Source organism: Chryseobacterium gallinarum, assembly GCF_001021975.1.
GTDB classification, from domain to species: domain Bacteria; phylum Bacteroidota; class Bacteroidia; order Flavobacteriales; family Weeksellaceae; genus Chryseobacterium; species Chryseobacterium gallinarum.
Genome location: NZ_CP009928.1, coordinates 576,716 through 807,401 on the forward strand (window position 1 = coordinate 576,716; position 230,686 = coordinate 807,401).

The window sequence follows — 230,686 nt, forward strand, 5'->3', positions numbered from 1 at the left end:
CTTTATCATTTATCTTAGCTTTTGTATATATTGAGGTCTGCAGATTATTCTGCTTTACAACTTCATACATAAGTTTTTTAGATTTGAAAATCTCAATCTCATTATCAATGCTATTCGTTCCCATCCCACCAAATCCGGACAAATCCTTTAAAACGCCAAAATCTCCACTTACGGGAGAATTTTTTTGGGCATCTTTTATCAATACTGATGACTGAATATTGTATATAGGAGTTACAAATTTTAAATAAAAGTAAGTTGCCACTAAACATATGAGTGGAACAATAATAAACCATACCCAGTTTCTTAAATAGGGTTTTATAATTTCCTGGATATTAATTTCTTTTTCTGATTCGTCAATAACTGGATTATCCATTATTTAGTTTTAAATTTTACAATTTTTTATGTTGTTATATTTAACAACAGGTTTTAATTAGTTTTTATAATCAAAATATTAGAGCCTTGCATCTACCAAACTTCTATCCACACAGGCTTTCGTATCAAAAATAACACTATCTTCTTTTTTCAATTTCTCAAAATCTAAGGTGAGAAATTCTTTATGAGATACTGCAATGATAATAGAGTCATATTTTTTATTTTCCGGAAGCTGATCAAGAATATCAACTCCGAATTCATGTTTGACTTCTATTTTATTGGCCCATGGATCAAAAATATCGACTTCAATTCCATAATCTACCAATTCATTATAAATATCTATTACTTTTGTATTTCTGACATCGGGACAGTTCTCTTTAAAAGTTATCCCAAGAATCAAAGCCTGTGAATTCTTGATAATATTACTTTTGGCTATTAATAATTTTACCACTTTGGAGGCTATAAATTTTGCGATAGAATCATTCACTCTTCTCCCTGATAAAATAACATCCGGATGATATCCCAATTGCTCAGCTTTATGAGCTAAATAATAAGGATCTACAGAAATACAATGTCCGCCGACTAAACCTGGCTTATATTTTAAGAAATTATATTTTGTTCCTGCTGCCTCAAGAACGTCATTAGTATCAATTCCCATTCTGTCAAATATTAAAGCCAGCTCATTCACAAAAGATATATTTACATCTCTTTGGGCATTCTCAATAGCTTTAGAAGCCTCAGCAACTTTAATACTAGGCGCTTTGTGAGTTCCTGCTATAATAATCTTTTTATATAAATTGTCTACCTCATTTGCTACTTCACAGGTGGATCCTGATGTTACCTTTTTTACACTTGTCAAAGTGTTTATTTTATCTCCCGGATTAATTCTTTCAGGAGAATATCCTACATAAAAATCTTTATTAAATTGTAATCCAGAATATTTCTCTAAAATAGGAACGCATTCTTCTTCAGTACATCCCGGAAAAACAGTAGATTCATAAATTATAATATCTCCTTTTTTAATAACTTCCCCTAACATTTTAGAAGCTGACAGTAAAGGTTTTAAATCTGGAGCATTATATTTATCTATAGGGGTCGGAACTGTTACTATAAATATATTGCAATCTGAAATTTCGTGTAAGTCATTTGTTCCTTTATATCCAATTTTCCCATCTGACTTTTTATAATGATTTAATCTCTCATTTAATTTTTCAGTATCTGCTTCTAATGTTATATCATAACCGTTATTAAGCTGATTAATTCTTTCTGCATTAATATCAAAACCTAGAACAGGATAATGTTCTGCGAACTCTAATGACAAAGGTAGCCCTACATATCCTTGTCCAATAACAGCTATTCTATATGATTTCATTCTTTTGTGATTCTATTAAAAATTAAGAATTTTGTAAATATAATGGGAACGTATAATTAATTTTTATTTTTTAAATAAACTTATAACAACAGCAATAGCTGTAACTCCAATAGAGATGGCTGTCAGATAAAGTCCTGTATTGGGATTCTGCTTAGCTGTTAAATCCCTTGATTTATTTGATGAAACAATAATAGCGTCTCCTTGTTTTAAATGATAGTATGGAGAATTAATCAGGTTGGCATCCTGTAAATTAACTCTACCATGAGTAACGGTACCATTTTCAGTTCTTATTACCAAAACATCTGTTCTTTTACCATACATTGTCAGATCTCCAGCAAGTCCCAATGCATTCAGAATTGTTGCCTGTCCATTAGCAATTGTATAATCTCCCTGTTTGTTTACTTCACCTAAAACCGTAACTTTAAAATTAGCAAGCCTTACACTTATTGTTGGATTAATAACATATTGGCTTATTTTATCTTTTAATTCATCTTTAAACTCTACCAAAGATTTCCCTGTTGTATTTAAAGAACCAATAACCGGGAAATCTATGTTTCCATTACTATCCACAATGTATGTAGGTCCTGATATAGTAGAAGTCCCTTGTCCGGGCGTATTTCCCCCGGCAAAATTATTTCCATTAATTACTTCAGAAGAAGAATAATTTTGATTAAACGGCTTTACAACGTCCATATCTTTTGCTGTGATCATAATGACCAATTGATCACCCGTCTGTATTGTATTACCAGAATTCTTGGCAGATGATTCAATAGCAATTTGCTCTATATTTTGCATATAGTTTAAATCATTCTGAGCATTCTGATTAGTTTTACAAGAAACCAGCAAAAAAGCTAGTGATATGGCTAATATTTTACCTTTCATTGTATTTTAAAAATTGTACAAATATACATTTATTATTTTTCTATTTGTCCAGTGCTTCGTAAATGGAATTATTACTTCTGAATTCCGGAACAATTGTTTTCAATATTCTTACGACCTCTACTTTTTCTTTTTTTATAGAAGCTTCTGTAATTTGATTAACGAGATTATCTATTTCTGAAAAAGACATTGTAGGGTCTTTAGAAACCATAATTTTCTCGTTATGAGTAGGAAGTGTTTTCGCATTATCGCTTAGTAACTCTTCATACAGTTTCTCTCCTGGTCTTAAACCAGTATAAATAATTTTGATATCTATATTAGGTTCAAAGCCTGATAGCTTTATCATTCTTCTTGCCAGGTCTAAAATTTTCACAGGTTCCCCCATATCAAAAACAAAAATTTCCCCACCTGTTCCCATAGTCCCGGCCTGTAAAACTAATTCACAGGCTTCCGGTATGGTCATAAAATACCGAACAATATCCGGATGAGTAATGGTAACCGGTCCTCCTGCTTCAATTTGTTTTTTGAAATAGGGAATAACAGAACCGTTAGACCCTAATACATTTCCAAATCTGGTAGTAATAAATTTAGTAGTATTTCCTTCTACATGTTGTAATGATTGAACAAATAATTCCGCAGCCCGTTTAGAAGCTCCCATTACGTTCGTAGGGTTTACCGCCTTATCTGTAGAAACCATCACAAATCTGTTAACTTTGTATCGGCTAGACAAAAGAGCAATATTTTTCGATCCTAAAACATTGACACGTATTGCTTCATTAGGATTCTCTTCAACCAATGGAACATGTTTATAGGCTGCTGCATGATAAACCATTGAAAAATTATAGGTCTGAAATAAAGGTTCTACTCTATGTATATTGGATACATCTGCCAAAACAAACTTAAACCTGATATGAGGAAACTTGTCTTTCATTTCAAGCTCAATATCATATAATGGTGTTTCAGCCTGATCTAATACTACAATTAGTGAGGGTGTAAATTGTGCAACCTGTCTTACGATCTCACTTCCAATAGAGCCCGCTCCACCTGTTACTAATACAGTTTTGCCATAATGACGGCTTTTAACCTCTTCATTTTCTATTTTTATTGGTTTTCTATTCAACAAATCTTCAATCTGAAGATTTCTGATTGAACCTCCCAGATCACTATCTCTTAATTTTTGCACGGAAGGTGCTTTAAAGATATTAAGATCCTTTTCTAAAAATAAATTGACCCAGGAATTCATTTCATCTTTAGCCATCATTTCCTTGACAATGATAATACCATCAACAACGAGATCCTCTTTAGTACTACGCTCAATTTTTTCTTTAGCATAAATTGGCTTCCCAAGAAGTGAAGCCCTTTTAGAATCTGTTCTTTGTGTCAGAAATCCTACAACCTGATATGGCAGATTCGGGTTATCCAGAATGGCTCTTGCTATGGCAATAGATTGCTCGTCTATTCCTAATACCAGAATTCTTTTTTTCAATGCACTTCTTCTATATTCCCTTACGATATGGAAAAACTCTTTAACATATAATCTAAAGAGAAATAATCCCATAAAGGAAATGACAAAATATAGTACAAGATAAGGTGTAAGAATAAACTTTCCTCCGGTGATCCAGAAATATACAATGTTTATTGTGCCAATAACAAACATAGTACAAAAACAAGAAACAAAAAGTTTAAACAGGTCTATAAAAGTAGAGTGTCTGATAATTCCGGCGTATGTCTTGAACACATACATAAAAATGGTATTTATCAATATAATAAAAGCAAAAATGATACTTTTGTCATTATGATAAATAAATTCCCTTTGGGTAATTTTTTCTATGATATAAGTTGATAGGAATAAAGATATAACCAGAATAATAATATCTATTACAAGTATTATCCATCTAGGCAAATATCTTACGTCTGAGAGATTGACAACATTATCTCCTCCAAATATTTTTTTTCTAAGAGAATTGTACATTGTCTTTATTTGTATTCATATTTATATTTTGGTACAAGATTAAAATGGCCTTAAAAGCAAATGCAAAATTAAAATAAAATTCTTTCTATCGTTTTAAAATTAAAAATAATTTAAATTTTAATTTTCATCAAAATATCCATTATTTTATCCTTGTCTTCATCAGTTAAATCAGACCCTGACGGTAAACATAACCCACTACCAAAAAGCGTACCAGAGAGATCCCTTCCAAAGAATTTATATTTCTTATATAACGGCTGAAAGTGCATAGGCTTCCATAAATATCTGGTTTCTATATTATTTTCAGAAAATATTTTCTTTAACTTTTCTTTTGTTATTATACAATTATTTCCTTCAATGGTGACTGTATTAAGCCAGTAATTGGAAAAGAAATCTTCATTAGGTTCTTCAAAAAGTTTTATTTCATCAAAATCCTTAAGAACAGATTGATAAAAATCATGATTATTCCTCCTTCTTTGAATTCTGTCTTCCAGAACTTCCAATTGTCCTATTCCTATCCCGGCAGAAATATTGCTCATTCTGTAATTATAGCCTATTTCTGAATGATGATAATAATCTTTATTTTCTTTTGCCTGGGTAGCAAGATAAAGTGCCCTGGTTTTGTCAAATGAGGTTCGGGAGATCAGAATTCCTCCTCCGGAAGTGGTAATGATCTTATTTCCATTAAAACTGATGATGGAGAGGTCTCCAAAAGTACCGCAAAGCTTGTTTTTGTATTGGCTTCCCAGAGCTTCCGCACTATCTTCAATAATTGGTATCTCATACCGTCTTGATATTTCAAGAATCTCATCCACCATAAATGGCATTCCATATAGAGAAACAGTGATGATTGCTTTAGGCTTTTTTCCCTGTTGTAAACAATATTTAACAGCGTCTTCCAAAGCATTCGGGCACATGTTCCAGGTAGATGCTTCACTATCAATAAAAACAGGTATTGCTTTTTCGTAAAGAATGGGATTGGCAGAGGCAACAAAAGTGAAGGACTGGCAAATAACAAAATCATTTTCTCCGACATTCAATAACTTCAAAGCCAGATGTATTGCAGCTGTACCGGAAGATAAGGCTGTAACAAAAGAGTTGCTTCCCAGATAGTCTTCAATTTTTTTTTCAAACTCATCAATATTCAAACCATACTGGGAAATCCAGTTTGAATCAAATGCGTCCTGTATATATTTCAACTCATTTCCTCCCATGTGAGGAGGGGACAACCAAATTTTCTTTTCTTCCAATCTGTATGTGTTTAGAATTTTTAAATGATCAGTCAAAAATATCATTTATTTTCTCATATTCAAAGCCTCTGCTTATCAAATATTTTATCGTTTTCGATTTTTTCTGATATTCTTTAAGTCCTTTCTGTTTGGAAGAATAATCCTCATAGATCCTCACAATGGTTTTCCTGTAATCATCCTCATCTATTTCATCAAAACAGGAGCTGATCATTTTCTCTGAAATCTGTTTTTGTCTGAGATGCATTTTTATCTTAGTCTTACCCCAATGCTTGATATAAAATTTCCCCCTGATATAGCTCCGGGTAAAACGTTCTTCATTTAAATAATTTTCCTTCATCAGATAAAGCAAAATTTCTTCCTTTGCTTCATCAATCAGCAGAAACTCTTTCATTTTCTGCTCCACTTCTGCATGACAACGATCCTGGTAAACACAGTAGTTCACCAGTTTCTGCTTAATCTCATCAAATGTAAATGATTTCTTTTCCATGTGGATAAAAAAAGAATGAGCCAAGGCTCATTCTCTATATAATATAGTAATGAATATTAGTAGTTAAATAATGCTTTTCCTTCCATCAACTCATTAACTTTCTTTTTTACAGAAGCAAGTACTTCTTCATTTTTGATGTTATCTACTACTTCAGAGATCAACCCTGCAATGGTATCCATATCATTTTCTTTAAGACCTCTTGTTGTAATGGCAGCAGTTCCTAATCTGATCCCTGATGTTGTAAACGGCGACTTATCATCAAAAGGAACCATATTTTTGTTACACGTAATATCAGCAAGAACCAGTGCTTTTTCTGTTTCTTTACCATTTACCCCTTTGTTTCTAAGGTCTACAAGCATCAGGTGATTATCGGTACCACCGCTCACGATATCAAAACCTCTGTCAATCATTGCCTTTGATAATGCCTGAGCATTGGACTTAACCTGCTTTGCATACGTTTCGAACTGATGATCCAAAGCCTCCCCAAAAGCCACTGCTTTACCGGCAATTACATGTTCTAGAGGACCACCCTGTATACCAGGAAATACAGCACCATCCAATACCTGACTCATCATTTTAATTTCTCCTTTTGGAGTTTTATGACCGTAGGTATTCTCAAAATCTTTTCCCATCATGATCATACCCCCTCTTGGCCCTCTCAATGTTTTATGGGTAGTGGTTGTCACTACATGACAGTGTTCAAACGGAGAGTTTAATAATCCTTTGGCTACCAAACCTGCCGGGTGAGCAATATCCGCCCAAAGGGTTGCCCCTATTTCATCAGCAATTTCTCTGAATTTAGCGTAATCAAGATCTCTTGAATAGGCTGAAAAACCTGCAATCATCATTTTAGGTTTTTCTCTTAACGCTACTTCCCTCATTTGGTTATAGTCGATAAGACCGGTTTCTCTTTCTACCCCGTAAGAAACTACTTCATATTGAATCCCTGAAAAGTTGACAGCAGAACCATGGGTAAGGTGGCCTCCCATAGAAAGGTCCATTCCCATAATTTTATCTCCCGGTTTCAAAACAGCAAGATAAATGGCAGCATTCGCCTGAGATCCGGAATGTGGCTGAACATTTACATAGTCTACTCCGAAAAGTTCTTTAGCTCTGTTGATTGCCAACGTTTCGACCTCATCTACGACTTCGCATCCCCCGTAATATCTTTTCCCGGGATATCCTTCAGCATATTTATTTGTCAGTACACTTCCCATTGCCTTCATTACATTTTCAGAAACAAAATTTTCTGATGCAATAAGCTCTAATCCGTGGGTTTGTCTTTGTCTTTCCTTTTCAATCAGGTCGAAAATAATATCCATTTTACTTTTAGTTTTTGAAATTTTCCACCCCAAATGTACGGAATTTTCATTGAGATGTTGGTATGGAGAAATATGATTTTAAGTCTGTTTTTTTATAAAAGCGGACTTCTATTATTTATAAAGTTTCATCAGCGATATCTCTCATGTTATAATAATCTATATTACGCATACTAAAAATTTTCTTCTGAAAGCTCCTTATTGACTACTGCTCCGGTAAAATTCCCTTGAGCAACAGCATTAGCAACAGAGCGCATCATTGTCACATTATCTCCACAAGCAAAAACTCCCGGGATGTTGGTTTTCTGCATAAAATCCACTTTAATAAACCCTTGATCAGTCAATTCACAACCTAGATCCGTGACATTAATATTTTGTTCAAAGGAAACTTTTGCGTACAACACCTTTAATGAATGGGCTTTACCACTTTTAAAAATAATCTCCCGAATAAATCCGTTTGTATGTTCAATTCTTTCAATTTCATCTTCAAATACATCTATAGTATTTTTTGCAAGTCTTCCAGTCTGCTCATCTGTTAAAAGGGATCGCCCGTTGGTAAATAAAGCCAGATCTTTAGTCATATTAAAAATCAGCTTTGAAAATTCAAAAGCCATTTCTCCATTGGCAAGAATTCCCGTTTTTTCATTTCTCACTTCGTATCCATGACAATAGGGACAATGTAATACAGAAATTCCCCAACATTCTGAAAAACCGGGGATATCGGGCATTATATCCTTTATTCCTGACGCCAGAATCAGTTTTTTAGCAAAAAATACTTCATTACCTGACGTTTTTACTTCAAAACCGGAAGAGACTTTTTTAATCTCAACAACAGTCCCGTGATGAAACTTAACGGTACTATACTTTTTCACCTGCTCTTTTGCCTCTTCAGCAATAACTCCCGGTGCTTTTCCGTCATGAGTAATGAAGTTATGAGAATAAGGAGTCTGCCTGTTACATGGTTTTCCGTTATCAATAATCAATACATTTCTTAGTGATCTTCCTAAAGCCATGCCTGCCGATAACCCGGAATAGCTTCCTCCTATAATAATGACCTCAAAATTTTTATTTTCCATGTTAAATCAATTTAAGTGACAAAGTTAGTATAAATTTAAATAACGCAACATAATTGCATTAATATTTAACATATAAAAAAGGTTCTTAAACTATAAGTTCAAGAACCGGTTTACTAATTTAAAAGATGTATATAACTTAAAATATCTTCATATTACATGATAATTAAGGATATTGAGGTGCTTTTGCTAATTCCGGATTTAATTCTCCTGTCAACGAACCAAAAAATGCAAATATATTATCTACCTGGTCCGGTGTTAATTCTTTATCCAATTGTATCTTACCCATAATCCTGATTGCTTCTTTTAAATCTTTAACACTTCCATCATGAAAATAAGGAGCGGTCTTAGCAATATTTCTCAACGAAGGAACTTTAAACATATATTTTTCCGCATCATTTTTACTGATATCTGATTTACCAGCGTCTATTTTAGCACTTTTGGTTTCTTTCCAATACTCCTTATACACTCCGAATTTCTGGAAAGAGTTGCCTCCTAATGCAGGACCGGTATGGCAGGTAATACATCCTACATCAATAAAATCCTGAAGACCCTGCTTTTCTTTATCAGTTATGGCTTTATCATCTCCCGCAATATACTTATCAAAACGGGAAGGAGTAATCAGTTTTCTTTCAAAGGCTCCAATAGCTATGGTAAGGTTATTCCAGTTGACAGGATCTTTGTCTTCAGGAAAAGCACTGGCAAACATTTTTCTATATTTTTCGCTGTTCTTAAGCCTTTCAACAGCAAACTTCTCGTCCGGAATACCCATTTCTATAGGGTTCAAAATAGGTTTACCCGCCTGTTCTTCGAGAGTTTTTGCTCTTCCATCCCAAAACTGGGCGGTATGAAGTGCGGCGTTTAAAGTGGAAGGGGAATTTCTTACTCCGATCGTACCCTCGGCATCTCCGGGAGAGAAAGCTTTATTATCAACGCCATAGGTACTCAGGTTATGACATGTATTACAACTTTGAGTCCCGTTTTTAGAAAGAACAGGATCAAAGTATAAAGTTTTTCCTAATTGTACCTTTTCATCCGTTATAGGGCTGATCGGACTGTCTACCCAACCAGGTAAGACCCCAAATATTGCTTTCGCTTTATTTTGCAATTCAGTAAAAACCGGAATTAACGGTATATCAGTTCCTTGCTTATCTTTGTTACCCTTGCATGAAGATAACAAAAAGAGCACAAGTATTAACATTGTGTTTTTCATATCAGTGTGTTTTTACGTAAAATTACAGATAAGAAAAACCAAAGCCAACCTTGACCTTTACTAAACAATAGTTTAATTAAAGAAAAAAACAGCTGTAAAAAGTAAAAATTTACAACAACATCCATTAACAATAAAATACCGTATAAATAATTCAATCATAATCAGATTTCCCAGGTAAATCTTTTTTCTTTAACCTTAAATCTTTTCGATCTAATGGTAGTTAATTATCCGTTAATACCTGCTTTTCAGTTCATTAATTTCATCCTGAATCCTTATATTAATATAGATCTGGCTCCTTTTAATAGCGCAGATATCTGGTACAGCAACAAAAAATCCCGGAAAAAGAATTCCGGGACTCAACAGTTTAAACTTATAGTGTTAGTTTATTATTTTTTCTTTGACTTTTCTTTTAATTCTTCCTTGTCTTTATCGGATGGATTCCAAACTTTTACTTCAGAATCTTTATCAATTCCTGAGCCTGGTAATATCTGAACATTAATTCCGTCACTGGCACCAAGTTTCACGTATACTTTTTTAAATTTCCCGTCTTTTTGTTTTACTTCCACAAAAGGAACATCTTTTCCTTGTTTCTTTTCATACTGAACCAAAGACTCATCCAATAATAATGCATTTTTCTGAGAGCTCAATACAATCTCTCCATTGGCAGAGAATCCAGCCCTGATATATTCATTATTGGGATTTTCCACATTCCCTTCTACAGGAAATTTGATTGTTCCTGCATTATCTTTCCCTTTAGGGGCAATCATTGTTAGCTTGCCCGGGAAAGTTTTATTCTGTAAAGCTCCGATTACAATATTCATATCCATTCCCTGGCTTAGTTTCCCGGCCTGGGCTTCGTCTATTTCTCCTTTAAAAATCAAAGAATTCAAATCAGCTACTGAACAAATAGTTGTTCCGGCGTTAAAGTTATTGGCTTCAATCACCTGACTCCCTACTTTTACAGGTACTTCAAGAACGGTTCCTGAAGCTTTTGAACGGATCTGTGTTGTTGCCAGACCTTGTCCCTGAAGTTCTGGAGTGGCTCCGGTTTTTGCAATCTGCAATCTTTTTTGTGCCGTATTCAGTTGCTGTTGGGCGTTTTTAAGATTCTGCTGTTGCGTAAACAATTGCTGTTGTGAATTGAGGAAATCCTGTTTAGAAATCACACCCTGTTTATAAAGCCTGTCCTGCATATCAAACTGCTTCTGCATATTACTCACATTCATCTGGGCATTATTGATTTGAAGCTGGGCATTCTGAACTTCCTGTTGTGCGGCATTTACTTCAGAAATACTGGGAACAATTCTCACCGTAGCAATCAATTGTCCGATTTCTACCTTATCTCCTTCCTTCACTAAAATTTTATCAATAATTCCTGTAATATTCGGTTTGATTTCAATTTCTTCTTTTGGAACAATTTTTCCTGTAGCCATTACCTTGTCATCCATATTCTGAACATTAGGCTTACGCGTAAGGAAAGCTTCTCCTTCCTGAGAATTCGATTTGATAAGATAGCCAATCCCTGAGAACAATGCCACTGCAAATAAAAGCCCCAACACTATATAAATGGCTTTTTTCCAAGTGAATTTCTTTTTCATATGTATAGTTTATTTTTTATTTTAAGTTTGAAAGATTTAACATTACTCAACCTTTTTGTAGTTGATTTTTCATTTTTAAATTTTTCAAATAATTGTATTTTCAAATTAATTACTCTGTCCTTAACGCTTCAATTGGCCGGATTTTTACGGCTCTTTGTGCGGGAATCATTCCGATCACCAATCCTAAAATAACCATCACTGCCATTGCCGCGAAAACATTCCCATAATTCACCGTCGGATTATAGAAGGGGAAAGAGTCCTGCCCTTGAGTGACAGCATTTAATATCATTAAAACAAAGATCCCGAACATAAACCCCAGTAATCCTGAAGAAAGCGTGATCACTACACTTTCCAATAAAATCTGATTTCTCACCTCAGACGGCTTTGCACCCAGTGCTCTTCTGATACCTATTTCTTTTGTTCTTTCTTTCACGGTAATCAGCAGGATATTCGAGATGGCAATTACCCCGGCAAGAATGGTTAGTGTACCTACAATAATGGTGAGCAGCTGCATTCCGGTAAGGAAACCTGTCAGCTTTTTAAATTCTTTTCCTAAATTGAAACTACCAAAAGCATTGGTATCTTCAGGGGAAATTTTATTTTTAGATTTTAATACCTGTTTTACGTCCTGTTCTACAGAGCCTACGTTAGCATTGGGTTTACTTACAATAGCAAACAGATCAATCTGCTCTCCGGCGTTATACATTTTTGTATATGTTGACAGTGGAATAAACGCTGTCTGATCATTTTCAAAACCTCCTCCTTTCTTTACTCTGAAAACCCCGATTACATTAAAGAAAAGACCTTTGATATTAATAGATTTTCCAATCGGGTTCTCTTTTTTCTTGGAATCAAAAAAGTTTTTATAAATTTCTTCACCAATGACCACTACATTTTTATTTCCGGAAACATCCGCATCATTGATGTAACGCCCGAAAATGAGTTTCTTTTCTGAAATTTTATTTCCTACAGCATAGTCCCCGGTAAGAGAATAGGTGCCGTTTTTACCGTTTCTTGACATCGCTTCCCCCGGAGTCCCGGTAAAACTTCCTCTTGCATTTTGGGGAGAGATATAGTCAATTGCTGTCACTTTTCTTTTCAGCATTTCCATATCAGACAACTGTAAATGGACTTCTCTTCCTTTGGGAAATCCTTCATAGGGAATAGAAGTTTTCTGTGCCCAGAGAAAAATGGAATTGGTAGCGAACCCGGAAAACAGTTTATCAAATCCGTTTTCCATTCCTTTTGCAGCTCCAAGAAGGCTTACATACAAAAACATTCCCCATCCTACCCCAATCATGGTAAGGAATGTCCGAAGTTTATTATTCCTCAATGAATAATAGATCTCCTGCCAAGTATCTTTTTTAAATATGATATTCACCTTTTTGAATTATGAGTTATATAGTATATTCAATCATTCTTCTATTTGTCTTTCTGAACTTTTTTCTTTTATCTTAATTATTCCGTTCTCAACGCCTCTATCGGTTTAATTTTTGAAGCCCTGTATGCAGGAACAAATCCAGCAACCAATCCTGAGAAAATCAGTGCAATAAATGCCATTAATATGGTTCCCCAGCCTACGCTTGGATTTTTAATAAAGAACTGTTCGAGACTGTCTCCAATTAAATTCAAAGCCAAAACACCAATACCAACGCCAACGAATCCTGAAATAACCGTAATCACAACACTTTCCTGAACAATTAACGCTACAATCCCGCGGGGCTTTGCTCCGATGGCTTTCCGCACACCGATTTCTTTGGTTCTTTCTTTTACGATATACACCATAATGTTACTGATCCCGATAATTCCGGCCAGCAATGTTCCCAGACCTATAAAGCCAACTATCGCCGTAAGGACCGCCATAAATGTAAAGGTATCGTTCATGTTTTTTGCATTATTCCAAACGCGTACTCCATTTTCATCATCGGGGGAAACATTCTTTCTTGATTTTAATTTATCTTTTAACTCATCACCATACTTAATGGCTTCCTGAGGGGTCAGCTTATCACTATATGATATATAAGCGATACTTACCGTATCAGATCCTTTTTTCATCTGCTGTAAGGTAGTAATAGGAACTGTGATGTGTCTTTCATCCCAGTCTCCTCCTTCATCTGAAAAAACGCCCACTACCTTAAACATTGTCCCGTTAATGTCCAGCTCTTTTCCTACCGGACTTCCGTTCTTGATCAAATCTCTCTGGACCATTCTTCCGATGACCGCTACATTCTGCTTATTGGTTAGATCCCTGGGAGTAAGATAACGGCCGTCAATGATTGTTCTGTTTTCAATAACCTGTTCGCCCGGCTCTGCTCCATGAACCTGATAAATACCACTCTCTTTTCCGTATTTCACCATTAAACTGGCACTATATCTCGGACTTGAAGAGCCTACTTTTTCTTTATCTGTATTGATCAGGAAATCGTAGTCAGCATTATTCAATGTTACACTCCTGTCAGACTGTAATCCTTTGTAAGCTAAAGTTGTTTTTCCTGTAGTAATGGATATCAGGTTCTTGGCATCTCCTGCAAATCCCTCGGAAAATGCGTTCTGCAGTCCTTTTCCGATCCCGAAAAGCACAATGAAAATAAACAATCCCAGGGCTACCGTAAATCCCGAAAGCACCGTCCGGAGTATATTACTACGGATAGAACTGAATATTTCCTGCCAACGATCTAGGTCAAACATTTTTATTAATATTAAAAGATTGAAAAATTAAAACCTTAAATTTTCAGATTATCTCATTTCAAATTATCAAATTGCCTACAGTACAACCTGCTTGATAAACTCATCACTTTCAATGATACCGTCTTTCAACACAACATTTCTTTTGGTTTGTGCTGCCACATCAGGCTCATGGGTTACTACGATAATTGTTTTTCCTTCATTGTTAATATCCTGAAGGAGCTTCATAATATCATGAGTTGTTTTTGAATCCAGGGCACCGGTGGGCTCATCCGCCAATACTACTTTAGGGTTGGTGATCAAAGCCCTTGCAATTGCCACTCTCTGTTTCTGCCCTCCCGAAAGCTCACTCGGAAGGTGATTCGCCCATTGTGCCAGGCCTACTTTTTCCAGGTACTCCAATGCTTTCTGATTACGTTCTTTCCTGGGTACATTCTGGTAATACAAAGGAAGGGCTACATTTTCTAAAGCTGTTTTATAATTTATCAGGTTAAATGACTGAAAAATAAACCCCAAAAACCGACTTCTGTACTCCGCTGCCTTTACTTCTGAAAGATGCTCAATCGGCACCCCGTCCAATTCATAAGTTCCTGAATCTTTTTCGTCCAGAATACCGATAATATTAAGAAGTGTAGACTTTCCCGAACCGGAACTTCCCATAATAGAAACAAACTCGCCCTCTGAAATATTCAGATTAATCCCCTTAAGAACATGGAGCTTGCTTTTCCCCGTATCGTATGATTTATGTAAATCCTGAATTACTAACATTAAGTGATGTATGTTTTATACCCAATAAGTAGATCTTATTTTCAAATTGTTACAAGATTAAAAATTTATTCAAATATTTTTTTGTTTAACCAATTAACCCTTTATTTACAATATATTATATAAAAGTGTTTAACTCTAACTTTAATTTTCCAGTCATTTCGGCCTTAGATTGCTCTCTAGCCTATTATTCGAGCCTGTTTCATGTAAATGTGGAAAACTTTTACAGCTAAAAGTCAGTCAATTAGTATTTACCTCTTTTAAAATCAGTTCTTTTTTTCGAACTTTGTATTTAGATTCTGATCGGAAACACAAACTTACAATGTGAATAACTTTTATCCACAACCAACACAAAAACAATAAGTTATATGTTTTCTGAACGTTATCCACAGAGGTCTGAGTTATTTAATTATAAAGATATTTTAATATGGGAATTTTTGATAAAAGAGTAAGCTATAAGCCATTTGAATACCCGGAGGTTCTTCAATTTGTGGAAGCCATCAACAAATCGTTCTGGGTACATTCAGAAGTGGATTTTACTGCAGATGTTCAGGATTTTCATTCGCAGTTGGAACCACATGAAAAACATGCTGTGAAAAATGCGCTTTTAGCCATTGCACAGATCGAGGTGTCTGTAAAGACATTCTGGGGAAATTTATACAACCACCTTCCAAAACCGGAATTCAATGGATTAGGGTCTACTTTTGCAGAATGTGAATTCCGTCATTCTGAAGCTTATTCCCGTTTATTAGAAGTACTGGGATATAATGATGAATTCCTTAACGTTATAGAAATTCCTGCCGTTAAAGGAAGAATCGAGTTTTTAGGGAACGCCCTGAAACATGCGAATTCTGCCACTCCCAAAGAGTACGTTTCAGCATTGTTGTTATTCAGTATCCTGGTAGAAAACGTTTCTCTTTTCTCTCAGTTTGCCATCATCCTTTCTTTCACAAGATTTAAAGGATTCATGAAAAATGTTTCCAACATTATTGCATGGACCTCTGTAGATGAACAGATCCATGCCAATGCAGGAATCTACCTCATCAACAAAATCCGCGAGGAACAACCTGATTTATTAACAGACAGCGATATTGAAGATATCTACACCCTTGTTGACGAATCCATCGCAAGAGAAGGAGATATCCTTAGCTGGATCTTTGAATTGGGTGAAATCGACAATGTTTCTAAAGAAGACCTGTTAAATTTCATGAAATATCGTGTAGATGACAGCCTGAAGAAAATCAACATGAAAACAAGATACAACATTACTCCTGAGCAATACAGACCAATGGTATGGTTCGAGGAAGAAGTTTTTGCCAATTCATTAGATGATTTCTTCGCTAAAAGACCTGTGGACTATACAAAACACGATAAAAGTATTACAGCGAACGATTTGTTTTAAAAAAGCGCGAGCGAAGCGAGCGTCAAAACAGATGGTATTAGGGATAGTTCCATTTCCCGTACAATGAATTTAATGCACAAATAAAAAAGATGATTAATGTAATCGTAAGCTACACCGTGAAACCTGAATTTGTTTCTGAAAACAAAGCGAATATTCAAAAGTTTTTGAACGATTTTAAAAACCTGGATCAATCCGCATTTGAATATAAGGTTTTTGTAAAAGAAGACGGCGTTACATTTGTACATTACTCAAACTACATCAATGAAGAAGCTCAGCATGAGGTTTTGAATATACCCTCTTTTAAAGAGTTTCAGAAACTAAGAGATGAAAGCGGGCTGAACGGTTCCCATAAAGTAGAAATTTTACAACCAATACTATAAAAAAACAAAATACCGGAGTGGGGTTATTATCTCTCCGGTATTCGAAAATATAACATCTATGGAAGAGCAAAATTCAAATATATGGTGGCTCAATGAAGAGTCTGAGCAGATGCTGAACAGAGGATATCTGTTGAAAGGAGAAACGGTAGACGGAGCAATCGACAGAATCACCACTGCTGCTGCAAAAAGGTTATACAAACCTGAGCTTCAGCCGGCATTCAAAGAAATGATTACAAAAGGATGGATCAGCTTCTCATCCCCTGTATGGGCTAATATGGGAACTCAGAGAGGTCTTCCCATCTCATGCTTCAATGTTCATATTCCGGACAGTATTGAAGGGATTACCCACAAAATGGGTGAAGTGATCATGCAGACAAAAATCGGTGGAGGTACTTCAGGATATTTTGGAGAACTGAGAAACAGAGGTACTGCAGTAACAGACAATGGAAAATCTTCAGGAGCGGTTTCATTCATGAAGTTATTTGATACAGCAATGGATGTCGTTTCCCAGGGAGGTGTGAGAAGAGGAGCTTTTGCTGCTTATCTGGACATTGACCACGGAGATATTGAAGAATTTTTATCCATTAAAGATATCGGTAGCCCTATTCAGAACCTGTTTACCGGAGTATGTGTGCCGGACTATTGGATGCAGGATATGATTGACGGTGATATGGATAAGCGTAAAATATGGGCTAGGGTTCTTGAAAGCCGCCAGCAAAAAGGACTTCCTTATATTTTCTTTACAGATAACGTTAACAGAAATAAGCCACAGGTATATAAAGATTTGGGAATGACGGTAAACGCAAGTAACCTTTGTTCTGAAATCATGCTTCCGTCCACTATGGAGGAGTCTTTCATCTGCTGCTTATCCTCAATGAACCTTGAACTGTATGATGAATGGAAAGATACAGATGCCGTAAAACTGGCTGTTTACTTCCTGGATGCTGTTTTATCAGAATTTATCGATAAGACTGAAGGAAACTACTATCTGCAGGGAGCAAGAAACTTTGCTATGCGTCACAGAGCTCTTGGATTAGGAGTTTTAGGGTACCATTCTTACCTGCAAAAGAATATGATTCCGTTTGAAAGCTTTGAAGCGACTCAGTTTAATGCGAGAGCATTCAGACACATTAAAGAACAGGCTGAACAAGCTTCCCGTGAACTTGCCAATATCTATGGAGAACCGGAAGTACTGAAAGGGTACGGATTAAGAAATACCACAACAATGGCTATTGCTCCTACAACTTCCAGTTCAGCTATTTTGGGACAAACTTCCCCGGGGATCGAACCTTTCTCTTCCAACTACTATAAAGCAGGTCTGGCTAAAGGAAACTTTATGCGTAAGAATAAATACCTGGCAAAATTATTAGAAGAAAAAGGGCTGGATAATGAGGAAACATGGAGAACCATCATGCTGAACCATGGATCTGTACAGCACCTGAATGAGCTTACTCCGGAAGAAAAAGCTGTTTTCAAAACCTTTAAAGAGATCTCTCCGATGGAAATCATTTCCCAGGCGGCACAGAGACAGCAATATATTGACCAGGCACAATCATTGAATCTTCAGATTCCTTCCACAATGCCTGTAAAAGATGTAAACTATCTTTATATAGAAGCCTGGAAAAAAGGAGTAAAAACTTTGTACTATCAAAGAAGCTCTTCAGTATCTAAAGAAATGATGGTGAATTTTGTATCATGTTCAAGCTGCGAAGCTTAAACTTCAAATAATAAATAAACATATCGACAAAAGCATGCCTGGCTGGCATGCTTTTGTTATTTCCATATTCTATTATTCCATAATTATGTCTAATCACAGTTTTTGAGAGTTTTCCAAATATTATCATCAAATGTCTACTGTATAAATTCTCCTAAGAAAAAGGTGATATCTTTCAATGAAAAAAAGGCCCGGAAAGAAAATCCGGACCTTTGAAAAGAATAGTATAAAGTAAAAAACAGTAATTAGAAATTATATCTCACTCCAAGCTGTGCCTGAAATCTTGATGCAAACTGATCAATCGTATAGGGAAGTCCCGGTGTTCTGAAATTATAGGTAGGATCACCGGCCGAAGGCTGTCCGGCAGCAATATTCCCTGTTTTGGTAAGCCCTACGCTCGCTGTAGAATTGAAGGTATTAGGAACAAAATACACTTTTCCCCAATCCTTATTCAGAAGATTGGTAAAATTGATGATGCTTAAAGAAATCTGTAATGTATTCTTCGACTTCTCACTCAGTCTGATTTCGTCCATAATCCTGATATCAGCCTGAATATTCCAAGGGGTAAAATCTCCGTTTCTTTCTGTAAAAGTTCCTCTTCTTGATCTCAGGTAGTTATTGCTATTTACAAAATTTTCATAATCTGCTACCTGTTGTTGAGCTGTTACCAGCACATTCCCTGCGGCATCTTTTATTGGAACGATATATTTTGCAGCTTCAGCGGCATCTTTAAAGATATAAGCAAGTCCTGCTGCCTGTCCCGTATTGGCAATCGTACTGTTTACAAATCCCCAAGTGAATGGGTTACCTGACTGGGCATTGAAATATACATTGGTATACAGCCTGTTGGATTTAGAAATAGTAAAGGCATACCCAAGGTTTGCCACCACTCTGTTTTTGATTGCAAAGTTAGAGGTGGTCAGCTTAGGATCGTTAGGGGTCAGAGACTGGTTCATCTGCCAGTTACTTTCCATAGAATTCCGGATACCATTCGTAATATCTTTGGCATCACCATAGGTGTATGCTACAAAGAAATTGAATCCGAAATTATAAGATTTTGAAAGCTGTGCCGTCAAATTGTAACGGTATCCTTCTTTAGTATTGGATAAAAGATAAGCATTAGAAAAATTGCTGTTGATATTGGTGGTATAGACCGGCATTTCGTGATTGACATCATAGCTGTAATACGTCACATTATCCGTTTTATTCACCTGCTGGAATTTCAGATCATACAGTACCTTGGTATAAATCCCTTCTAATGTAAGTTTATATCCTGCCAGAGTATAGTCGTACGCTAGAGAGCTCCTCCATACCCGAGGCATTTTAAAGTTGTTATCAATAAGGTCTACCTGTACTTTTGAAGAATTCTGCCATTTCGGGAAATTAGCTCCTACCAACGGATCTCCGTTGGCCGCCAGCTGTGCTGCTGTAGGCGCATTATAATCATAGCTTCCAAAACCTACCCCGTCATTATAATAAGCATATCCTAACCAGGCAAACGGAATCCGGCCGACAAAAATACCTGAACCTCCTCTTAATACCATAGATCTGTTCTCCGTAAGGTCAATTGTGAATCCGAGTCTTGGTGATAAGGTCGGTTTATTCAGATAAGTATTGGTAAGCTGACTTAACGGAGTATAGCTATAGGTTTTCCCATAATTAGGATCCTGTGGAGAATTGTTTACCAATGGGCTTAATTGTGGCTTATCCGGTAAATCCGTATAATCAACTCTCACACCCGGTGATAATCTTAGCCTGCCCCAGTTAATTTCATCCTGCAGATACAAGGAAAGGAGATTGACCTTATATTGGGCGTACGGGTTGTCAAAAAGGGTTCCCCGGCTGTCCCCGTTGAACGGATAGGTTCCTCTTATCCTTGCCGGATTAGAATTATAGAAATCCGAAAGGCTTTTGTAAGAAATTCTCCCATTTAAAGCATTTACAAAACCGTAATTGATAGCATATAACTCATTATGGGTTCCCAGCAAAAAGGTATGATGTCCTGTTTTGTAGGTAAGATTATTGGTAATTTCAAACGTTTTCTGTTTCATATTGAAGACTGTAGCCTCCCTGTCATTTCCTAACAAAATGGTTCCTCCATTGTAAGCAATTTCCACCTGTGGAAACATAGGATTACTGGAGGTAGGGTCCCTGTAATCATGAATCGAAGAGTAACCCAGCACCAAATTATTGCTCCATTTATCATTAAAACGGCTTTTCAGCTCAAGAGTCGTTGTAGAGGCAGTATTTTTCTGCACGAAATCCATACTTGAGAATCTGAAGTTGGCACCATCTCTCTCAAGATTGGAAGCCTGTGAAAATACCGTATTGTTTTTAATCGATAAGGTGTGTTTATCATTAATCTTCCAGTCCAGCTTGTTGAAGAGTTTAGAACTTTCCGAGAAATTATTATACTGATTGAAGGTTCCTGCATTAAATCCATATTTACTCCGTACAAAATCTGAAATCTGCTGTGCCACGGTTTCATTAACCAGCGCGTTAGGATCATTGGCATTATAGAATACCGGATCTGTTCTTTTTGTGTATTCCAGATTGGTAAATAAAAATACTTTATCTCTTACCACCGGCAAGCCTACCCTTCCCCCGTAAATAAAATCAGAAAAATCTTTAGGCATTTTAGAATTATCCCCAACCCGGTTACTCCCCGTAATTGATGCATTTCTTCCATACACATATAATGACCCGGTTACATCGTTACTTCCGCTTCGTGTAACTGCATTGATGCTTCCGCCCAGAAAATTTCCAAGTTTCACATCATAAGGAGCAATATACACCTGTACATCCTGAATCGCATCCAGGCTTATAGAATTGGAGCGGGTACTGCTTCCCGGCATTCCTGAAGTTCCGGTCTGCCCTCCCAAAGATGGGCTAAATCCAATTGCGTCATTATTAATAGAGCCGTCTATTGTCACATTATTATAACGGAAATTAGTTCCGTTAAAAGAATTATTGGCACTTTGCGGAACCAGCTTGGTTACATCCTGGATCCCTCTGTTGATATTGGGTAATCCTGAAATCTGTGCCTGATTGATCCCTACTCCATATTTTACAGCTGTTTTTTTAGAAGTAATCTTTACCTCATCAATTGTTTTTTCCTTACTGTCAATTTCTACCACAGGTAAGTCATTATTGCCCAATGAGAGCTGAAGATTGGTATTTTCATAAATAACCTTTGAGCCATCCAGAATTTCAATGGTATAAGGGCCTCCCGGCTGTAGATTATCCAGACTAAACTGTCCTTTGCTATTACTTCTGGTTTCAAAAGTACTGTTGGTAGGAACGTGTACTACTTTTACCACAACTTCGGAAGAAACACCTTTTAATCTTCCAAAGATTTTTGAACTGGTTTCCTGTGAAAATGCAAATCCAAAAGATAATAATGCAAAAGCACAGATCAATTTTTTCTTCATATTTTTTATTGCTACGAAATCTGGTGTAAAATTAGATTTCACATCAAAGAAGTGTGGTAACATAAAATTAATATTACGTAACACAATGGTTAACATTTTCTTAAAAAAAACTTAATCGCAAAATAATACCTGCTTACATAATCACACCAGCTAAAATGACAATAAAAAAAACAATATCAGCATTTTAGTCTTTGAAACAAAAAAAGAATTAAATTAGCACTATCTTATTGTTATACAGTTCCCAAGAATATAAATTAAGATAATTTAAAAATACAAGCCATGAAAAAAATTTTACTTACCCTGTCTGTAGGCTTATCTTCATTAGCTTACTCCCAGACCCTTCATTTTACCGATTCAAAGTTTAAGACTTTACTATTAAGCTCTGCCCCCGGTAATCAGATTGCCAAAGACATCAACGGAAATCCTATTGCCATAGATACCAATGGAGACGGTGAAATTCAATATTCTGAAGCCCTCCAGGTAAATATCCTGAATATAGATGCCGGTGGAAATCCCCCACCCGGTACTCTTCCCGGGCACATTACTGATGCCCTCCTGTTTACCAACCTTGAAGAGCTCTATGTACGGGATACCCAATCTGCTGTTATAAGCTTTACCAATAATCCAAAGATCAAAAAAGTCCTGTATACAGGAAGTGGTGGATATATTGATCATACAGGAACCTGGCAGGCCGTCCCTGTTGACTTTTCATTTGATAGCTGTGCGGCAGTACAGGACATTAATCAGTTTCTTCCTGCTATTAACCCTTATCTCACCAATGAAACCATATTGAAGTTTAAAAATTGTCCGCAACTTACAGGAGACATCGTCCTGGACTCCAAAGCGGTCAAAGAACTTTATATTGAAAATGCAACCATTACTTCTATCCGTTTTAATTCATGTTATCGGCTTGAAAAATTGTATCTTCCTAATCTAGGTTCACTGACTTCTATTCTAATCAGTGGTTCAGCCGGCAATCAAACCTATAGTCAGAACGGAATCCAACTCATAGCCAATAACTGTAGCAATCTGGAAGAAATTATAGCAGACACTGATCATTACTACAGCCAGGGTGCTTATTTTACGGCAATCAATATCAATGGGTGCAGCAACCTGAAAAAATTAAAAGGAATCAACGCCACCACCATCGATTTTTCGAATGCAGGACTAACCCGTCTGGAAGAGCTTGATTGTTCTTTTTATAACAGAAATGGTTATACAACTACATCCGGGGTGTATTTTGGAAATGTTACTTCATTAAACCTCGCAGGACTTCCACAACTTAAAATAGTAAGAGCGTTTAATCAACCCATCACCAATACGGTCAATTTCAGTACAGCCACAGCACTGGAGCATATAGACATTACCAATTCCTGCGGATATATGAATACGGTGAACATCAGTAATCTCCCGAACCTTCATACATTGAAAGCGGACAGATCCGAAACTCCGGGGACGCCTGGAAATGATAATCTCCAAAAAATTATTACTGAAAACTGTATTGCTCTCACAAATTTTGAGTTCAAAAATAATTCCGGACTGAAAGAACTGGATCTGCAGAACTGTCAGGGGCTGCAATCACTGACCATCGGAAATTATTATGTAAACGGAGGATCCTTTCCCGAATTAAATAAGATCAATATACAACAATGTTCCGGTCTTAAAGAAGTCATTATACAAATGACCGGGATAACGAGCCTGGATGTTTCTGAGTGCACAGCCCTGAAGTCATTGGACCTCTTATGGAATAATCTGCTTACTACGGTAAACATGCCGGCCAATACCAATCTTGAAAATCTTAATGTTAGCGGACACCCTTTGTTGGCACACGCAGATACTTCAAACAATACTCATCTTAAAAATGTAAATTTCAGCCATTGCCCGCTGATTACACAGCTTGATTTTTCCAATTCACCGGATATAGCAGCACTTTCATTATCAAACATGCCCGGCTTAACCAATGTCAATATAAGGAATGGTTCTATAGCAGAACTTTATGATTTTTCAGGGTACAATTTCAATTTATCCATGTGTGTAGATGATGCTGAGTTCAATGACCTGCAATCTATGTATCCGGATATTAGTTTTACTACCAATTGCGGAAATGCAAAACGTGAAAAAAATCCGGAAACTGCGCTTAAGGCCGGCATCAAAGTTTTTCCCAATCCGGTAAAAAATGTTCTGCAGATCCAGTCTGACGAGCGCATAGAAAATATAAAAATATTTGACTCCCAGGGAAAACTCATTTTCAATCAGGACTTTGACCGGAATATTGTTACCATAGATTTCTCTGTCTATTCCAACGCCCTGTATATCATGAAAATAAAAACGGAAAAAACACACCTCATCAAAAAAATAATCAAGGAATAAACAACATCAGATATTTTTTGTCCTAAAACCATAGTCATCTCTATGGTTTTGGGTTATATTTGTGTTAAGAGTTTAACCTTAAAAGTTACAGATATGAAATTCGGACAAGTAGAAGATCCCTCAATAATAGATTTTACCCTACCTGAAGACCATCCCCGAACCAAAGAAATTTTAAATCTTAATAAAAAGGGATTGGAAAACATCTCTATAGGATGTGCCAAATGGAACAAAACGGATCTCAAAGGATTCTATCCCAAAGGAACAAAAGACGAACTTACTTACTATGCAACCCAGTTTAATTCAATTGAATTGAACGCTACATTTTACGGAATGCCAACTCCGGACCAGGTAAAAACATGGAAAGAAAAAACTCCGGACCATTTCAAATTCTTCCCCAAGATTACCAATACGGTTTCCCACTTCAGAAGATTGATTGACGTTACGGATCCCGTCACTCATTTCGCTTCGGCAGTTATGAACTTTGATGAAAAACTGGGAATGGCTTTTCTTCAGCTTCATGATAATTTTAAACCGAAAGATTATGACAGGCTGGAAAAATTTGTAAAAGAATGGCCAAAAGAAGTCCCTTTGGCAATAGAACTCCGAAATACAGAATGGTTTACAGACGAAGAAATCCTCAACACAACGTGTGAACTCTTTGAAGCCCATCATATTACCAATATCATCGTAGATACTGCCGGAAGAAGAGATATGCTTCATATGCGCCTTACCACTCCCAATGCATTTATCCGGTATGTAGGGGCCAATGCAGAAAGTGATTATGAAAGACTGGATGATTGGCTGAAGCATTTGACAAAATGGAAAAATGAAGGACTTCAGAACCTCTACTTTTTTGTACACCAGAATATTGAAAAGGCGTCTCCTCTTTTATCGGCTTATTTTATCAAAAAAATGAATGAGGAATGGAAAACCGATATCCATATTCCACAAATGGCAACCGAAAGTACAGGGACACTTTTTTAATTTTAATGATTATTGTCTGCTAAAGCTGTCAATTAAAATAGAGAATAGAATCCTTTCAGGTTGCCTGACGGTAAATTAAACTGATCATTCACCCTTTCATATCATATTTTTTTATACATTTAAAAATATCCTATTTACCCAATAAGATATTTTAAAATAAAAACATCATGGAAAAGGAAATTTGCAGAATCAGTATCGCCACCAGCTGGCTTGCCGATGAATATACTTTTTATGAAGATCACCGTATAAAAAGAATATATGACCACCATAGCCTTAATTCTAATAACGTAGAATGGCTCAAACCTGAACAGATAAGTAAACAAAATAAGGATAAACTGGTTAAAAACTGTCCGGAGGAACATAAAGAAGAAATTATGCAGATTCTGGACTATCCCTAATAATAAGCAACGGGTAATCCATTATAGACTACCCGTTGCTTATTATATAAAGGATGATCTTATCATTTATTTTTCTTCAGGAGCAATACCAGGTTCAGGAATAAAAGCAGAAAATCCAGCGTAATCCAGATGCCCACTTTTGTATTTTCATAATTATAGGCATCCACCTGCTTTTTTGCTGCTTCTGAAAGCTTCACACTTTGATTGATATAATTCTGAGCTTCCACAATCTGATCAATATTTTTATTAGGAACAGAATGTTGAGAAAAATAAACAAGATTCTTTTTCCCCAGATACCCTGCTACCCAGTACTCATCAGATTTATCCATTTTCAGGTATTCAATCCTATAATATTCAGGGCGTATTTTTCCGATATGTTTAGGATTAAGAACAACATTATTATCTACTTTCTCCACAATGATCAGATAAAAATCCAGTGTCTGCGGAAGTTTATTTACTACCTGGAGCCCTACCGAATTATCTACAAATGCCACAGCGCTTTTCTTGATAAACCAGTAGGTAAAAATTGAAATTGAGAAAACAACGGTCAGAATACGGAACAGCTTGGCCCATTTTGCCGCCCTTCCCGATTTTACTTTATATAAAATCAGAGAAAGTACACAAGCCCAGAAGATAACCAAAATGATAAATACCATACTGCAAAGATACTGATTTCAGAATTTTTGGGAGAATGTTAATCTACATTCCATTCTCTATAAAACTGGTCCAGAAAATTCAGCATATAATCATGCCTTTCCTCTGCTAACTTTTTTCCTTTTTCAGTATTCATTAAATCTTTAAGAAGCAACAGCTTTTCATAAAAATGATTGATAGTCGTTCCGTTAGATTTCTTATACTGCTCCTTCGTCATACCCGGGTTAGGCGGTGTTTCAGGATCATACATCAGATTATTTTTAAATCCTCCGAAATTAAATGTTCTGGCGATACCAATTGCCCCAATGGCATCAATACGGTCGGCATCCTGAACAATTTTAAGCTCAATAGGGGGATTTTGGGGAGCCTGATCCCGGTTTTTAAACGAAATATTGTTGATCACAAACAATATCTTTTCAATAGTTTCGTCAGGCACATTTTGTTGTTCTAAAAATTCTCTGGATATTTTTGGTGCAATGGTCTCGTCTCCATTATGAAATTTAGGATCGGCAATATCATGAAGAAGTGCCGAAAGCTCTACCACATCATGATCACAATCTTCAGTTTCCGCAATTTTCCTGGAAAGCTTCCAGACCCTTTCGATATGAAACCAGTCATGTCCGGCTTCTGCCCCTTCTAATTTTTCTTTTACAAACTCTATAGTGTTGTCAATTGTACTTTTCATGTATCTATCAATTCATTTAAAATAATATCCCAAAGTTTTTTATTGTAGCTTCTAAAAAAATTAACATGTCCGATTTCTCTTTTTTCAGATTCTGAAATTTTCACGAGCCTGTATGTCGGGTTCATATTAGGATACGTTTCGTTTAATAAACTTTCAACTCCTTTCTCCGTCACCCATACATCATCTTCTGCTCTAAGTACCAATACCTTCTGTGTTAAATTTTTAGAATAATCATCAGTTTTCTCCAACAACCGGTTGGTAGATTTTTTATTTAAAATTAAGGTTCTCCAGTCATATGCACAATTTTTAGGGAGACTTTCTCCAAGTCCGAACCAATGTGCCGGAAAATATCCCAGCAGTGAAGTTGTTATCGGCTGAACGACCCCGAATCCCAGGTAAGCCTCAATTTTTGTCCTCAGTTTCAGATTTCCCACGAAAGCTTTTTGGGTTCCCACAAAGATAAACTTCTCAAACATTTCAGAATCCTTATTCATGCCTAAGATCAATGCTCCTACAGAATGGCCCAGACAATACTTCCTGTAATCCGGGAACTTTACTTTAATATACCGGGTGAGCTCTTTATAATCCTTCGCTCCCCATACTCTCATAGAGCCCCGGAAGCCTCTCATATTTTTGGGTTTGGAAAGCCCTATTCCTCTATAATCATAAGTAAGTACCGTAAATCCCTGCTCTGAAAAATATTGGGCAAATGAGAAATAGACCTGCTGTTTCACTCCGGTAGCCGAATTGATAAGCAGTAGTTTTCCATTGCTTTTTTCCGGACGGAAAAGGTGAGCTGTTAACGGAACATGGTCTTCAGTGGTGAGTATTAGCTTTTCCATAGTATAAAAGAAAAAAATCCACTATAAAAGTGGACATTTTACCTATATTTTTATGTTAAGTTTCAGACTTTTGATATGTTGTAAATAGCTTTAAGAAAGGAAATCTGATATTCTGGGTAGTCCTGTCTGTGATCCTTTACCTCCTGAAACCCGTGATGAAACTTCGTTTCCGAACTTCACACAATCTTCTACAGAATTTCCATGACACAATGCAATGGCAAATCCTGAAGTAAAAGCGTCTCCCATTCCCATCTTATAAACGGTTTCATCCCTATCATTTCTGTAATATTTCATTTCTGTCCCATCAAAATAAATAGTAGAATTGGTATCATCTCTCACAAACACCTTATTAAAATATCTGGTAAGAATCTCCTCTCTTTTCTCTTCTCCAAAAATGATATAAAGTTCACTGCTTTTCGCTACAATAAAATCAACATTTTCAATAATATCATTGCTGATTCTCATCGCAGGTGAAGCATACAAGCCTACTTTTATACCATATTTCTTGGCTTTTTTAACGGTATATTCTACAACATCCATTGAAACCTCAAGCTGTACCAAAACCATATCTGCCGTATGAAAGTACCGGTCTGCCTCATCTATATGTGCCTTACTCAGATATTTATTAGCCGCAGGAACCACTACAATAGCAGCATTTCCGTTGGAAGTTGTCACATAAGCAGTTCCTGTAGATTCTTTATCGGTTTCATGAACAAACCCCACGTTGACATTTTCACTCACGAGGTTTCTCATAATCTGCTGTCCTAAAGGATCCATTCCCACGCAGCCGATAAAATAGACACTCGCGCCCAGTCTTGCGGTACCTACTGCCTGATTGGCTCCTTTACCTCCAAAATAACTGTCTGAATTAACAGCTAAAACAGTTTCATTAGGTAAAGGAAGTTTTTCGGTTTCCAAAACCAGGTCTATTGAGGAACTTCCTACAACAATAATTTTGGGTTGCTCTGATGAAAATTTCATTGTGTTTTATATTGGTTTAAGTTTATAACACTCCAAAATGGTTTCTCAAAAATAACTATTTTTAATTAACTTATTTCAATAAATTCAGTAATTATCTTTACCGGGGTCTGATCTTTACCGTAAGCGATATAGCTTGCATAAAAACCTTCCCCATACCCGGTTTCAAAAGCAAATATGGTTCCAGGATGTGATTCTGAAGGCTTCAGGAAGGCATATTGATCTATCGCCCCGTTCTCATCAAAAAAGTGCTCATGGAAAAATTCCTCGTAGATTCCCATAAAATCCACTCCTTTGTTACGATACAGTTTTTGCTCCAGTTCATTAAGCTTAGCCTGGGTCTCCACATCCATAAAACAACCCATTCCACTTTCTACAGGATATCCGAAGACTTCTCCTTCCGCTAAATCTTTTACATGCTGCCCTGCAGTAGTTGCCAGTTTCCATTCTGTGATTTCTCCTGTATTGAAAATAATTTCCGAGTAGGCAACACAGTTGCTGTCTCTCTCTTTATGCAAAATAACAGGAAAATCTCCTTTTGGAAATTCTGTAGAAAAAGGCAGCATATCATTGGTGATCAGGGGATCACAAGCTACCAGTTTCCCACTGGAAAGGTAAATCTTCCCCACCTCAAAACTCTCCAGCAACGGACTTTCCACAAAGTCTTTTGAAAATAATTTTTGTATGTTTTCTATATGTGTCATTTAATTTATTATTTGTTCTCTATGTCAGGCTGAGTAGAGCCCGGGTCTTCCTGATCTTCTTTACTAAAAATATCAGAATGAATTCATTTTGACAAATAGACAATTCTTTTTAATTTATCCCAATTATCATTTATAATTGCTTCTTTGTACACCAGCCTTTCACTTGTTTCTCAAACGTTACCGCTTGATTGATATCATTAAACATATAAAAGAAGACTAGTTCAACCGGCCTTCTTTTATATGTATACTTTCAGGAAATTTACCTGATTGATTTTTTAATTACAAACTTTTCAGCTTCTCTTCCAGGATCGCAATCTTGTCAAGAGCATCTTTTTGTTTCTTACGTTCTACCTCCACGATTTCAGGTTTGGCATTGGCAACAAACTTTTCGTTTGAAAGTTTCTTTTCTACAGAAACTAAAAATCCTTTTAAATATTTTAATTCTTCCTCCGTTTTGGCTTTTTCTTCACCAAGGTCCAGGTTTTCGCTTAAAGGAATAGAAACTTCAGTAGCTCCTACCAGGAATGTAAAGCTTGGCTTATCTGTTTTCTGTCCGAAATGGATTTCAGAAATATTAGCCAGTTTTCTTACTACCGCCTCATTCGCAAATTCTGATGCATTGGTATAAACCTCAGCCGCTTCTCTCGGGGAAATTCCTTTTGTCTGGCGGTAATTTCTAACTCCTGAAATCAGTTCTGACGCGGTTTCAAAGTTTTTAATAATAGCCTCATCATACTCACCGGCTTCTTTCTGTTGGGCAATCACCAAAGCTTCCTCAATATTTCTCTCCGAAATAGTCTGCCACAATTCTTCCGTTAAGAAAGGCATGAAAGGATGCAGCAGTTTCATCAGCTCTTCAAAGAAATATATTGTTTTATGGTAAACTTCCTTGGAAATACCTTCTCCGTAATTAGGCTTAATTGCTTCAAGGTACCATCCGCAAAAATCGTCCCAAATTAATTTATAAATCAGGTGCAGTGCATCAGAAATTCTGAATTTCTCAAACTGGTCGTTGATTTCTGCAATTGTTTTATTTAATTTATTTTCAAACCATTCTATTGTCTGGTTCTCCGTTAAATTAGCCGTTTTGTCTTCATGATTCCACATATTGATCAAACGGAAAGCATTCCAGATCTTCGTCATGAAGTTTCTTCCCTGAAGCATCAGATCTTCATCAAAAAGGAGATCATTTCCAGCAGCAGAGCTCAACAGAATACCTACTCGCACCCCGTCTGCACCATATTTTTCCATCAGTTCAAGCGGATCCGGAGAGTTTCCTAAAGATTTTGACATCTTCCTTCTCTGCTTATCTCTTACAATTCCTGTAAAATATACATTTTTGAACGGAACTTCTTTTCTGTATTCCAGTCCGGCCATGATCATTCTTGCTACCCAGAAGAAAATAATATCAGGTGCCGTAACCAGATCTGAAGTCGGATAATAATAATTGATATCTTTATTATCAGGATCAAGCACCCCATCAAATACAGACATTGGCCATAACCATGAAGAGAACCAGGTGTCTAATGCATCATTATCCTGAGTGAGGTTCTCTGCTGATAATTCCTTATTTCCTGTTTTTTGTTTTGCCAGTTCCAAAGCTTCTTCTTTAGTCTCAGCCACTACAAAATCTTCATCTCCTGTGCCATAATAGTAGGCAGGTATCTGCTGACCCCACCAAAGCTGTCGGGAAATATTCCAGTCACGGATGTTTTCCATCCAGTGTTTGTAAGTATTTTTAAATTTCTCAGGATAGAACTTCACTTCGTCATTCATCACGACATCCAGTGCAGGCTGAGCAATTTCAGACATTTTCAAGAACCATTGAACGGAAACCTTAGGCTCAATAACAGCCCCTGTTCTTTCAGAAGTTCCCACTTTATTCACATAATCTTCTGACTTTAACAAAAGATCTTTTTCTTCCAGTTCTTTAGCGATTTGTTTTCTGACTTCAAATCTGTTTTTCCCTGCATAATGTAAACCATGTTCGTTCAGATTTCCATCATCATCTAGCGCATCAATCATTTTGAGCTGATGCTTCTGTCCGATCTCGTAGTCATTGGTATCGTGTGCCGGAGTGATTTTCAAAGCTCCCGTTCCGAACTCAATATCTACATATTCGTCCTCAATAATAGGAATTACTCTGTTGACAATCGGGACAATTACGTTCTTACCTTTCAGATGGGCGTATCTCTCATCATTAGGGTTGATACATACTGCCGTATCTCCAAAAATAGTCTCAGGACGCGTCGTTGCAACTGAAAGAAACTCTTCTGACCCTTCAATTTTATATTTAAGGAAATACAGTTTTCCGTTTTGTTCTTTAAAAATAACCTCTTCATCAGAAATATTGGTTTTCGCCTCAGGATCCCAGTTTACCATTCTGTAGCCTCTATAGATCAGTCCTTTATTATAAAGGTCTACAAAGCTCCTGATCACCTGCTGAGAAAGCTTATCCTCCATGGTAAAACGGGTTCTGTCCCAATCACATGAACATCCTAATTTTTTTAGCTGTTCAAGAATAGTTCCCCCATACTTATGGGTCCATTCCCAGGCGTGCTCCAAGAATTGTTCACGGGTAATATCTGACTTATTGACTCCTTCAGACTTCAATTTAGCAACAACTTTAGCTTCGGTAGCAATGGAAGCATGATCTGTTCCCGGAACCCAACAGGCATTAAACCCCCGCATTCTTGCACGACGGACCAGAACATCTTGAATGGTATTGTTCAGCATATGCCCCATGTGTAAAATCCCCGTAACATTTGGCGGAGGAATTACCACGGTATATGGTGGTTTGTCATTAGGCTCTGAATGGAAGTATTTGTTTTCCAACCAGTAGTTATACCATTTTTGTTCTGTTTCCTGTGGATTATATTTTTCTGAAATCTGCATAAATTCTATTTCTTTGGCTTACAATTTGCAAAAATAGTCTAAAGAAAAAAATTTTTAAGCATGAATTAAAATAATTTTTAACTTTGTTTCACAAAACTTATCTAACAAACATATTAACATTCAAGAATATGAAGAAATTAATCGCAGGAATTGCATTATTCGGAACATTTGCCTTTGCATCTGCACAAACGATTACGTTTGATAAAACTACTTTCGACTACGGTAATATTAAACCTAATGCCGACGGTACAAGATTCTTTACGGTAACGAACACAGGTGATAAGCCTTTAATCCTTTCTAATGTAAAACCATCTTGCGGATGTACTACACCAGAATTTAGTCAGGATCCGATCATGCCGGGAAAGTCTGCTAAGATCAAAGTTGGATACAACACTGCTCTTAACGGACCTTTCAACAAAATGATTGAGGTTTTCTCTAATGACCCTGCTAACAGCAGAAGCGTAATCTACATTAAAGGTAATGTAGACCCTAATGCTCCTGAGCCAAAAGTACTGACTCCTGCAGAGCAGAAAGAAGCTGCAAAAGCAGAGAAAAAAGCTGCGAAACTAGCTAAAAAAGCTGCCGCGAAGTAATCTTTACTAAAAAAAATAAAGGAACCGTCTCTATTGAGGCGGTTTTTTGTTATATTTAAATAATTATTGGGCTGGGCTGAAGCCCTCCTATTGATGTTGATATCCGGATGGATAATAGTTATTTAACAATAAGATCTTTTATCTTTTATCTTTTATCTTTTATCTTTTATCTTTTATCTTTTATCTTTAAATAAAAAACATATATATGGACACCAATTTCTCAGATGACTTTAAAATAAATGGAAAATTTTCAATTAAAAAAACACCTACCGCATATAAAGGAAAGCTTACCAAGGAAGAAGGAGCTCAGTTATTAATTAAGGAAAAGGAAAAACTCCGTGAATTGCAGGAGAAGCTTTATGCTGACGGAAGCCAGTCTCTTTTAGTGGTATTGCAGGCGATGGATGCAGCCGGAAAAGATAGTATGATAGAACATGTTTTCGGCGGGGTCAATCCACAAGGATGTAATGTCACCAGCTTTAAAACACCTAGCTCCAAAGAATATTCCCACGATTTTTTATGGAGGCATTACCTTGCACTGCCAGAGAAAGGAATGATAGGAATCTTTAACCGCTCCCATTATGAAAGTGTATTAGTCTGCAAAGTACACCCAGAATATAATTTAAGTGAAAAAACATGGTCTTCTGTAAAAGATTTTGACAATACATTCTGGGAAAACCGGTATGAAAGCATCCGAAATTTTGAAAAGCATCTTTCACAAAACGGGACCACTATTATTAAAATATTCCTGAATGTCTCGAAGGATGAACAAAAGAAAAGGCTTCTTGACAGGATCAACGAACAGGAAAAAAACTGGAAATTCTCTACAGGAGACCTTCCTGAAAGAGCTTTATTTGACAAATACATGGATTGTTATGAGACCGCAATCAACGAAACCGCCAAAGATTATGCTCCGTGGTATGTACTTCCTGCTGACAATAAATGGTTTGCCAGAGTAGCAGCAATACAGATCATTATAGATACGCTGGAAAAAATGAACCTGAAATATCCGCAACTTTCCGACAAAGAAAAGCAAGGCCTCATTGATGCTAAAAGTACTCTTGAAAATGAATAAATAATCAAAGCTTCCCAATCGAATCAGGAAGCTTTGATCATATTTATCTCTAAATAACTTAAAAACACGAGAAAATCTATAAGCCGGATTCTGTACTTCCGAAGAAGTGCCTGTTATTTATCTACGCCTTACATTACTGCAAGACTTGAGCTGATTACCCCTCGGCTTTCAGGACGAGCCACCCCTATTTCCATTACTGAAAAGAACCGATATACTTACCATTGCACCGCAAAGAGTTTACCTGGTTTCACTACAGCCGAACTGTACCTGCTTTCTGTTGCACTTGTCCTACCCTCGCGGGTGACGGATGTTATCCGCTTTGCTGCTCTATGGTGTCCGGACTTTCCTACCTCCCGTAGAACGGGAAATCAACAGGCCGACTTTCTCGCGGATGCAAAGATACGGAATTTTGGAGAGGCGGAAAAAAGAAAGAACAAAAAAGACAATAAATCAAATAAATTGTAGTGATCGGATACTAAAAGCTTTTTATGGATTCTTATGTTTAAAAATTTGCTTAATTTCTTTAGCATTAAGCTTTTTCGCCATTTTACTATTTTGCCATAATTATTCTTCACCAATTACCGCATTATTATTATCTTCGTGCATTATATTTCTATGAATTCCAGAGAAAAAGAGTTTGCGCAGCTTATCAAAGATAATCAGGGTCTGATTATCAAAGTTTCGCGCTTATATACGAATTCTCTTGAAGATGAAGAGGACCTTTTTCAGGAAATCGTATTACAGCTTTGGAGAAGCTATGATTCTTTTAAAGGAAATTCCAAAATTTCTACCTGGATGTACCGTGTTGCACTTAATACTGCCATTACCCTCTTCAGAAAAAAAAGCAAAAGCCTTCAAACGAATGAACTGGACATTAACCACAGAGATTTTGTGGAAGACGATGATGAGAAACAACAACAAATATCACTTTTATATACTGTAATCAAGACTCTTCCCAATATAGAAAGAGCCATTGTCATGATGTATCTTGACGATCTGCCTTACAAGGATATTGCAGAAAACCTTGGGATCACTGAGGTTAATGCACGTGTAAAAATGAACAGATTAAAGAAAACCCTTAAAGAACAGATGGAAAAATATGCCTGAATTTGATTTAGATAGCTTTAAGAAAACATGGCAGGAGCAGCCTGTCCAGCCAAAATATGACAACCGTGAGATTCTTCAGATGTTGAATAAGAAGTCACGTAATTATGTGAAATATATTTTCTGGATCAGTGTTGTTGAATTTTTATTCTTTTCCGTACTGGGATTATTCTATTTCTTTCAGGAAGAAGAATCTGACAGTTTCCGAAATGTGCTGGAAAGGCTGGGAGCGCAGGAGGCTCCTGAGGTGGAAAGTAATTTTGGCCATGTTTATTTAGCAATAAAAATTCTGAGTTTATTAATTACAGCGTATTTTGTGCTGAAATTTTATCAGAATTATCGCAAAATCAAAATTGAAGAAAACCTGAAAGGATTCATTACGAGAATCATCAAGTTCAAAAAAACAGTGAATGCATTTATCCTGATCAGTATCGTTTTGCTTCTTACGTTTACCTTTGTATTGATAGCATTTATATTTTATACTTTAAATTCTCAGAATATTCAGCCTACCAACTCCAATCTTACCATTATTATTGTTGGTATTGTTGTCAGTACTTTGCTGGCTGTATCCATGATCTGGTTATATTACAGACTTGTTTATGGCAGTATTATTAAAAAGCTTGATAAAAATCTGAAACAGCTTAAGGAGATTGATTCACAGGAAAATTAATGTATATTGTTCGTAGTTAAAGATATATTTGTTAATTTTAGTTAACCAAATCTTATACTATGCCTTTATCTTATGTCTATGGAGCATCCGAGGTTCCATTGTTAGGACAAACGATCGGAAAAAACCTTAAAAATACTGTAGAAAAATACCCCCATCAAGAAGCCCTGGTTTGTGTACATCAAAACTACAGAGCTACCTATCAGGAATTTTACAATCAGACAACCGCTGTTTCAAAAGCATTAATATTCCTGGGAGCAAAGGCAGGGGATCGTATCGGAATATGGTCCTCAAACCGATATGAGTGGGTACTTTTACAATATGCTACTGCCAGGATAGGTGTCATTCTTGTGAATATCAATCCGGCCTATAGGACACACGAACTTACTTATGTGATCAACCAGTCTGAAATCAGGTTTATTTTTTCGGCTTTACATTTTAAAACCAGCAATTATAAAGAGATGGTGGAATATGCCAAAGAAGTATGTCCTTCCCTTGAGCATGAAATTTTCTTCGACGACAACTGGGAAGAATTTGTCAACAAAGGACAGGATATTTCTGATGAAGTCCTCCACAGCTTTGAGGAACATGTTCAGTTTGATGATCCCGTTAATATCCAATACACTTCAGGAACTACAGGATTTCCCAAAGGAGTCACTCTCTCCCATCATAATATTTTGAATAATGGTTATTTTATCGGGGTACGGTTAAAATATACGGAAAAAGACAGGGTCTGCATTCCTGTACCATTTTATCATTGCTTCGGAATGGTCATCGGGAATATATGCTGTACTTCCCATGGTGCCTGCATGGTGATTCCTAATGACAGTTTTGATCCGGATATCACATTGAAAACTGTTTCTGATGAAAAATGCACCTCTCTGTACGGAGTGCCTACCATGTTCATTGCAGAATTAGCAGTAAAAAATTTTGAAACCTATGATTTTTCAAGCTTAAGAACCGGTGTTATGGCAGGATCAGTATGTCCTCCTGAAATTATGAAAAAGGTGGAAAACCTGATGAATATTAAAGAAATGAGTATCTGTTATGGAATGACGGAAACATCTCCCGTCTCTACTCAAACCCTGATCGGCACCCCGTTGGAAAAACAAATCAGTACAGTGGGAACGGTGCAGGATCATCTTGAGATAAAAATCATCGATGAAAACGGAAGAATAGTTAACCGTGGAGAACACGGTGAGCTTTGTACAAGAGGCTATTCTGTCATGCTTAAATACTGGAATGATCCTGAAAATACCAAAAAGGTACTGGATGATGCCCGATGGATGCATACCGGAGATATGGCAGTAATGGATAAAGACGGATATATTACCATTTCCGGCAGAATTAAAGATCTTATTATCCGTGGTGGCGAAAACATTTCACCTAAAGAAATTGAAGATTTCTTATATACCTATACTCATATTCTGGATGTTCAGATCATTGGAGTGCCCAGTGAAAAATTTGGTGAAGAAGTGATGGCATGGGTAAAAGTAAGAAAAGGATTCAATATTACTGAAGAGGAACTGCTGGAATACTGTAAAGGCAGGATTGCCCATTATAAAATACCAAAATACTGGAAGTTTGTTGACGAGTTTCCAATGACTATTTCCGGCAAGATACGAAAGGTTGAAATGCGGGAAATTTCCATAAGAGAATTAGGGCTGGAAAGACATAAGGCTTAATTTTATCCTTAAAGTTAAGAGTATTAAAAGCAACTTCACTTTTAAACAAAGTAAAAAAACAAAAAGCATTTCGGTTTGAAATGCTTTTTTATTATTAAAGTTCTTTTCTTAATCTAGCTACGGGGATATTGAGCTGTTCACGATATTTCGCAATTGTTCTTCTGGCAATATTATAGCCTTGTTCTTTTAAGATCACCACCAGCGCATCATCTGTCAGCGGTTTTCTCTTATTCTCTTTGTTGATCACTTCCTGAAGATGGGTTTTAATCTCTTTTGTGGAAACTTCTTCTCCATCATCATTAGTCAGACTATCTGAGAATAAATCTTTAAGGTATATGATTCCGTTAGGAGTATCGGCATATTTGCTTTTCACTACCCTTGAGATCGTAGAAATATCAAACCCCGTAATATCTGCGATATCCTTTAAAATCATCGGCTTCAGGGATTTTTCGTCTCCTGTGATGAAATAATCTTTCTGGAATTTGACAATTGCCGTAATGGTTTGCAGCAAGGTATTCTGACGCTGGTTAATAGCATCAATATACCATTTGGCAGCGTCCAACTTCTGCTTAATAAACAATGCAGCCTGTTTATGTTCAGATGAATTCTTATCATGCGAATAAGTAGTAAGAATATCTTTATACTCTTCAGATACTCTTAAAGTAGGTGCATTTTTGCTGTTAAGCATAGGAATTACCTGTCCGTCTTTCACCTGGATTACAAAATCCGGGATGATTTCCTGATTGATAGTAATGGTTTGTGTATCAAAGTTTCCTCCTACTTTCGGGGATAATTTTGAAATTTCATCCAGTGCATCTTTCAGGTCATCCTCTTCGATATCATATTTCTGGATGATTTTATTATAATGCTTATTGGTAAGAGCTTCAAACTGGTTTCTCAGAATATTAGCTGCCAGGGACACTGCTTTGTCCGAACTTACCTTCTTCTCTATCTGTAACAATAAACACTCCTGAAGGCCTCTGGCACCTACACCAGGCGGATCCAGCTTCTGAACATAGTTTTCGAGGACATCCTCTACTTTTTCTTTGGTAGTATAGATTCCTTGTGAGAAAGCGAGATCATCAACAATAGATTTGATTTCCCTTCTCAGATAACCGTCGGTATCCAGGTTTCCAATAAGATATTCCGCAATCTTCAGGTCTTCATCATTGATATTGACAAGATGGATTTGTTCCATTAAATAATCATATAACGACTGCCCTTCTGTTAAAAGGCTTTCATTATCAAATTCCTCATCGTCCGGAGAATAGTTGCTGGATGCAGTTTTATAGCTTGGTTCATCGTCATAGAGATACTCATTGACGTCAAAATCTGTTTCGATGCTTTCTGTACCCTCATCCTGATAAGCGTCTTCCAGAGAAGAAAAATCATCTTCTTTAGAATCCTCCTTTACAATTTCCAAAGCAGGGTTTTCTTCTAACTCTCTCTCCAACTCCTCTTCAAATTCAAGAGTATGAAGCTGGATAAGCTTCATCAACTGGATCTGCTGAGGGGCCAGCTTTTGTCCTAATTTGAGTTGTAAGTGTTGTTTAAGCATATTCGTATTTGCGTTTTAACATAACATATTCTACGAATTTAATAAATTTATTTGATAAAAAGTATATTTAGCATGATTTTTGCATTATACATCTCAACATAATAAACTATTAAAGAATAAAAAAAGCCTTAATTTCTCATTAAGGCTTTTTTTATTGTTCTAGAATTCAGCGCTTTTCGGCGTTCTTGGGAAAGGAATTACATCTCTGATATTAGTCATTCCCGTTACAAAAAGAACAAGTCTTTCTAATCCTAATCCAAAGCCTGCATGAGGTACAGAACCGAATTTTCTGGTATCAAGATACCACCAAAGCTCATGCTCATCTACGTGCATATCTGCCATTTTCTGTTTCAATACATCTAATCTGGCCTCTCTTTCAGATCCTCCGATAATCTCACCGATACCCGGGAATAAAACATCCATTGCGGCAACGGTTTTGTTGTCATCATTCAGTTTCATATAAAAAGCCTTGATCTCCTTCGGATAGTCAAATAATACTACCGGGCTTTCAAAGTGCTTTTCAACCAGATATCTTTCATGCTCAGACTGAAGATCTGCTCCCCAGGCCTCCACCGGATAAGCGAATTTTCCTTTTTTATTTTCTTTTGAATTTAATAAAATCTCAATGGCTTCTGTATAACTTACACGCTTGAAACGCTTAGCTACAACATTCTGAAGCTTTTCAATAAGACCTTCTTTTGCTCTTTCTTTTTCAGGCTTTGTTTTCTGCTCTTCAGCAAAACGTTTATCCAGGAACTCAAGGTCGTCTTTACAATTATCCAATACATACTGGATCACATATTTTAAGAAATCTTCGGCAAGGTCGATGTTATCTTCCAGGTTATTGAAGGCAACCTCCGGTTCAATCATCCAGAACTCGGCAAGATGTCTCGTTGTGTTTGAATTTTCAGCACGGAAGGTAGGTCCGAAAGTATAAATTCTTCCCAATCCCATGGCTGCTGTTTCTCCCTCAAGCTGACCTGAAACCGTAAGGTTGGTCTTTCTTCCAAAGAAATCCTGTGTAAAATCAATTCCGCCATCTTCCGTTCTTGGCATATTGTTCAGATCAAAATTGGTTACTCCAAACATTTCTCCAGCTCCTTCCGCATCAGCCCCCGTGATTACCGGCGTATTGATATAGAAAAACTGGTTTTGGTTAAAGAATGAATGAACGGCAAAACTAACAGCGTGGCGCACTCTGAAAACAGCACCGAATAAGTTGGTTCTGAATCTTAAGTGGGCCTGCTCACGAAGTTTTTCCAGGCTATGTTTTTTAGGCTGAAGAATGGTACTTTGAAGATCGTCGGTAAAGTTATCCCCTAAAATGATAATCTTTTTAGCAATAATCTCTACAGATTGACCTGCTCCCTGGCTTTCCACTACTTCACCTACTACTTTAAGGGAAGAAGCCGTACTGATTTTTTTGATAAGTTCTTCATCAAAATTTTCGAAATCAACAACTATCTGCAAATTATTAATCGTAGAACCATCATTAAGTGCAATAAAGCGATTAGCACGGAAGGTTCTTACCCATCCGTAAACTGTAATGTCATGATGTAATACTTTCTTGTAATCCTTCAGGATTTCTTTGATCGTTTGCTTTTTCATTGTTGATGATAAATTTTTTATATAAAAATTAATGTTGGCAAAGTTACAAAAAATCAGCGCAATTTGATGGTTGCACTATCTTTAAAATCATTTAAACAATCAGATTAAAGAAATTCATTATTCTCATCATATATGAAAATAAAAAATTAACTGAAAAAATTAACTTTGAAAAAGGTTATAAAGTGACCAAATTCATAATCTTCATAAAACACATGGTAGCCATGGTAAACAAAATCCGGACAGCTGCTCAATAGTAACAACGGAAGCCTTGGCTTTGATCAAAGAAAAAAGAAGGTGTTTTTTTAAAGATATATGACGAATAAAGAACTAAGTCAAAAGTTAACAGAGCAAGAAGACAATTATTCGTCTTTTTTAGATGGAACCAGGAATACGTCCATCAGGCCTTCCGGCAGCTGCATTTTAATGAATCGTTCTTCCCTGTTGACTTCCAGAATCCAGTCTTTGATCAATGGAATAACAATTTCCCTGCCTTCAAATCCCAGAATGAAATAATTTTGAGCAGTTTGATCGTTTACAGATCGGATAACACCACAGTCATTATTATTTTCATCAAGGATATTATACCCTATAATCTCGTGGTAGTAGAATTGTTTTCCTGAAAGTTTAGGCAATGTAGAGAGAGGTAGGTAAACGCTTTTACCTAAAACCTGGTCTACCATTGCTTCAGAGGAATTTTTGAATGCAATATTCAGAGCATCTAGTTTGCTCCATGATGATTTTTCAATAAAAAATGGAACCAATAATCCGTTGATTTCAACGAATATTGATTCCAGTTTATTGTAAAGCTCGGGTTGGTCGGTATCCAATTTAAGGATCACATTACCCGCAAGTCCATGTCTGCGTGTGATTTTACCTAAAAAATAGCAATCTTCTTTACGCATAACAAGGTTTTGTTCTTAAGCTTCAGTGTTTTCTTCAGTTTCAGCAGCAGGAGCTTCTCCTTCTGTAGCTTCAGTAACTTCTTCAGCAGGTGCATTTGCAGCTTCTTCAGCAGCTTTAGCATCAGCTTCAGCTTGTGCAGCTGCAGCAATTCTGGCTTCGTTTACTTTTGCTTCAGCTTCTAAAGCAGCTTTTTTAGCATCAGCCTGTGCTTTAGATAATCCTTCTACTTTACCTTGTACTTTAGCATCTTTAGCTTCTACCCAAGCATTGAATCTTTTTTCAGCTTCAGCTTCGTCAAAAGCTCCTTTAGCTACACCACCTTGTAAGTGTTTTTTGTAAAGGGCACCTTTGTAAGAAAGGATAGCTCTAGCAGTATCAGTAGGCTGAGCACCGTTGTTTAACCACTTCACAGCAGAATCAACGTTCAATTCGATAGTTGCCGGGTTAGTAATTGGGTTGTAAGTTCCTAGTTTTTCGATGAATCTACCATCTCTTCTAGCTCTTGAATCTGCAACCACGATGTGGAAAAAAGGTTTTCCTTTTTTACCGTGTCTTTGTAATCTGATTTTTACTGACATAATGTTTGAATTTTACGGGAACTCGTCCCAGTTAAATATTTAAGAGTGCAAAGATAATAAAAAAGTTTGAAGTAAAAAGCTTCAGGTAAAAAGTTTTATATATTCAAATTATTTTTCCCAGAAGCCGGGAACCTGCTTTCGCTACTCGCTTTTTTCTTTTGCAAAGAAAAAGAGCTCAGACAGGCCGCTCAATCAGGGCTATTAAACCAGATTTCCCATATAAAAAAGTCCCAGACATTTCTGATTTTCTTCTATCGTTAAAGAATCTTTCAGATGACTGACGATTCCCGGAGAGCTCCAGTAACATCCGATATTATTGGCTGTACAAGTAAGATACATATTCTGTACCGCCATGGAAGTTGCTGCAATTTCTTCCCATTCCGGAACCATTCCGCTAAAACTAACAACAATAGACACAACAACATTAGCCTTATTAATTTTAAAGCCTATATCGTTATATTTTTTTTCCAGAAAAAGTTGTTCGGGTTGAGTAGATTTATAGATGGCCTGCATTTCCAAAGCCAGCTGAGCTTTTTCTTCTCCTTTGAATATTTTAAAACGCCATGGTTTTGTACGTTTATGATTGGGAGCTAATGTGGCTGAGTGTAAAATTTCATCAATGACTTCCTGGGAAATTTCTGCGTCTGTATAATCTTTTGGAAAAATACTTCTTCGTTGCTCTATGATTTCTTTTAAAACGTCTGCTTTGTTCATAGATGCAAAATTACAAAAAAGCGGTATTGAAAAGTGAAAACCGGTAAGCAAAAACTGAAATTAACAGACCTTCTGCTCATCCTGCTGCATTATAGCTTTCTCACACCATATTATAACACCTCTACAATTTCCTGGTGAATATTATTTAAGGTGAAAGCAGCCCCTGGTTTCATGCCCATCATCTTTTTCGCCATAGGACTCTCCGGAGATATTGCATAGAATCTGTCACCTTCAAAGAAAAATTCTCCTAACGAAACTGAAATATAGAACCGGGCCTTATTGGTGATCACCAGGGAACCCAGCTGAACCCTGTCTGTAGCAGTGTTTAAAACTTTTGCCATGTTCCTTTTAAGGTCATTCAGTGCACCCAGTTGCCGCTGCATCTGATAAATTTCCTCCTGCATTTCTTCTCTCATGCTATCATATTTCGGAGTCTTTTTAATATCACGGCTCGCTTCCAGAGTGAATTCAATAAAATTTTTAAGTTTTTCAATTTTTCCAGCGATCGTCATTTTTACAAAATTCCTGATATCGCTTTTTTCAAATACAATCTTCTCCATACATCGATTCTTTATATAAAGATAATATTTTTTGAAATAATATCTATAATTTTTACTTTTTATAAAACAATCAATTTTTATGCAAAAACAAAAGAATATCCGTATTTGTCCATAAAAAAAAGCCTTGCAAAATAACAAGGCTTCTATTTTTATTTTTCTGTCAGTTTCTTAAGTTCTTCTAATCCCTGGCCAAACATTTTATCCATATTACTGTCCATCATCGGCTTCATCGGTTTCATCATGGTGGTTAATTCATTATCAATCATCCAGGTCACTTTTGTTCCGTTCCCGTCCGGGGTTAATACAATATTGCTTTTCGCCTTTCCGTCAAAAGGTTTGATAAAGTGAAGCTGTGTACCCAATTTTTCATTGGGCACAATTTCGGTAACAGATTGCTCTCCCTCACTACCCTCTCCTTTCCAATGGTAAGAATCACCTACTTTATCTCCTTCTCCCGAATAAGTAACAGAAAAGTTTTTGATCTCCTTCGAAAATGGGTCCCAGCTATTGTATGCCTTTAAAGAACCTACATGCTGCCATACTTTTTCTTTTGGAGCATTAATGACAACAGATTTCTCATAATGATAATCTTTGCTGAAGAATAGTATGGCAATTACAGCGTATACTACAACCAGCAGGATAATGATACCGATAATTTTCAAGAATGTTTTCATAGTTTATCTATTTAAAATTATTACTCGTAATGACGATGTCTCCAATCTGTTTCCAAAATTAAATATTCACTCTGCATACTCTCTTTCCATATGACAAGATTAATTAAAGGTAAGGCATTTTTGTCACATCAGGATATTCAGGCATTATTTTTGAGCTTTGCAGTTCTGATTCACGATGAATCCTTACATTTACTCTAAATAAAATTTGAAAAAAATGAATATTTTAATTGAAAAATTTAATACTCCATACCACGCAGCTCCTTTTACCCATATTAAAAACGAAGATTATCTTCCTGCTTTCAAGGAATTAATTCAACAATCAGAAGAAGAAATCAATGCTATTGTTAATAATCCGGAAGCCCCTACTTTTCAAAACGTCATTGAAGCATTAGCCTATTCGGGTGAGCAGCTGGACGTGGTTTCCAACATTTTTTTCAATTTAAATTCGGCTGAAACCAGCGATGAAATTCAGCAGATTGCACAGGAGGTTTCTCCTATCCTGACAGAGCACTCCTCAAAAATTTCCCAGAACGAAGCCCTTTTCAACAAAATCAAAAAAGTATATGATGAAAGGGAGAAATATAACCTTAATGAGGAGCAAAAAATGCTTCTGGATGAAACGTATAAAGGTTTTGTGAGAAGCGGGGCATTATTGAATGAAGAAGACAAGGAAAAATTAAAGAAAATCAACATGGATCTTTCTTTAAAATCTTTACAATTCGGACAGAATGTGCTGGCTTCAACCAATGCTTATTTCAAACATATCACCCGTAAGGAAGATCTGGCAGGGATTCCGGAAGCGATTATTGATCAGTACGCTGAAGAAGCCAAAGAAAGAAACTTAGATGGATGGGTTATTACCCTGCAATATCCGAGCTACCTCCCTTTCATGACCTATGCTGAAAACCGTGAATTAAGGAAAGAACTGGCATTAGCCAATGGTAAAAAATCTTTTGATGGCGGAGAATATGACAACCAAAGCCTCATCAAAGAACTTCTTGATTTAAAACAGCAAAAAGCAGAGCTGTTAGGATATACCAATTATGCAGATTTCGTTCTTGAAGAAAGAATGGCAAAATCCCCGGCAAAAGTTTTTGATTTTTTAAATGAGCTTTTAACCAAAGCAAAGCCATATGCTGATAAAGAAATTGAAGAATTAAAATCTTTAGCCAAAGCTGACGGAATTGAAGACATGCAAAGCTATGACCATGCCTACTATGCTGAAAAGCTCCGTAAACAGAAATTTGACCTTAACGATGAGGAACTGAAACCTTATTTCCCGCTAAACCAGGTTCAGGATGCCGTTTTTGGACTGGCAGGGAAACTGTTCGGACTGACTTTTGAAGAAAGAACAGATATTCCTAAATACCACGAGGATGTAAAAGTCTATGAAGTGAAAGAAAACGGAACTTACAAATCGCTCCTGTATGTTGATTATTTTCCCAGAAAAGGAAAGAGAGCCGGCGCATGGATGACCAGCTATAAAAATCAGTACAAACAGAACGGTGAAAATTCACGTCCGCATATTTCTATTGTTTGCAACTTCAGCAAACCGACAAAAGATACTCCAAGCTTGCTGACTTTCCAGGAAGTTACCACATTGTTCCATGAGTTCGGGCATGCACTTCACGGAATGATGGCAGATACTCAATATCCAACCCTTTCCGGAACTTCTGTGAAATGGGATTTCGTGGAACTTCCTTCCCAGTTCCTGGAAAACTTCTGCTACGAACCTGAATTCTTAAAAACATTTGCAAAACATTATAAGACGGGAGAAGTTCTTCCCGACGAAAAAATTGAAAAAATCGAACAGTCTAAGAATTTCATGGAAGGATATCAGACCTTAAGACAGTTGGGTTTTGGCCTTCTGGATATGAACTACCATACGAAAGTAGCAGAATTAGAAAATGAGAGTATAAAAGAGTTCGAGGATAAGTACACCAAAGCCACCACCCTTTATCCCATCAACCCTGAAACTGCCATGAGCCCGAGTTTCTCCCATATTTTCCAGGGCGGATATTCTGCAGGATATTATTCCTATAAATGGGCTGAGGTTTTAGATGCTGATGCATTCCAGTATTTTAAAGAAAATGGCATTTTTAATCCTGAGATTGCTGCAAAATATAAAGTACTGCTTTCTTCAGGAGGAACCAAAGATCCTATGGAACTCTATAAAAACTTCAGAGGAAGTGAACCGAAAGTGGAAAGCTTATTGAAAAGAGCCTTTGGGTAAAATACTTTCTGTAATGATTATACAAGAACTTAATACATTGGAAGCAGTTTTTAACGAGTCGTTAAAAACTGCTCTTCACAATATTCCTTCCGAAAATATTGATACTATTTTAGATAACAGGGATGATGCCGGATTTTCAGACTTGTGGATGAAAGCTTATCAAGCTGTTGAAGGCCGGATAATGGACCTTAAAACTGAAGATAAGATCAGTGAGATCCGAAAGGAAATATTTGTGTTAACTTTCAAAATAACAGGTTCATCAGATTTGCCGGCTTATATTTCTGATGACATAGGGCTAATATGTGCCTATTATGTTCATCATATGGACAACAGCTGGGTCACCGATTTGTTGTTCACTTACCTTAATGGCCAGATTCCGCAAGGAGAGCTGATGAAAACCGACAAGACAATGAAAGACCTGATCAGGCAATTCAGATATCACTGAAAATCAGTATATTTATATTTTAAAATAATAAAGTATGTTACTAGCCATTTTACTTCCGTTCTTGTCTTTTATGGTTCGTGGAAAAATCATCACAGGAATTATTTGCCTGATTTTACAGATCACATTGATCGGGTGGCTTCCGGCTGCTATCTGGGCTGTCTTATCCCTGAATAATGCAAGAGCAGACAAAAGAACTAACAGGTTAATTAAAGCGATGCAGGAAAATCAAAAGTAAATATGCTTACTCCTGATACGATAATCTTTAATTTTTAAAGAGTTTATCTGCTAATTAAAAACAACAGATTTACTGTATTATGAAAGAAAATAAATACGACGATCCTTCTTTTTTTGATCAATATGAAAAAATGCTCCGGTCACAGCTGGGTCTGGAAGGTGCCGGAGAATGGCATACTTTGAGAACTATGCTGCCGGATTTTAAAGGAAAGAAAGTTCTTGATCTCGGCTGCGGCTTTGGTTGGCATTGCCGCTATGCCATAGAAAATGGAGCTACATCTGTTATCGGAATTGATCTGTCAGAAAAAATGCTGGCCAAAGCAAAAGATATCAATCAGCTTGAAGGTATTCAATATGAAAGAATGGCCCTGGAGGATGTTACTTATCCAAGCAATAGCTTTGACCTGGTTTTGAGTTCACTAACGTTTCATTATATAGAGTCCTTTGAAACGATTGCAGGAAATATTTATCAATGGCTGACTGCCGGAGGACATCTTGTGTTTTCAGTAGAGCATCCCGTGTTTACAGCTGAAGGCGGGCAGGACTGGGTTTATGACAAAGACGGACAGAAAACATGCTGGCCCGTTGACCGCTATTTTCTTGAAGGGAAAAGAAACACCACATTCCTGGGTGAAAATGTAATCAAATACCACAGAACGCTGACTTCTTATTTAAATACCTTACTAAAACATGGCTTCAAAATCAAAAAAATTGTCGAACCTCAACCAGGTCCGGAAATGCTGAAGGAAATTCCTGAGATGAAAGAAGAACTCCGACGCCCGATGATGTTAATTATCTCTGCCGAAAAATAACTTTTATTGAAATACAGATGTACTTCCCCTATACTATAGTGACAAGGGGCCCATTATAAAAATTTTCAACATCAAACTTCTTTATTTCAGCAACGTACGGATGGTCTGCAAATGATTATTGGTAAGGTTTATCTGAGGGTATCTGCTTTAATAGTAAATCCGTAATATTTTAATAATAAATATTCTTCGTTATTATTAACAATACAAACTACTATATTGTATAACATAGTAATTAAAATAAATTATATCTTTGCATAACAAAGTACAAATATGATTTTAAAAAAACTGACCACCGCCCTTATTGTACTTCCATTTTTTATAAATACAATGGATGCACAGCAACTTGCCAAAAGCTATGAAAAGAAAATAGACAGCCTGATCCGGACTGAATTTGGAAATAAAAATGAACCTGGAGGTGTTTTTATGATTACCAGAAAAGGCAAAAGTATTTACAAAAAGACCTTTGGAAAAGCAAATCTGGAACTTGATACTGATATGACCCCGGACCAGGTTTTTCAGATAGGTTCCATGACCAAACAGTTTACAGCTGTGGCTATTTTAATGCTGGAACAACAGGGGAAACTGAATGTGAATGATCCTGTTTCAAAATATAGTAAAGATTATCCCAATGGTGACAAAATTACGATTCATCATTTGCTTACCCATACTTCAGGAATAAAGGATTTTACCAAAATGAAAGCACTTTCTTCCATTGCTCAAAAAGAAATGAAACCTGAAGCGATGGTAGATTTTTTCAAAAATGAGCCTGTTGATTTTGCTCCGGGTGAAAAGTTTGATTACAACAATTCGGGATACGTGTTGCTCGGTTATATTATAGAGCTCGTTTCCGGGGATACCTATGAGAATTTCATTCAAAAAAATATTTTTGACAAGGCAGGAATGACTCATTCATATTATGCTTCTGACAGAAAGGTTATTCCTAAAAGAGCCTATGGTTACCATAAAAAAGAACAGGGATTTGTCAACAGGACAGTTATCAGTTTCAGTATTCCTTATGCTTCCGGCTCATTGATGTCTACAGTGGATGATCTTTGGAAATGGCAACAGGCTTTAAATCAGAATCTCCTGCTCAATCCTGTGGAAACCCAAAAAGCCTTTCAGAAATATAGACTGAACAACGGTGAAGAGTTTACCTATGGATACGGATGGCATCTGAAAGAAATGGATGGAGCTCCGGACCGTGAACATGGCGGAAGTGTTTTCGGATTCAAAAGTATGGGCGTTTATATTCCCGGAGAAGATATTTACGTTATAGGCCTCAGTAACTGTGATTGCCACTCTCCTACTGAAATCACCAGAAATATTGCCAGAATAACGCTGAATGAATTGAAAATCCAGTAAAAAGCCTTAAGAAATAACTGTTTTTTATCCCAAACACAGCGCTTATTTCAGGTTTTTTCTTTTAGGCAATACATTATCCGGAACTCTGAGAACGGCAACGATTACAAAAAGCAGGCAGAGCACATTAATTAATACAGCAATGGAAAAGGCATGATGATAATTTCCGGTTAAAGGCTGATCTCCGAGAGAATAATAAAAGAGGCCTCCTACGGCTACAATACCAATGATGGCTGCAATCTGCTGGAAGGTATTGTAAACGCCTGATGCATTTCCTGTCAGTTTTTCAGACATCCCGGATAACGCAATATTGGCGAGTGAAGGAATAACAGTACCTATTCCCAATCCATGTAAGAATAAAAGCAGGCAAAACATATAGAAGCCGGTTGATACCCTGAAAAGAAACATCTGAAGAACAAGAACAGCAATAATGACTATAAGCCCTGCTATCAGAGCATTTTTCCCATATTTTAAAATCAGCTGTACTGAAAATACTGATGCCAGTATAAATCCCAGCCCCTGAAAAACAATTATCTCACCAGCCATTAACGGACTGATCTTTAATCCATCCTGAAAAAATACGGACAGAATATAAAAATAAGAATCCAGCATAATGAAAAAGAAAGAAACAGCGATGATGCCCAGATTGAAATTTTTAAGACTGAAGAGTTCAAAATCAATCAGATAGGATCTGTCTTTTTTCATCTTATTTTTTTGTTCTTTCACAAAGTATATTAATATTCCCGCTGAAACAGTCATCATTATTCCATTTTGAAGATCCATTCCCTTCTCCTCAGAAGCTGTCAACGCATACGTTATAAGGAAAAGTCCTGCTGAAAGTACAAGAACACCCCAAATATCAAAGGACTTTTTGTTCCTCACCTTGGATTCTTCCAACTGCCTGAAACTGCAGAAAACGGCAATCAGACAAATAGGAATATTGATCAGGAAAATAAGTCTCCATGGTTCTTCCCATCCTTTTAGTGAAGAAAAATATCCACCCAGAAATTGTCCCAGGATCGTTCCAATCCCAATCGTAATTCCATACCAGCCCATGGCTTTTGTTCTCTCTTCATGATCCGGAAATAAAACCTGGATGATCGACAAAACCTGCGGTGCCATTATTGCAGCACTGATTCCCTGTACAAATCTTGAAACAACAAGCAGAACAGCTCCGGATGAAAGTCCGCATGCTAACGAGCTAAGCATAAAAAAAAGCATTCCGGTGATAAATATTTTTTTGCGCCCGTACACATCCCCCAATCTTCCGCCGGTGATCAGAAAAGAAGCAAAACCAATCAGGTAAGAGGTAATCATCATCTGCATTTCTCCGTTGGAAGCGTGAAGGTCCCTCTGAATGGAGGGAATGGAAACATTAAGGATAAAGATATCCATTATCGTAAGCAACTGGCCGGACAGCACCACGAACATTTTCAGTAATTTAGAATTCATTTCTATATAGATATATCTATTTTCTTATTTTTAAAAAAATTAGGGTAATAAACCCTGAATTATTTTTTTGATCTGATCAAAAGAGTCATTTTTCCTGGTTATAGTGGAAGTCACTACTGCGCCTTCCATTAACAGGAATATATTTTCAGTAATCAAAGCCGGATCAAAATTTTCTTTTAATTCTCCATATTCTTTCACGAGAGTAAAGATCAGTTCTTTTTGTTTTTCTTTATGCTTTTTTACAAAACCAGCAATAGCAGGATTACTTTCTCCTAATTCAGAAATAATTTTAATAAAGTGACATCCTGAAAAGTCAGAAGACCGCTGAAGTTTTTTCCTGTATTCTATAAGACTGAAAATTTTTTCCCTTGGATCGGAGCTATTGACAATATTGTTCTCAAATCCTTCAAACCAATGCTGTTCTTCCCTGATAAGATAAGCCTGAAGCAAATCGTTTTTAGAAGGGAAATGATTGTACAATGACCCGATCGCAATATCTGCTTCAGCGATGATCTGATTGATTCCTGTGGAATTATATCCTTGTTTGTAAAATAATTCAGAGGCTACCCTTAGAATTCTCTCTTTTGCCTTTTCTTTTTTCATGACCGAAAATTTTAACAAAGGTATATAAAAAATAGATAGATCTATATATTTTTATCTTTTAAATTATAATCCGTTTAATTTTCTTAGAATAAGCTTTTTTAAGCATGTCAATCAAACCATTTGATCAATAGCCGGCAATCAAGTACAATTCAGTGCATAATACTTTAAAAGTAAGTCTGTACATATTTTTGTATCTTTAATTACGATTCATAAAAAAATATTCTGTAAAAAGCTATGCCAGAAGAACTTTATTTCATCAAAACAAATCCTACTGTTGCCAAAATTAATTTGTACAATAAATTGTGTCGTGAAGAAGAAAATATTCTGAAGTTTTTACAAACGGATCGAAATACGAATCTTGAAATTATTAAGGATAAGGTAAAAGATTCGGTGGAAGAGCTGACCAAAGAAGAGCTCCTACATATTTTTTCCTGGTTCAGCACTCTTTACCCATCGGATCGTGAAGAAATCAAAACACAGCTTTTTATCAATGGAATTGATCTTTTTTATGAGATTCCTTCAACGATACATGTAAACAGCTTTCTGGAGATTCTTTCAGATTATGAAAAAAATATGCACCAAGCCCTGGGATTTATTGTAAATGCTCAACATTTCAATCAATTTCTGATCTATGGCATATTTCTTACAGAAATGGTTAATAAGCAACGGGGTGAAAATATTCTTTCAAGCTACCTTAAAACGGATTATGAATCTTTATACCGATTAGCTGAAAACCAGCTCAGCACCAAAAATATCGTGGAAAAGACCAGCCCTGAGCTTCAGCTTTATTTCACCGATTTGTATGATCTTACAAAATTTTATAAAGGCTCTATTATCCGGTTGGAAAACCAATAGGAGAACCGTAAGGCTTTTATCAGCTTGTGTTGCTTCCGCTTGTTTAACATTTTCGGGGAAACAAGTTCATCTATCATAAAAAATTTTAAAACTGTCTTGTATAAAACCAAGTATGAACCGAAGATCGTTACTCATTTAAATGTGGTTTTGACTTCATTCTTTTTTGATAATAAGCCATTCCCCCAGCAAAATAGGCCAATACATCCAAAACATCTCCTGTAAAAACATCTGATAACAGGGGACATAATATTTCAAACAAAAAAGAAAGATAAACACAAGAAGTCAGTACAAACTTCAGATCAGGTTTCCACTGGTATCCCATGGTGTTATTCATGAGGTATTCTATCAGGTAACAATACATGGGGACCGAAATAAGATCTGTACAATGATCATTGATAACCGGAATATAGACGCCATATTTTCTCAGCAGCAGAACAGCAATCCAAATTGCCAGACCCAGTAAAAACCAATATGAGATTCCTTTTTTCATTACATATGCAGCACTGCCATGATAAAGCCTATGATTACCTGCAGGATTTTTGCCATCATGTCCTGCGTTGTATTTTCATTTTCCCTTTCGTTTTTTTCTGCAGACTCATAGTCAAATTTTCTTTTCACTTCCATTCTGATTAGATTTTCTGATACAAATATAAATAAATTAGAACAATTGTTCTAATTTTAGGAATGGTATTTAAAAGTCTCTTATATTTGGAACATGAAAACCAAGGAAAAGATTCTGTCTAAGGCATTGGAACTATTTAATGAAAGAGGCTACAATACCACTACCACACGCCATATTGCGGCTGAACTTAATATAAGTGCAGGAAACCTGCATTATCATTTTAAACATTCTGAGGATATTATTAAAATTCTCTTTTCAGCCCTTACCCTTAAAATGAATGACCAGATGAAAAAGATGAAAGAAACCGGGCATAAAACTTTGGACAATCTTTACCAGTTTACTTTTTCCACTTTTGAGATCTTCTATGCTTACCGGTTCATTTTCATGAATTTTGTGGATATTTTAAAGAAGATCCCCGAGATCGAAAGTCATTATGAGGCTATTAATGCAAGCAGAAAAGAGGAATTTCAGGAGATTTTCTCAAGCTTTCAAAAAAACAATATTATGAGAGATGATATTCCGGATTTCATTATGGACAGTCTGACGGCGCAGGTGTTTTTGATAGCAGATAATTGGATCACCCATAACAGATTGATTTCCAAACTCACAGAAAAAGAAGCTATACAGCATTATACCTTACTGCAGATGAATCTTTTCTACCCCCTGCTCACTACTGAACAGCAGGACATTTACCGACAGAAATACATTCAATAACACATGAGCACCAGAACAGGAACATATCTGCGGGAAGTCCGGCAGTTTCTTATTTCACCATCAGTAAATAGTAAACGTTAATCTAAAATATAGCTTATGCAGGATCTGCCTTCAGAATATCATGAATGTAAAATCACTGTTCCTGAAGAGTTTGAAAATATCTTCACTCATTTTTATTTTGCTGAAAATATTTCCCCGAATCCGGTGACCAAAACGCTGCTTCCTACCTACCAGACTATTTTATTGTTCTGTTTTGGAGAAAAAGCAATGATGACTACCCGTGAAAACATTAACCTGCATGTTGATCAATGCATGGTTTTCGGACCGGTAAGGCAAGCTTTTGACTATACGCTTCCTTCGAAAACCTCAATTCTGGTTGCCAACTTTAAACAGGATGCATTTTTCAGGTTTTTTGGGAAATTTCCTCCTGAAAACAAATCTGCGGTACATCCGGATCAATTGCTGAAAGAAAATTGCTTTACAGATTTATGGCATCAACTGGCGGACATTTCCTCTCCCCAGGACCGGGTGCATCATATCTTAGACTTCTGCAGACCTTATCTGCAGGCACAAGACCCAACAGGGCTCCTTCTGAGCCATTTCGGAAATAACCAGCTGAATCCTATTAAGGTAATTGCTGAGCAAACCCAACAGACTGAAAGAAATATTCAACGAAAGCAGAAAGAGCAATTTGGGTATTCTGTGAAAGAGATCAATCGTTATTACCGTTTTTTAAAAGCTATAAAGATCATAGAAGAAGAAACCGGGAAGCAAAATAAAATCCAATGGTTTTATATTATTGAACAATGCGGCTATTACGATCAAAGCCAGCTCATTCATGATTTCAAACACTTCTTACATATTTCCCCCGCCCAATACCTGAAGTTCCAGCAGGCAATCTGCAATCCGGGAATTGAATAACAGCTTTTCGTTTTCTTACAATTTTTAAACAACCTGCTGTTCTACATTTGTTCTGTTAATTTTAAAAACAGCACAATGAAACATTTAATAATTTATGCTCACCCTAATGAAAGCAGCTTAAATCACCATCTTTTACATCATGTCATCAAAGTCCTTGAATCTGAAAAGCATGAGATTATAGTCCGGGATTTATATCAGATTCTTTTTGATCCGGTACTATCTCTGGCAGACATGCAGGGCCAATATGCAGGAAAAGTAACGGAAGACGTTGGTATTGAACAGGCTCATATTGCATGGGCTGATTATGTTACCTTTATTTATCCCATCTGGTGGACCGGGATGCCTGCCATGATGAAAGGATATATTGACCGGGTTTTCAGCTATGGGTTTGCCTACCGGTATGATCAGGGGATACAAAAAGGTCTTTTAAAAGGAAAAAAAGCAGTTATTATCAATACCCACGGGAAATCCCGGGAAGAGTATGAATCCTCCGGAATGGATAAAGCTCTGTCATTAACTTCTGACAAAGGAATCTTCCTATATTCGGGTTTTGAAATTATACAACATTTCTTTTTTGACAAGGCCGATAGAGCAACTTCTGAAAACCTGGAAATATGGAAAGCGCAAATTCAGAATACCTATGATCAATCCGTTATGAACAAAGTAAGTGGAACCATTTTTAAAAAAGAAATAGTATGATACCTTCTTCAGGGATTATTTTATTATTTAAGGATTATATGGCATGGTATTCGCTTTAAAATCGTAAGTAAAATTGTTTTGAACCTTTATTTTAAACCATTAAGATTCATAAAAGGTTAAATTGATTAAGTCAAATCACCGGATATGTTCAAATTAATATCTTAATGGTTTAAATATTGGATCTCCCCGAAAAAACTTTTTATATTTGCAACTGCAATGAAACATCTCAACAGCATATTGCGTCTTCCATTCTTCAGTGAATATTATACTCCGGGCTATCGTTCGGGAAGACTTTCTATATCTGTAATCCATTAAAATCATCTAACATTATATATAGAGCCCGAACAGTACATGTCCGGGCTTTTTCATTTTAAAATTATTCATCATGATCCATACATTACAAGAAAATGTTGCTATCATCCTGCCGGAAAACGGGCTGGAAGAAAAATTAGCACAGGCCCAAAAAGAAAACAGAAAATTATCCATCAAACTAGGTTTTGATCCTACTGCACCTGATCTTCATCTGGGTCATGCCGTGGTTCTCAAAAAGCTGAAACAGTTTCAGGACCTTGGCCATACAATCATTATTGTCGTAGGAAGCTTTACTGCAAGAATCGGTGATCCTACCGGAAAAAATAAAGCAAGAAAACCTTTAAGTGCAGAGGAAGTACATCATAATGCACAGACTTATATCAATCAGCTTTCCAGGGTGCTTGATATTGAAAGAACAGAAATTGTATTCAATTCCGATTGGCTGGATGCCCTTGACTTTTCAGAAGTTATTCAGCTGCTTTCAAAAGTGACCGTCGCCCAGCTGATGCATCGTAATGATTTTAATAAAAGATTTACAGAAAATACACCTATTGCCATGCATGAACTGGTATACCCGATTCTCCAGGGGTTCGATTCTGTGAAAATTGAATGCGATATTGAAATGGGAGGTACAGACCAGCTGTTCAACTGTACGATAGGCAGGCAGCTGCAGGAAATCTATGAACGGCCTGCCCAGATCGTGATGTGTATGCCTTTGTTGAAAGGTCTTGACGGAAAAGAAAAAATGAGCAAATCTTTGAACAACATCATCGGGCTTACTGATGAGCCTAATGAAATGTTTGGTAAAACAATGTCTATTCCGGATGCTCTGATTGAGGAGTTTATAGATCTTACTACAAACTTTTCTGCTGAAGAGAAAAACAGTTTAAAATCTAAAATAGAGAATGGGGAAAATCCGATGAACATCAAAAAACTGATTGCCAAAAATATCATCAGCCAATACCATGATGATGAATCGGCTGAAAGTGCAGAACTGTTCTTCAATAATCAGTTTCAGAATAAAAATTTTGATGAGAAAAGTTTTGAACCTGTTTCAATCAGTACACTGAAACATGCTCAACATACAATGACTGTTCTTGAACTTTGCCATCAACTGAAGAATGACCTCAGCAAATCAGCTGTCAGAAGACTCATCCAAAGCGGAGGAGTTCAGATCAATTCGGTGAAAGTCTCAGACCCCGACCAGAAAATTGAACTTTTAAAAGGGATTAAAATAAAACTTGGCAGAAGAAACTTCTTTCAGCTGGTATAAAAGGATATGAAACCGGAAGAATACTATTGAGTACTTCCGGTTTTTATTTAAGCTTTCTTTATATGCTTTAGTCCAATTAAATCTATATATTCGTCCCTGTAAACTTAAAATAATGGCGAAAAATGAAATCCCTAAGCAGATCAACGAAGAGCTATTGGAAGATCCTATGAATATGGAACTGAGCGAGCAGACAATGATCCGGCCCCATCCTGAGTCTGTGGAAAACACTGTATTCCCTCACCAAACAACGACCAATAACCATGGAGATACTGCGTGGTGGCAATGCAATGAAGCGGGAAAAGAGCAGGTTCAGATCAGGCTCAGGGATAAAAAAATCCTTACCTGGAAACCTCCCGTAAGTACGCTGGAGCAGCCAACTTTCCGGGGCTGTCTTTTATACTTTTATGAAAATTATCTGATTATAAAATACAAGGATAAGCATTATCAAAGGTTGTTTATTTTTAATATCCACACGTTGCGGAACGAAGAGATCTTGATCGATGCCCTTACCATACGGGTAAAAATAATAGGGAATGAATTATTTCTGGCAGGCTTTTACAGTGATGAAGAGTTGATAAAAATTACAATGCATCCGGATCATATTGAAAGAGAAAATATTGATGAAACTTATCTTCAGCAAAGAAATATTACATTTGATTAAGAAAAACCATAGAAAGTAAAGAAATTTCCAATATATATCAAACTAATTCATGGGAAGACATACTTCAATTTATATGTTCAATAAAGAAAAAGCAGCGGCTAATCTTTATGAGGATCTTCAGCACAGAACTTATCACGCCGGAACATTTAAAAAGTTTATTGAAGACCGAAATAAGGAATTCAATACCTATAATATGAGCTTCAGCAGTATTCTGGAAATCATCAAAACCGATGCTAACCTTCTTACACCTGATGATTTGTTTGAAATCACTCTATTTTTGAGCAATCATATCTATAACCTTTCTAAACAGGAAGACTGGAATACCTCAATGAAACAGATTGAAAGCTTATACAATCATTATGGAATTATTGAACTTTTTAAACTTCCCACTAAAACAGTATGTACTGCTTATATGTTTCAATATGGAAATTATACTGAGTATTTTCCTCTTGATGAAATAAAGGGAGATGATGGTGGTGCTAATATACTTTCCGAAGATTTTCTACGGTTCAATGATTATGTCATTCTCGTTATGAAAAGGATCATTGAAAGTAAGCTTAATGACAATGATGATCAACTGACTGATGAAGAAGAAAAAATTATTGAGGCCATTAAAATTGAAAATAAAGACAATTCTCACCTCTTTGAAGTCGTTGAAAATGAATTAAACTTCCTTATCGATATGGCCTCTAATGATAATGATGGGCCTTATTCACAAACCATTTACTATGCTAATGTTTTTCTAAGCAAAGCCATAGAAATGAAGTTAAAGATTGATATTGAAAAAAATTCCAGAATTGTCATTGTAGATTCTTATTGATTTTTCTTCTCAACAGGGAAAGTATGGCCTGAAATTCGAATTCAAAAAAACTATGAAAGCACCCGTTACCTATCAAAAAGCTACAGAAAAAGACATCGATTACCTTCTTGACCTCAGGATAAAAACCATGGTTCCGCATTATGCCGAATCCAATCTTCCTACAGACCGGGAAACAGCTCTCCAAAGGATTCTTTATCAGTTTGACAAGGCGAGTATTATCTTTCTGGACAACCGTCCCATTGGCCTTCTGAAAGTGAACAGGGCCGATACCAATATCGATATTCTGCAACTCCAGATAGATCCCGGTCAACAGGGTAAAGGACTGGGAAGAAATATTTTAATCCAAATCCTCCGTGAAGCATCTGAAACCGGAAGAATAGTAACCTTAAGTGTTTTAAAGACTAATAAAGCCCAAAATTTATATACCAGACTGGGATTCAGGATAGTGGGAGAAGATGAACATTCCTACTTTATGGAATTTTCAGGTTTATAAATGATTAAATAAATAGTAAAGGGATTAAAAAGGTGCAACCGGCTTACATTAATTTGAGTATGTGTAGTGCTGTTTCAGAATATCAATGAAATTATCTGTAGAATGAGGTTCGCCTAGTGCGCGGAATTTCCAGTCCCCGTTGTGACGGTATGCTTCTGCAAAAACCAAGGCACACATTCCGTTCATGCCGGCACCACCTGAAAGGCTGTATTTTGTAATTTCTTTTCCCCGGGCATCTACAGCACGGATAAATGCATTTTCAATCATTCCAAAATGCTGGTTATTCCTTCTCCCCTGATAAATGGTCACCAGAAACACTATTCTCTGGTAGCTTTGATCCAGCTGGTCCAATTTAACAATAATTTGTTCATCATCTCCCTCTCCGGCACCGGTTCTGTTATCTCCTGTTAGCCATATATTTCCGCTTGGGTGCTGCATCGAATTGAAGAAAACAATGTCCCCCTGATACAGTCCTACTTGCCTTCCATCGCTGGTTTGTACTGTTTTTCCCAGATTGGCTACTTTTCCATTGCCATCCAAAAGAAATGCTACTGCATCCAGATCATATTCGGCTTCTTTACTGAATAATTTTCCAAAGAATCCTCCTCCTTGCTTTCTTACATCCCATCCCAAACCGATTGTTACTTTGGAAAGATCATAAACACTTTCTCCACGATCGTTTTTTCTTAAATCTATCGTCTGTCCTTTCTGTAAATTAATTGCCATAATTATCGTTTTGTGAATGGTTATTTAATGATCTGTCCTTTATAATATTTTTCAAGGAAAAAACCCAGGTCTGCCCTGTATCCTATTCCCGAAGCTTCAAACTTCCAGTTTCCGTTTCTTTTGTACAATCTTCCAAACTCTACTCCTGTTTCAATAGAAAAGTCTTCATCCAATTCATATTTTGCAATTTCCTGGTTGGTCTGGTTATCCACTACTCTGATGTATGAATTTCTTACCTGTCCGAAATTCTGTCGTCTTCTTTCAAAATCTTCTATAGTGACTACAAAAAGGATTTCCTGTACTCTTGGATCTACTTTATCCAGGTCTACAATAATGGCTTCATCATCATCACCGTCACTATTTTTTCCGTTAGGGTCATCTCCTGTATGGATAAGTGCACCATCCGGAGAGTTCAGGTTATTATAAAAAACAAAATATTCTTCACCCACTAATTTCCTGTCGGAACCGATCATAATAGCAGAAGCATCCAGGTCAAAATCATAGCCCGTTCCTTCATTAGGATCCCAGCCAAGCCCTATCGTCATTTTAGTCAACCCTATTTCAATCTTTTGTCCTTTCTGTAAATTAATTGCCATATTGTTTATGCTATAAATTATTTTTTGCCTTAAGATAAATCCGATTTATGAATTAACCAAATCATTTATTAAAAATATCATCAATACTATATTTCCCGGGAATTAAAAAATTGCAATAAAAAAGTCCGGTCACAAAACCGGACTTAAAAAATATAATGTATTGCTTCAGTAATTAAAAATCTTTATCTGCAACAGCGGCATTACGTGCCTTTGCCAGCATAGGGATAGAAATAAGTCCCATTACCAGCATGATTACAATCTGAAGCGGTAAAGAAATAAATGAATAGGTAAGTCCCATTTCTCCCCCCAGATCAGCGCTTTTACCCACCGAGAGGAATAGTGCCATAAAGCCATATTTCATGGCCAGGTTATAAGCTCCAATCCCTCCACTTGCCGGGATAATCATCCCTAAGGTACCCACTACAATGATAAAAAAACCATCTGCCAGGGTAAATTGTGACGTTTCAGGAAGTGCAAAGCATACCAGATAGGCTGCAAAATAATAAGAAATCCAGATGGCTAGTGTGTACAGTATGAACTTTCCTTTCTCCTTCAGCTTAAAAATTGTAGCCAGTCCCTGGAAAATTCCATCGATAAACCCTACTATTTTACCTAAAAAGGGAACACCTGCAAGTTTCTTTTTATACACGAAAAAAAGAACACTCCCTACTGCCAGGATCAAAAGTACCAGCAAAATCTTATTAGGATTAATCTGAATACCGGAGTTTTTATAAAAAGACAAAATAGCATCGTATTTAAACAGCAGGGTCAGCCCTAAGAACCCCAACATACAAACTAAATCTACCACTCTTTCCAGAATAATTGTTCCGAAAGATTTATCTACAGGAACTTTTTCTACCCCATATAAAGCGGTTGCCCTTGCCACCTCTCCACTTCGGGGAATGGTAAGGTTCATCAGATACCCGAATGATATAGACCAAAGTGCATTGGAATCGGAAATTTTATGCCCCATAGGTTCCAGCATCAGATTCCAGCGGATCGCCCTGAACCAATAGGCCAGAAGCCCGAATACTGCAGCAAACAATACCCAGAGATAGTTGGCCTTAGCTAATGACGCCCGGATTACTTTAAAATCCAGTCCCTTTAAAGCAAGCCATAAAAAAAAGCCTGCAAAAGCAAGCGATATTACGATTGTAAGTATTGACTTTAAAGGACTTTTTGATGTTTTATCCATGGATTAGGTAAGAAGGTTTGTTTTTTCGTCCGGGAAAACTATTTTAGGCTGGAAATCCTTCGCCTCTTCAGGAGTCATCTGTGCATAAGCAATAATGATAATAATATCATCTTTCTGTACCTTTCTTGCTGCAGGTCCGTTCAGACATACTTCTCCTGATTTTCTTTTTCCTTTGATAACATAGGTATCAAAACGTTCTCCGTTATTTACGTTCACGATATAGACTCTTTCTCCCACTACCAATCCGGCAGCTTCTATAAGATCTTCATCAATCGTTATACTTCCTATATAATTAAGGTCTGAGGCTGTTACTCTTACCCTGTGGATTTTGGATTTGAAAACTTCTATTAACATACTGCAAATTTATTAATAAAAATTCATAAAACAGACTTTCCCTATTATTTATAAACTCCCATCAACACAGCAGTTTAATTTTGCGAAACATAAAAATTTTGAATTTTACTTATAAAATTAACAACCATATCCTTAAAAACATTAATACTTTATACACAATTTAGGATTTAATAAATACAGGAAACAATATTAACTTTTCGCTAAAGTCAATACACATAAGCATTTGGCATGATTTTAGTAACCGGTAACGTAGATTTTTCGTGAAAAACGGAATTATCATATTTTAACTGTTTTCACTGAAAAGTAAAAAAATTGTATAAGTTTTAATAAAAAAATTGCACAATTAGAAAATAGTATTATATTTGCTATAATTACGAACTAACTTTAATATTAAAAATTATGAACAAGTCTGAATTAATCGACGCAATCGCAAAAGATGCAGGAATCACTAAAGTTGCAGCAAAAGCTGCTTTAGAATCCTTTATTTCTAACGTAACTTCTACTTTAAAGAAAAAAGACGGAAAAGTTTCTTTAGTAGGATTCGGTACTTTCTCAGTAGCTGAGAGAGCTGCCAGACAAGGTATCAACCCTGCAACTAAAAAACCAATTAAAATTGCTGCTAAAAAAGTTGCTAAATTCAAAGCTGGAGCTGATTTATCCAATGCAGTTTCCGGAGCTAAGAAAAAATAATCATTCAGATTACAAAAATTCAAAAGGCTGTTTCTTAGAAACGGCCTTTTTAGTACATAACAACCAGCTATACAGATATTAGTACACAAAATACAATAAGCAGGCAAAAAGGATCAAGCGCAAAATCTGGGGCTTATACTATTTAGATCTATTTAATTTTTAAAATTCACGCAAAGATTTCTTTTTGATTACTCTTTATTTTAAGTAAGCTAAGAAATGAATCGATCTTCAATCGATTCTGATGAAGCGAAGACTTTGCATGCGCTTAGTCAGCAGCTATGCTGCCTTCTTTGCCTACTTAAAATGGAACATTATTTTTTTAAAACTTTGCGTGAAAAACGATCTCAATAATTTTGATGCTAATCAATAATGAAAGAATTTCTTATATTCAGACCCCAATTTATTATATCCAATTTTTGAGACTGATCCGCTATTGTTTATTAATCTTTTTTTAGATCAAGCGCAAAAGTTGGGGGCATATAATATTTAGATCTATTTAATTTTAAAATTCACGCAAAGATTTCTTTTTGATTACTCTTTATTTTAAGTAAGCTAAGAATGAATCGATCTTCAATCGATTCTGATGAAGCGAAGACTTTGCATGCGCTTAGTCAGCAGCTATGCTGCTTTCTTTGCCTACTTGAAATGGAACATTATTTTTTTTAAACTTTGCGTGAAAAACGATCTCAATAATTTTGACATTAATCAATAATGAACAGAATTCTTATATTCAGACCCAATTTATTATGTTCCCAACTTTTACTCCTGATCCATAAGGGATCAAGTGCAAAATTGTGGTCTTATAATATTTAGATCTATTTAATTTTTAAAATTCACGCAAAGATTTCTTTTTGATTACTCTTTATTTTAAGTAAGCTAAGAAATGAATCGATCTTCAATCGATTCTGATGAAGCGAAGACTTTGCATGCGCTTAGTTAGCAGCTATGCTGCTTTCTTTGCCTACTTGAAATGGAACATTATTTTTTTTAAACTTTGCGTGAAAAACGATCTCAATAATTTTGACATTAATCAATAATGAACAGAATTTTTATATTCAGACCCAATTTATTATGTCTCCAACTTTTACTCCTGATCCGGCAAAAGCCTGCTTTTATTGATATAGTGTTTTTAAAACATGATTCTTCTAACCTTCAAATCCGGATTAAGGTGCCAATCTGGAGATTTTCCAATCCAGGTCTTCCAGTTGATAGATAATTCTGTCATGTAACCGATTAGGTCTTCCCTGCCAGAATTCGATTTCGTATGGTTTTGCTATATATCCTCCCCAGTGCCCGGGTCTTGGAACTTCAGTATTTTCATATTCTTTTTCGAGTTCTTTCAGCTTTTTTTCTAAAAAATCCCTGTCAGGAATCACTTCACTTTGCGGAGAAACCACAGCTCCAAGCTGGCTCCCTTTAGGTCTTGAGTGAAAATAGCCATCGCTCAGATTATCAGCAACTTTTTCCAGGTTAGCTTTAATAATAATTTGTCTTTCCAGATTCGGCCAGAAAAAGTGAAGACAGGCTTTATGATTGTTTTCAATAGCCTTCCCCTTCCTGCTGTTATAATTGGTATAAAAAATAAAACCTTCATGGGTATAGGCTTTAAGCAAAACCATTCTGGTTCTCGGACACCCATCTTCTTCTATTGTAGAAACGGCCATTGCATTTGCTTCGGAAATCATATCGCTTTCACTTGCTTCCAAAAACCAGTCTCTAAACTGCTCAATCGGATTTTGTTTGATCTCACTTTCAATAAGTTGGGCTTTACCGTAAACTTTTCTTTTATCATGCAGGTTTTCCATAAATATTTTTTATTAAATTTGAGTATGAATCACTCATACAAAGGTAAAATATTAATCTCCACCCCTGACATTTCCGGTGATATTTTTTCAAGATCGGTAGTATTGGTCATTGAACATAATGAAAGTGGTGCATTTGGTTTGATACTGAATAAAAAAAACAGCCAGATGAGTAATAAATTCAAAGATTTTTTTGATTTCAAAATTGAAGTATATGATGGTGGGCCAGTGGAAAATGATAAAGTTTTTTTTATTGTAAAAGGGAAAAAAGTGACTGATATTTACACTGAAATCACCGATGAATACTATCTTACCGAAGATATTGAGCATATCATTAATGCCGTTTTAAGTAATGATCTCGACATACACCAGGTGAAAATATTCTCAGGATATTCAGGATGGGCTTCTAATCAACTGGATGCTGAAGTTCAGCGAAAAATGTGGACAGTAGTGGATGTTTATAATCTTGACTATACGCTTCCCAATGACCAGACCCTTTGGAAATCAATTATGCAGAATCTTGGCGGCGAATTTCTTCTCTGGGCTAATTCTCCTGAGGATATTTCATTAAACTAATTATTTCGTTCAAAACTCCGCAACATAATTAACAAAATTTAAGATTATCTTAACCAATTTTAAAGAAAGTTTTCCCGTTATTTGAAAAAACAAATTACTAATAAAATGAAAGGGATTAAACTACTTACTTTATCAGTGTTTTCTACGGTTCTTTTATCTTCATTTGTTCCTGTAAACAAAAAATATATTGTCATAGATGCTGGTCACGGCGGTAACGATCATGGAGTTGTATTTGGTCAATTCTCTGAAAAAGATATTTCATTGGATATTGCCAGGGAAATTCAGAAGATCAATCGAAATCAGGATGCATATGAGATTATTTTAACCCGGGATGGTGATAGCCATCCAACCCTTTCTGAAAGGACTGATCAAATCAATAAACTGAATCCTGAGATGGTTATTTCCCTTCATGTGAACAGGTCTCCACAGGAAGAAACTCCTAACCATGGAGTTGAAGTATTTGTTCAAAATTCTGAAGACTCAAAGAAGCTTGCAGGAAAAATCTATAAAAAATTCAACGTCCGTAAAATTGAAGAGCGTAATCTCCATATACTGAGAGAAACCAAGGCACCTGCCGTACTGGTAGAGCTTGGATTTATCAATAATTCTTCAGACAGAGCCTATATTACCAGTAAAAAAGGGCAACAGGAAATTGCACAAAAATTCGTTGAAATTATCAATGAAAACTAAATAAGAAACAATTTCTGATTTACTCAGAATAAAACCCGGTAAAGGACTTTCGGAACTTTGTTGTTTACCGGGTTTGTCAATTTTAATTAAAACTTTTCTTCCAGCTTTCTACGAGTTTCAAGAAACGGGTATTGTCAAAAGTTTTATTTCTAATTTTACCAACAGAAAATATGCCTTTCTCATCAGAAATCAATAAAATTTCTTCTGCTTTTTGAGATTCAAATGCAATAATCTCGTGTTCCTGTATGTCTGCAAGGTTATTTTTATGCAGGAAAGTCACAAAATTTTCCATTAACGGAGAAATGTAGGCCCCTTCTGTCTGCTTTGGAATTTTAATAACATCTCCTTCGAGAAACAATAAATTTCCTGTGGTAGTACGGGCAATCCTTTTGTTAGGGTTAAGCAGGATAACATCATCCAGATCATTTTCCTGAGCATAGATCCCTCCATAAATATTTTCCGGACAATGAACCCTGATATTACTCAACAGGTTATTGTTTACATTGATTTCTTTAATCAAATCCAATTCCAGTGGCCTCTGGTGAACAGTAAGCACATCTTCCATTTCCGTTATTTCATAAAAATAGGAAACTGAAGATTTTGCCAGGGTAGGCCCATCATTATTTCTGAAAACCAGGAAATTGATAATTCCGTTTTTTATTCCTTTCCCTTCTATACTTTCTTTTTGGAAAAGTGATTGAAAAAACTCCAGGGTATAAGTCAGGGGGATATTCATTCTCATCTTTCTCATGGAAGCCATCAGGAAGAAATAACATTCTTCATCCATGATTAATTCTCCGTCTTTCACAAAGAAAGATACCTTCACTGAGTCTCCCCAAAGAAAGGCTCTGTTCTTTACATTTAATTCGTCCGATGTAAAATATTGATTTTCCAATTTTTGATGCAATTTATTTACAAAAAAATAATGAACGATAAATCGTTCATCAGTTTTATCATTTAATACAGACCAGCATTATGCTGCACCTAATTTTATTCTGAGATTCTCAATAAGATTTTCCCAATACATTGCGTTTTCTTCTTCATCTCCATCTTCACAGAAATCTGTAATATTAAGAGACAAGTCTTCTGTAATATCATCTATTACGATAGTCATTTCAAAGAAGTTCTTAGTGCCTTCGTCTTCTTCCCATCTGAAACGCACGAAACCTTCAGGCTTATATCTGATCAAAGTGGCCTTTTCAGCAGGGCCTCCTCCCCAGCTAAAAAAGAAATCATCGCCTTTCTCTGTTACCTCATCCGCAAACCATTCAGACAATCCCTCCGCAGTGGCCAGATATTCATACAAAATCTCTGATAAACAATGCATTGGAAATTCGTAATGGACTTTATGTTTCGCCATATAATCTTTGTTTTTATCGTCCCGCAATATATAAATTAATTTTTTTATTACACAAAAAAGCAATTATTTTTTTAAGGGATCTGCATGATATTTATCAGAGATTTTAAATATGTATTATGTTAAGTATGAACCATTAAAACTAGCATGCAATACATAAAAAAATCTCTCCGGTGGGGAGAGATTTTATATTTAATTTTCGTTAAGAATATCAAGGATGATTTGACAACCTTGTCTGATTTCCTCCAGGGATATGGTAAGCGGGGGAGAGATTCTCAGATATTCATTTCGATAAAGCTGCCAGAATACGATCAGTCCTTTATCCATGCATTTTTTTGCAACGTCTAAAGTATATTCAGGACTTCCGAGATTTACGGCCAGCATCAATCCTTTCCCGTTAATGTTTTTAATCTTTGGATGGATCAGTAATTCCCTGAATAATTTTTCTTTTTCTGCAACTTCATCCATTAAACCGCTTTCTATAACTTCTTTTAAGGTAGCATAGCTTGCCGCTGCAATCAGAGGGTTTCCACCAAAGGTAGTAATGTGTCCAAGCTTCGGAGAATGGGACAGGGTCTCCATAATTTCCCGGGAACTCATAAAAGCCCCCACAGGCACTCCACCTCCCATTCCTTTCCCCATCACCAAAATATCCGGAACGATTCCGAAATGTTCAAAAGAAAACAGCTTTCCGGTTCTTCCGAATCCCGGCTGAATTTCATCAAGAATTAAAAGGGCACCTACTTCTTCACATCTTTTTTTCAGTTTAATCAGATAGTCATTATCAGGCACCAGAAATCCTGCCGCTCCCTGAATGGTTTCCAGGATAACACATGCTGTCTTCTCTGTAATTTTATCAAAATCATGTTCATTATTGAATTCAATAAATGTAACCATAGGCAGTAGGGGACGGAATTCCCGTTTATGAGTTTCGTTTCCGGACACACTTAGTGCCCCGTGGGTATTTCCATGATATGAATTTTTAAAAGAAACAATTTCTTCTCTTCCCGTATATCTTTTTGCCAGCTTTAAACTTCCGTCAATTGCTTCTGCCCCACTGTTCACCAGGTAAGTAATTTCTAAAGGATTCGGTGTTGCTTCCGCCAGCAGCTTACACAATGCAACAGGCTTTTCCTGTGCATATTCGCCATATACCATAACGTGAAGATATTTATCTGCCTGTTCTTTGATAGCATTAACAACCTTCGGGTGCGAGTGTCCCAATGTATTGGCTGAAACTCCGGCTACAAAATCCAGATATTGTTTACCGTCTGTCCCATAGATATAGCTTCCTTCAGCTTTTTCAACTTCAAAGCCGGCTGCAAATTTTGTGGTTTGCGCCTGATATATAAAGAAATCTTTTTGCATTTCCATCGTCTTCAAAAATTTCAGCAAAGCTATAAAAGATTCTGCAAATCCCGAAATAATAACCTTGAATAAGCTTCAAATGAAAATTTTCTATTGATTATAATTTACCTTAAAAAGCATTTCTATTAATATTTAATCACCATACATAGATATAAGTAAATTATTTTTTAAAATTAATCTGAATTATAAAACACCAACTAGAATTGACATTATTTAACACGCCGGAGCATTTAGAGGCAATAGTTAATTCTCTAACTTAGTAATATAAAAAATCACATATTATGAAAAATCTATTCTTAAGTATTTTAGTATTGGCCGGTATGATAACGGCAAGATCTCAATGGAATCCTGATACTGGTCAGAATGTAAAGGTAGTTGATACCAACTCCGAAGTTTTTGGATTTCCAACGGCAATGAGCGACGGGAAAACATATGTGACCTACTGGAAGAAAGTAAATGCTCCTGTAAATTATGAATTATGGCTTCAGATTCTGGACCAGAACGGAAATAAGCAGCTGGGAAATAACGGCATCATGATCAGCAATCAAATTCCGATGTCTACGTATTTTGCTGTAGAAGGAACCGCGATCGATTCTTCCGACAATTTATATATTGGGGTAACGGGAACGGGAGCAGGAAACGCCGGATATGTATTTAAAATAACCCCGCAAGGAAATTCGGTATGGCCTAACGGTATTATGCTGGGAGAAGCTGCCCTGCCCAAGATTCTGCCTTTATCAGGAGGGGATATTATGGTAGCTTACGCTCCCATAACTCAAAAATATACAAAAGTACAACGCTTTAATTCAAACGGACAAGCTGTATGGCAAGCACCCGTTGACATCAAGTCTGATGACTTCTCTAAAGAAACCAATCCGGTAGGTCTTTTTAAAGTCTCTGACAATGAATATGAAATCATTTTTAATCAATCAATCGGTGGAACAAATGCTTACTTATTTGCCCAAAAAATCAATCATGAAGGTACTATTCTTTGGAACGCTCCTAAACAGGTTTCAACAAAAGTAACGTCGTCAGTCGGGGAATATAATAGCATTGTTGTTGACGGAACAACTGTTTACTGTGCTTATATCGGATCAGATAATAATGCCTTGTATGGTTACCTTCAAAAGATCAATTCCGACGGAACTCTTCCATGGGGTGCGGATGGAGTTAATTTCACGACCGACCCTTCTAATTTCCAGCTAGGAATCAAAGCGGCAATGACTCCCGGCGCACCACATGTATGGGCTATTGCACATTATGCTAATCCAAGCCAGAATCTAGGTGGTGAATTTATTCAGAAATTTGATAAGAATACCGGAGCAAGACTCCTGACCAATACCGCAAAACAGATATATCCGATAGATAGTAGCCTCAGGCATCACGCAGGAAATTTATACCTGATCAATGACAATCCGTTTTTTATCATACAAAAAAATACAGATCCCAACTCTAATGCAATTTCCCTGAATGTGGTATCATTGAATAACTCCGGTGATTTCAGCTGGGCCCAGGAACATTTCCCAATGGCAACCTATCCTGCCACAAAATCCGGCATTACCAGTCTTGCCCCTGTTAACGGACAAAATGTAATTGTATTCCATGAAAAAAAGGCTTCGGATTCAGAAGAAAGCATTTATGCTCAGAATTTTAAGTTTTCAGCCCTTAACACCCAAGAAACCCAAGGAAACCAGTTATCAGATATTATTTATCCTAACCCTGCCAAAGATGTTATCAGCATTAAGGGGATGAAAGATCAAAAATATGACATTTACAATACTACAGGCCAACTGATACAGTCAGGAAATATCAAGGGCAGCAAAATATCTGTTCAGAACCTGTTAAAAGGAGTTTATTATTTAAAAATCAAAGACCGGAACTATACCCATACATTCAGTAAGGAATAAAGGAGCAACTACAAAGAAGCAAGGAAATTAGAATATAATTGCTGATTCATTTAAACTTATACAATTTTAATACGGGACAACAACGCATGATTATAAAAAGAACCGCTGTATCAAGCGGTTCTTTTATTATTTTCTTACTCTCTTCGGCTTTTTAGCCTCTTCTTTCGCTCTTTCTTTTTCCACAGCTTCCTGGGCTTTATCATAGAGCTCGGTATCGGCAGAGTATTTTATTTCTTCGTAATTAGGACTATCGACAAGAATATCCTGCCATTTTCTGATTCTATCTTTGGTATTCCAGTTAAAATCCGGGAATTTTCTTCTGGCCGGTTCTATTTTGCTCATCGGATAGGTATCTGAAGTTGCACCTATACTACAGGAAATAATTTGCAGGGCCCTTTCTTCAAACAAGGCACCTATAATCCCGCAAGCAGACAGGGTAATTCCGATTCTTTCGGGCTTCTTTGTTTCCTGATCCGTATCATCTACATACACGATAGATTGCGCATTTCCGATAACCTTCGCTTCTTTGATCGCATTTTTCTCATAGTAAACCGTCATGAATTTTCCTTTCACCTGGTTGAATTCATCTTTTAATGTTAAAGAATCCACTTTGCTGATCGCAAAGGCATTACCAATAACTTTTAAAGAGTCTATGTCTTCAGTTTTGGTATTGAAATAAGCTTCTACTTTGTCTCCGGTCACTTGTTTTTCTCCACTCCACAGAATGGGCTGGGTATACATATGCATGATTCCATCTGTTTCATTAAAGGCAATGGAATCTGCTCTTCCCTGAGCATTGGATTTATAGACACGCGCTTTTTTATATGCTCTCAAATAGCTTTTTTTCACCTTGATATCTGATGAATCCGGTCTTTGATAAGAGATAATTTTTTCTGCAGCAAAATAGATGGAATCTTTTTCCATTACTTTTACCGCATAAGGATTTTTAGTCATCATGGCAGAGTCTTTTTTCTCAAAAACCTCTCCATAGCCTCCTTTGATATACCTTTTTTCTTTCGGGTCATCCAGCATTACATTTCCGGTTGCTTTTCCAAAGCCACTCAGCTGATTATAATACATATCGTCCCCTGTAAGGATTTTATCATTATAAAAAATCTTGGAATTTTTATTAAGGAAGGCTTCCTTGGTTTCCATCTTATAAGTTCCTCTTTCCGTGTATACCCTGTTTTTTGGATTAGCCTTGTTGGTAATGGTTGTTGGTCCGGTAAAGTCGGCAACCTTTGTATTTTGATTCTGTTTGATATTAGGTCCTTCAATAATGTACTGCGGAGTATCTATCTTTACGTTTCCGGTAAGATCTACTATTTTGGTATTGAGAAAATACGTAGCCGATTTGGTATAGGTTATATTCTGTCCGTCCGAGATTGTACCTCCGGTATTAAAATAGGCCTGATTGGAGATCCTGTCATAATACAGGATATCTGTCTTAATGGTTTGTTTCGGATCTGTAAGCACTACATTTTTCCGGGCAACCCCTTTCTGGGTATTCCCGTCATATTCCATCTCTCCTGCAGTAATTACGGAGCCGTCGGTATTCTGAAGTCTTGTATTTCCGATTGCTTTTACAAAGTTTTCCTCATTATACAGGATGACTTCATCTGCTGTAAGAACAGAGCCCTGGTGTTCAATCTGAACATTTCCTGTGAAGTACTGATTGCCTTCATATTTTTCAGGGTCTTTTATAATTTTATCTGCGTGGATGATTTTTACTTTATCTTCAGGCTTTGTCTGGACAGGCCGGGCCGATGAAGGAGTCTGCAGATAGGGATCTCTCTTCACGGGAGTTTTATCCTGCGCAAAACTGAGCGTAGAGATAAGAAGTAACAGAAAAAGGATTATTCTCATTAATTAGTCATTCTTAGTGCCATAAAAATATAGCGAATGAGAATCAATTTTTACGCCAAATGCATCTTCAATGGCTTCTTTGATTCCTTGAATTCTGGGGTCACAGAATTCAATAATTTCTTCAATTTCTTTATCGGAGTCTTTTTTGTAGATTACCAGATGGTCATGCTGTTTATCAAAATAAGACTTTTCATAAGATGAAGAGGTCAGTGTTTTTTCTCCGAACTGATGTTTACGGATCAGGCCCGCATCCAGGAAAATTTCAATAGTGTTGTAAATTGTAGCTTTGGAAACATGATATTTTTTCTGCATCATCAGAAGGTACAGATCATCAACATTGAAGTGATGATCCATATTATAAATCTCTTCTAATATCGTATATCTTTCAGGGGTGTTTCTAAACCCTTTTTCCAGTAAGTAGTTTCTTAAAACATCCTTGATCAAAGCTATATTTTTTTCTTTTTGTATTGTATCCATTAAAAAAATTATCTACAAATTTATTGATTTTTATTTAAATAGATATCATGCTCAGATACTCTAGGAGTTGTGACGGAAATACCCGGATTGCTCGATCTTATTATCATAAACGGTAAGTTCCGTAATAGGAGCAGACTCTACCTCAACATTATGCGAAGATACTCCCCAGGCTTTAAAATCATCACTTCCGATATACTTCACAAAATTGTAAATATTAAGAGTAATTTTCTGTTTAACCGTCAAAAGAATATCGTTGATATAGGTATTATCTATAATCACATACTTAAGATCCGGCGGGATATTGTGAGCTCTTAAAGACGGATGGCTGCTTCTTGACGGAATGGTCCCATCAGCCATTAAATCTTTTAAAACCATATTGAAGTAATCGTTAATTCTCCGGTCTACTTTAAATCCAAGAAGGAAGTTTATTTTATAAACAGTTCCGGGAAGAATTTCGTCTACGGTATATTTAAAGGTGTACGGATCTTCCTGGTTTACAATACTTAGGATAAAGTAATGATCTGCTCTTTTCGGCTGTTTTTTAATAATGGAATAAATAATTTTAGATTCCACTTCATCATTTCTTTTCGCCCTGCTCAGGTAAGCAAGATTTGTTGCATATTTAGGAATGGTTTCGTCCAGCTTCATATCTTTAAGAATAGAAACATATTTTTCTATTTTCACATACTGGATAAAGTTGGCCTTAATTAATCGTCCGTTATACCAGGCATACATACAAACTGCAATAAATCCTCCTAACACCATTGTCAGCCAACCTCCGTCTACAAATTTGATCACATTTGCGTAGAAGAAACCTGATTCAAGGAACAGATAAACAATGGCAAAACCTATAATAAAAATTTTGCTCACCCTTGTTCTGCTCAGCCAGAATAAAAGGAGAATGGTTGTCATGAGCATGGTAATGGTAATCGTCAATCCATAAGCGGCTTCCATGCGTTCTGACTTCTGGAAGAATACAACGACGATAAAACAAAAAGCCATTAATCCCCAGTTGATTCTTGGAATATACATCTGTCCTTTAATCCCTGAAGGATATTCAATATGCTGATTAGGCCAGAAAGAAATAGACATTGCCTCCGAGAACATGGTAAATGACCCGGTGATAACCGCCTGACTCGCAATAATAGCTGCTGCTGTGGCCAGGATTACACTTGGTAAAACGGCCCATTCAGGCATTATTCCAAAGAAAGGATTTACTCCGTTGTGCACCTGGTGATAATTATCAAGCAGCCATGAACCTTGTCCCAAATAGTTTAAAATAAGCATCAGCTTAACAAATACCCAGCTGATTCTGATATTCTTTGCACCACAATGCCCCAGATCCGAATACAAAGCTTCTGCTCCCGTTGTACAAAGGAAAACAGCCCCCATAATAACAATGGCACTTGAAGAGTGGGTGATCAGGTTATAGGCATATATCGGGTTGAATGCTCTAAGAATTTCAATGTGATCAAAGATGTGAAGAGATCCGGAAACTCCTAAAACCAGGAACCACGTCACCATAACAGGGCCGAAAAACTTTCCGATGGAAGCGGTTCCAAACTGCTGTACGACAAAAATCACAAATAAAATCACCAATGTAATAAGAACAACAGGCGTTTCGGGATTGTAGATTTTCAGACCTTCAATAGCGGACATCACCGTTAAGGAAGGAGTGATAACACTATCGGCTACCAATGTGGATGCTCCTATAATGGCGACCACATACAGCCATTTTTTCTTCAGTTTTTTTACTAATGAATAAAGAGCAAGGATTCCACCTTCCCCTTTGTTATCTGCTTTAAGAGCAATGATTACATATTTGAGGGTAGTCTGAAGCGTCAACGTCCAGATGATACACGATAAAGCTCCTTCAATGTATTCATCAAACGGCATAGCGGCGCCTTCTTTTCTTGCGTTCACAATTGCTTTCATTACGTAAAGCGGTGACGTACCAATATCTCCGAAAACGATTCCAAGAGAAACTATAACGCCTACAAATGAAAGCTTCTTTAAGTCAAAATGATGACCGCCTTCTGTAACTTCTGCCATATCAGCCAATTTATTTTTTTAAAAGCGCAAATTTATATCAATTTTATGACCCTAAGAACTTTTCTTCATGAATATAATAAATGAAAAAACTTCCTTTCGGAAGTTTTTCTCTATAATTATTTCACGTACATCGCTTTTTTGATTTCTTCTTTTACTTTTTCAAGTTTTGGGAACCATTCTGCAAACAATGCTGCTGAGTAAGGTGCAGGCGCATCAGGAGTAGTAATTCTCTTGATAGGAGCATCTAAATAATCAAATGCTTTTTGCTGTACCATATAAGTAATTTCTGAAGATACTGAACCAAACGGCCATGCTTCTTCCAGGATAACCAGTCTGTTTGTTTTCTTCACTGATTCTAAAATTGTATCGAAATCAAGAGGGCGAACTGTTCTAAGGTCGATCACTTCTACAGAGATACCTTCTTTAGCCATATCTTCAGCAGCCTGGATAGCCAGCTTCATGATTTTACCGAAAGAAACCAAGGTAACATCTGTACCTTCTTTTTTGATATCTGCTTTTCCTATTGGTAAGTAATATTCTTCTTCAGGAATTTCCATTTTATCTCCATACATCTGCTCAGATTCCATGAAAATAACAGGGTCATTATCCTGGATTGCTGTTTTCAATAATCCTTTTGCATCATAAGGGTTGGAAGGTACCACTACTTTAAGCCCCGGGCAGTTGGCATACCAACTTTCAAAGGCCTGAGAGTGTGTAGCTCCCAATTGTCCTGCTGAAGCGGTAGGACCACGGAAAACGATTGGACAGTTCCACTGTCCACCACTCATCTGACGGATTTTCGCTGCATTATTGATAATCTGATCAATTCCTACTAGTGAAAAATTGAATGTCATAAATTCTACGATCGGTCTGCTTCCATTCATTGCAGCTCCCACGGAGATTCCTGCAAATCCAAGCTCTGCAATCGGAGTATCGATTACTCTTTTCGGACCAAATTCATCCAGCATTCCTTTTGAAGCTTTATATGCACCATTATATTCTGCAACTTCCTCCCCCATCAGGTAGATGGATTCGTCTTTACGCATTTCCTCGCTCATTGCCTGTGCAATTACCTCACGAAAAGTATATTCTGCCATATTTTCTTGAAAAATTTAGAGTACAAAAATAGTGTTTTTTTATTATACACATAACAAAAAGGCATCTCATTTGAACAAGACGCTCCAATATTAAGAATAATTCAAGACGTGATGTTTAAAACAGACAAGTTATTGAAGCATAAAGAACGTTAACCTATACTTCTATTATTTTTAGAAATTTCCTTGCAGCGTAGTTCTTAGTAGTTTTCATAAAAAGATGACATTTCATTGCTGAAATGCCATCTTTAAAATTCTATTTAAACTTGATTAGTTTGCTTTTTCCCAAACCTGGGTTCTTCCTAATAATGATAATCCCAGATATCCTCTTACATTAAGCTTATCACCGCTTCTTGTAATCGTGCATTTGTAGGTTTTCCCTGTTTTAGGATCGGTAATACTACCCCCGGTAAATTCATCCCCTTCTTTTTTCAGCCCTCTGATGATTTCCAATCCTACAATCGGTTTCCCTTTTCTGTCATCTTTACAAGCTGTACAATTAGGATCAGCCGGCTTTATCAGTAACTGTGAAACTTTTCCGTAATATTTTCCGTCTGATTTTTTAAATATCTCAACAATGGATTTAGCCTGCTTTGTTTCATCATCTATAGTCTTCCACTTTCCTTCTATCTGTGCAAAGGTAAGCACACTGAACAGGGAAAGGACGAATGTTAACATTATTTTTTTCATATTTCTTATCGTTTTAATTTTATACAATATTCTTTTATAAGTATTGATAAAAATATAAATTAATTTTCAACAAACAAAAACTTTTATTATACAAAGCATAAAGGAAGCAAAGAAGGCAGGAAAAGCAGTGATAAAAAATCCAAATTCCGGATGATAAACAGTCAGACATTTTATCAAAAAGTTATCATCCTCATTCTTCCTCCTCTTTCTAATTCAATTTCCTGTTGATTACCCTATCCATATAATCCTGATACCAGGCTTTCGCTACCTGTTTTCCTTTTTCAACTTCGGCAGTTTTCAGCTGGTCTATCAGATTTTTTTCAAGTCCCAGATCACTTTTATCATAGACTCCGAGGATTTGTTTTCCGTCAAAACGGTACATATAGTTTCCGATAATAAACTGTTCGGTGCTTCCATCAGAATTTACAACAATAGAGGGATAGTTTTTGTTGCTTACCAGGCTTCTCCCCCAGCTTCTGATAGGTTTATTATAGCCGATAAGGTCTGCCAGTGTCGGATAAATATCTGCCTGTTGTGCTGTTTCCTGGCTGATTCCCTTGAGCTGATAATCAGGGTTGGGGGAATAAAAGATCAAAGGAACAGCATACCGGTTCATTGCCCGTTCATATTCAGAATAATACACCTGGTTGGTATGATCCCCGGTGAAAACGAAAATCGTATTGTGGAACCAGGGCTGCTTTTCAGCGGTCTCAAAATACTTTTTAATGGCATAGTCCGTGTACTGGATCGGCTCATGCATTTCTATTCTGCCTTTTTTAAATTTCCCGTTGTATTTTGCAGGGATTTTAAAAGGATGATGTGAGGAAGCGGTAAATACTGTAGCCATGAAAGGTTGTTTTTTTCCTACATTTTTAGCAAAATACTGAAGGAAGGGCTCATCCCATATTGCCCACATTCCATCAAAATCCTCATCATGATTATATTCTGTTTTTCCAAAATAATGTTTGAATCCCAGGATATTTCCGAATCCGAGGAAACCCATCGATCCGTTGGGTGCCCCGTGGTAAAAAGAGGTATCATACCCCAGATCATTACAAACGGAAACAATAGACTGAATTTTCTGATTGGAATACGGAGATCCTGTAAAAGCATCTGTAAGGCTCGGAATTCCTGCCAGTACACTGCTCATTCCGTGAATAGACTGTCTTCCATTGGCAAAAGTGTTGGGAAAAATAAGACTTTGAGTGGCCAGACTATCTATAAACGGAGTGTAGGAAACGTAATCTTTAATATTCTTATCTTTATTAAAAGCTCCGGAATATTCTCTTCCGAAAGATTCTACGATGAAAATAACAATATTAGGACGATTTTCAACTTTTCTTTCATATACCTTGTAGGGAAATACATGATCTTCAATATATTTTTCATCTACAAAATGAACTTCTTTAAAATTATTCGTATTTAAAGTTCTGAAAAAAGAAAATGTACTATTGAGAACCATGTTCCCCTGTAACGGATTTGTTACAAAACGGGTAGCATCCACCATATTGATAGGTCTTGTGCTATGCTTGAAGTCCCCTCTGATCCCTCCTACAACCAAAACGGCCGTAATGCATAAGGTAACAATCGAATACAGAAAGTAAGGAAGCAGTTTTACCGGTTTTTTATCTTCAACCTTTACTTTTTTATAAAGGAAAACCCATACCACCATTAAAACAATATACCAGATCAGTACAAAAGGATGTTGCCCGATGGAAATCATTAATGTTTTTGAAACGTTTGACTCATGCTCTGCCACCTGAAATACTGCTGAAGTAAGCCTTGCCTGGGAAAATTTATAATAAATAAAATCCCCGAAGTTCATTGCATAGGCCAATCCGTTGGTCAAAAAATAAAGCCAGAAAAGAACTTTCTGAAAGCCTTTTTTAGTATTGATCACCAATGGCAGCAGGCTGAGAAGGATAAATAAGGCATTCACATATAAAATAGCCGTTGTATCGAAAGCTGTACCGTGATAGGCTAATTTTATATATTCCGAAACGGTATCCACTTTAATAAGGTCTTTATTAAAATACCAGAACAAAAGTCTGGCAATCTGATAAAAAACATATGCTAAAAAAATTCTGTAAAGCAATACCAGAACTTCCTGTTTTCTAAATCCTTTTAAAAATTTCATGCCGCAAATTTACATCAAAATCACTATAATGCATTTTTTAGTCCATATTATTTTGAGCTGTAATTTTTAAAAACTGTAATTTTGTGGTTATGGATTTTATAAAGAATAATCTGGCCAACGCTTTGACCCTAGCTAATTTATTTGCAGGTTCCATAGGTGCTATACATCTTATTTCAGGAGACTATCAGACCACAGCCCTTTGTCTTGTTCTCTCCGCAGTTTTTGACTTTTTTGACGGTTTTGTTGCCAGAGCCCTGAAATCAAACTCTAACCTCGGGCTTCAGCTTGATTCTCTTGCGGATATGGTGAGTTTTGGATTGATTCCCGGCCTTACGATGTATAAAGCCCTGGAGCCTTTCGGAACTGAGCTGCTGGGAATGCATTTACCTTTTGAAATCAAATATACAGGTTTACTGGTTACCGTATTTTCCTGTCTGAGACTTGCCATTTTTAACCTTGATGAAGAACAGCGTTATTATTTCAAAGGTCTAAATACTCCTACCAACACCGTTTTACTTTTCGGTTTGTATTACGCTTTTAAAGAAACCGGTAACTTCAGCTTTCTGTTTGAGAATGCCTTGTTATTGATTTTACTCACCATCCTTACCTCCTGGCTTTTGATCAGTCCGATAAAAATGATGGCTATGAAATTCAAATCCAGGCAATTAAAAGATAATTACCCCAAACTTGTTTTATTGATAGGCGGCATTATTATTATTGCCTTATTTAAAGTGGTGGGAATACCGATACTAGTCCTTTATTATATGCTGGTATCATTAGTTTTTCAAAACCAGTTAAAATAAAAGCTTCAGGTATCGGAAGATAAAAAATACATATGAGACTAAAATAAATACACAATCTCATTTTCAAATTAAAACACATTTCAAATTATTAATCAACAACATGAATTTAAAACTCCATAAACCGCTTTGTATTTTTGACCTGGAAACTACAGGTACAAATATCGGAAAAGACAGAATCGTTGAGATCTGTATCTTAAAGGTAAATCCTGATGCTTCCAGGGAGAGCAAGACATGGCGTATAAATCCGGAAATGCCCATTCCAAAAGAATGCAGCGAAATTCACGGAATTTATGATGAAGATGTAAAGGATGCTCCTACCTTCAAAGAAATTGCTCCCAAAATTATGGAAATGATTACCGGAAGTGATCTGGGAGGCTTTAATTCAAACAGGTTTGACGTTCCTCTTTTGGCAGAAGAGCTGTTACGGGTGGGAATGGATTTCGATCTTAGCAAATTCAGATTAGTGGACGCGCAGACTATTTTCCACAAAAAAGAACCCAGAAACCTGGGAGCGGCCTACCAGTTCTATTGTGGAAAAACATTGGAAAATGCCCATTCTGCAGAAGCTGATGTGATGGCCACATTTGAGGTATTGGATGCCCAGGTGGGAAAATATGATGATATTCCTAATGAAATAGGCCCTTTAAGTGAATTTACCTTCCATAATAAACATGCGGACCTTGCCGGATTTATCGGATACAATGAGAAACTTGAAGAAGTTTTTAATTTTGGAAAATATAAGGGACAATGTGTAAAGGTAATATTCCAGAAAGATTTAGGATATTTCGGGTGGCTTCAGAATGCCGATTTCCCGCTGTATACTAAGAAAGTATTTACTAAAATTCAATTATCTGCTAAATTTTAAGAATGTCTGATCTTGTCCGTTTTAAATTTTATGAAACTGCCCTTGAAGCCAACAGGGACAAACAGATACTGGCTGAAAACGGAATCAACAGTTTCATTGCGAATGAACAGCTTATCCAATCGGATTGGCTGCTTTCTCAAGCTGTAGGCGGCATCCAGCTTCAGGTTTTTGAAGATGATATAGAGCAGGCAAAAAAAGTCCTTCAGGAATACCATGATAATGAAAAATTTGCCCTGGAGGTAGAACACACCATTGATCATCCCGGATTTGATTTTGTATGTCCCCGATGCGGCTCCAATCATATTTACAGGGACGACAGTGCAACCAGCTTCTTTGGGATTTCCTTTCTGACAAGCCATACATTTAAATGTTATTATTGTGGAAATGAATTTACCCGTTAGTCCTCAAAAATTATATGAGTCTGTTTTTTAAATAAAAGTGTTTCGATCAGATGGTCAATATCTGAAATAAAATAAAAAATTATGAAAATTATCTGCATAGGAAGAAACTACAGTGAACATGCCAAAGAATTAGGAAACGAGATTCCGGAACAGCCTGTCATTTTTATAAAGCCTGATACAGCAGTTTTAAAAGGAAATGATTTTTACCTTCCCGAATTTTCCAATGATATCCACTATGAGCTGGAAGTTGTGGTTAAGATTTCAAAAGGCGGAAAATATATCCGGAAAGAAACCGCTCACAAACATTATGAAGAACTTAGCCTTGGAATCGATTTTACAGCACGGGATCTTCAAAGTGAATTAAAGTCCAAAGGACTTCCGTGGGAGCTTGCCAAGGGTTTTGACGGCTCAGCTGTGGTAGGTAATTTCTTCAAAAAAGAAAATTATGACCTTGAAAAACTGTCTTTTTCACTCTTGAAAAACAAAGAAAAGGTGCAGGATGGAAATACAAAAGATATGATATTTAATATTGATGATATTATTGCCTTTGCTTCTCAGTATTTTACCTTAAGGGTAGGTGATCTTATTTTCACGGGAACTCCGAAAGGAGTAGGAAAAGTAAATGAAAATGATATCCTGGAAGCTTACCTTCAGGATGAAAAAATTCTTGATATCCGAATATTATAAGTATTTAACATAAAAGTCTGGTAAATTTTTCCTATCTTTAGGTAACAAAATGAAAGGTTATGATCAATATTATATTACCCGTAGATTTTGGGGACAAAACAGACCAATTGGTAGATGGTGCCATAAAATTTGCAAAACAGATTAACGGCAGAATCTATCTGATCCATGTAGCACCATCAGACATTGGCTTTGCTATCGGTGATATGGGATTCCAGTATTTTCCGGAAGTGGAAGCCAACGAGATCAGAGAGGAACTTATTCAGCTTAATAAAATTGAGCAGAGGATAATTGCCCATGATATTGATTGTGAGCACCTTTTAAAACAAGGTCTTGCCAAAGATATCATTCTGGAATATGCCAAAGCAAAAAATGCAGATTATATTGTGATGGGATCACACGGAAGAAGCGGAATTTATGATGTATTTGTCGGAAGCTTAACTAAAGGGCTGACCAAAAGTTCGCCTGTTCCGGTGTTAGTACTGCCTATTCATGCTTAAAAACAGAAAATTTTAATCGTTAGTAATAAAAAAACCGATCAAATAAATTATTTGATCGGTTTTTTACTATATAACCAATTAATTAACCTTCTTTTTTATAGATATTCGGATCATAGTAAGGATGCTTACCTTCCGTTGGAGAATAATAGTCTTTATCCTTGTCACCACCTAGTGTAACCACCAGAACATAGCACCAATATGTAAATAATACACAGCAAACAATAAATAGGATCCAGTTTAAAACATTACCGAAAGCATCAAAGAAACCGAAAGACCATTTGAAAACTTTGCTTAAGAATAGAAAGAAAGACGTCATTATTTTCCTTTTTTAAATTAACTTTGTACAAATTTATAAAAAATGTTTAAATTACTTTCAAAAGAAAGCAATATTTTTTCAATCCCTGTTTATATTGGTTGCCTTCTTTTAGTAGTCGTAATATTTAACATACTGAATTTCAATACTTACGAAGCAATTGTTGCCGGGATTACTTTTCTGGGAATTGCTTTGGGATATTTTTGTTTTCACAGTATTGCGCTTAATTATCAGACCCATCTTCCTTTGTTCCTGTACACCTTTTTTATTTTTGGGCTGTATCCGGGGAATTTAGATATAGGAATTGCGGTTTCCCTGCTTACCAATTCTTTTCTTATTCTTCTTTTGACGAGTGCAGATGAAGATATCAGGAAGAAGTCATATGTACTGGTGGGAGCTATTGTTGCCCTGAATTTTATCTTCCTCCCTACCACCTGGCCTATGGCCGTTTTTGTGATCATTCACGTAGTGGCTACTTCTGCCAGAATAGGGCTGAACCTTTTCAGGTTTCTTTTGGGGATTATTCTGATCACATTCAGCTATTTCTCCGTGATGTATTTTGTACAGTTTACTTCCTGGAATATAGATTATTTCCCATTCGGAAAAATGAAACCTGTGACAGATTATACAGAATTATTACCTTTGATTCCTGTAGTGCTGATGCTGATCTATGCAGTATATGATCATTTTAAAAATTACAACAAAAAAAGCCCGATCAGCAGATATAAATACACCTTTCTGCTTGTATTTTCTGTTGCTCAGCTGATCACGATTATTCTGTATATGAATAAAAACTATGAATATTTGCTGCTGTTGGCATTTCCATCGAGTATTATCCTGAGCAGAATGATGAGATTTTTACCGAAGTACTGGATGCAGGAAGCCAGCCTATGGCTTATCATTATCAGCTTGCTGACCTTCAAGGCCGGTACCGTTTTTGACTTATTTTAAAAAATTATGATTCAGATAGACGATAAATTGATTTCTGAGGAAATCTTTTCCGAAGAATTTGTTTGCAACCTTACCAAGTGTAAAGGTGCATGTTGTGTGGAAGGAGATGTAGGGGCTCCGTTGGATAAAAACGAGCTGGAAATACTGGACAGTATTTTCGACAAAATAAAACCTTATCTGACCCAGGAAGGTATTAAAGCCCTTGAAGAACAAGGAACATGGACTACTGATCCACACGACGGAATGTATGTTACTCCCATGGTGGAAGACCGGGAGTGTGCTTATGTGACTTTCGATGAGAAAGGAATTACCAAATGTGGTATTGAAAAAGCATATGAAGACGGTGCTGTAGACTGGCAAAAGCCTATTTCGTGCCATCTTTATCCTATCAGAGTTACAGAATATTCTGCATTCACGGCTTTAAACTACCATGAATGGAACGTATGCAGTGATGCCTGCACTCTTGGAAAAGAACTTCAGGTTCCGGTTTATAAATTCTTAAAAACTCCACTGATAAGAAAATATGGAGAAGAATTTTATACCGTTCTGAGCGAAGCTGCCGATGAATGGAAAAAAGAGTATGGTTCTTAACCAGTCAGGATTTGAATGAAATAATAAAAACCGTAGTATGTACTACGGTTTTGCTATATTGATACATTGCACTAATCTTCCCTAATCAATTTTACAGGCAGCTAACCTACAAAGCCACACATTAAATTAAAAAAAATATAATTTACTATAACAAAGCACTTAAATATAATAAAAATTAATCCCATAGATTTGATTTATATTTTTATATTTGATAGTATACTAAAACTTATATTATGGTACGATTTGACGAGCTATGGAAAAATCATCCGGGAAAAGGCTCCCATCCCTGTAATATAGCATTATTTCCGAACCAGTGTGCAATCAGGATGAGTGAAGCTCTTCATAAATCAGGTGTTGATTTAATGTCCTTTAAAGGAGTAAAATGCTGGGAGAAACATAAAGATGGTTTTAAGCATATACTGAGGGCTCAAGAGCTGGCTGATTGGATTTACATGCATCCCGAAATATTTGGGAACAGATTGAAACTGGAGAGAAAAAAATACCCCAAAATGGGCAATAAATCCTTTAAGAATGGAAAGGGAATAATTTTTATTAAAGATGGGTGGTCAGGAGGCACAGATCACATCGACATTTGGAATGGAATATCTTTAAAAGGTGGAGATGCTTTAGATTATTTGTGGAGAGGAACAGAAATCTGGTTTTGGGCTTTAATATAACTATTATGAAAAATACTTGCCTTGTACTCATCATATCTTTAATATCTTTTTCCTGTAAAAAAAATCAGGAAAAAGGATACACTCAACCTATTACTAAAAAAAGTGCAGTAATAGTAACTGATACAGCCATTATTGATGGAGTATTATTGGAATTAACAAATGACAATGGAAAGGCTGAATTAAGCATTAACTCCAAAAAATATAAATTATCCGGTAATATAAAAATTAAGCCACCATGTTATTTTTTACGAAGGGATAAAAATAAAGTTGAAAATTTCTCTTATCCAGATGTAGGAGTAAAACATACTTTGATTATTCTTGGAAACATGGCAACACAGGACGAAAGAAAAATTTTTGGTGCAGAAAACAGCAATACTATATGTGGAACAGGTATGCAAGGTATTTTATTTAAAAAAGACAGTATCATTATTACAAATAAAACTTTAACACACTCATTTGTATGTGCTGATACAGGTACTGATGAAAAAGATTTTAATGGTTTTGCTCATGATTAAGATTTCTATATCAGAAATATTTCCCCACATTTAAATATAGAAAAGCTCAATATTATAATAATAAAAAACCGCAGCATATGCTGCGGTTTTTTATTATAAACAAGGCTAAAAACTATTGTTTCACAACCGTTGCTCCTGTAACTTCTGCTTTTGCATCAGTTTTCTTAACTTTTTCCCAGCCATCTTCCGGCATAAGCATTGCGATTACTTTTCCTTTGGAAAGATACTTTTTAGCCACATCCTGAAGATCTTTTACCGTAAGAGCTTTAACTTTATCCTGATAGTTCAGGATATCATATTTATCACTTCCATCTAACTGGTTCCTGGCGATAGAATTCAGCCAGAACATATTATCTTTAAGCTCGGTTTTATTGTCATTATATTCTCCTTCTTTATATTTATCCAGGTCCTTCTGCTCAGGTCCTTTATCAATTAATTTCTGAAGTTCGGCAATAGCGCTCTTTGTCAGTTTTTCAGCATTTTCAGGACCACATGGGAAACTGATACTGAAATTATAGTTGCTGTAAGGAACTTTACTCATACCTCCTCTTGCTCCACCACCGTAGATACCGCTTTCATCTTCTCTCAGTTTTTCGATCACTTTGATGGTTGCCACTTCCCCAAGAGCTGATAAAGCAAGTGCTTCCTTCTCATTATAAGGAGCTTCTCCACTGTAAGAGATAGTCACCATACTCTTAGGATCTTTTCCTTTTTTATACACTTTTGTATAGTCTCCGGTCAACTGTCTGTATCCGGTATCCTTAAAAGCTGTAGTCTTTCCTGATGATGGCAAGCTTGCAATATACTGTAAGACTTCATTTTTAAATTTCGCTTCATCTATATTTCCCACAAAATAAAACTGGAAGTTTCCGGCATTGGCAAATTTTTCTTTATAAATATCATATGCTTTTTTGTAATCTGTATTCGCCCAGTCCTTTTCCATGGGGAATAATCCGATAAATCTTGGATTTTTCTGATTCATGAACTTGGCATGCTCATTAGAAAAGTAGGCTTGTGGGTTAGACAATAGATTGTTAAGCATGGCAGATTGCTTATCCTTGTAAGCATTGAAAGCCGCCGGGTTATAGTTCAGGCTGGTAAAATAGGCATACATCAGTTCCATTGCCGTTCCTAAGTCCTTTTGGTTCGTTCTTCCTGAAATTCCTTCATACAGGGTTCCTACTGAAGGGTTCACGCTCACCTGCTTTCCTGCCAGATAGTTGGTAAGATCAGCTTTAGAGAACCCTCCTACTCCTGCTTCTGTCAAAGCTGAAAAAGCGAACTGGGTTTTATTAAAATCTGCATCCGGAATCAGAGAACTTCCTCCCAAGCTTCTTGCTGTAAACACGATTTCATCATCTTTGAAATCAGTTTTTTTGAAGGTTACTTTAGCGCCGTTGCTCAATGTCCAGGTGGTTGTTCCCAGCTTGTCATCTGTCTCTGTTTTAGCAATTTTCCCTTCTGATTTGAAAGGTTTCACTAAATTTTTAATAGTTGCTTTCTCTTCATATGGCTTAAGATCTGCCATTTTCACGGTTTCAAAGGTATTAAGAACCATGGCTTCTGTTGGCATAGAGATATTATCTTTCTTAGGACCGGTGATGACAATTACCCTGCTGTCATCTTTTACCATTTTCTTGATGACCTCATTGGTTTGTGCAAGCGTTACTGTTGGAAGGAAGGATTTGGTATCTTCATATTCCCAGGCAATCCCCGGCATAGGTTCCTGCTCCAGGAAATTTCTTACATATTCATCTACCAACATATCGCTTTCCGTTTTATCCCTGTTATTATAAGATCTTTCCAGATTGGAAAGCATCTGCGCCTTTGCCCTGTCAAGCTCAGATTGTGTAAACCCGAATCTCTTTGCCCTTTCCACTTCTTCCAGTAACACTTTCAGTGCATTAAGCTGATTCCCTTCTTTCACCATGGCAAATCCCTGAAACGCTTCTTTACTTCTGGCATACGTTCCGCCATGATATACGGATCCGAAAGTAAAAGGAGGATTGGTAGAATTGATAAGTTCTTTCAGCCTGTTATTCAGCATAGTGGTGGAAAGCCCTTCCACAATACTTTGATTATATTGCTCAATGGTTACATCGGGTTTATAAGCCTCTGCATCTTTCATGATAAACTGCACCATAGAGTTGGTAGCGTCCGGATCAGTTTCAATGGCCACTAATGTTTCTTTATGGTTAGGAAGGTCAAAAGTCTTTCTTTCTCTGGGCTTTGACGGGTTTTTATATTTACTGAAGTTATCTTTGATTTTCTTTTCAACTTCATCCACATTGATATCTCCTACCACTACAATGGCCATCAGATCCGGTCTGTACCAATCCTGGTGAAACTTCCTGATAACATCCGGTTTAAAGTTTTCGAGCACTTCTTTTTTTCCGATTGGAAGCCTGTTGGCATATTGAGAGTTGTACAAAAGTTTCGGAAGATACTTATCAGCCATTCTTTTATCAGCTCCTAAGCCAAGCCTTAATTCTTCCAAAACAACGCCTCTTTCTTTATTGATTTGTTCATCCGAAAGTGTAGCATTAAACGCCCAGTCTTCCATCACTTTCAGCCCTGCATCCAGATTACCGGGTTTATCCAGAGGAACGGGAAGCATATAAACCGTTTCATCAAAGCTGGTATAAGCGTTAAGGTGTTGTCCGAATTTTACACCGATAGATTGCAGGAAGTCAACTAGTTTATTGTCAGGAAAATTTTTCGTCCCATTGAAGTTCATATGCTCCATAAAATGGGCCAGACCTCTTTGATTTTCGTCTTCAAGAATAGATCCGGCATTAATAGCCAGGCGAAAATCCACTTTCTTTTCAGGTAATGTATTTTTCTTAATATAGTACTTCATTCCGTTGGAAAGGGTACCGATTCTTACAGAAGGATCTACAGGGATATTCTGTGCAAAAACATTTGAAGACATTAAAACAATGACTGCAAATGAGGATAAAACGTTTTTCATGGTATTAATTATTTACGGCTTAAAACTACCAATTATTCATAAGGTAAGGAAATCACCGAATCTATTTTTATAGTTAAAGTTGAGTTAAAAGTTATTAATATATTAAAAAAACCGGGTAATGCCCGGTTTTTATATCTTAAAAAAGTAATTTTATTTAAAATCAGCGTCCGTAACTCCGGAGTTGATGACCACTTTGGTAGTTTTGATATTCACCTTCTGGCCTCCTCCTTCTGCATCTACTTCTGCCGGAAACTGTAATCCGTCTACGGTCATATAACTTTTCACTATTACATTACCTTCACCTGCCATTGTTTTATATAAAAGTCCTGTAGCCGCATCGAAATAAAACTTCCCTTTATCAGAAGAAAGTACATTATAATCTTTTCCGTCTAGTTTTTCAACGGTTACGTTCTGGAAATTAGCAGGATCAAAGGCCAATGCTTCTATGGGTTTTGCTTTTTTCAAATCAGCTATTTTGTCAGCAGGAATATCTGTCTTATTTCCCATCTGTTCAAAATATCCTTTTTCCCCATCAAAAAGCTGAACCATCTGCTGTCCCATTACCGACTGTACAGATTTGAATTTATTTCCCATCTTTTTAGTGGTCATTGTAATTTCCATTCCCTGTACGCTTAGCGTGTTATCTGTAACGATAGACTTTACAGCTTCCAATTTATCTTTTCCTCCTAAAGCTTTGAAGTAATTATCAATAACTTCTTTAGCCGTTAATTTTGATTTTACGGCTTCTGTCTTAGCAGAAACAGCTTCTTTTTTCTGAGCAGCTGCCGGAACGGAAAAAAGTACAGCGCAGAAAAATGGAATGATGATCTTTTTCATATACATAATAGTTTAGGGGATAAATATATGAATATTGGCTGACATATATACCTACGTTTATTAAAATAAAAAAACCGTCAATATTGACGGTTTAATATTATATCTGTGTATAATTATTTTTTAAGCTCTTCTAAAAATTCGTCGTGGGAAATTTTAGTTTCTTTTTTGCTTGCTTTTTCAAGAATTACATCTTTTAATTTAGCCATAGCTACTTCTGAAGAGATTTGTCTCACCTGCTCCTGATCTTTCAGCATTTCAACAGCATATTTCTGAATTTCTTCATCTCCCAGGTGGTGAATTCCATAGATGGCCAATTGGTTTTTCACCAATTGCTCAGCCTGTGCCAATACATCAGCATAATCTAACTGGATTTCGTTATCCGTCATTAGCTTACCTTCGATGATCTGATATCTCAACTGGTTTTTCTCTGCTTCAAGAATTTCTTTAGCCTGCTCTTCAGACTGGATATTCTGGTTAGAGAACATTAACCATTTTACAAGGAAAGCTTCAGGAAGTGTTACTTCTTCTTTTTCTGTAATCTGCTCCAATACTTTATTCACAAAGTGAACATCAGCATTTTGCTGGAAGTATTCATCCAGTTCTGATTTTACTTTTTCTTTAAGTTCTTCTTCAGTCTTGATGTTTCCTTCTCCGTATACTTTATCGAATAATTCTTCGTTTAATTCAGCTAAGTTTAATGAATAGAAATCTTTTACTTTTACTTCTACTTCATTGTGGTGCAGGTGCTCTACTTCTTCTTTGCTGAATCCTAATTCCTTAGCTAATTCTTCATCTCCGGCTAGAGTTTCTTTAGACACTTTTACAGATCCGTCCATTTTCAAACCTTTTACCAATTTGAAAGCTTCTTTGTTTTCAGCTGTAATGGTAATGTTTTTTGGATGGTGGTGGTGTTCCCCTTCAGCATCTTCTTCTACAACCTGGGAAACTTCTAAAGCGATATAAGAATCTTTAGTGATTTTATCTTGAGGAACCTGCTCTGCGAAACGCTTCTGCATGTTTTCAATGCTCTTGTTGATTTCTTTTTCAGAAGCTTCTACTTTATAGTGAGGGGCTTCATATTTAGCTAAATCTATAGTGAATTCAGGCTCATACCCAACTTCAAAAGCAACTTCCAGCTGATCAGCATTGTAATCGAATTCGTTTACGGGCTGAGGAATTGGCTGACCAACTAATCTTAATTTGTTTTCATTAACATAGTTGTTCAAAGCATCAGAAACCTGTTTGTTGATTTCTTCAAATGCAATACCAGCTTCATATTGTTTTTTAACCATACTCAAAGGCACTTTCCCTTTTCTGAATCCAGGAACTTGCGCATTTTTAGCATAATTAATCAATTGCTTTTCTACTCTTTCTTTGTAGTCAGATTTCTCCAATGTTACTGTAAGTAATGCACTTACGTTATCATGGTTTTGTGCGGTAACCTTCATTATTGATTAAAATTTTAGGTTGCAAAAATAGGAAATTTTTATGAAAATCACTCATTTAAAATCAACTTAAAACGTCAAAAATTGTTAAATAAAAAACCACTGAATAAATCAGTGGCTTTCCACATTACATATAACTACATATGTTCTATTGACAGTGTAGCTTATTTTTGATAAATATTAGTGAAAATCTATAAAGATATCCACATCACTCTCACCGCCTACAGTACTTCCAAGCTGATTGTCTGCCGAAGGGGAATTATCATTCACAGAGGAAGGCCCGTGTACAAGAGTAATATTAGCTTTACCAGTGGCCGCAGCTGCTACTGTCCATTCAGTTTTAAGCCCTAGTTTTTTACCATCTGTTCTTATAATGTCATCCGCCGTTCTTTTTACTTTTATATCAGCACCTGAAAATTTATAGGTGATAAAGTGCATATCTTTTTCTTCCAGTATCTCATCTGAACTATGATAGTGGTCATCATGTTTGATTTGAAAATCAAGAGCTACCGTATAGGTTTGGCCCTGATCAAGGTGAAGATGGTCGGCCGTTTCTCCATTGACTACATTGACCGTCTGTACATTTCCATTCGCTTTATTGGTTACGGTTACCACCACTTTTCCTATTTCTTCATGTTCGTGGATATCTTCAGGAATATCGCTGCTTCCGTCACGACATGAGAATAATAAAATGGCTGCCAATAATAATAGTGATATGTTGAAAAATTTTTTCATTTTAATTTAATTTTAAATATTAATAATTAGAAATTGTATTTAAGAGTAAGCACTACATTTCTTCCCGATTCCGGCATATAATACCTCAATCTGTTAAGATATTCTCTGTACTCTTTATTGAAAATATTATTGATTCTGAAATTCAGATTCAGATTTTTGAATAGGTCTGCACCTATGGACGCATTAAATATGGAATAAGCTGCCGGTGTGGAACTATAATCAATGACTCTCGTCACCAATTCTTTATCCTCGATAAACTGCACCGTTTGGTCCCTGATTGGGAAACGATTCTGCTTAAATACATTTTCATTTTCCAGTCTAACGTAGAAATTGTAAGGTTTGTTCAGTTTAAATTCTAATGAATTTCTCAGGTTCATCGGCATCATCAGGATCAATGGTTCATTTTTTGTAAGGTCGTCCCCCCTTAATGCACTGAATCCGGTTGTCCATTTCAAATTATCCAGAATGTTAAGCTGTGCATCTGCATCAATTCCGTAAATTCTGGCTTTTACCTGCTGGTACTCCCATACCGCAAAACTTCCCCTGGTTGTATTCTGAAAGTCTACCGGCATTTGATTAATAAATCCATCCGAAAACATAATGTACGGATTGGCTTCTATCTGTAATCCTTTCAGTACATTCAATCTTCCTGTAAGCGACAGGTTGGCATTATATACTTCTTCCTGTCTGATTCTTAGATCTCCTTTTTCAATAATTGCGGCAGAATGGTGAAGCCCGTCTGCAAATAACTCTGCGGGATTCGGGGTTCTGCTGATTCTTGAAAAATTAAATTTAAGATCAAAATCTTTAGAAGGTTTATAATTCAAACCGATATTGGCTGAAAAATTATGATAATCAAATATAGGACGCGCTAAAATTCTGCTGTCATTCTTCTGTACATAGAACTGCGGAAATACAGAGGCGTACTTATCATTCCATTCTTTGGCATCATAATATTTGTAGGCGTCATATCTGCTGAAATCATATCTTATTCCGGCTTCTGCATTCAACACAGGGCTGAAACGATATTTAAATACAGAAAATACTCCTGCATCATACCGGTAGTAGTCAGGGATTAAACGCCTTGCTTTCGTAGCAGGATTGGGATAGTTATCCTGAAATCCGGCAGAAATTCCACTTTCCAGACTCCAGTTTGCCCGTTCCAGAAGATGAGTTAAAGAAGCTGAATGTGTTATCAGCCTCAAATCCATGGAAGGAATATCTTTCAGATCACCTTTTCTGATGTCATATTCCTTACGTCTGTTCAGCTGAAAGCTATATTGGAATGTAATTTTCCCAAAATCTGCAAAACGCTTGTAGGCGGAAAGTTTTATAATATGATGCTCTACATTTTGTTTGGGATTACCAATATCGTAACTGAAATCATCCAGAAAATAAGGTTGTCCGAAGTTCATCGCCATATAAGCATCATAGTTATTTCCTAGATGTGCTCCCTTATAAATTCCGAACTCCTGGTTAATACCATTGTAAGAGATATCAAATCCTTGCATAAAGCTATGATTTCCAAAAGAAAAATTAAAGGAATTTACTTCTGCTCCGGTATTCTGGAGCGTATGATGCGGAATATAAAGGTCTCCGAGCTTTTTATAGCTTCCTCCGGCTTTAACAAACCATTGGTTTTTCCAGGCCTTCAAGGCATTTGCCGAGATTTCCCCTCCTCTTCCATTAGAAATACCGGAAAGCTTCACATTTCCCATTAAAGTATCTTTCTTAGGAGGCAGTAACGGCTCCAAAAGGACTACTCCGGCCACTCCATCGTTCCCGTATTTCAATGCAGATGCACCTTTAATAACATCTATATGTTCAAAATCATTGACATCCACATTAGGAGCATGTTCAGCACCCCATTCCTGTTCTGCCATTTTCACCCCATTATTCATAATGGAGATACGGCTTCCGTAGAGACCATGAATCACAGGTTTAGTAATGTTATTCCCTGTCTTCAGTACAGCTACTCCTGAAATTTTAGAAAGAATATTTCCCAGATTTTCTGTAGAATTCCTTTCAATATCAGCTTTATCCAGTGTTTTCATTACCACAGAGCCTTTAGATTTGTGGCTTCCATGCAAGGTTATGGTTTCGATATCACCGGTATGGTGCTCTAAGGTGATGGCTAAGTGGATATCCCGATCAACTCCTATATTTTCAGTATAATCATTGCAATCAGGATGCTGTGCAATGAGGGTATACTTTCCTGCAGGGATTTTATCAAAAGAAAATTTACCTTCCTTATTGGTTCTGGATGTAAAGCTTCCGATTTTAATAACTGCATTTTCCAACATGGCCTTATCGTGAAAGTCCTGGACGGTTCCCTCTACAGTATACGTTTTTTGTGCGCTTGTAAATACTGATCCACAAAAGATCAGCAACAGGCAATATATCAATTTCATTGTAAATAGATTGATTGCGTACCTTTTCAACAGGTACATTTTCGTTAAAATTTATGAAAGGGGTGTTAATTATACAAAGTATGAGGAATTAGGAGCTAGAATTAGAGCTGATTGAGGTTTTTATTATATAAATACCAACTAGCAGCTAAAAAGCAATCGTGTTGCCAACAGCTTTAAACCTTAAACTTGTAACATTAAACTTAAGGCACTGCACCTTAAACCCTGTAGAAACTGTGAATTATGAAATTGCGGGAGGCCCCCGAAGCTGAAAAGTGAATTTGGTCTGAGACCAGATTTTCTCCTGAATAGCAATAATCTGCTTTACTTCATGAGTATAGTGCTCTAAAGTAAAACTGAAGTCTTCAGGAGCTAATGAATGTCCGGTAGCCAAAAAGTGGCAGGCCAGACAGTCGCCGGCTTTCTCTTTAGTAGCGGCTTTCGTCATTGTGTTCTCTGTTTTTTTAAGGTTAAAAGCCTTAAAATAATCCACAGAGTCATGATGGTGAAAGCTTTGAGAAAGCAGCGCGAGGAAATACACTCCAAACAATAGCCTGGAGATAAAACTCTTAAAATTTCTGCTTTCTTTAATCATGCTTCAAAATTATGAAAATAATTTAATTGTCAGGCCAAACTTGTATTAAATTACTTATATGATTACGGACAATATGTATAAATGATTCATAACAAGTTACAAAAAATGCTTCATAATTGAGTATGAAGCATTGATATCATTAATCTAATTGGGTTCCAAGATATTCCCATTCCTGTAAAGCTGTATCCAGCTCTTCTTTAGCTTTATTGTATTTCTCTAAAGTTTCTTCGGAAGGATTCTCTTTGGCAAAAGAAGCTTCCATCTCTTCTATTTTAATTTCGAGATCGGAAATTCTTTCTTCAACTTTTTTTATTTTATTCTGAATATTTTTTTGTTCTTTACTGATGATACCAGAAGTCTGGTTACTGCTGACAACAGGTTTTTCTTCAGCTTTCTTTGGCTCTGCCTTTACTTCTTCATGATGAAGTTTAGCTTTTTCAGCAGAAATTTCTCTGATGGTTTCCTTTTGTCTGTATTCAAGATACTCATTGATATCCCCTAGGAATTCTTTCATTTTTCCATCACGGAATTCATATATTTTATCACAAAGACCCTGAAGGAATTCCCTGTCGTGAGAAATCACAATTAATGTGCCTTCAAAATTCTGTAATGCCAGCTTAATGATTTCTTTAGACTGAATATCCAGGTGGTTGGTAGGTTCGTCCATAATCAGTGTATTAAAAGGACGAAGCAATAATTTACAAAGGGCCAGACGGTTCCTTTCTCCTCCGGAAAGAACTTTTGTTTTCTTGGAAACGGCATCTCCCTGGAACAGGAAAGATCCTAATAAATCCCTTACTCTGGGTCTCGTTTCTTCGGTTGCAGCATCTTCTGCTTCTTCCAAAACTGTTTTATTCGGGGTCAGTACTTCTTCCTGATTCTGGGCAAAATATCCGATGTTTACGTTATGTCCAAGATTCCAGGTTCCTGAGTAATCTTTAATATCTCCCGCCAAAATTTTGGCCAGTGTTGTTTTTCCCTGCCCGTTCTGCCCTAAAAGTGCAATTCTGTCTCCTCTTTGAACAATAAAGTCCACATTATCAAAAATTTGCTTATTACCATAAGCTTTTCCAAGGTTTTCCGCTTCAAAAATCACCTTCCCCGGAACCATAGATTGTACAAAACGGATATTGAATTTTGAAACATCTTCATTATCCACTTCGATACGTTCAATTTTATCTAATTTTTTGATCAGGGACTGGGCAAATGATGCTTTGGTAGCACTTGCACGGAATTTATTGATATTATCTTCCATTTGTTTGATCTCCGCATCCTGGTTCTTTTTAGCCTGAATCAGTTTTTCGCGGCGATCTTCTCTCATGATCAGATATTTTGAATAATTGGCTTTGTAGTCATCCACCTTTTTGTTGTTGATATCAAAAGTACGGTTACATACTGCCGTCATAAACTGCTTATCGTGGCTTACCAGGACAATAGCCCCCGGATAGTCTTTCAGGAAGTTTTCCAGCCAGATGATAGATTCCATATCAAGGTGGTTGGTAGGCTCATCGAGAAGCATGATGTCATTCTTTTGAAGAAGTAATTTTGCCAGTTCAATTCTCATTCTCCAACCTCCTGAAAACTCATCAGTAATTTTATGAAAGTCATCAGCCTTAAATCCTAGCCCAAACAAAACTTTTTCCATGTCTCCTTCCAGATTGTAGGCATCATGGTTCATTAAAAGATCATTCAGCTCGGTCATTTTATTAATCAGATCGGTATAAGAATCACTTTCATAGTCGGTTCTTGTTGCCATTTGATGGTTAACCTCCTCAAGTTCATTTTTCCATGCATTGATCTGCTCAAAGGCCTGCATGGTTTCATCCCAGACAGTCCTCCCTTTTACAAAATCAAGGTCCTGTTTCAGGAAACCGATGGTAATACTTCCTTCGGTTACCACATCCCCTTCGTAGAAATTGATTTCCCCGGAAAGCATCTTCAACAAAGTAGATTTTCCTGCTCCATTTTTCCCCACCAAACCTACTTTATCATCCTTTTTGATGGTGAAATTTACATTTTGAAATAAATAATTTCCCGAATGATGTAATCCTAAACCTTGAACCGAAAGCATTTTTTTAATTAATAGTTAATACTGAGTATGAATTTCCGGGTGCAAAAATACGGAAAAAGAAATGAATAGGAGAATCTGACGGATATATATCTTTAATTCAGAATTTATTCATTACCTCCAATTATTTACCTGTCATCCATCAGCATCCTGGCAATATTAATAAATTTTATTCTCATTTTAGTGAAAAAACAATAATTATCAATTATCTTTATAGGATACACAAATATCTATATCATGAAAAACTTGACACCAGAAGACAAAAACAGAATTGATGAATTAAAAAATCATTTGCAAGAAAGAAAAAATCATCTATTGGGATATCCTGTAACACTTAACTTTGATTATTCTTTGCTTTATAAATTCCTTCAATATCCTGTAAACAACGCCGGAGATCCGTTTTATATGGACGGGTCTCACCATATGAATACGCATTCTATAGAAAGAGAGGTCATCCATTTTTTTGCCAATTTACTAAAGGCGCCGGAAAATAATTATTGGGGGTACGTTACCAATGGCAGCTCAGAAGGTAATCTTTATGCACTTTATTTAGCCAAGCGTTTATATCCCGGAGGGGTGGTTTACTTTTCTGAAGAATCCCATTACAGTATTGAAAAAAATATTGATATATTAGGCTTAAATTATCAAAAAGTAAAATCCCAGCCTCACGGAGAGATAGATTATAAAGATTTTGAAGAGAAAATCTTGCTCCATCAGGATCAGCCTGCAATCATCATTGCCAATATTGGGACCACCTTCAAGGAGGCAAAGGATGATATCAAACCTATCCAGGACATTTTAGGCAAATGCAAAGTAAAAAAATATTATATCCACTGTGATGCTGCATTTTGTGGGAGTTATGCCCAGTTTTTATCTCCAAAACCGCATTTTGATTTTAGTGAAGGAGCGGATTCTATTATTGTAAGCGGACATAAATTTCTAGGGTCCCCTATTCCCTGTGGAATAATCATTGTACTAAAGCACAATAAAGAAAGAATTTCAAATTATGTGGATGTTCTGGACAGTTTAGATGATACGATTACCGGATCACGTAATGCCATTACTCCTCTGATAATATGGTATATGATCAGAACCGTTGGTACAGAAGGAATTCATCATCAGCTTAATGAGTGTCTTAATTTAGCGGCGTATACCCAGATCAAAATAAACCATCTTGGAATTAAAGCCTTGCGCAATCCGAACGCCCTTACAATAATTTTTCCCCGCGTAAGCAAGGCACTCCAGTATAAATGGCAATTGGCAGCTCATGGTGCATTCAGCCACCTCATTATCAGACCGGGAATCACAAAAGATATGATAGATTCTTTTATTACAGATTTAAAGAACGACGTCAATTATCGGAAATAAACTGGTTCAAAAAAAATCATAGTTGCGTTGTAAAAATATCACAAAACGGTTCTAGGATGGAGCCGTTTTTTTATAGATATTAAACCAGAGGCCAAGGCTAAAAAAAGAGACACCCTTAAAAAGGTGCCCCTCATAACCTAAATTTAAAATTGAAAAGTACTAACACATATTTATTGGATTACTTTTTGGGTAACCGTACTTTTTACAATAGAACGGATCCAGATATCGTTATTAGGAACATTGGTTCCATACAGGAAATCTGCAACAAAACTATCTTCGGGTAAGTGAAGCTCTACAGAAAGTCTTGTCTGGTTATCTTTGTTCAGAACCGTGCTGCTGGAAACATTCAGTCCGTTATTGATCAGTTCTGCATTAATTTCCTGATGAGATTTCTTCAGCAAAGCTTCACTATACAGTCCGAAATTGGAAGAAATATGGATATAATTTGTAAATTTTTCATAGTCGTATACAGGTTTCATTTCCGGCAACAGGTATTTTGCATAGTTTCTGAGCTCTGTATAAAAATGGCTAAGAAAGGCATGTTTTCCACTGCCCTGTTCAAAGTACAGACCAGTATCTGTACTAAAAACTACTGATGTGTCATTGGTTTCTTCAAGCATGAGTTTTCCATATACCTTCGAGAGATCATGGTAAACTTTATCCCTGGTAATATAAGCCTGAGAATAGGTGTCTCCTTTCTTAATCCGGTAACCGGAAAGCAAGGCATCCCAGATCCGGATTCCTCCTGCATCGGTTTTGGCATTTCTGATATCCGAAATATAGTTCCTCACATCTTCAGCATTGATAAAATCTGTTGAAATAAACACTGATTGCGGCCCATCCAGGTATCCTCCGCCTACGTCAGCATGAGCACCGGGAACAAAGATTTCTTTCCATACGACATCACCACTTCGGTATTGCTGATCCAGCATGGCTTTTGAATTTTCAAAAAAACCGGTGAGCGGAAAAAAGAACCTGGATTCATTAACGGCACAAAGATGCAGTGAACGTTCTACCTTCTGAGACAGGCTCAGATCATAGGTATTGAAAGGCTTGGATTCTACTGTATCGAAAACTCCCAAAAACCTGATTTTGATATATTCTGTAGAATAATGAGCTAACAACCGATTACAAAAAGTTCTCACCAGCATTCCTCCCCTGCCAAATCCGTAGAGATAAAAATGATATTCCCCATGGCCCCTGCTGAATATTTCCTGCACAAAATTTTCTGCTTTCTGGAGTTTATCATCAGAAGAATAGCCATTACCATAAGGTGGATTAGCACAGGTTGCCATGGCAAAATTATTATCTTCGCTTCCTGTTACCGTTCCAATTCCTTCAATATATAATCTTTCATCTCCAATAAATAAACTGTATAACTTGTAAATATTAGTAAAAGCACCATAATAGCTTTCATTATTATCCAATAGTTTATCCGGAGACAGGACGTTCATGCCATTGTTGCCTGTATCATCAAAAAAAATACCTACAGAAATCACACTGTTATCATCACTATTTTTATTCATATCCTGCTTGTGTTTTTATAGATCAATTCTATTTAAAATTCCCCTATAGGGAAAACGTTCAAAATAACTGAAGAAAAAAAAGCCAGGCTAGAGTGAAAAGTACTAAATAAAAAATTCCGTATTTCTACGGAATCTCCATTATATTTTTTCTAAAGGATGGATATTATTAACGATAGCATAAATAACAATGCCTACTGTATTTCTGGCACCAATTTTTTCAAGAATACGCTGCCGGTGGCTTTCTACAGTTCTGGGACTGATAAATAATTTTTCTCCGATTTCATTGTTGGTAAATTCCTGGCAGATTAATTTTACTACGTCTTTTTCACGCTCAGACAATTCATCTTCGCTTTCAAAGAGTGAGTTTTTCTTGGCAGAACCATTCATATAAGTAAACAGCATCTGATGGTCTTCCGCTGTAAAAAACACACCGTTTTTATCTACCATTGTGATCGCATCAATAAAAGTTTTCCTGTTTGAATTTTTAGGAAGGAAGGCAGAGACTCCCAGCTTCACCATATAACCAAGAATAGATGTCTTATAGTGGGAAGAAAGGATAATGATTTTAAGATCCGGGTATTTTTCTTTCAGAATCTCTACCAGCTCAAAGCCGTTCATTGGTTTCATCTGAACATCTACAAGGGCAATATCCGGGAAATCATGTTTTGAAAGTTTGTCCAGTGATTCTATAAAACTGGACCCGTTATCTGAGGTGAGGCATACTGATATATTTTTTTCATTTGACAGCAGCATTTTCACTCCTTCCAGGATCAGCTGTTCATCATCAATCAGGGCTATTTTAATTTGGGAACTCATTATGTTTTGGGAATTTTTATGATTAGACGGCTTCCTTTATTTAAAAAAGTATTTTTCCATTTATGGGCAGCATTCATAGACTTGATACGGGATTCAATATTCTTGATTCCCATTCCTTTTTTCACCTGTTCATAATCGAAGCCCTGGCCGTTATCTGAGATTACAACCGCCATATTCTGCGGGTAATCTTTTATATAGATCCATACATCTGTTGCTGTGGAATGCCTGATAACATTTGTAGTAAACTCCTGGATAATCCGGTATAGCTGTACTTCTATAAAAAGATCTTTCTTTTCGTATCCGGGCATTACCTGTAAAGAAATATTGATTTTATGGGAAAGGTTAGCGATCAGTTCTTCCACATACAATACCAGCCCTACAGATTCGAGGTTGACGGGATACAGGGTATGGGAAATGCTTCTGGCTGCATCAATCAGGGAAGACATCTGGGTATAAATATTTTTCTTAATCAGTTCATCTCCTTTTGTATCCAGGTTATTGAGCCATAAAGAAAGAATGTTTAGCCGGTTTCCGATATCATCATGAATCATCACCGCTATTCTCTTTCGCTCTTCTTCCTGGGCCCTTATATTTTCCAGTACCAGCTTTTTCTGATGAAGGACCTCAGCCTTATGCCGGGTATTTTTCTCTTGTATGATCCTGCTGATAAAAGCTCTGTACGCGAGCAAAATAAAAGACACTATAATTGCTATGGTAACAATTATAAGTATCAGCAGGTTAATATTTAAAGTTACTTCTTTAATTTGATAAAAATATATAAAAATGAACAGTACAAAATACTTGAAAGAACATTATTGGCACTGAGAATAATAAGATAATCATCTTCAGACAGATGGGCAATCTGATGCTGAACAATAAAAAAGAATACAGAAACAGAGTAATAGAAAAAAATACAGGCATCTGCCGGTAAAAATCGGTTTTGAGAAGGACTGTCTTTAATTTCCCTGATTAAAATGGCTCCTGAAAGACAAATGATGATGATGTTGGAAATTACTTTTACAATGTCTGCATTCGCAGGGATGCCTGCTCCATATTTTAAAATCATAAAACCTGAAGCAAGGGCGGCGGCCAGAAGAAGGTAGTATTTAGGCACGTTCAGTTTCCTGATAAATAAGGCTGTCAATAAGAAAAATTCTCCGGCAATGTAAAAAGGATAAATAAATGAAGTATCATTAAGGTTGAAAATATAAGGCAAAATAAGGTTCAGCAATTCAATAAAAAAAAGAAAAGCAATATAATGAAAATAGGGCTTCTCCTTATTGTTTAAAATGCGATACTTCACTGCTCCCAGTAGTATAACAGACAGGAGCAGTCCATAGTTCAGGAATAAGATTGCCCTATAAAGATCAGCCATCCTTACACTCTAATTACCAATTATTCATTCCTGCATCCGGTATACGGCATACAGGCGGACATGGTTTTGCCCAGTCATATGTATTGGAGATGATTTCAGCACTCTCAGCATTTTGAAGATCCACACGGAAGGAGATAAAAATCAGGGTAACCAGCATTTTCCCATAAATATCATTGTATCTTAGTCCAAAAGAACATGTAATCCCTGTTAATGTTGAATCCGAAAGGCATAAATCAGCTGTAGGAACATAGAATTTTTTAAATATTCCTTCACCATTATTCTCTTTATATTCTCTGTAAAGCCAGTCCAGTCCTTCATATCTCCATTTTTCAATCGCTTCTATCGCTTTATCCTGCGGCAAAACAGGTTGCGCAGAAACAGGAAAGGCCATATCTGCATTTTTATTAATATTCTGAAGATCTTTGGAAAGGATTGCATTTTTAACAATCGTATATTGCTGGGTTTCCTGCAGTTTCAGATCTTGCCCTAGTTCACAAAGGTTGTTATACGGATAGCTTTCCAGCGGAATTCTTACTCCTTTTTCATCCATCGGATAAAGAATCAGGATCAGCTTATTACTATATATACCCATTGCAGCACAAAACTCCGGATATTCTTTAAATCCGGTCATCCATTGAAGGTGTTCTGCGGAAATCTCAAAAACATAATGGGTGGGAATCAAATTTTTCATTCTGAGAAAATCAGAGCAGCATTTGCTCCATTCATCTGCTGCATCCTGACAATCTTTTGCAGAAAGCATAGAATCTACGATGTTTAATGTTGTCATGTAGGTAGTTTTTAGTTTTATAAAAATAAATAAACTAAAAATCCTACGCAAGTAAGATTTTAATTAATAATTCCTTACAGTAATATGATAACAACTTTGTTGCTTTTCTTTTATGTAATAAATTCTACCAGCATTCACATAATACTTTAAAACTTTCTCCAACGCCGCTTCCATTTTCGGATTATATTTAAGAACATTATTGAATCTTATATAGGAAATATCAAATGAATTTCCATAGTTATGTGAGCTTATTCCCAGTGAAGCATTCGAATTCACCTTTCTCAGCCTGCACTGGTCTTCAAGAGTCCGCGTAATGGAAGAAACTGTAAATGTTCCGCCTTTCGTGTCTTTGCTGAATCTGGCCCCTATCTTTTCGAGGGTAGCTTTAGCTTTAGAAACCATATAAGCTCTGCTGTAATCAAGCTTCAGAACACGGTATCCCTTTCCGGTCTTTTTAATCTTGTGAAACTTCCCGTTATTGATATATTTCTGAACTGTTTTAGAATCTTTCAACAATTGTACCCCAAAGCTCTTCGACGCATCAATATGAGGCCTATATAAAGCTGTTGGTTCCACTTTCAATACCGATGTAAGATCATAGCAGGGAAAAGCTTTTTTGGCTGTCTGCGAATAATGTAAGTTATAAATAAAAGGCACAAAGACCACACAAAGCAACTTTCTCATTAACCATCCTTTTAAATTACTAACGAAAGATAAAACATTTATGTTGTATCTTTCAGTTTCTATCATAATATTATCTGAACAAATCCCAAACAAACATTAAACCAATTTATTGAATTTACAATCTTTGTTCTCTTATTTTTGAAATATTTTTTCAGATTTATCTTTTTATTTTAAGATATAAATTCTACATTTGAGATACATTTTAAAAATAAACAATATGATAAAAAAACTTTTTGCTGAATTTTTCGGCACATTTTGGCTTGTTTTCGGAGGTTGTGGAAGTGCTGTCTTTGCAGCCGGCGTTCCCGACATTGGCATTGGACTTTTGGGAGTTGCCTTAGCTTTTGGTCTCACTGTTCTTACAATGGCTTATGCTGTAGGGCACATTTCCGGAGGCCATTTCAATCCCGCTGTTTCTTTCGGACTTCTGGCAGGCGGCAGATTTCCGGCAAAAGACCTTATCCCTTATATTGTAGCCCAGTGTCTGGGAGCTATCGTTGCAGCGGCTTGCCTATACACCATCCTTAATGGTGCCGGAGCAGTTGACTTCTCACAACCGGGAGCGTTTGCAACCAATTTTTACGGAGAAGCTGTTTACAACGGAAAGGCGTTCAGTATGGGAGCAGCATTCCTTGCTGAGTTTTTATTAACAGCCTTTTTCCTTATTGTGATTATGGGGGCAACAGACAGATGGGCTAATGGTAAGTTTGCCGGTATTGCTATCGGGCTTGCACTTACTTTAATTCACCTGATCTCCATCCCGATTACCAACACTTCTGTAAACCCCGCAAGATCTCTGTCACAGGCAGTTTTCACAGGCGGGCTTGCCATGTCGCAGCTTTGGCTGTTCTGGGCAGCTCCTATTTTAGGGGGAGTAGTAGGTGGATTGATTTACAAATTCTTACTTCAAAGAGATACCGCTGAAATAACAGATTAAATAAAAAAATAATAACAACTAAAAAATCCTGTCTTCGGCAGGATTTTATTTTATCTTTTTAATATCAAAAGGATTTTTAAAAATAAGTTCCTCATGTTTCCCCTTAATTTCCATTTTCCGCTGAAGCAGATTAAGAGCCATTTTCCTGATGAAAAGATCTTTATCATTCAGCTTCCAGTATGAATCTTCGTGAAGTTTTTTAGGCTCACGAACAGGGTAAAACTCCGTTTCCCAGGTATCTGCATTGTGATAAAATTCAATAATTCCGCAATGCCCGGGAATCATCGCCGGGTCTACCATACCCATAGGAAGCAAAAAACTGAAGGCATTACAGACATAATCCCCGCAGGAAATTTTATCATGTTTTAAAAACTGATCGCCGGTTTCCTTATTGATATATGATTTTTTAAAATCATTTTTAAAATCACTTTTTGAAAGCTTGATTTCAATTTCATGGCTGAATCCGGCAGCATCAATGATCAGCATGTCTGCCTCCCAATCACCCTGAAAATAATTCGTCAATACAATTTCTCTTTCAAAATCACAATGGGAATAAATATAGGCGTGAACAAGTTCTTCAATTTTGATCATTGTTTACAGGTTGTATAATATTTGTTTAGAGTTAACAATAAATGTCAGGCTTTCCTGGTATTCCAATACACTTTCAACTCACCAGAAGGCTGCAACCCCTGATATCCGAGTGATCTATTCTTCCTAATACCTGGAATTTATTTCCTGTTATTTTCCCCAGATCCTGAGTCGCAATAAAAGCACAGGAATGGATATTGGCCAGGTCAATAATATTAATAGCTCCCGTTCTTCCTTCTTTTTCGTATGAAAAAGGATCTTCTGCGTTCCTGATCATGATTCTCATCCAGGCAGGACATTCGTATTCGTTATTTCCAAGGGAATAGGCTTGTGATAAAAGCTCTGTCATAGAATATTCGGAATAAATCCTATGGGTTTTAAAACCATCCTGAAGAATCTTCAGAAGCTCATCTTTTGTCATCTCCTCTTTTCTGCCTTTCATTCCACCGGTTTCAATAACTACTAAATTTTCCAGAAAACTGAATGATTTATCACTTTGCAGACAATAATCCAAAAAGTCTAACAGCGCAAAAGAAACCCCGAAAAGAATAACCTTTTGACCCTGCAGGGAATTTAAAAGGTCAAAAAGATCGGCATGATTATAAAGAAAATATCCGTTCTCCGGCCTGTCAGACTTTTTCATCAGATAGTCTACCATGTAAATCAATGATGAATTTTGTCTCTCCAGGTAACTTGGAAGCAGCCCAAGGAAAATAAAGTCTTCAGGTTTGCCGATAAACTGTTCAAAACTTTTATAAATACTTTCTTCATATAAGCCCTGGTCCGCAATGAAATGTCTGGAAAGATTCATCCGGGTCGTTCCCGAACTCTGAAAGAAAAGATCAGCTGTTACATTTTTATCCAGAATCTGATGATTTTTAAACATTTCTATCGGGAGAAACGGTATTTTTTCCAAACCATCTACCTCATCAGGATTAATTTTCAAAAAATCAACAAACTTCCTGTATATTTCAACATGATCATACTGATAACGAAACGTTTTCAGTGATTCAGCTAAGAAGTCCTGTTCTGTCTGTATATTGAATATATTTTTCAATGGTATAAATTTTTTATCATCTTATAACTTCATTATAAGACAATTATCTATAAAAATATTTTTATTTAATATTTTTTTAATATTGAAGTCATACTTTGGTAACAATTTTGCAATTATTTATTCGGAATATGGATTAAAAACAGAATGGGCTTCGGCTCATTCGAAATTACCTCTTTTCAGGGGTAATTTTTTTATGTTATTTTCCGAACACCTTCAGCTCAAAATCTTCGTCGAAAACCCCGTAAGTAAAGTAAGAAATCCAGTCACCGAGATTAATGTACTTTGAACCGGGCTCCAGATCCAACACCATTGGAAGATGACGGTGCCCATAGATGAAATAATCAATTTTTTCCGTCTTCAGCTTTTCTTTGGAATAAATAATTAAAAATTCTTTTTCTTCTCCTAAGAAAGCCTTGTCTTCTTCCCCTGAAATCATTTTATTTTTTTGGGAAAGATACAATGCGATCTTCATGGCAATATCCGGGTGAAGCCATTTAAAAAGCCACTGGGCCACAGGATTGGTGAATAATTTTTTCATCCTTTTATATCCTTTGTCTCCGGGGCCTAATCCATCACCATGGGCCAGCAAAAACTGCTTTCCTCCCATTTCGAAGTATTGCTTCTGATAAAAAACAGTACATCCTATTTCTTCTTCCAGATAATCCTTCATCCACAGATCATGATTTCCTACGAAGAAATAAATATGAATTCCCCGGTCTTTCAGTTCTGCAATTTTTCCCAGAACACGAACATATCCTTTTGGAACTACATGCTTCCATTCATGCCAAAAGTCAAAGAGATCACCCATTAAAAACAAAACCTGGGCATCTTCTTTGATTTCATCCATCCAGCGTATAAATTTTTCTTCACGCACTTTGCTTGCCTGAGGAGTTGGCGCTCCAAAATGCTGGTCTGAAGCAAAATAGACTTTTTTTCCGGGTTCTAGATTGATTGTTGTTTTTAACACCGCCTGAATTTTGTAGGATAAAGTTATTGGTTATCTTCTGCAAACCATTCTCCATAAGAATTCTCAGTCTCATGAAGTTTAAGATAAGCTAAAGAAATTCCGTCCGGAAGTTTTGATTTTATTTTGGCTGCTATAGCGTACAACATATTTTCGCAGGTTGGCTGGAAACTGCAGTAGATCACTTTATGTCCTCTGGTTTCAAGATCATCACCCAACTCTTTATGTGGAGACAAAGCATTCACAAGAACCGCATGGTCCCATACATCTACAATTTCAGATTTTACGATACTTTTGATATCTCCAAAATCAACCACCATCCCGTTTTTAGGGTTTTCTATATCATTAATGGGTCTTCCTTTTACTGTCACAAACAGCTTATAGGAATGTCCATGCATATTTTTACATTTCCCATCGTAGTTGTACAGTACGTGAGCTGTTTCGAATGTAAAAATTTTTGTAATACGTATCATAATGCAAAGATATGACAAAACAGTTTAACAAAGAAAAGACAGTTTCTATTGTAACGATTTCAACAGGGCTTTAATATATCACATAAGCCAATCCGGATTTTAAACGATAACCAAGGCTTATTTTACAACTTTTTCAAAACAGCTGATCACTTTGTAATTCCTGTCTTTAATAATCATTTCATACTTTCCTTTATTCAAAATCAGAAAATGGCTATCCTTTGAATCTTTAAGTTCCAGGATATCAGCGGGAATACCTTTTTTTTCAAACTCTCCTTTACGATATGCCAAAATCAAAGCCGGATATTGAGTAACTGCAGAAGCCGGAATTTCTACAAATTTTCGGTTTTCATTAAGCATCCAGCCGGGTCTCCCTTTTATATATTTTGTAACAGGATGAATAATTTTAACATCGGTAAATAGTTCTTTATCTTCTCCATTATATACCGACTGATCAGGATTGGTCAGGATAACAGATTCTGCATTTTTCATCCATCTCAGCAATGGCTCGTTATATTTCGGAAGGCTTTTTTCAGAAAACTGAACCTGGTCAATAGTGAAAGGATTAAGTCCCGTCAGATCAGAAAGTCTCCCTGCCATTGTTTTCTCCCATGATGTATGAACTCCTTCATAGACATGCTCATAACCACAGTAAATCAGATATTTTCCTTCCTTGTTTTTTTGCATAAAATCATAAATGTTTTTAGCCTGCCCGATTTCCCTTTCCTTTCCATTTCCTTCACTCTCATAGGGAAAAAGCTTAAAACCGGTTTTCAGTGCATGGTAAATAAAGTTTCCGAATTCGGGTTCCTGAGAATAAAACCCGCTATTACTATCTGCAAATTTTGTAGTGTTTAAAGAGTCATTCTGTAATGTTTCAATTCCCAGGTATCTGTAGCCACGTTCATACAACCCTTTGAGCAACGAGGATACAAAATTCCTATGACTTGCATTGTGATGGGCTTCGTTAATAATGATTATTTTTTCATGGGAGGCCCGGTCCATAATATAATCTTTTGCATTGACCGGGATGAGTTTTGTTAACTTCAGGCTATCGGCAGCACTCAGTTTTTTAACCCTTCCGAAAGTGATATCCCAGCTCTCCAGAGCCTTTTTATATTGCCCGCTTATTGAGTAGTAGGTAGCTCCCATCTGACTTCTCCAGGATCCTGGTTTTGTAGTATCTTCTACTATGGTCTTTTTCACATCCTCTGAAAACCGATAGAAACTCTCCTGGGCATAACCCGAAAAGCCGAAAAATAGTACAAGAATTGAATAATAGAATTTCATGTTATTAGTTTTATTTTTGATTAACGATAGCAAAAAGCAAAGTAGCCGCTACCCAATGATTTTTTGGATGACAATATCAGGTCAGTTTTTCCAGCCAGTCATTTTCCAGGCGCTTGATTTTCTTTGTTTCCGGATCAAATAGAACCCATAGGGTACTGGAATTCACCAGCAACCGGTCATTACAATAAAACTCAACTTTTCTGGGCTGTTTTGCTCCTTCCGGTGATTCCGGGTATGTTTTGATGGTAATAATATCATTCAGGTAAGCCTGCTTTTTATATTGAATATGGTGGTCTAAAAGCATCCAGGCATCATTTGCATATTCTGTTTTCTGTTTCAGAAGGTCCCAGTGCTCTGCTGCTATTTCTTCCACCCAGTGCACATATTGCACATTATTGACGTGATTATTCTGATCGATATGTTCTTCAGTCACCTGTATCTGCTTTTGATGTACTAACTTCATTATTTCATATTCTATTGATCATCAAATATAGTAACTTTTGAATTGCCTCCTATGAGAAAACCCTCTCAAAGAATGAGAAGGTTTACATCAAAAAAATATGGAAAAAATGACTAATGAAACTGTGCAGTTTCCGTAGAATCTTTCATGGCAACTGTTGCAGATGAACCATTTGTAACAATATTCTGGATTTCATCAAAATATCCTGTTCCTACAAAAGACTGGTGTTTTACCGCTCGGAACCCTTTTTGCTGCAAGGCAAACTCACGTTCCTGCAATTCTGAATATCCTGCCATTCCTCTCTCTTTATATGCTAAAGCCAATTCGAACATAGCTGTGTTCAAAGCGTGGAAACCTGCTAATGTGATAAACTGGAATTTATACCCCATTTTGGCAAGCTCCTCACGGAAAGTAGACATCTCTTCAACACTCAGTTTTGCAGCCCAGTTAAACGAAGGTGAGCAGTTATAAGCAAGCATTTTTCCCGGGAATTTGGCATGGATTCCTTCTGCAAATTTTCTTGCCTGTTCCAGATCAGGGTTGGAAGTTTCCATCCAGATTAAATCTGCATAAGGCGCATAGGACAATCCTCTGTCTATTCCCTGCTCTACTCCGTTTCTTACTACATAAAATCCTTCGGAAGTTCTCTCACCGGTGACAAATTTTTTGTCCCTGTCATCAATATCTGAGGTTAGCAAGTCTGCGGCATCAGCATCCGTTCTTGCAATGATAAGGCTCGGAACTCCTGATACATCTGCTGCAAGACGTGCTGCAATCAGTTTATTCACTGCTTCCTGGGTAGGGACCAATACTTTTCCTCCCAGGTGTCCGCATTTTTTTGCAGAAGAAAGCTGATCTTCAAAATGCACCCCGGCAGCTCCTGCCTCGATCATCTGCTTCATCAGTTCGAAAGCGTTCAGGTTTCCACCAAAGCCTGCTTCTGCATCAGCAATAATCGGTACCAGGTATTCTTTATTTCCTGTTCCGCTTACTGACTGAACCTGGTCTGCCCTTAATAAAGCATTGTTAATTTTCTTTACGACGGAAGGCACGGAATTCGCAGGGTATAAAGATTGATCCGGATACATTTCTCCGGACAAATTTGCATCTGCAGCTACCTGCCACCCTGAAAGGTATATTGCTTCCAGTCCTGCATCCACTTCCTGTACAGCCTGATTACCGGTTAATGCACCAAGCCCCGCTACATAGTCCTGGGAATTTAATTTGTCCCAAAGCTTTTTAGACATTTCCGTTGCGATGGTATAATCTATTTTATAAGAGCCTCTCAGTTTTAAAACTTCTTCTGCCGTGTAAGGTCTCTTCACTCCGTTCCAACGAGGGTTAGTCAGCCAATCTTGCTCTATAGCCTGGATTTGTTCTTGTTTTGTTTTCATAATATTTGGATTTGTTAGATTAAGGTTATGTAATAGTTGTTGATGTTAACCAATTGCTGGTCATTAGCTGTTTGATTGCGTTTTTTTGGTTGGTATTTCTATTGGATAATTAAATAAACGGATAGGCTTTAAGGGTTAAAAATTCCTCAAAGTTCTCAGAGAAAACCAATTCGTTGAAAAGTTCTTTAGCCAGGTTGAATTTTCCGTTTTTAAAACGTTCTTCTCCCACATATTTTTCAATATTGTCCATTTCTTCCGACTCCCATTGAAGGACCATATTCCGGGTGAGGGTCCTGTCGTCACTTAAGACGGCTTCGTTTTTCAGCCATTGCCAGATCTGGGTCCTTGAAATTTCTGCCGTAGCTGCATCTTCCATCAGATTATAAATTGCGGCCGCTCCTACTCCCATTAGCCAGCTTTCCAGGTAAAGGATTCCCACATTAATATTTTTCCTTACTCCTTTTTCTGTAATTTCACCTTTGGGAATTTCAAGCAGATCAGCTTCTTGTATATGGTATTCAAATTTTTTATCAATCTGGTTTTTGCCGGGCATATACTCGTCAAAAACTGCTTTTGCAACGGAAACCAATGCAGGATGTGCTACCCAGGTGCCATCATGCCCGTTTTTTACTTCCCTTTCTTTATCATTTCTTACTTTTTCGAAAGCCAGGGCATTTGCCTCATCGTTATCTTTCACAGGGATCTGTGCAGCCATTCCTCCCATAGCATGAACATTCCTTTTATGGCAGCCCTCAATCACTCTTTTTGAATAAGCATTCATAAAAGGTGAGACCATGGTTACCTGATCCCTGTCCGGCACAATAAATTCCGGAAGGTTTCTGAATTTTTTGATGTATGAAAAAATATAATCCCACCTGCCACAATTCAGACCTGCGCTATGTTCTTTTAATTCGTATAAAATTTCATCAATCTGAAATGAAGCGGTAATCGTTTCTATCAAAACAGTTGCCTTAATTGTTCCTTCAGGAATTCCCAGGTAATTCTGGGCAAAAACAAATACTTCGTTCCACCAGCGGGCCTCTTTATAATATTCTAATTTTGGAAGGTAAAAGTAAGGACCACTTCCTCTTTCCAGAAGCCTTTTTGCGTTTCTGAAAAAATAAATTCCAAAATCAATCAATGATCCTGAAGATTCTTCTCCATTGATTTCAATGTTCTTTTCAGGAAGATGCAATCCACGGGGACGAACAATCAGAACTGCTGTATTTTCATTAAGATGATAAGCTTTTCCTTTTTCATTTACAAAATCAATTGTTCTGTTCACGGCATCCGTAAGGTTCAGTTGTCCTTCCATACAATTCTCCCATGTAGGCGAATTGCTGTCTTCAAAATCAGCCATGAATGTCATTGCCCCGGAATTGAGAGCATTGATAATCATTTTACGGTCAACAGGTCCGGTGATTTCTACTCTTCTGTCTAATAAATCTTCCGGCAATGGTGCACAGACCCAGCTTCCGGCTCTGATTTCTTCTGTTTCTTTTAAAAACCCGGGCAGTATTCCCTGATCAAACTTTTGCTGAGTTTTTTTCCGTTCTTCTAAAAGCTCTGTTCTTTGGCGATCAAAATTCTGATGAAGAGCTACCAGGAAATCTATCAGATCCTGAGTGAAAATTTCTTCAAACTGCCTGCCTGCCTTTATTTTCAGTTGAGTCTTAGTTTCCATAACTTATTGATTTTGTGATTTAATATTACAAACATAAACAAAAATTTTCACAAATAGCGAACGTTCGCTATTTTTATTAAAAAATTATTATGCGAATAATCGCATCTATTATTTATCTTTGAGTATGAATTCAGAAAGCGACTTTATCAAAACGGTTTTCGGACTGAAACTGAAACAACAGAGACAAAAGAAAAACTGGTCATTACAGGATCTTGCCGTAAAAACCGGACTTTCAAAATCTTATCTCAACGAAATCGAGAATGGAAAAAAATACCCCAAGCATGACAAAATCATCCAGCTTTCCGAAGCTTTGCAATGTACTTTTGACGACCTCGTTTCCACAAAGCTGGATAAGAGTCTCGCTCCGTTTAACGAAATCCTGCAGTCTGATTTTTTTAAAGAGGTCCCTTTAGAGCTATTCGGGATTAATAAAAACAACCTCATCAGCATCATCAGTGATGCCCCCAAAAAAGTAACGGCTTTCATCAATGCCCTGATTGAAATTTCCCAAAATTATAATCTCGGAAAAGAAAGATTTTACTTCGCGGTACTGAGATCTTTCCAGGAGCTTTATGATAATTATTTTCCTGAAATAGAAGAAAAAGTAAGTCTTTTTACCCGGGAAAACAACCTTACAACTGATAAAAATTTACAATCTGACATTCTGGAAAAAATACTTTCAGAAAAATTCAATTACAGCATCCAGTCTGAAGATTTTGAAAAATACGGAACCCTGGATCATCTCCGTTCCCTGTTTATGCCTGAAAAAAAACTATTGCTTCTGAACAGGAAACTTGAAAAGGATCAGAAAACCTTTATTCTGGCTAAAGAAATCGGGTTTAATGTGTTGGAATTAAAAGTTCGTCCTACCACATATTCATGGCTTGACTTCGGAAGTTTTGAAGAAATTCTGAATAATTTTTATGCGTCTTATTTTGCGGGAGCTTTGTTAATATCAAAAGAACCCGTCATCGAAAAAACCGCAGACTTTTTTCTTCACAATAAATGGGAGCCCCAAAACTTTGAAGAACTTATCAGCAGTTTTACCCACTCCCCTGAAACTTTTTACTACCGGCTTACAAATATCCTTTCTGCTGAAATGGGAATTAAAGATCTTTTCTACTTATGCCTGGTAAAAAAGAAAGATTCGGACAAGATCCAGATTTTAAAAGAACTTCATCTCAACCATCAGCAAGCTCCCCATGCCAATGCGACCAATGAACACTATTGCAGAAGATGGATTGCTGTAAAGAATCTTCATTACCTGAAGGAAAATGAAACCCTGACCGGTGCTCAGATCTCTCATTATAAAGATCAGGGCATCAGCTACCTGGTGATTTCCACTTCTCAGAAAAACCCTTTTTCGGACGGAAGCAACAGAAGCTATTGTCTGGGCATTTTGTTAAACCCGCACACCATCAAGAAGATAGGTTTTATCAAATCACCGTCTCTTCAAACCATTAATGTAGGGGTTACCTGTGAATCCTGCAGTATACCTGATTGTGAAGTAAGGCAGGCACCTCCGGTAAGACTGGATAAAGAGCATTTTAATCTCAGTATGAAAAATTCAATAGAAAAGATCCGGAAGGAGTTTGAGAAATAAGCCTTAAAAAGATTTGAAGAATATCAAGCTATGGATAAAGGTATTTTCCGGCAGGAAAGTATTTCATAACTTTAGCAAAAACACACAATGATACTTGACTTACTTTTCCCTAACCGCTGCATTCACTGCAATAGAATTATCAGCCCTGAACTTCTGGTTTGTAATGTATGTTTTGACCACATTCATTTTACCCATTATGATTTTTCCGGCAATAATCCGGTCAGGGAAAAGTGTAAATTGCTGTTCCCTGTTGAAAACACTTATGCTTTGATGCAGTTTGAGGAACAAGGTTTAAGCCGTAAAATCATTCATGAACTTAAATACAGAAGCAGAGAAAAGGCAGGAAAAACACTCGCGGAATGGACGGCGGAACGACTGGATTTTAGAGACAAAACACCGGATCTTATGGTAAGTGTCCCGCTACATCCGAAAAAATTAAAGGAAAGAGGATATAACCAGCTTCATTTATTTACAGAGACATTATCAATATTGTATGGTATTCCGTACCACCATGAACTTATTAAAAGAAATCATTATTCAAAAGCACAGGCATTGAAAGACAGGGAGCATCGTTTAAGTACAGCTAACGCTTTCTCACTTACCCAGGCTGTTACAGGGAAACATATCCTTTTGATTGATGATGTTTTTACAACCGGGAATACGGTTTCATCTATCGCATGGGAGCTTTTAAATGCCGGAAACAATAAAGTAAGTGTTCTGGTAATGGCGATGGATCTTTAAAGTAATCAGTGATAACTGAAGTGTTTATCGGTTCATGTATACACTGATCGTACTTCCGGTACAAAAACATCCAATAGATAAAGTAAGATCAAGTTATTATTGATTTTATATACAATCCGGATCTCTAATTATCGCTGAAGTTTTTCTCCGTAGCTCAAATCTCCTGCATCACCTAATCCGGGAGTGATATATCCTTTTGAAGTTAATTGTTCATCAATAGCTCCTACCCATATCTGAGCGTCAGGATAAGCATTCTGAACCGTTTCTACCCCTTGCCTTGAAGCAATTGCTGCTACGATATGAAGTTGGGTAGGGTTTCCGTTCGTCAATAAGTCTTTGATGGCTTCAATCAGGGAGGCTCCTGTTGCCAGCATCGGATCTGCAACAATTAACGGTCTTCCTTCAATGCTTGGGCAGGTGAGATAATCCTGTTTAATGGAAAAATAATCGTTGGCATCATGTTTTCTGTAAGCGGCTACGAAACCACAATCTGCCCTGTCCAGGTAATTCAGTATTCCTTCGAATAAGGGTACTCCGGCTCTTAAAATAGTTGTAATAACAGGTTGTACCGCAATCTCCCTGCTTTTGATGGTATCTAAAGGTGTCTGAATTTCAACTTCTCTATGCTCTAATCCTTTGCTGATCTCAAAGGCCGCAATTTCTCCGATTCTTTCCATATTTCTCCGGAACCTCATCCGATCGTGCTGAACTTTTACATTTCGAAGTTCATTAATCCATTCATTAACAAGAGAAAATTGTTGCGATAAAATAGTAAGCATGAAGATCTTAATTTTTAATTCTGCAAAATTACAACTAAAAAACGAATTTGCAGGTTGATGTCAATAAGAATAAGGTATGAGCATAAAAAAACCTGATAAGAATATCCCACCAGGTTTTTATGAAAAGTCATTTTATTTTTGTCTGAAATATACTTCAATTGGGACTCCGGTAAATCCGAACTCTTTTCTCAACTGATTTTCAGTAAATCTTTTATAAGGTTCTTTCACATACTGCGGAAGATTACAGAAGAATACGAATTGTGGTGAAGGTGTAGGAAGCTGAACACAGTATTTAATTTTAATGTATTTCCCTTTATTGGCCGGTGGAGGTGTTTGCTCAAAAATCGGAAGCATTACCTCATTCAGTTTTGAGGTTTTGATTTTTTTCTTACGGTCTTCATACACTTCCATTGCTACTTCTACTGCTTTCAAAATTCTTTGCTTCGTTAAAGCTGAGATGAATAGAATCGGAATATCCTGAAACTGGCCTATTTTGTCTTTGATAGATTTTTCAAAATCCCGCATTGTGTTCGTTTGCTTGTCTTCAATCAAATCCCACTTGTTTACCAGAATAACAATTCCTTTTCTGTTTTTCTGAGCCAGTCCGAAAATATTCATATCCTGGGATTCCCATCCCTGGGTAGCATCTACCATGATGATCACTACATCAGAATATTCAATAGAGCGGATAGATCTCATAACGGAATAGAATTCAAGATCTTCATTCACCTTGGATTTTTTTCTCATTCCGGCCGTATCTACCAATACAAACTCGTGTCCGAATTTGTTATACAGGGTCTGGATGCTGTCTCTTGTTGTTCCTGCAATGTCAGTAACAATATTTCTTTCTACATCCAACAATGCGTTGGTCAACGTAGATTTTCCTACATTCGGACGACCAGCTATTGTAATCTTAGGCAATCCTTCAAAAGGATCTTTATATTCTGTAGTCGGGAAATCTTTCACAATATCATCCAACAAATCACCGGTTCCTGATCCTGTAGCCGAAGAAAGTGTATAATATTTTTCAATACCCAACTGATAGAATTCTGTTGCCGGGAGTTCTTCCTTCGCTGAATCAACTTTGTTGACAACAATATAAATAGGTTTATTGGATCTTCTCAGCAATCTGTAAATTTCGTGGTCTGTATCAGTAAGCCCCTCTTCTACATTCATCATAAAAATAATAGATGTGGCTTCGTCCACCGCCAGCTGTACCTGCTTACGGATCTCTTCCTCAAAGATATCATCAGTTCCTACATCGTATCCTCCGGTATCAATTACGGTAAAGTCTACACCATTCCAGTCGGATTTCCCGTAGTGACGGTCTCTGGTTACACCTGCTGTAGAATCTACAATGGCTTCCCTTCTTTCCAATAAACGATTAAAAAGCGTGGATTTTCCTACGTTGGGACGCCCAACGATTGCGACAATATTTGACATAAAAAAATGTTTAATAATCCTTTCTTACTCAGGATATGTTATTAATGGGTTACTCCAACTTTTGGAGCCCAATTTTTTTGCAAAGATAAGGTTTATTATTTAATGCCCAGTATAAGGATTTCTGGTTTAATCAATTGAAGCCGGGAGATAGAAGCTGGAAGTTATTTCTTCTTTAAAAGTAAACATTCGTTTAACTTTTATTAATTAACTGAAAATAGCTTCCAACGCCTTTTCCAGCTTCCAGCCTGTATAATTACCTTTCTTAATCCGAATTCAGGTTATTGAGTATTAAAAGTCTCATTTATTTTGATTTTTTTATTAAAAATAATTATTTGGATATCAATACCTAAAGCCGTTTATACTGCTATTATACGCATTAATTTTTAATTTAAATTTTCATATTTAAAATTAATTTTCTAATTTCGCGGCATCAAAACAGACCCATGGTGTAGCGGTAACACTACTGATTTTGGTTCAGTCATCTGGGGTTCGAATCCCTGTGGGTCTACAAACCATCCTTTTAAAGGGTGGTTTTTCTTTTTATTATATTTTCTAATACATCACAATTTGTTTTCTAGTTTATATCTATTCCAAAACTGTAGGCATTTTTATTAAAAAATTCCAGTCTATACAAACGTATCCTATAACCTTCATTATATTTTATTCCACATAAAATAAAAAACAATTAATTTTTTACAATATTTAATTATTTTTTATTATTTTTATCCATACATAATGAAATATTTTATATATTTATTCAATCATTATTAAAAAAACTACCATGAAAACGAGTTCTTGCCAATATCACATTGGCACGTACTATACTCGGCTAACAGCAAATCCGATCGAGTATATAGTAAGCAAATACTTTTTTCATTGTAGGGTAGGATATTTTTTTGAAAGTAGGTTTTCAGAATATTTGTTTTGCAACAATAAGTACGATTGACAAAAGAAAAAACAGACGAAAACTCTTTGAAACAAAAAGTAAAAGACACCGGTAAAAAAAATTGAATACAAAAGTTGATTATACAACAACTCAAAAAGTGTATCACCAATTCAATAATTTTAAAAACAGGTTAAGAAAAAAGTTCTCACCTTAGCCTGAACAAAATGAGGACAAAACTAATTACTATGAAAAAGATCTTATTATTAACAACCGTTTTAAGTGTAGCATCATTATATGCGAATACCACAATTCCAACACCAGAAAAAGGAAACTATACTGCAGCCAATGCTTATAAAAAAATTGAATTGGATTACACCATAAAAGACGTTAATGGAACGACCTGGCACATCTACGGATGGGTTGATGTTTCAATAGGTTTAGGTGGAATCTCAATCAACCACTATGATGTTCATTTAGTAGGTGGTGGTAATCACTATCACTTTGTTGGAAAAATGTCAACACAAGGTAATGGAAGCACAGATATTGACGGCCTTTTAGAGGATGTTATTAATAAAAAAACTATAGATATCGATGGCGATATGAAGACTTTACTTATCCAGATAAATGACGATGTGATCAAGAACAATTCTTAAATATAACAGATGGCAAGGGGTAAACCCTTGCCATTTTTAACCTGTATTACCACATGAAAAAAATATCTTACTTATTAATTCCCGTTATCTGTTTATCTTTCATGAAACAAACCAATGATCAGTTTCTGGGTAACTGGAAAGTGGATGATATTATCAATTTAAGTGATAAAAGTGAGTTTAAAGAATTAGCATTACACCAATTGGTAAAAGAAAAAATCCGGGAAGAGAATATCCATATTGTAGTAAGACCTGACAGTATCATTATGTATAAAAAAGGAATTGCTACTGAAAAGGCGAAATTGTTTTTCACTCCTACCGCCAAAAAAGACAGTGTATTCATCAGATTTGATAATCATACCGGATCTATTACATTAAAAGGGAAAGATCATGGGGTCTTAACCCTGGAAAATAAAACCCAGTTTTTTCTTCAGAAAGATAAATAAAAAGACAGCATTCCTGCTGTCTCTAAGTTTTTATAAATAAGGTCATCTGTTAAATCAGATCAAACCTGTCCAGATTCATCACTTTTGTCCAGGCTGCTACAAAGTCCTTGACAAATTTGCCTTGCGCATCAGCACTTCCGTAAACTTCAGCTACTGCTCTTAATTCAGAATTAGATCCGAAAACAAGGTCTGCACGAGTGGCCGTCCATCTTGGCTGACCTGTTGACCGGTCGCTGCCTATATACAATTCCTGATCTTCTGACATCGCTTTCCATTGTGTTCTCATATCCAATAGATTCACAAAGAAATCATTGGTTAAAACTCCCGGACGATTGGTAAACACTCCATGTTTTGAACCATCAAAATTAGTATCCAGGGCACGCATACCTCCTATCAACACCGTTAATTCCGGAGCTGTAAGGGTTAGTAACTGCGCTTTATCAATCAGTAATGATTCTGTGGATACTGAGAATTTTCTTTTCAGGTAATTCCGGAAACCGTCAGCAACAGGCTCAAGATATCCCATAGATTCTACATCCGTTTGTTCCTGTGAGGCATCCATTCTTCCAGGGGCAAAAGAAACTTTAACATCATGTCCGGCATTTTTGGCAGCTGCTTCCACGGCTGCATTTCCTGCTAAAACAATAAGATCTGCCAAAGAAATTTTCTTACCATCGTTTTGGGAAGCGTTAAAATCGTTTTGGATTCCCTGCAACACATCCAATACTTTCTGTAACTGCACCGGATTATTGACTTCCCAGTTTTTTTGTGGCTCCAGCCTGATTCTGGCTCCGTTCGCACCACCACGTTTATCACTTCCTCTGAAAGTTGAAGCTGAAGCCCAGGCAGTAGATACCAATTCGGAAATACTTAATCCTGAATGTAAAACTTTCGATTTAAGAATTTCCACATCTGAATCGTTTACCAGCTCATGATCTACTTCAGGAATCGGGTCCTGCCATATTAATTCTTCCTGTGGAACATCGGGCCCCAGATAACGGGCACGTGGCCCCATATCCCTGTGAGTAAGTTTAAACCATGCTCTTGCAAAGGCATCTGCAAAGGCATCTGGATTTTCATAAAAATGTCTTGAAATTTTTTCATATACCGGATCCAGTCTCAGTGAAAGGTCCGTAGTTAACATTGTAGGTCTATGTTTTTTAGAAGAATCAAAAGCATCGGGAATAATTTCAGCACCATTTTTTGCAACCCATTGATGAGCTCCTGCCGGGCTTTTCGTTAATTCCCATTCATTTTCAAATAAATTTTTGAAAAAATAATTACTCCATTGAGTCGGGGTTTCCGTCCATGTTACTTCCAGACCACTGGAGATGGCATCTCTTCCGCTTCCGGATTTATAGGTACTCGCCCATCCCAATCCTTGCAGCTCAATTCCTGCACCTTCAGGTTCTTTGCCAACATGATCAGCCGGGCCTGCTCCGTGGGTTTTACCAAAAGTATGTCCTCCGGCAATCAAGGCAACCGTTTCTTCATCATTCATTGCCATACGTCCGAAGGTATCACGGATATCTTTGGCAGCAGCAATCGGATCAGGATTTCCATCCGGCCCTTCAGGATTTACATAAATAAGTCCCATCTGCACAGCTGCCAGTGGTTTCTCCAGGTTTCTGGAATGGATATCGCCATCTGCATTATCATCTGTCGGAAGAACCGCCGACTGTCCCTCTGCTACTCCTTCGGAACCGTGAGCATAACGCACATCTCCACCTAACCATGTCTTTTCCGATCCCCAATACACATCCATATCCGGTTCCCAAACGTCTTCACGCCCGCCTGCAAATCCGAATGTTTTGAAACCCATAGATTCCAGGGCAACATTTCCCGTAAGGATTAAAAGGTCTGCCCAGGATATATTTCTTCCATACTTTTGTTTGATCGGCCATAATAATCTTCTTGCTTTATCCAGACTGACATTATCCGGCCAGCTGTTTAACGGGGCAAAACGCTGCTGTCCCGATCCGGCACCTCCTCTGCCATCTCCTACACGATACGTTCCGGCACTGTGCCACGCCATACGGATAAACAGAGGCCCATAATGTCCGAAATCAGCAGGCCACCAGTCTTGTGAATCCGTCATTAATGCATGGAGGTCCCTTTTAACCGCCTCAAGATCCAGGCTTTTAAAAGCCTCGGCATAATCAAAGTCTTCATCCATAGGATTAGACAGTGATGAATGCTGACGCAGGATATCTACTCTCAACTGATCAGGCCACCAATCCTGATTTTGAGTTCCTCCTCCCGCTACATTCTTTTTCATCGTTCCGTTGTGAAACGGACATTTACTGATGTCATTCAAATCTTTTTCCATTGTTGTTTATTTATTTTATATTGATTAATGCAGATTAAGTAACTTTTCTGTTGTAAGACATGACAAACTTACAATCCTTATCTAATAAATACAATCTATTAATTATTATTTCAACGATAGTAAAAAACTATAATTAAATACTTCCGCGGCATTTATCAAAGACATTATTGTGGTATTAAGTTAGCGATTTTTTTGTATCAATTGAGTGAAAACATCATTACCCCACTCTATTTAGAATGACTCAAAGAATATCGGACAAATCTGAAAACCAAAAGTTTGAAAGTATTAAACTTACAGTAACAACATTCTCAATTTATAAACGTTTTTTCTGATGATTGCTATAAAACAATTCTTCCTTCTTCCTGTTTCCGGTATACAATCTTAAAATAAATTAGCTATCTTTATATAAGAAACATGAACATCTATGAAAAAAGTATTAGTTGTCATTCTGGTAGCCTTTATTATGATCCAGTTTTTTCCTATCGATAAAACCAATCCTCCCTTAACTCCGGGCATGGATTTTCTGAAGATTAAAAAAACTCCTGATAAAATTGCCAAAACCATCCGTACTTCCTGCTATGACTGCCACTCCAATGAAACCAGATATCCCTGGTATGCAAATATTTCACCGGCTTCATGGTTTTTGAAAAACCACATTAATGAGGGCAGAAAACATCTTAATTTTTCTACCTTTGCTGTATATGAGCCTCAGAGGCAACTCAAAAAATTAGAAGAGTGTATAGAAATGATTGAAAAAAAAGAAATGCCTCTTGAATCTTATTATATAGGACATCAAAATGCAAAGTTAGCGGATGAACAGCGTGCTGATTTGGTTAAATACTTTAATAAGATAAAAGAAGATACTGAAAGAGGAATTATGTTTAATAAATAGAAATTGTGGAAAACTGGGAAAATAAACATATTGTATTTTTTGACGGGAATTGTGGTGTCTGCAATTTCTGGGTCCAGTGGATTCTGGAAAGGGATAAAAAAGACAAATTTATGTTTGCTTCATTGCAATCCGGTTTCGGACAGCAATTTTTATCAGAAAGAGGATTAGAAACGAAGGTATTTAACACGCTTTATCTTTGGAAGCCGCATCAGTATTATTTAATCAAGTCAAAAGCTGTCCTGGAAATTGCCAATATGCTGGGAGGAATTTACAGACTTTCAATTATTGGAAAAATTATACCCGCCTTTCTGAGTGACCAACTTTATGATATCATTTCAAAAAACAGAATGAAACTGGCCAATCAAAAGTGCTTTCTCCCTGATGAGCATCAGAAGAAAAAGTTTATCCAGGTTTGATAATCCCGCATATTCACAAATTCCGCAAATGTTATTCTTACAAAAGAGATCCACGTTTGTCAGCAACATCTGCGGAATCAATATCAATAGAATCTGTCCTTTACTTATAAATTAACCGACCATATGGAATAGCTATTCGGCGGGCATTGGATTTTTACCCATTTATCCCCCTGAGTTGTAGGATACCAGCTTGAGTGTCCGGTAAAATCTTTAATCTGTTGGCTGCTCCAATTGGTTTCAACCCATCTTTCCTGCCAGCTTGAAGAGGTATTGATATACACTACAAGTCCGGGATTCCCGTTATATCCGTTACGTCTTGCAATGTATTCGTCATTATCCGTATAAAGAATAGATGTAGTTCCTGTTGCCTTATTATTATGGATCCAGATCAGGTTGTTCATTCTTTCTTTATTCAGCCATTCTTCATAATCCCTGTAGAAAATGGTAGGATAGCCTTCATGAGTCAGAATATAGGCATAGGCAGGCATTTTATTATAAATGATATCCGTATCATGATTGGCAACAAAAGTTACTGCCTTATAAGGATTTCTTTTCCACATCATATCGTCATTCAGGGCGTTTAAATTGCCATTATCAAAAGCTTCATCCATTTTATAGTAAGCAGCAAAGTCAAACACGGAACTGTTTGCATTATTAGCCCACCATTCCAGTGTATTGACATTGGAGTCCCAAAGCTCTCCCACGGAAAATCCTCCTACCTTGGAGTTCCACGTATTGACTACCCACGGTCCGAAGCCTTTGACATAATCAAATCTCCAGCCATCGAACTTCATTACATTTTTATAGTATTTTGCGACAGAGTCGTCCCGGCCCCAGAGCCAGTCCTGTACATGAGGATTGGCATGACACAGATCCGGAAATCCACCAAAAGAACCTTCATCATTATTTCCGTAGGCATTTTTATAAAAGTCATTGTAATTTCTTTGAAACTTTCCCGAAGCGATTCCGGAAAAATCCGTCCAGGTATTTGTTCCCGTAAAAGGATTGGCTTCCGATTTTCCTCCACTGTTATGATTGATGACAATATCCGCATATACCTGCATATTTTCTGCATGCGCTTTTGTAATCAATGCCTCCAGCTCTGTTCTGGATCCGAAGCGGGTTTCGATACTTCCATTTTGATTGAAATTCCCAAAATCATAATAATCTGTGGGATCATAGCCCATGGAATAAGCTCCGTTCTGAGCTTTTGAAGCAGGAGGAAGCCATACTGCCCCAATGCCTGCATCCGACCAGGCTGTCAGTTTATCTTTAACGGTATTCCACCAATTACCCCCTTCCGGAACATCCCAATAAAAACCCTGCATCAGAACTCCTCCACCGGGCCCGGATACAAATTTTCCCTGTACAGACACTTTTCCTGTACTAAATGGTCTCCCATCATGATGGGTCACATTAATTGTTTTATTGTGAGCCTCTTGTTTCCCCGGAGCTTCGATTGTTGATTCATCATTATTCCGGCAAGAGCTCATCACGGTTAAAGCCAGTAAAGAAAGAAGGAAATGTGTTTTTTTCATATCAATATCTGATTAGTAATTCATTAACCAATTTACACTTTTATCAAAAATAAACTCCAATCGTTGAGAAATATTTTCATTTTCTCCAATAAACATTCAGAAAGGATGGATGAAATTTTCATTAAAAAATCATAAATTTTTAAGATTCCCGAAACAATTTTTCTTTTAATGCATATATTTGCATACTATGGAATACAATACCCAAAAAACTCAGCTTCATATGCCGGAATACGGCAGGATTATACAACAATTGGTTGAGCGCTGTAAAGAACTTCCTACCAAAGAGGAAAGAAGTGAAATGGCTATGGCCATTATCGATTTTATGGGTCAGAGAAACCCACAACTTCGCGACGAAGAAAATTATAAACATAAACTTTGGGACCATCTTTTTATTCTGGCAGATTATGATCTGGATGTAGAATCCCCATATCCTTTTCCAACCAGGGAACAATTGGCAGAAAAGCCTAAAAAAATGGAATATCCAAAACTTCAGGGAGATTTTAAATTTTACGGAAAAAGTATTCTTCAATTGATTGATAAAGCAATTGAACTGGAAACCGGCGATGAAAAAGAAGCCCTTATCGAGGTGATTGCCAACAATATGAAGAAGTCTTACAATGTCTATAATAAGGAACACGTAACGGACGATGTTATTTTCAGGCATCTCAAGGAATTGTCGGAAAACAGGTTAGATCTTACCGGAATTGATTCTCTTGAAAAAAGTAAAATTTATTACACAAATAATAATAACCGAAACAACAAAAACAGCAGCGGCAATAAAAACCAAAGTAACAACAACAATAATAACAAACGAAAGCATAATCATAAAAACAGAAAATAATGAGTGGAACATTTCAAATAAGAGGAGGGAAAAAACTGCAGGGTGAAATAACTCCACAAGGGGCAAAAAACGAAGCCCTACAAATTTTATGTGCAGTTTTGCTGACCGATGATGAGGTAAGAATTAAAAATATTCCTGATATTCATGATGTGAACAGACTGATTGAAATTTTAGGGGACTTCGGGGTAAAAATTACCAAAAACGGACAGGGAGATTATACTTTCAAGGCTGATCAGGTTAATTTTGATTATATAAAATCCAGCGAATTCAAAAAGGACGGCGCTAAATTGCGTGGCTCCATCATGCTGATGGGACCTATGCTGGCCCGTTATGGCGAAGCTTATATGCCGACTCCGGGTGGTGATAAAATCGGAAGAAGAAGACTGGACACCCATTTCCAGGGATTGGTAGAGCTGGGTGCAGAATTCAATTACGATGAAGAGGAATACTTTTATTCTTTAAAGGCTACTGAGCTCAAAGGAAAATTTATTTTGCTGGAAGAGGCTTCCGTTACCGGAACAGCCAATATTGTCATGGCTGCCGTACTGGCAAAAGGAAAAACAAGAATTTACAATGCCGCTTGTGAACCATATCTTCAGCAATTATGTAAAATGCTAAACAGAATGGGGGCTAATATTTCAGGAATTGGTTCCAATCTCTTAACCATTGAAGGAGTAGATTCCCTGAGAGGAACTGAGCATACCATGCTTCCTGATATGGTGGAAATCGGATCCTGGATTGGTCTTGCCGCCATGACAAAATCTGAAATTACCATCAAAAATGTAAACTGGAATCAGTTGGGAGTGATCCCCAACACCTTCAGAAAATTAGGGATTGAACTTGAGCAGCGTAACGATGATATTTATATTCCTGCCCAGGATCATTATAAAATCCAGAAATTCATTGACGGATCTATCCTGACCATCTCAGATGCTCCATGGCCCGGATTCACTCCGGATTTGTTATCTATCATCCTGGTGGTAGCTACTCAGGCAAAAGGAAGCATTTTGGTTCATCAGAAAATGTTTGAGTCCAGATTATTCTTCGTAGATAAATTAATTGATATGGGAGCACAGATCATTCTGTGTGATCCACACAGAGCAACGGTAATCGGATTAAACCAGGAAACCCCTTTAAGAGGGACCACCATGGTTTCCCCGGATATCAGAGCCGGAAACGCCCTCCTTATCGCAGCACTTTCTGCAGAAGGAAAATCCATTATTCACAATATCGAACAAATTGACAGGGGATATGAAAATATCGATGGAAGATTAAGAGCCATTGGTGCCGATATTGAAAGAATCTAAAACTTATTTTTATTACTATAGAGCGTCCGGAGTGATCCGGGCGCTTTTTTATCTTCGAATATTATCATCCCCCGTGAGGAAGAGATGGATTACACATCAAATAGTAGCTACAGTAGAAGGCCTTTGTTTTTTAAGTATAAAAAGTGTCCGGTAAATAAATACCAGACACTTTGAGTAATTAAAACTATATGAATCTCTCTCAAGAATATTTCCGGCAGACATATTCCACCGTTGTACTCAAAAGTTTATTTTTATTCAGGTAGAATTCAAGTTGCTGATAATCTTCTGAATTGACATTGATGTATAACTGCACCGAACCAAAACTGTATCCGTTCACATATTCCACATTTGCTGATAACACTCTATGGCAGATTCCTAATTGGTTATAGATCATATGCATTAAATGTTCAAATTTCATTTTGCCATTCAACTCTATTTCCAATAACAATTCTTTTTTAGGCAGGTTTATTTTATTTTGTAAAACCTGCAGATTAGGATTAGGTGTAATCATCGTTAAACATTTTTGGTTAAACACTTTCAGATTATCTGCTTTCTGCGTTAAATCTGTGACAAAAATATAAAAAAATATTAGTCCACCAAATTAGTAGACTAATATTTTTTGAATTTTAACTAAAAAAGAAGCTTTTTCCAGCTTCTTTCATTTGAATTTTACAGTTCCCTTATTCTTTCCAACTTTTCTGAACCAGCCAGGCCATTAGGATTACAGCCCGGTTCTCCTTCAGGAACCTTCAGGTTTTTCTTTTTATAAAAATCTTCCCAGAATGCATTGATAGTTCCTGTTTTAGGATCAATAAAAGTCATGGGTTCCAATTTGAAAATATGATCTTCCCGGAAAGCCCTTTCTACAAAGTCTGAACAATAGAACGAGTTTTCATCCAGTATATAATTAAAGTTATATGGTTTCCCAAGCATTTGATGCGCTTTTTGAATCGCCTGTGGAATTGATTTCTGAAATTCAGGCTTCAGACGGTATACTATCACTTTCTGTCCTTCTTCTTTCTGATCATTAAGAAATTCTTTTATCTGTTGTTTTTGAGAACCTCCTTTTGGAGCTGCATGCAATACAAACAGTTCATTGCCCTCTTTTTCAAGAATGCCGATATGATCAAAAGATATTGTTTCCTGTCTTTGGGTAACATTATTAATAGCTCCGGAAAGTCCGGTTCCTTTTGCTGTTACAAAAAGTAAATCTCCGTTCTGAAGGGATAATTTCTGGTATGAGCTACAATGAGCCAACAGAAAAATCAAACAAAAAAATATTCCTGTCAGTAGGCTTTCTCTATTAAAAAGTAATTTAAATTCCTGCATTCATAATGATTTCAGTGTCAAAATTACAAAATAGAATTCATTACATTTGTCTGGTATATTGATATGTTTTCATACCAACCAATATTCCGAATATTCTTATGCCACATATTTTATTAGTAGAAGACGACGACAGGCTTTCCAGACTTATTACCAAAGGACTTCAGGAATCCGGATTTGAAGTAAGCATGGCCTATGACGGAATAGCAGCCCTAAAGCTTGCCTTGCAGAAAGATTTCGATCTGATAATAACGGATATTATCCTTCCTCAAAAAAACGGTCTTGAATTTTGCAGTGAAATAAAAGCTTTAAAACCGGATCTTCCGATGATCATGCTTACGGCTCTTGGAACTACGGATGATAAACTGGAAGGGTTTGATGCCGGAGCTGACGATTATATGACCAAGCCTTTTGAAATGCGGGAACTGACCGCCAGAATCAAGGTTCTCCTGAAACGTTTTTCGCAGCAAAGGCAGCAAAAAGTCTCCGTACTCACCTATGAAGGTATTGAGATGAACCTGGAGCAGAAACTGGTGAGCAGGAATCAGGTTCCGATACAATTAACTCCGAAGGAGTTTAACCTCCTTAAATTTATGCTTGAAAATTCCGAAAGGGTGTTACCACGAAGTGAAATTGCCGAAAAGGTATGGGAAACTCATTTTGATACGGGAACCAACTTTATTGATGTATACATTAATTATCTCCGGAAAAAAATTGACAGGGATTTTGAAGATAAACTGATTCACACCAAGCCGGGAATGGGATTTATTTTAAAGAAAAATTACGAACAGGTATAATACAAAGATGAAAATAAGAACCAGGCTTACGCTGCTTTTTACCCTGATCACTGCAATGCTTTTAAGTATTTACAGTGTATCCATCTATTATTCATCAAAAGAAGCCCGGGAAAAGTCTTTTTACAGCGAGCTGCAAAATGAAGCTATAGCCAAAGCAGATCTTTTTTTTCAAAGCTCACTGCCTGAGCAGGAAATGCATAAATTGTACAAAAATAACAACAGAACCCTGAATGAGGTACAGGTGGCAATCTATGATTCCAACAACCGGCTTGTTTACCATGATGATGCCAAAGTAGATTATGTAAAAGAGGACCAGGAAATGCTTTCCGAAATATTTCAGAAAAAGAAAATTACCTTTTTTTCAGGAAAACTGCAGGTAATCGGGATAGTGTATCATCATTCCGGAAAATCTTATGCAGTAACAGCTGCCTCGTATGACCAATATGGCTATGAATACCTTACCCATCTTCTTACCATCAGCGTCTTGGCTTTCATCAGTATTTTGGTTCTCATTTACCTTGCCGGAATATTCCTCTCCAAGAAAACTCTAAGCCCGTTGAGCGAAATGGTGGGCCAGATTAAAAAAATTACAGCCGGAAGGTTACAATGGAGATTAAAAACAACAAAAGAAAACGATGAGCTCAATGAACTGGCTCAGAGTTTCAATGGCATGCTGGAACGCCTGGAAAATTCTTTTGATGCTCAGAAATATTTCGTTTCTAATATTTCCCATGAACTGCGGACTCCTTTATCAGCCATTATTACAGAGCTGGAACTGGCTTCTGAAAAAAAGCAAACCCACGAAGAATATCAGCAAACCATACAGCGTGTGTTGGAAGATGCCCGGAATATGGCAAAATTATCCAATAGCCTCATGGATCTGGCCAAGGCAAGCTATGATCCCAATGAAATCAGCTTCTCTGAAATACGCCTTGATGAAATCCTTTTGGAGTCTTATGCCAAAATTATCAAAGAAAATACCGGATATAAAGTTTCATTGAATATTGAAGATACTGTAGAGGAACGCCAGCTCACCATACAAGGAAATGAATACCTGCTTCAGGTAGCTTTTAATAATCTTATAGATAACGCATGCAAATATTCCCCCGAACATACCTGCTCAATTGACGTTAAAATACTTTCGGGAAAACTGCACATCAGGTTCAGCAACAGGGGAATCATCATTTCGCAGGAAGATCTGGAACATATTTTTGAACCTTTTTACAGAAGCGAAAATTCAAAAAAAGAAAAAGGATACGGAATCGGGCTTTTTCTCACAGAAAAAATCATTCATCTTCATCACGCCGTTATCACAGTGGCATCGGATGATAAAGCCACGGTTTTTACAGTGGAGTTTAGTATATAGCTTTATTTTCCAATTGCAAAATTGAAGCTATATACAGGCCGTAAAAAAGAACTATGTTTTTTGAAAATCCGGAAGTTTTTGATCAATGACTGACCCTTTTACCGAAAACAGTAGTTCCTATGCTGGCTGCAATTACACAAATAATGGAAATCCATTGTAAGAAACTTAAATCTTCTGCCAGGAATACCAATCCTGAAAGGGCTGCAAAGGCAGGTTCTAAGCTCATCAGAATACTGAATGTCTTTGCAGGTAACCTTTTCAATGCCAAAATTTCCAATGAAAACGGCAATGCACTGGATAAAATGGCCACTCCCAGTCCTTTCATAAAGATCGCAGGGGTAAGATTGAATACCGCTCCATCCCATATGGTAAAGGGTATTATCAACAAACTTGCAAATAACATTCCTGTTGTGACAGCATCTTTCCCGTCCATAATTTTGGAAACTTTCCCGCCCATCACAATATAAACCGCCCAAAACATTCCCGCGAGGAAAGCCAGTCCAAGACCTGTTAAATCTACATTATTACTCTGCCATGGAACAATCAGCAATATTCCGGCACAAGCCAGTAATGCCCAGATGACATCCAGCAATTTACGGGACAGGGCAAGCGCCAGAAATAAAGGGCCCGCAAATTCCACTGTAACAGCCAGTCCCAATGGAATCCGCTGAATGGCCATATAAAAAATAAGATTCATAGCAGCCAGACCCATTCCATACAGTGCACAATATTTCCATTTTTGCGCGGTAAACTGCAAAAATTTCGGACGATTAATTAAAGTAAGCAAAATAGCCGAAAGTACAATCCTTAAAGTAACGGTTCCAATAGGTCCTATAAGGGGAAAGAGCTGTTTAGCTATAGAAGCACCTCCCTGTACGCAGATAATTGCTAAAAGCGTTGCGGGTATCGCTATATTTGAATTTTTCATTTCTAAAATTTAACATTCATAAACCAACCTTTGGGAAGAAATTTCCCGATGTAAGTGAACTTTATTCTATAAATTACAGTCACGACTTACCATTATAATAGTTTGCTCCAAATGTATTGAAATTTTGCCTTTTATAATGGATACAGAGATCACCTTATTCTTTAGTCTGCAAGGAGATCTCATTTTATAACATTAATCGTATTAAATGATACTATCAAAAAATCACAATATCATTTTTCTAATACTTTTCTAATACTATTCTAAAGCTTTTCTAACGGTAAAAAAAAGACGCTCTCATTACTTTTGCACAGTAAAAAATAAAGCACATGGACACAGATCCTTACAGTAATTATCAATCTTAATGCTTTAGTTGTACCGACTTTTCCAGTACAGCTTAAAGCTTTCAAAGGAAAAGTTATGAATACATTTGAATTTACACTTCGCTTATTAACTGCATTCTGTTTAGGTGCCGGAATAGGTTTCGAGAGACAGTGGCGTAAAAAAAATGCAGGTTTACGTACCAATACCCTGGTTTGTATAGGTTCCGCAGCATTTGTACTGGTTGCCCTTAAGATTGGCGGTGATGCTGCCGGAAGAATCACCTCTTATATCGTCAGTGGAATAGGTTTCCTCGGCGGCGGTGTGATCATGAAAGATGGCCTTACGGTACGCGGATTAAATACGGCTGCTACTTTATGGTGTTCTGCTTCAATAGGAGCATTATGTGCCCTGGGCTACCCCAAAGAAGCTGTCATCACCGTTTTCTTTATTGTTTCCACAAATATATTTTTAAGGCCTTCTTTATCCTCTCAAAAAAAGGCACGGACTAAAAAGCTGGTCATCGCAAAGAAAAAAAGCAAAACAAAAAATCAGCAACAGCACTCAACTTTATTAAGATCATGAAAAAAATATTCTTAAGCATTATCATTCTTTTTACAGCTTCCTGTAAGGATGAAGTATCCCGGAAAAATAACACACAGGAAATTATCCTTAAACACGGACATGTTATTGTACCGGAAAGCAACCCTGTTTTCAAAAAGATTAAAACGGCAGTCGTTACCAGCCAAGAGCATAGTGATGGTATCCTGTCTGCAGGGACCATTCAGGCTATTCCCAATCATTATGCTGAAATCGCCAGTCCTTTTTCAGGAAGAATTACAAAATCGTTTATTCAGCTGGGACAGAATGTTTCCGCAGGCAGCCCTCTTTTTGAAATTCTTTCTTCAGACTATTTCTCAGTCCAGAAAGATTATACGGATGCTTTAAACGAGGTACAGCTTGCAGAAAAAAATTACAAAAGACAACAGGATCTTGTAAGACATGGTGTGGGTATTCAGAAAGAGCTGGATGAGGCGGAAACTGATTTTAAAAATAAGAAGACCGCTCTTTCCAATGCGTCTGCAGCCTTGAAAGTCTACAACAGTAAAGGTGGCGGTTTAGGAAAACCTCTTATTGTAAGAGCTCCCATTAACGGTGAAATTATTTCCAATACAATCGTAAACGGGCAATACCTGAAAAGTGATGCCGACCCTGTTATTATTATTGCTGAACTTTCCAGGGTATGGATTTCCGGAGATGTAAAGGAAAAAGATATCCGTTTCGTGAATACCGGCGACCATGTTTCTGTAAAAGTAAGCGCCTATCCTGATACAAATATTACCGGAAAAGTATATCATATTAACGAAATGGTAGATGAAAATACCCGGAGTATCAAGGTTCTTATTGAATGTGATAACCCCGGCAGAAAGCTAAAACCAGGAATGTATGCTACCGTTAATTTCTCAACAGCTCCTGAAAAAACAATTATGATCCCTGTAACAGCCTTAATGCAAAGCGACGGCTCACAGTATGTATGGGTAAAAACAGGGAAAAACCAATTTACCAAACGTATGGTAGCCACCGGAGAAACGGATCAGAAAACGACAAGGATTATCTCAGGCTTAAAGACCGGGGAAATCATAATAACTGAAGGAGGGATCTACCTACCGGATGCGAGATAGGCTTTTTGTAGCAAAAATCAAAAATTATGAAGCAATTACTTACACTCTCTATACAGAAGAGATGGCTGATGCTGGCCCTCTTCCTTCTACTGGGCTTTTTCGGGTATTACTCATGGACCAGATTATCCGTTGAAGCCTATCCCGATATTGCAGACGTTACCTCACAGGTTGTCACACAGGTACCCGGACTTGCTGCTGAAGAGGTAGAGCAACAAATCACCATTCCACTGGAACGTTCCCTAAACGGCCTTCCGGGTATGCATGTCATGCGAAGTAAAAGTACATTCGGGCTTTCCATTATTACTATGGTTTTTGATGACGGTGTCGACGATTACTGGGCCAGGCAACGTATTCAGGAAAGGTTGTCAGATGTTACCCTGCCTTATGATGCACAGCCCGGACTTGATCCCCTTACCTCTCCCATCGGCGAAGTCTACCGCTATATCATTGAAAGTAATAATTATAGCCTCCGGGAACTGACAGATTTACAGAAGTTTGTCATTATTCCGCGTATCAAACAGGTCTCAGGAATTGCAGATGTTACCAATTTCGGAGGAATTACCACCCAGTTCCAGGTAGAATTAGATCCTCATAAACTTGAACAATACGGTTTGGCCCTGTCTGAAGTTACGGAAACTATTTCCAGAAATAATGTAAGTGCCGGGGGAAGCATGCTACCCCATGGAAATTTAGCATATGTTATCCGCGGAATAGGCCTTGTGAAGGATTTAAATGATCTTGGAAAGATTGTTGTAAAAACCGAAAATGGAGTTCCGGTTTTCCTGAATGATATAGGAACATTAAAGTATGGGAACCTGGAAAGAAAAGGAATTTTGGGATATACCGACAGGGAACGTAATTACTCTGAAAGTATTGAAGGCATCGTACTTTTATTAAGAGGGCAAAATCCGTCACAGGTTCTTGAAGGAATTCACCAGGCGGTAGATGAATTAAACAATGAAATTCTTCCGGCCGGTGTAAAGATCCATCCTTTCCTGGACAGAACCGACCTTGTAAAGACCACTCTCAGCACGGTCTCCCATACCCTGACTGAAGGCATTGTACTGGTCATTATTGTGCTGATTGTCTTCCTTGGAAGCTGGAGAGGAGCATTATTGGTGGCCATCACAATCCCCCTTTCTTTATTGTTTGCATTTATCTTGATGTATTTTACCGATATTCCGGCCAACCTTCTTTCCCTTGGAGCTATAGACTTTGGGATTATCGTAGACGGAGCTATTGTGATGCTGGAAACCATCTTAAAAAAGAGGGAAGAAAACCCGGAAGAAATACTGGAAGAAAAAAGTATTACCCAAAGAGTGATTGAAGTAGCCAAACCGATCTTCTTTTCCACGATTATTATTATGACTGCTTATTTGCCGTTGTTTGCCTTTGAAAGGGTAGAGAAAAAACTTTTTACCCCAATGGCTTTTACAGTAGGCTATGCTTTATTAGGAGCTCTTGCCGTGGCATTACTGCTCATTCCCGGATTGGCTTATGTGATTTATCGGAAACCCAGAAAGCTATACCACAACAAATGGCTGGAAAAAACAGGGAATGCTTATGGAAAGAGAATCGAAAAAATACTCCAGGCTCCTAAGAAAGTAATGTTACCCATAGGTATTGTGTTGCTATCTGCAGGAGTTCTGTCCTACACGGTAGGAAAAGACTTTCTTCCGGAACTGGATGAAGGCTCCATATGGCTACAGGTACAGTTACCTCCCGGCATTTCTTTAGCCCAATCAAAGGAAATGAGTGACACTCTGCGTGCCAGGACATTGAAACATAAAGAAATTACCTATATGATGATACAGGCCGGGCGGAATGATGACGGTACCGATCCGTGGACAGCCTCCCATTTCGAAGTTTCTATCGGGATAAAACCTTACAGCGAGTGGCCTTCCGGAAAAACAAAAGCGGATTTGATCAGAGAACTGGCTGAAGATTATAAAGAAATGCCCGGATTTACCGTGGGATTCTCTCAGCCGATGATTGACGGGGTTATGGACAAAATCTCCGGGGCACATAGTGAATTGGTAGTAAAAGTATATGGAGAAGATTTCAAAGAAACCCGGAGAATTGCAGAAAATGTATTATCCATATTGAACAAAATTCCCGGATCAGCCGATCTTGCCATTGACCAGGAGCCTCCTTTGCCTCAGTTGCAGATTATTGCAGACAGGGATAAAATTGCCCAATACGGCCTGAATGTAGCGGATGTGGCAGACCTCATCGAGGTAGCATTGGGTGGAAAAGCCATTTCCCAGATTTTTATCGGAAATAAGGTTTATGATATTTCCTGCCGATATACTGAAAATAGCCGCAACACTCCTGATAAAATCGGGAACCTGATGCTGACTTCAGCTTCCGGAGCTAAAATTCCATTATCACAAGTAGCCGAAGTAAAATTAAGCACCGGGGAAAGTACCATCACAAGAGAAATGAATAAGCGTCACCTTACTGTAAAGCTCAACCTAAGAGGCACGGATCTTTCCTCTTTTCTGAAAAAAGCTCAGGATACAATTGAAAAATATATTCAGTATGACCACGAAAAATACCACATCAAATGGGGAGGTCAATTCGAAAACCAGAGCAGGGCATACTCCAGGCTGGCATTTATCGTTCCATTGGCATTAGCTGTTATGTTTCTGTTATTGTATGGGGCATTTGGTGATTTCAGGCAGGCATTGGTACTGATCTCTATTGTCCCGTTGGCCTTATTTGGAGGTATGCTGGCACTCAATATACGGGGCATGTCTCTGAATGTATCTTCAGCTGTAGGCTTTATTGCGTTATTTGGAGTTGCCATTCAGAACGGGGTGATTATGATTTCTCACATCAATGATCTGCGCAAAAAAGGATATGCTCTCAGACCTGCCGTAACCCAGGGGGCAAAAGATCGTTTCCGGCCCGTATTGATGACCGCAACGGTTGCTGTCATCGGATTGTTTCCGGCATCGCTGGCAACAGGTATCGGTTCTGATGTACAACGGCCGCTGGCAACGGTAATTGTTTATGGACTGATGTTCTCTACTGTTTTAACATTATTCATTTTGCCTGCTATTTATTTTATGGCTGAGCGTCGCAATGAAAATCAAAACCTGGTATCCAATGAAGATTAGTATTTATTTTATCATCATATCTGTTGCAATATTAAGCATGGCAGGTACAGTAAAGGCACAGGAGAAAGAAGTTCTACGTTTTGAAGAATACCTGAGTCTCGTCAGAAAGCAAAATCTTGGATATGCTTCTCAAAAGTACAATGTAAGCATCGCAGAAGCTTCAGTTCAGTCTGCAGGTATGTTTCCTGATCCTCAATGGGAACTGGAAACTACCAATAACGGGGTAAATAAAAATATGGGACACGTTTACGGAACTTCCATCGGATGGACTCTTGAGTTGGGAGGAAAAAGAAAAGCCAGAATCAACCTGGCTGAAACCCAATGGGAGCTGAGTAAAATACAGTTACAGGATTTTTTCAGAAACCTCCGGGCTGATGCCAGTTTAGCATATGTGGAAGTATTAAAGGCAAAAGCGTTACTTGAGGTACAACAGGATTCATATCAAAATATTGTGCGGCTCGCAAAATCAGACAGCATACGGTATCGTCTGGGAACAATTTCATTGATTACTTCAAAACAAAGTAAATTAGAAGCAGCTTCCCTTCTTAATGAAGTATACCAAGCCGAAAGTGCCGGGCAACAGGCTCTCACCTATCTGTCGGTTTTTCTTAGTGATGAGAAAATAGCAGACAGGGATGTTTCCGGAGATTTTAACGCTTTTAACAGGGATTTTAACCTTGATGATTTAATTCTTCATGCATTGAACGAAAGGGCAGATGTATTGGCAGCCAAACAAAATATACAAGTCACCAAAAGCCAGATTAATCTTGAAAGGGCCAACCGCGTCATAGATCTTGGAATCAGTGCGGGAGCCGAGCACCACACTGAAGCTACCAATGAAATAGCGCCTTCTCCTACCGTAAATGCTGTAAAATTAGGCATTAGTATCCCGTTGAAATTTTCCAACCGGAGAAATGCAGGTCTGAAAATAGCAGAAATGGTCCATTCCCGTGCCGAAGTTGAATATCAGCAGATCGAACAGGGGATACGGGCCGAAGTGATGCAGGCTTATCAGCAATATAGAGCTACCCAAAAGCAGGTAAAACAATTCCACAACGGAATGCTGACGGAAGCAGAAAACATTCTGGAAGGCATTACGTATAGCTATAAAAGAGGGGAAAGCTCCATCCTCGAAGTCCTGAATGCACAGAGAACTTATAACGGAATAAGAAAAGATTACTATCAGGCCCTTGCCGATAATGCAGCAGCTTTAATTGAGCTTGAGCGTAAAGCGGGAATCTGGGATATTGAGCTGTAAACAGCGGAAAGAAAGGAAGCTGGAAGAGAAAAGTTTTAAAGCAGGAAATAACTAAGGAGCCAATTAATAACCTTTTAAAATTATAATATTTTCCTTTTAAGACATGAGAAATGAACAATTACTCCTGTCTTTTCCTTCCAGCTTCCCTTTTAGTCTCCCTCATTCAAAACGAATCCCTGAAATTTATACGATTTCAGGGATTTTTTTATTTCTTATACTGGGATTCATAAACACCGATCCAGTCCTGGACAGTCATTTTTTTACTCAGTTCGGCAATTAGCTCAAAAGGTATATCTTCCACTTTTTTGAAACGGACGCAGGATTTGCCCATATCCAGCTTTTTCCTGGAATATTTAGGGTATTCTGAGACAAACCAGTCTAACAGTTCCGGTGTGGAATAAAGCCCCATATGATACAACGCTATAAAATTCTTTTGAGAAGCCAGGTTAATAAACGGTAACGGTGATCCCGGCGTACAATGATAACCGGCCGGGTAAGTTTTCAGGGGAACACCCCAGCCTACCATACCATACCCTGTGTTTTCTTCGAAACCCTCGGGTAAATTATTACTGATCGTATCAAAAAGTTTTCTGAAAGATTCCTGTCTTTCTTCAGGAATCCTGGAAATATAATCTTCTATAGAAACCGCCTGAATCTGCATATTTTATTTTTTTCTAAAATACAATTATTTCACAATATTATTTACTTGTCAAAACGCATTGTTTTAAAAACACCATTTTTTGTTTAACCTTACCTTATAATTTCTGTTGAGGTGATATTAACAACAATTCATTTTGTTAAAAATTTTATTTTTCATAAAAAAGGCAGCTACATACAATATAGCTACCTCCTGGAATTATTAATCAAATACAATTATTTCTTTATCGCTTTTCCTGTAGACTGGGATCCGTCTTTGAAATACACTGTCACCAAGTATAGGCCGGTATTCAGATCTCCTAAATAAAGTTCTTTTTCCGGGTAATCTATCGCCTTTACTACTCTTCCCGCTACATCCGTAATGGTTACGGATTTCATATCTTTTGTATTCCCGATATGCAGAACATCTTTAAACGGATTAGGATATAAATCGGCTCCTTTTTTCTTTGCATTTACTTCTGAAGTTGCCAGTGATGCAGCCACTTCGAATATAAAATCAATAGCCTCTCCTCTCGTCATCGCTGCACAAGGGTTTGAAGGCACTGAAGAATTATAATCAGCCAAAACCCTCATTCTGTAATTTCCGGCAGGTGTTCCGGCCGGCGGGGTAATAGATCCGGAAATAGTTGTTGTATAGTTGGAAGTAACAAACATTCTTTCCGAAGCTTCAAAAGTTAAATTATTATTCCAGTCTATCCAAACCCCGAATCCGCATGTAGGACCTCCTGCTGTTAAAGATATTGAAGTACTGGTTCCTGCGGTATTGGTAATTTTATTGCTGGATGTAGTTAAATTCTGATATCCTCCTGCCGCACCGGAAGCAGATGTATAAGCCATATCCGTAATTGCTCCTGTAGAGGTGAAGGCAGAAATCCAGGAATTCTGATTGGTAGATGTAGGGACACAATAACCTGTTCTGAATGTAGCTACAGCTTCACTCCAGATACTTTTGTCCGTAGCACTACATACAGATCTTACCCATACATAATAGTTTGAATCGGAAGCTAACGAATTTAATGGAGCAGAAGTTGTGGCAGAAGTTACTGAGTTCGTAGCATCTAAAACAGTCGTAGCAGTAGGCGCAGTGTTGTTGGTGCTGTAATATACTTCATATCCGTTTGCCGGAGCTGAAGTAGGTGCTGTCCAATCAATCGTTGCAGAGTTCATTGTAACATTCGAAGGTGTAACAGCAGTAGGTTCAATACAAGAAGGAATTTGCTGAACGGTAATATTATCAATATAAATAGAACGGGATGTACCTCCCATACCATTTTTAAATGCCAGTTGCAAATCAGTACCCACAGGAATATTAATAGTATATTGTGTATGAGTAGTTGTTAAAGTAACAGGGGAGCCAATCTGAGTAAAAGAAGCCGGATCAGCAGGGTTTGATAAAGTTCCCACTAACAGCGTATTTCCATTCGTTCCTCCTTTGGCATAAAATCTTACGCGTTTGGTACCATCTGAAAGGTTTACAGTAGGAGGTGAAACTAACATCTGACTCCCGGTAGTAGCTGTTGAATTATTGAGATAATAAGCATTAGGTGCCGAATAATTATTAGATGTCGTTACATAACCATACCCTGTAAATGATGGACTTTCCAGATAGCTCCAGCAACTTGGGGCATTACTATTCGTGGAAGAACCTGTACTGGTCGTATCAAAATTTTCCGTATAAGGTACAGAAAAAGTGGAACAGGCCGTTTTGAATGTACCGGCAAAAGACCAGGCACTTTGCCCCGTTGTTGAATTACAGTTCGTTCTTACCCAATAATAATAGGTTGTATTCGGCGTAAGACCATCTATAGTGGTATTTGTACCTGCTATTCCCGGATAGGTAGGTGTTACCGTACTTGCAGGCACGGTACCGGAAGTACTGTGATATACATCATAACTTACAGCACTGGCCGGAGCGGTCCATGAAACAAATGCAGAATTTGCTGTTATCCCTGAAACCGCCTGCAATACAGGAGGAGCGCAATCTGAATAGGCATCTGCTGAAAATGCAAAAATATTCGGTATACCAGAGCCGCCTGTTTTGGTTACCGTTATACTTTGTATTGGTTTCGCCTGGTTCGCAGCATCTATAGCTAACTCGGCCTGATATAATCTTGGATTTGTTCCTCCTTCAGGGGATGGAACGTCATCACCACTGGCAGGAGTTGCACCCGGTTTCTTAATCCTTCCTATTCCCTGGATGGCAAAGTTAGGACCGTTATACCAGTCCGCAAGGCTGATGTTTGAAAATGTTTGTGATGTGCCATCCGTAAAATTCACTGCTACACTGACTGTAGAAGTACCGCTTCCGCTAACAGCAAGCATATACAATTTAATTGCTGCTTTTGCTGCTGTAAATGTTAAAGTTCCTGAATCATTTACTGCAGCTAGTCTCAAGGAATTATTGGCACTTAGACTTCCTAACTGAAAACTCAATCCGGGCGTTGCTGTTACCACAGAATTAATAACTCCATCAACAGGAATACCATAGGTAATAGCTGGACTTGTGGATGTCAGCTGAAAATCTTTAGCAACAAAAGCGTAAGAAACTCCATCTACGTCATTATTGGTAGAAACTACTGAAGAACCTACCCCGTTGGCAATCACATCAGCCGTATATCCTGAAGCAACAGGCATTGTTTGATAATTCTGGGCCATCAAAACAGAAGCCGGAAAAAGAGTAATGACAGGCAAAACTCTGGAAAATAAATTTATTATCATATTATTTACATTTGTGTTGGAAATTAAGAAAAATATCAATATAAAAACAATAATATTAATAAATATTTAATTAATAATTAAAAATAAACTAACATCAGTATTCCGAATATTAAATATTTTAGTGTATTAAAGCAATATTACAAGCAACACAGGCTTCTTCTTGTTTCTTAATTTCCTTATTGAGAAATTAAATCTTATTTTTGTCATACAAATTTTTTGAACAATGCCGAACATTTCAAACAGAGCACTGCACATGCCGCCATCGCCGGTAAGAAAACTGGTTCCTTTTGCATTACAAGCAAAACAGAAAGGAATAAAAGTATATCATCTTAATATCGGGCAGCCTGATATTGAAACTCCGGAAACAGCTTTAAATGCTTTAAAAAACATCGATTTAAAAGTATTGGAATATGCACTTTCTGAGGGTAATCTGGAATACAGGAAAGCCCTTACAGAGTATTACCAGTCATTAGGTTTTGCAGATATAACACCGGATCATTTCATTGTAACCAATGGAGGTTCTGAAGCACTTAACTTTGCCATCTCCACTTTATGTGATGAGGGTGATGAAGTCATCATCCCTGAGCCGTACTATGCAAACTATAACGGTTTTACCAGTACTTTTGATGTAAATGTAGTAGCAGTATCATCTACCATTGATACAGGCTTTGCACTACCTCCTATTGAAGAATTCGAGAAAAAAATAACAGAAAAGACAAGGGCAATTATCATTTGCAATCCGGGCAATCCTACAGGATACCTTTACACCCGTGAAGAGCTTCAAAAGCTTGCCGAAATTGCCTTAAAATATGATATCGTCATCATCTCTGACGAAGTATACAGGGAATATGTCTATGATGGAAAACAACAGGTGTCTATCCTTGACTTTCCCGAGCTAAGCGAAAACTGCATCGTTATTGATTCAGAATCGAAGCGTTACTCCATGTGTGGAGTAAGAATCGGGTGTATGGTGACCCGTTCCAAAAAAATCCGTAATGCCGCTATGCTTTTTGCCCAGGCAAGATTAAGCCCGGTTCTTTTAGGTCAGATTGCCGCTACTGCAGCACACCAGAACGATGGTGCCTATATCAGGGCTGTTAGGGAAGAATACACCCACAGAAGAAATATTTTAGTTGATCTTCTGAATGCTATTCCGGGGGTAATCTGCCCTAAACCGAGAGGAGCTTTCTATTGTGTAGCAGAACTTCCGGTGGATGATACTGAAAAATTCGCACAATGGCTGCTGGAAAAATATTCCCTTAATAACGAAACCATCATGGTGGCTCCGGCCGGAGGATTCTATAGTGATCCCGAACTGGGTAAAAAACAGGTAAGAATTGCGTACGTCCTGAAAGAAGAAGATCTGAAGAGAAGTGCTGAAATCCTTAAAGATGCCCTAAAAAAATACAGAGAAGAATTTAGCCTGTAATACAGATGATGCCGACAACAAAAAAATTATATCTGAAAATTCTGTTTTCGATCCTTTTGCTGTCGGCATTTTTCTCTTGTGATAAAAAAGAAACAGTACCGGTTACCGGCAACAGGACTTCAAACGAAATAACTTTTATCAGTATGTCCCATATCGGTGGTACATTAGGCGAATATACCATTGTTAAAGTTACAAAAGATTCTGTTTTCGCAGAAAAAGGGGCTACAGCCAATAAAACACATAAAGAATGGGCTTCGTCCATCAATATTGATACCTGGAAACGGCTTATCTCTCCGATCAATGTGAATGATCTTGACGATATCAAAAGCTCTCCAAGCCAACAACCGGTAGACGGAATTGATGAAACTTTTCAGATACGTACTCCGGCAAAGTCTCATATCTACGTCAATTCTTTTGCAGATACCGTACATTACAGACAACTTCAACAGTTTAAAGAACAGTTAGTCCTGATTCTTCCTAAAGAATACCAATAAAACATGCAAGAAAATTTTTCCTTAAAACCTTATAATACATTCGGTGTTGATGCTAAAGCACAATATTTTACTGAGGTAAACAACATTGAAGAATTAAAAGAGGCCATTACTTTCTCAAAATCTCATTCTCTTCAGCTTCTTTTTTTAGGAGGAGGAAGCAACATCCTGCTTACAAAAGATTTTAATGGTCTTGCCATTAAACTTGATTTAAAAGGAATTTCTGAACAAAACATCAATGAAAACGAAATCCTTGTCACCGCAAAGGCAGGAGAAAACTGGCACGAATTTGTAAGCTACTGCCTTCAGAAAAACTATGGCGGACTCGAGAACCTTTCCTTAATTCCCGGCAACGTAGGCACCTCTCCCATGCAAAACATCGGCGCTTACGGCACTGAAATCAAAGATACTTTTGTCAGTTGCCAGGTGCTGGATTTAGACAATATGATGATTACAACATTCAACCTTGAGGAATGCAGGTTTGGATATAGAGACTCCATCTTCAAACAGGAAGGAAAAGGCAGATATGTTATTCTGGAAGTTACTTTTAAACTTACCCTGAAAGATCATCATATAAAAACAGAATATGGAGCTATTCAATCTGAACTGGAGAAATCAGGAATTACCAATCCTACCATCCAGGATGTTTCCAAAGCTGTGATCAGCATCAGGCAAAGTAAACTACCCGACCCTAAAGTCATCGGAAATGCCGGAAGTTTTTTCAAAAACCCCACTATTCCTTTAACTCAATTTGAAAGTTTGCAACAAAAATTTGAAAACATTCAGGGATATCCTAACGGAGATAAGGTAAAAGTCCCTGCCGGATGGCTGATTGAACAATGCGGCTGGAAAGGAAAACAGATCGGAAATGTAGCCTCGCATCAACTACAATCCCTGGTGATCATCAATGCTACAGGAAACGCCACAGGGAAAGAAATTTTCGATTTTTCTACAGAAATCATCAATTCCGTAAAAGAAAAATTTGGAATAGAACTGGAACGGGAAGTCAATATAATATAACATACAGGCTGATTCAATTTGAATTCAGCCTTTTTTATTCTTAAGTTGACCGGTAAGACGTTAGATTTATTTATTCTAAAATTATTGTCTCGATGATTTCACAGATAACGAGATGGGATACTTATGGAAACCTGCGGGACACTTTATTTTTAATCGCTATTAATATACCGATGAACTCACTTGTACACTTGTGGTTTTTCTGAAAGTCATCACATTGAGAAAGGTATTCGGACAAAATACTCTTAAGACCTGTAACAACAAATCATTCATTTTAATCCATATCCTGTCCCTATAAATTCTTATTTTAGCTAAAAAATAAAAGCACATTATGAAAATAGCGATTCTTGGAGCCGGAAATATGGGACTTTCTTTTTCAAAATCATTTTTGAAATACGAGCTTATCAAACCTGAAAATCTTCATCTGATCATCAGAAATCAAGCGAAAACAGCCAAAATAGCAGAAGAGTTCCCGAAATCAAAAATCTCCACTTTTGAAATGGTAAAGGAACTTGATGCAGACCTGATCATCATTGCTGTAAAGCCTCAGGATTTTCAGACAGTGGCTCAAAACTTATCATTTACCTTAAAAGAAAGCCAAATGGTTCTATCCATCATGGCAGGAATCAATATTGAGAAAATTCAAAAATCACTGAATCATCCGCTTGTTGTAAGAGCAATGCCAAACTCTCCTACCCTTCTGGGAATGGGAATCACCGGATACACTGCTGCAGACGGGATCTCTTTCAGCCAACTTATTAATATTGAACGATTACTGAACAGTACCGGCAGATCTGTTTATCTGGAAAAAGAAGAACTCCTGGATGGTGTTACCGCTCTTTCGGGCAGTGGCCCTGCTTACTTCTATTACATTATTGATGCCATGATCAAAGCAGGAATCGAAATGGGAATTGAAGAAAACCTGTCTAAACTGTTTGTAAAGCAAACCATGCTGGGAGCTTATCATCTCATCAATAACTCGGAAAAAAACCTTGAGGAACTGATAAAAGATGTTGCATCCAAAGGCGGAACCACTGAAGCTGCTTTAAAAACATTTGAGGATAATCAATTTAAAGAAATTCTAAAACTGGGAATTCTGAATGCTGAAAAAAGGGCTAAAGAGCTCAACAGCTAAACCGTTTTTCAGTATACCTGCACAGGAGCCATCCCAAATAGACTCCAAAAGTATTTAAAATAATATCATCCACCTCAAATATCCCCATTCTTGTAAAGTATTGGAGCGCTTCTGCTATGACAATGGATGAGATAAAAGCAAAAAGTAAGCTTTTCAAATTTTTTAGTTCCGGAACAATCCAGCCAAGAAAACCGAAAGGAATAAACATAACAATATTTCCCAGTACAATCATGATGACATTTTTCCAGCTAATGGAATTCTGAATAAAGTCTATCGTTGAAAACACCGGTTCCACCCTGATCAGGTTATCTTCATACTGAAACCTGCCCATACCCAGAAACATCAGATAAAGCAAAAACAGGGTATAAGGAATAATAACAATTTTATATATTTTCTTTAACATGGAGTGCTAATATATTCATTTCAAAAACATTAAATTTGTATGTTAAAATAATTTAATGAAATACGTTCTGCTTACACTTATTTCAGCAATGCTGCTGTCGGTTTCATGGCCTACTTACGGAGTTCCGTTTTTTATATTTTTCGCTCTTGTTCCTCTGCTCATGATGGAACATGGGATTTCAAAATTCTCAGGTTACAAAAGAAAAAGCTGGGCTGTTTTCGGCCTTTCCTATCTCTGTTTTGTAATCTGGAATGTAGTCACCACAGGATGGCTGTATGGCTCAAAGAATCCTGACGGAAGTCATTCTTTAATGGCCGTTTTATTTCCCGTCCTGGTCAATTCGCTGTTATATGCATTGATGTTTCAATGTTATCATTGGTATAAAAACGCACAGGGAACCTATTGGGGATTAGGATTTCTTATCGCCATCTGGATGAGTTTTGAAAAATTTCACATGAGCTGGGAGCTTACCTGGCCATGGCTGAACTTAGGAAACGTATTCTCCGATTATCCGAAACTGATTCAATGGTATGATACCTTAGGAGCCACCGGGGGTAGTTTCTGGATTCTACTGACTAACGTTTTTATTTTTTATACTTTAAGAACATGGGAGGCAGGAAGAAAGAGAAAAGAACTCATTAAAAATTCATCTGTTATAGCAACTTTGATCGCTGTTCCTATGACCATTTCCATCGTTAAGTATAACAACTTTAATGAAAAGCCTTCCGGACAGGTAAATGTTCTATTGCTACAACCTGATCTTGATCCTTATGCTGAGAAATATTCCAAGGACAGCTTAACGATAGAGCAGGATCTTCTTTCGCTGGCAGAAAAAAATTCAACCACCAAAATAGATTACTATATTGCCCCTGAAACAGCTCTTCCGGGACGGGGCTCTATTTCTGAAACGGGTTTTGAAAAGAGTTTGTTGTTAAATAATCTCAAAGACTTTCTATCAAAACACCCGGGTTCGGTGTTTGCTACCGGAATTTCATCGCACCGTTTATATTTTGATCAGACCAGCTTACCTAAAGAAGCCTACCAGGTCAACAATGGCGTTTGGGTGAGTAGCTACAACACGGCAGTTCAACTTGCTCCTGATCAAAAAGTTCAGGTATATCACAAGGGCAAACTGGTTCCGGGTGTTGAAATATTTCCTTATATGAGCGTTCTGAAGCCTGTTTTGGGGGATGCTATGCTCAATCTTGGAGGAACAGTCGCCTCTTTAGGGATAGACAAAGAAAGAATGGCCTTCTCCAATCCTTACAACAAAGGGAAATTGGCCCCTATTATTTGCTACGAAAGCATTTATGGAGAATTTGTCACTGATTATGTTAAAAAAGGCGCCAATTTCTTAGGAATCATGACCAATGACTCCTGGTGGGGCGTTACCGAAGGCCATAAACAGCTTTTATCCTATGCCAAATTAAGAGCGATTGAAACACGGAGAGAAATTGCCCGTGCTGCCAATAGTGGTATCTCAGCGCATATCAATGCCAAAGGGGAAATAGAAGCAGATACTTTTTATGGTGATCAGACTGCTCTATTTGCAAAAATAAATTTATATGATACAATGACCTTTTATACAAGAGCAGGGGACCTTCTTTCAAGGTTTTCCATATTTGCCTTAGGGTTTTTACTGTTTTATTTCCTCATTGAAAAATTCAGGAACAGGACAAAGAAAATTTAGTTTGATTGGCAAGAAATTGATACGTCTCATCGAACAAAAATAAATCACCTGAAAAAAAGAGAAAAGCCAGCTGGACGTCTGGCTTTTCTCATTGATAGAAGATAGAGTAATTCAACTATTTAATCGTAAGTTTTTTAGTGGTTATTTCGTTTTTTATCTTCAGTTTTAGTAAATATATTCCTTTAGCCAGGTGAGAAACATCAATAGATTGGTCTGCATTCCATATAATATCCAGCTTCCTGCCATCCATTGAATACATTTCAGCCTCCAGCACCTTTTCACCTTTAATATACACTTTTTCAGAGGCAGGGTTGGGATATATTGCCAGCAGGCTTTCAACAGGTTTCATATCTTTCGTCCCGAGAGTTCCCTGTATAGATTCATCAGAATATACTTTTGAAGCATCAATTGATCTTACACTCCAGTATATATTCTGGACAGACGGATCCAAATCAAGAAACCATGACGGGGTTGTTACCACATATTGGGCAATATCTTTTGCTCCCGGTGCTGAACCTACCCTGATTTCGTATCGTAATGCATTAACCGGAGTTTTATCATCAGAAGCCCCACTCCATGTAAAATTAAATCGATTTCCGTTTCTGGTGAGATTCAGCTGAGCAGGAGGCATAGGTTTTAAGTTAACTTCTGCCGAAGTATTCTGAAACAATCTGGTGAGGGATGGCATCCCGGGATCTGCCCAGTCGAATCCACCCAGCAATACATCAAGATGATGATCATTATTAAAATCAAATAATTGCACAAGTCCCGGGCCACCCAGTGCATACACTCCTGTTACCGAACTTTCCGTAAATTCCTGGCCTACCCTATCATATATATAGGTCTTTACAAAGGCATTATAATTTTTATTTCCGGAAATGATAAAATCATAATATCCGTCATTATTCAAATCTCCTGTACTTATCGAAACATCAGACATATCATGCCCATCAAACACTTGTGTTGAGAATGTTCCCGTCCCGTCATTCATCAGAACAGCAAAATACCCATCGTCATTTTCGTCTTTTCCTACTATAACAAGATCCTGGAATCCATCGGCATTGAAATCTGCAACATCTATCTTTCCACTTGCCAGAGGCTTCAGGTCCTGTGTATGAGTCAATACTCCCGCCTGGTTGATGTAAACTTTAGAAACAGGTCCTCCGTTCACATCCGCTCCTATAATCACAAGATCCAGCAGGTGATCATTATTCAGGTCTACCACTTTAAAGCTTCCATTCTGGGTGCCTTCCATCCAATTACCGATCTGATCAAAATCCTGCCCGGTATTTTGGTACAGATCCAATGTATTTTTAAAGCCTGCTCCGTTGATATATTGAGCTCCGTTAATGGCATAGTCAGGTTTCCCATCGTGATTAAAATCAAAAACTTCCATAGAACCATACACCTTTCCCGGAAGCGTTTCTTCTTTTACAAAACCGGTTCCTGTATTTTTAAATCTGTAATGCTTGTAATTAACAATGTCCATATAGCTGAGGCCGGTAGAAATAATATCCGGAAGTCCGTCATTATTATAATCAATAAACCTGATGTCTCCCAGATGGGTGCCATAGCTTCCGAGATCCGCATATCCGGACCATGATGAGCCGTTATTCTGATACACCTCGTTATAGCTGGTGTCTACATTTCCGTCTCCATCAGAATCTATTGCCCCGTTAAATACAATATCCAATGTCCCGTTATTATCTATATCTGCAACATCTGCTGCAGAATAATAGAAGTTGTTCATGCCGGTCTGTATTTCAGTAAAGCTTTGCGCAGATAATCCAACGGGAAGCATGGATAAAAAAATATAAATTCTTTTCATATTATTTTTATTTAGATTAATTAAAAACAAAGATATAATTTAAAGTTATTTTCTCCGGAAAAAGCCTGCATGAAATATATCAGTCCTGCTGGGACGCTTTATTCCGGCAATTGGGTTATTTTAAAAATCAATAGTATCAATCAGTTACTTATTTATAAAAAAATTCCAAAAGATTTGTCTATCTAAAAAATTCTTCGTTATTTTGCACTCTCAAATATTATACAAATAAGAACATCGAGATATGTCAAGAATTTGCCAAATAACAGGAAAGCGTGCAATGGTTGGTAACAACGTTTCTCACGCTAATAACAAAACGAAGCGTCGTTTTGAAATTAACTTATTGGAGAAGAAGTTTTACCTTCCGGAGCAAGATAAGCACGTAACACTGAAAGTATCAGCTCATGGATTGAGAGTGATTAACAAGATTGGAATCGAAGAGGCTCTGGAAAGAGCTGTAAGAAACGGATTGATTAAAAAGTAATTGAATCATGGCAAAAAAAGGAAACAGAGTTCAAGTAATCCTTGAATGTACAGAACACAAAGAAAGCGGTATGCCAGGAATGTCCAGATACATTTCTACAAAAAATAAAAAGAACACTACAGAGAGATTAGAGCTTAAAAAGTACAATCCTGTTCTTAAGAAATATACTGTTCATAAAGAAATCAAGTAATTTATAAATATAATTTACCATGGCAAAGAAAGTAGTAGCAACCCTACAAAGCGGTCAGTCTAAAAAGATGACTAAAGTGGTGAAAATGGTGAAGTCTTCTAAATCAGGAGCTTACGTTTTCGAAGAAAAAGTAATGAATGCAGACGAAGTTGATGGTTATTTGAAAAAATAATCTCCACTTTATTTACAATATAAAAAACTACTCAACTTTTGGGTAGTTTTTTTGTTATCTTTGCTCACCAGATTATTAATCAGTAAAATATGAAAAATATTCTTGCTCTGTTGTGCACAGTAATTTTTCTATTTTCATTCGGTCAGAAAACAATGAACCCTATAGAATATAAAAATTCATCAGAAGTTTTCAATATCCAGGGATTATCACAGTCCGTAAGTATCGACTGCGGAAACTCCAGGATGATTTTATTATCCGGCCAGGTGCCTTTAAATGCAGAAGGTAATCTGGTAGGAAATACTGTAGAAGAGCAGTCTCATCAGATCTTCAGAAATATAGAGAACATTCTGAAAGAATATGGAGGAACCGGAAAAGATATTGTAAAGCTGGGAATTTTTATTAAAGATATTTCCCAGACTGCAGGCTTCAGAAAGGTAAGGGATTTATATGTAAATATTCAACACCCTCCTGTAAGCAGTCTTGTAGAAGTAAGTTCTCTTTGGAAGCCACAGCAGTGATTAAAAATAAATAAGAATAAACTAAAACTATGAGTTGGTTTAAAAATATTTTCAAAAAAGAAGAAAAAGAAACACTGGACAAAGGATTGGAAAAATCCAGCCAGGGATTCTTTGAAAAAATGACAAAAGCCGTAGTCGGTAAAAGCAAAGTAGATGACGAAGTGCTGGATGACCTTGAAGAAGTACTTATTGCTTCCGACGTGGGGGCCTCTACTACGATCAAAATCATAGAAAGAATTGAGGAGCGTGTTGCCCGCGACAAATACGTGGGAGTGAGCGAGCTGGATAAAATTCTTCGTGAGGAGATCTCCGGACTGTTACTTGAAAATCCTCATGCAGGAACCGGCAATATCGATACTTCTAAAAAGCCATATGTAATCATGGTAGTAGGAGTAAACGGGGTTGGGAAAACCACTACTATCGGGAAACTGGCACACCAATTCAAATCTGAAGGTAAAAAAGTCGTTTTAGGTGCTGCTGATACGTTCAGGGCTGCAGCCGTAGACCAGCTTACCATCTGGAGCGAAAGAGTGGATGTACCTATCGTAAAACAAGGAATGGGTTCCGATCCTGCTTCGGTTGCTTTTGATACGGTGCAAAGTGCTGTAGCTCAAAATGCAGATGTTGTTATTATTGATACAGCAGGAAGACTTCACAATAAAATCAACCTCATGAACGAGCTTTCTAAAATCAAAAGAGTTATGCAAAAGGTGATTCCTGATGCCCCTCATGAGATTTTATTAGTGCTGGATGGTTCTACAGGACAGAATGCATTTGAACAGGCCAAGCAATTTACTGCGGCTACTGAAGTGAATGCCCTGGCTGTAACAAAACTGGATGGAACAGCTAAAGGCGGAGTCGTGATTGGAATCTCTGACCAGTTCCAGATTCCGGTAAAATATATCGGTGTAGGCGAGAAAATGCAGGATCTGCAACTTTTTAATGGTACGGAATTTGTAGACTCATTCTTCAAGAAAAGATGATTTATATCATGTTTTCCCTTATATTAGTAAACAAATCAATTTAAATATTAACAATTAAAAAATTTGCAACTATGGGAATATTAACATGGATCTTATTCGGTCTTATTGCAGGTGCAATCGCTAAAATGATCATGCCCGGAACTCAGGGAGGCGGATGGCTTATCACTATCATCCTGGGAATTCTGGGAGCGTTTATAGGAGGAGCTATAGGAGTCTACATTTTACATTGGGGAGATGTCACCTCATTCTGGAATCCAAGAAGCTGGATTCTCTCTATCGGAGGAGCTTTAATTATCCTCTGGATTTACGGAATGGCCACGAAGAAAAGCTAAATATTAAAAAAATAAAATCCCGGATCTGAAATTCAGATCCGGGATTTTTGTGTACAATATAATTTAGTTAGTCGATTTTAATCTGGTAAGGCATGGACATCTTGATTTCAGACTGAAGCTTCTTGTCTGTAATCTGCTCCAGGATCTCATAGTTGGCCTTCCCTATTTTATTTTTAATGATTCTCGCAGAAACATCATCCTCATTCAGGTCTTTGAATATCTGCTCAAAAGGAGACATTTTTTTAGGGAATGAATCTACATTATAAGATTTCAGGCCTGCCTTCTGTGCGGCAAACTTTATGGCATCATTCAGAGTACCCAGTTCATCTACCAGACCGATCTGCTTTGCACGGGTACCACTCCATACTCTTCCGCCTCCTACATTATCAATCTGCTCAAAAGTCTGCTTTCTGTTTTGCGTTACAAAATGTACAAACCTTTTATATGTTCCTTCTACTCCTCTTGTGATCATATTCACGCCATAAGGTGTCACCCCGTTTAGCCCGGAATAGTACATAGAGTTAGCGTTGGTTGCTACAATATCTGAACGGATCCCGTTTTTATTGGCAATATCTTTAAAGTAAGGAATTACTCCAAAAACTCCGATAGACCCTGTAAGTGTATTAGGCTCTGAATAAATTTTATCAGCGGCCATGGCTACATAATATCCCCCCGAAGCAGCATAGTCTCCGAAGGAAACCACCAACGGCTTTTTCTTTTTTAATTGCTGAAGTTCAAATAAAATTTCATCTGAAGCATTGGCACTTCCTCCCGGGGAATTGATTCTGAAGACGACGGCCTTTACTTTATCATCATCCTGAAGCTTTTTAATGTATTTTATATATTGTTCAGAATAGATATCATTATAGCCATCCCCATTGTTGATAGACCCCGAAGCATATAAAACCGCCACTTTCTCCCCCGACTTCTCATCATCGGCATAAGAGCTGATATAATTGGCCAGTGAAATTTTATTTAATTTTTCTTTTTCTTTCAGACTTAATTTAGACTTGATCAGGTTGTCATATTCTGTCTTTTGAATAAGCTTATCCGCAAGCTTATATTTCAATCCAAGCTCAGGAATCATTCCATATAAGCTATCCACTACTGTTCTGAACTGTGCAGTATCAATTTTTCTTGAAGCAGCTATTTTATTAGAAGTGCTTTTCCAGAGATCGTTCAGAAGAGTACTTAGCTGTTCCTTATTTTCAGGAGAAATATCATTCCTTAAAAAAGGTTCCACCGCTGATTTAAATTTACCGTGACGGATCACTTCAATACCGATTCCATATTTATCTGCAAAGTCTTTAAAAAATGTAACTTCTGTAGAAAGACCTTTTAGTTCAATACCTCCCGCAGGATTAAGATAATATTGATCCGCTACGGATCCCAGATAATAAGATGATTGAGAAACCCCGTTCCCATAAGCATATACAAATTTGCCACTCTTTTTAAAATCTTCTATGGCATTCCTGAGATCATCAATTTGTGTAAGCCCTGCATTTAAATCATCCGCTTCAATACTGATCCCCTTAATATGATCATCCGTTTTTGCTTTATTAATAGCTTCCAACGCATCATAAAGAAGAACACTTTTGTTCTGTGCATTAAGACCAAATAACCCTACTTCCTCTTCAGTAGGACTATCTATAATATTTGTTTTAAGATTAATCGTAAGGACAGAATTCTTTTTCACCACCACCGATTTATCATTGCCCATAGCACTGAACACAAGCATCATAATGAAAAAGATGAAAAATACAGCGCAAAGTATGATTATTGCTACTATATTTGCCAAAACATTTTTAAAGAAACTTCTCATAAATCAATCAATTTTCCAATATGTCGCAGCAAAAGGTAGTTTTGTTACTAGGAAGTAACCTTGGGGATCAAAAAAAAAATTTAGAGCTTGCATTAGACAAAATAAGTGCGGCAGGAAATGAAATTTCACAAATCAGCGAATTTTTAATATCTGATCCTGTAGAATTTGTCAGTTCCAATATTTTTTGTAATATTGCAGCAATAATATTCACGCATCTTTCACCAATTCAACTGCTTGATTGTATAAAGAATATTGAAGCTGAAATGGGAAGAGTTAATGATTCAAAAGTATCTGGTGGCTATTGCGACAGAATAATAGATATTGATATCATTAAATATAATGAATTAAATTTTAAATCAGAAAGATTAGAAATCCCTCATAAAAAGCATCTTTTTGAAAGGGAGTTTTCCAGAATATTATTAAAGGATTTTATTTAAAACATAAAACATATAGTATGAAATTAGGTTTATTATTATTGGCAACACTGCCAATCGCGGTTTACGCACAGGCTCAAAACAGCAGTACCGCAGTAAACTCTTCCACTGAGTATCCTAATACTTTTTCTTCAGGCTCCGCTAATGTACAACCTTTCGACAATAAATCCAGACGCTTCAGAGACTGGTCTATATCAGTTGGAGGCGGTCCGGCATTTATGGCTCATGCTGACCTTACATCACTTCGTAAGGATAATACCAAATGGGGGTATAATGCCTACATCAGTGTGGATAAGCAAATTTCACATACATTCGGTTTAAGCCTTATGTATACAAGAGGAGAAACGAAACAAACAGGACAACTACCAGGTGCCGCAGGGCAATTGGCAGGAATAGCTACCGCTACTACTCAATTTGATGCCATTTCCTTATTAGGAGACATCAACTTTTCTAACTTATTGAGAAGAGTGGATAATCATTCTCCTTACAGATGGTCTTTCCATGGTTATATGGGAATTGGCCTTATGGGGTACAGAACATCATTACATGACAATGATGAAAACAGATGGAGCACTAACCCTAAAAGAGTTCCGTTATTTATCAAACAAGATCTTGATATCAACTCTGTTTACTACCAGGGAGGTTTAGGCTTGAAATATAATGTTTCAAAACTTATTGACGTAGAAGCAAGAACCATGTACTTCATCAGTGGAGACGACTCTTTCGACGGTGGCGGATGGGGTGATGCTAATAACTACGACCCTTCTACTCCAGGATCAAAATATAATATGATCAATGACAAAAGATCTGATAATGCATGGACAGTTACTTTAGGGGTATCTTTCAAACTAGGGAAACATTTATCTCACCTGGCATGGCATGACCCTCTGCAGGAAGCTTATTACAAAACCAATGTATTGGAAAATGCATCTACGGATTTTGTAGTGTGTGAAAAAGGAGATGCTGATAATGACGGGGTATGTGATGATTGGGACAGACAGCTTGATACTCCTGCAGGAGCAAGAGTAGATGGTGCCGGAGTAGCATTGGATATGGATCTTGACGGAGTTATCGACTTATACGATAAGTGTGTAACCGTTCCAGGGCCTGTGGAAAATAACGGATGTCCGGTTAAATAATAACATAATAAAAAGTTGAAAAACTTTTCAGCAAGAAAAATCATATAATAAATACACGATGAAATTAAGTTTAGCAATTGCTGCATTAGCATTGGCGGTTCCCACTGCCGGCTATGCACAAGACACTATGGCAGCTTCGGGTGGAGAATATCCTAACACATTTTCTTCCGGATCTGCTAACGTTTCCCCATTTACCAACCAATCAAAAAGATTTAATGACTGGTCTATTTCAGTAGGAGCAGGGGTTCCTCTTCTTCAATCATCTGATTTAACCTCTATTAAAAACGGGAACGGTAAAAACCTTTTTGGCTATTCTGCCTATGTAAGTATTGATAAAGCCATCACCCATGCTTTTGGCCTGAAGCTGCAATATGACAGAGGAGAAACCAGACAAGGATGGTTCAATACCAAGGATACTGCACCTGATGCCACGGCAGTAGGAGCAAGAACCCAGTATGATGCAATCTCCATTTTGGGAGACATTAACTTCTCTAATCTTTTAAGAAGAGTTGATAACCACTCTCCTTACAGATGGGCACTTCATGGATATGCAGGTGTTGGTACGCTTGCTTACAGAGCTTATCAGAAAGACATCAAAGGACAAAGATTAATGACGGAAGTCAAGCCTTTCAAGTTAGGATCTATGTTTATGCAGGCAGGTGCCGGGTTGAAGTTCAAAGTTAACAAAAGAATTGATCTTGAAGGTAGATTGATGTATGTGGTAACCGGTGATGATGAATTTGATGGCGGAGGAGATGCATACAGTGCAATCAACAAGCGTTCAGAGCAAGTTTCTGACAATTTCTTCAATGCAACTTTAGGTCTTTCCTTCAAATTAGGAAAACATGATTCTCACTTAATGTGGCATGATCCGCTTCAGGAAATCTATTACAAACTTGACGTTCTGGCCAACAAAAACCAGGATATAGAAGTTTGTAAAAAAGGAGATGCTGATAATGATGGAGTATGCGACGATTGGGACAGACAACTTGATACTCCTGCAGGAGCAAGAGTAGATGGAGCCGGAGTTGCCCTTGATACTGACCTTGATGGTGTTATTGACCTTTATGATAAGTGTGTAACAGTTCCGGGACCTGTTGAAAACAACGGATGTCCGGTAAAAAAAGACAATAACCAGACTGCTGTAGAAGTAGAAAAAACCCTTAAGGATATCTACTTTAATTTTAATAAAGCGACCATCAGACCTGAATCTAATAGTAAATTAGATCTGGCAGCTTCCATAATCAAGGAAAATGGAGGTAATTACTTACTGACTGGGCATACTGATATTAAAGGAAGTGCTGCTTACAACCTTAGATTATCTAAAGAGAGAGCTGCTGCCGTGGTAGCTGCTTTAGAAAGCAGAGGAGTTAGTCAGGATGTTTTAAAATCAAGAGGTGTAGGATCAGCAGAAGCTACGGTTCCTGCCACTGCTTCAGACGCAGAAAGATTAGCAGACAGAAAAGTTACAGTAAGATTTGTGGAGAGCTCTGAATGGAATTCTATTAAGAAAAAAGACTATGAAGATGCTCCGGTTAAAAAGCCGGCAAAAAAAGCTTCCGCTAAGAAAAAGAAAAAATAATTTCTTATAATATAAACCGAAAAGAATAGTTCTTTTCGGTTTTTTTTTTTCAATTACGGAATATTTTACATACCTTTATATCATTTTAGAGGGAATATGTTCCAAAAGTATTGGAGGATTAGTATTGCCAACTGAAAAAAATTCATACAAATATAATTATTAAGAAAAAAAATCATTTAAAATAACTTAACTTAAAAAAATAACACTATGAAATTAAGTTTAGCAATTGTTGCATTAGCTCTAGCTTTACCTACTGCCAGCTATGCACAAGACTCAACGGCAGTTTCAAAGGGAGAATATCCGAACACATTTTCTTCCGGATCTGCCAATGTTTCCCCTTTTACTAATCAATCAAAAAGATTTAATGACTGGTCTATTTCAGTAGGAGCAGGAGTTCCTCTTCTTCAATCATCTGATTTAACCTCTATTAAAAACGGGAACGGTAAAAACCTTTTTGGCTATTCTGCCTATGTAAGTATTGATAAAGCCATCACCCATGCTTTTGGCCTGAAGCTGCAATATGACAGAGGAGAAACCAGACAAGGATGGTTCAATACTAAGGATACTGCACCTGATGCCACGGCAGTAGGAGCAAGAACCCAGTATGATGCAATCTCTATTTTGGGAGATGTTAATTTCTCTAATCTTTTAAGAAGAGTTGATAACCACTCTCCTTACAGATGGGCACTTCATGGATATGCAGGTGTTGGTACGCTTGCTTACAGAGCTTATCAGAAAGACATCAAAGGACAAAGATTAATGACGGAAGTCAAGCCTTTCAAGTTGGGATCTATGTTTATGCAGGCAGGTGCCGGGTTGAAATTCAAAGTTAACAGAAGAATTGACATCGAAGGTAGATTGATGTATGTGGTAACCGGTGATGATGAATTCGATGGCGGAGGAGATGCATACAGTGCAATCAACAAGCGTTCAGAGCAAGTTTCCGACAATTTCTTCAATGCAACTTTAGGTCTTTCACTAAAATTAGGAAAACACGAATCTCACTTAATGTGGCATGATCCGCTTCAGGAAATCTATTACAAACTTGACGTTCTGGCCAACAAAAACCAGGATATCGAAGTATGTAAAAAAGGAGATGCTGATAATGATGGAGTATGCGACGATTGGGACAGACAGCTTGATACTCCTGCAGGAGCAAGAGTAGATGGAGCCGGAGTTGCCCTTGATACTGACCTTGATGGTGTTATCGACCTTTATGATAAGTGTGTAACAGTTCCGGGACCTGTTGAAAACAACGGATGCCCTACCACTACCACAGGACCTGTAGTAGAAACAGAAACGAAATTGGAAGGAATCGAGTTTGATTTAAATTCTGACAGAATTTTACCATCCAATACTCCTATTCTGAACAATGCTGTGAACTATATTAATTCTTCAAGCGGAGCTTATAACGTAATCGGAGCTACAGATACAAGAGGTACTGACGCTTACAACCAAAAACTTTCTGAAAGAAGAGCGAATAACGTTAAAAATTATTTAATTAAGAACGGAGTTCAATCTGATAAACTGAAAGCTATAGGTAAAGGTGAAAAAGACCTTAAATATCCTGAATGTGAACCGGCTACTAAATGTCCTGAATGGAAAAACAGAGCCAACAGAAGAGTTTATTTCGAAGCTAAATAATAAACTTATTAAACTATTATATGAAAGTCACGCCCTGCGTGACTTTTTTTGTCATCATACTTTCCTTATTTTTACAACATGATTTCTCCGCAGGATTTTCAAAAGCTAAAATATGATACTCTTAAGTATTTCTGGGGCCATACCGGCTTCAGAGATGCTCAGGAAGAAATTATCAATTCAATTATCAATGAGAAAGACACCCTGGTTTTACTTCCTACTGGTGCCGGAAAGTCTTTATGTTATCAGCTTCCTGCCTTGCTGAAAGAAGGAACATGCCTCGTTATTTCCCCTTTGCTGGCCTTGATGAAAGATCAGGTTAATCAGCTTAAATCTCGTGGCATAGAAGCGGAATACCTTTCCTCGGAACTGGATGAATATGATGCCGAAACCATTTATGGACGCTGTAAGGAAGGTCTTACGAAATTATTATACATTTCCCCTGAAAGGCTTACCAATACTCAGTTTATTCAAAACATCCAGGATATTCCGTTATCGTTTATTGCCGTTGATGAAGCCCATTGTATTTCAGAATGGGGACAGGATTTCAGGCCAAGCTACCAGAATATTAAAGATTTCAGAAAAAACAATCCCGAAATCCCTTGCCTGGCTTTAACAGCAACAGCAACGCCCAAAGTCCTTGAAGAAATCAAAAATAAACTGGAACTAAAAAAACCTTCAATATTCCAGAAAAGCTTTAAAAGAGATAATATCAAAATTTTCACAGAAGAGGTTTCTGACAAGTTTCAGCGTGTCTTTGATATTTTAAAATATACCAATGATTCCGGGATTGTATATGTAAGAACCAGGAAAGAAGCTGAATTATTGGCTGAGTTCCTGAAAAAAAATCAATTGAAAAATGTAGATTATTTTCATGCAGGTTTAACAACAAAGGAAAAAAATACCAGACAAGCGATCTGGAACAATAGTGACAGTCATGTCCTGATTTCCACAAATGCCTTCGGAATGGGTATTGACAAAGATAATGTCCGTTTTGTTATCCACTATTCTCCAGCGGCATCTCTTGAAAATTATTATCAGGAAATTGGAAGATCGGGAAGAGATGGTAAGGATAGTTTTGCCTTTCTGCTTTGGAACAAACAGGAACTTCTGAATTTTGACCAGATTTTAAAGAACCAGATTCCTAATAAGGCAGAATTTTTAAAGATTATCAATTACCTCTACTCTATTTTTCAGGTAGCCGAATTTGAATTGCCTGAAAAAACCTTTCAATTACATTCTATAGGAATACAAAACTTCACCAGGCTTTCAAAAGCGAAGATCAACAATGTATTAAACTTTCTGCATAACCAGGAAATCATATATTACAATGACAACAAAAGCCTGTCTTCTCTGGAATTGCTTATCAAACCTGATGAAATAGACCAATTACCCAGAAAAGATGCTCATTTTATTGAACTGCTTCTTCGCACCGTATCCGGAATTACTACACATAAGGTGATGTTCAGTGAGCAACAGGTAAGCAACAAAACCGAGGTAAGCGTTCCTTTGATCAAAGAACGTCTGAAAGAGCTTCAGCAAAAAAATTACCTTGAATATATTGATGGTGCATTATCCAGTGTAAAATTTTTAAAACCGCGTGACGAAAGAGCCGTAAATAATGCTTACTGGAAACTCTTTGAACATATTCAGAGAAATAAAATTCAGAAATGGGAAGAAATGAAGTTTTATGTAGAAAACAATGATTATTGTAAAATGAAACTTATCCTCGCTTATTTTGGTGAAAAAAATCCTAAAAATTGCGGCCAATGCTCGGTATGTGAAAAAAATAAACAATCTATTTTCGGAAAGAATATTTCGCAGCAAATCATCAATTTACTGGCAAAAAAACCTTCTACCATTGAAGAACTTTCCGTACAACTGAGCTACCATTCTAAAAATAATATTTTAGAAAACCTTATCTTTCTTCTGGATTCCGGGAAGGTGAAAATGCTGAACTTCAGGACTTATGCGCTTAACCATGAGTAATGGTAATCAATGAAGATATCTTTGATGAATGATTGATGAAATTTACTTATTTCTCATCAACCATAAGCTCAAAACAAGTATCACTGATACCCCGCTATTCGAAACAATAAAAACCGTTTACCACCTTCTTCTTAATTTTTAACTATTAACTAAAAACTTATCTTTGTAGCATGAAATCATTGAAAGTCGTTTTTTTAGGAACACCTGAATTTGCCAAAACTTGCCTGGAGGCTATTCATCAATCGCATCATCATGTTGTAGGCGTTGTAACCGTAGCAGATAAAGCGAGTGGACGTGGCCAGAAAATAAATCAATCTCCTGTAAAGATCTATGCTTCAGAAAACAATATACCCGTTTTTCAACCTGAAAAATTAAGGAATCCTGAGTTTTTAGAAGAGCTCAGAAAATTAGATGCTGATGTTTTTGTAGTCGTGGCATTCAGAATGATGCCTAAAGTTCTTTTTGAAATGCCTAAAATGGGAACCTTTAATCTGCACGCCTCTTTACTACCCGACTACAGAGGTGCTGCTCCCATCAACTATGCCATCATCAACGGAGAAGAGAAAACAGGCGCAACCACTTTTTTTATTAATGAAAAAATAGATGAAGGAAATATTCTCCTGCAGGAAGAGCTTATCATCTTACCGGATGAAAATGCAGGGAGTCTGCACGACAGGCTCATGGAAATGGGCTCAAAATTAGTTGTCAGAACCTTGGACGGGCTGGCAGAAAATGCCATCGAAGAAAAACCTCAGCCACAGGTTGAACATCCAAAAAATGCCTACAAAATCTTTAAAGAAGATACCAAAATCAATTGGCAGGCGCCTTCAAAAAAGATCCATCAGTTTATCCTTGGGATGTCGCCTTATCCCGCAGCTTTTACCACTTTAAAAATCGGTGCAGAAGAAAAAGGATTGAAAATATTCGGGGGTAAATTTGAAATTGCCAATCATGGGAAACCAGCCGGAATATTGGATATTTCAAAAAACGAATTTAAAATCTATACGGAAGATGGTATTTATTTCCCACAAGAGCTCCAACTTGAAGGCAAAAAAAGAATGACTGTAAAGGATTTCCTGAATGGTTTCAGAAATTTTGATGAAATATCGCTTTAGAATTCACTATAAAAATAAAGGTCACAAAAGATACAAAATCCTTTGTGACTTTTATTTTAAAAATGCAGAAAGCCGGTCTGTCATCAGCTCTTTACTATTTTTCTGCGGATTCTGCTGATAAATTCAGGGGTAACTCCAAGATATGCAGCAATCTGGATATTGGTAAGGCGATGAGCCGTTTGAGGATACTCTTTCAGAAAATCAAGATAACGTTCTTCTGAAGGCTTGCTCAGGTTATCAATAATTCTGCGCTGTAAAGCAATAATTGACATTTGAAACTTGAGCCTCATCAATCTTTCCACTTCAGGCATTTCAAAATAAAATCTTTCTTTCTTTTCTTTTGGAATAAGAAAAATCTCACTGTCTTCTATTGCCTGTATATTGAGTTTTGATGGAATCAGATTAATAAAACTGTCTATATCAGAAACCCACCAGTTTTCTATACCGAAATATAATATTTGTTCCGCTCCATGATGATCAGTATGAAATACTTTAAAACAACCTTTCACCACAAATCCTTCAAACTGGCAAATATCACCTTCTTTTAAAAGGAAGTCTTTCTTTTTCATCTTCTGAAGCCTGAAAGCGCTGCAATATTTATCCAGTTTTTCTTCGCTAATGTCTACATATTCTCTGATATGCTTTTTTAAGGACTCAATCATAGTTTAAAAATAAAAAAGGTTTAGAAAAACTCCTAAACCTTTATTTATATTCTTGCCAATATTATTCACTGCATTACGGAGCTTCTACTGACTAGCAAATTTATAACTGAACCATCTCGGTAACCTCCACATCGTATCCCCCAACCTGAGGTTTGATATTAGGGTTTTGGGTGATTACCTTAAACTTGTTGATTCCTAAATTCTTCAGAATCTGTGTGCCTATACCGTAATCTCTATAATTATAAGCTAAAGTAGGATGCTGCTCCTGGCCATCCTGATAGTTCAGGAACTGCTGTAATTTTCTCAATGTATTTTCAGAATTGGAAACATTGTTGATGAAAATAATTGCTCCTTTTCCGGCTTCGTTCACCATATTGGTTACTTTTTCCAATAAAGGTTTCTCACCGTTATTCAGTCTTGTTAATACATCAAAATAAGAATCGGACGACTGTACTCTTACCAAAACCGGCTCATCTACTGTCCATGTTCCTTTGGTTAAAGCAAAATGGATCTGGTCATTGGAAGTCTCTCTGAAGGCATAAAAGTCGAAATCACCGTAGTACGTTTTTACTTTTTTCTCTTCAAGTCTTTCCACAAGGTTTCCTTTCTTAAGCTGATAATGGATCAAATCTTCGATGGAAACAATTTTCATGTCATGTTTCTGAGCAAAAGCATGAAGTTCAGGTAAACGGGACATGGTTCCGTCTTCATTCATGATTTCACAAATCACTCCTCCTTCCTTCAATCCTGCCAGATGGGTCAGGTCAATAGCGGCCTCTGTATGTCCGGCTCTTTTCAGCACCCCTCCTTTTCTTGCACGAAGCGGGAAAATATGCCCGGGTCTCATGAAATCTGTAGGCTTAGACTTCTCATCCATCAAAGCTAAAATTGTTTTTGCCCTGTCTCCTGCAGAAATACCGGTAGAAGTACCGTTCCCCAGAAGGTCTACAGATACGGTAAATGCTGTTTCCTTAGGATCGCTGCTTCGGCTTACCATTACTTCTAATCCTAATTCATCGCATCTTTTCTCAGGAAGCGGCATACAGATTAAGCCTCTCCCATGCAGTGCCATAAAGTTGATAATTTCAGGTGTTGTCAGCTCTGCAGCACAAAGAAAGTCACCTTCATTTTCTCTGTCTTCATCATCTACTACTATGATTATTTTACCATTTCTAAGGTCTTCTATCGCCTCCGGAATAGTATTTAATTTAATATCAGACATTTTTACTTTTTAAATTTTTGCAAAGATACTTATAAAAATAAGCATGTGCCAATTAATATGAATGGTTTATTACGCTTTGGGTAAAGAGTTTACGGAGTTTCTGAAAATCTCATAAGATCTTAACCTTTTCTGATGATCATAAATATGTGAATTGATCATTAATTCATCCACATTGAATCTTTTCTGGAAATCTTTAAGCTTTTCTGTAATCTCTGCCTGATCGCCGATGAAAGTATATCTCAGCTTTTGCAGCACCATTGATTTTTCCATAGGTGACCAGATTTCATCCATATCATCTACCGGCGGGGCAAAAGGCTTCCTGTCGTTTCTTACAATATTGATAAAGGCCTGGAATAAGGTTGTTGAAATTCTATGAGCTTCCTCAGAAGTATCTGCTGCCACTCCATTCACGCAAGCTATAATATAAGGTTTATCCAGCTGTTTGGAAGGTTCAAAATGCTCAGTATAAATCTTAAATGCCATTTCCATCTGTTCCGGGGCAAAATGTCCTGCAAAGGCGTATGGTAAACCGAGTTCAGCAGCCAGCCATGCACTATCCGTACTTGATCCCAGAATGTAAAGCGGAATATCCAGGCCTTCTCCAGGAATAGCCCGGACCATCGATTCAGCATTTTCTTTGGAAAAGTACCGCTGAAGCTCAAGAATCTGTCTAGGAAATTTTTCGTTGATGGTTGCTGGATTTCTTCCCAGCGCCTGGGCCGTCAGCCCGTCTGTTCCGGGCGCTCTTCCCAATCCAAGGTCAATTCTTCCGGGAAACAGGGACTCCAGTGTTCCAAATTGTTCGGCAATGATCAGAGAACTGTGATTGGGCAGCATAACCCCTCCGGAGCCTACTCTTATTTTTTGGGTTCCATTGGCTATAAAACCAATTAAAACTGAAGTGGCAGAACTGGCAATGCTTTCCATATTGTGATGCTCTGCCAGCCAGAATCTTTTATAATGTAAATTTTCAGTATGGTTTGCTAAAGATAAACTGTCCTGAAACGTATCGTGGATACTTTTCCCTTGCTTTACGGGAGCCAGATCCAAAACCGATATTTCAAAATTTTTCATAATCTTATTTTTTAGGTTTGAAAAACCAAGCAAATTTAAAATATAAAAACCGCATTAGTTACTTTTTGTAATTGATAGGATTGATGAATGAGTTCAGAGAAAAACTATTAAGAAATGATGATATTTACTATGGCAGCACCTTATCTCAGATGTATGTTGGATTCAAATGTAAAAGAAATAAAAAATAAACAACCTCTATAAATCATTTATAAGGGAATTAATCACTACATTCGTATTCAACAACAAATCTTAAAATAATATCATGAAAACAAAACCAAAAGTACTGATTTCCCCAATAATCTTCATGGGTTATATGGCTGTAGCCTTTTTATCCTCGTGTGATAAAAACAATGATGATCCGGTTATCAACACTGTTCAGACGCAAAAAGAAGAGATTAGAAAAGGGCAATTAAACGGCCAGCCAATTACCTATGTCAGAAAAGACGGCAAAAACTTCTTCCAGGGTGATATTGTATTAACTGATGAACAGCTGGATGGTCCTCAAAAAAAAGGCGGGGCAAGCTACTCCCGGTGGCCTTCAGGAAATATTTACTATACCATTGCCAGCAATATGGGCTCCATTAACAGAGACAAAATTATTAATGCGATCAATCAATATAACTCTTATACCAATACCAAATGGATTGCCCGCACTAACCAGAGCAATTATGTACAGTTTATTTTCGGAAGCCAGACAGGATCAGACGGGTGGGCTCATATAGGATACAGAGGTGGTGTACAAACCATTTCATTGGACCAGTATATTTCTGTAGGATCAGTCATTCATGAGATGGGACATACCGTAGGGCTTTATCATGAGCATACCCGTCAGGACAGGGATCAGTATGTCCGGATCCTATGGGATAATATTCAAAGCGGACAAAGCTACAACTTTGATAAGTATACTTCAGGAGTGGATATTGGCCCTTTTAATATCAATTCGGTGATGATGTACTGGCCAACTTCTTATTCCAGAAACGGACAGCCTACCATAACCAGGGCCAATGGCAGTAGTTTTACCTATACCAGAACAGGCTTCACGACCGGTGATATCAATACCATCAATGCAATGTACCCTTAATATACTTCAAAAAAGGGGAAGAATTCTTATGAATTCTTCCCCTTTTTATAGTTGTAATGATTCAAAAGAATCCTGATTTCATTAAATTCAAAATGACTGGGAAGTGCATTTTTCCATTCCGTTAAGGTCTCGTGTGATTTCTTGTAAAACTCCGTTTCAAAGGCTTTTATTTTATCCGAAGTAATCACTCTTGAAATATCCAGCAATCCCTGTTCTGCAAATTTTGCAAGGTGTCCGATGACCGTTTCCTTTACCAGCCCTCTTTCCAAAGCAATTTCACCAATGGTTTTTCCTTGTTCAAATAATTGGAAGGTTAAAACCTGTGAAGGAACTTTAGCAATTTTGAGACTGACTTCTTTATCGTTCTTTTCATCCAGCAGTTTAGTATCCAGCAAATGAATTTCTTTCAGACTGTTAAGGTATTCTTCAATATCTTCAAGCCAGTCTCTGAGTTCTTCATTGTACTGTTTCAATCCTTTAGCTCCTTTGATCTCAGCATAAAAATCTTTTAAAGGATCGAAAATCTTGTTTCTGGTTTCAGTAAAGAAAAAATTAACGGCACCTTTTGTTTTATTTTCTATTTCGGACCACTCCTCTTTTTCACCGATAAAATTATTTACCTTTTGGAAAATAATCCTTTCCAGTTTTTCAAAAATCTTTCCGAGGGTTACTGCTTCATGCTTCAACTGAAGATACAACTGGTTGGTTTTAACGTGGTCGATATTTTTTGTAACAATTGACAGGTTATTCCAGTTTTCAACTTCTTTTAGAAACCATAAGCAATCCAGTGTCCTAAGCACTTTCCTGATACTATAATCATACTTTTCTCTATTCAGGATTTCCTCGACATGATCATTGGCAACGGTGCCGGTATGAAAATGAAGAATCCTGTTATCTTTAAAAATGACTTCCGGAGTAATTTTTGATTTTAAAACAATTCCTTCCAATGTTCTGCAACGCGATAAAGCAACATACACCTGACCGGCAGTAAAGCTTTTACCCGCATCGATAATCACTTTATCAAATGTTAATCCCTGGCTTTTGTGAATGGTAACAGCCCAGGCTAGTTTAATGGGAAACTGTTCAAAACTTCCCAGAACCTCTTCTTTAATGTTTTTTTCAGTGTCCAGGAAATATTTTTTCTGTTCCCAGGTTTCCCTTTTTACTGTAATTTCCATTTCGCTGCCGTCCAGAACAACACGTATCTCATCTTCATCCAGGCTAATAATTTCACCAAGCTTTCCGTTAAAATATTTTTTTTCTCCGGAAACATCGTTTCTGATAAACATGATCTGCGCTCCTACCTTCAGCTCTAAAAACTGGTCGTTAGGAAACTGGTTTTCTTTAAAATCTCCTACAAGTTTTGCTTCATATGTCCTGGCATCTGCTTTTATTTCTGCCAGTTTTTCCTGGTTGATTTCATCTGCCATTTTATTGTGAGAACACAGATATACATAAGATTCTTTGCCCATATCAAAATCCGGGTCATACCTTTCATTAAGATGATCAAAATCTATATTGTCTGTATCTCCGTCCCGGATAGCATTTAAAACTTTAAGGAATTCCTGGTCAGATTGCCGGTAAACCTTGGTTAATTCAATAGTAACCAAAGGAATTTCTTTAATGGCATGGCTATCGAAAAAGAAGGGTGAGTCATAATACATTTTTAAAACATGTTCATCCCTTACTACCGGAGGAAGCTGATATAAATCCCCGATAAACAGCATCTGTACCCCACCAAACCTCTGATTGTTTCTTCTGATAAAACGTAAGGAGAAATCCATCATGTCCAGTACGTCTGCTCTCAGCATAGAAACCTCATCAATAATGATAATCTCAACTTCCCGCAAAAGTTTAAGCTTGTCTTTTCTGTATTTGAAATGAGGCATCAGGTCGGCAATATTATTGGCCAAACTGGTATCTATTCTTTCCGTAGTGGGCAGGAAGGTTCTTAAGGGCAAACCAAACATGGAATGGATGGTAACCCCTCCCGCATTGATAGCTGCAATTCCCGTAGGAGCTATAACAATATGTTTTTTTCTTGTCCGCCTTACAAAATCATTAAGAAAGGTGGTTTTTCCTGTTCCGGCTTTTCCGGTCAGGAAAACACTTCTGTTGGTGTACTCTATTAAGTCAAAAAAATGATTATTCATCGTCCTCAAAAATACGGAAAATGAATTTGAAATTCTTACCTTGGCATAAGTTTTGAAAATTCTTAAAAAGAAAAAAACTTATTGTGAAAAAAATTTTACTTCATATTCCGGCAGTAGTATTGTGTTCTACACTTATTCTTGTTTCTTGTAATACTTCAAAAAATCTTAATACCAATCTTCCTGTAGATATCGCAGATCGTCCTGCAGATGAAGACAGTCAGAAATATGATCAGGCACAGCTCGATAAACTAAAGGCATCTATAGAATCTGAAGCTTCAGGCGAAAAATGTACAGACGCCTCCGACTGGGTATTTGTAGCGATGGGGGTAAAGTCCTGTGGCGGACCTCAGCAATATATTGCCTATCCTAAAAAGATAGAGAATTCTATTCTGCCAAGAATTAACGACTATACGGACAGGGTAAGAATTTTTAATGAAAAATATAATATCACGTCTGACTGTACGGTGGTTCCGGTTCCGACTTCCCTTAAATGTGTGAAGGAAAAAATACGGATGATAACTCCGGACGGTGACGAAAAAAACAGCAAAGGTTCTATATCAAATCAATAAAGACTTGATATACAGAGCTCCATCTTCCGATGGAGCTTTTTTTATATTGATATTCCGTAGACAACATTGGCTTGTCCAGCAATTACAATTCGTAATTCTTCGCATTTTCTTTGTACCATGAGGAATATTTTACATAGTTATCCGCAATCCGGTTAACTTCTCCTTCCAGTAACTGAGCGTTAATATCTTTAATCTTTTTGGCCGGAACGCCTCCCCATACTTCCCCGGATTTGATATGAGTCCCCTGAGTCACTACAGAGCCGGCTCCTACAATAGAATTTTCTTCTACCAGACAGTCATCCATTACGATAGCTCCCATCCCGATCAGTACATTATCATGAATTGTACATCCATGAACAATGGCATTATGTCCTATGGAAACATTATTCCCGATATTTAAAGGATGTTTCTGATAGGTACAGTGAAGCATTGCATTATCCTGAACATTTACTTTATCACCCATTTTGATGTAATGAACATCTCCTCTGATCACAGCATTATACCAAACACTGCAGTCTTTTCCCATGGTAACATCTCCGATAATTGTAGCCGTCTCAGCTAAAAATGTGTTTTCCCCGATCTGAGGTATTTTTCCTAAAAGTTCTTTTACAAGTGCCATAATTTTAATTTGAAAATTTGAAACTAAGCTAATTTGAAAATTGTGAATTGCTAGACTGTATTTCCAATATCTACCTTCTAAATTATAGTGATAGCAAAAATCTAACTCCCAATTTTCAGCTTCTAACTTCTAATGCGTATTTTTGTATCTCAAATTTAACGAAAAAATGCGTACCGTACTTATAGAACCAACCGAAAACCCGAAAGTAATGAAATTTGTTGCTGATTATAATCTCATTCCGGGTTCTTTGGAGTTGGACAGAAATTCAGATATCTCAGAAATTCCTTTAGCTCAGGAACTTTTCAATTATCCTTTTGTAGAAAGGATTTTCATTACTGCCAATTTTGTAGCAGTAGCCAAACAGGATACCATCGAATGGGAACATGTAGCTGAAAGCCTGAAGAATGTGATTGAAGATGAATTGTTGGCAAATCCAAGAATTTATCTTCAGAAGAAAAAAGAAATGTATCAGATTTATGCTGAAATGACTCCGAATCCTAATGTCATGAAGTTTGTTTCAAACAAATTACTGATAGATGGTTTTGTAGAAGTGAAATCGAGGGATGCTGCGGAAGAAGTTCCTTTGGCGCAAGCTATTTTCAATGAGTTTGATTTCGCAACGGAAGTTTTCATTTCCGATAACTTTGTAGCGGTTACCAGAGACAATTCCGTGGAGTGGCATCAGGTAATGATGACAGTTCGTTCTCTTATTGCTGATTACCTTCAAAACGGAGGCACAATATCCAACCTTGAGCCTCAGAAACATGAAAGTCCTGTTGAAAAAATCATTAACAGAGATTATACTGAGGATGAACAGAAAATTTCCGATATTTTAAATGAATACGTAGCTCCTGCAGTAGAAAATGACGGAGGAAAGATTTCCTTAATGGAATATGATGAAGCGAGCAAAACTGCGAAAATGCTTTTACAGGGAGCCTGTTCAGGATGCCCGAGCTCTACAGCGACTCTGAAAAACGGAATTGAGAATATTTTAAAACAATTCGTTCCGGATTTAGTAGAAAGAGTTGAGGCAGTCAACGGATAATACATTTTTATGAATTCTCCCGGAAAGATCCTGGTTATCATTGGAAGTGCAACAAAGAATTCCAGCAATCAGAAGCTTATGGAGCAGGTGTTGGAAAAAAATCCGGGTATTCATTTCCAGATGTATGATGACCTGTCTGCTTTTCCGCATTTTGATACTTCATGCACTGATGTCAATATCCCCAAAGAGATAGTGAAAATCAGAGAGGATATCCAACATTCAGCGGGAGTCATATTTTCTACACCGGAATATATTTTCAGTATTCCGAGCAGATTAAAGAATGTATTGGAGTGGTGTGTTTCCACAAATGTCTTTACAGATAAACCTGTTGCATGTATTACGGGTTCGGCCAGTGGAGAGAAGGGGCATGAAGAGTTATTATTGCTTTTAACAACGTTGGGAGCAAAAATAAATGACAAACATCAGCTTTTGATAAAAGGGATAAAAGGTAAAATAAAGCCTGATGGCTCAGTTGAAAACAATACCTTTGCTAAAGTACTGCAATTGGTAACGGATTTTTCAGAATCCGTTTCATAATTAAAAATAAAAATATTGAATAAAAAAGGAATTTTACTGGTCAATCTTGGCTCTCCAAGATCCACGGCTGTAAATGATGTAAAAGAATATCTTGACGAATTTTTAATGGACGAAAGGGTAATTGATTACCGTTGGATTTTCCGTGCACTTCTGGTTCGGGGAATTATCTTAAAAACAAGACCTGCCCAATCTGCCGAAGCCTATAAAACGGTATGGACGGAAGAAGGCTCTCCCTTAATTGTCATTACTGAAAAAATTCAGAAAAAGCTTCAAAAACTGGTGGATGTCCCTGTAGAAATAGGGATGAGATATGCTGAACCAAGTATTGAAACCGGTATTCAGAAACTGGTAGATCAGGGAGTTTCCGAAATCGTTCTTTTTCCATTGTATCCTCAATATGCCATGAGTACAACGGAAACCGTTATTGAAAAAGCAGAAGAAGTAAGGAAAAAGAAATTTCCACAGGTTAAGATCAATTATATTCAGCCTTTTTACAACAGGGATATTTATATCAATTGTCTGGCAGAAAGTATTAAGGAAAAGCTTCCGGAAAATTTTGATGCGCTGCAGTTTTCTTATCATGGGGTTCCGGAGAGACATATTTATAAAACAGATCCTACCAAAACCTGTAATCTTAACGATTGCTGTTCCAGAGATGAGAATCCAAGTCATCAGTTTTGCTACCGTCACCAATGTTATAAAACAACACAACTTGTCATTGAAAAACTGAATTTACCTAAAGAAAAAACCATCGTTTCTTTCCAGTCAAGATTAGGAAAAGATAAGTGGATTGAACCTTATACAGATGAAACACTGGAAACAATTGGTAAAAAAGGAATAAAAAACCTGGCCATAGTCTGCCCGGCATTTGTTTCAGACTGCCTGGAAACACTGGAGGAAATCTCTGTAGAAGGTAAAGAACAGTTCCTGCACGGTGGCGGTGAGAATTTCCATTACATTCCCTGTCTGAATGATGAAGACCGATGGATTGAAGTGGTAAAAACACTTTGCGAAGAAAAACTAAACGACTTTTACCTGGTGTAAACCATCCCATATAAAAATAAAAAAGGCCACAAATACTACAGTATCGTGTGGCCTTTCTATTAGAGAATACAGTAATTTACTTTTTGATTAAGTTTCCTGCTTTCTGTCCATTTACCATTACAACATATACTCCAGGAAGAATATTTGATGGAAGTTGTATTTCCAGTTTATTAATTCCGTCAGCAATATTGACTTTTTCAGAAACCTCTCTTTTTCCCGTTAACCCGATTAATTCCACAGTTCCTTTTCCGGATTTCCCTTCAAATGCTACTGTAAATCTATCCGTTGCCGGGTTTGGACTGATAGTATAAAGCGGAGCATCTGCTGCAATTGCAGTTTTTCCTGCCGGTGAAGTACCTCCACCAACACCTACCGCATTCCAGGCGTTTGTAACCTGAGTCACTTCATTACTTCCTGCTCCATACAGATCTGCTGCTGCCTGAAGAGAATAAGTTCTTGTATTGGCGTAAGTAGAAGAAGAAGTAAGATAAGTAGTCAGGGTTCTATAAGCAATAGCTGCTGCTTTGTCGAGCCCGATTCCCGACACATTATAGGCAAAGCCTTTATCGTTGGTACCTGATCCTCCTGTTACCAGAAGGTAATACCAGAAGTTAAGCACTCCGGAATTGGTATGAACACCACAATAATCGTTAGTTTGACTTGGAAAGGAACAACCAGAAGTGGTTGCTGTTTTCCAATAGGTTCCCATATAGGTATCAGGCTGTCTGTAAGCATTAGGATTAGACATATCCCGGATCACGTAATTGAAGTCTTCTCCTATTGTCCAGCTTGCTTTGGCAGGTCTTGCCCAGCGTTCAATAGTGTTTCCAAAAATATCAGAAAAACCTTCATTTAACGCTCCTGATTCTCTCTGATAAGCAAGATTGGCCGTTTTGGAAGTCATCCCATGAGTAATTTCATGCCCACAAACATCAATAGCTGTTAACGGTTTACCACCATTGGTTGTAGAACTTCCGTCACCATACAACATTCTTGATCCATCCCAATAGGCATTGAATAAATTGGTTGAATAATGAACATATGACTTGATGGCAAAATTATTATTATCAATACTCTTTCTGCCATATTTTGTATAGTAATAATCCAATGTCATTTCAGCACCCCAATGGGCATCGGTAGCATATTCGTCTTTATTGGTATTTATATTGTTCCAATTATTGTCTGCATCTGTGAAATCTACTGCATTTGCAAAATTGGTCCCTTTCTTCATATTATAAGTTTCGACTGCTGTTCCGCCGTTTCTTCCGGTTTCTCTTAACCTGTAACTTCCGTTATATGAATCTGTTATAATACTTCTGCTGCCGCTATACACTGTTGTTGCTGTTCCCGGTGTATTTACTTCATGAATAATAGCGTCTGTTCCCAATACTTTCCCATTTTTAGCATCTACAAAAACGTATTGTCTGCTTAATGGTTTTTCTGCATAGATGTCAAATTTATAAGCCAGCTTTAAATCGGCCATATTCTCATCTGAAGGATCTGAATAATATACTAATTCTCCTTTGGGAGCAAAAGTAGCATCAGAGTTGCCTGCTTCTCTTTTAATAAAATCTTCTTCCGTTTTATTTTGCCATTTATAAGCTTCTGCTCCTACAAATGATAAGGCATTTTGTAATGCTATATCTTCAGAAATATTGGCTGCTTTCTCTACAGCTTTAGGAGTATTGAGGATCCATTTACCCGATTGTCCTACGATTTTCCCTCCTTTCGTCTGTACCGCCATCATTCCATATTCTACAGGAATGCCGTTAACAGTTTGCTGAAATCGATGCGTCTCAAAGCCTAATTTATCTTTTTCTGTCCCCAATTTACGGGCTTGCCCGGGAGAAAGTCTCTGAGAACCCTCATCAAATAAAACCGGACTTCCCTGAAAAACAGGACCGTTTTTATCGAATCTCATAAAATCTGAATGTAATCCGCTTTTACCCGGAATCAGTTTGGATGGTCTGTCTTGCCCAAAGACAAAAGAGCTGACAGCAATACCAGCTAGTAAAATAAATTTTGTTTTCATAAAATACCTGTTAATTATTATAACGAATTTATAAATTTTCCACAATGAAAACACTTAAATTTTAAATAAAAATAAACACATAGCTTAAATTATTAAACAAAACACAATGATGATTTTAAAAAGAAATAAAATAATTAAATAAAATTTTATTTATAAAAATAATTTCAATTAATAAAATCAACTTTAATCAGCACTTTGTGAATTATTTTTTTTCGTTATGTAATGCATTACATTTATAAACCTAAAATAGATGTCTTAACAATCATTTTATCAGTATTCATAAAAAAACAGACCATCTTTTAAGACAATCTGTTCACTTATTTTTATATTTTAAATTATAATTTATTTTCTAACAGGTGTTCTGAATTCTCCGTAGCCAATCAGTCCATCATAATTCCTTCCAAACGGAGCATAATATAAAAAGGCCTGGTATAAATTTTCCGTTTGCCAGAAGTTACCGTTTATCTCACCAAAATTAATAGGCCCGTCAGCTTCCTTCGTAGCGAGAATATAGTTATAAAAACCTTGTTTCAGAAAGATTCTGGCTACATACTGCTTATTGGCTGCATCATACTGCATCTGGTTTTCTTTACCCGGTTTAAAATCATTAAATCCTCCCAGAATATAAATTTCTTTATCCACGGGTTCCGAATCAAGATAAAAATGTACCCATGAATAATCTGCTTCACGCTCAGCATCACGCTCTCTTCCTAAGTCATTCCTCCTGTAATACCACGCCCCGTTAACGTCAGGCTGATACTGGTAATTCAGCGGAAAAGCCCATACCGGATGCAAATATGTCTGGTTAACTCCATCTTTTATTTCTGTTGAGCGAACCATATCTGCTGCCATATTCATATTCTTATTATCGAAATAATAAAATTCATTATCTCCCGGGAAAGTAAGGTTCATTTGCTGAAAAAGCAGCTGATTCCCCAAAACAGAGCTCGGCTTCTGATTAAAAATAACCATATTCGGATTATTATTCTGCATCAGGTTTAAGCTGACAGAATTAACATTAGAGGAAAGATCTCCTCCGGCTGAAACAGCTTTTACTTCTACTCTTTGGTTAAGATTAGGCTTTTTGGCATCGGAAATCCTTGAAACATTCAAAGCCATAGAAGCCCCATTTTCCACCATATAGAATCTTCTTTTAAAAAGAGGCTTATCTGCTGAGTCTTTATACACAATGAGTTCAAAATTTCCTGAAATTTTCGGCTGTATTTTATCATTGGGAAAAACCAGCTTGTAATGGGTATAAGCCTGCAGTGTGTTAAATGAATATTGAAATTTATCAAGGAGTCCGTTCATACTTCCATTGGCAAATTCAGTAAAAAACAGATTATCATCATTCCAGTTCCTGTCATAGTGTTTAATAGTGTACCGGTAAATCTCACTGCCATTAGTAAGATCATCAAAGCTTAAAACCAGTTGTTCACCGAACTTGATAACAGGAGTTTCATCGTTCGTCTGTGGATTAAACAGCTGGATGCTCTGGATATTTTGTCCAAAAACCATCCCACCAAAAGAAAGTAAAAGTATTCGCAAAGTTTTCATTATGACGAAGATAACGAAAAATCAGCATTTTCTCAATAATATCGTATTTTTGAATAAAAAATATTCGGATATGCTTCAGATTCAAGGCTTCGTATTTAACTTTGCGAGCGAAAACACCTATATTATTTACAACGAAAACAAAAATGCCTGGTTGATTGATCCGGGTAATATGAATGCACAGGAAACCCAGGCCATTAGTAACTTTATTACAGAAAATGGTCTGAAAATTCAGAAAATCCTTCTCACTCATGCTCATATTGACCATGTCTTCGGACTTCAATGGGCTTTTGACACATTCAAAGTCCCTGTAAATATGCATCAGGAAGATCAGGAAGTCCTGGATATGCTGCAGGCCAGCGGAATAAGGTTCGGGATGAATATAAATCCTGTAAAAGTAGATATTGAATATGTAAAAGAAGGAGATGAACTCGATCTGGATGGAGAAAAATTTAAAATCTATCATGTTCCGGGACACTCACCCGGAAGTGTAGTGTATCATCATGAAAACCAGAAATTCATGATTTCCGGAGATGTTCTTTTTGAAGGAAGTATTGGCCGTACAGATCTGTACAAAGGAAATTATGAACAGCTGATAGAAGGCATAAAAACAAAACTTTTCATATTGGATGGAGATACGCAGGTATTTTCCGGCCATGGGAATCCTACAACCATTGGTTTTGAAAAACAGTATAATCCGTTTTTTAAATAAAAGAGAGTTTGATGTACTGTAATTTTTATTGTTCATAGATTGTAAAGATTTCACAGATTTCAAGCGAAAGATTATGCTCACGCAGATTTAGCAGATAACGCAGATTTTATAAGAAAAACATAAAAAGAAACCGCCAGGAAAATTCCGGCGGTTTCATTGTTATAAAGAAATAGAGTTTTAAAAATCTAAAGTAATAGAAGCTCTTGCAGCCGCTCCCATAATAGGCCTTGCCATTCTTATGTTGCTTCCGCCCATGGTTTGAGATCTTGGATCCCCTTCTGTAATCCCAATGGTATTGAAAATATTGGTTCCATCAACTGCAAAACGTATTTTTCCCAATTGGTAAGACATCCCCGCCCCGAATTCTGTAAAGGACGGCAGAATATTATCTTCCGTATTTCCTTCGTTCTGGAATCGTTTCCCATAATAATTCATACTTACATATGCCCTCCATTCTTTAGTGATATTCACTGCCGGAGAAATATTAAAATAAAATTTAGGCATTCTTCTTACCGTATTTCCATCATAATCAAATGTGGAGCCATCCGGATTCCTTCCCCTGAAGTCTTTATATTTTGGATTCTGAATGGTTCCATTGAAAGTGACTTCAAGAATGTTATTGAATAATCTGGTATACCCTTCAATCTCTACCCCAAGGTTGGTAGTATTGGCAAATTTGTTTTCTGAAGTTCCGTCAGAGAATACATCTGTAAATGAAAGATTTTTAAGAGTGGAATAAAAAGGAATCACCGCAATATCAAAGGTGCGGGAATAATATTTATATCCTATCTCCAGCTGATTGGTCTGCACCGGTTTAATCTGGCTCAGATCTGACATATTATTATAATAAGCTTCCTCATTCGGCGATCTGAAACCATGGGAAAAACGGGCATACAATGCATTTTCCCTGTTGATTTTATAATTGGAAGCCAATGTATAAGAAACTTTATTCACATCATAATACCAGTATGTATACCTGTTTCCCAGAACAGCCATATTATCATCTGCCGTAGTAGTTGCAAAGCTATGGGTACCATCAACTGTAAGACCCGAATTATTAAGATTAGCGGTGGTGGTATTTACACCATATCCTTTATAATAATCCCTGCTATAGCGCATACCTCCGTTAACACTCCAGTCATCCGTAATAGTATAGTCCACATTTACATACAAATCGTTCAGGCTTCCCTGAATCTGGGAATCTCTGATCAGAAAAGACATATCCGTAACTCCATTATACGTTTTAGAATAGCCGGTATCAGAAGGATTAAGTGAAGTATCAACTAAATTCAACAGCTGCGGGCGGTCCGTAGCCGTTGTTAGGATATTGCTCCAGTTCCAGTATTGATGAGACTTCCAGTTTGATTTATAGAAACCTGCGGTTACGTTCCCTTTATCAAATTTATAATTGAATTGTAAATCATTGACAAAGTTATTCATCTGCTTATCTATAGCCCAGAAACCTAATTTCTGAACATAGGCAGGGTCTACAACTGTTCCATTGCTAACCAATGAATACTGATAATTGGTCATTCCCATCCCTTTGGCAAATTCAGCAGCTGTTTTGGGTGCGCCGGCCGGGAAAATTCCCGTATAGTTCATATCAATATTGGTATATCGTGTTTTGTTTACAACGGTGAAATTATTACCCAGGTCATATTTGAATTCTGCTCCCAGAACATCCATTTTGGGATGAATTCCATTTTCAAGATCCCGGCTGAAGAAACCTCCTCCTGCCTGTGGAATAGTAAGCTGACCGATTGCCCTGTAGCTGTAGGTACCGTAATTGGCATCAAATCCCGGGAATTCTTTCAGCTTATCCCCGTCCTGCAGGAGAGGAACAGGCAGGTAAAATGTATTCCTGTCATCCAGCTTTTTATAATAAACCTTTGCATATCCTTTATCAAAAACATATTTCAGGTTCATTCTGATCTGTCCTCCATTATTGGCTCTAAAACCTGTTTTTCTGATTCCGCTATCGGTTCTGAAGAAACCTCCAACATTGAAAAACAGTTTATCTTTCATCAGCGCTCCTCCAAGATTAAGATCTGTTCGCATGAGCCCATAGGTACCGGTCTCAAGCTTGGCAGTTCCTTTAAAATCGTTGGTCCCTTCTTTCGAAATAAAATTGATAAGCCCTCCCGGAGAATTGGTTGCATAGATGGAACCTGAGCCTCCCCGTAATGCTTCAAGGCGGCTTACCGTATTATCCACTCGAAAAAAATTGTCTGCATTGGCAAACTGAAGCGCTCCGTCTTCGAAAACCGGAAGACCATCCTCCTGTACCTGTACAAATTCATAAGCTCCGGCTGAAGGAATTCCCCTGGCAAAAAGGTTGTTTCCTACTTCACCTCCTGAAGTTTCCACAGCAAATCCCGGAACCCTCTGCAGCAATGCGGCGGCACTGATTGGATTTTGTTTTTGGATTTCCTTAGCATTAAAGGTTGAAATAGCAGTACTGGATTCTATTTTTTTCTTTGGATTAGAGTTTCCCGTAATCACAATCTGATCGATAGATGAAACCTTCACAGAATCCTGTGGCGTTTCCTGGGCATAAGCGTTATTGAAATACAATGTAGCTGTAGCGGCAATTAAAAAGATTGATTTTTTTTTCATAGCCCTATTTTTTTGTTAGTTTTCAGTTATGTTTCAGTTTTAAATACACTCCATTGGTCCAGCCAAATCCATCCTGATTAGGGTACTCCCCGCCACCTGCTATTGTTTCGGTGTCTAATGCGTTGTATTTTTCCATCAGTTTTCCGGTATTTTTGTAGACTCTTTCTACGTTCAGGCACCAGTTATTTTTGATTTTTTCTGCCAGCTCATCAAATCCATAATTTTTCATGGCTTTAAAACCCAGCCATTGATAAGGGGCCCAGGCGTTGGGTAAATCCCATTGCTGACCGGTTTTTTGGGTTGTTGTTACAAGGCCTCCCTGGTATAAAAATTTTTCGGAAATGACTTTTGCTACGGCTGCTGCCTGTTTTTCATCTGCAAGCTTCAGGAATAAAGGATAAAGAGCAGCAATATGTTCAGACGGGGTGTTTGTGTTTTTTTTGAGGTGATAATCTTTGTAATTCTCTGTTTTTTCATCCCAGAAGTATTTGTTGATCATCTGTCTGCGCTTTGCTGCTCTTTCAGTAAAATATTTTTCTTTTTCATGAAGACGTAAAAGAGCTGAAGATTTTGCCAAAGTGGTCTCTAAATGCCATAAAAGGCAATTCAGATCTACTTCCGCCAGATTCAGCGTTTCTATCGTCTGTATATTTTTTCCGTCTGCAAACCATCTGCTGGAAAAATCCCAGCCTGATTCACAGGCACTTCTTATATTTCTGTAAAACTCTTCTCCTGATGCATTTCCGCCATCTTCAATATCAATCAGGTAACTTTCAGGACGCGGGGTATTTTCAGCATCATAATACCGGTTCAAAAGATCTCCTTCTTTGGTTTTTACTACTCTTTTAATGCTTGCATCAGTGGTAAGCCATTCTTCTCCATTCATCCAGAAATCATATTCCTTCTCCATCGTATCATAATATCTGGTATAGATATTTTTGTCTTCTGTAGTTTCAGACAGCAGATCCAGCATCAAAGAAAAATAAGGGGGTTGTGAACGGCTTAAAAAATGAGTTCTGCTTGCATTAGGAACAAAGCCTATATTTTGGATCAGATAAGAACAGTTTTCCACAATATTTTCCATCATTTCTATTCTTCCTGAAACCTGTAATCCCAGCATGATAAAATAACTGTCCCAATAAAAAAACTCATTGAAACGTCCTCCCGGAACAATATAGGGTTTAGGTAATTTTAAAAGGGTTCCTTTTTCTTTGTAAGCCGTACGGGTCAGTTCATCCCATAGCTTCTCAATATGCTCTTCAATAGGAAGGTGATCCTGTTTCTGGATAAAAACTTTTGCTCCTAAAAAATCAAAATGGGCCATTACAAAATCTTTCAGGTCAAATCCTTCTGTCACTTTACTTTCTTCATATTTGGCATTGATTTCAGCAACCGGAAATAACGGGACGGCATCGGTCATCATTTTTTGATCTTCAAAGATTTCTGATCTTTGTACATCATCAAAAAGAGTTTGGATTTCGTTGATATAAAGTTGATTATTCATTTTATTTTTCAGGATTGATTTTTAATTTGTTCATGAAAATGGCTGATGTGATGAGTAATGAAAGAGGGATCAGCGAAAGGTAAAACGCCTGCTGCCCGCTAAATTCCTGAAACACAAAACCGGTAATAACAGAGCCTATGGTTCCTCCGATGGCAGAAAAAACAACAATCAATCCGGACATGGCGCTGTGTAAATATTTAGGGATTGAGGCCAGAATCACAGAATTGATACTGGGATAAATAGGGGCCAGCAAACCTCCCATCAAAGGAAATAAATACACAACCAAAGGGGCATTCAGCCAATTGGTATTGATGTCTATATGAATATTGTGAGTCAATGGTAAAACCAAAAGTAAACTAATAGCAAAGCCTGCCACACAAAAGGAAACCACATAGATCCAGCTGAATTTTTTGGAAAAAAAACCGGATAAGAATCTTCCCAATGCAAAAGCTCCTGCCAGCACAGCCCCGGCCTGAATACTCATTGAAGTCGGTAGTTTTAAAATTTCTTTGTAGAAGGTAGGTGTCCATGTCTGGAAACTTTGCTCTACCAGCACAAAAAGAAAAGCACATAACAGAAAGCAAAGTACTTTTTTATAACTGAACAGGCTTGCACTGTTTTTTAAATCTCCCAACAGATCAGTTTTCCCGCTTTTTGCTTCTTTTTCATTCAACCTGGAAAAGAATAAGAATAAAAATGACAATGTGGAAAGCGCTCCCAAAACCCAATATACATTTAACCAATGAGTAGATTTCGGATTATGGTCATCAATGTATAGGCTGAATAAAACATTTCCGGCTAAAACTCCGATCATGAAAAAGCCTTCCAAAAACCCCATAAAACTGGAATGTTCTTTATCCGTCCCTGTCACTAAACCAATCGAGGTAAATACTGAAATTTTAATCAGGGCAAAAGAAATTCCCACAATGGTAAATAATAGTTTGAAAAACCAAAAATCATTGGCAAATGGCATCACAAAGCACATACAGCTTACCAGCAGCAAAGCAATCAGCATGGAATTTTTAATGCCTATTTTAGGGAGAAATGAAGCAAGAATGAAAGAACATATGGCAATCGGAAGATCTTTAAATCCTTCCAATACACTTGCAGAAGATTTTGAAATTCCAAAATTCTGCTGTACCTGTAAAATAACCGTTCCTACAGAATTCAGAAGGATGGCGAAAACAAAATAATTTAAAAATAAAACTGCCTTTATATTGAAATTGTTCATTCAGAGTATTTCTTACCGGCTAAGATAGAGGCATTTGGCTTAACAATAATTTAACACAATAAATGAATCTTTGAACTATATTAATATAATTACTATTTTTAGTGAATAAATATGATTAACTAAATGAAAGTTACTTTTGAAAGGGTTATTCCTGATGAAAAAAGCTCTTTCCGTATGATCCATAACAACTCTCCCATTTCAGAATTTAAATGGGAATATCATTATCATCCTGAAATTGAGCTGGTATGCGTCATTTCTGGGAGCGGAACACGTCATGTAGGATACCATAAAAGTAATTATACGCATGGAGACCTGGTATTAATCGGCAGCAATATTCCCCACTCGGGATTCGGGCTCAATTCTATTGATCCGCATGAGGAAATCGTACTTCAGTTTAAAGAAGAAATCCTTCAGTTTCCCCAGCAAGAGGTAGAAGCAAGATCCATCAAAAATTTATTGGAGCTTTCAAAATTCGGGCTCCATTTTCACCACAAGGTAAAAAAAGCAATGCTTCCCAAACTAAAGCTTATGCTGGAAACGGAAGGATATAAAAGATATTTGCTCCTTCTTGAGATTCTTTTCGAACTGTCACAATGTAAAGATTATGAACTTCTGAATAAAGAAATTATGCCTTACACCATTATTTCAAAAAATAAAACCCGTCTTGAGAATATTTTCACCTATGTGGAGCATCATTATGATAAGGAAATTAATATTGAAGAGGTGGCCAGGCTGGCTAATCTTACTCTTCCTGCTTTTTGTAATTTTTTTAAAAAGGCTACACAAATCACTTTTACAGAATTTGTCAACCGCTACCGGATCAACAAAGCCTGTCTGCTGATGGCACAGGATAAAACCATTTCAGAGTGCAGTTATAGTTGTGGTTTCAATAATGTGACTTATTTCAACCGAATGTTTAAAAAGTATACAGGAAAAACACCATCAGAATTTATTAAAAACTATTCTGATGACAAGATAAATGTTGATTTGAAAATTGATAGTGAAGTTAAAAATAAAGCTAATTTTTAATGAATCCCATCTATAAAAGTAATTTTATGGAAAACCGTAAGGGTATGAAACTAACATAGATTATTTTCGAAAAAAATAATTTACTAACAATTTAAAATTACAATGATGGCAATTAGAATCACATGTATCAACAAAGACAATGGTTTTCATGAAAACCCAAACTTAGCAATTACTCATTTAGGATGGATTGGTGAAGATGGAAATACAGGTAAAAGCACAAGGTTAGAAATTTACAATTGGATCAAAAACAAAAAAGGAGAAGCTTATGTTGCTGACATCTACGGAAACAGAGCAAAAGTTATCACTGCTGAAACGTACAATGGTACTCAATATTTAAAAACTGAAGCTGATCATTCAACAAAAAACAATTTACTATCGCTTCCTGAATGTAATTAAACCTAATGTAAAAAGCTGTTCGCGAAGGAACAGCTTTATAATATTCATTGAAAATGAGAGAATGTAAAAATAATTTTAACTTTAACTCTCCGTTTTCAATGTAAAATTATTTCCATTTTATATTACATCCCATGCTTGGTCTCTGAATTTCTTCCTGAGGCTCACCTGCCAGAAGGTTTTCAAAAGCAATAATCAAATCTTCTCCGGTTACATCCTTATTGTTTCCGGGTCTTGAATCGTCCATCTGTCCCCTATAGATAAGGTCTAATTTATCATCAAAGAAATAAAAATCAGGGGTACAAGCTGCATCATATGCTTTTGCTATTGCCTGGCTTTCATCAAATAGGTATGGGAAATCAAATCTTCTTTCGATTTGAAATTCAATCATTTTTTCAGGAGAATCGGCCGGGTATTTTTCGATGTCATTGGAATTGATGGCAATGAACTCTATTCCTTTATCGTTATAATCTTCGTACAGTTCATTAATTTTATCAATCACGTGAAGAACAAACGGACAATGGTTGCACATGAAGATAACCAATGTTCCTTTTTCTCCTTTCAGTTCTTCCAACGACTGAAGTTCATTCATTTTTGACGGGTTAGGAAGCTCAAAAAAGGGAGCTTTTGTTCCCAGTGCCAACATATTAGAGGGGGTGTTCATATCCTATTTTCTTTGGTTACAAAGATAAAAATTTCTTTGGTTTTATATGGTAAGATGATATTAGTTATCCAATTATCAAAAAGCAACTATGATACGGCTTTCATTTTTTTATACTTCAGCTGTTTAATTTTCAATCCAGGCTCAATACTCCAAAATAGCTTCCCCACTCCTTTTCCCAGGCTCCAAACATTTACTTTTATCTTTTTATTACCTTTCATTAAATGTTAAAGTCTCAATATCATTTGGAAGATATCTTAAAAAGTTTGTAGTTTTGCTAACACCGTTAGTAAAAAATATCATGGGTCTACATGAACGCCGTCAAAGAGAAAAAGAATCCATCCGTGCAAATATTTTGCAGGCTGCCTTTTCTTTGGCTAAAACTGAGGGCTGGGGATCTCTTTCTATGCGTAAAATAGCAGACGCTATTGAATACAGCGCACCGGTAGTATATGATTATTTTGAAAATAAGGAAGCTATTTTATTTGAAATTTCTCTGGATGGCTTTCATAAATTACATATAGAATTATTAAAAGCTCAGCGGAAATATGATACTCCGGAAGAGCAACTTGTAGCTATTGTAGATGCGTACTGGAATTTCGCCTTTAAAAACAAGGAATATTACCAGTTGATGTTTGGATTGGGGATGCAATGCTGTGGAAAAGGCCAGATGAAAAAGGAATTTTCATCCTTCCAGGAACTGATTTATGAATGCACCTACGAGATCATTAAGAAAAACGGGTCTAATACAGATAATGCATGTCATATGTCCCACGCCCTGTTTTCTGCTGTACACGGTATGATTTCGATTATGATGATGCGTACTGCAGATATTCCTTCTACAATGAATAAAACGGCTTTGGATGAAACAGTTTCATCTTTTATTAAGTCTTTATAAATTTTTTTTGAACTAAAAATTAACAGCGTTAGGAAAATTAACACATGGTTAATTAAAATATTCAGTTAAAACAATTAAAATAAAAGCAGGTATGCACAACTTTTTTTACCAATTCAAAAGGTAAAGGTAAACATTTTTCTTTTATAAATTAACACCGTTAGGAAATATAACGCAGATACACCTTATCTTTTATACATATATCAACATTAAAAAAATGACTTCAATTATGAAAACTAGTGATTTGACCGGACATTAAAGATTTTATAATTTTTTTTGAACAAATTATTAACACTGTTAGGAAAAAAAACAGCATTTATTAGAAAGAAACATTACTTATCTCTAACACTTTATTAAAAAAATTAAACCAAAATGAAAATACCAGGAAAAACAAGGTTTATTGTACTTATTGCAAGTATAATTCTTTTACAAAGCTGCACCAAGGCTGCGGAAGGTTCCAATGCCGCGCCACCAGCTCCTGAACTTCCGGTTTATACCGTTATCACATCTCCTGCAACTACCTATCAGGAATTTCCTACTGCACTGGAAGGAAAAAACAATGTGGAAATCAGATCTCAGGTAGACGGATATCTGGATAAAATCTACGTAGAAGAAGGAGCGTATGTAAGAGCCGGACAGCCCTTATTTAAAATAGACTCAAGAAGCTATGGTGAACAGATGAATATGGCTCAGGCTAATCTTCAGGTTGCCAATGCCAATATTGAGAAAGCAAGAGTGGAAGTGGACAGGCTTCAGCCCTTAGTGTCTGCTAAAGTCGTTTCGGATGTGCAGCTTAAAACGGCAAAAGCCAATTATGCAGCAGCAGTTGCCGCCGCATCCCAGGCAAGAGCTTCTGTAGGAAATGCAAGGATCAATGTAGGGTTTACAACCATTACAGCTCCTGTAAGCGGATACATCGGAAGAATTCCTTATAAAAAAGGGAGCCTGATTTCCAGAACAGATCCTAATCCATTGACATTACTGTCTGATATCAGTGAAATTTATGCATATTTCTCTTTGAGTGAGCTTGACTTCATTGCTTTCCAGAATAAATATCCGGGAGCATCCTTAGAGGAAAAGCTGAAAAATATGCCAATGGTAGAGCTGGTAATCGCTGATAACAGTATTTATCCTGAAAAAGGAAAAATGAGCATTGTAGATGGACAGTTTGATAAAACCACCGGAGCGATCAGTGTACGTGCGGTTTTTCCTAATGCTCACGGAACTTTAAGAACCGGAAATACAGGAAGAGTACGTATGCCGCAGCTGATTTCCAATGCAGTGGTTATTCCACAGGAGTCTACCTTTGAAATTCAGGATAAAACCTATGTTTACGTCTTAGGAAAAGATCAGAAAGTAACAAGTAAACCGATTAAAATTTCAGGAAAAACGGACAGTTATTACTTTATTTCTGAAGGGCTGGCTCCGGGAGAGAAAATCGTTTACACCGGAATAGGAAATCTCAAAGACGGAGCATCTATCCGTCCCAAGACCATTTCTTCTGATAGTTTATTAAGAGCAAAACCTTTGTAATAGATTTTAATACACTATTTAAAAGCAGTCTGAACTTTAATTATTTCTTACCCTTAAGGTATTGGAAGGGATCAGCACCTGTTCGTTCAGTTCAGGTAAGTTTGTGAAAACTTCCCAGATGCTGATGGATTCGGATTCTAATGTTTAAAAAAGTTCAGACAACATAAAAAAATAAACTTCTTATGTTAAAACAATTTATAGAAAGACCGGTACTTTCAACGGTCATCTCCATAATCCTTCTATTATTGGGAGCACTGTCTCTCTTTAATCTGCCGATTGCTCTCTTCCCGGACATTGCTCCGCCGAGTGTACAGGTAACCGCTTTTTATCCGGGAGCTAATGCAGAGGTAGTGGCCCGTTCTGTGGCAACCCCTATTGAAGAAGCCGTGAACGGAGTTGAGAATATGACTTATATGACCTCCAACTCCAGTAATGACGGTACCATGACGCTAAGCGTATACTTCAAACAAGGATCTGATCCTGACAATGCTGCCGTTAATGTACAGAACCGTGTATCGAAGGCAATGAGCCAGCTTCCCCAGGAGGTGGTACAGGCAGGAATTTCAACACAGAAAGTCCAGAACAGTATGATTATGTTTATGGGTCTAACCAGCAATGATCCTAAACAATATGATGAACTGTTTTTACAGAATTACCTGAAAATTAACGTTATTCCTCAGATACAACGTATTCCCGGAGTAGCACAGGCCCAGGTATTCGGAACAAGAGATTACTCTATGAGAATCTGGTTAAAGCCCGACCGTCTGGCTGCCAATAACCTTTCTCCTCAGGAAGTTCTTAACGCTATCAAGGATCACAACCTTGAAGCAGCTCCTGGCCGTCTAGGGCAAGGAAGTAAGGAAACTTATGAGTATATTCTTAAATATAAAGGAAAACTAAACAAAGGTGAGGATTATGAGAATATAGCCATTAAAGCCAATAATGACGGTTCATTTTTAAGGTTAAAAGATGTGGCAAGGGTAGAATTCGGTTCTTATACGTATACTGCGACAAACAGGGTAGACGGAAAACCCGTTGCTGGTTTTGCCATTCTACAAACGGCAGGATCCAATGCGAATGAAATCCTTACTGAAATTGAAAAACAGGTGGATGTACTCTCTACTACCCTGCCTAAAGGCGTGGAACCTATTATCATGTATAACTCGAAAGATTTCCTGGATGCCTCCATTCATCAGGTGGTGGAAACGCTTGTTATTGCTTTCATTCTGGTATTCATTGTGGTATTTATTTTCCTTCAGGATTTCAGATCTACATTGATTCCGGCCATTGCGGTTCCGGTAGCTATTATCGGTACCTTCTTCTTCCTTCAGCTGTTTGGATTCAGCATTAATATGTTGACCTTATTTGCCCTGGTACTGGCAATTGGTATCGTGGTAGATGATGCCATTGTAGTCGTAGAAGCAGTTCATTCCAAGATGGAGCAAACGGGAATGCCTGTAGAACACGCTACCATGAATTCGATGAGTGAAATTTCCGGGGCGATCATTTCCATTACGCTGGTGATGTGTGCGGTATTCATTCCGGTAGGTTTTATGCAGGGACCTGCAGGAGTTTTCTACAGACAGTTTGCCTTTACACTGGCTATTGCCATTATGATTTCAGCCATTAATGCATTAACATTAAGCCCGGCTTTATGTGCCATTTTTCTGAATGATCCTCAGGGAGAACATGGTGAACACGGCCACAAAAAAGGTTTTGGAGCAAGATTTTTCAATGCATTTAATGCAAGCTTCAATAGCATGACCAAAAAATATATTTACAGCCTTAAGTTTTTAATTAAAAATAAATGGGTGGCTATTGGTGGTCTTGTTGTGATTACTGCGGCAAGTATTTTTATGATCAAAAAAGCCCCTTCAGGATTTATTCCTACAGAAGATCAGGGATTTGTATTGTATGCGGTAAACACTCCTCCGGGAAGCTCACTGGAAAGAACACACAGAGCGACAGAACAGATTGATAAAATTATTAATGGCGAAAAGGCAACCAACCACTTGTGGGTAGCGGACGGAATGAACTTCATCAGTAACGCCAACGCGTCTCCTTATTCTGCAGGTTTTATTAAGCTTAAAGATTATGATAAACGCGGTGAGATGAAAGATCCTGATCAAATCGCTGCAACGCTTACTGGAAAGGTAAGCCAGGTAAAAGATGCCAATGCATTCTTTTTCAACTTCCCTACTGTACAGGGATTCGGTAACGTTTCCGGTTTTGAATTCATGCTTCAGGATAAAACCAATGGCTCTTTTGAACAATTGGGTACCACCACCCAGGCATTCATCGGTGAATTGATGAAACGTCCGGAGATTGCGTTTGCCTTTACCACTTATGCTGCAGGAAATCCCCAATATACCATTGATGTAGATGCAGATAAAGCTAATCAGCTGGGAGTTTCTGTAACAGAACTGATGCAGACAATGCAGATTTATTACGGAAGTAGCTTTGTTTCAGATTTCAACAGGTTTGGTAAATATTACAGGGTAATGGCCCAGGCTGATATTCCTTATCGTACGGATATTAACTCCCTGGAAGGAATCTATGTAAAGAACAAATCCGGAGAGATGGTTCCCGCTAAAACACTGGTTACCTTAAAAAGAACTTTTGGACCTGAAACAGTGACCCGGAATAACCTGTTTAATGCCGTAACCATCAACGGAACTCCTAAACCGGGATATAGCACCGGGGATGCCATTAAAGCAGTAGAAGAAGTGGCCCAACAGTCCCTTCCGAGAGGTTATGGTTATGAATGGACAGGAATTACCCGCGAGGAAATCAAAACAGGCGGACAAACCGTGTTTATTTTCCTGTTGAGTATTTTGTTTGTATACTTCCTGCTGGCAGCTCAATATGAAAGTTATATCCTTCCGTTTGCCATTATTCTTACCATTCCGACAGGGATCTTTGGGGTATTTGCTTTCACAGGCCTGGCAGGAATAGATAACAATATCTATGTACAGGTCGGGTTGATTATGCTTGTTGGGTTATTGGCCAAAAATGCCATCCTGATTGTAGAATTTGCTGTTCAGAGGAGAAAAGCGGGAAAATCGTTAATTGAATCTGCCCTTCAGGCTTCAAGATTACGTTTAAGACCTATCCTGATGACTTCTTTTGCCTTTATCGTAGGGATGCTTCCATTGGTATGGACACAAGGTGCATCAGCAAAAGGGAATCATTCCATTGGATACAGTACTGTGGGAGGAATGCTTACAGGAGTATTATTCGGAATTTTCATTATTCCCGTAATGTATGTAATCTTCCAGTATCTGCATGAAAAAATGCCGAGCAGAAAAAAGAAAAGACTTCTGAAAAAACAAATGGAAGAAGAACTTTTAGCTTCTACTATTAATTAAATAAGAAAAAGAAATTTATATCCAAAAAACATAAAGATTTTAATAACACTTAAGTTATTTTTTACGCTAAAAGCTTGAACAAAAAAGTACACATAACTTTAGAAAATCACAGTTTTCTTATCCACAAACATCTGTGCAAATCTGTGTAATCTGTGGTTAAAGAATAAAAAAACAAAAAGCCACAAAACTTTGAATGTTACTTAGGTTAACTGTGGTTAAAATCTCAATTTTTTGCATAATTAAAGGTCTATCAAACAAAAACTATGAAAAGAGTAAAAAATATTATTATAACATTTGCACTGGCTATAGGTTCCGTTTCGTGTGTGTCAAAACTGGCATACACGGAACCTGAGCTTCCGCTTCCTGAAAAATTCCAGTATACGGCAACAGCAGATACAGCAAGTATTGCCAATCTGGAGTGGAAACAATTTTTCAGCGACCCTATTTTACAGGAGTTGATTGAAAAAGGAATCAGAAACAATTATGATCTTCAGATTGCTTTGAAACAAGTGGCTGCTTCCCAGGAAAAACTGAAGCAGGCCAAATATATGCAATATCCCGATGTAGGTTTCGGAGTTTCAGGACAGATTTCAAAACCTTCCAAAAACAGTATGAACGGGCAAAGTTTAAATATGTTTTTAGGGCAAAATCATGTTGAAGATTATAATGCTGCTTTCAACCTCTCCTGGGAAGCTGATATTTGGGGAAAGATTAAAAATCAGCAGGAAGTTTCAAGAATGCAGTATCTTCAGACTTATGAAGGTTCAAAGGCAGTTCAGACTCAGGTGGTGGCTGCAATTGCCCAGGGATATTATAATCTGTTGATGCTTGACAGACAATTAGCCATTGCCAAATCTAACCTTGAGCTGAGCAGCAATACACTACTGATCACACAAAAAATGTGGGAAAGCGGAGATACCACTTCCCTGGGGGTCCAACAAGCTTCTGCTCAAAAGCAGGCTACCGAGCTCCTGATTTCGCAATTGGAGCAGAATATTGCGATTCAGGAAAATGCATTAAGTATTTTAGTGGGTGAGACCCCTAACAAGATCAACAGGACAATTGAGATGTCCGACACTTCCCTACCCCGGAATATTTCTGCAGGACTTCCGGCAGCTATGGTCAGCAGAAGACCTGATGTACGTCAGCAAGAACTGGTCTTACTTGAATCAAATGCGATGGTAGGAATTGCCCAGGCCAATATGTATCCTGCTTTAAAGATTACGGCCAATGGAGGAGTCAATTCATTTAAATTTGACAACTGGTTCCAGATTCCCGCCTCATTATTCGGTTCGGTTTTAGGAGGAATCACACAACCTATTTTTCAAAAAAGACAGTTGAAAACGGATCTGGAGGTAGCCAAAATACAAAGAGAAAAAAATGTACTGGCTTTTCGCCAGTCTGTTTTAAATGCTGTAGGTGAAGTTTCTGATGCTTTGGTTTCTAATGAAAATCTGAAAATCCAGGAACAAAAAGCTTCCGAACAGGCAGCAACGCTGAAAGAAGGGATTAAAAGTGCCCAACTTCTTTACAAAGGAGGTTCAGCCAATTATCTGGAGGTGATTACCGCACAGGGAAATTCTCTTCAGGCGGAATTGAACCTTGCTTCCATTAAAAGACAGAGATTAAGCAGCATTGTAGATTTATACAGAGCACTGGGTGGCGGTTGGAAGTAGTAAATTAAATTATATTGTTTGAATGCGGTTCGTTTGGGCCGCATTTTTAATGTGATCATTATTTCGGAAGCTGTTCCGTAATCCATTGAATCAGCTCTTCAAAATCCTTTTGGGAATAGCCTAGCTGCAAATAGTGAATATCATTGGCCTTGCGATACCAGGTCAACTGACGCTTAGCATATCTGCGGCTGTTTTTTTTAATTTCGGAAACTGCGAAATCAAGATCCCATTCCCCTTCAAAATATTTAAATAGTTCGGAGTACCCTACCGTATTTAAAGCGGTTAGCCCTTTGAATTTTTCAAGACCTTTTACCTCATCCAATAATCCTTTTTCCATCATCATATCTACCCGGCGGTTGATCCTGTCATACAGTTCTTCTCTCGGGGCTTCAATTCCGATCCGGATTACATTAAAGTCCCTGCCATCCTGCGAAACAGCAATATGCTCAGAATATTTTTTATCCGTCTGCCAGATAATATCGATTGCCCTTAACAGCCTTCGGTGGTTATGAATATCCACTACACTATAATATTCGGGATCAAGTTCTTTCAGTATTTCCTGAAGTTTTTCAATTCCCTCTTCTTCCATGATTTTCTGAAGTTTTTCCTGATTTCCGGCATTAGCTTCAGGCAGATCATGCAGTCCTTCAATCACAGCTTTTTCGTACATCATGCTTCCCCCCACGAGAATAACTGTATCATGATTCTTGAAAAGTCCGTTGATTTTTTGCAGGGCATCTTCTTCGTATTGTCCGATAGAATAATATTCTTTTACAGAGAGATTTCCGATAAAATGATGAGGTGCTTCAGCCAGTTCTTCTTCAGAAGGTGCGGCTGTTCCTATTTTCATTTCTTTAAAAAACTGGCGGGAATCACAGGAAATAATTTCTGTATTGAAATGCTGAGCCAGATCAATTGCCAATCTCGTTTTACCAATCCCGGTGGGCCCTACTACTGAAATCAGGTTTTTCATCAGTTCACGTTCATTTTTTATCGGTCAGGTGTAATATTTACAGATTTCACAGTGCTAATTTAAATGTTTATCTTTGTAGAACAATAAAAAACTATGATTTTATCAATGACCGGCTTTGGTAGAGCCGAAAACGTTTTTGAAGGAAAAAAAATAACTATAGATATTAAATCATTGAACAGCAAGAGCTTTGATTTGAATATTAAAATTCCTTTACGTTATAAAGAGAAAGAATTTGAAATCAGAAAAATTCTTAACGATAGAATTATCCGTGGAAAGGTAGATTGCTATATCAATCTGGAGAATCTGGAAGAATCCACTGATGTAAAAATTAACAAGACCCTGATTGATTCATACATCAATGAGCTTCGGGCCATTGCCGCTGACGGTCCTGATTTCGAATATCTGAAAATGGCGGTAAGACTGCCTGATGCCATAACCTCAAGACCTGATGAACTGACGGAAGGCGAATGGGAAATGCTGGCTTCCATAGTGAATACGGCTATTGATCGCTTTGAGGAATTCAGAAGAACCGAAGGAAGTATCCTTCATGAGGAACTGAACAGAAACATTCAGAATATTGATAAATATCTGGGAGAGGTAATTCCTTTTGAAGAAGAAAGGATCATCAGTGTGAAAGAACGCTATCAAAAGTCCCTGAAGGAATTTGAAAATGTTGATGAAACCCGTTTTTACCAGGAAATGGCTTACTTTACGGAAAAACTTGACATTTCAGAAGAAAAGGTAAGACTTGCCCAACATTTAAAATACTATAAAGAAGTAATGGACAATGAATCTTTCAATGGTAAAAAGCTGGGCTTCATTTCTCAGGAGATCGGAAGGGAAATTAATACTTTAGGTTCCAAGGCCAATCATGCAGAGATCCAGAAGCTGGTAGTAATGATGAAAGATGATCTGGAAAAAATTAAAGAGCAAACATTAAACGTATTATAGCCCATAGACCTCAGGATAAGAGATCCTTCCTGGCTCTTTTATCTGAAAATCTCTAATCTAAATGGATAAAGTAATTATATTTTCAGCGCCGTCAGGGAGCGGAAAAACGACATTGGTAAAACATTCTCTGGAAACATTTCCTGAACTTGCTTTTTCAATTTCCTGTACAACAAGACAGCCAAGAGGAAATGAAGTGCATGCAGTAGATTATCATTTTTTAACACCCGAACAATTCAGACAAAAAATTTCAGAAGGTGCTTTTGTAGAATATGAAGAAGTGTATACTGACAAATACTACGGTACTTTAAAATCTGAAGTAGAAAAAATCTGGAGTCAGGGAAAAGTTGTTATTTTTGATGTTGATGTAAAAGGAGGAATTTCTTTGAAAAAATATTTTGGTGAAAAGGCCTTGTCCATTTTTATAGAGCCGCCTTCCATCGAAGAATTGGAACGAAGATTGATTTCAAGAAATACAGATGATGCGGAAACCATTAAAACCCGTGTAGAGAAAGCAGAAGAAGAAATGTCTTATGCGGGAGAGTTTGACAAGGTTGTTATTAATACAGATCTTGATGTAGCCAAAAAAGAAATAGAAAGTTTAATAAAAAATTTTATCAGTAACTAACGGCTGGAAGATGGAAGCCGGAAGATGAAAGTAATAAATACTCTCAAAATCTAACTTCTGATCTCTAACCTCTAACTGATCATAAAAAATTGAGGTTGATATGAGTACCGAAACATTAGAAAAAGCTAAATCTGCCATTCCTGTAAAAGGATTTCTGGATATCAAAGATATTGCAATTCCTCAAGGGGAAGAACTGGTGAAAGCCATTCTGAAACTTAAAGAAGAAAAGAATGCTGTCATTCTTGCCCATTATTATCAGCCGGGAGAAATCCAGGACATCGCTGATTTCCTTGGTGATTCTTTACAACTGGCAAGACAGGCTAAAGAAACGAACGCAGATATGATTGTATTCTGTGGCGTTCACTTTATGGCAGAAGCTGCCAAAATCCTGAATCCAACTAAAAAAGTAGTTCTTCCGGATACGATGGCCGGATGCTCCCTGGCAGACGGATGCTCCGGAGAAGGATTAAGGAAAATGCGTGAGCAATATCCCAACGCTTTAGTAGCTACCTACATCAACTGTAATGCTGAAACTAAAGCTGAAAGTGACATCATTGTAACCAGTTCAAATGCTGAAACAGTGATTGAAGCACTACCTAAAGACAGACCAATCATTTTTGCACCGGATAAAAACTTAGGAAGGTATTTATCAAAAAAAACCGGACGTGATATGATCTTATGGGACGGAAGCTGTATAGTACACGAAGCATTTTCAATGGAGAGAATTGCCAAACAATTGGCTGATAACCCTGATGCCAAACTGATTGCACATCCTGAAAGTGAAGAAGCAGTCTTGAAACTGGCCCACTTTATCGGTTCCACATCTGCTTTGTTGAACTATGTGGAAAAAGATGATTGTCAGAAATTCATTATCGCAACAGAAGAAGGGATTCTGCATGAAATGAAAAAACGGGCTCCACACAAAGAATTAATTCCGGCACTGGTTTTTGATGAAAGCTGTAACTGCTCAGAGTGTTTTTATATGAAACGCAATACCATGGAAAAATTGTATTTATGTATGAAATATGAGCTTCCTGAAATCCTTATTGATGAAGATTTAAGATTAAAAGCATTGAAACCGATTGAAGCCATGCTTGATCTTTCAAAAAGCATAAAATAGACAAAAAGCACTGCTTGACAGTGCTTTTTTATTTTGATTCATGATTAAAGTAAAGGAGCATAACAAGTGCCTCCCGGTTTTCTCCAGCATCCCCAGGCTCCTCCTCCACGGAAACATACATAAGCTGCACCACCGCATGCTTCAATCTGAATATCAGTGAATCCACCATTAATATTCATCTTTTCTTCTCTCGAAAGCTTTTTAAAATTTTTCATAATAATAGAATTAGATAAGTATTTTTTTTATATTCAAAAATGAACTTCTCTTTATTCAAAACAAAGCTTTAATTAACAGGTGTAGCTGTTTTGTTAATAAGTGTATTATTTTAGAAGCCTTATGTAATCATACCATTTAATAGGAAATAGAACTCTGCGCTTCCTTCAAACCAACTTCCGCCATCAGCTGGCATATTCTATCGCTGTCAGGTATGGATTCTTATGATAATAAACCTCCAATACATCTACTTGTTTCTCCATTTGCCGGGTAATCTTCTGAACCGATTCTTCCGTTTCCCTGATAATGATAACAAACTTTTTTACTTTTTCTATTTCACTGGGTCCTACATGAAAAGTCACCATGGAAATTCTTCTTCTTGAAAAAATAGCGTTGATCCTGCCGATCAAACCTAAATAATCTTCTGTATATGCCGTTATGGTATATTCTTTATGTTCTGTTCTCATTTTTTTCTTTTTTGTTTTAAACTTTATGCTGTAATACAATTTCCGAAACACTTTTCCCCTGGGGAATCATTGGAAACACATTGTGCTCTTTTCCTGTCATTACCTCCAGAAGAAAAGCTCCCTTATGATCAAGCATCTCATGAAGCGCCTCTTTCAGCTCTTCCCTCTGAGCTACTTTCCTTCCCTGAATTTCATATCCCTTTGCTACCTGAACAAAATCCGGACTCTGGATATCAACAGACGAATATCTTTCTTCATGAAACAGCTCCTGCCATTGCCTTACCATTCCCAGGTAACCATTATTAAGAATTAAAATTTTCACATCAGAATGGTACTGCATAATGGTTCCCAACTCCTGGATATTCATCTGCGCTCCTCCATCTCCCATTACTGCGATAACGGGGCGCTTGTTTACAGCATAGGCAGCTCCTATGGCAGCCGGAAGGCAAAATCCCATCGTTCCCAATCCCCCACTGGTAATATTAGTCCGGGGATGATTAAACCGGGAATATCTGCAGGTGATCATCTGATGCTGTCCTACATCGGTTACAATAATAGCCTCACCGGCTGTTATCTCATTAAGATACCGGATGACTTCTCCCATGGTAATCTCTCCCTCCAACGGATATAACTCTTTATTAATCAAGGTTGTACTTTCAATTTCAAAACACTCTTTAAATTTTTGATGCCAGGACCTGTATTGTTTTTCCTGTATCAGAAGAGTAAGCAGAGGTAATGTTTCCTTACAATTCCCAAGGACAGGCACATCTGCCTTTACATTCTTATTGATCTCAGCCTTATCAATATCCAGGTGAATAATTTTTGCCTGTTTAGCATATTCATCCAACCTTCCCGTAACACGGTCATCGAAACGCATTCCCACTGCAATCAGGACATCGCATTCATTGGTAAGGACATTGGGACCATAATTTCCGTGCATCCCTACCATCCCAACCGCCTGTGGATGATCCGTAGGGATTACCCCCATTCCCAATACCGTCCAGGCAACGGGAATCCCTGATTTTTCAGCAAATTCTAAAAATTCCTGTTCTGCTTTTCCCAGCATAATTCCCTGCCCGGCAATAATGAATGGTTTTTCCGCCCGGTTAATCATCTCAGCTGCCTGGCTGATTCTTTCCATATCCGGAACAGGATCCGGCTTATAGCTTCTCAGTGTATGGCAGGGTTTATAGCCGTGATACAAAATATGTTGCAGCTGGGCATTTTTGGTAACATCAATCAATACCGGACCCGGACGTCCGGATTTTGCTATATAAAATGCTTTGGCTAAAACTTCAGGTAGCTCATGGGCATCTGCTACCTGGTAATTCCATTTGGTTACGGGACTTGTAATATTCATCACATCAATTTCCTGAAAGGCATCAGTTCCCAGCAGGTGTTCAAAAACCTGGCCTGTGATGCATACCAGAGGGGTATTATCCAGTAAAGCATCTGCCAGTCCTGTTACAAGGTTTGTTGCTCCGGGTCCGCTGGTTGCCAGTACAACGCCCACTTCTCCCGATGCTCTTGCCAATCCCTGTGCTGCATGTACTGCTGCCTGCTCATGGCGTACCAGGATATGTTCAAGCTTTCCCTGGTAATCATAAAGGGCATCATAAATAGGGATAATGGCACCTCCGGGATATCCGAAAACCGTTTTAACCCCTTCCTGCAGGAAGGATTCAAGGATGATCCTACTCCCGCTGGTTTCTGTTTTTGTAGATAGATTTAAATTCTTCATGGTGTGTTTGTAAGATTATTCTGTTATACGGTTTTGGTGACCGATAACATGCAAGTTATTAGATAAGAGTATTTCGCACTTCTTCGTCAAAGGAATTATGCTTTGCCGGAGGAATACGTAGCCTGTATAAGAAATATACGATCTGAGTCAGTATAACTGAAAGGAATGTATTGGTCAGTATTTATAATACATTCTAAAAGGAGTTTGGGGAATGAGGGAATTTATCATAATTTGTTTATTTGGTATGGTAAAGCTATAAAAAACAATTTAATTCACCAAAAAATGATATCATTTTTTATAAAAATCATATTACTTACACAATTATGACACAATCTTCAATAATAATAAATATTTATTGTTATTTATTTACAATTTCAAGCAAAGAGTATTCAAAAAAAAACTGCGGAAATTCCGCAGTTTTTCAATTTTACATTTCACGTTCTGCAGAACATGCTATATCCACTAAAACCATTAGTTTACAACATTGCGGCAAAAGATAATAATCTTCGCATGACCGTGGCTGTCCCGGACCATAAGGTCCTGCAGGACAATATTCATAACATGTACCTATTCCTCCACCCAATGATGTTAATTTGTTTCTGTTTAGCTTTTTTAAATTTTTCATGGTATTTTTTTTTATAATTACTATTATAAATATAAGATTTTTAACCCATTACCTTTACATTTATAAATGTATTTCTCATAAAAATGAAATATTATATATCCTTCCATACAATTTGTTATTTCAAAATAATTTGTACATTTGCTTCGTAACAATGAACTTTTCAAGAAACATATCTGATATTTCTGCACTGAAATCCTTTATTTCAGGCATATCTTCTGTTTCTATTTTCACAACTACAACAATTACTACCCCATAAAGGGGTAAATTTTCACATATTATTCCGGTACCCTGTACTCTTTTTTTAAAGGGTCAACATTTCATTTTATCCAACCTTTAATAAATAATTGATGAAAATTTTAAAATTTGGCGGAACTTCCGTCGCCAGTTCACAGAATATCTTACTGACAGAAAATATAATTAAAAAAGAATCTGTCAAGAATAAAGTTGTAGTAATCGTATCTGCCCTTCACGGTGTTACAGACGGATTAATCAAGGCTGCAGAATACGCTTCGGTAAAAAATGAGTCTTATCTGTCCATACTTAAAGAACTTGAGGAAAAACATTTACAACTCGTTAAAGAGCTCCTTCCTGTTCCGGAACAGAGCTCGTGGTTAAGTTTCACTAAAAAACATTTCAATGATATAGAAGAGATATATAACGGTATTTTTGTATTGGGTGAACTCACAGACAGAATAAAAGATAAAATAGCTTCATATGGGGAACACCTGTCTTCCAGCATCATTTCAGCCAGGCTTCAGTATAAAGGGCTGGATTGTGTATGGATGAATTCTGCTGCTCTTATCAAAACAGATGGCCGTTTTACTAATGCAAAAGTTAATATTGCCCTTACTGAAAAAAATATACAGGAATTTCTGAAAAACCATAAAAACCAGGTGATCATAGGCCCCGGCTTTATTGCCCGGGATGAAAATGGGAATGCAACCACATTAGGAAGAGGCGGTTCGGATTATACCGCTTCCCTTATTGCTGCCGCAATACATGCTGAAGAGCTACAGATCTGGACAGATGTAAGCGGGATGATGACGGCTGATCCCAGGCTCGTTTCTCATGCTAAACCCATTTCTGAAATATCATACCATGAGGCAATGGAACTTTCCCATTTTGGCGCCAAGGTTCTTTATCCTCCTTCCATACAACCTGTCATGTCAAAAAATATTGACCTTACAATTAAAAATACCTTTGATCCTGAAGCTCCTGGAACATTGGTTTCTCATCATGTCAAAGTAGAAGATAAACAACAGTTGGCAGCAGGAATCTCCAACATGAGCAATATCGTCCTTCTTACTTTGGAAGGGAGCGGGATGGTAGGCATTCCGGGCATTTCAGCAAAGCTGTTCCAGTGTCTCAACCATGAAAATATTAATGTAATCCTGATTACCCAGGGATCCTCGGAGCATTCCATTACCATAGCAATTAACGAGAAGGAGAAAATTATTGCGGAAAATGCCATCAATTTATCTTTTGCAGATGATATTAATTTAAAAAGAATTGCTCCTGTAAAAATTGAAAACAAGCTTTCCATTGTTGCCTTAGTAGGCGAAAATATGAAAAACAGAAGCGGGGTAAGTGCCAGGATGTTTGGATGCCTGGGAAACAACGGAATCAATATCAGGGCTATTGCTCAAGGCTCCTCGGAGAGAAATATCAGCATTGTTATCTCAGAAAATGATAGTAAAAAAGCAGTGAATGTCCTTCATGAAGAATTTTTTGAATCTGAAATAAAGCAGGTACATCTTTACCTCTGCGGAACAGGGAATGTAGGTTCGAAACTTGTGCAGCAAATCTATGATCAGAACCCATATCTGAGAGAAAATTTATTAATTAACCTGAGAATTGCAGGTTTATCCAACAGCCGCAGGATGATCTTCGCTGACAAAGGAATTTCACGGGAGGAATATGACAACTGGGCTGCATATGGCCAGGAAGCTTCCATCAATGCATTTGCAGAAGAAATTATCTCCCGGAATTTAAGAAACTCTGTCTTTGTAGATATTACCGCGAGTTCCGAAATTCCTGAGATCTATGAAAAACTGCTCAAAAGAAGCGTCAATATTGTTGCCTGCAATAAAATTGCAGCCTCATCCGGTTTTGAGCAGTATAAAACATTGAAAAACACTGCGAGAAACCATAGTTGTAACTTTTATTTTGAAACCAATGTGGGGGCAGGCCTTCCGGTAATAGGAACTATTAATGACCTGATTAAAAGCGGAGACAAAATCATCTCTATCGAAGCTGTATTAAGCGGAACATTAAATTTTGTATTCAATCATTATGATGGAAATAAAACATTTTCTGAAGTTGTAGCCCAGGCACAACGTGAAGGCTACACCGAGCCGGATCCAAGACTGGATTTATCAGGTACTGACGTAGCACGCAAGATCCTGATCCTGGCCAGGGAAGCCGGATATCCGCTTCAGTTTGAGGAAATTGAAAACATAAGTTTTCTGCCTGAAGCCTGTATGCAGGGAAGCGTAGAAAATTTTTATACAAAGCTCAGTGAACACGAAAGTCATTTTAAATCTTTATTCACCGCTGCCCAAAAAGAAGGTAAGATCTTAAAATACACAGCCGAATTTAAAAACGGAAAAGCAAAAGTGGGGCTGCAGCATATTGCTCCGGGGAGCGACCTGTTCCATCTTTACGGAAAAGACAATATTGTCATCTTCAAAACTTTGAGGTATTCCGAGCAACCATTAGTCGTAAAAGGTGCGGGAGCAGGTGCTGAAGTAACTGCCAGCGGCGTTTTTGCCGATATCATACGTTCTGTTTAAAAACAATAAATATGAAAAAAATAAAATTAAAAGTCCCGGCTACAGTAGCCAATTTAGTATGTGGATTTGACATCCTCGGAATGGCCATCTACGAACCGTATGATGAAATGGAACTTGCCCTGACAGACTCTCCTGAAATTATTATCAGGCACAAAGACCCGTTCGGGCTTCCTGAAGATCCATTGAAAAATGTAGCCGGTATCGTGCTTCTGAAAATACAGGAGCACCTTCAGCTTTCCACGGGTTTTGAGGTAACGATCCGGAAGCATATAAAACCCGGGAGCGGGCTCGGCTCCAGTGCGGCAAGTGCCGCAGGAGCCGCCTTCGGAGCCAATATTTTATTGGAAAACATATTGTCTAAAAATGAAATGATCCATTTTGCTATGTTTGGGGAAGAATTAGCCTCCGGGGTACGCCATGCGGATAATATTGCTCCCTGTATTTACGGAGGAATTACCCTTGTAAAATCTACTGTTCCCCTTGATATTATTCCGCTGAATACTCCTGATTTATTTGTAACAGCTGTACACCCCCAGGTTGAAGTAAAGACTTCTGATTCAAGGCAGATTTTAAAGAAAACTGTTTCTTTAAAAAGCGCTGTGGAACAATGGGGAAATATTGCAGGACTTGTAGCCGGAATTCAGAAAAATGATATTCCGCTTATCGGTAGAAGCCTTAACGATGTCATCATAGAGCCGATCCGAAGTATTTTAATTCCGCAATTTGATGAAATTAAAAGTAAAAGTTTGCAGTCCGGGGCATTGGGTGGAGGAATTTCAGGATCCGGCCCTTCAATTTTCATGCTCTCTGAAAAAAAGGAAACTGCAGAAAAAATAGCCCGTCTGATGAAATCCATTTATGACAACATTGGCATTGAAAGCTATGTATACATTTCAAAAATAAATCCGAAAGGAATAGAGCTTATTGAAAACCAAATAAAAAAGACAGATGAAATATTATAATTTAAAAGACCGTCAGGAAAAAGTCGGTTTTAAAACCGCAACAATAAAAGGACAAGGAAAAGAAAAAGGATTGTTTTTTCCGGAAAAGATTCCTCAGTTTGAAAATAAATTCATTCAAAACCTTCACCGGCTCGCTGATGCTGAAATCGCTTATCAATGTATGAAAGATTTTGTCGGGGATGAAATTCCCGGGGAAATACTTCAAAAGATCGTTTCAGAAACAGTTAGCTTTGATATCCCTTTGAAAAAGATCAGCGAAAATATATCAATCCTGGAACTGTTCCACGGCCCCACTTTAGCTTTTAAAGATATCGGAGCGAGATTTATGAGCCGCTGCTTATCCTATTTCCTGAAAGATCGTCAAAAAAAAGTAACCGTTCTTGTTGCCACTTCCGGTGATACCGGAGGTGCTGTTGCCCATGGTTTTTACAATATTCCGGAAATAGATGTAGTAATCCTATATCCCCAAAACAGGGTAAGCCCCGTTCAGGAGAAGCAACTTACAGCCTTAGGACAAAATATCTTTGCCCTGGAAGTAAACGGAAGTTTTGATGACTGTCAGAATCTTGTTAAGCAGGCCTTTTCAAATGAAGAAATCAATGACCGGTTATGGCTTACCTCAGCTAATTCTATTAATGTAGCCAGATGGCTTCCTCAACAAATCTACTATCTGCTTGCCTTAAAACAGTGGCAGCAACAGGAAAATGAGCGTCCTGTAATATGCGTTCCCAGTGGTAATTTTGGGAATATCTGTGCCGGGCTTCTTGCGCACTTCAGAGGCCTTCCTGTAGATCATTTTGTTGCGGCCTGCAACGCGAACGATTCTATCCCGAACTATTTAAAGACTCAGAATTTTAATCCACAGGAATCTGTTGCTACCCTTTCCAATGCTATGGACGTAGGAAATCCCAGTAACTTTGTAAGAATCCTGGAACTTTTCAGCCATCAATTTGATTCTTTAAAAAATAAAGTATCCGGATATTCTGTTGATGATAAAGAAACGCTGGATACCATTACAAAAGTCTACGAAGAGTACAGATACATTCTCGAGCCTCACAGCGCAGTAGCATTTGCTGCCATGTTACAATATCTGAATGAAAACCCTCATAAAAAAGGATTCATTTTAGGAACTGCCCATCCTGTGAAATTTCCTGAAGCGGTAGAGAAAGCAACCCGGACAAAAATTGAAATCCCTGAATCTTTACATCAACTGATGATTAAAGAGAAAAAAACTGTCAAAATAAATTCAGACTTTGAAGAATTAAAACGATTTTTGCTTAATAAAAACGAAAAGCAATGAGCAAAATATATCTTGAAGATGTAAAAATATATGCCTACCATGGGGTTTTGCCTGAAGAAAATAGTATAGGAACCTATTATATCTTAAATGCAGAACTCCACACAGACCTGTGGAAAGCTGCCGAATCTGACGATCTGAACGACACTATAAGTTATGCGGATATCAACGATATTCTTCATCAGGAAATGAAAATAAAATCGAAATTACTGGAGCATGTGGCAGGAAGAATAATCTCAAAAATTCACGAACGTTTTCCGCAAATTGATTACATTAAGCTTACAATTACCAAAACAGCCCCTCCTATGCAGGGAGAAATGAAAGGAGCCAGTATTGAACTGGAAAAAGGTTTTAAACCGGAGCTTTAAAATGATTACTTTCGTTCCATAAAAAACATTACAATTGAAATTTTTAAAAATAGTACTTTTAGCAGCATTTATCAATACATTCGGACAGGCCGGTGTTGATAATCAATTAGCCGACTATAATTTTCCAAAGATCAAATCCAGCATTACCATGCCGGTAACGATTCCGCTTTCGGAGCTGAGTAATATGATCAATGCTTCCGTAAAAGACCTTATCTATCAGGATGACTCTTATACGGATAACAATAATGACCAGTTTAAAGTAAAAGTCTGGAAAACAAGGCCAATCCGGCTGGTAGGAGGTACCAATCAGAATCTGCTGATAGAAGTTCCCCTGAAAATCTGGGCAGAAAAAGGAATCGGAACCTTAGGAGTCTATACCTACCAGAATACCACTTTTGAAACGGTAATGTCTTTTAATACAACCGTTAATTTCAGAAACAACTGGACAATCACTACTTCTACCAGACCCAACGGCTTCAGATGGGTCACAAAACCCGTTCTGGATTATGGAAGAATACAAATTCCCATTACGCCTGTTGTTGAGAAAAGCCTGAGGGAGCAGCAAGAGAAATTTTGTAAAACAATTGACCAGCAGATGGCTACTCAATTAAATTTTCAGCAATATGCCGTAATGGCCTGGAATACATTCTTACAGCCTTTTAATATTTCGGAGGAATACAATACCTGGCTCAAAATAAGCCCTGTTGGTGTTAACCTTACTCCTTTAAAATTTTATGGGAATCAGATTAATACTACCCTCGGTATTGATATCTATTCTGAGACTTTTACAGGAAGTAAACCCGCAGCTTCTTCACCGGTAACCACAGCAGCCAATTTCAATTTCTCTCCTACCGTAGCTGACAATTTTATTTTACAGACTACTGCCAATATCCCTTTTACAGAAGCCAGTAATATGGCCAGAAAAACATTCCTGAATAAGGAATTTGACATCAGGGATTCAAAAGTAAAGGTAACTGATGTCAGGGTCTATGGTATAGACAGCAGAATTGTGATTGAAGCCCAGACCGAAGGATATATTAAAGGTACATCCATTATTTCAGGAATACCGGTGTATGATGAAACCAAAAGGAAAATCGTCCTGTCCGATACCAAATTTAAGCTAAAGACAACCAATATCTTACAAAAAACAGCCTCTCTGCTGTTTCAGGGAAAAATTGTAAAAATGATTGAAGAAGAATATGGTATTCCAACCCAGGAATTGGAAGAAACTTCCAGAAAAAGTATCGAAGATGCTTTTAATAAGGAATATTATAAAGGATTAAAGATGAGTGGAAAAGTTTTCAATCTTAAACCCGGCAAAATCCTTATGAACAATACAGGGATCACTGCTGTGATTAACACCAATGCCGCATTGAAACTTGTGGTCAACGGATTCTAAAAACGAAGAGAAAGCATGTAACAATTAACAGACATGATAGCTGGAGTAAGAAAAGAGTTATAATCGTAAAAAATTATTATTCTGAAAAACAGACAAAAAGCAAAATCGAGGAACTCAGAAGGAAAGAAATTCTCTAAAAACTTTTGTTCATAAAGAATTTTTGTTATATTTGCACACCTCAAAAATGGTAAACAGGGTACTTTGGCCGAGTGGCTAGGCAGTGGTCTGCAACACCATCTACAGCGGTTCGAATCCGCTAGGTACCTCACCAAAAACCTCTAATTTACGTTAGAGGTTTTTTTGTTGCCATATGATATATAGGATCAGTGGAAAAATTGGGAGCTACGCATCGTTAAGTTCTCATAAAAATATAATAGATTTAAACATGTTCAATTATATAAAAGGCCAGATCCTGATCAATCACGGATCAAGTGCAAAAGTTGTGGTCTTATAATATTTAGATCTATTTAATTTTTAAAATTCACCCAAAGATTTCGTTTTGATTACTCTTTATTTTAAGTAAGCTAAGAAATGAATCGATTTTTAATCGCTTCTGATGAAGCGACTTTGCATGTGCTTAGTCAGCAGCTATGCTGCCTTCTTTGCCTACTTGAAATAGAACATTATTTTTTGACTGTAGTCAACCAGATGAATGTTTATTCTTAGAGCTCCATGACTTCCATCTCCCAGCTTCATCTGAAATCAGGAATTTCATCCCGAACTGACGTTAAATATTTTCTGTATAAAACAAAAAATCCCCGGAAATTCCGAGGATAAAAACTAATAACCATGAAAACTCAAATTAAACATGAGTTGCATTTCTATATTGAAAAATCGTGCCAAGAATGATAACTTTTGAAAAAAAATTACTTTTTTTAAGTTTATCGGACACAAAGGCGCTAAAATACAAATATTTAACGATACTTTATTTTTTTCAAAAAAAATAATTTGTATTATAAGAAAAAAAGTCTGAAAAAAGCAATAAGGAGCTTATAAGTATAATATTCTATATGATGTTAGAATAATTATCCTATAAATAATAAAAAATATCCGATATACTTTGCTGATACCATTAAAAAGAAGGAATATCAGAAAAATCAATAACCAGGCTGTTCCCGATTCTTATACCAGCTCACAGGAAATTTACAGACTATCAAACGAATACATTTCATCGTCTGGTCAATAAAATAAAGGTTACATTTAATTTAATACTACCCTTTATTTTAATTTTATTGGTTACCCCAGGCAGACCATATATTAATTCAACTGTATTTTTGAGATCATGCAACTCTGCCTGGCTCTCAAATTCTGAAACTAACCCGCTTTATCCTGATCGAGAATAGAAATGGCCTCCTTCCGGAGGCCTAAAAAACACAAATGATGAAAAAAATCTATTCAGAAAAATCCAAACAGAATATTGTAAATACCTACTGGTGCTTTCTGTTATTAAACCGGATCCCGATCAGTGATGATTTTCAGAATCCAATAACATCCGGACATTCCAGGCATTAAAGTCTTATAAAATTAATGGTAGCCAGTAATCAAATCGTATTATAACAACCTGAAAAGATTATTCATGACCATTCCATTAAAAAATCCTCATGTGAGGATTGGTAAATTTAATTAAATATTTTGTTTCTGCAAACTTTATTCTGTCCAAGTTATCGGAATATAAACAGTCACATATCCATCAGCGTCCACCTGCGCATCTGATACCGTGGCTACAACCGACCCATACCCTGTCCAGCCTCCCTGTCCCTGCATCGCTGAAAACGTATATGTTCCGGCAGGCAATCCTTCATAATACTGTGGAAGAGATTGAAACCCACCTCCATAATAAGTATCATAAACTTCTCCTGTAGCCATATTCTCAGCAATAAAACTTCCCACATCATGATTTCCCGAAAGTATTTTTGTTCCGTTTTCAGAAATAAGACCATAACGGATTTTATAGGTCTGAGCTTTTGGCGCCTCTCCTGATACTTTAGAAGGAGCCACACGTTGATTTTCTACTACATCACTGGATGTAAATGAAAAGGTAACAGCCAATAGTCCTGCAAAAGCTGATACTGCAAAAAATGATTTTTTCATAATTAGAATAATTTGGTTATTCAAAAATAATCAACTTATATTAAGTAAATGAAAACTGCGGATGAACAAACATTTATAAATAAAAAATTCCCCGGGTTAATCGGGGAACTATGATGAATCTCGTTTAGAAGATTAATTTTCATAACTGAAAATTATATATTCTACGACAAACATTATGCCCAATTAAGGTTTACATCAGTTTTTTAATATGAAATTTGTCAGGATTTCTAAATGATTTAACGCTAAAATTGAATTTTAACGTTCTTTAACTAAAATTTGGCTTCATAATTGAAAATAAAACTAAAACTAAAGTCGTTTGGCTTAAGCTTATTAAAATTTGAATTATGAAAAAGATAGTATTAGCAGGTTTTTTATCCGTTTTTTTAATAACGGCCTGCAAGAAAGATGACAGAACTGCTGAAAAGTCTTTGGATGAACAAAAGCTTGAATTTCAAGCCAGACAGCTGGAAATAGAAAAGCAAAAACTGGCTATTGAAAAAGAAAAACTGGTATATGAGGCACAAAAGAAAGCTGACAGTATTTCGGAAAGTAAAAAAGCAAAAGCAGTAGCAGCACAAAACAATTCAAAGCCACAGGTCATAAGAGAAACCAGAACCGTATACAGAGATAGAAGATCAGGCTCTAGCTCAGAAGGTGGTAACGGGACTTATGCCAATAACGGAACCGGTACTTCGCAAGGAACTACTCAGAAAAAAGGGATGAGTAAGGCAGCCAAGGGTACTATTATCGGAACCGTAGGTGGGGCGGCAGTGGGCGCCATTGTTGCTAAGAAAAACAGAGGACTTGGAGCAGTTATCGGGGGAGTTGTAGGTGGAGCTACAGGATACACCATCGGTAGATCACAGGACAGAAAAGACGGAAGAGTACAACCCAGATAATTTTTAACAATAAACTATATAAAGATTGCTTATTTTTAGGCAATCTTTTTTTTATGATATTACTCCTGTTTTCTACGGTTTTTATTATTCCTGTTCTGATGGGTTGGGGAAAACTCATGGAAAATATATCTGGTCCGCTTTTCAGGGGAACTTCAGGAAAAATGTTACTCGGTATTTTTGGAATCAGTTGGGTATGGACTATCCTTTGCTTTTTTATTCCTTTAAATATATATGCAGAAATCCCGGTAATTTTAACAGGCCTATTATATTTTTTCAAGGATAAATTGTACTCATCCATTTATTCCTTTTCAAAAAAGGATACGATTTTAATAGGAGCCATTTCCTCTGTCGTTCTATTGGCAGGATCCTTTTACCCTTATATACTAGATCATTTCGGGTATTATATTCCAAGCATTAAATGGCTAACAGAGTATGGGATCATCAGAGGAATTTCCAATCTGGATTTTATTTTAGGCCAGATGTCTCTGTGGCACATTTTCCAAGCGGGATTTTCAAATTTCTCAGATCCTTTTTTAAGGATTAATACAGTGATACTGGTCATTTATGGGATCTACAGTATTGAGAAAAAAGGTTGGATTCACCTTTGTTTTCTTCCTGTCCTATTATTGTTTTCCCAATCCCCGAGTCCTGATCTTCCGGTTATTATTTTTTCTTTAATTCTTTTACATGAAATCATAGCCGGAAATAAAAATATAGCTCTGCTTTTTGCCTTTTCAGTTTTTGTCTTGGCAATAAAACCCACCATGATATGGTTGCCTGTTTTAGTTTTCTTCTACGGGACCTTTATTATTAAATCGAAATTAACATCTTTTTTTCCGGGATTGTTCATTCTCTTCCTTTTCTTCTTTAAAAATATATGGGCCTTCGGATATCCTGTATTTCCAATTGCTATCGGAGACCTGGAAATGCCATGGAAACCTAATCCTGAAGTTTTAAAAGTTTCTTCGCAATATGCTGTTCAAAAGACCTATGATATGCAATATTCTTATGAAGAAATACAACAGTTTTCCGCATTTGATTATATCAAAAACTGGCTGTCCTTAAAAGGAATAAAATCAAAAATCAATATTCTTTTTGTGGTAAGCCTCATCTTTTTTTCCATCCACACCTGGATAAGGAAAAAGAAACTTATTACTCTAATATACGTTTCGTTATTGATCAAAAGTATTCTTGTTCTGGCCTTTTCTGCCCAATACAGATTTTTTATCGATGTATTTTTTGTTATCTTTTTTGTGGTATTGTATGACTATTTTGACCGGAAGAAATCCATCATTGTTTTTTCAATCATAAGTTTGATCATGATTTCACTGTTATCTTTCCCTGCTCTTATTCAGCAATATCTTCCAAGTTTCAGGCTAGGAAATTTCATCGCGGGCTTTGACAGCAACCAGATCTATAAGCCGGGAACTTATGAGTATAATCATTTTGATTCTTTTCAGACCGGAAACCTGCAATTTAATGTTTCTAAGGATTACCCCTATAATTTTGATACTCCGCTGCCTGCCATCTCGGTCAGCTATATTTTTGATGATGCTAAATCAGGTATTTTTCCGCAACTGGCAGACAAAAAAAACATCAGAAAAGGTTTTATCTGGAAAAAGATGACGCCTCAGGAAAAAAAGGAAGTCCAAAATGTTATCAATAATATCAAAAACATTGATAAATAGAACAAATCCTGAAACTTTATTATCTGAAGAAAAAAAGGTAATTTTGTAACATGTTCAACACATTAGGTAATTTTCTAAGTCTTACGACATTTGGGGAAAGCCACGGAGTGGCTTACGGCGGTATCATCAATAATTTTCCGGCAGGTTTAACGGTAGATCTCGATAAGGTTCAATACGAACTGAACAGAAGAAAACCCGGCCAGTCTGCCATTGTTACCCAAAGAAAAGAAAGCGACACCGTAAAGTTTCTTTCAGGGATTTTTGAAGGAAAAACAACAGGTACCCCAATCGGCTTTATCATTGAAAATGAAAATCAGAAATCAAAAGATTATGACCATATTGCCCAGGCTTATCGTCCGAGTCATGCTGATTTCACTTATGATCAAAAATTTGGGCTAAGAGATTATCGCGGAGGAGGAAAATCTTCAGCCAGAGAAACCATGAACTGGGTGGTAGCAGGGGCCTTTGCCAAACAGCTTCTCCCGGATATTGAAATCAATGCCTACGTATCATCCGTTGGCGATATTTTCTGTGAAAAACCCTATCAGGCTCTGGACTTTTCTAAAACCGAAAGCAATGATGTACGTTGCCCGGATGCTGAAACTGCTGAAAAAATGATTTCGAGAATCAAAGAAATCAAGAAAGAAGGAAATACCATCGGTGGAACTATTACCTGTGTCATTAAAAATGTTCCTGTAGGAATCGGTGAACCTATATTTTCAAAGCTTCAGGCTGAGCTGGCAAAAGCCATGCTTAATATCAATGCCTGTAAAGGTTTTGAGTACGGAAGCGGTTTCTGTGGAGCTAAAATGACCGGAAAAGAGCATAATGATGCTTTCAATACAGATTTCACTACTAAGTCTAATCTTTCAGGAGGCATCCAGGGAGGAATTTCTAACGGAATGGATATTTATTTCCGTGTTGCTTTCAAACCGGTAGCCACTATTTTAAGACCTCAGGAAAGTATAGATAAAGAAGGAAATCCTGTCATTGTAGAAGGCAAGGGACGCCATGATCCATGTGTGGTTCCAAGAGCAGTTCCCGTAGTGGAAGCCCTGGCTGCATTCGTATTGGCAGACCTGTTTCTGATCAACAAAACAAGAAATATCAATAATTTTTAAACATATATATTGGTAATGAAAAATTACTGGGATAAGGGAATTTCTTTTGAAAAATACCTTCAGATTGCAAAAGAAAGATTAGAAAATCCTGCCAACCAACAGGAAGCAGATTATAAAAACTATTACGAGCTGGGACTTCAGAGAATGGACAGAACCCTGAAAAAGTATATTCCGGATGAAGACCAGCTGAAAGTATTGGCTGATAAAAATTTTGACGGAAAAATTTTAATTATTTCCGAAGCATGGTGTGGGGATGCAAGTGCAACTGTTCCGGCCCTTTTCAAATTTTTTGAAGGACACAATGAAGTCAGAATTTTTTTAAGAGACAGCGATAAAAGCCTGATCAATCAGTTTTTAACCAATGGTACGGAGTCTATTCCCAAAGTGATTATTCTGGACAAAGATTTTAATGTAAAGAATTCATGGGGTCCCCGTCCAAAATACGGCTACGAGTTACTGATGAAATATAAAGCAGATCCTGAAGCGTATCCTAAAGACAGTTTTTATAATGACCTGCAAATCTACTATGCGAAAAACAGAGGTAAGGACGCCGTTCAGGAAATTCTGGATTTGTTATAATGAACCCTAAAAATAGCGCATGAAAAAGAATATTATTTATCTTGTATTCATCATCATTATCGGTGTCGCTGTATTGGTACCGGGAATCAGGAATTTCCTGAAAGAACAATTCTTTCCGATTGCTACTATTGAAAATGCGGTACATATCAGTGAAGAAGATTATGATATAGACCTGAAGGGAATCAATGCTCCGAGCACCAATCTTAAAAATTTCAGGAATAAAGCTGTTTTTTTAAATTTCTGGGGCACCTGGTGTCCGCCATGCAGAAAAGAATGGCCAAGTATCCAAAAGCTCTACGACTCCAGAAAAGAGCATGTAGACTTTGTACTTATTGCTATGAATGATAAGGAAGAGGATGTAAGAAAGTTTTTAAAGGAAAATAATTATACGGTTCCTGTCTATATTGCCCAAAGCCCGATTTCTGAAAAGATTCTTCCTAAAGTATTCCCTACTACATTCCTTTTGGATAAAACAGGAAGGATTATCATCAAGGAAGATGCTTCAAAAGATTGGGACACAGAGACTGTGCATCAGTTCATTGACAATATCATCAAGTAATTTTTAACTAAATTTATAATTTGTTGGTACAGGATTTGTGAAATTTATAGTGTTGAAAAAATTGATTTAAATCCGAACACAAAATGAAATATTCAAAATTAAATCTTGCAAAAGAAGCCATCAGCCACAAAGGTTTTGTAAAAAAAATCCCTGATATTTTCAGAATGGTCAAAATGTGGAGAAAAGGAACTTATCCTATGAAATCCATAGATATTATTCTTCCTTTATTGGGTCTTTTATATGTCATTTCCCCAATAGACCTTCTTCCCGAATTTGCCATTCCCGTTCTTGGAGTAATGGATGACCTGGCCGTACTGTCCCTGACGATTCCCAAACTCATCAAAGAGGTTGACAAGTTTCTACTCTGGGAGGCGGAACAAAAATACAGCGGAACCAAAATTATTGATGCTGAAATCGTAAAATAAAATAATTGTTTGTCATATTTGAAACCATCCGGATCAGGGTGGTTTTTGTTTACATCAAACTTTATCTGCCAGCGAACTTTGTGCTATTTAGCATTATTAAAATTTACTTTATTTCAAGTGATAAAACAAAACCTTCACTATTGCAAAGGTTTTGTTTTTTATTCAGACACGAGCAAAATTCTCGCGCTAGTGGAGGGGAAACTAATTTTTATTATCAATTAAACTTTAATAATCGCTGTCTATATCTGCTATTGTTAAGTACATGTTTAATTATTGATTATCCGGAATTCCTCCATTATAACAAGTAATAGGTAAAATTTTATATTTTTTTATGAATTGATCTGCAAAATATTTTTCATAAGTTGGATTTATTCCTATACCTAAATATGCGGAATGATCTTTGTTGATAAAAATCATCCCTTTAGTTTTTTTTAAATCATTCTTATTTTCAAAATAAAACCTGTAATCCCTACCTTCTTTTTGCAAAACAAAAGATAGCATTTCCTTATAGTTTTGTGTTTCATATTCAGTTTCACCAAAATATGGTGGATATTCAAAAATTTCGTATTCTGGCTCAAAATCATTTAACCAATCAGTAATAAAATCACAAATTATTTGATTGTTAACTTTATCAACATACACGTATAAATCAACTAATTCCATAATTATTTTGTTTTTAATCCTGCACTAATAAATTGACCTCCCAATGTTTCATAATAATAATAAGTTTTTTTGTCTTTTAAAAACTCAAATGTTCTTGCTTTAACAGTTCCATTCTTGCTTGCCCCGAATTTTCGAACCAATATTAATATCACTTCGGGTTTTATATATTGAAATAGCTTTAATTTTACTAATTAATATATATTTGAATGTTGTTATTTGATTTAAATAATCAAAAATTATCAAAAACAAGTTGTCATCATAATTTGTTTTTTTTGGAATAATGTCCTTAGTTGACTTATATCAGTTGTTTCCATATTTACTTTTTTTGAATTAAAGGAAGTGCACCGCTAGCGCGAGCTTCTAGCGTGTTCTATCTAACATTTTTAAATTTACATTTATTTCAAGCGATAAAACAAACCCTTCACTATTGTAAAGGTTTTTGTTTTTTATTCAGACACGAGCAAGATGCTCGAACTAGTGAGGGAACTTTGCGTGCTGAAAGGTAAAATACGAATAAGCTGTTCTCAATAGCAAGGATGCAAAAATAATTGATCAATTATCATAAAAAATAATTCCTAGAATAGTACTATAGTCTTCACTACTAAAAATAAAACAACTTCTTTTATCTCCATCTATTACTGATAATAGTACGTTCTTTAAATTAGAATGTTTCATTCGCTTTACAGTTTCGGCTAAACCTTCAAAATATTTACCTTGATAAACACTAAAATCTAATCTGTCATTATATATTTCATACAAATGTTCTTTAGTTTCAGGAAATGATGAACTAAAAATATCTTTCTGATCTTTTATCTTTTTAATATAATCTACAACTTGATCTAAATAATTTCTTATTTCATATAAATCATCTATTATTAAATCATTCATATATACTTAATCTTATTTCAAATATGGAGTCCAAGTTCCTGGCTCCAAGGTTTAATTGTTTGCGCACCCATCACAGGACCAAAGACTTGTACTTCTCCTTCGAAAGCCTTGAGACAGGAAAGGATTGCTTCAAAATTATTAAATCACAAACTTTTTCTTTTTTTATTTATTTTGGGAGGGACAAAAATAATTGATCAATTATCATAAAAAATAATTCCTAGAATAGTACTATAGTCTTCACTACTAAAAATAGAGCAACTTCTCTTATCTCCATCTATATAGGATAATCTTATATCATTTAATACTGAATTTTTCATTCGCTTCACCACTTCTCCTAAGCCTTCAAAATAGTGCCCTTGATAAATACTTAAATCTAGTCTGTCATTATAAATTTCATATAGATGTTCTCTCGTTTGAACAAATGAATCAAGAGTAATTCCTCTAGATTTTAATTTTTTTAAAAAAGATTCTATCTGATCTAAATAGTTTCTGATATCGTACAATTCATTTATTATATTGTCATTCATAATCCATTATTTTATATATGGAGTCCAAGTTACGGTATTCCATGGTTTAATTTTTTCAGCTTCAAAGACAGGACCAAATACTTGTACTTCCCCTCGCTAATGCGAGCTTCTAGCTCGTTCTATTTAACATTTTAAATTTACATTTATTTCAAGCGATAACACAAAACCTTCACTATTGCGAAGGTTTTTGTTTTTATTCTTGGCACGAACAGAATGCCCACGCTAGCGAGCCGAATAAAATATTCGTGTCAGTAGGAACTGTCCTAGAATTTACGCGATATAACTATTTATTTTTTTTTATAATAAATTACATTTTCATCTGCATTCACTTCTATAATAGTCTTATTTTCTTTTGTATAAATTGGACAAGAAAGTCTAATTAAAAATCTTTTTACATCTTCTTCTGTCAAAAATTCTTCTAAATTAGAATCTTCATTATTATAAAAATTTAAAAAAATTATTCGATTTTTTTCCAATTCCCAAGTAGATTGTCCTTGATATTTCAAAGTTCCCTGTTTATTAAAAATCTTGTGAACGTATATGTTTTTTTCTATTATTAAAGAATCTATTGTTTGAGTTCCTTCAAAAACGTATCTTCCTAAAATATCATCTTTCTGGGTTGAACATGAAAAAAGGAAATTATAGTTGTTATAAAAAATATTTGCTTCATTTAAATATATTATTTTTATTTGTCCACCAAATTAATAAACTTTTTCCCGGTCCTTTACCATAAATAAATTCATCGTACAATAATCTCCCCACTAGCGCGTGCTATTTAATATTTTTAAAATTTACATTTATTTCAAGCGATAAAACAAAACCTTCACTATTGCGAAGGTTTTTGTTTTTATTCTTGACATGAGCAGGATGCTCGCGCTAGCAGGGGAAACTAATCTTATATTTCCAAGATTGGTTCTATATACTGTTTTTTGAAACTAAACCTCTCACTAAGTTGTGAGAGGTTAGATTATTTACTTACTCAAAGTCAGGAGACTCTTGCGTAGCTGAGGTAGGTTATTTTACCTATGAAAACTTGTATTGTTGAACTAACATTCTTATTAAATTGGACTGGGTTTAATATTTTTTAACCTTATAAAAGAAGCAGGTGCTGGAACAATTGGCTTTTTTCCTATATTCTGTTTATTATTATTTTCATCAACTAGACATAGGCAAATATCACATTCAAAAATTAATTTTTCCGAGCCAGCCTCTACAAAAACACGAAGATTATCATCACCATGACAGGGACAATTCTTATCTGATTTAAATATCAATAGATTGAAAAGCACATCCCTTACTTGTGTTATTGCACGTTCATATGTATTAATCTTAGGTTGTAAAATATCAAACTGAATTACATCTTTTAGGGAATACCAAACATGATCATCAACATAAAGTATATCTTCTACATTTAAATTTTCAAAATATTTTAAATAATCATCATAAAGATTCTGTATTTGAGCATCCTTTATTAATTGTATTTCTTTTGACCAATTTAACAATAGGTCAACTATTGAACGAGTAGTTAAACTATTTTTTCTTTGCTCTACATTTTGCTGTAGTTCTTTCCATTTTCTTAGTACAATATGGCTCATGGTGCTACTGGATATGTTGTTATTAAATTCCCTTTATAATCTGTAATTACGTTAATCCAAGAAGTAGCTACTCCTCCTTGTTTTAAGCTTGCATTACCAACTGTTTGTCCTACATCTACCGTTCTAAGAAACTGACCTCCATCCATGGCAGTTATAGGAGAGTTTATTACAGTCTTACTTTGTAAAATACTTTTTAGTTCTTCCTCTGATATACTGAAAACAGATCTATTATTTCCTAAGGGTCTATTAAAATGACCATCAAGTACATGATCCCATCCAGCACTAACAGGTGAATTAGAACTAGCTCTTAAAGGGGTAAAAGCGGTACGACCCTTGGCAAGATTTATTCTAGATGCATCAGGTTTTACTAGTAAAGTTTGAAAGCCTTTCCCTTTTCTAACAATCACAAGGGCAAGAGCAGCTATTCTAACTTTGCCAACTCCATCTTGTAATGATTCATCTTGATAATCAAGCCATGTATCAAAAGTAGCCCATCCCGCAGAAGCGGCAAGATTACTTCCACCCATTAGGAAAGTCCCCATAGTAAAAGCCAGGTTTCTTTCAAATTTTTCTGTGGCAAGAGCAGCTTTACTATTTCTGATACCAAAAGCTAATCTATCCTGAGAACCATGATAAGCACTTAAGCTTTGGATTCCCATAAATGATAGCCTAGAATCACTGACATTTTTTGTCAACTTAATCTCACCAATTTCAATAGGATTATTAGGAGTAGAACCTTTCCTTGGTGGATCCTCCTCTCCAAGCATTCCGGTTGGATCATTAAATCTTATAGGATTTCCATAAACATATGAATATGGACTGTAAGCAAATTGTAACTCGCTCAAAGGATCATGTACACCCCATCTACCCAGATCCGGCATATACATTCTTGCTCCATAATCATACATTCCCGTCTCCTGTAGCTCCTTTCCATTGTACTTATAATTAAAGTACCCTCCTAAAAGCCCTTTTCCCTGGCCAATATGGTTTAACCCGAACGGATAATAATTGTTAGTATCCGTCACTTGAGCAGCACCTGCGCTGTTTTTAGTATAGCTTACCCTCGCATTTCCAAGGTGATCCCTGTATTGGTAAATATAGCGGTTTTCTTAACTAAAAGTACTGCAATTATAATAAAAAGTTGTGTGAATTACCTAGAGACTTTATCAGCAAATATGAGCGCGAGGAAGTAAAACCATCTATTGAGATGGCCACGCAGCTGGCAGAGGCCCTGGAAGTATCTCTGGATTATCTCGTAGGGTCTACGGATATTCTACTGGATAAAAATATTGTCGCTAAAATTTTAGATATACAAAAACTAAAAGAGAATGATAGACAACACGTCTTCGCTCTCCTGGATGCTTTTCTTAAACAAACCAAGCTGCAAAGCATTTTATAAAGTAACGAAGCCACCTCAATTGAGGTGGCTTCGTTACTTTATAATTTAGAAAAAAATTCACTCTGATATATATTCTTTTAAAATATTTTGCATACCCTCTTTTAAATTATTACTATCAATTCTTAACATCTGTCTACTTTGATTTGAAAACATAACCATCAATGTATAGGGGTTACTTACTCTTTCTCCATCAAACTTAATTACAACAACATCTTTATTGTCTTTAATCACTTCAAAACACATTAATAGTTCCTCTAAATTAGAATCTTTATTGAGTACCTGTTTAATATAATCCATATATAGTTATTTTGTTAATAATCTTGCAATTTCAGAAACATCAGTTACTTTACCCTCCGCAACTTGAGTCGCAACATTTAGCATATCTTTACGACTTACAGTTTCTATACCTGCCTCTTTTGCTAATTTCTCAAACACAGCAACAGCTGTACGTTTATTGCCATCCATGAACATATGTCCATGTGATATTGATTTAAAAATAGAAGCACTTTGTTCTGCTGCCGTTTCATAATACATTGCAGAAGAAATAGCAGATGATGGAGATCCATTAAGAAGAACTCCGCCACCATTAGTGGTTTTATTAATAGCAACAATATCATCAACTAAATTTTGTAAACCATTTCCTTTACGGGCTATAACTAATAAAATAGCTGCTAATTTAACCTTACCAATCTTGTTTTTTGTTTCTTCACTTTGGTAATCAACTACTGCATCAAGAGTAGCCCATCCTGCAGAAGCTACAAGATTACTTCCACCCATTAGGAAAGTCCCCATAGTAAAAGCCAGGTTTCTTTCAAATTTTTCTGTGGCAAGAGCAGCTTTACTATTTCTGATACCAAAAGCTAATCTATCCTGAGAACCATGATAAGCACTTAAGCTTTGGATTCCCATAAATGATAGCCTAGAATCACTGACATTTTTTGTCAACTTAATCTCACCAATTTCAATAGGATTATTAGGAGTAGAACCTTTCCTTGGTGGATCCTCCTCTCCAAGCATTCCGGTTGGATCATTAAATCTTATAGGATTTCCATAAACATATGAATATGGACTGTAAGCAAATTGTAACTCGCTCAAAGGATCATGTACACCCCATCTACCCAGATCCGGCATATACATTCTTGCTCCATAATCATACATCCCGGTCTCCTGTAGCTCCTTTCCATTGTACTTATAATTAAAATACCCTCCTAAAGGTTTAACCCGAACGGATAATAATTATTGGTATCCGTCACTTGAGCAACACCTGCGCTGTTTTTAGCATAACTTACCCTCGCATTTCCAAGGTGATCCCTGTATTGGTAAATATAGCGGTTTTCCTGAAAACTATGAAATCCTTCTGCCGTTGGTACAAAATCAAGACGCCATTCCGGGGTAATAACGCCCGGCTCAAGAATTTCCCCGGATTCCTTATAAGCCTCCTTTTCAAAAGCTACACTTGTACGACACCATAGGCAAGGTTCAATAACTTCACGATATTTGTACTGGAAACCATCCAGGTAATCGGCAATATTATTAGTGGTTGATTGTCCTCTTCCTCCTCCTGAAGTATTGAGTTTACGGAGTTTTATCCCATCTGCACGATAAAGGTATTGCAACCTGAAATTCTTAGTCCCGAAAAAAGCATCAGAGTTTTATTTATCTTGTTCTGTTTTGTATATGAAAACAGAACAATACAAAAACCACCGTAATTGCGGTGGTTCTATGTTTCATTTAGTATCGTTTAGTAGAGCTGATACACAATCTCTGACATTCTGTATACCTAGCTTTTGTTTAATTTCTTTCATATCCTCTTTCATATTTTTCATAGGATTACTATTGCAAAAAAAAGATATTTTTGCATTTTCATTATAATTAAACGTCCAACTTCCAACGTCATTAATTATATTATCGTCAAATTTATTTAGAAAAAAGGCGTTAGTCTTCTTAGTATTTTTAAAATTTGATAACAAAATATTTTTATTCTCAACATTGTTTGCGTAGATAACTACTTTATAACCTCTATATTCAATTATTGAATCTTTTTCATTAATTTTTCCTATACAATCAAAACAATTATTATTTATATAGATATTTTTTTCTTTAAGATTATCCTCTTCATTATCAATTCCTAATTGTAAAAATGTTTTACTGGGATTAAAAATTTTATTTCTTGAAGAATAGTAATCAATATAAGTATCAACAATATTATTTACATTGATTTTTTGTGCTGAACAACTTAAAGTTGTAAATGATATAACACATAAAAATAGTATCTTATTCAATATTTGCACTGGATCCATCATATCTAATATATTTTTTTAAAACAGTTGAATACACTCTAAGCTTGATATTATCATGAGCTTTTGCTACATTAACATCACAATTTTTTCCATTACAGTCAAAAGTATTTACCTTAAAGCCTTTTGCCCCATAATTAAATCCACTAGGAGATAATTGATAACCAAGGGGATGGTTATGATCTTGTGCTGTTAAGCTACTTTGAAAAAAGTTATCGCCTCCTACTGAAAAATTAGACATTAATCCCGTTCCTTTGGGATCAAGCGGAGAAGTACTAGGTAAATGATAAGTTGATATTACAGAAAAATTACTATCCGAAGTAGACGATTTATAAGTAGAATTTGCTGTTTCTACATTCGTATTATTGTAAAAATACTCTGCAACTTCTGAAGCTTTTGACTCATTATTATGGAAGCTTAACGTAGATAGCTTATCACTGCTATTACCTTCATTATCTGTAATTGGCGAACTTAATGTTTTTTCCTGAGAGTTATTTTTAATATAACCTTTTTCTCCCACATCTACACCTCCATCATTATTAGCGTTAAGATTGCTATTCTTATCAAAATTTTTGGAAGCATAAATTACATCTCTTTCAGATGCTGCTCTCCAAATTAATTCTCCTTTTTTATTCAACTCATAAATATCAGTTCCTTGTCTTCCATCCGGATCAATAAACCTCAAAGGATTATTAAATGCATATGTGTATGGCGACCATCTTCTCATCTTTTCCGCCAACGGATCCACCACGCCCCATCTTCCCAGATCTGCCATATAAAACCTTGCCCCATAATCATACATTCCCGTCTCCTGTAGCTCCTTTCCATTGTACTTATAATTAAAATACCCTCCTAAAAGCCCTTTTCCCTGGCCAATATGGTTTAACCCGAACGGATAATAATTGTTAGTATCCGTCACTTGAGCAGCACCTGCGCTGTTTTTAGTATAGCTTACCCTCGCATTTCCAAGGTGATCCCTGTATTGGTAAATATAGCGGTTTTCAGCGAAACTATAAAATCCTTCTGCTGTTGGTACAAAATCAAGACGCCATTCCGGGGTAATAACGCCCGGCTCAAGAATTTCCCCGGATTCCTTATAAGCCTCCTTTTCAAAAGCTACACTTGTACGACACCATAGACAAGGTTCAATAACTTCACGATATTTGTACTGGAAACCATCCAGGTAATCGGTAATATTATTAGTGGTTGATTGTCCTCTTCCTCCTCCTGAAGTATTGAGTTTACGGAGTTTTATCCCATCTGCACGATAAAGGTATTGCAACCTGAAATTCTTAGTCCCGAAAAAAGGGTCAGTTTGGGTAATGGAATAGGCATCGGGTAAACTCAGGTAATTATATGCAATATTCTGAATTCCTTTATCCTTCAAATTGAGCATATTCCCGTTCAGGTCATAATCTATGATATTATTTCCGCCTTCATAGCCGGTATCGTTCAGAGAATGTTCTATCACCTGGTTCAAACGGTTGCCGGTATAGTTATACTCTAAATCATCCACCACCGTGGAAGTGCTTCCCAATACCGGGAAAGCATTTCTTTTCAGGGTCATAATATTGCCATTCGTGTCATAGGTAAGATGTTCATTAAAGTTATTGTTGTATGGATTGGTGGCATTAGGCTCCGTATAGATGCCATCCTTTAACCTATTGAGGCCATCATAGGTATAGGAGTACCTTTTTAAAACATCCTCTGAAGAGTTTCTCCAGTCTACCTCTGCAATATTCCCGTTAAACCTACCTGAAGCTAAATTGGTATACACAGGATTAGTATATTTGATTTCATAGCCAAACAATTTCCCATTCAGGTTGGCAGGATCATTGATCCTGGTCATCCAGCCCCTGATATTGTAGGCATAATCAATACTCTGCAAGTTATTGCCTACTTTTTTATTGGTTAGCTGAGAAAGTTCATTATAGGTATTCTGGGCCAGAATCTCTTCAGGATTATTATCTACCTGGTGTCTGTGCACCAACAGCCTGTTTTGGGAATCATATTCAAAGTTTTCTGTAATAATCCTTTCTGTATCGGTATCCAGTCTCTTATGTCGGGTGACAACCTGTTGAGCAACGCCTGCAAAATCCAGTTTGGATTCTGTTTTGGTATAACCTCCCAAATGGTTGATGGAATGGGTTCCTATTACTCTTCCTTTGGTATCGTAGTAGGTATAATTTTTCGTCCAGTTGTCATCTTCAATATTTTTCACCAAACTCATGGTAGGAAGTCCTTTGGTGCTTCTTCCATCTGAAGTTGACGTTTCTGTTAATACAGCAGTTCCCTGGATACTTGTAGGAAAAGATGGGTTGAAACTATAGCCCTGAGGATAAGTATCATAGTAATTAATACTCAATACGGTTTCTAAATTATGAAAATATATATTGGAATAATAAATGGTCATTCCATTTTTTACAAAGCCTCCAGGTTCCCTGTTTTCTGTAATAACAAGGTCAGATATTTGGCTCTGCATACTGATTCTACTTTCACCAGATTGAATCCCAGTATAAGCTACTCTTCCAAACTGATCATATTTAGTAATTAACCATTTGTTTTGTGCTCGGAGATTAGCATCCTGGGATAAAATCAAACGATCGGCTCCATCATATACCATATATTCCCAACCTTTACCTGGTAGCTTCTTTTCTACAAGCCTTCCTTTACCATCATAACGGTATTGATAGCACAAGTCGTTTAGCAGATCGTCGGTGATTGATTTATGAACAGCATTGGGAGGAATAACAAAGGCAAGTTGGTTGTATTCATTGTAAACATAATAGGTATCAATATTTTTTACCCCATCTGTTTTACGTACCAGCATAATTTGCCCCTGCCCATTTTTAAACTCTCGTGTTTCATTTCCATCTTCATCTTTTATTGTATTTTTATATAGTTGATTGGGAGCATAGGTTTGTGCTGATGATAAACTCAGAATACTTTTAGTCGCATTGTTTTCCCAGATTGTGGAAGTAACAAATTGATAGACTTCATCAGATGCATTCGTTCCATATTCAAATTTCACAGGTTTACCAGCCCAGTCATTACCCACCTGGATCTGTTGCTGAATCCTGTCTAAAGGTGAGTTTTCCAGCACTTTTTCTGAATAAATCTTTTCCGCACCATACATGGATGAAGCATTTCCAAGAGGTGAAGCATAGATAGCTCCGTTCTGGGTTCCGGATTGGGGAACGGGTAGGTAATCTTTAACTTGCCTTCCGAAACCATCATATTCAATATGGGTAACCACATCTTTTCCTGCAGGAGAGGCTTTTACGCCAACTACCTGTTTGGGTCTGCCTAGGCCATCAAAATATTGAACGGTTTCAGATGATTTTGTGGCTGTTGTTCCGCTGTAATCAAGATAAGTTTTAGTCTGTACATAGTTTTCCGTATTGGGAAGTGGGGTAAGCTGGGCTTTTACATTGCCCAACAGCAATATTCCTACCGGGATAATTATCTTTTTCATCGTTTGTTAGTTTTTATAGTTGTATCTCATCTCCTTTAACACTTTTCCATTGGCATCAATCACTTTCTCAAGCCTGTTAGCCGAATCATAAATATAGCTTTCCCTTATCCCGGATGGTGGGGTGATGCTTCGAACTCCTATCAAAGGATCGTAAGTGTAAGTGGTAACCGGGTAACCGGACAGGCTGTTTCTAAAGGTATTCAATGCTGATAACAGAGCTGTTTCATCATTATTCGGTGCTGCCGAAGCATCGGTATCAGAGGCTGTGATAATGGCGGATGCTAAACTCTGAACCTGCCCATAGGTAGCTCCTTCAATCTTGGCAATAGGCTGGGTCCCGTTGTACCCCCAGATAATGACTGTAGAAATTCCATCTTTTGTCGTGTACTGGAGTAAGTTTCCTTTAGAGTCATATTGATCGTACGTAACTTCGGCCGAAGTTACACTAGGATTTTGAATATCGTAAGACAAAACAGAAGTTGGAAGTAATGTGGCAGGATTGTCATATTTCGTTTCTGTTTTTGAAAGGATTTTTCCGGAAACATCATTAGCGTTTTGCTTTTTTATTATTGTCGTTTCTAAAGGAATACTTATCATATTTGCATTGATCAACTTTTGATTTAATTTTTCATGAGCATATTTATAAGCAGTTGTCAGAACAGAACCATCATATGAAATCATTTTTTCTGTACTTATCTTATAGTTGATATTGTTCCGTATAATTTCTGAGGATGCTTCTATTACTCCCGAAGTAAAATATTGTTTTGAATTAACTTTGTGATTTTTCACCCATGAAGTTCTCAAATAAAAGTTTCCTCCCATCCATCTTGGTACAGATAGGTACATTGGGGAATTATATTCTTCTAAGGTATATTCAAAGGTTTCCTCGGCTAGTTTTTGGTTTAAAGAGCTATAAATTTCTTTCTTTTCCAAAAGACCACTTCTCATAATGTTAAAGTTAGGCCAAAAGGCCCGATCAGGATCAAAGGTAGGTTGGGTAGGATATGCATCTGCTGTTTTAAAATAATATTTTGTATAACCATTTCCGTTGGAAACTTTTACGTTTCTATATACCACTATAGGATTGACAGGTTTCTGATCTACAGTATAACCTTCATTAATATAATATCCACTTGAATTTGCTTCGTCATCAAATTTATTATAACTGTATTCTTCCATAGCGGAAGGATTAGGAGGAAAACTATTATTTTCATTAAAATACTGGATCTTTTTTACCCTGAGAAGCTTATCGTCGCTAGGTAATAAAACTACAGTTTGGACAGGGTTATCAATATCATTATAAAAAGCTTTAAATGTAACTGAGCTATTGAGAGAGGCCATTAGATCTGAACAATGTAATGAGATATAATATTCTCCAGATGTAAATGTTCTTTTTTGCTGTTTAGGGTAAGAAGGATCTATTTCAAAGGCCGGCCCCATTCCATGAACAAGCTGATAATTGCTTCCCTCTTTTTTAAAGATACTCACACTCCATGGATAGCCTGAAAGATTATCCTCAAGGAATTCAACAGTAATTTCTTTATTTTGGGAAATTGTAAAGAAGTATTTTTTATCATTATAATCAAATCCAGAAAACACTACATTTCCAAGATCTATTCTTGGTATTGTTGTTACTAAGGATTGTGTATAGTAAGACGGTACTAACTCAAAGTCATATTCAGTATTACCTCCTGTAGATTGTCTAACCTTCTTTAATACATCCAAGAAAGTATTAGTTCCCCCAGAAGCATCACTTAATATTGGATAGTAATCAAATTTAATTTTCTCAATTATATTTTCATTGACATCGACCTTACCGATTGCATCTAATAATCTAGCTGGATTCTGGACTGAATATGCATATTCAAATTTATACTTTTTAACAAATTGATTATCAATTGTTTTTAGAATTATAGATTCTATACTGAACTTATCAATCTTTTTATCCAAAAATTCATTTTTGCTATAGTTTATTTCTACAACTCCCTTATCCTTTATTTCAATCTTGTTGAGTTTGAGTGTTTCGGATTCTATTATTTGACTTCCTACTCCTGTATAAGTTATATCCTTTAGGTAATTATATTTTACCAATTCCTGATTTTTTTCATCTGATATAGAAGTTAGATAAAACGCACTTCTATAATTTCTTTCATCGGTAATGGATCCTTCCAAAGGCTGGTCCCATAGCCAAACCCTCATCCGGGATATGTTATAGTCACGGAAATGATACTTTATACCTTCATCGCTTGTAATAGTAAAGGAATCAAAGATAAGGGTAGCAGTATTACTTGTTCTAGTATATTCTAACTTTGAAGTATAAGGACTTAGCTTTACAATATGAAAAGTATTGTTTACAATATCTCTCTCAACCTTGAACTTTCCTGATTCGCCTGGAATATTAAAATTATAAATATCGTTAAACTCATTCTTAATATAATAATTGGCAGATGCATTATCGAATGTTTCATCAAAATCATCCAAAATTTCTCTGGTGATTACTCCGTTACCCAAGACTGACCATCCCATTCCCATCTCTCCAGAGCCAGTAACGTTGGAAACATTACCGATGTGGTAATTTAGTCCAAGGCTTATATTTACTAGTTTATGATTAGTAGGTACGTTGATTAAAGAGTAAGATATATCTGGAACTCCTGTTTGAAAAGAAACAGGGGTTTTAGCATATGTTGCTAACGAAGAAACTGATGGGACAGGCTGTGTAATGCCTGTATTATAACTTTGCATCTGGGCATATATGTTTATAGTTAAAAAACATATTATTAGTAAAAAAAATCTTTTCATCATGTTTATTTTTTTATCAGTTTAGCATTCGCCGTTTTATTAGTATCAGTCTTTATCGTCACCAGATAAGCTCCCTGGATCAAAGCCTGGGTATTTATTTTCGTGACCTTATTCTTGGTTTTCAAACTCTGAAGCTGTCTTCCACTCATATCATACAACAAAATCTCAGCTTCCTTGAAATCAACGCCGATTTCTATATACGCATAATCTGACACTGGGTTAGGATAAATCTTAATGTCATATTTTTCAATTAACTGATCAACCTGCTTGTCTCCAAGCTTTACAATCTTCCAGTTTTCTTTTCCCAACTCTTCTGCGCTGGTTCCCGCCAGGATAATAGAACCATCCCTGTTGAGCTTCAAGTCTGAGAGCCTTTCCTCTCTTTTCCTCGATTCTCCTCCCACATGTTTTCTCCACTGCTCATTGCCATTTCCATCCAGGTACAGCATCCAGAAAGTTTCATCGTCCTTTTCAATCCTTCCTTCTGCCTGGGTATAGCCGCCCAATAAAATTCCTTTGGTAGATTTCCCGCTTCCTGCTTCCAACTCCCCACCTATCACACTCATCCCCATCAGAATATCCCGGTTTTTAAAGTTGTAGGCTTTTTGCCACTCTTCTTCTCCTCTCTCATTAAGGGCAATTAGCCAAAGGTCTGTTCCTTCCTCTATTCCTACTGTTTTATTTCCTGATCTTTCCGATCTGGATTCTCCTCCGATGATATAGCCGCTGGAGGTCAATGCCAGGGTCCTCAAATGATCATCTCCTTTCCCTCCATAGTTCTTTTCCCATTCTACCTTTCCGGCTTTATTCAGTTTTATAATCCAGTAATCGCCTTCACCATAGTTGCTGCTGAATTTGGAATAAGAGTCGATCTTCACATTACCTCCAGCCTCCTGCTTCCCACTTCCAGCCTTTACTTCGGAACTTCTGGAATAGATACCTAACAAAGCCCCACCGTCTTTCGTGGGAATCATTTTTTCAACTTCGTCTAAACCTTTTCCTCCTAAAATCAGTTGTGATAATTCTTTTCCCTCTTTATCAAGTCTTACTATCCAGACATCTTTGGAACCGTAACCCTTAGAAGAGTTTTGTACATTTCCCGCTACAAAAAATCCTGAATCTGTAGTTTGAATCACTGCCCTGGCTTCTTCATCGGAAGGGCTTCCCAAAGTTTTCTGCCATAGTTCATCCCCGAATTCATTAATTCTGATCAGCCAGATATCAGAGCCTCCTTTGGAATCGTCCTTTTTATCCAGCCCTTTCCCGGAATACGAGGTCCCGGCTAAAAGGAAGCCCCCATCCTGCGTGGTTACAGTGGCTGACAAATAATCATGGTTCTGTCCTGAGAAATACTTATCCCAGACCTGTTCTCCCTGCTGGTTTAATTTTACCAGGTGGAAATCATAGCCGTTGTTCTGGCTGGCAGCATTTCCTGCTCCCTGCTTCCGGCTTCCCGCCTGAATACTGCTGCCTGTGATAAGGTACTGCTGGTCTATTGTGGTGGTCACCTGGCTTAGGAAGTCCTGCGTTGAGGATTTGATGTCTTTCTGCCAAACCACTTCCTGGGCCGACGCACTAAAAATTATGCATAAGGTAAATGCACTCATGTAGAATTTCTTCATACTTTGTGTTTATTTAGGTTGTTATTAATTGATCCGTTTTTAAACGCTGCAAAAATATCTTTTTTATCTCACCAATAAAAGATTTAGGATATCGTTTTCGTACTAAATATGCTGTATTGCCTGTATATTGTCCAAAGATATTTCGTCAGAACGACAAAACCTGTCGTATTAAAAATACTTGCACTCAAAATCAAAGATTTTATACACTTGTTCTAACAAGTAGACAATAAATTTTTATGCCTTATTTCAAATCCTTAAATTTGCAGCATCTAATAAAAAAGAATGGAAAGTAAAAAAGAATTCTTCTTGGAATGCTACAAACTAGGCATCATCAAATTCGGTAGGTTTACTCTGAAAAGCGGCATTGAAAGTCCTTTTTATGTAGATTTAAGACCGTTGGCTTCAGATCCCAAAATCTTAAAAAATCTTGCTAATTATTTATTGGAAATGCTTCCGCTGGATAATTTTGATTTAATCTGTGGAGTTCCTTATGCTGCCCTTCCAATGGCCACTGCTATGTCACTGGAGAGCTATATTCCATTAATTATTAAAAGAAAAGAAGCGAAGAGTTATGGTACTAAAAAGCTGATTGAAGGAATCTATCAAAAAGGCCAGAACTGCCTTTTAGTAGAAGATGTGATCACTTCCGGAAAATCATTGGTGGAAACCATTGCTGAAGTTGAACAGGAAGATCTTAAGGTTTCTGATATCGTTGTGGTACTGGACAGAGAACAGGGAGGAAAACAACTATTGGAAAGCAAAGGATACAGGGTACATACCCTTTTCAACATTTCAGAAGTTTGTGGAATTCTTCAGGAAAACGGAGAATTATCTGATGAAGAGGTTGCAAGAATCCAGGATTTTCTTAAAGGAAACCACATTCAGTTTGAAGAAGAAATCAGACCATCTTATGAACAAAAGCTTCAAAACGCACAACATTCGGTTTCGAAAAAATTACTGGAAACAGCCCTGGCAAAACAATCCAACCTGATTGCTTCTGCGGATGTTACCACAACTCAGGAATTATTAGATTTAGCTGAAAAAGTCGGTCCGCATATTATTGCATTAAAAACGCACATCGATATTATTTCGGATTTTGAATATGAAAAAACAATCCTTCCTTTAAAAGCGATTGCTGCAAAACACCAGTTCTTATTAATGGAAGACCGCAAGTTTGCAGATATCGGAAATACTCAGGAACTTCAGTTTACCAGTGGTGTTTTTAAAATTACAGACTGGGCAGACTTTGTAACCTCACAGGTTATCGGAGGTTTTGAATCCTTAGACTGTTTCACGAATGTAGGGGTGGTAGCCATTGTAGGTATGTCTTCAAAAGGTACCTTAACTACCGCCAGCTATCGTGAGGAAGCATTAAAAGTTGCCTTATCCCACCCTAACGTTATCGGGGGAGTGTCACAGAATAAGATCCCTGAAGAACTATTATTATTTACACCAGGGGTTAATTTAGCTGATTCAGGGGACGGAAAAGGACAGCAGTACAATACTCCCGAACACGTCTTTACAACACTTCATACGGATTTCATTATCGTAGGAAGAGGAATTTATAAATCGGATGATCCTGAAGCTTCTGCCGTTACATATAAAAATGAAGGATGGAACGCCTATATTAAATCTTTGGAAAAAAAAGCAATTCAAAATTAAAATGCTATAAAATATATACAAAATAAGCTATATTTGAGACTTTATCACAGATATTTGAAAAAGTTCAGCATTTGTCTTATTTTGTTTTGGGGAGTTGTGCAGGTTTCTGCACAGAAAGACAGCATATACATTGAAGCCAGGCTATCTTCTGACAGGAAATTCCTTGAGGTCAATCAGGAAATTATTTATCATAACCGTTCTGATAAAGACCTTCGTACCATAAAACTCCTGAATTGGGTTTCTGCGTATAATAAACGGGGAACTTCTCTGGTCTACAGAAAACTGGAAGACAGGAACAACGACCTGCATTTTGCCCAGCCTCATCAACTGGGAAAACTTCTGGAGCTGAATGTTAAAGGCCCCGAAGACCAGACCATCCCAATCAATACGCTCTCAGACGAAAGTCTTTTTCTACCATTGGAAAAAGCATTAAAGCCAGACGAAAGCGTTACATTGCAGCTGAAATACAGGATGCAGCTTCCCGACAAGAAGTTTACGGGATACGGAACATCCGGTCAGAATACAGCTTTAAAATATTTCTTTATTGTTCCGGATCATTTTGATCCGGACAATATTACCAGGAAAAATTATCATGATATTGAAGAACAGGTAAATTTCAATACATACTGGACTATCAACTTCGATATCCCTGTGAACAGTTTCATTGAAGGTAACCTGCCACAGATTCAGATGAACTCGTTTAAAGGATATCTGGAATCTGATCCTGAATTTTTAATTTCCTCAAACGAATATCCGTCCATTAAAGTGGATGTTGACGGCAACAGTACCGATATCAAATTTGGATATCAGCTGAAACCTGAAGAAAAACAAAATCTTGAATTCTACCTCCCCTTACAGCTCAAATTTATTAAAGAAAAGATCGGATTCCTGCCGGAAAGCCTGTTTATTTCTGATAAATTCAGAGCCAAAGAAGATTTTTTCGGGAATAATGATATTGTATTCTGGAAATTCAGGTTTCAGTTGTTTACTGATGCCGAAAAAACAGACCTGGATTATTTCGGAATCATCACCAAAAAAATTCTTGACGAAAGTATTATTGCTGATAAGCAAAAGGATCATTGGTTTAAAAACGGGCTGAAATCCTATCTTGAGATGCAGTACCTGAAGAAGTTTTACAGTAATACCAGATTATTGGGTAAGCTTCCGGAAACACAAATATTTGGTATTAAACCTTTAAAAATATTCCACGCCTCAAAAGTTAAGCTGCTGGACCGTTATGGATTAGCCTATCAGTATATCATGCTTCAAAATCTTGATCAAAAAATAGGTGAGGATTTTGCCGTATTGAGTAATTTCAATGATATGACCATCAGCGGCTTTGAAACAGGAAGTCTGTTTAATTATTCCGCAGATAAGATGGGCTATGAGACCTTCAATACTACGGTAAGGAACTATATTTCCCAAAATTCCGGAAAAAAAAATAAATCCTGAAGAATTTCTGAATGCTATTGCCGGAAAAGATAAGACAAACAGTTATCTTTCAGGTTTTTTCAGACAAAAAAACAGGGTTGATTTCAAATTGGGACACATTAAAAAAGAAAATGACTCTTTACAGCTTAAAGTCATTAAAAATACCAACCTGGCTATTCCTGTAAAATTGGAAGCACAAACCAAATCCGGGGAGAAAAAAGCATATTGGATAGAAACTGAAGAAAATGAGAGGACAGCCACACTCTCCCTTCCGGCCACAGATAATATTTATAAAGTTACCTTAAATAGCGGATATATTTTCCCGGAATCGAAATACAGGAATAATTTCCTGTATGCCAAAGGATTGTTTTCAAACACGAAAAAGATTAAACTTAAGCTTATCAAGGATATTCCAGACCCGGAATACAATGAAATTTATATAAGCCCCAGAATCCGTTTCAACAATACGTATGACAAGTTTCTTTTAGGGGTTAATTTAAAAAATCAATCTTTTTTTGATGAGAAGTTCCTGTATTCATTTACTCCTATGTATAGTACCGGTACAGGGAAACTGACGGGTTCCGGTGCTGTTTCCTATTCTATCCTTCCTGCTGAAAGTTTCATCCGGAGCCTTACCTTCGGTGTTTCGGGATCCTATTTTCATTATGATTATAATCTTGCTTATCAAAAAGGCTCATTATTTTCCACACTCAGTTTCAGAAAGAACCCAAGAAGTACAGTGAGCAGGAGTATTGCCCTGTCTTACAATTATTTTGAAAGAGACCTGAGCCCTCTTATGGTTGCCAACAACGACTATAAAAAATACAATCTGTGGAGTTTAGGATACGGATATAGTGACAGTCAGATGATCCACGAAAAAAGCTTCAGCCTGAGTACACAGGGAATGGAGGATTTTAACAAAATTACCGCCGAAGGCTTCTACAGATGGGAATTTGCTCCAAGACAAAAGCTAAGTGTCAGGTTATTTGCCGGCTACTTTCTAAGAAACGATACCCGGAATAATTTATTTAATTACGGAATTTCAAGGGTTTCAAACTATGCATTTTCTTATAGCCTATTAGGAGAAAGTGCCAATAGTGGTATTCTTTCACAGCAGTTTATTCTGGCGGATGGAGGTTTTAAATCATTTATCCCCGGAACCGTTAACCAATGGATTACTTCTTTCAATGTGGATTCCAGTGTCTGGAAGATATTCCATGTCTATGCCGATGCAGGAGTATATAAAAATCAAAACCTGCCGGCTAAATTTATTTGGGATAGTGGAATTAAAGTCAGAATTATCCCGGATTTCCTGGAGGTGTATTTCCCCATACAATCTTCATTAGGATTTGAACCATCATTCAAGGATTATGCAAAACGTATCAGATATACATTGGTTCTTAACCTGGGCTCAATCATCAATGCTGCAAGAAGAGGCTGGTACTAGCTGATTGATAATTGATAATTTCCATTACAATTCATCATAAAGACAAAAGGAGCAGCTATGATCATACGCTGCCCTTCATTATTAAGAATATTAATCTTTTATGATCTTCTGTGAAAGAGGGATATTATTAATTGTTCCTGTCACAATATACGTACCCTTAGGAAGATCTGTAATATCCAATGCAGAGACGATTTTTACGGGAGCTTTTTTCACCACCTGCCTGAAGCTGTCATATACTTTTACGTCCCTGATCTCTGTTCCAAAAACAATTTTACCATCTTTTATAAAGGGATTCTGTACAAAACCGGATTTTGCTGTCCCTTCAATGGAAAAATCGGCTTTGTTATCATTACTATCACTCACAGCCCTCTTTATAGCTGTGGTCGTCGTTGGAGAAGGTGCAGGTCCATCGCCTTTAAATTGGTCTGCATTGGCACCATAGCCAACAAAATCGATAACGTTGGATGAATCCGGTCCTGCTACTGGTATTCTATTGGTTGCAAGGGCAATTTTACCGGAAGCCCCCGACAATCTTAAGCCTATAGATTTATTGGATGTGCCATCAAAATTAAATACGGTTCCTGCAACAAAATCCGGAGTCGGTAAACTGACTGTTCCACCATTTATTGCTGTTTCCTGAATCAGGTAAGTCTGCTCAGGCTGCAAAGTGATATCCGGCAGGACATGGTACTCTGTAAAAGCACCCACTGCCGGTGCATATTGTATGGTAGCTCCTGATAAGGTAACCTGGCTTGTTCCTATATTTTTCAGAACTATATAATTATTTTTTAAGACGGCACCCGAATTTTCATTGCCTCCGTAAATCTCATTGATGACGATCTGTGCGTTTGAAAAAGTAGTTATCAATATCAATCCTGCAATAGTAAAGATTCTTTTCATCATTCTATAATTTTAGGCATAAATGTATAATAAAATCATCAAAAACAATACCATGTAAAAGGAAAAATAAAGAGAAAGAGGAACGGAAATTTATATCTTCCAACAATAAATCCATGATAACTCTCTGGTAAAAAGTCCGCCGTTTCTCCGAAACGGCGGACTTGTATGTATGATTGACATTAATAGCAGAAGATTAGTCTTTCAATATCTTCTGGGATACCGGGGCATTGTTGATAGTTCCTGTTACAATGTAGTTTCCTTTGGCCAGATCAGCTACGTTTATACTTCCATTTTGTTTTACAGATGCTGTTTTCACAACTTGTCCGTACATATTGAAAATTTTTACATCTGAATGGGCGCCAAAATATATTTCATCTCCAACAATTGTATTTTTCACAAAAGTTGCATGGGAAACCTTATTGTCAATGGTAGCCAGTGAAGATCCTGACTGAGGTGTTAA

General features: G+C 37.0%; 212 protein-coding genes, 2 tRNA genes and 1 other RNA gene (2 of these 215 cut by a window edge). 103 read left to right on the top strand and 112 right to left on the bottom strand.

The features are described from left to right. The 13 genes from OK18_RS02660 to OK18_RS02720 all read right to left on the bottom strand — a co-directional run. On the bottom strand, nt 1-373 hold the start of the coding sequence (locus tag OK18_RS02660; protein WP_053326997.1) for a GumC family protein. 1,982 nt of this gene lie to the left of the window's left edge; 373 of the gene's 2,355 nt are visible here — the first part of the coding sequence; its start codon is at nt 371-373; the stop codon falls past the left edge of the window. 78 nt (nt 374-451) lie between these two features. Beyond that, nucleotides 452-1,744, bottom strand: a complete 1,293-nt coding sequence (locus tag OK18_RS02665) for a nucleotide sugar dehydrogenase (RefSeq protein ID WP_053326998.1) — start codon at nt 1,742-1,744, stop codon at nt 452-454. Between the two features lie 63 nt (nt 1,745-1,807). Then, nucleotides 1,808-2,626: a polysaccharide biosynthesis/export family protein gene (locus OK18_RS02670; protein ID WP_050019951.1), complete on the bottom strand. Its 819-nt coding sequence runs from the start codon at nt 2,624-2,626 to the stop codon at nt 1,808-1,810. A gap of 40 nt (nt 2,627-2,666) precedes the next feature. Next, a complete protein-coding gene (locus OK18_RS02675) occupies nt 2,667-4,595 on the bottom strand; it encodes a polysaccharide biosynthesis protein (RefSeq protein ID WP_053326999.1) in 1,929 nt (642 codons plus the stop codon). Nucleotides 4,596-4,705: 110 nt separating this feature from the next. Then, on the bottom strand, nt 4,706-5,842 hold the full coding sequence (locus OK18_RS02680; RefSeq protein ID WP_228377681.1) for a DegT/DnrJ/EryC1/StrS family aminotransferase: 1,137 nt from the start codon (nt 5,840-5,842) through the stop codon (nt 4,706-4,708). A gap of 28 nt (nt 5,843-5,870) precedes the next feature. Further along, the gene (locus OK18_RS02685; RefSeq protein ID WP_394331972.1) at nt 5,871-6,335 is read right to left on the bottom strand and encodes a regulatory protein RecX; all 465 of its coding nucleotides are present in this window, start codon (nt 6,333-6,335) and stop codon (nt 5,871-5,873) included. Between the two features lie 50 nt (nt 6,336-6,385). Beyond that, a complete protein-coding gene (glyA, locus tag OK18_RS02690) occupies nt 6,386-7,651 on the bottom strand; it encodes a serine hydroxymethyltransferase (RefSeq protein WP_050019950.1) in 1,266 nt (421 codons plus the stop codon). A 170-nt stretch (nt 7,652-7,821) separates the two neighbouring features. Further along, a complete protein-coding gene (locus OK18_RS02695) occupies nt 7,822-8,724 on the bottom strand; it encodes an NAD(P)/FAD-dependent oxidoreductase (protein ID WP_053327001.1) in 903 nt (300 codons plus the stop codon). Nucleotides 8,725-8,887: 163 nt separating this feature from the next. After that, a complete protein-coding gene (locus tag OK18_RS02700) occupies nt 8,888-9,934 on the bottom strand; it encodes a cytochrome-c peroxidase (RefSeq protein ID WP_053327002.1) in 1,047 nt (348 codons plus the stop codon). 386 nt (nt 9,935-10,320) lie between these two features. Then, nucleotides 10,321-11,532 (bottom strand): efflux RND transporter periplasmic adaptor subunit, encoded by a 1,212-nt coding sequence (locus tag OK18_RS02705; protein WP_050019948.1) that lies wholly within the window; start codon nt 11,530-11,532, stop codon nt 10,321-10,323. A 109-nt stretch (nt 11,533-11,641) separates the two neighbouring features. Continuing rightward, nucleotides 11,642-12,913, bottom strand: a complete 1,272-nt coding sequence (locus tag OK18_RS02710; protein WP_050019947.1) for an ABC transporter permease — start codon at nt 12,911-12,913, stop codon at nt 11,642-11,644. 77 nt (nt 12,914-12,990) lie between these two features. After that, on the bottom strand, nt 12,991-14,220 hold the full coding sequence (locus tag OK18_RS02715) for an ABC transporter permease (RefSeq protein ID WP_053327003.1): 1,230 nt from the start codon (nt 14,218-14,220) through the stop codon (nt 12,991-12,993). A 75-nt stretch (nt 14,221-14,295) separates the two neighbouring features. After that, nucleotides 14,296-14,985 carry an ABC transporter ATP-binding protein gene (locus OK18_RS02720; protein ID WP_050019945.1) on the bottom strand — a complete coding sequence of 230 codons (690 nt, stop codon included), beginning with the start codon at nt 14,983-14,985 and terminating at the stop codon, nt 14,296-14,298. Between the two features lie 424 nt (nt 14,986-15,409). Between OK18_RS02720 and OK18_RS02725 the strand changes: the two genes are divergently transcribed. From OK18_RS02725 to OK18_RS02735, 3 genes are all read left to right on the top strand, one after another. Beyond that, nucleotides 15,410-16,384 (top strand): ribonucleotide-diphosphate reductase subunit beta, encoded by a 975-nt coding sequence (locus tag OK18_RS02725; protein WP_041461620.1) that lies wholly within the window; start codon nt 15,410-15,412, stop codon nt 16,382-16,384. Nucleotides 16,385-16,473: 89 nt separating this feature from the next. After that, nucleotides 16,474-16,764 (top strand): hypothetical protein, encoded by a 291-nt coding sequence (locus OK18_RS02730; protein WP_053327004.1) that lies wholly within the window; start codon nt 16,474-16,476, stop codon nt 16,762-16,764. 58 nt (nt 16,765-16,822) lie between these two features. Continuing rightward, nucleotides 16,823-18,481 (top strand): ribonucleoside-diphosphate reductase subunit alpha, encoded by a 1,659-nt coding sequence (locus OK18_RS02735; protein ID WP_050019943.1) that lies wholly within the window; start codon nt 16,823-16,825, stop codon nt 18,479-18,481. Between the two features lie 242 nt (nt 18,482-18,723). Here the strand turns inward: OK18_RS02735 and OK18_RS02740 are convergent, their stop codons facing one another. Next, a complete protein-coding gene (locus OK18_RS02740) occupies nt 18,724-21,909 on the bottom strand; it encodes a TonB-dependent receptor (RefSeq protein WP_053329275.1) in 3,186 nt (1,061 codons plus the stop codon). Nucleotides 21,910-22,188: 279 nt separating this feature from the next. On the opposite strand from OK18_RS02740, the gene OK18_RS02745 reads away from it, so the two are divergent. The 3 genes from OK18_RS02745 to OK18_RS21425 all read left to right on the top strand — a co-directional run bounded on the left by OK18_RS02745 (nt 22,189) and on the right by OK18_RS21425 (nt 25,661). Continuing rightward, entirely contained in the window at nt 22,189-24,279 is a 2,091-nt protein-coding gene (locus OK18_RS02745) for a T9SS type A sorting domain-containing protein (RefSeq protein WP_053327005.1), read from the top strand. A 93-nt stretch (nt 24,280-24,372) separates the two neighbouring features. Then, nucleotides 24,373-25,263 (top strand): DUF72 domain-containing protein, encoded by an 891-nt coding sequence (locus tag OK18_RS02750; protein WP_050020446.1) that lies wholly within the window; start codon nt 24,373-24,375, stop codon nt 25,261-25,263. A 167-nt stretch (nt 25,264-25,430) separates the two neighbouring features. Next, nucleotides 25,431-25,661 carry a hypothetical protein gene (locus tag OK18_RS21425; protein ID WP_050019940.1) on the top strand — a complete coding sequence of 77 codons (231 nt, stop codon included), beginning with the start codon at nt 25,431-25,433 and terminating at the stop codon, nt 25,659-25,661. Between the two features lie 62 nt (nt 25,662-25,723). On the opposite strand, the gene OK18_RS02760 is transcribed toward OK18_RS21425, so the two are convergent. The 6 genes from OK18_RS02760 to OK18_RS02785 form a co-directional block, all read right to left on the bottom strand. After that, the gene (locus OK18_RS02760) at nt 25,724-26,317 is read right to left on the bottom strand and encodes a hypothetical protein (RefSeq protein ID WP_082129121.1); all 594 of its coding nucleotides are present in this window, start codon (nt 26,315-26,317) and stop codon (nt 25,724-25,726) included. Between the two features lie 38 nt (nt 26,318-26,355). Further along, on the bottom strand, nt 26,356-27,000 hold the full coding sequence (locus tag OK18_RS02765; RefSeq protein ID WP_050019939.1) for an HD domain-containing protein: 645 nt from the start codon (nt 26,998-27,000) through the stop codon (nt 26,356-26,358). Continuing rightward, on the bottom strand, nt 26,997-27,842 hold the full coding sequence (locus tag OK18_RS02770; RefSeq protein ID WP_053327006.1) for an alpha/beta hydrolase family protein: 846 nt from the start codon (nt 27,840-27,842) through the stop codon (nt 26,997-26,999). Before OK18_RS02770 ends, OK18_RS02765 begins: the two co-directional genes overlap by 4 nt. A gap of 90 nt (nt 27,843-27,932) precedes the next feature. Continuing rightward, nucleotides 27,933-28,823, bottom strand: a complete 891-nt coding sequence (locus OK18_RS02775; protein WP_053327007.1) for a ribokinase — start codon at nt 28,821-28,823, stop codon at nt 27,933-27,935. Between the two features lie 65 nt (nt 28,824-28,888). After that, on the bottom strand, nt 28,889-29,524 hold the full coding sequence (locus tag OK18_RS02780) for a DUF4241 domain-containing protein (protein ID WP_053327008.1): 636 nt from the start codon (nt 29,522-29,524) through the stop codon (nt 28,889-28,891). A gap of 279 nt (nt 29,525-29,803) precedes the next feature. Then, entirely contained in the window at nt 29,804-32,419 is a 2,616-nt protein-coding gene (locus tag OK18_RS02785; RefSeq protein ID WP_053327009.1) for a valine--tRNA ligase, read from the bottom strand. A 128-nt stretch (nt 32,420-32,547) separates the two neighbouring features. Between OK18_RS02785 and OK18_RS02790 the strand changes: the two genes are divergently transcribed. Beyond that, nucleotides 32,548-33,012, top strand: a complete 465-nt coding sequence (locus OK18_RS02790) for a DUF1573 domain-containing protein (protein WP_053327010.1) — start codon at nt 32,548-32,550, stop codon at nt 33,010-33,012. A gap of 205 nt (nt 33,013-33,217) precedes the next feature. Next, a complete protein-coding gene (locus tag OK18_RS02795; RefSeq protein ID WP_053327011.1) occupies nt 33,218-34,087 on the top strand; it encodes a polyphosphate kinase 2 family protein in 870 nt (289 codons plus the stop codon). 63 nt (nt 34,088-34,150) lie between these two features. Here the strand turns inward: OK18_RS02795 and rnpB are convergent. After that, nucleotides 34,151-34,475, bottom strand: an RNA gene (gene rnpB, locus OK18_RS20770) — RNase P RNA component class A. A gap of 227 nt (nt 34,476-34,702) precedes the next feature. Between rnpB and OK18_RS02800 the strand changes: the two genes are divergently transcribed. The 3 genes from OK18_RS02800 to OK18_RS02810 are packed head-to-tail and all read left to right on the top strand — an operon-like array spanning nt 34,703 to nt 37,543. Continuing rightward, nucleotides 34,703-35,194 carry an RNA polymerase sigma factor gene (locus tag OK18_RS02800; protein ID WP_053327012.1) on the top strand — a complete coding sequence of 164 codons (492 nt, stop codon included), beginning with the start codon at nt 34,703-34,705 and terminating at the stop codon, nt 35,192-35,194. After that, complete coding sequence (locus OK18_RS02805) at nt 35,187-35,861, top strand: MFS transporter (protein ID WP_050019932.1); 675 nt, start codon at nt 35,187-35,189, stop codon at nt 35,859-35,861. The genes OK18_RS02800 and OK18_RS02805 overlap by 8 nt, the downstream gene beginning before the upstream one ends. Before the next feature lie 59 nt (nt 35,862-35,920). Then, entirely contained in the window at nt 35,921-37,543 is a 1,623-nt protein-coding gene (locus OK18_RS02810) for an AMP-binding protein (RefSeq protein WP_053327013.1), read from the top strand. A 94-nt stretch (nt 37,544-37,637) separates the two neighbouring features. Here OK18_RS02810 and rpoN read toward each other — a convergent pair whose 3' ends face one another. The 7 genes from rpoN to OK18_RS02845 all read right to left on the bottom strand — a co-directional run bounded on the left by rpoN (nt 37,638) and on the right by OK18_RS02845 (nt 44,138). Further along, nucleotides 37,638-39,101: an RNA polymerase factor sigma-54 gene (gene rpoN, locus OK18_RS02815; protein WP_050019931.1), complete on the bottom strand. Its 1,464-nt coding sequence runs from the start codon at nt 39,099-39,101 to the stop codon at nt 37,638-37,640. Nucleotides 39,102-39,260: 159 nt separating this feature from the next. After that, nucleotides 39,261-40,709 (bottom strand): asparagine--tRNA ligase, encoded by a 1,449-nt coding sequence (gene asnS / locus OK18_RS02820; RefSeq protein ID WP_053327014.1) that lies wholly within the window; start codon nt 40,707-40,709, stop codon nt 39,261-39,263. Nucleotides 40,710-41,068: 359 nt separating this feature from the next. Then, nucleotides 41,069-41,611: a ribosome maturation factor RimM gene (gene rimM / locus OK18_RS02825; RefSeq protein WP_053327015.1), complete on the bottom strand. Its 543-nt coding sequence runs from the start codon at nt 41,609-41,611 to the stop codon at nt 41,069-41,071. 15 nt (nt 41,612-41,626) lie between these two features. Then, a complete protein-coding gene (locus OK18_RS02830; protein ID WP_053327016.1) occupies nt 41,627-42,190 on the bottom strand; it encodes a 30S ribosomal protein S16 in 564 nt (187 codons plus the stop codon). Nucleotides 42,191-42,391: 201 nt separating this feature from the next. Beyond that, entirely contained in the window at nt 42,392-42,904 is a 513-nt protein-coding gene (locus OK18_RS02835; protein WP_053327017.1) for a nitroreductase family protein, read from the bottom strand. Nucleotides 42,905-43,014: 110 nt separating this feature from the next. After that, nucleotides 43,015-43,464 carry a hypothetical protein gene (locus OK18_RS02840; RefSeq protein ID WP_053327018.1) on the bottom strand — a complete coding sequence of 150 codons (450 nt, stop codon included), beginning with the start codon at nt 43,462-43,464 and terminating at the stop codon, nt 43,015-43,017. 149 nt (nt 43,465-43,613) lie between these two features. After that, complete coding sequence (locus OK18_RS02845) at nt 43,614-44,138, bottom strand: SRPBCC family protein (protein ID WP_050019917.1); 525 nt, start codon at nt 44,136-44,138, stop codon at nt 43,614-43,616. 214 nt (nt 44,139-44,352) lie between these two features. Between OK18_RS02845 and OK18_RS02850 the strand changes: the two genes are divergently transcribed. The 5 genes from OK18_RS02850 (at nt 44,353) to OK18_RS02870 (ending at nt 49,224) form a co-directional block, all read left to right on the top strand. Then, nucleotides 44,353-46,371 (top strand): M3 family metallopeptidase, encoded by a 2,019-nt coding sequence (locus OK18_RS02850; RefSeq protein WP_053327019.1) that lies wholly within the window; start codon nt 44,353-44,355, stop codon nt 46,369-46,371. Between the two features lie 13 nt (nt 46,372-46,384). Beyond that, nucleotides 46,385-46,816, top strand: coding sequence for a hypothetical protein (locus OK18_RS02855; protein ID WP_053327020.1), 432 nt, complete (start codon nt 46,385-46,387; stop codon nt 46,814-46,816). A 34-nt stretch (nt 46,817-46,850) separates the two neighbouring features. Next, nucleotides 46,851-47,051 carry a YqaE/Pmp3 family membrane protein gene (locus OK18_RS02860; protein WP_050019914.1) on the top strand — a complete coding sequence of 67 codons (201 nt, stop codon included), beginning with the start codon at nt 46,851-46,853 and terminating at the stop codon, nt 47,049-47,051. Nucleotides 47,052-47,130: 79 nt separating this feature from the next. Then, on the top strand, nt 47,131-47,862 hold the full coding sequence (locus OK18_RS02865; RefSeq protein ID WP_053327021.1) for a class I SAM-dependent methyltransferase: 732 nt from the start codon (nt 47,131-47,133) through the stop codon (nt 47,860-47,862). Nucleotides 47,863-48,132: 270 nt separating this feature from the next. After that, entirely contained in the window at nt 48,133-49,224 is a 1,092-nt protein-coding gene (locus tag OK18_RS02870) for a serine hydrolase domain-containing protein (protein WP_053327022.1), read from the top strand. 42 nt (nt 49,225-49,266) lie between these two features. On the opposite strand, the gene OK18_RS02875 is transcribed toward OK18_RS02870, so the two are convergent. Together OK18_RS02875 and OK18_RS02880 are read right to left on the bottom strand one after the other, a co-directional pair. Continuing rightward, on the bottom strand, nt 49,267-50,673 hold the full coding sequence (locus tag OK18_RS02875; RefSeq protein ID WP_053327023.1) for an MFS transporter: 1,407 nt from the start codon (nt 50,671-50,673) through the stop codon (nt 49,267-49,269). A 39-nt stretch (nt 50,674-50,712) separates the two neighbouring features. Then, complete coding sequence (locus tag OK18_RS02880) at nt 50,713-51,276, bottom strand: TetR/AcrR family transcriptional regulator (protein ID WP_053327024.1); 564 nt, start codon at nt 51,274-51,276, stop codon at nt 50,713-50,715. A 234-nt stretch (nt 51,277-51,510) separates the two neighbouring features. Between OK18_RS02880 and OK18_RS02885 the strand changes: the two genes are divergently transcribed. Further along, nucleotides 51,511-52,131 carry a hypothetical protein gene (locus OK18_RS02885; protein ID WP_053327025.1) on the top strand — a complete coding sequence of 207 codons (621 nt, stop codon included), beginning with the start codon at nt 51,511-51,513 and terminating at the stop codon, nt 52,129-52,131. Nucleotides 52,132-52,258: 127 nt separating this feature from the next. Here OK18_RS02885 and OK18_RS02890 read toward each other — a convergent pair whose 3' ends face one another. Continuing rightward, nucleotides 52,259-52,621, bottom strand: a complete 363-nt coding sequence (locus OK18_RS02890; RefSeq protein ID WP_050019909.1) for a hypothetical protein — start codon at nt 52,619-52,621, stop codon at nt 52,259-52,261. Continuing rightward, nucleotides 52,621-52,755: a hypothetical protein gene (locus tag OK18_RS21830; RefSeq protein ID WP_262483479.1), complete on the bottom strand. Its 135-nt coding sequence runs from the start codon at nt 52,753-52,755 to the stop codon at nt 52,621-52,623. The genes OK18_RS02890 and OK18_RS21830 overlap by 1 nt, the downstream gene beginning before the upstream one ends. Before the next feature lie 91 nt (nt 52,756-52,846). On the opposite strand from OK18_RS21830, the gene OK18_RS02895 reads away from it, so the two are divergent. The 7 genes from OK18_RS02895 to OK18_RS02925 all read left to right on the top strand — a co-directional run bounded on the left by OK18_RS02895 (nt 52,847) and on the right by OK18_RS02925 (nt 58,646). Next, nucleotides 52,847-53,467, top strand: a complete 621-nt coding sequence (locus OK18_RS02895; RefSeq protein WP_053327026.1) for a TetR/AcrR family transcriptional regulator — start codon at nt 52,847-52,849, stop codon at nt 53,465-53,467. Nucleotides 53,468-53,563: 96 nt separating this feature from the next. Continuing rightward, entirely contained in the window at nt 53,564-54,388 is an 825-nt protein-coding gene (locus OK18_RS02900; RefSeq protein ID WP_050019907.1) for a helix-turn-helix domain-containing protein, read from the top strand. A gap of 75 nt (nt 54,389-54,463) precedes the next feature. Further along, nucleotides 54,464-55,087 carry an NAD(P)H-dependent oxidoreductase gene (locus tag OK18_RS02905; protein ID WP_053327027.1) on the top strand — a complete coding sequence of 208 codons (624 nt, stop codon included), beginning with the start codon at nt 54,464-54,466 and terminating at the stop codon, nt 55,085-55,087. A 385-nt stretch (nt 55,088-55,472) separates the two neighbouring features. Continuing rightward, a complete protein-coding gene (gene tyrS, locus OK18_RS02910; protein WP_053327028.1) occupies nt 55,473-56,672 on the top strand; it encodes a tyrosine--tRNA ligase in 1,200 nt (399 codons plus the stop codon). 112 nt (nt 56,673-56,784) lie between these two features. After that, nucleotides 56,785-57,333 (top strand): hypothetical protein, encoded by a 549-nt coding sequence (locus OK18_RS02915; RefSeq protein WP_053327029.1) that lies wholly within the window; start codon nt 56,785-56,787, stop codon nt 57,331-57,333. A 49-nt stretch (nt 57,334-57,382) separates the two neighbouring features. After that, on the top strand, nt 57,383-58,153 hold the full coding sequence (locus OK18_RS02920) for a hypothetical protein (RefSeq protein ID WP_053327030.1): 771 nt from the start codon (nt 57,383-57,385) through the stop codon (nt 58,151-58,153). Nucleotides 58,154-58,205: 52 nt separating this feature from the next. Beyond that, on the top strand, nt 58,206-58,646 hold the full coding sequence (locus OK18_RS02925) for a GNAT family N-acetyltransferase (RefSeq protein WP_050019903.1): 441 nt from the start codon (nt 58,206-58,208) through the stop codon (nt 58,644-58,646). 48 nt (nt 58,647-58,694) lie between these two features. Here the strand turns inward: OK18_RS02925 and OK18_RS02930 are convergent, their stop codons facing one another. From OK18_RS02930 to panD, 4 genes are all read right to left on the bottom strand, one after another. Next, complete coding sequence (locus OK18_RS02930; RefSeq protein ID WP_050019902.1) at nt 58,695-59,372, bottom strand: TerD family protein; 678 nt, start codon at nt 59,370-59,372, stop codon at nt 58,695-58,697. 20 nt (nt 59,373-59,392) lie between these two features. Beyond that, nucleotides 59,393-59,968 carry a TerD family protein gene (locus tag OK18_RS02935; protein ID WP_053327031.1) on the bottom strand — a complete coding sequence of 192 codons (576 nt, stop codon included), beginning with the start codon at nt 59,966-59,968 and terminating at the stop codon, nt 59,393-59,395. A gap of 172 nt (nt 59,969-60,140) precedes the next feature. Then, nucleotides 60,141-61,163 carry a lysylphosphatidylglycerol synthase transmembrane domain-containing protein gene (locus tag OK18_RS02940; protein WP_053327032.1) on the bottom strand — a complete coding sequence of 341 codons (1,023 nt, stop codon included), beginning with the start codon at nt 61,161-61,163 and terminating at the stop codon, nt 60,141-60,143. A gap of 3 nt (nt 61,164-61,166) precedes the next feature. After that, nucleotides 61,167-61,517, bottom strand: coding sequence for an aspartate 1-decarboxylase (gene panD / locus OK18_RS02945; protein WP_002976902.1), 351 nt, complete (start codon nt 61,515-61,517; stop codon nt 61,167-61,169). A gap of 399 nt (nt 61,518-61,916) precedes the next feature. Between panD and OK18_RS02950 the strand changes: the two genes are divergently transcribed. After that, a complete protein-coding gene (locus OK18_RS02950) occupies nt 61,917-62,207 on the top strand; it encodes an HU family DNA-binding protein (protein WP_047097388.1) in 291 nt (96 codons plus the stop codon). Nucleotides 62,208-63,370: 1,163 nt separating this feature from the next. Here the strand turns inward: OK18_RS02950 and pdxH are convergent. Further along, nucleotides 63,371-64,012, bottom strand: coding sequence for a pyridoxamine 5'-phosphate oxidase (gene pdxH, locus OK18_RS02955; RefSeq protein ID WP_050019901.1), 642 nt, complete (start codon nt 64,010-64,012; stop codon nt 63,371-63,373). A gap of 24 nt (nt 64,013-64,036) precedes the next feature. Between pdxH and OK18_RS02960 the strand changes: the two genes are divergently transcribed. Both OK18_RS02960 and OK18_RS02965 read left to right on the top strand, forming a co-directional pair. Continuing rightward, a complete protein-coding gene (locus OK18_RS02960; RefSeq protein ID WP_053329276.1) occupies nt 64,037-64,585 on the top strand; it encodes a YqgE/AlgH family protein in 549 nt (182 codons plus the stop codon). A gap of 105 nt (nt 64,586-64,690) precedes the next feature. Beyond that, nucleotides 64,691-65,275, top strand: coding sequence for an N-acetylmuramoyl-L-alanine amidase family protein (locus OK18_RS02965; RefSeq protein ID WP_053327033.1), 585 nt, complete (start codon nt 64,691-64,693; stop codon nt 65,273-65,275). An 82-nt stretch (nt 65,276-65,357) separates the two neighbouring features. Here the strand turns inward: OK18_RS02965 and OK18_RS02970 are convergent, their stop codons facing one another. From OK18_RS02970 to OK18_RS02980, 3 genes are all read right to left on the bottom strand, one after another. Continuing rightward, nucleotides 65,358-66,170, bottom strand: coding sequence for an aminotransferase class IV (locus tag OK18_RS02970; protein ID WP_053327034.1), 813 nt, complete (start codon nt 66,168-66,170; stop codon nt 65,358-65,360). Between the two features lie 78 nt (nt 66,171-66,248). Further along, nucleotides 66,249-66,635, bottom strand: coding sequence for an START-like domain-containing protein (locus OK18_RS02975; protein ID WP_047097383.1), 387 nt, complete (start codon nt 66,633-66,635; stop codon nt 66,249-66,251). 189 nt (nt 66,636-66,824) lie between these two features. Then, the gene (locus OK18_RS02980; RefSeq protein WP_053329277.1) at nt 66,825-68,000 is read right to left on the bottom strand and encodes an aspartate aminotransferase family protein; all 1,176 of its coding nucleotides are present in this window, start codon (nt 67,998-68,000) and stop codon (nt 66,825-66,827) included. Nucleotides 68,001-68,281: 281 nt separating this feature from the next. Here OK18_RS02980 and OK18_RS02985 point away from each other — a divergent pair, with 281 nt between their 5' ends. Next, a complete protein-coding gene (locus OK18_RS02985; protein ID WP_053327035.1) occupies nt 68,282-69,907 on the top strand; it encodes a T9SS type A sorting domain-containing protein in 1,626 nt (541 codons plus the stop codon). A gap of 126 nt (nt 69,908-70,033) precedes the next feature. Here the strand turns inward: OK18_RS02985 and OK18_RS02990 are convergent, their stop codons facing one another. The 6 genes from OK18_RS02990 to OK18_RS03015 all read right to left on the bottom strand — a co-directional run bounded on the left by OK18_RS02990 (nt 70,034) and on the right by OK18_RS03015 (nt 78,223). Then, nucleotides 70,034-71,773, bottom strand: a complete 1,740-nt coding sequence (locus OK18_RS02990; RefSeq protein ID WP_053327036.1) for an OstA-like protein — start codon at nt 71,771-71,773, stop codon at nt 70,034-70,036. 3 nt (nt 71,774-71,776) lie between these two features. Next, the gene (locus OK18_RS02995) at nt 71,777-72,250 is read right to left on the bottom strand and encodes a Fur family transcriptional regulator (protein ID WP_034709941.1); all 474 of its coding nucleotides are present in this window, start codon (nt 72,248-72,250) and stop codon (nt 71,777-71,779) included. A gap of 60 nt (nt 72,251-72,310) precedes the next feature. Continuing rightward, complete coding sequence (locus OK18_RS03000; RefSeq protein WP_053327037.1) at nt 72,311-74,302, bottom strand: KUP/HAK/KT family potassium transporter; 1,992 nt, start codon at nt 74,300-74,302, stop codon at nt 72,311-72,313. A 116-nt stretch (nt 74,303-74,418) separates the two neighbouring features. Next, complete coding sequence (locus OK18_RS03005) at nt 74,419-75,399, bottom strand: pyruvate dehydrogenase complex E1 component subunit beta (RefSeq protein WP_053327038.1); 981 nt, start codon at nt 75,397-75,399, stop codon at nt 74,419-74,421. Between the two features lie 267 nt (nt 75,400-75,666). Continuing rightward, nucleotides 75,667-76,086, bottom strand: a complete 420-nt coding sequence (locus OK18_RS03010; RefSeq protein ID WP_050019896.1) for a DUF2147 domain-containing protein — start codon at nt 76,084-76,086, stop codon at nt 75,667-75,669. 208 nt (nt 76,087-76,294) lie between these two features. Beyond that, a complete protein-coding gene (locus OK18_RS03015) occupies nt 76,295-78,223 on the bottom strand; it encodes an LTA synthase family protein (protein WP_053327039.1) in 1,929 nt (642 codons plus the stop codon). An 89-nt stretch (nt 78,224-78,312) separates the two neighbouring features. Between OK18_RS03015 and OK18_RS03020 the strand changes: the two genes are divergently transcribed. The 5 genes from OK18_RS03020 to OK18_RS03040 all read left to right on the top strand — a co-directional run bounded on the left by OK18_RS03020 (nt 78,313) and on the right by OK18_RS03040 (nt 81,476). Then, nucleotides 78,313-79,026: a CDP-alcohol phosphatidyltransferase family protein gene (locus tag OK18_RS03020; RefSeq protein WP_053327040.1), complete on the top strand. Its 714-nt coding sequence runs from the start codon at nt 78,313-78,315 to the stop codon at nt 79,024-79,026. Between the two features lie 100 nt (nt 79,027-79,126). Then, a complete protein-coding gene (locus OK18_RS03025) occupies nt 79,127-79,891 on the top strand; it encodes a 3'-5' exonuclease (RefSeq protein ID WP_050019894.1) in 765 nt (254 codons plus the stop codon). Nucleotides 79,892-79,893: 2 nt separating this feature from the next. Further along, nucleotides 79,894-80,292, top strand: coding sequence for a putative signal transducing protein (locus tag OK18_RS03030; protein ID WP_050019893.1), 399 nt, complete (start codon nt 79,894-79,896; stop codon nt 80,290-80,292). Nucleotides 80,293-80,373: 81 nt separating this feature from the next. After that, the gene (locus tag OK18_RS03035; RefSeq protein WP_050019892.1) at nt 80,374-80,979 is read left to right on the top strand and encodes a fumarylacetoacetate hydrolase family protein; all 606 of its coding nucleotides are present in this window, start codon (nt 80,374-80,376) and stop codon (nt 80,977-80,979) included. A 59-nt stretch (nt 80,980-81,038) separates the two neighbouring features. Continuing rightward, nucleotides 81,039-81,476, top strand: a complete 438-nt coding sequence (locus OK18_RS03040) for a universal stress protein (protein WP_050019891.1) — start codon at nt 81,039-81,041, stop codon at nt 81,474-81,476. 82 nt (nt 81,477-81,558) lie between these two features. On the opposite strand, the gene OK18_RS03045 is transcribed toward OK18_RS03040, so the two are convergent. Then, complete coding sequence (locus tag OK18_RS03045) at nt 81,559-81,792, bottom strand: DUF6341 family protein (protein WP_002976854.1); 234 nt, start codon at nt 81,790-81,792, stop codon at nt 81,559-81,561. A 42-nt stretch (nt 81,793-81,834) separates the two neighbouring features. On the opposite strand from OK18_RS03045, the gene OK18_RS03050 reads away from it, so the two are divergent. The 4 genes from OK18_RS03050 to OK18_RS03065 all read left to right on the top strand — a co-directional run bounded on the left by OK18_RS03050 (nt 81,835) and on the right by OK18_RS03065 (nt 84,523). Continuing rightward, the gene (locus OK18_RS03050; RefSeq protein ID WP_053327041.1) at nt 81,835-82,740 is read left to right on the top strand and encodes a DUF6427 family protein; all 906 of its coding nucleotides are present in this window, start codon (nt 81,835-81,837) and stop codon (nt 82,738-82,740) included. 6 nt (nt 82,741-82,746) lie between these two features. Further along, nucleotides 82,747-83,331 carry a DUF3109 family protein gene (locus OK18_RS03055; RefSeq protein ID WP_050019890.1) on the top strand — a complete coding sequence of 195 codons (585 nt, stop codon included), beginning with the start codon at nt 82,747-82,749 and terminating at the stop codon, nt 83,329-83,331. Nucleotides 83,332-83,564: 233 nt separating this feature from the next. Continuing rightward, nucleotides 83,565-84,008 carry a type VI secretion system amidase effector protein Tae4 gene (locus tag OK18_RS03060; protein WP_053327042.1) on the top strand — a complete coding sequence of 148 codons (444 nt, stop codon included), beginning with the start codon at nt 83,565-83,567 and terminating at the stop codon, nt 84,006-84,008. A gap of 5 nt (nt 84,009-84,013) precedes the next feature. After that, the gene (locus OK18_RS03065; RefSeq protein ID WP_053327043.1) at nt 84,014-84,523 is read left to right on the top strand and encodes a hypothetical protein; all 510 of its coding nucleotides are present in this window, start codon (nt 84,014-84,016) and stop codon (nt 84,521-84,523) included. Nucleotides 84,524-84,635: 112 nt separating this feature from the next. Here the strand turns inward: OK18_RS03065 and OK18_RS03070 are convergent, their stop codons facing one another. The 7 genes from OK18_RS03070 to OK18_RS03100 form a co-directional block, all read right to left on the bottom strand. Then, entirely contained in the window at nt 84,636-87,494 is a 2,859-nt protein-coding gene (locus tag OK18_RS03070; RefSeq protein WP_053327044.1) for a M16 family metallopeptidase, read from the bottom strand. Between the two features lie 150 nt (nt 87,495-87,644). Continuing rightward, a complete protein-coding gene (locus OK18_RS03075; protein ID WP_053327045.1) occupies nt 87,645-88,331 on the bottom strand; it encodes a hypothetical protein in 687 nt (228 codons plus the stop codon). Between the two features lie 113 nt (nt 88,332-88,444). Then, nucleotides 88,445-89,779, bottom strand: a complete 1,335-nt coding sequence (locus OK18_RS03080) for a trigger factor (RefSeq protein WP_053327046.1) — start codon at nt 89,777-89,779, stop codon at nt 88,445-88,447. A 177-nt stretch (nt 89,780-89,956) separates the two neighbouring features. After that, nucleotides 89,957-90,511 carry a hypothetical protein gene (locus OK18_RS03085; RefSeq protein ID WP_156173215.1) on the bottom strand — a complete coding sequence of 185 codons (555 nt, stop codon included), beginning with the start codon at nt 90,509-90,511 and terminating at the stop codon, nt 89,957-89,959. A gap of 26 nt (nt 90,512-90,537) precedes the next feature. Continuing rightward, nucleotides 90,538-92,922 carry a TonB-dependent receptor gene (locus OK18_RS03090; protein ID WP_174441945.1) on the bottom strand — a complete coding sequence of 795 codons (2,385 nt, stop codon included), beginning with the start codon at nt 92,920-92,922 and terminating at the stop codon, nt 90,538-90,540. Nucleotides 92,923-93,160: 238 nt separating this feature from the next. Continuing rightward, complete coding sequence (locus OK18_RS03095) at nt 93,161-93,514, bottom strand: hypothetical protein (protein WP_050019887.1); 354 nt, start codon at nt 93,512-93,514, stop codon at nt 93,161-93,163. 139 nt (nt 93,515-93,653) lie between these two features. Beyond that, nucleotides 93,654-95,585 (bottom strand): ABC-F family ATP-binding cassette domain-containing protein, encoded by a 1,932-nt coding sequence (locus OK18_RS03100; protein ID WP_050019886.1) that lies wholly within the window; start codon nt 95,583-95,585, stop codon nt 93,654-93,656. A 234-nt stretch (nt 95,586-95,819) separates the two neighbouring features. Here OK18_RS03100 and OK18_RS03105 point away from each other — a divergent pair, with 234 nt between their 5' ends. Further along, nucleotides 95,820-96,950, top strand: a complete 1,131-nt coding sequence (locus tag OK18_RS03105) for a histidine decarboxylase (protein WP_053327048.1) — start codon at nt 95,820-95,822, stop codon at nt 96,948-96,950. A gap of 170 nt (nt 96,951-97,120) precedes the next feature. Here the strand turns inward: OK18_RS03105 and OK18_RS03110 are convergent, their stop codons facing one another. From OK18_RS03110 to OK18_RS03135, 6 genes are all read right to left on the bottom strand, one after another. Further along, nucleotides 97,121-98,476 (bottom strand): phospholipase effector Tle1 domain-containing protein, encoded by a 1,356-nt coding sequence (locus OK18_RS03110; RefSeq protein WP_053327049.1) that lies wholly within the window; start codon nt 98,474-98,476, stop codon nt 97,121-97,123. 138 nt (nt 98,477-98,614) lie between these two features. After that, entirely contained in the window at nt 98,615-99,292 is a 678-nt protein-coding gene (locus OK18_RS03115; RefSeq protein WP_050019884.1) for a response regulator transcription factor, read from the bottom strand. Then, entirely contained in the window at nt 99,292-99,993 is a 702-nt protein-coding gene (locus OK18_RS03120) for a sensor histidine kinase (protein ID WP_228377682.1), read from the bottom strand. Before OK18_RS03120 ends, OK18_RS03115 begins: the two co-directional genes overlap by 1 nt. Nucleotides 99,994-100,043: 50 nt before the next feature. Beyond that, nucleotides 100,044-100,667 (bottom strand): hypothetical protein, encoded by a 624-nt coding sequence (locus OK18_RS03125; RefSeq protein WP_053327051.1) that lies wholly within the window; start codon nt 100,665-100,667, stop codon nt 100,044-100,046. A 13-nt stretch (nt 100,668-100,680) separates the two neighbouring features. Further along, nucleotides 100,681-101,454, bottom strand: coding sequence for a hypothetical protein (locus OK18_RS03130; protein WP_050019882.1), 774 nt, complete (start codon nt 101,452-101,454; stop codon nt 100,681-100,683). Nucleotides 101,455-101,517: 63 nt separating this feature from the next. After that, nucleotides 101,518-102,138, bottom strand: a complete 621-nt coding sequence (locus OK18_RS03135; RefSeq protein ID WP_053329279.1) for a DUF5715 family protein — start codon at nt 102,136-102,138, stop codon at nt 101,518-101,520. A gap of 220 nt (nt 102,139-102,358) precedes the next feature. On the opposite strand from OK18_RS03135, the gene aqpZ reads away from it, so the two are divergent. Then, the gene (gene aqpZ, locus OK18_RS03140; protein ID WP_050020443.1) at nt 102,359-103,075 is read left to right on the top strand and encodes an aquaporin Z; all 717 of its coding nucleotides are present in this window, start codon (nt 102,359-102,361) and stop codon (nt 103,073-103,075) included. Nucleotides 103,076-103,120: 45 nt separating this feature from the next. Here the strand turns inward: aqpZ and OK18_RS03145 are convergent, their stop codons facing one another. From OK18_RS03145 to aceB, 8 genes are all read right to left on the bottom strand, one after another. Then, entirely contained in the window at nt 103,121-103,666 is a 546-nt protein-coding gene (locus tag OK18_RS03145) for a hypothetical protein (RefSeq protein WP_053327052.1), read from the bottom strand. Between the two features lie 73 nt (nt 103,667-103,739). Next, a complete protein-coding gene (locus OK18_RS03150) occupies nt 103,740-104,720 on the bottom strand; it encodes a LuxE/PaaK family acyltransferase (RefSeq protein ID WP_053327053.1) in 981 nt (326 codons plus the stop codon). A 196-nt stretch (nt 104,721-104,916) separates the two neighbouring features. Next, nucleotides 104,917-105,687 carry a UDP-2,3-diacylglucosamine diphosphatase gene (locus tag OK18_RS03155; RefSeq protein ID WP_050019880.1) on the bottom strand — a complete coding sequence of 257 codons (771 nt, stop codon included), beginning with the start codon at nt 105,685-105,687 and terminating at the stop codon, nt 104,917-104,919. 23 nt (nt 105,688-105,710) lie between these two features. Then, a complete protein-coding gene (locus OK18_RS03160) occupies nt 105,711-106,157 on the bottom strand; it encodes a 6-pyruvoyl trahydropterin synthase family protein (RefSeq protein ID WP_053327054.1) in 447 nt (148 codons plus the stop codon). A gap of 117 nt (nt 106,158-106,274) precedes the next feature. Then, nucleotides 106,275-107,444 (bottom strand): hypothetical protein, encoded by a 1,170-nt coding sequence (locus OK18_RS03165; RefSeq protein WP_053327055.1) that lies wholly within the window; start codon nt 107,442-107,444, stop codon nt 106,275-106,277. A gap of 76 nt (nt 107,445-107,520) precedes the next feature. After that, on the bottom strand, nt 107,521-107,907 hold the full coding sequence (locus OK18_RS03170) for an acyl-CoA thioesterase (protein WP_050019877.1): 387 nt from the start codon (nt 107,905-107,907) through the stop codon (nt 107,521-107,523). A 110-nt stretch (nt 107,908-108,017) separates the two neighbouring features. Continuing rightward, on the bottom strand, nt 108,018-109,298 hold the full coding sequence (aceA, locus tag OK18_RS03175) for an isocitrate lyase (RefSeq protein WP_053327056.1): 1,281 nt from the start codon (nt 109,296-109,298) through the stop codon (nt 108,018-108,020). A gap of 109 nt (nt 109,299-109,407) precedes the next feature. Next, on the bottom strand, nt 109,408-110,982 hold the full coding sequence (gene aceB / locus OK18_RS03180; protein WP_053327057.1) for a malate synthase A: 1,575 nt from the start codon (nt 110,980-110,982) through the stop codon (nt 109,408-109,410). A gap of 124 nt (nt 110,983-111,106) precedes the next feature. Between aceB and OK18_RS03185 the strand changes: the two genes are divergently transcribed. Then, nucleotides 111,107-112,585: a helix-turn-helix domain-containing protein gene (locus OK18_RS03185; RefSeq protein ID WP_050019874.1), complete on the top strand. Its 1,479-nt coding sequence runs from the start codon at nt 111,107-111,109 to the stop codon at nt 112,583-112,585. An 87-nt stretch (nt 112,586-112,672) separates the two neighbouring features. Then, nucleotides 112,673-113,326, top strand: a complete 654-nt coding sequence (locus OK18_RS03190) for a ComF family protein (protein WP_053327058.1) — start codon at nt 112,673-112,675, stop codon at nt 113,324-113,326. Between the two features lie 128 nt (nt 113,327-113,454). Here the strand turns inward: OK18_RS03190 and upp are convergent, their stop codons facing one another. Next, complete coding sequence (gene upp / locus OK18_RS03195; RefSeq protein WP_053327059.1) at nt 113,455-114,105, bottom strand: uracil phosphoribosyltransferase; 651 nt, start codon at nt 114,103-114,105, stop codon at nt 113,455-113,457. A 132-nt stretch (nt 114,106-114,237) separates the two neighbouring features. Further along, nucleotides 114,238-115,548 (bottom strand): ribosome biogenesis GTPase Der, encoded by a 1,311-nt coding sequence (der, locus tag OK18_RS03200; protein ID WP_050019871.1) that lies wholly within the window; start codon nt 115,546-115,548, stop codon nt 114,238-114,240. Nucleotides 115,549-115,985: 437 nt separating this feature from the next. On the opposite strand from der, the gene OK18_RS03205 reads away from it, so the two are divergent. From OK18_RS03205 to OK18_RS03215, 3 genes are all read left to right on the top strand, one after another. Further along, nucleotides 115,986-116,056: transfer RNA gene (locus tag OK18_RS03205), tRNA-Gln, on the top strand. A gap of 623 nt (nt 116,057-116,679) precedes the next feature. Continuing rightward, nucleotides 116,680-117,087, top strand: coding sequence for a hypothetical protein (locus OK18_RS03210; protein WP_053327060.1), 408 nt, complete (start codon nt 116,680-116,682; stop codon nt 117,085-117,087). Between the two features lie 53 nt (nt 117,088-117,140). After that, nucleotides 117,141-117,530: a hypothetical protein gene (locus tag OK18_RS03215; RefSeq protein ID WP_053327061.1), complete on the top strand. Its 390-nt coding sequence runs from the start codon at nt 117,141-117,143 to the stop codon at nt 117,528-117,530. 49 nt (nt 117,531-117,579) lie between these two features. Here OK18_RS03215 and katG read toward each other — a convergent pair whose 3' ends face one another. Further along, a complete protein-coding gene (gene katG, locus OK18_RS03220) occupies nt 117,580-119,859 on the bottom strand; it encodes a catalase/peroxidase HPI (RefSeq protein WP_050019865.1) in 2,280 nt (759 codons plus the stop codon). Between the two features lie 424 nt (nt 119,860-120,283). Between katG and OK18_RS03225 the strand changes: the two genes are divergently transcribed. Together OK18_RS03225 and OK18_RS03230 are read left to right on the top strand one after the other, a co-directional pair. Beyond that, a complete protein-coding gene (locus tag OK18_RS03225; protein WP_053327062.1) occupies nt 120,284-120,751 on the top strand; it encodes a heme-binding domain-containing protein in 468 nt (155 codons plus the stop codon). Between the two features lie 5 nt (nt 120,752-120,756). Then, nucleotides 120,757-121,167 (top strand): thiol-disulfide oxidoreductase DCC family protein, encoded by a 411-nt coding sequence (locus OK18_RS03230; protein WP_050019864.1) that lies wholly within the window; start codon nt 120,757-120,759, stop codon nt 121,165-121,167. A gap of 104 nt (nt 121,168-121,271) precedes the next feature. On the opposite strand, the gene OK18_RS03235 is transcribed toward OK18_RS03230, so the two are convergent. Beyond that, on the bottom strand, nt 121,272-122,705 hold the full coding sequence (locus OK18_RS03235) for an alpha-amylase (protein WP_053327063.1): 1,434 nt from the start codon (nt 122,703-122,705) through the stop codon (nt 121,272-121,274). Between the two features lie 187 nt (nt 122,706-122,892). Here OK18_RS03235 and OK18_RS03240 point away from each other — a divergent pair, with 187 nt between their 5' ends. Both OK18_RS03240 and murA read left to right on the top strand, forming a co-directional pair. Continuing rightward, a complete protein-coding gene (locus OK18_RS03240) occupies nt 122,893-123,546 on the top strand; it encodes a DUF4290 domain-containing protein (RefSeq protein WP_053327064.1) in 654 nt (217 codons plus the stop codon). Next, entirely contained in the window at nt 123,546-124,853 is a 1,308-nt protein-coding gene (gene murA / locus OK18_RS03245) for a UDP-N-acetylglucosamine 1-carboxyvinyltransferase (protein ID WP_053327065.1), read from the top strand. Before OK18_RS03240 ends, murA begins: the two co-directional genes overlap by 1 nt. 199 nt (nt 124,854-125,052) lie before the next feature. Here murA and OK18_RS03250 read toward each other — a convergent pair whose 3' ends face one another. Beyond that, a complete protein-coding gene (locus OK18_RS03250; protein ID WP_050019860.1) occupies nt 125,053-125,364 on the bottom strand; it encodes a cysteine methyltransferase in 312 nt (103 codons plus the stop codon). 158 nt (nt 125,365-125,522) lie between these two features. Further along, complete coding sequence (locus tag OK18_RS03255) at nt 125,523-126,122, bottom strand: YiiX/YebB-like N1pC/P60 family cysteine hydrolase (protein WP_228377683.1); 600 nt, start codon at nt 126,120-126,122, stop codon at nt 125,523-125,525. A 158-nt stretch (nt 126,123-126,280) separates the two neighbouring features. Between OK18_RS03255 and OK18_RS03260 the strand changes: the two genes are divergently transcribed. Both OK18_RS03260 and OK18_RS03265 read left to right on the top strand, forming a co-directional pair. Next, a complete protein-coding gene (locus tag OK18_RS03260; protein ID WP_053327066.1) occupies nt 126,281-126,976 on the top strand; it encodes a response regulator transcription factor in 696 nt (231 codons plus the stop codon). Between the two features lie 7 nt (nt 126,977-126,983). After that, nucleotides 126,984-128,342 carry an ATP-binding protein gene (locus OK18_RS03265; protein ID WP_053327067.1) on the top strand — a complete coding sequence of 453 codons (1,359 nt, stop codon included), beginning with the start codon at nt 126,984-126,986 and terminating at the stop codon, nt 128,340-128,342. 82 nt (nt 128,343-128,424) lie between these two features. On the opposite strand, the gene OK18_RS03270 is transcribed toward OK18_RS03265, so the two are convergent. Further along, complete coding sequence (locus OK18_RS03270; RefSeq protein ID WP_050019859.1) at nt 128,425-129,270, bottom strand: EamA family transporter; 846 nt, start codon at nt 129,268-129,270, stop codon at nt 128,425-128,427. 417 nt (nt 129,271-129,687) lie between these two features. Between OK18_RS03270 and OK18_RS03275 the strand changes: the two genes are divergently transcribed. From OK18_RS03275 to OK18_RS03290, 4 genes are read left to right on the top strand one after another with little or no spacing between them, the layout of a single operon-like run. Beyond that, on the top strand, nt 129,688-130,173 hold the full coding sequence (locus OK18_RS03275) for an MgtC/SapB family protein (RefSeq protein ID WP_082129123.1): 486 nt from the start codon (nt 129,688-129,690) through the stop codon (nt 130,171-130,173). Next, nucleotides 130,170-131,270, top strand: a complete 1,101-nt coding sequence (locus OK18_RS03280) for an efflux RND transporter periplasmic adaptor subunit (RefSeq protein WP_053327068.1) — start codon at nt 130,170-130,172, stop codon at nt 131,268-131,270. Before OK18_RS03275 ends, OK18_RS03280 begins: the two co-directional genes overlap by 4 nt. 26 nt (nt 131,271-131,296) lie before the next feature. Next, nucleotides 131,297-134,392, top strand: a complete 3,096-nt coding sequence (locus OK18_RS03285; protein WP_174441946.1) for an efflux RND transporter permease subunit — start codon at nt 131,297-131,299, stop codon at nt 134,390-134,392. Next, nucleotides 134,382-135,650: a TolC family protein gene (locus tag OK18_RS03290; protein ID WP_082129253.1), complete on the top strand. Its 1,269-nt coding sequence runs from the start codon at nt 134,382-134,384 to the stop codon at nt 135,648-135,650. Before OK18_RS03285 ends, OK18_RS03290 begins: the two co-directional genes overlap by 11 nt. A 205-nt stretch (nt 135,651-135,855) precedes the next feature. On the opposite strand, the gene OK18_RS03295 is transcribed toward OK18_RS03290, so the two are convergent. Both OK18_RS03295 and OK18_RS03300 read right to left on the bottom strand, forming a co-directional pair. After that, nucleotides 135,856-136,311 (bottom strand): DUF1801 domain-containing protein, encoded by a 456-nt coding sequence (locus tag OK18_RS03295; RefSeq protein WP_053327071.1) that lies wholly within the window; start codon nt 136,309-136,311, stop codon nt 135,856-135,858. Nucleotides 136,312-136,523: 212 nt separating this feature from the next. Beyond that, nucleotides 136,524-139,025 (bottom strand): fibronectin type III domain-containing protein, encoded by a 2,502-nt coding sequence (locus OK18_RS03300; RefSeq protein ID WP_053327072.1) that lies wholly within the window; start codon nt 139,023-139,025, stop codon nt 136,524-136,526. A gap of 223 nt (nt 139,026-139,248) precedes the next feature. Between OK18_RS03300 and OK18_RS03305 the strand changes: the two genes are divergently transcribed. From OK18_RS03305 to proC, 4 genes are all read left to right on the top strand, one after another. Continuing rightward, complete coding sequence (locus tag OK18_RS03305) at nt 139,249-140,454, top strand: pyridoxal phosphate-dependent aminotransferase (protein WP_050019853.1); 1,206 nt, start codon at nt 139,249-139,251, stop codon at nt 140,452-140,454. A 5-nt stretch (nt 140,455-140,459) separates the two neighbouring features. Continuing rightward, nucleotides 140,460-140,948: a hypothetical protein gene (locus OK18_RS03310; RefSeq protein ID WP_228377684.1), complete on the top strand. Its 489-nt coding sequence runs from the start codon at nt 140,460-140,462 to the stop codon at nt 140,946-140,948. 3 nt (nt 140,949-140,951) lie between these two features. Next, nucleotides 140,952-141,965, top strand: coding sequence for a UDP-N-acetylmuramate dehydrogenase (murB, locus tag OK18_RS03315; protein WP_053327073.1), 1,014 nt, complete (start codon nt 140,952-140,954; stop codon nt 141,963-141,965). A gap of 328 nt (nt 141,966-142,293) precedes the next feature. After that, nucleotides 142,294-143,097 carry a pyrroline-5-carboxylate reductase gene (proC, locus tag OK18_RS03320; protein ID WP_053327074.1) on the top strand — a complete coding sequence of 268 codons (804 nt, stop codon included), beginning with the start codon at nt 142,294-142,296 and terminating at the stop codon, nt 143,095-143,097. On the opposite strand, the gene OK18_RS03325 is transcribed toward proC, so the two are convergent. Further along, nucleotides 143,087-143,500 (bottom strand): VanZ family protein, encoded by a 414-nt coding sequence (locus OK18_RS03325; protein WP_053327075.1) that lies wholly within the window; start codon nt 143,498-143,500, stop codon nt 143,087-143,089. The two genes, proC and OK18_RS03325, sit on opposite strands and share 11 nt — an antisense overlap. Nucleotides 143,501-143,555: 55 nt before the next feature. On the opposite strand from OK18_RS03325, the gene lnt reads away from it, so the two are divergent. Beyond that, nucleotides 143,556-145,190 (top strand): apolipoprotein N-acyltransferase, encoded by a 1,635-nt coding sequence (gene lnt / locus OK18_RS03330; protein WP_053327076.1) that lies wholly within the window; start codon nt 143,556-143,558, stop codon nt 145,188-145,190. A gap of 115 nt (nt 145,191-145,305) precedes the next feature. On the opposite strand, the gene OK18_RS03335 is transcribed toward lnt, so the two are convergent. Next, entirely contained in the window at nt 145,306-147,018 is a 1,713-nt protein-coding gene (locus OK18_RS03335; RefSeq protein WP_053327077.1) for a T9SS type A sorting domain-containing protein, read from the bottom strand. 241 nt (nt 147,019-147,259) lie between these two features. On the opposite strand from OK18_RS03335, the gene rpmB reads away from it, so the two are divergent. The 6 genes from rpmB to OK18_RS03360 all read left to right on the top strand — a co-directional run bounded on the left by rpmB (nt 147,260) and on the right by OK18_RS03360 (nt 149,694). Then, the gene (gene rpmB / locus OK18_RS03340) at nt 147,260-147,499 is read left to right on the top strand and encodes a 50S ribosomal protein L28 (RefSeq protein ID WP_007841810.1); all 240 of its coding nucleotides are present in this window, start codon (nt 147,260-147,262) and stop codon (nt 147,497-147,499) included. Between the two features lie 7 nt (nt 147,500-147,506). Then, complete coding sequence (gene rpmG, locus OK18_RS03345) at nt 147,507-147,689, top strand: 50S ribosomal protein L33 (protein ID WP_053327078.1); 183 nt, start codon at nt 147,507-147,509, stop codon at nt 147,687-147,689. A 19-nt stretch (nt 147,690-147,708) separates the two neighbouring features. Next, entirely contained in the window at nt 147,709-147,861 is a 153-nt protein-coding gene (locus OK18_RS20830; RefSeq protein ID WP_002976755.1) for a DUF4295 domain-containing protein, read from the top strand. 89 nt (nt 147,862-147,950) lie between these two features. Then, nucleotides 147,951-148,379, top strand: coding sequence for a RidA family protein (locus OK18_RS03350; protein WP_053327079.1), 429 nt, complete (start codon nt 147,951-147,953; stop codon nt 148,377-148,379). Between the two features lie 29 nt (nt 148,380-148,408). Beyond that, nucleotides 148,409-149,362: a signal recognition particle-docking protein FtsY gene (ftsY, locus tag OK18_RS03355; protein WP_053327080.1), complete on the top strand. Its 954-nt coding sequence runs from the start codon at nt 148,409-148,411 to the stop codon at nt 149,360-149,362. 71 nt (nt 149,363-149,433) lie between these two features. Continuing rightward, on the top strand, nt 149,434-149,694 hold the full coding sequence (locus tag OK18_RS03360; protein ID WP_050019846.1) for a GlsB/YeaQ/YmgE family stress response membrane protein: 261 nt from the start codon (nt 149,434-149,436) through the stop codon (nt 149,692-149,694). A gap of 67 nt (nt 149,695-149,761) precedes the next feature. Here the strand turns inward: OK18_RS03360 and sppA are convergent, their stop codons facing one another. Further along, the gene (gene sppA / locus OK18_RS03365; RefSeq protein ID WP_053327081.1) at nt 149,762-151,516 is read right to left on the bottom strand and encodes a signal peptide peptidase SppA; all 1,755 of its coding nucleotides are present in this window, start codon (nt 151,514-151,516) and stop codon (nt 149,762-149,764) included. 20 nt (nt 151,517-151,536) lie between these two features. On the opposite strand from sppA, the gene folK reads away from it, so the two are divergent. The 6 genes from folK (at nt 151,537) to fmt (ending at nt 159,416) form a co-directional block, all read left to right on the top strand. Then, nucleotides 151,537-151,953, top strand: a complete 417-nt coding sequence (gene folK / locus OK18_RS03370) for a 2-amino-4-hydroxy-6-hydroxymethyldihydropteridine diphosphokinase (protein WP_053327082.1) — start codon at nt 151,537-151,539, stop codon at nt 151,951-151,953. A 17-nt stretch (nt 151,954-151,970) separates the two neighbouring features. Continuing rightward, a complete protein-coding gene (locus OK18_RS03375) occupies nt 151,971-153,089 on the top strand; it encodes a hypothetical protein (RefSeq protein WP_050019845.1) in 1,119 nt (372 codons plus the stop codon). 58 nt (nt 153,090-153,147) lie between these two features. Then, on the top strand, nt 153,148-154,671 hold the full coding sequence (locus OK18_RS03380; RefSeq protein WP_053327083.1) for an OmpA family protein: 1,524 nt from the start codon (nt 153,148-153,150) through the stop codon (nt 154,669-154,671). A 207-nt stretch (nt 154,672-154,878) separates the two neighbouring features. Further along, nucleotides 154,879-156,315: an OmpA family protein gene (locus OK18_RS03385; RefSeq protein ID WP_050019843.1), complete on the top strand. Its 1,437-nt coding sequence runs from the start codon at nt 154,879-154,881 to the stop codon at nt 156,313-156,315. 78 nt (nt 156,316-156,393) lie between these two features. After that, nucleotides 156,394-158,301, top strand: coding sequence for a RecQ family ATP-dependent DNA helicase (locus OK18_RS03390; RefSeq protein WP_053327084.1), 1,908 nt, complete (start codon nt 156,394-156,396; stop codon nt 158,299-158,301). A 170-nt stretch (nt 158,302-158,471) separates the two neighbouring features. Further along, nucleotides 158,472-159,416, top strand: coding sequence for a methionyl-tRNA formyltransferase (fmt, locus tag OK18_RS03395; protein WP_053327085.1), 945 nt, complete (start codon nt 158,472-158,474; stop codon nt 159,414-159,416). Nucleotides 159,417-159,499: 83 nt separating this feature from the next. On the opposite strand, the gene OK18_RS03400 is transcribed toward fmt, so the two are convergent. From OK18_RS03400 to OK18_RS03410, 3 genes are all read right to left on the bottom strand, one after another. Next, nucleotides 159,500-160,078: a Crp/Fnr family transcriptional regulator gene (locus OK18_RS03400; RefSeq protein ID WP_050019841.1), complete on the bottom strand. Its 579-nt coding sequence runs from the start codon at nt 160,076-160,078 to the stop codon at nt 159,500-159,502. Between the two features lie 100 nt (nt 160,079-160,178). Beyond that, the gene (gene ribB, locus OK18_RS03405; RefSeq protein ID WP_050019840.1) at nt 160,179-161,300 is read right to left on the bottom strand and encodes a 3,4-dihydroxy-2-butanone-4-phosphate synthase; all 1,122 of its coding nucleotides are present in this window, start codon (nt 161,298-161,300) and stop codon (nt 160,179-160,181) included. Nucleotides 161,301-161,369: 69 nt separating this feature from the next. After that, on the bottom strand, nt 161,370-162,374 hold the full coding sequence (locus OK18_RS03410; protein WP_082129124.1) for an LLM class flavin-dependent oxidoreductase: 1,005 nt from the start codon (nt 162,372-162,374) through the stop codon (nt 161,370-161,372). A 262-nt stretch (nt 162,375-162,636) separates the two neighbouring features. Between OK18_RS03410 and OK18_RS03415 the strand changes: the two genes are divergently transcribed. Continuing rightward, a complete protein-coding gene (locus OK18_RS03415) occupies nt 162,637-163,455 on the top strand; it encodes a M12 family metallopeptidase (protein ID WP_053327086.1) in 819 nt (272 codons plus the stop codon). 26 nt (nt 163,456-163,481) lie between these two features. Here OK18_RS03415 and OK18_RS03420 read toward each other — a convergent pair whose 3' ends face one another. Further along, nucleotides 163,482-165,608, bottom strand: a complete 2,127-nt coding sequence (locus OK18_RS03420; protein WP_050019838.1) for a helix-turn-helix domain-containing protein — start codon at nt 165,606-165,608, stop codon at nt 163,482-163,484. Nucleotides 165,609-165,691: 83 nt separating this feature from the next. Here OK18_RS03420 and OK18_RS03425 point away from each other — a divergent pair, with 83 nt between their 5' ends. Continuing rightward, the gene (locus OK18_RS03425) at nt 165,692-166,177 is read left to right on the top strand and encodes a hypothetical protein (protein WP_053327087.1); all 486 of its coding nucleotides are present in this window, start codon (nt 165,692-165,694) and stop codon (nt 166,175-166,177) included. An 82-nt stretch (nt 166,178-166,259) separates the two neighbouring features. Here the strand turns inward: OK18_RS03425 and OK18_RS03430 are convergent, their stop codons facing one another. Continuing rightward, the gene (locus tag OK18_RS03430; RefSeq protein ID WP_053327088.1) at nt 166,260-166,796 is read right to left on the bottom strand and encodes a gamma carbonic anhydrase family protein; all 537 of its coding nucleotides are present in this window, start codon (nt 166,794-166,796) and stop codon (nt 166,260-166,262) included. 166 nt (nt 166,797-166,962) lie between these two features. Between OK18_RS03430 and OK18_RS03435 the strand changes: the two genes are divergently transcribed. From OK18_RS03435 to hemH, 3 genes are read left to right on the top strand one after another with little or no spacing between them, the layout of a single operon-like run. After that, nucleotides 166,963-167,841 (top strand): NifU family protein, encoded by an 879-nt coding sequence (locus OK18_RS03435; RefSeq protein WP_050019835.1) that lies wholly within the window; start codon nt 166,963-166,965, stop codon nt 167,839-167,841. A gap of 9 nt (nt 167,842-167,850) precedes the next feature. Then, nucleotides 167,851-168,378: an NADPH-dependent FMN reductase gene (locus OK18_RS03440; protein ID WP_050019834.1), complete on the top strand. Its 528-nt coding sequence runs from the start codon at nt 167,851-167,853 to the stop codon at nt 168,376-168,378. A 15-nt stretch (nt 168,379-168,393) separates the two neighbouring features. Next, nucleotides 168,394-169,422 carry a ferrochelatase gene (gene hemH, locus OK18_RS03445; protein ID WP_050019833.1) on the top strand — a complete coding sequence of 343 codons (1,029 nt, stop codon included), beginning with the start codon at nt 168,394-168,396 and terminating at the stop codon, nt 169,420-169,422. A gap of 76 nt (nt 169,423-169,498) precedes the next feature. Here the strand turns inward: hemH and OK18_RS03450 are convergent, their stop codons facing one another. Next, entirely contained in the window at nt 169,499-171,454 is a 1,956-nt protein-coding gene (locus tag OK18_RS03450) for a M4 family metallopeptidase (RefSeq protein ID WP_053327089.1), read from the bottom strand. 342 nt (nt 171,455-171,796) lie between these two features. Then, nucleotides 171,797-173,011: a type IX secretion system plug protein gene (locus OK18_RS03455; protein ID WP_050019831.1), complete on the bottom strand. Its 1,215-nt coding sequence runs from the start codon at nt 173,009-173,011 to the stop codon at nt 171,797-171,799. 70 nt (nt 173,012-173,081) lie between these two features. On the opposite strand from OK18_RS03455, the gene OK18_RS03460 reads away from it, so the two are divergent. Further along, complete coding sequence (locus tag OK18_RS03460) at nt 173,082-173,720, top strand: MBL fold metallo-hydrolase (RefSeq protein WP_053329282.1); 639 nt, start codon at nt 173,082-173,084, stop codon at nt 173,718-173,720. Nucleotides 173,721-173,897: 177 nt separating this feature from the next. On the opposite strand, the gene OK18_RS03465 is transcribed toward OK18_RS03460, so the two are convergent. Genes OK18_RS03465 through OK18_RS03475 form a run of 3 tightly spaced genes read right to left on the bottom strand, consistent with a single transcriptional unit; the run spans nt 173,898 to nt 179,071 of the window. Then, nucleotides 173,898-176,336: a TonB-dependent receptor gene (locus OK18_RS03465; protein ID WP_053327090.1), complete on the bottom strand. Its 2,439-nt coding sequence runs from the start codon at nt 176,334-176,336 to the stop codon at nt 173,898-173,900. A 22-nt stretch (nt 176,337-176,358) separates the two neighbouring features. Beyond that, complete coding sequence (locus OK18_RS03470) at nt 176,359-177,840, bottom strand: trehalase family glycosidase (RefSeq protein ID WP_053327091.1); 1,482 nt, start codon at nt 177,838-177,840, stop codon at nt 176,359-176,361. A gap of 1 nt (nt 177,841) precedes the next feature. Then, complete coding sequence (locus OK18_RS03475) at nt 177,842-179,071, bottom strand: MFS transporter (RefSeq protein WP_053327092.1); 1,230 nt, start codon at nt 179,069-179,071, stop codon at nt 177,842-177,844. 123 nt (nt 179,072-179,194) lie between these two features. Between OK18_RS03475 and OK18_RS03480 the strand changes: the two genes are divergently transcribed. Together OK18_RS03480 and OK18_RS03485 are read left to right on the top strand one after the other, a co-directional pair. Then, nucleotides 179,195-180,100 (top strand): AraC family transcriptional regulator, encoded by a 906-nt coding sequence (locus OK18_RS03480; RefSeq protein WP_053327093.1) that lies wholly within the window; start codon nt 179,195-179,197, stop codon nt 180,098-180,100. Between the two features lie 102 nt (nt 180,101-180,202). Next, nucleotides 180,203-180,496 (top strand): DUF3892 domain-containing protein, encoded by a 294-nt coding sequence (locus tag OK18_RS03485; RefSeq protein WP_053327094.1) that lies wholly within the window; start codon nt 180,203-180,205, stop codon nt 180,494-180,496. Nucleotides 180,497-180,602: 106 nt separating this feature from the next. Here the strand turns inward: OK18_RS03485 and OK18_RS03490 are convergent, their stop codons facing one another. Further along, nucleotides 180,603-181,157, bottom strand: a complete 555-nt coding sequence (locus tag OK18_RS03490) for a thioredoxin family protein (protein WP_050019828.1) — start codon at nt 181,155-181,157, stop codon at nt 180,603-180,605. Between the two features lie 298 nt (nt 181,158-181,455). On the opposite strand from OK18_RS03490, the gene OK18_RS03495 reads away from it, so the two are divergent. From OK18_RS03495 to OK18_RS03510, 4 genes are all read left to right on the top strand, one after another. Then, entirely contained in the window at nt 181,456-182,052 is a 597-nt protein-coding gene (locus tag OK18_RS03495; RefSeq protein ID WP_050019827.1) for a TetR/AcrR family transcriptional regulator, read from the top strand. Nucleotides 182,053-182,421: 369 nt separating this feature from the next. Beyond that, nucleotides 182,422-183,582, top strand: a complete 1,161-nt coding sequence (locus OK18_RS03500) for an efflux RND transporter periplasmic adaptor subunit (RefSeq protein WP_050019826.1) — start codon at nt 182,422-182,424, stop codon at nt 183,580-183,582. 182 nt (nt 183,583-183,764) lie between these two features. Beyond that, nucleotides 183,765-186,950: an efflux RND transporter permease subunit gene (locus OK18_RS03505; protein ID WP_053327095.1), complete on the top strand. Its 3,186-nt coding sequence runs from the start codon at nt 183,765-183,767 to the stop codon at nt 186,948-186,950. Between the two features lie 263 nt (nt 186,951-187,213). Continuing rightward, complete coding sequence (locus OK18_RS03510; protein ID WP_053327096.1) at nt 187,214-188,626, top strand: efflux transporter outer membrane subunit; 1,413 nt, start codon at nt 187,214-187,216, stop codon at nt 188,624-188,626. Between the two features lie 58 nt (nt 188,627-188,684). Here the strand turns inward: OK18_RS03510 and miaA are convergent, their stop codons facing one another. Next, entirely contained in the window at nt 188,685-189,599 is a 915-nt protein-coding gene (gene miaA / locus OK18_RS03515; protein WP_053327097.1) for a tRNA (adenosine(37)-N6)-dimethylallyltransferase MiaA, read from the bottom strand. Between the two features lie 93 nt (nt 189,600-189,692). Here miaA and OK18_RS03520 point away from each other — a divergent pair, with 93 nt between their 5' ends. The 3 genes from OK18_RS03520 (at nt 189,693) to nadA (ending at nt 192,295) form a co-directional block, all read left to right on the top strand. Next, nucleotides 189,693-190,550 (top strand): YicC family protein, encoded by an 858-nt coding sequence (locus OK18_RS03520; protein ID WP_053327098.1) that lies wholly within the window; start codon nt 189,693-189,695, stop codon nt 190,548-190,550. A 61-nt stretch (nt 190,551-190,611) separates the two neighbouring features. Then, nucleotides 190,612-191,175: a guanylate kinase gene (gmk, locus tag OK18_RS03525; protein WP_053327099.1), complete on the top strand. Its 564-nt coding sequence runs from the start codon at nt 190,612-190,614 to the stop codon at nt 191,173-191,175. Between the two features lie 100 nt (nt 191,176-191,275). Continuing rightward, nucleotides 191,276-192,295: a quinolinate synthase NadA gene (nadA, locus tag OK18_RS03530; protein WP_053327100.1), complete on the top strand. Its 1,020-nt coding sequence runs from the start codon at nt 191,276-191,278 to the stop codon at nt 192,293-192,295. 44 nt (nt 192,296-192,339) lie between these two features. Here nadA and OK18_RS21055 read toward each other — a convergent pair whose 3' ends face one another. The 4 genes from OK18_RS21055 to OK18_RS21060 all read right to left on the bottom strand — a co-directional run bounded on the left by OK18_RS21055 (nt 192,340) and on the right by OK18_RS21060 (nt 195,341). Continuing rightward, nucleotides 192,340-192,510 carry a bacteriocin-like protein gene (locus tag OK18_RS21055; RefSeq protein WP_156173216.1) on the bottom strand — a complete coding sequence of 57 codons (171 nt, stop codon included), beginning with the start codon at nt 192,508-192,510 and terminating at the stop codon, nt 192,340-192,342. Between the two features lie 183 nt (nt 192,511-192,693). Continuing rightward, entirely contained in the window at nt 192,694-192,975 is a 282-nt protein-coding gene (locus OK18_RS03535; protein WP_053327101.1) for an ACT domain-containing protein, read from the bottom strand. Nucleotides 192,976-192,991: 16 nt separating this feature from the next. Next, nucleotides 192,992-194,716: a biosynthetic-type acetolactate synthase large subunit gene (gene ilvB / locus OK18_RS03540; protein ID WP_053327102.1), complete on the bottom strand. Its 1,725-nt coding sequence runs from the start codon at nt 194,714-194,716 to the stop codon at nt 192,992-192,994. Nucleotides 194,717-195,143: 427 nt separating this feature from the next. After that, complete coding sequence (locus tag OK18_RS21060) at nt 195,144-195,341, bottom strand: hypothetical protein (protein ID WP_156173217.1); 198 nt, start codon at nt 195,339-195,341, stop codon at nt 195,144-195,146. A 347-nt stretch (nt 195,342-195,688) separates the two neighbouring features. Between OK18_RS21060 and thrA the strand changes: the two genes are divergently transcribed. The 7 genes from thrA to OK18_RS21835 all read left to right on the top strand — a co-directional run bounded on the left by thrA (nt 195,689) and on the right by OK18_RS21835 (nt 203,671). Further along, nucleotides 195,689-198,133, top strand: coding sequence for a bifunctional aspartate kinase/homoserine dehydrogenase I (gene thrA / locus OK18_RS03545; protein WP_053327103.1), 2,445 nt, complete (start codon nt 195,689-195,691; stop codon nt 198,131-198,133). A gap of 11 nt (nt 198,134-198,144) precedes the next feature. Further along, complete coding sequence (locus OK18_RS03550) at nt 198,145-199,095, top strand: homoserine kinase (RefSeq protein ID WP_053327104.1); 951 nt, start codon at nt 198,145-198,147, stop codon at nt 199,093-199,095. Continuing rightward, nucleotides 199,082-200,395 (top strand): threonine synthase, encoded by a 1,314-nt coding sequence (gene thrC, locus OK18_RS03555; RefSeq protein ID WP_053327105.1) that lies wholly within the window; start codon nt 199,082-199,084, stop codon nt 200,393-200,395. Before OK18_RS03550 ends, thrC begins: the two co-directional genes overlap by 14 nt. Continuing rightward, nucleotides 200,392-200,760 (top strand): dihydroneopterin aldolase, encoded by a 369-nt coding sequence (gene folB / locus OK18_RS03560; RefSeq protein ID WP_050022713.1) that lies wholly within the window; start codon nt 200,392-200,394, stop codon nt 200,758-200,760. The genes thrC and folB overlap by 4 nt, the downstream gene beginning before the upstream one ends. A 34-nt stretch (nt 200,761-200,794) precedes the next feature. Then, on the top strand, nt 200,795-202,159 hold the full coding sequence (locus OK18_RS03565) for a DUF4403 family protein (protein ID WP_082129125.1): 1,365 nt from the start codon (nt 200,795-200,797) through the stop codon (nt 202,157-202,159). A gap of 195 nt (nt 202,160-202,354) precedes the next feature. Then, nucleotides 202,355-202,425, top strand: a tRNA-Cys gene (locus OK18_RS03570). 1,111 nt (nt 202,426-203,536) lie between these two features. Continuing rightward, nucleotides 203,537-203,671: a hypothetical protein gene (locus OK18_RS21835; protein WP_262486626.1), complete on the top strand. Its 135-nt coding sequence runs from the start codon at nt 203,537-203,539 to the stop codon at nt 203,669-203,671. A 135-nt stretch (nt 203,672-203,806) separates the two neighbouring features. On the opposite strand, the gene OK18_RS03575 is transcribed toward OK18_RS21835, so the two are convergent. Then, complete coding sequence (locus OK18_RS03575) at nt 203,807-204,250, bottom strand: hypothetical protein (protein WP_050022714.1); 444 nt, start codon at nt 204,248-204,250, stop codon at nt 203,807-203,809. Nucleotides 204,251-204,594: 344 nt separating this feature from the next. On the opposite strand from OK18_RS03575, the gene OK18_RS03580 reads away from it, so the two are divergent. The 6 genes from OK18_RS03580 to OK18_RS03605 all read left to right on the top strand — a co-directional run bounded on the left by OK18_RS03580 (nt 204,595) and on the right by OK18_RS03605 (nt 209,521). Then, the gene (locus OK18_RS03580) at nt 204,595-205,149 is read left to right on the top strand and encodes a YMGG-like glycine zipper-containing protein (RefSeq protein WP_053327106.1); all 555 of its coding nucleotides are present in this window, start codon (nt 204,595-204,597) and stop codon (nt 205,147-205,149) included. Nucleotides 205,150-205,202: 53 nt separating this feature from the next. After that, a complete protein-coding gene (locus OK18_RS03585; RefSeq protein ID WP_053327107.1) occupies nt 205,203-206,837 on the top strand; it encodes an LIC_10190 family membrane protein in 1,635 nt (544 codons plus the stop codon). Nucleotides 206,838-206,887: 50 nt separating this feature from the next. Continuing rightward, nucleotides 206,888-207,958 (top strand): chorismate synthase, encoded by a 1,071-nt coding sequence (gene aroC / locus OK18_RS03590; protein ID WP_050022716.1) that lies wholly within the window; start codon nt 206,888-206,890, stop codon nt 207,956-207,958. A 15-nt stretch (nt 207,959-207,973) separates the two neighbouring features. Further along, a complete protein-coding gene (locus tag OK18_RS03595; RefSeq protein WP_050022717.1) occupies nt 207,974-208,537 on the top strand; it encodes a thioredoxin family protein in 564 nt (187 codons plus the stop codon). A 19-nt stretch (nt 208,538-208,556) separates the two neighbouring features. Further along, nucleotides 208,557-209,096 (top strand): TlpA family protein disulfide reductase, encoded by a 540-nt coding sequence (locus tag OK18_RS03600; protein ID WP_050022718.1) that lies wholly within the window; start codon nt 208,557-208,559, stop codon nt 209,094-209,096. 83 nt (nt 209,097-209,179) lie between these two features. Further along, a complete protein-coding gene (locus tag OK18_RS03605) occupies nt 209,180-209,521 on the top strand; it encodes a YkvA family protein (protein WP_050022719.1) in 342 nt (113 codons plus the stop codon). A 270-nt stretch (nt 209,522-209,791) separates the two neighbouring features. Here the strand turns inward: OK18_RS03605 and OK18_RS03610 are convergent, their stop codons facing one another. The 6 genes from OK18_RS03610 to OK18_RS21880 all read right to left on the bottom strand — a co-directional run bounded on the left by OK18_RS03610 (nt 209,792) and on the right by OK18_RS21880 (nt 214,219). Then, nucleotides 209,792-210,184: a hypothetical protein gene (locus tag OK18_RS03610; protein ID WP_053327108.1), complete on the bottom strand. Its 393-nt coding sequence runs from the start codon at nt 210,182-210,184 to the stop codon at nt 209,792-209,794. Between the two features lie 552 nt (nt 210,185-210,736). Then, nucleotides 210,737-211,072 (bottom strand): hypothetical protein, encoded by a 336-nt coding sequence (locus OK18_RS03615; RefSeq protein ID WP_053327109.1) that lies wholly within the window; start codon nt 211,070-211,072, stop codon nt 210,737-210,739. 194 nt (nt 211,073-211,266) lie between these two features. Beyond that, a complete protein-coding gene (locus OK18_RS03620) occupies nt 211,267-211,599 on the bottom strand; it encodes a hypothetical protein (protein ID WP_053327110.1) in 333 nt (110 codons plus the stop codon). A 287-nt stretch (nt 211,600-211,886) separates the two neighbouring features. Next, nucleotides 211,887-212,105 carry a hypothetical protein gene (locus OK18_RS21615; protein WP_228377685.1) on the bottom strand — a complete coding sequence of 73 codons (219 nt, stop codon included), beginning with the start codon at nt 212,103-212,105 and terminating at the stop codon, nt 211,887-211,889. Nucleotides 212,106-212,657: 552 nt separating this feature from the next. Continuing rightward, nucleotides 212,658-213,194: a hypothetical protein gene (locus tag OK18_RS03630; protein WP_053327112.1), complete on the bottom strand. Its 537-nt coding sequence runs from the start codon at nt 213,192-213,194 to the stop codon at nt 212,658-212,660. Further along, the gene (locus tag OK18_RS21880; protein ID WP_053327113.1) at nt 213,191-214,219 is read right to left on the bottom strand and encodes an RHS repeat-associated core domain-containing protein; all 1,029 of its coding nucleotides are present in this window, start codon (nt 214,217-214,219) and stop codon (nt 213,191-213,193) included. Before OK18_RS21880 ends, OK18_RS03630 begins: the two co-directional genes overlap by 4 nt. Before the next feature lie 116 nt (nt 214,220-214,335). Between OK18_RS21880 and OK18_RS03640 the strand changes: the two genes are divergently transcribed. Then, entirely contained in the window at nt 214,336-214,593 is a 258-nt protein-coding gene (locus tag OK18_RS03640; protein WP_053327114.1) for a helix-turn-helix domain-containing protein, read from the top strand. Nucleotides 214,594-214,650: 57 nt separating this feature from the next. On the opposite strand, the gene OK18_RS03645 is transcribed toward OK18_RS03640, so the two are convergent. The 7 genes from OK18_RS03645 to OK18_RS03675 all read right to left on the bottom strand — a co-directional run bounded on the left by OK18_RS03645 (nt 214,651) and on the right by OK18_RS03675 (nt 224,786). Further along, complete coding sequence (locus OK18_RS03645) at nt 214,651-214,890, bottom strand: hypothetical protein (protein ID WP_050022746.1); 240 nt, start codon at nt 214,888-214,890, stop codon at nt 214,651-214,653. 6 nt (nt 214,891-214,896) lie between these two features. Further along, nucleotides 214,897-215,751, bottom strand: a complete 855-nt coding sequence (locus OK18_RS21625) for an RHS repeat-associated core domain-containing protein (protein WP_053327115.1) — start codon at nt 215,749-215,751, stop codon at nt 214,897-214,899. A gap of 50 nt (nt 215,752-215,801) precedes the next feature. Then, nucleotides 215,802-216,209, bottom strand: a complete 408-nt coding sequence (locus OK18_RS21630) for a hypothetical protein (protein WP_053327116.1) — start codon at nt 216,207-216,209, stop codon at nt 215,802-215,804. A 111-nt stretch (nt 216,210-216,320) separates the two neighbouring features. Next, nucleotides 216,321-216,896: a hypothetical protein gene (locus OK18_RS03660; protein WP_053327117.1), complete on the bottom strand. Its 576-nt coding sequence runs from the start codon at nt 216,894-216,896 to the stop codon at nt 216,321-216,323. Continuing rightward, nucleotides 216,868-220,365, bottom strand: coding sequence for a DUF6443 domain-containing protein (locus OK18_RS03665; protein WP_053327118.1), 3,498 nt, complete (start codon nt 220,363-220,365; stop codon nt 216,868-216,870). Before OK18_RS03665 ends, OK18_RS03660 begins: the two co-directional genes overlap by 29 nt. A gap of 6 nt (nt 220,366-220,371) precedes the next feature. Continuing rightward, complete coding sequence (locus OK18_RS03670; protein ID WP_156173218.1) at nt 220,372-223,167, bottom strand: RHS repeat domain-containing protein; 2,796 nt, start codon at nt 223,165-223,167, stop codon at nt 220,372-220,374. 2 nt (nt 223,168-223,169) lie between these two features. Further along, nucleotides 223,170-224,786: a T9SS type A sorting domain-containing protein gene (locus tag OK18_RS03675; protein WP_053327120.1), complete on the bottom strand. Its 1,617-nt coding sequence runs from the start codon at nt 224,784-224,786 to the stop codon at nt 223,170-223,172. 282 nt (nt 224,787-225,068) lie between these two features. On the opposite strand from OK18_RS03675, the gene pyrF reads away from it, so the two are divergent. From pyrF to OK18_RS21640, 3 genes are all read left to right on the top strand, one after another. After that, nucleotides 225,069-226,448: an orotidine-5'-phosphate decarboxylase gene (gene pyrF, locus OK18_RS03680; RefSeq protein ID WP_053327121.1), complete on the top strand. Its 1,380-nt coding sequence runs from the start codon at nt 225,069-225,071 to the stop codon at nt 226,446-226,448. Between the two features lie 33 nt (nt 226,449-226,481). Continuing rightward, complete coding sequence (locus tag OK18_RS21635; RefSeq protein ID WP_228377686.1) at nt 226,482-227,900, top strand: hypothetical protein; 1,419 nt, start codon at nt 226,482-226,484, stop codon at nt 227,898-227,900. An 88-nt stretch (nt 227,901-227,988) separates the two neighbouring features. Continuing rightward, nucleotides 227,989-229,326 carry a hypothetical protein gene (locus OK18_RS21640; RefSeq protein ID WP_228377687.1) on the top strand — a complete coding sequence of 446 codons (1,338 nt, stop codon included), beginning with the start codon at nt 227,989-227,991 and terminating at the stop codon, nt 229,324-229,326. A 90-nt stretch (nt 229,327-229,416) separates the two neighbouring features. Here OK18_RS21640 and OK18_RS03690 read toward each other — a convergent pair whose 3' ends face one another. Both OK18_RS03690 and OK18_RS03695 read right to left on the bottom strand, forming a co-directional pair. Then, on the bottom strand, nt 229,417-230,229 hold the full coding sequence (locus OK18_RS03690) for a lamin tail domain-containing protein (protein WP_228377688.1): 813 nt from the start codon (nt 230,227-230,229) through the stop codon (nt 229,417-229,419). Between the two features lie 190 nt (nt 230,230-230,419). Continuing rightward, nucleotides 230,420-230,686 carry the 3' end of a T9SS type A sorting domain-containing protein gene (locus tag OK18_RS03695; RefSeq protein WP_082129128.1) on the bottom strand. The gene runs 672 nt beyond the window's last position, so only the last 267 of its 939 coding nucleotides appear in the window; its start codon lies off the right edge, out of view; it ends in the stop codon at nt 230,420-230,422.

What these genes read in the sequence shown, in the direction of transcription:
- OK18_RS02665 (WP_053326998.1), bottom strand. Translation starts at nt 1,744, where the DNA reads ATGAAATCATATAGAATAGCTGTTATTGGACAAGGATATGTAGGGCTA.
- OK18_RS02670 (WP_050019951.1), bottom strand. Translation starts at nt 2,626, where the DNA reads ATGAAAGGTAAAATATTAGCCATATCACTAGCTTTTTTGCTGGTTTCT.
- OK18_RS02675 (WP_053326999.1), bottom strand. Translation starts at nt 4,595, where the DNA reads ATGTACAATTCTCTTAGAAAAAAAATATTTGGAGGAGATAATGTTGTC.
- glyA (WP_050019950.1), bottom strand. Translation starts at nt 7,651, where the DNA reads ATGGATATTATTTTCGACCTGATTGAAAAGGAAAGACAAAGACAAACC.
- OK18_RS02695 (WP_053327001.1), bottom strand. Translation starts at nt 8,724, where the DNA reads ATGGAAAATAAAAATTTTGAGGTCATTATTATAGGAGGAAGCTATTCC.
- OK18_RS02700 (WP_053327002.1), bottom strand. Translation starts at nt 9,934, where the DNA reads ATGAAAAACACAATGTTAATACTTGTGCTCTTTTTGTTATCTTCATGC.
- OK18_RS02705 (WP_050019948.1), bottom strand. Translation starts at nt 11,532, where the DNA reads ATGAAAAAGAAATTCACTTGGAAAAAAGCCATTTATATAGTGTTGGGG.
- OK18_RS02715 (WP_053327003.1), bottom strand. Translation starts at nt 14,220, where the DNA reads ATGTTTGACCTAGATCGTTGGCAGGAAATATTCAGTTCTATCCGTAGT.
- OK18_RS02720 (WP_050019945.1), bottom strand. Translation starts at nt 14,985, where the DNA reads ATGTTAGTAATTCAGGATTTACATAAATCATACGATACGGGGAAAAGC.
- OK18_RS02725 (WP_041461620.1), top strand. Translation starts at nt 15,410, where the DNA reads ATGGGAATTTTTGATAAAAGAGTAAGCTATAAGCCATTTGAATACCCG.
- OK18_RS02730 (WP_053327004.1), top strand. Translation starts at nt 16,474, where the DNA reads ATGATTAATGTAATCGTAAGCTACACCGTGAAACCTGAATTTGTTTCT.
- OK18_RS02735 (WP_050019943.1), top strand. Translation starts at nt 16,823, where the DNA reads ATGGAAGAGCAAAATTCAAATATATGGTGGCTCAATGAAGAGTCTGAG.
- OK18_RS02740 (WP_053329275.1), bottom strand. Translation starts at nt 21,909, where the DNA reads ATGAAGAAAAAATTGATCTGTGCTTTTGCATTATTATCTTTTGGATTT.
- OK18_RS02745 (WP_053327005.1), top strand. Translation starts at nt 22,189, where the DNA reads ATGAAAAAAATTTTACTTACCCTGTCTGTAGGCTTATCTTCATTAGCT.
- OK18_RS02750 (WP_050020446.1), top strand. Translation starts at nt 24,373, where the DNA reads ATGAAATTCGGACAAGTAGAAGATCCCTCAATAATAGATTTTACCCTA.
- OK18_RS21425 (WP_050019940.1), top strand. Translation starts at nt 25,431, where the DNA reads ATGGAAAAGGAAATTTGCAGAATCAGTATCGCCACCAGCTGGCTTGCC.
- OK18_RS02760 (WP_082129121.1), bottom strand. Translation starts at nt 26,317, where the DNA reads ATGGTATTTATCATTTTGGTTATCTTCTGGGCTTGTGTACTTTCTCTG.
- OK18_RS02765 (WP_050019939.1), bottom strand. Translation starts at nt 27,000, where the DNA reads ATGAAAAGTACAATTGACAACACTATAGAGTTTGTAAAAGAAAAATTA.
- OK18_RS02770 (WP_053327006.1), bottom strand. Translation starts at nt 27,842, where the DNA reads ATGGAAAAGCTAATACTCACCACTGAAGACCATGTTCCGTTAACAGCT.
- OK18_RS02775 (WP_053327007.1), bottom strand. Translation starts at nt 28,823, where the DNA reads ATGAAATTTTCATCAGAGCAACCCAAAATTATTGTTGTAGGAAGTTCC.
- OK18_RS02780 (WP_053327008.1), bottom strand. Translation starts at nt 29,524, where the DNA reads ATGACACATATAGAAAACATACAAAAATTATTTTCAAAAGACTTTGTG.
- OK18_RS02785 (WP_053327009.1), bottom strand. Translation starts at nt 32,419, where the DNA reads ATGCAGATTTCAGAAAAATATAATCCACAGGAAACAGAACAAAAATGG.
- OK18_RS02790 (WP_053327010.1), top strand. Translation starts at nt 32,548, where the DNA reads ATGAAGAAATTAATCGCAGGAATTGCATTATTCGGAACATTTGCCTTT.
- OK18_RS02795 (WP_053327011.1), top strand. Translation starts at nt 33,218, where the DNA reads ATGGACACCAATTTCTCAGATGACTTTAAAATAAATGGAAAATTTTCA.
- OK18_RS02800 (WP_053327012.1), top strand. Translation starts at nt 34,703, where the DNA reads ATGAATTCCAGAGAAAAAGAGTTTGCGCAGCTTATCAAAGATAATCAG.
- OK18_RS02805 (WP_050019932.1), top strand. Translation starts at nt 35,187, where the DNA reads ATGCCTGAATTTGATTTAGATAGCTTTAAGAAAACATGGCAGGAGCAG.
- OK18_RS02810 (WP_053327013.1), top strand. Translation starts at nt 35,921, where the DNA reads ATGCCTTTATCTTATGTCTATGGAGCATCCGAGGTTCCATTGTTAGGA.
- rpoN (WP_050019931.1), bottom strand. Translation starts at nt 39,101, where the DNA reads ATGCTTAAACAACACTTACAACTCAAATTAGGACAAAAGCTGGCCCCT.
- asnS (WP_053327014.1), bottom strand. Translation starts at nt 40,709, where the DNA reads ATGAAAAAGCAAACGATCAAAGAAATCCTGAAGGATTACAAGAAAGTA.
- rimM (WP_053327015.1), bottom strand. Translation starts at nt 41,611, where the DNA reads ATGCGTAAAGAAGATTGCTATTTTTTAGGTAAAATCACACGCAGACAT.
- OK18_RS02830 (WP_053327016.1), bottom strand. Translation starts at nt 42,190, where the DNA reads ATGTCAGTAAAAATCAGATTACAAAGACACGGTAAAAAAGGAAAACCT.
- OK18_RS02835 (WP_053327017.1), bottom strand. Translation starts at nt 42,904, where the DNA reads ATGAACAAAGCAGACGTTTTAAAAGAAATCATAGAGCAACGAAGAAGT.
- OK18_RS02840 (WP_053327018.1), bottom strand. Translation starts at nt 43,464, where the DNA reads ATGGAGAAGATTGTATTTGAAAAAAGCGATATCAGGAATTTTGTAAAA.
- OK18_RS02845 (WP_050019917.1), bottom strand. Translation starts at nt 44,138, where the DNA reads ATGAAAACATTCTTGAAAATTATCGGTATCATTATCCTGCTGGTTGTA.
- OK18_RS02850 (WP_053327019.1), top strand. Translation starts at nt 44,353, where the DNA reads ATGAATATTTTAATTGAAAAATTTAATACTCCATACCACGCAGCTCCT.
- OK18_RS02855 (WP_053327020.1), top strand. Translation starts at nt 46,385, where the DNA reads ATGATTATACAAGAACTTAATACATTGGAAGCAGTTTTTAACGAGTCG.
- OK18_RS02860 (WP_050019914.1), top strand. Translation starts at nt 46,851, where the DNA reads ATGTTACTAGCCATTTTACTTCCGTTCTTGTCTTTTATGGTTCGTGGA.
- OK18_RS02865 (WP_053327021.1), top strand. Translation starts at nt 47,131, where the DNA reads ATGAAAGAAAATAAATACGACGATCCTTCTTTTTTTGATCAATATGAA.
- OK18_RS02870 (WP_053327022.1), top strand. Translation starts at nt 48,133, where the DNA reads ATGATTTTAAAAAAACTGACCACCGCCCTTATTGTACTTCCATTTTTT.
- OK18_RS02875 (WP_053327023.1), bottom strand. Translation starts at nt 50,673, where the DNA reads ATGAATTCTAAATTACTGAAAATGTTCGTGGTGCTGTCCGGCCAGTTG.
- OK18_RS02880 (WP_053327024.1), bottom strand. Translation starts at nt 51,276, where the DNA reads ATGAAAAAAGAAAAGGCAAAAGAGAGAATTCTAAGGGTAGCCTCTGAA.
- OK18_RS02885 (WP_053327025.1), top strand. Translation starts at nt 51,511, where the DNA reads ATGCCAGAAGAACTTTATTTCATCAAAACAAATCCTACTGTTGCCAAA.
- OK18_RS02890 (WP_050019909.1), bottom strand. Translation starts at nt 52,621, where the DNA reads ATGAAAAAAGGAATCTCATATTGGTTTTTACTGGGTCTGGCAATTTGG.
- OK18_RS21830 (WP_262483479.1), bottom strand. Translation starts at nt 52,755, where the DNA reads ATGGAAGTGAAAAGAAAATTTGACTATGAGTCTGCAGAAAAAAACGAA.
- OK18_RS02895 (WP_053327026.1), top strand. Translation starts at nt 52,847, where the DNA reads ATGAAAACCAAGGAAAAGATTCTGTCTAAGGCATTGGAACTATTTAAT.
- OK18_RS02900 (WP_050019907.1), top strand. Translation starts at nt 53,564, where the DNA reads ATGCAGGATCTGCCTTCAGAATATCATGAATGTAAAATCACTGTTCCT.
- OK18_RS02905 (WP_053327027.1), top strand. Translation starts at nt 54,464, where the DNA reads ATGAAACATTTAATAATTTATGCTCACCCTAATGAAAGCAGCTTAAAT.
- tyrS (WP_053327028.1), top strand. Translation starts at nt 55,473, where the DNA reads ATGATCCATACATTACAAGAAAATGTTGCTATCATCCTGCCGGAAAAC.
- OK18_RS02915 (WP_053327029.1), top strand. Translation starts at nt 56,785, where the DNA reads ATGGCGAAAAATGAAATCCCTAAGCAGATCAACGAAGAGCTATTGGAA.
- OK18_RS02920 (WP_053327030.1), top strand. Translation starts at nt 57,383, where the DNA reads ATGGGAAGACATACTTCAATTTATATGTTCAATAAAGAAAAAGCAGCG.
- OK18_RS02925 (WP_050019903.1), top strand. Translation starts at nt 58,206, where the DNA reads ATGAAAGCACCCGTTACCTATCAAAAAGCTACAGAAAAAGACATCGAT.
- OK18_RS02930 (WP_050019902.1), bottom strand. Translation starts at nt 59,372, where the DNA reads ATGGCAATTAATTTACAGAAAGGACAGACGATAGATTTAAGAAAAAAC.
- OK18_RS02935 (WP_053327031.1), bottom strand. Translation starts at nt 59,968, where the DNA reads ATGGCAATTAATTTACAGAAAGGACAAAAGATTGAAATAGGGTTGACT.
- OK18_RS02940 (WP_053327032.1), bottom strand. Translation starts at nt 61,163, where the DNA reads ATGGATAAAACATCAAAAAGTCCTTTAAAGTCAATACTTACAATCGTA.
- panD (WP_002976902.1), bottom strand. Translation starts at nt 61,517, where the DNA reads ATGTTAATAGAAGTTTTCAAATCCAAAATCCACAGGGTAAGAGTAACA.
- OK18_RS02950 (WP_047097388.1), top strand. Translation starts at nt 61,917, where the DNA reads ATGAACAAGTCTGAATTAATCGACGCAATCGCAAAAGATGCAGGAATC.
- pdxH (WP_050019901.1), bottom strand. Translation starts at nt 64,012, where the DNA reads ATGGAAAACCTGCATGATAAAAGAAAAGTTTACGGTAAAGCCCAACTT.
- OK18_RS02960 (WP_053329276.1), top strand. Translation starts at nt 64,037, where the DNA reads ATGAATCACTCATACAAAGGTAAAATATTAATCTCCACCCCTGACATT.
- OK18_RS02965 (WP_053327033.1), top strand. Translation starts at nt 64,691, where the DNA reads ATGAAAGGGATTAAACTACTTACTTTATCAGTGTTTTCTACGGTTCTT.
- OK18_RS02975 (WP_047097383.1), bottom strand. Translation starts at nt 66,635, where the DNA reads ATGGCGAAACATAAAGTCCATTACGAATTTCCAATGCATTGTTTATCA.
- OK18_RS02980 (WP_053329277.1), bottom strand. Translation starts at nt 68,000, where the DNA reads ATGCAAAAAGATTTCTTTATATATCAGGCGCAAACCACAAAATTTGCA.
- OK18_RS02985 (WP_053327035.1), top strand. Translation starts at nt 68,282, where the DNA reads ATGAAAAATCTATTCTTAAGTATTTTAGTATTGGCCGGTATGATAACG.
- OK18_RS02990 (WP_053327036.1), bottom strand. Translation starts at nt 71,773, where the DNA reads ATGAGAATAATCCTTTTTCTGTTACTTCTTATCTCTACGCTCAGTTTT.
- OK18_RS02995 (WP_034709941.1), bottom strand. Translation starts at nt 72,250, where the DNA reads ATGGATACAATACAAAAAGAAAAAAATATAGCTTTGATCAAGGATGTT.
- OK18_RS03000 (WP_053327037.1), bottom strand. Translation starts at nt 74,302, where the DNA reads ATGGCAGAAGTTACAGAAGGCGGTCATCATTTTGACTTAAAGAAGCTT.
- OK18_RS03005 (WP_053327038.1), bottom strand. Translation starts at nt 75,399, where the DNA reads ATGGCAGAATATACTTTTCGTGAGGTAATTGCACAGGCAATGAGCGAG.
- OK18_RS03010 (WP_050019896.1), bottom strand. Translation starts at nt 76,086, where the DNA reads ATGAAAAAAATAATGTTAACATTCGTCCTTTCCCTGTTCAGTGTGCTT.
- OK18_RS03015 (WP_053327039.1), bottom strand. Translation starts at nt 78,223, where the DNA reads ATGAAATTTTTAAAAGGATTTAGAAAACAGGAAGTTCTGGTATTGCTT.
- OK18_RS03020 (WP_053327040.1), top strand. Translation starts at nt 78,313, where the DNA reads ATGGATTTTATAAAGAATAATCTGGCCAACGCTTTGACCCTAGCTAAT.
- OK18_RS03025 (WP_050019894.1), top strand. Translation starts at nt 79,127, where the DNA reads ATGAATTTAAAACTCCATAAACCGCTTTGTATTTTTGACCTGGAAACT.
- OK18_RS03030 (WP_050019893.1), top strand. Translation starts at nt 79,894, where the DNA reads ATGTCTGATCTTGTCCGTTTTAAATTTTATGAAACTGCCCTTGAAGCC.
- OK18_RS03035 (WP_050019892.1), top strand. Translation starts at nt 80,374, where the DNA reads ATGAAAATTATCTGCATAGGAAGAAACTACAGTGAACATGCCAAAGAA.
- OK18_RS03040 (WP_050019891.1), top strand. Translation starts at nt 81,039, where the DNA reads ATGATCAATATTATATTACCCGTAGATTTTGGGGACAAAACAGACCAA.
- OK18_RS03045 (WP_002976854.1), bottom strand. Translation starts at nt 81,792, where the DNA reads ATGACGTCTTTCTTTCTATTCTTAAGCAAAGTTTTCAAATGGTCTTTC.
- OK18_RS03050 (WP_053327041.1), top strand. Translation starts at nt 81,835, where the DNA reads ATGTTTAAATTACTTTCAAAAGAAAGCAATATTTTTTCAATCCCTGTT.
- OK18_RS03055 (WP_050019890.1), top strand. Translation starts at nt 82,747, where the DNA reads ATGATTCAGATAGACGATAAATTGATTTCTGAGGAAATCTTTTCCGAA.
- OK18_RS03060 (WP_053327042.1), top strand. Translation starts at nt 83,565, where the DNA reads ATGGTACGATTTGACGAGCTATGGAAAAATCATCCGGGAAAAGGCTCC.
- OK18_RS03065 (WP_053327043.1), top strand. Translation starts at nt 84,014, where the DNA reads ATGAAAAATACTTGCCTTGTACTCATCATATCTTTAATATCTTTTTCC.
- OK18_RS03070 (WP_053327044.1), bottom strand. Translation starts at nt 87,494, where the DNA reads ATGAAAAACGTTTTATCCTCATTTGCAGTCATTGTTTTAATGTCTTCA.
- OK18_RS03075 (WP_053327045.1), bottom strand. Translation starts at nt 88,331, where the DNA reads ATGAAAAAGATCATCATTCCATTTTTCTGCGCTGTACTTTTTTCCGTT.
- OK18_RS03080 (WP_053327046.1), bottom strand. Translation starts at nt 89,779, where the DNA reads ATGAAGGTTACCGCACAAAACCATGATAACGTAAGTGCATTACTTACA.
- OK18_RS03085 (WP_156173215.1), bottom strand. Translation starts at nt 90,511, where the DNA reads ATGAAAAAATTTTTCAACATATCACTATTATTATTGGCAGCCATTTTA.
- OK18_RS03090 (WP_174441945.1), bottom strand. Translation starts at nt 92,922, where the DNA reads ATGAAATTGATATATTGCCTGTTGCTGATCTTTTGTGGATCAGTATTT.
- OK18_RS03095 (WP_050019887.1), bottom strand. Translation starts at nt 93,514, where the DNA reads ATGATTAAAGAAAGCAGAAATTTTAAGAGTTTTATCTCCAGGCTATTG.
- OK18_RS03100 (WP_050019886.1), bottom strand. Translation starts at nt 95,585, where the DNA reads ATGCTTTCGGTTCAAGGTTTAGGATTACATCATTCGGGAAATTATTTA.
- OK18_RS03105 (WP_053327048.1), top strand. Translation starts at nt 95,820, where the DNA reads ATGAAAAACTTGACACCAGAAGACAAAAACAGAATTGATGAATTAAAA.
- OK18_RS03110 (WP_053327049.1), bottom strand. Translation starts at nt 98,476, where the DNA reads ATGAATAAAAATAGTGATGATAACAGTGTGATTTCTGTAGGTATTTTT.
- OK18_RS03115 (WP_050019884.1), bottom strand. Translation starts at nt 99,292, where the DNA reads ATGAGTTCCCAAATTAAAATAGCCCTGATTGATGATGAACAGCTGATC.
- OK18_RS03125 (WP_053327051.1), bottom strand. Translation starts at nt 100,667, where the DNA reads ATGGCTGATCTTTATAGGGCAATCTTATTCCTGAACTATGGACTGCTC.
- OK18_RS03130 (WP_050019882.1), bottom strand. Translation starts at nt 101,454, where the DNA reads ATGACAACATTAAACATCGTAGATTCTATGCTTTCTGCAAAAGATTGT.
- OK18_RS03135 (WP_053329279.1), bottom strand. Translation starts at nt 102,138, where the DNA reads ATGAGAAAGTTGCTTTGTGTGGTCTTTGTGCCTTTTATTTATAACTTA.
- OK18_RS03145 (WP_053327052.1), bottom strand. Translation starts at nt 103,666, where the DNA reads ATGATCAAAATTGAAGAACTTGTTCACGCCTATATTTATTCCCATTGT.
- OK18_RS03160 (WP_053327054.1), bottom strand. Translation starts at nt 106,157, where the DNA reads ATGATACGTATTACAAAAATTTTTACATTCGAAACAGCTCACGTACTG.
- OK18_RS03165 (WP_053327055.1), bottom strand. Translation starts at nt 107,444, where the DNA reads ATGAAATTCTATTATTCAATTCTTGTACTATTTTTCGGCTTTTCGGGT.
- OK18_RS03170 (WP_050019877.1), bottom strand. Translation starts at nt 107,907, where the DNA reads ATGAAGTTAGTACATCAAAAGCAGATACAGGTGACTGAAGAACATATC.
- aceA (WP_053327056.1), bottom strand. Translation starts at nt 109,298, where the DNA reads ATGAAAACAAAACAAGAACAAATCCAGGCTATAGAGCAAGATTGGCTG.
- aceB (WP_053327057.1), bottom strand. Translation starts at nt 110,982, where the DNA reads ATGGAAACTAAGACTCAACTGAAAATAAAGGCAGGCAGGCAGTTTGAA.
- OK18_RS03185 (WP_050019874.1), top strand. Translation starts at nt 111,107, where the DNA reads ATGAATTCAGAAAGCGACTTTATCAAAACGGTTTTCGGACTGAAACTG.
- OK18_RS03190 (WP_053327058.1), top strand. Translation starts at nt 112,673, where the DNA reads ATGATACTTGACTTACTTTTCCCTAACCGCTGCATTCACTGCAATAGA.
- upp (WP_053327059.1), bottom strand. Translation starts at nt 114,105, where the DNA reads ATGCTTACTATTTTATCGCAACAATTTTCTCTTGTTAATGAATGGATT.
- der (WP_050019871.1), bottom strand. Translation starts at nt 115,548, where the DNA reads ATGTCAAATATTGTCGCAATCGTTGGGCGTCCCAACGTAGGAAAATCC.
- OK18_RS03210 (WP_053327060.1), top strand. Translation starts at nt 116,680, where the DNA reads ATGAAAAAGATCTTATTATTAACAACCGTTTTAAGTGTAGCATCATTA.
- OK18_RS03215 (WP_053327061.1), top strand. Translation starts at nt 117,141, where the DNA reads ATGAAAAAAATATCTTACTTATTAATTCCCGTTATCTGTTTATCTTTC.
- katG (WP_050019865.1), bottom strand. Translation starts at nt 119,859, where the DNA reads ATGGAAAAAGATTTGAATGACATCAGTAAATGTCCGTTTCACAACGGA.
- OK18_RS03225 (WP_053327062.1), top strand. Translation starts at nt 120,284, where the DNA reads ATGAAAAAAGTATTAGTTGTCATTCTGGTAGCCTTTATTATGATCCAG.
- OK18_RS03235 (WP_053327063.1), bottom strand. Translation starts at nt 122,705, where the DNA reads ATGAAAAAAACACATTTCCTTCTTTCTTTACTGGCTTTAACCGTGATG.
- OK18_RS03240 (WP_053327064.1), top strand. Translation starts at nt 122,893, where the DNA reads ATGGAATACAATACCCAAAAAACTCAGCTTCATATGCCGGAATACGGC.
- murA (WP_053327065.1), top strand. Translation starts at nt 123,546, where the DNA reads ATGAGTGGAACATTTCAAATAAGAGGAGGGAAAAAACTGCAGGGTGAA.
- OK18_RS03250 (WP_050019860.1), bottom strand. Translation starts at nt 125,364, where the DNA reads ATGATTACACCTAATCCTAATCTGCAGGTTTTACAAAATAAAATAAAC.
- OK18_RS03260 (WP_053327066.1), top strand. Translation starts at nt 126,281, where the DNA reads ATGCCACATATTTTATTAGTAGAAGACGACGACAGGCTTTCCAGACTT.
- OK18_RS03265 (WP_053327067.1), top strand. Translation starts at nt 126,984, where the DNA reads ATGAAAATAAGAACCAGGCTTACGCTGCTTTTTACCCTGATCACTGCA.
- OK18_RS03270 (WP_050019859.1), bottom strand. Translation starts at nt 129,270, where the DNA reads ATGAAAAATTCAAATATAGCGATACCCGCAACGCTTTTAGCAATTATC.
- OK18_RS03275 (WP_082129123.1), top strand. Translation starts at nt 129,688, where the DNA reads ATGAATACATTTGAATTTACACTTCGCTTATTAACTGCATTCTGTTTA.
- OK18_RS03280 (WP_053327068.1), top strand. Translation starts at nt 130,170, where the DNA reads ATGAAAAAAATATTCTTAAGCATTATCATTCTTTTTACAGCTTCCTGT.
- OK18_RS03285 (WP_174441946.1), top strand. Translation starts at nt 131,297, where the DNA reads ATGAAGCAATTACTTACACTCTCTATACAGAAGAGATGGCTGATGCTG.
- OK18_RS03290 (WP_082129253.1), top strand. Translation starts at nt 134,382, where the DNA reads ATGAAGATTAGTATTTATTTTATCATCATATCTGTTGCAATATTAAGC.
- OK18_RS03295 (WP_053327071.1), bottom strand. Translation starts at nt 136,311, where the DNA reads ATGCAGATTCAGGCGGTTTCTATAGAAGATTATATTTCCAGGATTCCT.
- OK18_RS03300 (WP_053327072.1), bottom strand. Translation starts at nt 139,025, where the DNA reads ATGATAATAAATTTATTTTCCAGAGTTTTGCCTGTCATTACTCTTTTT.
- OK18_RS03305 (WP_050019853.1), top strand. Translation starts at nt 139,249, where the DNA reads ATGCCGAACATTTCAAACAGAGCACTGCACATGCCGCCATCGCCGGTA.
- OK18_RS03310 (WP_228377684.1), top strand. Translation starts at nt 140,460, where the DNA reads ATGATGCCGACAACAAAAAAATTATATCTGAAAATTCTGTTTTCGATC.
- murB (WP_053327073.1), top strand. Translation starts at nt 140,952, where the DNA reads ATGCAAGAAAATTTTTCCTTAAAACCTTATAATACATTCGGTGTTGAT.
- proC (WP_053327074.1), top strand. Translation starts at nt 142,294, where the DNA reads ATGAAAATAGCGATTCTTGGAGCCGGAAATATGGGACTTTCTTTTTCA.
- OK18_RS03325 (WP_053327075.1), bottom strand. Translation starts at nt 143,500, where the DNA reads ATGTTAAAGAAAATATATAAAATTGTTATTATTCCTTATACCCTGTTT.
- lnt (WP_053327076.1), top strand. Translation starts at nt 143,556, where the DNA reads ATGAAATACGTTCTGCTTACACTTATTTCAGCAATGCTGCTGTCGGTT.
- OK18_RS03335 (WP_053327077.1), bottom strand. Translation starts at nt 147,018, where the DNA reads ATGAAAAGAATTTATATTTTTTTATCCATGCTTCCCGTTGGATTATCT.
- rpmB (WP_007841810.1), top strand. Translation starts at nt 147,260, where the DNA reads ATGTCAAGAATTTGCCAAATAACAGGAAAGCGTGCAATGGTTGGTAAC.
- rpmG (WP_053327078.1), top strand. Translation starts at nt 147,507, where the DNA reads ATGGCAAAAAAAGGAAACAGAGTTCAAGTAATCCTTGAATGTACAGAA.
- OK18_RS20830 (WP_002976755.1), top strand. Translation starts at nt 147,709, where the DNA reads ATGGCAAAGAAAGTAGTAGCAACCCTACAAAGCGGTCAGTCTAAAAAG.
- OK18_RS03350 (WP_053327079.1), top strand. Translation starts at nt 147,951, where the DNA reads ATGAAAAATATTCTTGCTCTGTTGTGCACAGTAATTTTTCTATTTTCA.
- ftsY (WP_053327080.1), top strand. Translation starts at nt 148,409, where the DNA reads ATGAGTTGGTTTAAAAATATTTTCAAAAAAGAAGAAAAAGAAACACTG.
- OK18_RS03360 (WP_050019846.1), top strand. Translation starts at nt 149,434, where the DNA reads ATGGGAATATTAACATGGATCTTATTCGGTCTTATTGCAGGTGCAATC.
- sppA (WP_053327081.1), bottom strand. Translation starts at nt 151,516, where the DNA reads ATGAGAAGTTTCTTTAAAAATGTTTTGGCAAATATAGTAGCAATAATC.
- folK (WP_053327082.1), top strand. Translation starts at nt 151,537, where the DNA reads ATGTCGCAGCAAAAGGTAGTTTTGTTACTAGGAAGTAACCTTGGGGAT.
- OK18_RS03375 (WP_050019845.1), top strand. Translation starts at nt 151,971, where the DNA reads ATGAAATTAGGTTTATTATTATTGGCAACACTGCCAATCGCGGTTTAC.
- OK18_RS03380 (WP_053327083.1), top strand. Translation starts at nt 153,148, where the DNA reads ATGAAATTAAGTTTAGCAATTGCTGCATTAGCATTGGCGGTTCCCACT.
- OK18_RS03385 (WP_050019843.1), top strand. Translation starts at nt 154,879, where the DNA reads ATGAAATTAAGTTTAGCAATTGTTGCATTAGCTCTAGCTTTACCTACT.
- OK18_RS03390 (WP_053327084.1), top strand. Translation starts at nt 156,394, where the DNA reads ATGATTTCTCCGCAGGATTTTCAAAAGCTAAAATATGATACTCTTAAG.
- fmt (WP_053327085.1), top strand. Translation starts at nt 158,472, where the DNA reads ATGAAATCATTGAAAGTCGTTTTTTTAGGAACACCTGAATTTGCCAAA.
- OK18_RS03400 (WP_050019841.1), bottom strand. Translation starts at nt 160,078, where the DNA reads ATGATTGAGTCCTTAAAAAAGCATATCAGAGAATATGTAGACATTAGC.
- ribB (WP_050019840.1), bottom strand. Translation starts at nt 161,300, where the DNA reads ATGTCTGATATTAAATTAAATACTATTCCGGAGGCGATAGAAGACCTT.
- OK18_RS03410 (WP_082129124.1), bottom strand. Translation starts at nt 162,374, where the DNA reads ATGAAAAATTTTGAAATATCGGTTTTGGATCTGGCTCCCGTAAAGCAA.
- OK18_RS03415 (WP_053327086.1), top strand. Translation starts at nt 162,637, where the DNA reads ATGAAAACAAAACCAAAAGTACTGATTTCCCCAATAATCTTCATGGGT.
- OK18_RS03420 (WP_050019838.1), bottom strand. Translation starts at nt 165,608, where the DNA reads ATGAATAATCATTTTTTTGACTTAATAGAGTACACCAACAGAAGTGTT.
- OK18_RS03430 (WP_053327088.1), bottom strand. Translation starts at nt 166,796, where the DNA reads ATGGCACTTGTAAAAGAACTTTTAGGAAAAATACCTCAGATCGGGGAA.
- OK18_RS03435 (WP_050019835.1), top strand. Translation starts at nt 166,963, where the DNA reads ATGCGTACCGTACTTATAGAACCAACCGAAAACCCGAAAGTAATGAAA.
- OK18_RS03440 (WP_050019834.1), top strand. Translation starts at nt 167,851, where the DNA reads ATGAATTCTCCCGGAAAGATCCTGGTTATCATTGGAAGTGCAACAAAG.
- OK18_RS03450 (WP_053327089.1), bottom strand. Translation starts at nt 171,454, where the DNA reads ATGAAAACAAAATTTATTTTACTAGCTGGTATTGCTGTCAGCTCTTTT.
- OK18_RS03455 (WP_050019831.1), bottom strand. Translation starts at nt 173,011, where the DNA reads ATGAAAACTTTGCGAATACTTTTACTTTCTTTTGGTGGGATGGTTTTT.
- OK18_RS03460 (WP_053329282.1), top strand. Translation starts at nt 173,082, where the DNA reads ATGCTTCAGATTCAAGGCTTCGTATTTAACTTTGCGAGCGAAAACACC.
- OK18_RS03465 (WP_053327090.1), bottom strand. Translation starts at nt 176,336, where the DNA reads ATGAAAAAAAAATCAATCTTTTTAATTGCCGCTACAGCTACATTGTAT.
- OK18_RS03470 (WP_053327091.1), bottom strand. Translation starts at nt 177,840, where the DNA reads ATGAATAATCAACTTTATATCAACGAAATCCAAACTCTTTTTGATGAT.
- OK18_RS03475 (WP_053327092.1), bottom strand. Translation starts at nt 179,071, where the DNA reads ATGAACAATTTCAATATAAAGGCAGTTTTATTTTTAAATTATTTTGTT.
- OK18_RS03480 (WP_053327093.1), top strand. Translation starts at nt 179,195, where the DNA reads ATGAAAGTTACTTTTGAAAGGGTTATTCCTGATGAAAAAAGCTCTTTC.
- OK18_RS03485 (WP_053327094.1), top strand. Translation starts at nt 180,203, where the DNA reads ATGATGGCAATTAGAATCACATGTATCAACAAAGACAATGGTTTTCAT.
- OK18_RS03490 (WP_050019828.1), bottom strand. Translation starts at nt 181,157, where the DNA reads ATGAACACCCCCTCTAATATGTTGGCACTGGGAACAAAAGCTCCCTTT.
- OK18_RS03495 (WP_050019827.1), top strand. Translation starts at nt 181,456, where the DNA reads ATGGGTCTACATGAACGCCGTCAAAGAGAAAAAGAATCCATCCGTGCA.
- OK18_RS03500 (WP_050019826.1), top strand. Translation starts at nt 182,422, where the DNA reads ATGAAAATACCAGGAAAAACAAGGTTTATTGTACTTATTGCAAGTATA.
- OK18_RS03505 (WP_053327095.1), top strand. Translation starts at nt 183,765, where the DNA reads ATGTTAAAACAATTTATAGAAAGACCGGTACTTTCAACGGTCATCTCC.
- OK18_RS03510 (WP_053327096.1), top strand. Translation starts at nt 187,214, where the DNA reads ATGAAAAGAGTAAAAAATATTATTATAACATTTGCACTGGCTATAGGT.
- miaA (WP_053327097.1), bottom strand. Translation starts at nt 189,599, where the DNA reads ATGAAAAACCTGATTTCAGTAGTAGGGCCCACCGGGATTGGTAAAACG.
- OK18_RS03520 (WP_053327098.1), top strand. Translation starts at nt 189,693, where the DNA reads ATGATTTTATCAATGACCGGCTTTGGTAGAGCCGAAAACGTTTTTGAA.
- gmk (WP_053327099.1), top strand. Translation starts at nt 190,612, where the DNA reads ATGGATAAAGTAATTATATTTTCAGCGCCGTCAGGGAGCGGAAAAACG.
- nadA (WP_053327100.1), top strand. Translation starts at nt 191,276, where the DNA reads ATGAGTACCGAAACATTAGAAAAAGCTAAATCTGCCATTCCTGTAAAA.
- OK18_RS21055 (WP_156173216.1), bottom strand. Translation starts at nt 192,510, where the DNA reads ATGAAAAATTTTAAAAAGCTTTCGAGAGAAGAAAAGATGAATATTAAT.
- OK18_RS03535 (WP_053327101.1), bottom strand. Translation starts at nt 192,975, where the DNA reads ATGAGAACAGAACATAAAGAATATACCATAACGGCATATACAGAAGAT.
- ilvB (WP_053327102.1), bottom strand. Translation starts at nt 194,716, where the DNA reads ATGAAGAATTTAAATCTATCTACAAAAACAGAAACCAGCGGGAGTAGG.
- OK18_RS21060 (WP_156173217.1), bottom strand. Translation starts at nt 195,341, where the DNA reads ATGAAAAATTTAAAAAAGCTAAACAGAAACAAATTAACATCATTGGGT.
- thrA (WP_053327103.1), top strand. Translation starts at nt 195,689, where the DNA reads ATGAAAATTTTAAAATTTGGCGGAACTTCCGTCGCCAGTTCACAGAAT.
- OK18_RS03550 (WP_053327104.1), top strand. Translation starts at nt 198,145, where the DNA reads ATGAAAAAAATAAAATTAAAAGTCCCGGCTACAGTAGCCAATTTAGTA.
- thrC (WP_053327105.1), top strand. Translation starts at nt 199,082, where the DNA reads ATGAAATATTATAATTTAAAAGACCGTCAGGAAAAAGTCGGTTTTAAA.
- folB (WP_050022713.1), top strand. Translation starts at nt 200,392, where the DNA reads ATGAGCAAAATATATCTTGAAGATGTAAAAATATATGCCTACCATGGG.
- OK18_RS21835 (WP_262486626.1), top strand. Translation starts at nt 203,537, where the DNA reads ATGATGAAAAAAATCTATTCAGAAAAATCCAAACAGAATATTGTAAAT.
- OK18_RS03575 (WP_050022714.1), bottom strand. Translation starts at nt 204,250, where the DNA reads ATGAAAAAATCATTTTTTGCAGTATCAGCTTTTGCAGGACTATTGGCT.
- OK18_RS03580 (WP_053327106.1), top strand. Translation starts at nt 204,595, where the DNA reads ATGAAAAAGATAGTATTAGCAGGTTTTTTATCCGTTTTTTTAATAACG.
- OK18_RS03585 (WP_053327107.1), top strand. Translation starts at nt 205,203, where the DNA reads ATGATATTACTCCTGTTTTCTACGGTTTTTATTATTCCTGTTCTGATG.
- aroC (WP_050022716.1), top strand. Translation starts at nt 206,888, where the DNA reads ATGTTCAACACATTAGGTAATTTTCTAAGTCTTACGACATTTGGGGAA.
- OK18_RS03595 (WP_050022717.1), top strand. Translation starts at nt 207,974, where the DNA reads ATGAAAAATTACTGGGATAAGGGAATTTCTTTTGAAAAATACCTTCAG.
- OK18_RS03600 (WP_050022718.1), top strand. Translation starts at nt 208,557, where the DNA reads ATGAAAAAGAATATTATTTATCTTGTATTCATCATCATTATCGGTGTC.
- OK18_RS03605 (WP_050022719.1), top strand. Translation starts at nt 209,180, where the DNA reads ATGAAATATTCAAAATTAAATCTTGCAAAAGAAGCCATCAGCCACAAA.
- OK18_RS03610 (WP_053327108.1), bottom strand. Translation starts at nt 210,184, where the DNA reads ATGGAATTAGTTGATTTATACGTGTATGTTGATAAAGTTAACAATCAA.
- OK18_RS03615 (WP_053327109.1), bottom strand. Translation starts at nt 211,072, where the DNA reads ATGAATGATTTAATAATAGATGATTTATATGAAATAAGAAATTATTTA.
- OK18_RS03620 (WP_053327110.1), bottom strand. Translation starts at nt 211,599, where the DNA reads ATGAATGACAATATAATAAATGAATTGTACGATATCAGAAACTATTTA.
- OK18_RS03630 (WP_053327112.1), bottom strand. Translation starts at nt 213,194, where the DNA reads ATGAGCCATATTGTACTAAGAAAATGGAAAGAACTACAGCAAAATGTA.
- OK18_RS03645 (WP_050022746.1), bottom strand. Translation starts at nt 214,890, where the DNA reads ATGGATTATATTAAACAGGTACTCAATAAAGATTCTAATTTAGAGGAA.
- OK18_RS21625 (WP_053327115.1), bottom strand. Translation starts at nt 215,751, where the DNA reads ATGTATGATTATGGAGCAAGAATGTATATGCCGGATCTGGGTAGATGG.
- OK18_RS03660 (WP_053327117.1), bottom strand. Translation starts at nt 216,896, where the DNA reads ATGATGGATCCAGTGCAAATATTGAATAAGATACTATTTTTATGTGTT.
- OK18_RS03665 (WP_053327118.1), bottom strand. Translation starts at nt 220,365, where the DNA reads ATGAAAAAGATAATTATCCCGGTAGGAATATTGCTGTTGGGCAATGTA.
- OK18_RS03670 (WP_156173218.1), bottom strand. Translation starts at nt 223,167, where the DNA reads ATGATGAAAAGATTTTTTTTACTAATAATATGTTTTTTAACTATAAAC.
- OK18_RS03675 (WP_053327120.1), bottom strand. Translation starts at nt 224,786, where the DNA reads ATGAAGAAATTCTACATGAGTGCATTTACCTTATGCATAATTTTTAGT.
- pyrF (WP_053327121.1), top strand. Translation starts at nt 225,069, where the DNA reads ATGGAAAGTAAAAAAGAATTCTTCTTGGAATGCTACAAACTAGGCATC.
- OK18_RS03690 (WP_228377688.1), bottom strand. Translation starts at nt 230,229, where the DNA reads ATGATGAAAAGAATCTTTACTATTGCAGGATTGATATTGATAACTACT.